This is a genomic window from Mesorhizobium sp. M0184 (genome assembly GCF_040322215.1).
Classification (GTDB): domain Bacteria; phylum Pseudomonadota; class Alphaproteobacteria; order Rhizobiales; family Rhizobiaceae; genus Mesorhizobium.
This window is the reverse complement of the sequence record NZ_JAMYSZ010000014.1, coordinates 1-170,226: the sequence shown is the minus strand read 5'-3', so window position 1 is coordinate 170,226 and position 170,226 is coordinate 1. Positions and strand designations below refer to the sequence as shown.

General features: G+C 62.3%; 166 protein-coding genes and 4 tRNA genes. 98 read left to right on the top strand and 72 right to left on the bottom strand.

Annotated features, from left to right (window positions below; all coding sequences use genetic code 11):
* Positions 1–191 precede the first annotated feature (191 nt).
* Positions 192–1,250, bottom strand: a complete 1,059-nt coding sequence (locus NKJ23_RS19015; RefSeq protein WP_352681704.1) for a D-TA family PLP-dependent enzyme — start codon at positions 1,248–1,250, stop codon at positions 192–194.
* Between the two features lie 250 nt (positions 1,251–1,500).
* Between NKJ23_RS19015 and NKJ23_RS19010 the strand changes: the two genes are divergently transcribed.
* On the top strand, positions 1,501–2,187 hold the full coding sequence (locus NKJ23_RS19010) for a D-lyxose/D-mannose family sugar isomerase (RefSeq protein WP_023674428.1): 687 nt from the start codon (positions 1,501–1,503) through the stop codon (positions 2,185–2,187).
* Positions 2,188–2,227: 40 nt separating this feature from the next.
* On the opposite strand, the gene NKJ23_RS19005 is transcribed toward NKJ23_RS19010, so the two are convergent.
* The 7 genes from NKJ23_RS19005 to NKJ23_RS18975 form a co-directional block, all read right to left on the bottom strand.
* Positions 2,228–2,578, bottom strand: a complete 351-nt coding sequence (locus NKJ23_RS19005) for a hypothetical protein (RefSeq protein ID WP_352579849.1) — start codon at positions 2,576–2,578, stop codon at positions 2,228–2,230.
* A 17-nt stretch (positions 2,579–2,595) separates the two neighbouring features.
* Positions 2,596–3,384: an RDD family protein gene (locus tag NKJ23_RS19000; protein ID WP_352681702.1), complete on the bottom strand. Its 789-nt coding sequence runs from the start codon at positions 3,382–3,384 to the stop codon at positions 2,596–2,598.
* Positions 3,385–3,448: 64 nt separating this feature from the next.
* Positions 3,449–4,480, bottom strand: a complete 1,032-nt coding sequence (locus NKJ23_RS18995) for a stage II sporulation protein M (RefSeq protein ID WP_352681700.1) — start codon at positions 4,478–4,480, stop codon at positions 3,449–3,451.
* Positions 4,477–5,787, bottom strand: a complete 1,311-nt coding sequence (locus NKJ23_RS18990) for a DUF58 domain-containing protein (protein ID WP_352681698.1) — start codon at positions 5,785–5,787, stop codon at positions 4,477–4,479. The genes NKJ23_RS18995 and NKJ23_RS18990 overlap by 4 nt, the downstream gene beginning before the upstream one ends.
* A complete protein-coding gene (locus NKJ23_RS18985; RefSeq protein WP_292661489.1) occupies positions 5,784–6,740 on the bottom strand; it encodes an AAA family ATPase in 957 nt (318 codons plus the stop codon). Before NKJ23_RS18985 ends, NKJ23_RS18990 begins: the two co-directional genes overlap by 4 nt.
* Entirely contained in the window at positions 6,727–7,704 is a 978-nt protein-coding gene (locus NKJ23_RS18980) for a DUF4350 domain-containing protein (RefSeq protein ID WP_502902547.1), read from the bottom strand. Before NKJ23_RS18980 ends, NKJ23_RS18985 begins: the two co-directional genes overlap by 14 nt.
* 218 nt (positions 7,705–7,922) lie before the next feature.
* Entirely contained in the window at positions 7,923–8,555 is a 633-nt protein-coding gene (locus tag NKJ23_RS18975) for a DUF4129 domain-containing protein (RefSeq protein ID WP_352681696.1), read from the bottom strand.
* Between the two features lie 251 nt (positions 8,556–8,806).
* Between NKJ23_RS18975 and NKJ23_RS18970 the strand changes: the two genes are divergently transcribed.
* Both NKJ23_RS18970 and NKJ23_RS18965 read left to right on the top strand, forming a co-directional pair.
* The gene (locus tag NKJ23_RS18970) at positions 8,807–9,463 is read left to right on the top strand and encodes a hypothetical protein (protein ID WP_245274617.1); all 657 of its coding nucleotides are present in this window, start codon (positions 8,807–8,809) and stop codon (positions 9,461–9,463) included.
* Positions 9,464–9,658: 195 nt separating this feature from the next.
* Positions 9,659–10,288: a hypothetical protein gene (locus NKJ23_RS18965; RefSeq protein ID WP_352681694.1), complete on the top strand. Its 630-nt coding sequence runs from the start codon at positions 9,659–9,661 to the stop codon at positions 10,286–10,288.
* Between the two features lie 63 nt (positions 10,289–10,351).
* On the opposite strand, the gene NKJ23_RS18960 is transcribed toward NKJ23_RS18965, so the two are convergent.
* Genes NKJ23_RS18960 through NKJ23_RS18950 form a run of 3 tightly spaced genes read right to left on the bottom strand, consistent with a single transcriptional unit; the run spans position 10,352 to position 13,085 of the window.
* Complete coding sequence (locus NKJ23_RS18960; protein WP_352681693.1) at positions 10,352–11,128, bottom strand: N-formylglutamate amidohydrolase; 777 nt, start codon at positions 11,126–11,128, stop codon at positions 10,352–10,354.
* Positions 11,128–12,441, bottom strand: coding sequence for a type I glutamate--ammonia ligase (locus NKJ23_RS18955; protein ID WP_352681691.1), 1,314 nt, complete (start codon positions 12,439–12,441; stop codon positions 11,128–11,130). Before NKJ23_RS18955 ends, NKJ23_RS18960 begins: the two co-directional genes overlap by 1 nt.
* Positions 12,438–13,085, bottom strand: coding sequence for a cysteine hydrolase family protein (locus NKJ23_RS18950; RefSeq protein ID WP_352681689.1), 648 nt, complete (start codon positions 13,083–13,085; stop codon positions 12,438–12,440). Before NKJ23_RS18950 ends, NKJ23_RS18955 begins: the two co-directional genes overlap by 4 nt.
* Before the next feature lie 150 nt (positions 13,086–13,235).
* On the opposite strand from NKJ23_RS18950, the gene NKJ23_RS18945 reads away from it, so the two are divergent.
* The 7 genes from NKJ23_RS18945 (at position 13,236) to NKJ23_RS18915 (ending at position 19,752) form a co-directional block, all read left to right on the top strand.
* The gene (locus NKJ23_RS18945) at positions 13,236–13,958 is read left to right on the top strand and encodes a LuxR family transcriptional regulator (protein WP_352681687.1); all 723 of its coding nucleotides are present in this window, start codon (positions 13,236–13,238) and stop codon (positions 13,956–13,958) included.
* An 83-nt stretch (positions 13,959–14,041) separates the two neighbouring features.
* The gene (locus tag NKJ23_RS18940; protein ID WP_352681685.1) at positions 14,042–14,698 is read left to right on the top strand and encodes an acyl-homoserine-lactone synthase; all 657 of its coding nucleotides are present in this window, start codon (positions 14,042–14,044) and stop codon (positions 14,696–14,698) included.
* 83 nt (positions 14,699–14,781) lie between these two features.
* Positions 14,782–16,245, top strand: coding sequence for a hypothetical protein (locus NKJ23_RS18935; RefSeq protein ID WP_352681683.1), 1,464 nt, complete (start codon positions 14,782–14,784; stop codon positions 16,243–16,245).
* A gap of 261 nt (positions 16,246–16,506) precedes the next feature.
* Positions 16,507–16,830, top strand: coding sequence for a hypothetical protein (locus tag NKJ23_RS18930; RefSeq protein WP_352625258.1), 324 nt, complete (start codon positions 16,507–16,509; stop codon positions 16,828–16,830).
* A 102-nt stretch (positions 16,831–16,932) separates the two neighbouring features.
* Positions 16,933–17,592 (top strand): hypothetical protein, encoded by a 660-nt coding sequence (locus NKJ23_RS18925; protein ID WP_352681681.1) that lies wholly within the window; start codon positions 16,933–16,935, stop codon positions 17,590–17,592.
* 569 nt (positions 17,593–18,161) lie between these two features.
* Positions 18,162–18,593, top strand: coding sequence for a YybH family protein (locus NKJ23_RS18920; protein WP_023674442.1), 432 nt, complete (start codon positions 18,162–18,164; stop codon positions 18,591–18,593).
* Between the two features lie 733 nt (positions 18,594–19,326).
* The gene (locus NKJ23_RS18915) at positions 19,327–19,752 is read left to right on the top strand and encodes a hypothetical protein (protein ID WP_023674443.1); all 426 of its coding nucleotides are present in this window, start codon (positions 19,327–19,329) and stop codon (positions 19,750–19,752) included.
* Between the two features lie 155 nt (positions 19,753–19,907).
* On the opposite strand, the gene NKJ23_RS18910 is transcribed toward NKJ23_RS18915, so the two are convergent.
* The 4 genes from NKJ23_RS18910 to NKJ23_RS18895 all read right to left on the bottom strand — a co-directional run bounded on the left by NKJ23_RS18910 (position 19,908) and on the right by NKJ23_RS18895 (position 23,657).
* Positions 19,908–20,330, bottom strand: coding sequence for a CBS domain-containing protein (locus NKJ23_RS18910; RefSeq protein ID WP_023674444.1), 423 nt, complete (start codon positions 20,328–20,330; stop codon positions 19,908–19,910).
* A gap of 237 nt (positions 20,331–20,567) precedes the next feature.
* Entirely contained in the window at positions 20,568–21,404 is an 837-nt protein-coding gene (locus NKJ23_RS18905) for an NYN domain-containing protein (RefSeq protein WP_352681679.1), read from the bottom strand.
* Positions 21,405–22,102: 698 nt separating this feature from the next.
* A tRNA-Gln gene (locus NKJ23_RS18900) sits at positions 22,103–22,176 on the bottom strand.
* Positions 22,177–22,724: 548 nt separating this feature from the next.
* Positions 22,725–23,657, bottom strand: a complete 933-nt coding sequence (locus tag NKJ23_RS18895) for a lysylphosphatidylglycerol synthase domain-containing protein (RefSeq protein ID WP_352681677.1) — start codon at positions 23,655–23,657, stop codon at positions 22,725–22,727.
* A 492-nt stretch (positions 23,658–24,149) separates the two neighbouring features.
* Here NKJ23_RS18895 and NKJ23_RS18890 point away from each other — a divergent pair, with 492 nt between their 5' ends.
* Together NKJ23_RS18890 and NKJ23_RS18885 are read left to right on the top strand one after the other, a co-directional pair.
* Positions 24,150–25,562 carry a Ppx/GppA phosphatase family protein gene (locus NKJ23_RS18890; RefSeq protein WP_352681675.1) on the top strand — a complete coding sequence of 471 codons (1,413 nt, stop codon included), beginning with the start codon at positions 24,150–24,152 and terminating at the stop codon, positions 25,560–25,562.
* The gene (locus NKJ23_RS18885; protein ID WP_023674449.1) at positions 25,559–26,254 is read left to right on the top strand and encodes an RlmE family RNA methyltransferase; all 696 of its coding nucleotides are present in this window, start codon (positions 25,559–25,561) and stop codon (positions 26,252–26,254) included. Before NKJ23_RS18890 ends, NKJ23_RS18885 begins: the two co-directional genes overlap by 4 nt.
* A gap of 165 nt (positions 26,255–26,419) precedes the next feature.
* On the opposite strand, the gene NKJ23_RS18880 is transcribed toward NKJ23_RS18885, so the two are convergent.
* A complete protein-coding gene (locus NKJ23_RS18880) occupies positions 26,420–27,841 on the bottom strand; it encodes an MFS transporter (protein ID WP_352636844.1) in 1,422 nt (473 codons plus the stop codon).
* A 292-nt stretch (positions 27,842–28,133) separates the two neighbouring features.
* On the opposite strand from NKJ23_RS18880, the gene guaB reads away from it, so the two are divergent.
* From guaB to NKJ23_RS18865, 3 genes are read left to right on the top strand one after another with little or no spacing between them, the layout of a single operon-like run.
* Positions 28,134–29,636: an IMP dehydrogenase gene (gene guaB / locus NKJ23_RS18875; protein WP_352681673.1), complete on the top strand. Its 1,503-nt coding sequence runs from the start codon at positions 28,134–28,136 to the stop codon at positions 29,634–29,636.
* A gap of 31 nt (positions 29,637–29,667) precedes the next feature.
* Positions 29,668–30,207 (top strand): hypothetical protein, encoded by a 540-nt coding sequence (locus tag NKJ23_RS18870; RefSeq protein WP_352681714.1) that lies wholly within the window; start codon positions 29,668–29,670, stop codon positions 30,205–30,207.
* Positions 30,208–30,235: 28 nt separating this feature from the next.
* A complete protein-coding gene (locus tag NKJ23_RS18865) occupies positions 30,236–30,655 on the top strand; it encodes an MAPEG family protein (RefSeq protein WP_352681671.1) in 420 nt (139 codons plus the stop codon).
* Between the two features lie 12 nt (positions 30,656–30,667).
* On the opposite strand, the gene rnd is transcribed toward NKJ23_RS18865, so the two are convergent.
* Positions 30,668–31,819, bottom strand: a complete 1,152-nt coding sequence (gene rnd / locus NKJ23_RS18860; protein WP_023674454.1) for a ribonuclease D — start codon at positions 31,817–31,819, stop codon at positions 30,668–30,670.
* 73 nt (positions 31,820–31,892) lie between these two features.
* A complete protein-coding gene (locus NKJ23_RS18855; protein WP_023674455.1) occupies positions 31,893–33,140 on the bottom strand; it encodes an MFS transporter in 1,248 nt (415 codons plus the stop codon).
* A 391-nt stretch (positions 33,141–33,531) separates the two neighbouring features.
* Between NKJ23_RS18855 and NKJ23_RS18850 the strand changes: the two genes are divergently transcribed.
* The 4 genes from NKJ23_RS18850 to aspS all read left to right on the top strand — a co-directional run bounded on the left by NKJ23_RS18850 (position 33,532) and on the right by aspS (position 38,569).
* Complete coding sequence (locus NKJ23_RS18850; protein ID WP_352681669.1) at positions 33,532–34,800, top strand: ABC transporter substrate-binding protein; 1,269 nt, start codon at positions 33,532–33,534, stop codon at positions 34,798–34,800.
* A 68-nt stretch (positions 34,801–34,868) separates the two neighbouring features.
* Positions 34,869–35,741 (top strand): carbohydrate ABC transporter permease, encoded by an 873-nt coding sequence (locus NKJ23_RS18845; protein WP_352681712.1) that lies wholly within the window; start codon positions 34,869–34,871, stop codon positions 35,739–35,741.
* Positions 35,742–35,760: 19 nt separating this feature from the next.
* The gene (locus NKJ23_RS18840) at positions 35,761–36,585 is read left to right on the top strand and encodes a carbohydrate ABC transporter permease (RefSeq protein WP_352681667.1); all 825 of its coding nucleotides are present in this window, start codon (positions 35,761–35,763) and stop codon (positions 36,583–36,585) included.
* Between the two features lie 193 nt (positions 36,586–36,778).
* On the top strand, positions 36,779–38,569 hold the full coding sequence (aspS, locus tag NKJ23_RS18835; RefSeq protein WP_352681710.1) for an aspartate--tRNA ligase: 1,791 nt from the start codon (positions 36,779–36,781) through the stop codon (positions 38,567–38,569).
* Positions 38,570–38,644: 75 nt separating this feature from the next.
* Here aspS and NKJ23_RS18830 read toward each other — a convergent pair whose 3' ends face one another.
* Entirely contained in the window at positions 38,645–39,838 is a 1,194-nt protein-coding gene (locus tag NKJ23_RS18830; RefSeq protein ID WP_352681665.1) for an aq_1923 C-terminal domain, read from the bottom strand.
* A gap of 369 nt (positions 39,839–40,207) precedes the next feature.
* On the opposite strand from NKJ23_RS18830, the gene parC reads away from it, so the two are divergent.
* Together parC and NKJ23_RS18820 are read left to right on the top strand one after the other, a co-directional pair.
* On the top strand, positions 40,208–42,460 hold the full coding sequence (gene parC, locus NKJ23_RS18825) for a DNA topoisomerase IV subunit A (RefSeq protein WP_352681664.1): 2,253 nt from the start codon (positions 40,208–40,210) through the stop codon (positions 42,458–42,460).
* A 249-nt stretch (positions 42,461–42,709) separates the two neighbouring features.
* A complete protein-coding gene (locus tag NKJ23_RS18820; RefSeq protein ID WP_352571482.1) occupies positions 42,710–43,930 on the top strand; it encodes an AI-2E family transporter in 1,221 nt (406 codons plus the stop codon).
* On the opposite strand, the gene NKJ23_RS18815 is transcribed toward NKJ23_RS18820, so the two are convergent.
* From NKJ23_RS18815 to NKJ23_RS18805, 3 genes are all read right to left on the bottom strand, one after another.
* The gene (locus NKJ23_RS18815) at positions 43,918–44,814 is read right to left on the bottom strand and encodes a DMT family transporter (protein WP_352681662.1); all 897 of its coding nucleotides are present in this window, start codon (positions 44,812–44,814) and stop codon (positions 43,918–43,920) included. The two genes, NKJ23_RS18820 and NKJ23_RS18815, sit on opposite strands and share 13 nt — an antisense overlap.
* 121 nt (positions 44,815–44,935) lie before the next feature.
* Positions 44,936–45,700 carry an arginyltransferase gene (locus tag NKJ23_RS18810; RefSeq protein WP_352456566.1) on the bottom strand — a complete coding sequence of 255 codons (765 nt, stop codon included), beginning with the start codon at positions 45,698–45,700 and terminating at the stop codon, positions 44,936–44,938.
* Between the two features lie 138 nt (positions 45,701–45,838).
* Positions 45,839–46,309 carry an RDD family protein gene (locus NKJ23_RS18805; RefSeq protein ID WP_023674465.1) on the bottom strand — a complete coding sequence of 157 codons (471 nt, stop codon included), beginning with the start codon at positions 46,307–46,309 and terminating at the stop codon, positions 45,839–45,841.
* A 212-nt stretch (positions 46,310–46,521) separates the two neighbouring features.
* Between NKJ23_RS18805 and sthA the strand changes: the two genes are divergently transcribed.
* The 3 genes from sthA to NKJ23_RS18790 all read left to right on the top strand — a co-directional run bounded on the left by sthA (position 46,522) and on the right by NKJ23_RS18790 (position 49,718).
* Positions 46,522–47,910, top strand: a complete 1,389-nt coding sequence (gene sthA / locus NKJ23_RS18800; protein WP_352681660.1) for a Si-specific NAD(P)(+) transhydrogenase — start codon at positions 46,522–46,524, stop codon at positions 47,908–47,910.
* 149 nt (positions 47,911–48,059) lie between these two features.
* Positions 48,060–49,268 (top strand): MFS transporter, encoded by a 1,209-nt coding sequence (locus NKJ23_RS18795; RefSeq protein WP_352681659.1) that lies wholly within the window; start codon positions 48,060–48,062, stop codon positions 49,266–49,268.
* 72 nt (positions 49,269–49,340) lie between these two features.
* Positions 49,341–49,718, top strand: coding sequence for a VOC family protein (locus NKJ23_RS18790; protein WP_352621051.1), 378 nt, complete (start codon positions 49,341–49,343; stop codon positions 49,716–49,718).
* Positions 49,719–49,764: 46 nt separating this feature from the next.
* Here the strand turns inward: NKJ23_RS18790 and NKJ23_RS18785 are convergent, their stop codons facing one another.
* Positions 49,765–50,421, bottom strand: coding sequence for an alpha/beta hydrolase (locus tag NKJ23_RS18785; protein WP_352622831.1), 657 nt, complete (start codon positions 50,419–50,421; stop codon positions 49,765–49,767).
* Positions 50,422–50,637: 216 nt separating this feature from the next.
* Between NKJ23_RS18785 and NKJ23_RS18780 the strand changes: the two genes are divergently transcribed.
* On the top strand, positions 50,638–51,813 hold the full coding sequence (locus tag NKJ23_RS18780) for an OpgC family protein (RefSeq protein ID WP_352590513.1): 1,176 nt from the start codon (positions 50,638–50,640) through the stop codon (positions 51,811–51,813).
* A gap of 22 nt (positions 51,814–51,835) precedes the next feature.
* Here the strand turns inward: NKJ23_RS18780 and NKJ23_RS18775 are convergent, their stop codons facing one another.
* Positions 51,836–52,915 (bottom strand): LacI family DNA-binding transcriptional regulator, encoded by a 1,080-nt coding sequence (locus NKJ23_RS18775; RefSeq protein ID WP_352681656.1) that lies wholly within the window; start codon positions 52,913–52,915, stop codon positions 51,836–51,838.
* Positions 52,916–53,286: 371 nt separating this feature from the next.
* On the opposite strand from NKJ23_RS18775, the gene NKJ23_RS18770 reads away from it, so the two are divergent.
* Complete coding sequence (locus tag NKJ23_RS18770; protein WP_023674473.1) at positions 53,287–53,430, top strand: hypothetical protein; 144 nt, start codon at positions 53,287–53,289, stop codon at positions 53,428–53,430.
* 69 nt (positions 53,431–53,499) lie between these two features.
* Here NKJ23_RS18770 and NKJ23_RS18765 read toward each other — a convergent pair whose 3' ends face one another.
* Both NKJ23_RS18765 and NKJ23_RS18760 read right to left on the bottom strand, forming a co-directional pair.
* Positions 53,500–53,871, bottom strand: coding sequence for a DUF423 domain-containing protein (locus tag NKJ23_RS18765; RefSeq protein ID WP_023674474.1), 372 nt, complete (start codon positions 53,869–53,871; stop codon positions 53,500–53,502).
* Positions 53,872–53,924: 53 nt separating this feature from the next.
* Positions 53,925–55,175 (bottom strand): multidrug efflux MFS transporter, encoded by a 1,251-nt coding sequence (locus tag NKJ23_RS18760; RefSeq protein WP_352681654.1) that lies wholly within the window; start codon positions 55,173–55,175, stop codon positions 53,925–53,927.
* Between the two features lie 196 nt (positions 55,176–55,371).
* Between NKJ23_RS18760 and NKJ23_RS18755 the strand changes: the two genes are divergently transcribed.
* Together NKJ23_RS18755 and NKJ23_RS18750 are read left to right on the top strand one after the other, a co-directional pair.
* Positions 55,372–56,034 (top strand): GntR family transcriptional regulator, encoded by a 663-nt coding sequence (locus NKJ23_RS18755; RefSeq protein ID WP_352622828.1) that lies wholly within the window; start codon positions 55,372–55,374, stop codon positions 56,032–56,034.
* A gap of 96 nt (positions 56,035–56,130) precedes the next feature.
* The gene (locus NKJ23_RS18750) at positions 56,131–56,388 is read left to right on the top strand and encodes a DUF982 domain-containing protein (protein ID WP_023674477.1); all 258 of its coding nucleotides are present in this window, start codon (positions 56,131–56,133) and stop codon (positions 56,386–56,388) included.
* A gap of 51 nt (positions 56,389–56,439) precedes the next feature.
* Here NKJ23_RS18750 and NKJ23_RS18745 read toward each other — a convergent pair whose 3' ends face one another.
* Positions 56,440–56,613: a hypothetical protein gene (locus NKJ23_RS18745; protein WP_352622843.1), complete on the bottom strand. Its 174-nt coding sequence runs from the start codon at positions 56,611–56,613 to the stop codon at positions 56,440–56,442.
* Between the two features lie 106 nt (positions 56,614–56,719).
* A complete protein-coding gene (locus NKJ23_RS18740) occupies positions 56,720–57,763 on the bottom strand; it encodes an aldo/keto reductase (protein WP_352590522.1) in 1,044 nt (347 codons plus the stop codon).
* A 280-nt stretch (positions 57,764–58,043) separates the two neighbouring features.
* On the opposite strand from NKJ23_RS18740, the gene ppk2 reads away from it, so the two are divergent.
* Positions 58,044–58,964 (top strand): polyphosphate kinase 2, encoded by a 921-nt coding sequence (gene ppk2, locus NKJ23_RS18735; protein ID WP_352646576.1) that lies wholly within the window; start codon positions 58,044–58,046, stop codon positions 58,962–58,964.
* A gap of 49 nt (positions 58,965–59,013) precedes the next feature.
* On the opposite strand, the gene NKJ23_RS18730 is transcribed toward ppk2, so the two are convergent.
* From NKJ23_RS18730 to NKJ23_RS18720, 3 genes are all read right to left on the bottom strand, one after another.
* Positions 59,014–59,661 carry a dihydrofolate reductase family protein gene (locus NKJ23_RS18730; RefSeq protein WP_352681652.1) on the bottom strand — a complete coding sequence of 216 codons (648 nt, stop codon included), beginning with the start codon at positions 59,659–59,661 and terminating at the stop codon, positions 59,014–59,016.
* A gap of 400 nt (positions 59,662–60,061) precedes the next feature.
* A complete protein-coding gene (gene hemB / locus NKJ23_RS18725) occupies positions 60,062–61,093 on the bottom strand; it encodes a porphobilinogen synthase (RefSeq protein WP_352501508.1) in 1,032 nt (343 codons plus the stop codon).
* 87 nt (positions 61,094–61,180) lie between these two features.
* On the bottom strand, positions 61,181–62,005 hold the full coding sequence (locus tag NKJ23_RS18720; protein WP_352681650.1) for a DUF8605 domain-containing protein: 825 nt from the start codon (positions 62,003–62,005) through the stop codon (positions 61,181–61,183).
* Between the two features lie 145 nt (positions 62,006–62,150).
* Between NKJ23_RS18720 and NKJ23_RS18715 the strand changes: the two genes are divergently transcribed.
* The 17 genes from NKJ23_RS18715 to NKJ23_RS18635 all read left to right on the top strand — a co-directional run bounded on the left by NKJ23_RS18715 (position 62,151) and on the right by NKJ23_RS18635 (position 78,529).
* A complete protein-coding gene (locus NKJ23_RS18715) occupies positions 62,151–63,194 on the top strand; it encodes an enoyl-CoA hydratase/isomerase family protein (RefSeq protein WP_352681648.1) in 1,044 nt (347 codons plus the stop codon).
* A complete protein-coding gene (locus NKJ23_RS18710) occupies positions 63,191–63,613 on the top strand; it encodes a DUF6163 family protein (RefSeq protein WP_352456576.1) in 423 nt (140 codons plus the stop codon). Before NKJ23_RS18715 ends, NKJ23_RS18710 begins: the two co-directional genes overlap by 4 nt.
* 202 nt (positions 63,614–63,815) lie before the next feature.
* Positions 63,816–64,331 carry a transcriptional regulator LdtR gene (ldtR, locus tag NKJ23_RS18705; protein ID WP_023674486.1) on the top strand — a complete coding sequence of 172 codons (516 nt, stop codon included), beginning with the start codon at positions 63,816–63,818 and terminating at the stop codon, positions 64,329–64,331.
* 338 nt (positions 64,332–64,669) lie between these two features.
* A complete protein-coding gene (locus NKJ23_RS18700; RefSeq protein WP_352681646.1) occupies positions 64,670–65,923 on the top strand; it encodes a L,D-transpeptidase family protein in 1,254 nt (417 codons plus the stop codon).
* 125 nt (positions 65,924–66,048) lie between these two features.
* Positions 66,049–67,695: a Na+/H+ antiporter gene (locus NKJ23_RS18695; RefSeq protein WP_352681644.1), complete on the top strand. Its 1,647-nt coding sequence runs from the start codon at positions 66,049–66,051 to the stop codon at positions 67,693–67,695.
* 116 nt (positions 67,696–67,811) lie between these two features.
* On the top strand, positions 67,812–69,125 hold the full coding sequence (gene glyA, locus NKJ23_RS18690) for a serine hydroxymethyltransferase (RefSeq protein WP_352681642.1): 1,314 nt from the start codon (positions 67,812–67,814) through the stop codon (positions 69,123–69,125).
* A gap of 69 nt (positions 69,126–69,194) precedes the next feature.
* The gene (locus NKJ23_RS18685) at positions 69,195–69,779 is read left to right on the top strand and encodes an invasion associated locus B family protein (protein WP_352681640.1); all 585 of its coding nucleotides are present in this window, start codon (positions 69,195–69,197) and stop codon (positions 69,777–69,779) included.
* A gap of 152 nt (positions 69,780–69,931) precedes the next feature.
* Positions 69,932–70,441: a transcriptional regulator NrdR gene (gene nrdR / locus NKJ23_RS18680; protein ID WP_023674492.1), complete on the top strand. Its 510-nt coding sequence runs from the start codon at positions 69,932–69,934 to the stop codon at positions 70,439–70,441.
* A 2-nt stretch (positions 70,442–70,443) separates the two neighbouring features.
* Positions 70,444–71,574, top strand: coding sequence for a bifunctional diaminohydroxyphosphoribosylaminopyrimidine deaminase/5-amino-6-(5-phosphoribosylamino)uracil reductase RibD (gene ribD / locus NKJ23_RS18675; protein ID WP_352681638.1), 1,131 nt, complete (start codon positions 70,444–70,446; stop codon positions 71,572–71,574).
* A 30-nt stretch (positions 71,575–71,604) separates the two neighbouring features.
* On the top strand, positions 71,605–72,222 hold the full coding sequence (locus NKJ23_RS18670) for a riboflavin synthase (RefSeq protein ID WP_352681636.1): 618 nt from the start codon (positions 71,605–71,607) through the stop codon (positions 72,220–72,222).
* Between the two features lie 130 nt (positions 72,223–72,352).
* Complete coding sequence (gene ribH / locus NKJ23_RS18665; RefSeq protein WP_352449305.1) at positions 72,353–72,847, top strand: 6,7-dimethyl-8-ribityllumazine synthase; 495 nt, start codon at positions 72,353–72,355, stop codon at positions 72,845–72,847.
* Positions 72,844–73,344: a transcription antitermination factor NusB gene (gene nusB / locus NKJ23_RS18660; protein ID WP_352449306.1), complete on the top strand. Its 501-nt coding sequence runs from the start codon at positions 72,844–72,846 to the stop codon at positions 73,342–73,344. The genes ribH and nusB overlap by 4 nt, the downstream gene beginning before the upstream one ends.
* A complete protein-coding gene (locus NKJ23_RS18655) occupies positions 73,341–74,558 on the top strand; it encodes an MFS transporter (RefSeq protein WP_352681634.1) in 1,218 nt (405 codons plus the stop codon). Before nusB ends, NKJ23_RS18655 begins: the two co-directional genes overlap by 4 nt.
* Before the next feature lie 159 nt (positions 74,559–74,717).
* Positions 74,718–75,629, top strand: a complete 912-nt coding sequence (osmF, locus tag NKJ23_RS18650; RefSeq protein ID WP_352681632.1) for a glycine betaine ABC transporter substrate-binding protein OsmF — start codon at positions 74,718–74,720, stop codon at positions 75,627–75,629.
* Between the two features lie 43 nt (positions 75,630–75,672).
* Complete coding sequence (locus NKJ23_RS18645) at positions 75,673–76,848, top strand: ABC transporter permease (RefSeq protein WP_352681630.1); 1,176 nt, start codon at positions 75,673–75,675, stop codon at positions 76,846–76,848.
* Positions 76,845–77,783, top strand: coding sequence for an ABC transporter ATP-binding protein (locus tag NKJ23_RS18640; protein ID WP_352681628.1), 939 nt, complete (start codon positions 76,845–76,847; stop codon positions 77,781–77,783). Before NKJ23_RS18645 ends, NKJ23_RS18640 begins: the two co-directional genes overlap by 4 nt.
* Positions 77,780–78,529: an ABC transporter permease gene (locus NKJ23_RS18635; protein ID WP_352681626.1), complete on the top strand. Its 750-nt coding sequence runs from the start codon at positions 77,780–77,782 to the stop codon at positions 78,527–78,529. The genes NKJ23_RS18640 and NKJ23_RS18635 overlap by 4 nt, the downstream gene beginning before the upstream one ends.
* Positions 78,530–78,556: 27 nt before the next feature.
* On the opposite strand, the gene NKJ23_RS18630 is transcribed toward NKJ23_RS18635, so the two are convergent.
* Positions 78,557–78,790: a hypothetical protein gene (locus NKJ23_RS18630; RefSeq protein ID WP_023674502.1), complete on the bottom strand. Its 234-nt coding sequence runs from the start codon at positions 78,788–78,790 to the stop codon at positions 78,557–78,559.
* 79 nt (positions 78,791–78,869) lie between these two features.
* On the opposite strand from NKJ23_RS18630, the gene NKJ23_RS18625 reads away from it, so the two are divergent.
* Both NKJ23_RS18625 and NKJ23_RS18620 read left to right on the top strand, forming a co-directional pair.
* Positions 78,870–79,370, top strand: a complete 501-nt coding sequence (locus tag NKJ23_RS18625) for a DUF2165 family protein (protein ID WP_352681623.1) — start codon at positions 78,870–78,872, stop codon at positions 79,368–79,370.
* Positions 79,371–79,624: 254 nt separating this feature from the next.
* Positions 79,625–81,766, top strand: a complete 2,142-nt coding sequence (locus tag NKJ23_RS18620; RefSeq protein WP_352681621.1) for a sodium-translocating pyrophosphatase — start codon at positions 79,625–79,627, stop codon at positions 81,764–81,766.
* Between the two features lie 124 nt (positions 81,767–81,890).
* Here NKJ23_RS18620 and NKJ23_RS18615 read toward each other — a convergent pair whose 3' ends face one another.
* On the bottom strand, positions 81,891–82,424 hold the full coding sequence (locus NKJ23_RS18615; protein WP_023674505.1) for an outer membrane protein assembly factor BamE: 534 nt from the start codon (positions 82,422–82,424) through the stop codon (positions 81,891–81,893).
* Positions 82,425–82,538: 114 nt separating this feature from the next.
* On the opposite strand from NKJ23_RS18615, the gene NKJ23_RS18610 reads away from it, so the two are divergent.
* The 7 genes from NKJ23_RS18610 to NKJ23_RS18580 all read left to right on the top strand — a co-directional run bounded on the left by NKJ23_RS18610 (position 82,539) and on the right by NKJ23_RS18580 (position 87,473).
* On the top strand, positions 82,539–83,078 hold the full coding sequence (locus NKJ23_RS18610; RefSeq protein ID WP_023674506.1) for a ubiquinol-cytochrome C chaperone family protein: 540 nt from the start codon (positions 82,539–82,541) through the stop codon (positions 83,076–83,078).
* Between the two features lie 40 nt (positions 83,079–83,118).
* The gene (locus tag NKJ23_RS18605; RefSeq protein WP_352681620.1) at positions 83,119–83,667 is read left to right on the top strand and encodes a YceD family protein; all 549 of its coding nucleotides are present in this window, start codon (positions 83,119–83,121) and stop codon (positions 83,665–83,667) included.
* 123 nt (positions 83,668–83,790) lie between these two features.
* Positions 83,791–84,861: a phosphate acyltransferase PlsX gene (plsX, locus tag NKJ23_RS18600; RefSeq protein WP_352681618.1), complete on the top strand. Its 1,071-nt coding sequence runs from the start codon at positions 83,791–83,793 to the stop codon at positions 84,859–84,861.
* A gap of 9 nt (positions 84,862–84,870) precedes the next feature.
* Positions 84,871–85,842, top strand: a complete 972-nt coding sequence (locus NKJ23_RS18595) for a beta-ketoacyl-ACP synthase III (RefSeq protein ID WP_023674509.1) — start codon at positions 84,871–84,873, stop codon at positions 85,840–85,842.
* 103 nt (positions 85,843–85,945) lie between these two features.
* Entirely contained in the window at positions 85,946–86,269 is a 324-nt protein-coding gene (locus tag NKJ23_RS18590) for an integration host factor subunit alpha (protein ID WP_352525270.1), read from the top strand.
* A 245-nt stretch (positions 86,270–86,514) separates the two neighbouring features.
* Positions 86,515–87,057, top strand: coding sequence for a MerR family transcriptional regulator (locus NKJ23_RS18585; protein ID WP_023674511.1), 543 nt, complete (start codon positions 86,515–86,517; stop codon positions 87,055–87,057).
* 74 nt (positions 87,058–87,131) lie between these two features.
* Complete coding sequence (locus NKJ23_RS18580) at positions 87,132–87,473, top strand: hypothetical protein (protein WP_352681616.1); 342 nt, start codon at positions 87,132–87,134, stop codon at positions 87,471–87,473.
* 126 nt (positions 87,474–87,599) lie between these two features.
* Here the strand turns inward: NKJ23_RS18580 and NKJ23_RS18575 are convergent, their stop codons facing one another.
* Positions 87,600–87,791, bottom strand: coding sequence for a hypothetical protein (locus NKJ23_RS18575; protein ID WP_352681614.1), 192 nt, complete (start codon positions 87,789–87,791; stop codon positions 87,600–87,602).
* Between the two features lie 317 nt (positions 87,792–88,108).
* On the opposite strand from NKJ23_RS18575, the gene NKJ23_RS18570 reads away from it, so the two are divergent.
* Together NKJ23_RS18570 and NKJ23_RS18565 are read left to right on the top strand one after the other, a co-directional pair.
* Entirely contained in the window at positions 88,109–88,387 is a 279-nt protein-coding gene (locus tag NKJ23_RS18570; protein ID WP_352681612.1) for a helix-turn-helix domain-containing protein, read from the top strand.
* A gap of 119 nt (positions 88,388–88,506) precedes the next feature.
* On the top strand, positions 88,507–88,965 hold the full coding sequence (locus NKJ23_RS18565; RefSeq protein ID WP_352681610.1) for a YbaK/EbsC family protein: 459 nt from the start codon (positions 88,507–88,509) through the stop codon (positions 88,963–88,965).
* Between the two features lie 38 nt (positions 88,966–89,003).
* Here NKJ23_RS18565 and NKJ23_RS18560 read toward each other — a convergent pair whose 3' ends face one another.
* The 7 genes from NKJ23_RS18560 to NKJ23_RS18530 all read right to left on the bottom strand — a co-directional run bounded on the left by NKJ23_RS18560 (position 89,004) and on the right by NKJ23_RS18530 (position 95,120).
* Complete coding sequence (locus NKJ23_RS18560) at positions 89,004–89,198, bottom strand: hypothetical protein (RefSeq protein ID WP_023674517.1); 195 nt, start codon at positions 89,196–89,198, stop codon at positions 89,004–89,006.
* A 148-nt stretch (positions 89,199–89,346) separates the two neighbouring features.
* Positions 89,347–89,580, bottom strand: coding sequence for a hypothetical protein (locus NKJ23_RS18555; RefSeq protein ID WP_352449320.1), 234 nt, complete (start codon positions 89,578–89,580; stop codon positions 89,347–89,349).
* Between the two features lie 788 nt (positions 89,581–90,368).
* Positions 90,369–90,445: transfer RNA gene (locus NKJ23_RS18550), tRNA-Pro, on the bottom strand.
* Between the two features lie 36 nt (positions 90,446–90,481).
* Complete coding sequence (locus tag NKJ23_RS18545) at positions 90,482–91,771, bottom strand: O-antigen ligase family protein (RefSeq protein WP_352681608.1); 1,290 nt, start codon at positions 91,769–91,771, stop codon at positions 90,482–90,484.
* Positions 91,768–93,303: an undecaprenyl-phosphate glucose phosphotransferase gene (locus NKJ23_RS18540; RefSeq protein WP_352681606.1), complete on the bottom strand. Its 1,536-nt coding sequence runs from the start codon at positions 93,301–93,303 to the stop codon at positions 91,768–91,770. Before NKJ23_RS18540 ends, NKJ23_RS18545 begins: the two co-directional genes overlap by 4 nt.
* A gap of 116 nt (positions 93,304–93,419) precedes the next feature.
* Positions 93,420–94,544: a glycosyltransferase family 4 protein gene (locus NKJ23_RS18535; protein ID WP_352681604.1), complete on the bottom strand. Its 1,125-nt coding sequence runs from the start codon at positions 94,542–94,544 to the stop codon at positions 93,420–93,422.
* 12 nt (positions 94,545–94,556) lie between these two features.
* A complete protein-coding gene (locus NKJ23_RS18530) occupies positions 94,557–95,120 on the bottom strand; it encodes a polysaccharide biosynthesis/export family protein (RefSeq protein ID WP_352491882.1) in 564 nt (187 codons plus the stop codon).
* A gap of 255 nt (positions 95,121–95,375) precedes the next feature.
* Here NKJ23_RS18530 and NKJ23_RS18525 point away from each other — a divergent pair, with 255 nt between their 5' ends.
* Positions 95,376–97,625 carry a GumC family protein gene (locus tag NKJ23_RS18525; RefSeq protein WP_352681602.1) on the top strand — a complete coding sequence of 750 codons (2,250 nt, stop codon included), beginning with the start codon at positions 95,376–95,378 and terminating at the stop codon, positions 97,623–97,625.
* Positions 97,626–97,648: 23 nt separating this feature from the next.
* Here NKJ23_RS18525 and NKJ23_RS18520 read toward each other — a convergent pair whose 3' ends face one another.
* On the bottom strand, positions 97,649–98,878 hold the full coding sequence (locus NKJ23_RS18520) for a GNAT family N-acetyltransferase (protein ID WP_352681600.1): 1,230 nt from the start codon (positions 98,876–98,878) through the stop codon (positions 97,649–97,651).
* An 89-nt stretch (positions 98,879–98,967) separates the two neighbouring features.
* On the opposite strand from NKJ23_RS18520, the gene NKJ23_RS18515 reads away from it, so the two are divergent.
* Positions 98,968–100,026: a polysaccharide deacetylase family protein gene (locus NKJ23_RS18515; protein WP_352681598.1), complete on the top strand. Its 1,059-nt coding sequence runs from the start codon at positions 98,968–98,970 to the stop codon at positions 100,024–100,026.
* Here NKJ23_RS18515 and NKJ23_RS18510 read toward each other — a convergent pair.
* Complete coding sequence (locus NKJ23_RS18510; RefSeq protein ID WP_352525230.1) at positions 100,023–100,250, bottom strand: DUF2842 domain-containing protein; 228 nt, start codon at positions 100,248–100,250, stop codon at positions 100,023–100,025. The genes NKJ23_RS18515 and NKJ23_RS18510 overlap by 4 nt on opposite strands.
* 151 nt (positions 100,251–100,401) lie before the next feature.
* On the opposite strand from NKJ23_RS18510, the gene NKJ23_RS18505 reads away from it, so the two are divergent.
* Positions 100,402–101,496: a COX15/CtaA family protein gene (locus NKJ23_RS18505; protein WP_352681596.1), complete on the top strand. Its 1,095-nt coding sequence runs from the start codon at positions 100,402–100,404 to the stop codon at positions 101,494–101,496.
* On the opposite strand, the gene NKJ23_RS18500 is transcribed toward NKJ23_RS18505, so the two are convergent.
* From NKJ23_RS18500 to speB, 3 genes are read right to left on the bottom strand one after another with little or no spacing between them, the layout of a single operon-like run.
* Positions 101,486–102,325 (bottom strand): aminoglycoside phosphotransferase family protein, encoded by an 840-nt coding sequence (locus tag NKJ23_RS18500; RefSeq protein ID WP_352681594.1) that lies wholly within the window; start codon positions 102,323–102,325, stop codon positions 101,486–101,488. The two genes, NKJ23_RS18505 and NKJ23_RS18500, sit on opposite strands and share 11 nt — an antisense overlap.
* Complete coding sequence (argC, locus tag NKJ23_RS18495; protein ID WP_352681592.1) at positions 102,326–103,252, bottom strand: N-acetyl-gamma-glutamyl-phosphate reductase; 927 nt, start codon at positions 103,250–103,252, stop codon at positions 102,326–102,328. It abuts the gene before it with no gap.
* A 29-nt stretch (positions 103,253–103,281) separates the two neighbouring features.
* Positions 103,282–104,289, bottom strand: coding sequence for an agmatinase (gene speB, locus NKJ23_RS18490; RefSeq protein WP_352681590.1), 1,008 nt, complete (start codon positions 104,287–104,289; stop codon positions 103,282–103,284).
* Positions 104,290–104,595: 306 nt separating this feature from the next.
* On the opposite strand from speB, the gene NKJ23_RS18485 reads away from it, so the two are divergent.
* Positions 104,596–105,654, top strand: coding sequence for a glycerophosphodiester phosphodiesterase family protein (locus NKJ23_RS18485; protein ID WP_352681588.1), 1,059 nt, complete (start codon positions 104,596–104,598; stop codon positions 105,652–105,654).
* A gap of 349 nt (positions 105,655–106,003) precedes the next feature.
* On the opposite strand, the gene NKJ23_RS18480 is transcribed toward NKJ23_RS18485, so the two are convergent.
* A complete protein-coding gene (locus NKJ23_RS18480) occupies positions 106,004–106,882 on the bottom strand; it encodes an aldo/keto reductase family oxidoreductase (RefSeq protein WP_352681586.1) in 879 nt (292 codons plus the stop codon).
* Positions 106,883–106,976: 94 nt separating this feature from the next.
* Between NKJ23_RS18480 and NKJ23_RS18475 the strand changes: the two genes are divergently transcribed.
* The gene (locus tag NKJ23_RS18475; protein WP_352681584.1) at positions 106,977–107,879 is read left to right on the top strand and encodes a LysR family transcriptional regulator; all 903 of its coding nucleotides are present in this window, start codon (positions 106,977–106,979) and stop codon (positions 107,877–107,879) included.
* Between the two features lie 111 nt (positions 107,880–107,990).
* Here the strand turns inward: NKJ23_RS18475 and rpsI are convergent, their stop codons facing one another.
* The 3 genes from rpsI to NKJ23_RS18460 all read right to left on the bottom strand — a co-directional run bounded on the left by rpsI (position 107,991) and on the right by NKJ23_RS18460 (position 109,618).
* Positions 107,991–108,473, bottom strand: a complete 483-nt coding sequence (gene rpsI / locus NKJ23_RS18470; protein WP_023674644.1) for a 30S ribosomal protein S9 — start codon at positions 108,471–108,473, stop codon at positions 107,991–107,993.
* A gap of 1 nt (position 108,474) precedes the next feature.
* Complete coding sequence (gene rplM / locus NKJ23_RS18465; protein WP_023674645.1) at positions 108,475–108,939, bottom strand: 50S ribosomal protein L13; 465 nt, start codon at positions 108,937–108,939, stop codon at positions 108,475–108,477.
* 214 nt (positions 108,940–109,153) lie between these two features.
* Complete coding sequence (locus tag NKJ23_RS18460; RefSeq protein ID WP_352681582.1) at positions 109,154–109,618, bottom strand: PaaI family thioesterase; 465 nt, start codon at positions 109,616–109,618, stop codon at positions 109,154–109,156.
* Between the two features lie 157 nt (positions 109,619–109,775).
* Here NKJ23_RS18460 and NKJ23_RS18455 point away from each other — a divergent pair, with 157 nt between their 5' ends.
* From NKJ23_RS18455 to NKJ23_RS18435, 5 genes are all read left to right on the top strand, one after another.
* A complete protein-coding gene (locus tag NKJ23_RS18455; RefSeq protein ID WP_352681580.1) occupies positions 109,776–110,597 on the top strand; it encodes an enoyl-CoA hydratase in 822 nt (273 codons plus the stop codon).
* 9 nt (positions 110,598–110,606) lie between these two features.
* Entirely contained in the window at positions 110,607–111,032 is a 426-nt protein-coding gene (locus NKJ23_RS18450) for a VOC family protein (RefSeq protein WP_352681578.1), read from the top strand.
* Positions 111,033–111,109: 77 nt separating this feature from the next.
* On the top strand, positions 111,110–111,631 hold the full coding sequence (locus tag NKJ23_RS18445; RefSeq protein WP_352681576.1) for a CoA-binding protein: 522 nt from the start codon (positions 111,110–111,112) through the stop codon (positions 111,629–111,631).
* Between the two features lie 152 nt (positions 111,632–111,783).
* The gene (locus NKJ23_RS18440; RefSeq protein WP_352681575.1) at positions 111,784–113,064 is read left to right on the top strand and encodes an O-acetylhomoserine aminocarboxypropyltransferase; all 1,281 of its coding nucleotides are present in this window, start codon (positions 111,784–111,786) and stop codon (positions 113,062–113,064) included.
* A gap of 5 nt (positions 113,065–113,069) precedes the next feature.
* Complete coding sequence (locus tag NKJ23_RS18435; protein WP_352681574.1) at positions 113,070–113,420, top strand: cupin domain-containing protein; 351 nt, start codon at positions 113,070–113,072, stop codon at positions 113,418–113,420.
* A gap of 157 nt (positions 113,421–113,577) precedes the next feature.
* Here the strand turns inward: NKJ23_RS18435 and NKJ23_RS18430 are convergent, their stop codons facing one another.
* The gene (locus tag NKJ23_RS18430) at positions 113,578–115,035 is read right to left on the bottom strand and encodes an LVIVD repeat-containing protein (RefSeq protein WP_352681572.1); all 1,458 of its coding nucleotides are present in this window, start codon (positions 115,033–115,035) and stop codon (positions 113,578–113,580) included.
* Between the two features lie 109 nt (positions 115,036–115,144).
* Between NKJ23_RS18430 and NKJ23_RS18425 the strand changes: the two genes are divergently transcribed.
* Positions 115,145–116,059, top strand: coding sequence for a LysR family transcriptional regulator (locus NKJ23_RS18425; RefSeq protein WP_352681570.1), 915 nt, complete (start codon positions 115,145–115,147; stop codon positions 116,057–116,059).
* A 161-nt stretch (positions 116,060–116,220) separates the two neighbouring features.
* On the opposite strand, the gene NKJ23_RS18420 is transcribed toward NKJ23_RS18425, so the two are convergent.
* Complete coding sequence (locus tag NKJ23_RS18420; RefSeq protein WP_352681568.1) at positions 116,221–117,468, bottom strand: cytochrome P450; 1,248 nt, start codon at positions 117,466–117,468, stop codon at positions 116,221–116,223.
* Positions 117,469–117,565: 97 nt separating this feature from the next.
* Between NKJ23_RS18420 and NKJ23_RS18415 the strand changes: the two genes are divergently transcribed.
* Positions 117,566–118,669: an NAD(P)/FAD-dependent oxidoreductase gene (locus NKJ23_RS18415; protein ID WP_352681566.1), complete on the top strand. Its 1,104-nt coding sequence runs from the start codon at positions 117,566–117,568 to the stop codon at positions 118,667–118,669.
* 4 nt (positions 118,670–118,673) lie between these two features.
* On the opposite strand, the gene NKJ23_RS18410 is transcribed toward NKJ23_RS18415, so the two are convergent.
* On the bottom strand, positions 118,674–119,264 hold the full coding sequence (locus NKJ23_RS18410; protein WP_352681564.1) for a hypothetical protein: 591 nt from the start codon (positions 119,262–119,264) through the stop codon (positions 118,674–118,676).
* A 347-nt stretch (positions 119,265–119,611) separates the two neighbouring features.
* Here NKJ23_RS18410 and NKJ23_RS18405 point away from each other — a divergent pair, with 347 nt between their 5' ends.
* The 4 genes from NKJ23_RS18405 to NKJ23_RS18390 all read left to right on the top strand — a co-directional run bounded on the left by NKJ23_RS18405 (position 119,612) and on the right by NKJ23_RS18390 (position 124,980).
* Positions 119,612–120,241, top strand: a complete 630-nt coding sequence (locus NKJ23_RS18405; RefSeq protein ID WP_023674655.1) for an ATP-dependent Clp protease proteolytic subunit — start codon at positions 119,612–119,614, stop codon at positions 120,239–120,241.
* A gap of 304 nt (positions 120,242–120,545) precedes the next feature.
* Positions 120,546–121,820: an ATP-dependent Clp protease ATP-binding subunit ClpX gene (gene clpX / locus NKJ23_RS18400; RefSeq protein ID WP_006332719.1), complete on the top strand. Its 1,275-nt coding sequence runs from the start codon at positions 120,546–120,548 to the stop codon at positions 121,818–121,820.
* A gap of 280 nt (positions 121,821–122,100) precedes the next feature.
* Entirely contained in the window at positions 122,101–124,512 is a 2,412-nt protein-coding gene (lon, locus tag NKJ23_RS18395) for an endopeptidase La (RefSeq protein ID WP_023674656.1), read from the top strand.
* A 195-nt stretch (positions 124,513–124,707) separates the two neighbouring features.
* Positions 124,708–124,980 (top strand): HU family DNA-binding protein, encoded by a 273-nt coding sequence (locus NKJ23_RS18390; RefSeq protein ID WP_023674657.1) that lies wholly within the window; start codon positions 124,708–124,710, stop codon positions 124,978–124,980.
* A gap of 87 nt (positions 124,981–125,067) precedes the next feature.
* Here the strand turns inward: NKJ23_RS18390 and NKJ23_RS18385 are convergent, their stop codons facing one another.
* Positions 125,068–126,090, bottom strand: coding sequence for an aldo/keto reductase (locus NKJ23_RS18385; RefSeq protein ID WP_352681562.1), 1,023 nt, complete (start codon positions 126,088–126,090; stop codon positions 125,068–125,070).
* A gap of 184 nt (positions 126,091–126,274) precedes the next feature.
* On the opposite strand from NKJ23_RS18385, the gene hxlB reads away from it, so the two are divergent.
* Together hxlB and NKJ23_RS18375 are read left to right on the top strand one after the other, a co-directional pair.
* Positions 126,275–126,841, top strand: a complete 567-nt coding sequence (hxlB, locus tag NKJ23_RS18380) for a 6-phospho-3-hexuloisomerase (RefSeq protein WP_352681560.1) — start codon at positions 126,275–126,277, stop codon at positions 126,839–126,841.
* A gap of 5 nt (positions 126,842–126,846) precedes the next feature.
* Complete coding sequence (locus NKJ23_RS18375) at positions 126,847–127,590, top strand: creatininase family protein (RefSeq protein WP_352681558.1); 744 nt, start codon at positions 126,847–126,849, stop codon at positions 127,588–127,590.
* A 50-nt stretch (positions 127,591–127,640) separates the two neighbouring features.
* On the opposite strand, the gene NKJ23_RS18370 is transcribed toward NKJ23_RS18375, so the two are convergent.
* The 3 genes from NKJ23_RS18370 to NKJ23_RS18360 form a co-directional block, all read right to left on the bottom strand.
* Positions 127,641–128,558 (bottom strand): carbohydrate ABC transporter permease, encoded by a 918-nt coding sequence (locus tag NKJ23_RS18370; protein ID WP_352681556.1) that lies wholly within the window; start codon positions 128,556–128,558, stop codon positions 127,641–127,643.
* A gap of 13 nt (positions 128,559–128,571) precedes the next feature.
* Positions 128,572–129,693 (bottom strand): carbohydrate ABC transporter permease, encoded by a 1,122-nt coding sequence (locus NKJ23_RS18365; protein WP_352681708.1) that lies wholly within the window; start codon positions 129,691–129,693, stop codon positions 128,572–128,574.
* A 129-nt stretch (positions 129,694–129,822) separates the two neighbouring features.
* Positions 129,823–131,487: an ABC transporter substrate-binding protein gene (locus NKJ23_RS18360; protein WP_352575956.1), complete on the bottom strand. Its 1,665-nt coding sequence runs from the start codon at positions 131,485–131,487 to the stop codon at positions 129,823–129,825.
* Positions 131,488–131,780: 293 nt separating this feature from the next.
* Here NKJ23_RS18360 and NKJ23_RS18355 point away from each other — a divergent pair, with 293 nt between their 5' ends.
* The 3 genes from NKJ23_RS18355 to rbsK are packed head-to-tail and all read left to right on the top strand — an operon-like array spanning position 131,781 to position 134,269.
* On the top strand, positions 131,781–132,839 hold the full coding sequence (locus NKJ23_RS18355) for an ABC transporter ATP-binding protein (RefSeq protein WP_352456634.1): 1,059 nt from the start codon (positions 131,781–131,783) through the stop codon (positions 132,837–132,839).
* A gap of 31 nt (positions 132,840–132,870) precedes the next feature.
* The gene (locus NKJ23_RS18350) at positions 132,871–133,323 is read left to right on the top strand and encodes an RbsD/FucU family protein (protein ID WP_023674665.1); all 453 of its coding nucleotides are present in this window, start codon (positions 132,871–132,873) and stop codon (positions 133,321–133,323) included.
* Between the two features lie 4 nt (positions 133,324–133,327).
* The gene (gene rbsK / locus NKJ23_RS18345; RefSeq protein WP_352681553.1) at positions 133,328–134,269 is read left to right on the top strand and encodes a ribokinase; all 942 of its coding nucleotides are present in this window, start codon (positions 133,328–133,330) and stop codon (positions 134,267–134,269) included.
* Positions 134,270–134,361: 92 nt separating this feature from the next.
* Here rbsK and NKJ23_RS18340 read toward each other — a convergent pair.
* Positions 134,362–134,438, bottom strand: a tRNA-Asp gene (locus NKJ23_RS18340).
* 217 nt (positions 134,439–134,655) lie between these two features.
* Here NKJ23_RS18340 and NKJ23_RS18335 point away from each other — a divergent pair.
* Both NKJ23_RS18335 and NKJ23_RS18330 read left to right on the top strand, forming a co-directional pair.
* A tRNA-Val gene (locus NKJ23_RS18335) sits at positions 134,656–134,731 on the top strand.
* A 186-nt stretch (positions 134,732–134,917) separates the two neighbouring features.
* A complete protein-coding gene (locus NKJ23_RS18330) occupies positions 134,918–135,256 on the top strand; it encodes a hypothetical protein (protein ID WP_352681551.1) in 339 nt (112 codons plus the stop codon).
* 201 nt (positions 135,257–135,457) lie between these two features.
* Here NKJ23_RS18330 and NKJ23_RS18325 read toward each other — a convergent pair whose 3' ends face one another.
* The 6 genes from NKJ23_RS18325 to NKJ23_RS18300 all read right to left on the bottom strand — a co-directional run bounded on the left by NKJ23_RS18325 (position 135,458) and on the right by NKJ23_RS18300 (position 141,044).
* Complete coding sequence (locus NKJ23_RS18325) at positions 135,458–136,114, bottom strand: GNAT family N-acetyltransferase (protein WP_352681549.1); 657 nt, start codon at positions 136,112–136,114, stop codon at positions 135,458–135,460.
* Positions 136,111–136,881: an SDR family oxidoreductase gene (locus NKJ23_RS18320; RefSeq protein ID WP_352646515.1), complete on the bottom strand. Its 771-nt coding sequence runs from the start codon at positions 136,879–136,881 to the stop codon at positions 136,111–136,113. Before NKJ23_RS18320 ends, NKJ23_RS18325 begins: the two co-directional genes overlap by 4 nt.
* A complete protein-coding gene (locus NKJ23_RS18315) occupies positions 136,878–137,873 on the bottom strand; it encodes an ABC transporter permease (protein WP_352646513.1) in 996 nt (331 codons plus the stop codon). Before NKJ23_RS18315 ends, NKJ23_RS18320 begins: the two co-directional genes overlap by 4 nt.
* 163 nt (positions 137,874–138,036) lie before the next feature.
* Positions 138,037–139,077: a sugar ABC transporter substrate-binding protein gene (locus tag NKJ23_RS18310; RefSeq protein WP_352571438.1), complete on the bottom strand. Its 1,041-nt coding sequence runs from the start codon at positions 139,075–139,077 to the stop codon at positions 138,037–138,039.
* A 39-nt stretch (positions 139,078–139,116) separates the two neighbouring features.
* Positions 139,117–139,881, bottom strand: a complete 765-nt coding sequence (locus NKJ23_RS18305) for an ATP-binding cassette domain-containing protein (RefSeq protein ID WP_292663106.1) — start codon at positions 139,879–139,881, stop codon at positions 139,117–139,119.
* Entirely contained in the window at positions 139,878–141,044 is a 1,167-nt protein-coding gene (locus NKJ23_RS18300) for an ROK family transcriptional regulator (protein WP_352619162.1), read from the bottom strand. The genes NKJ23_RS18305 and NKJ23_RS18300 overlap by 4 nt, the downstream gene beginning before the upstream one ends.
* A 321-nt stretch (positions 141,045–141,365) precedes the next feature.
* On the opposite strand from NKJ23_RS18300, the gene NKJ23_RS18295 reads away from it, so the two are divergent.
* The gene (locus NKJ23_RS18295) at positions 141,366–142,157 is read left to right on the top strand and encodes an alpha/beta fold hydrolase (protein ID WP_352575968.1); all 792 of its coding nucleotides are present in this window, start codon (positions 141,366–141,368) and stop codon (positions 142,155–142,157) included.
* 75 nt (positions 142,158–142,232) lie between these two features.
* Here NKJ23_RS18295 and NKJ23_RS18290 read toward each other — a convergent pair whose 3' ends face one another.
* Together NKJ23_RS18290 and NKJ23_RS18285 are read right to left on the bottom strand one after the other, a co-directional pair.
* Entirely contained in the window at positions 142,233–143,513 is a 1,281-nt protein-coding gene (locus NKJ23_RS18290) for a M23 family metallopeptidase (protein WP_352681546.1), read from the bottom strand.
* A 138-nt stretch (positions 143,514–143,651) separates the two neighbouring features.
* On the bottom strand, positions 143,652–144,119 hold the full coding sequence (locus tag NKJ23_RS18285; RefSeq protein ID WP_352575971.1) for a peroxiredoxin: 468 nt from the start codon (positions 144,117–144,119) through the stop codon (positions 143,652–143,654).
* Positions 144,120–144,215: 96 nt separating this feature from the next.
* Between NKJ23_RS18285 and NKJ23_RS18280 the strand changes: the two genes are divergently transcribed.
* Positions 144,216–147,590, top strand: a complete 3,375-nt coding sequence (locus NKJ23_RS18280; protein ID WP_352681544.1) for a hypothetical protein — start codon at positions 144,216–144,218, stop codon at positions 147,588–147,590.
* 428 nt (positions 147,591–148,018) lie between these two features.
* Here NKJ23_RS18280 and NKJ23_RS18275 read toward each other — a convergent pair whose 3' ends face one another.
* Complete coding sequence (locus NKJ23_RS18275; protein ID WP_023674676.1) at positions 148,019–148,582, bottom strand: TetR/AcrR family transcriptional regulator; 564 nt, start codon at positions 148,580–148,582, stop codon at positions 148,019–148,021.
* A 110-nt stretch (positions 148,583–148,692) separates the two neighbouring features.
* Between NKJ23_RS18275 and NKJ23_RS18270 the strand changes: the two genes are divergently transcribed.
* Entirely contained in the window at positions 148,693–149,481 is a 789-nt protein-coding gene (locus NKJ23_RS18270) for an SDR family NAD(P)-dependent oxidoreductase (RefSeq protein ID WP_352681542.1), read from the top strand.
* A 58-nt stretch (positions 149,482–149,539) separates the two neighbouring features.
* Positions 149,540–150,634 (top strand): alkene reductase, encoded by a 1,095-nt coding sequence (locus NKJ23_RS18265; protein ID WP_352681540.1) that lies wholly within the window; start codon positions 149,540–149,542, stop codon positions 150,632–150,634.
* A 221-nt stretch (positions 150,635–150,855) separates the two neighbouring features.
* Here the strand turns inward: NKJ23_RS18265 and tyrS are convergent, their stop codons facing one another.
* Positions 150,856–152,109 (bottom strand): tyrosine--tRNA ligase, encoded by a 1,254-nt coding sequence (gene tyrS, locus NKJ23_RS18260; protein ID WP_352681538.1) that lies wholly within the window; start codon positions 152,107–152,109, stop codon positions 150,856–150,858.
* 385 nt (positions 152,110–152,494) lie between these two features.
* Here tyrS and NKJ23_RS18255 point away from each other — a divergent pair, with 385 nt between their 5' ends.
* Together NKJ23_RS18255 and NKJ23_RS18250 are read left to right on the top strand one after the other, a co-directional pair.
* Positions 152,495–153,223, top strand: a complete 729-nt coding sequence (locus NKJ23_RS18255) for a glycosyltransferase family 2 protein (protein WP_352681536.1) — start codon at positions 152,495–152,497, stop codon at positions 153,221–153,223.
* Positions 153,216–153,548: a lipid-A-disaccharide synthase N-terminal domain-containing protein gene (locus NKJ23_RS18250; protein WP_023674681.1), complete on the top strand. Its 333-nt coding sequence runs from the start codon at positions 153,216–153,218 to the stop codon at positions 153,546–153,548. Before NKJ23_RS18255 ends, NKJ23_RS18250 begins: the two co-directional genes overlap by 8 nt.
* A gap of 41 nt (positions 153,549–153,589) precedes the next feature.
* Here the strand turns inward: NKJ23_RS18250 and NKJ23_RS18245 are convergent, their stop codons facing one another.
* Both NKJ23_RS18245 and NKJ23_RS18240 read right to left on the bottom strand, forming a co-directional pair.
* On the bottom strand, positions 153,590–154,240 hold the full coding sequence (locus tag NKJ23_RS18245; RefSeq protein WP_352681534.1) for an FMN-binding negative transcriptional regulator: 651 nt from the start codon (positions 154,238–154,240) through the stop codon (positions 153,590–153,592).
* Between the two features lie 6 nt (positions 154,241–154,246).
* Complete coding sequence (locus NKJ23_RS18240) at positions 154,247–154,921, bottom strand: alpha/beta hydrolase (RefSeq protein ID WP_023674683.1); 675 nt, start codon at positions 154,919–154,921, stop codon at positions 154,247–154,249.
* A gap of 238 nt (positions 154,922–155,159) precedes the next feature.
* Between NKJ23_RS18240 and NKJ23_RS18235 the strand changes: the two genes are divergently transcribed.
* From NKJ23_RS18235 to sufA, 8 genes are all read left to right on the top strand, one after another.
* Entirely contained in the window at positions 155,160–156,338 is a 1,179-nt protein-coding gene (locus tag NKJ23_RS18235; RefSeq protein ID WP_352681532.1) for a cysteine desulfurase family protein, read from the top strand.
* 188 nt (positions 156,339–156,526) lie between these two features.
* On the top strand, positions 156,527–158,044 hold the full coding sequence (gene sufB / locus NKJ23_RS18230; RefSeq protein ID WP_352681531.1) for a Fe-S cluster assembly protein SufB: 1,518 nt from the start codon (positions 156,527–156,529) through the stop codon (positions 158,042–158,044).
* Positions 158,041–158,457 carry a hypothetical protein gene (locus NKJ23_RS18225; protein ID WP_352681529.1) on the top strand — a complete coding sequence of 139 codons (417 nt, stop codon included), beginning with the start codon at positions 158,041–158,043 and terminating at the stop codon, positions 158,455–158,457. The genes sufB and NKJ23_RS18225 overlap by 4 nt, the downstream gene beginning before the upstream one ends.
* Complete coding sequence (gene sufC / locus NKJ23_RS18220; RefSeq protein ID WP_023674687.1) at positions 158,450–159,205, top strand: Fe-S cluster assembly ATPase SufC; 756 nt, start codon at positions 158,450–158,452, stop codon at positions 159,203–159,205. The genes NKJ23_RS18225 and sufC overlap by 8 nt, the downstream gene beginning before the upstream one ends.
* Positions 159,206–159,230: 25 nt before the next feature.
* Positions 159,231–160,502, top strand: a complete 1,272-nt coding sequence (sufD, locus tag NKJ23_RS18215; RefSeq protein WP_352681527.1) for a Fe-S cluster assembly protein SufD — start codon at positions 159,231–159,233, stop codon at positions 160,500–160,502.
* Between the two features lie 182 nt (positions 160,503–160,684).
* Positions 160,685–161,926 (top strand): cysteine desulfurase, encoded by a 1,242-nt coding sequence (locus NKJ23_RS18210; RefSeq protein ID WP_352681525.1) that lies wholly within the window; start codon positions 160,685–160,687, stop codon positions 161,924–161,926.
* 5 nt (positions 161,927–161,931) lie between these two features.
* Entirely contained in the window at positions 161,932–162,327 is a 396-nt protein-coding gene (locus NKJ23_RS18205) for an SUF system Fe-S cluster assembly protein (RefSeq protein WP_352637797.1), read from the top strand.
* Between the two features lie 110 nt (positions 162,328–162,437).
* Positions 162,438–162,818, top strand: coding sequence for a Fe-S cluster assembly scaffold SufA (sufA, locus tag NKJ23_RS18200; RefSeq protein WP_006206001.1), 381 nt, complete (start codon positions 162,438–162,440; stop codon positions 162,816–162,818).
* 143 nt (positions 162,819–162,961) lie between these two features.
* Here sufA and NKJ23_RS18195 read toward each other — a convergent pair whose 3' ends face one another.
* Positions 162,962–163,459: a GFA family protein gene (locus NKJ23_RS18195; RefSeq protein ID WP_352681523.1), complete on the bottom strand. Its 498-nt coding sequence runs from the start codon at positions 163,457–163,459 to the stop codon at positions 162,962–162,964.
* A gap of 90 nt (positions 163,460–163,549) precedes the next feature.
* On the opposite strand from NKJ23_RS18195, the gene NKJ23_RS18190 reads away from it, so the two are divergent.
* Positions 163,550–163,873, top strand: coding sequence for a TfoX/Sxy family protein (locus NKJ23_RS18190; RefSeq protein WP_023674693.1), 324 nt, complete (start codon positions 163,550–163,552; stop codon positions 163,871–163,873).
* A gap of 34 nt (positions 163,874–163,907) precedes the next feature.
* On the opposite strand, the gene NKJ23_RS18185 is transcribed toward NKJ23_RS18190, so the two are convergent.
* Entirely contained in the window at positions 163,908–164,840 is a 933-nt protein-coding gene (locus NKJ23_RS18185) for a PfkB family carbohydrate kinase (RefSeq protein WP_352681521.1), read from the bottom strand.
* A gap of 278 nt (positions 164,841–165,118) precedes the next feature.
* Between NKJ23_RS18185 and recA the strand changes: the two genes are divergently transcribed.
* The 3 genes from recA to NKJ23_RS18170 all read left to right on the top strand — a co-directional run bounded on the left by recA (position 165,119) and on the right by NKJ23_RS18170 (position 170,002).
* Positions 165,119–166,216, top strand: coding sequence for a recombinase RecA (gene recA, locus NKJ23_RS18180; protein ID WP_023674696.1), 1,098 nt, complete (start codon positions 165,119–165,121; stop codon positions 166,214–166,216).
* A gap of 260 nt (positions 166,217–166,476) precedes the next feature.
* Positions 166,477–169,143: an alanine--tRNA ligase gene (gene alaS / locus NKJ23_RS18175; protein WP_352681706.1), complete on the top strand. Its 2,667-nt coding sequence runs from the start codon at positions 166,477–166,479 to the stop codon at positions 169,141–169,143.
* 64 nt (positions 169,144–169,207) lie between these two features.
* Positions 169,208–170,002 carry a PhzF family phenazine biosynthesis protein gene (locus tag NKJ23_RS18170; RefSeq protein WP_352681519.1) on the top strand — a complete coding sequence of 265 codons (795 nt, stop codon included), beginning with the start codon at positions 169,208–169,210 and terminating at the stop codon, positions 170,000–170,002.
* Positions 170,003–170,226: the final 224 nt, after the last annotated feature.

The window sequence follows — 170,226 nt, the reverse complement described above, 5'->3', positions numbered from 1 at the left end:
TCGATTGGTCATGGCACTTCCCCTTCCACGGGAATCGGTGATCGCAACGTCACCACCGTGCCATGGCCGCTCGCCCCTCAGAGCAGGCGCCGTTCTCTCTCCAAAACTTTTTGCAGAACCTTCAGCACACTATCCTGTCCCTCCAGCGTTTGAAGGATTTTGTACCTGAAGCGCACGCGCTCCAGCTGGACTCACCCCATCCGCCCGCGTGCTGCCACCGGCAGCGTCTCCAACACCTTGTCGCCTTCGATCAGATGCACCTCGTCGAACAGGTTGGTGACGACGCAGCAATGGTCGGGCACGACGCGCACGCGCTCGCCGATGCGAAGCTCGGCGCCGCCTGACAGCGTGACGTTGCCGTGCTCTTCGCTGAGGCTGGTCACCCTTGCGCCTGAAATGCCCAGCAGCTCGCCGAAATCGGCGAGCCCCAGCGTATCGCTGGACAGGGCCTTGCTGCCGGCGTCGAGGATGGCGCGTGTCGGCGTTGGACGGCTGACCACCGTCGACAGCACCGTCAGTGCGCAATCGTCGAGGCTGCCGACGCCTTTGGCGACCTGGTAGCGGTCGAGATAGATGTAGGTGCCGGGCCGGTATTCGGTAACGACGCTATGCTCGCCGGAACGCCACATATCGGGTGTGCCGCCGCTGGAGATGCGCTCGCAAGCAAGGCCGGCTGTGGCAAGTGCTTGCTGCGCATCCGCGAGCCACGCCTCGGTCTCGGCGGCGCGGCCAGCCCCCGGGTAGGTCATCAAGCCGCCGAAGACGAGCCCCCGGACCTTGTCGATCTCGCTCGCCAGCGCGACTGCCTCGCCGACCGACTGCACACCGCAGCGGCCCATCCCGGTGTCGCATTCAACCAGCACCGGCAGGCGGTGGCCGGGATCGGTAAAAGTGGCGGCAAGTCCCATCAGCGTGTCCACGCTGTCGGCCGTCACCGACAGGGTTACGCGGCCGTGCAGCGCCTTGAGGCGTTCCAGCTTGGCCCGCCCGAGGATATTGTAGGGCAGAAAGATGTCGGTCAGTCCGGCGTCGGCCATGACCTCGGCCTCGCCGATCTTCTGGCAGGTGATGCCGACGGCGCCGGCCGCGATCTGCTTCTTTGCCCAGTAGGGCAGTTTGTGGGTCTTGATGTGCGGCCTGAGCTTCAGCCCGTGCCGGTCGGCATGGGCCTGCGCCCGCGCGATATTGGCTTCGGCGCGGCCGGCATCGATCAGGATCGCCGGCGTATCGAGGTCGTCTATGCTGCGCATGGTCTCACCATCGGAAAATTGGTTGACCTTATGGCCCTGATCGGACCGCATGTCATGGGGCCAGCGACAGCAGTTTGCATCGACACCGGATGGACGTTCGGCTATTGCGGTTTGAGCAATTCCAGGAAAAGTGTGAAACGGTTTTCCGTCCGGAATTGCGTCCAAAAAAAAAAGGATGGAGCGGTTCGGCGTTTCCGTGAAACGATGAACCGTTCTAGCGCTCGCAAAGCGACGGGAAGGAACCACGATCATGAAACGCTCCGCCATCAACGACATCATCCGCGACGCCGACGCCTTCATCCGCTCGTTCGGCTACATCATGCCGCCCTTCGCCTACTGGTCGCCGGAAGAGATGAAGGCGCGCCGGCAGGATTCGTCGGCAATCTTCTCGTCGCGGCTTGGCTGGGACATCACCGACTACGGCCAGGAGAAATTCGACGAGCTCGGCCTGTTCCTGTTCACCGTTCGCAACGGCCGCTACGAGGACATGAAGAAGGGCATGGGCATGCTCTATGCCGAAAAGATCATGATCTCGCGCAAGGATCAGCTGTCGCCGATGCACCGCCACAACATCAAGGCCGAGGACATCATCAACCGTGGCGGCGGCAAGCTGGTGCTGGAGCTGTTCATGCATGATCGCGATGGCGGCATCGATCCGAAGGCCGAAGTATCGGTGCCTGTCGACGGAACCATCCACAGGCTGCCCGCGGGCGGGCTGCTGAAGCTCGACCCAGGCCAGAGCGTCACTTTGCTGCCGGGTGTCTGGCATGCCTTCTGGGCCGAGGGCAAGGACGTGCTGATCGGCGAGGTCTCGACCGTCAACGACGATCTCACCGACAACGTCTTCCGCGAGCCGATCGGCCGCTTCGCGGACATCGACGAGGACACAGCACCGCTGCACCTGCTGGTGTCCGATTATGAGAAGTGGGTGGGGTAGGGCAGGAGGTGGCGCTGGTTGGAAATGCCGGAACCGATAGCTAGGAGTCCCAATTCAGCTGCTGCAAAAATGTCCGAATACCGATTGTGCTGTCACTGAATTCGCTCGTGCTGTGCAGTGAAAAAACGATATCCACCGTGGGCGGCGCTTCTATTCTCGCTATTATTAGGCGCACTCCGTCATCTAGGATCTCAACGCCCGTTTCTCGTTTCCAATTTCCTCCCACTTGCTGAAGTCGGGGGGAGGAATCGTCGAATTGCTCTCGCATCGATTCGTCGTTTGGAAAGGGAGTGTCGGTGAGGCTGCTGAATTCTTCCCAGGACCCAGAGACCGCCGCCTGAATTGCGCGATCTATCCTGGATTCCTCAGTCGCGCTAATTTTGACCTGCATCCCGTCCCCCCTCCGGTCTACCGCGCATGCTTGTCGGCTCTGCGGTTGCCCAGCAGCAGTTTGCGTTCGAGATGAGCCCGTAGCTCGCCGTAATACGCCGTCAGGAACGCGCGCGCATCGTGGGCTTGGGGTGCCGCGCCGATCTTGCGTCCGATCGTTTCGGCCACCGTCCGCAGGGCGAAATAGTCGTCGCGGCGCAGCACCTCCTCCAGCTTGTGGAGTTCGGCAATCCCGTAGGCATCGAGTTGGGCGTGGCTGAACCGGAAGGCGCCGGCCGCCGGATCCTGCCGTGCCGACAGGTCTTCAAGCAAGGCGCGCTTCGGCGCCTCGACCACCCAGGTCCCCGCCAACAGGTCGCCGATCCGCATGCGGTCGCGATTGAACAGCGGGAACAAGGCAAACAGCAGCGTCCACACCAGTCCGAACACCGTCGTCAGCGTGTCGGCGAGGTCGGTCCCGCTGCGTCCAACGATGATCGACAGCGGCAGGAACACCTCGATCTCGCGCATCAGGTTGCGGGCGATGACCTGGTCGATCGACAGGCCGTCTCCGCTGCGCGACGCGACCCGGATGCCGACGATCCGCTTGCCGGGCGTAGCCGCGCGCCGGCCCGCTTCGAAAACGATGAAGTAGGCGTTGCGCAGAAAGAAGATCAGGATGATCCAGACGACGAAGAGCGGCTGAAATCCCTCGCTGCGAAGGCCTCCCACCCCGAATAGCGCGACGATCGTGATCACGATTGCAGCCACGGCGATGAACACGATGTCGAGCAGGAAGGCGGAGGCCCGCGTCCCGGCGTCGGCCAACTTTATCCGGAGATCGACGCCTTCGGGCGTGATCAGCGGCCGTATAGCCGCGAAGGCGGCGCGTTTAGCGATCGCCATGCCGCACCGCCCGGAACAGGTAGAAATAACCGATCCACAGCACCAGCATGCCACCGCCAATGCCGTAGCGCGTGACGTCGCTGGTGATGGTCTGCCTGCCAATGCCCTCGAGCAGCCCGGCAAACAGCAGCATGACCGAGACCCCGACCATGGCGTTCGCGGCAATGCGTCCGGCACGAGCCGCTGCCGCCATGCGTGTCAATTCGCCGGGAAAGGCGATGCTGGTGCCGATGCGCATGCCCGCCGCGCCGGCCAATGAGATTGCGAACAATTCGGTGGTGCCGTGGATGGCCAGCCAGCCGCCGAGCTCCATGCCAAGCCCCTTGGACCAATAGACTTGGAACAACGCCCCGATCATGCAGCCGTTGAACAACATCAGCAGCACCGTCGGCACCGCGAAGGCGAAGCCAAGGGCGAAGGCCAGGATTGCGACCTGGACGTTGTGCGTGAACAGATAGGCGGCAAAGCCTGAGAGAAAGCCATTGTCGCCATCATAAAGCATGCCTCGCAGCAGTTCGGCCGAGGTGTCGGGTCCGCGGCCTCCTGCCAGGCCGGGCGGGATGATCGCGTCGAACCAGCTCTTGTCGGATGCCACCAGCCAGGCGCCTGCACCAATGCCGATCACCATCAGCGCGACCGACGCCAATGTCTCGCCCCACAGGTCGCGAATGGCTTCGGGCCAGTCATGCAGGAAGAAATCGGCGAGGCGCTGCCGCAGCCCGCGGCGCGCGCCGTAGAGATAGAAATAACCGCGCAGCGACAGCGCTTCGAGATAGCCGACCAGCGCATTATCGAGCGATGTCGCGCGCGCCACCGACAGGGAAGACAGCGCCGATCGATAGAGCAGCGGCAGCGACAGCAGCTCCTCTTCGGAAAGCGTCCGCGGCGCACGCTTCTCGACACGCGCCAGCAGCGCCTCGAATGCCTTCCAGTCGGCCTCGCGCTCGCGGCGGAAGCTGGCCAGCGACTGGCGTACCGCGTCGCCGCGCACCGCATTGCCGCGTACCGGCGCCGTCACAGCAAATCCTCCTGCTTGAACTGCAGATAGCGCTCGACCAGCGCCGGACCGAGCCGCTTGTGGTCGGCTTCGATCACATGCGCCCCAAGCAGCCGCAGCCGGCCGATGACGACCTGCCTTTCGCGCAAGAGCCCTCCGGCAACGACCGCGCGGGCAACATCCTCGCCGGAGCGTGGCGGCAGGTCGGCCAGGCCCTCCAGTTCGGTGTCCTTCATCATCATGAACAGCACGAGATGCCGTTCGGTGAGCCGGCCCACGGTGCGCAGCATCAATTCCGCACTGATCGGATCGACGAAATCGGTGAAGATGATGACCAGCGAGCGGCGGTCGAGCCGCGCCGCCAGCGTCGTCAATGCCAGCGTGAAATTGGTCTCCTCGCTGGAGTAGTCGATCTCGGCGGCCCGTTTCTGGATCATCGCAAAGCTGGCGGGGCCGCGCACCGCGCCGCTCGAAACGCGCGGCCTTGCATCGAAGCCGAACAAGCTGACCATGTCACCGCCCTTCAGCGCGATGAATGCCGACAGCAGGGCGGCCGTCACCGCCCGGTCCACCTTCGGCACACCGTCAACCGGCTCGCACATCAGGCGTCCGCTGTCGATGGCCAGCACGATGTTGTTGTTCTCCTCGATGCGGAACTCGCGCGCCAACAGCTTGCCGTGGCGGGCGCTGCGCTTCCAGTCGATCATCCGCCGGCCCATGCCCGGCTGGTAATCCTTGAGCGCGTCGAACTCGCGGCCTTGACCGGCGCGGCGCTGCGCATGACCTTCGGCAAGCGCCGCATGTTGCAGCAGCGTGATCGCCTCGCCGCGAGCGCTGCTGACGTCGGGCAGCACCGCAACCTTGCTTTCCACCGGCAGGACGACCTGGTTCCAGACCAGCCCGAATGGCCCGCGCCAGCGCACCCAGAGACGGTCGAAGCTGGCGACGCCGCGCCGCAGCGCCTGGAAGCGGAGGAAGAGCGACCCGCCTCCGGCGGTTGGCAGCAAGGCGCCGCCGCTGCCGTCCACCGGCGCCAGCCGCGCATCGTGGCCGACGCGAGCCTGCGCGGCGCGCGGTCGCCCCGGTTGACGGGCGGCAATTTGCACGCTGAACTCGCCGCCGACACCAACCTGCTGCGGCGCATCGATGCTGGCATTCAGCGATGCCCGCCCGCGTCCGGCCGCGGCATCTACCGCCAGGAAGGCAAGCAGCAGGCAGCTCCACAGCAATCCCAGATACCAGAACGACGGCAGTGCCAGCGCGACCAGGAAGGCCGGCACCGCGCCGGCCGCGGCGGCCCATACCGCTCGGCCGCTGGGATAGATCAACGTGGTGCTTCCGTCTGGTCGACCAGATCGGAGACGATCTGCTCGACAAGGCGGCCGTCGATCTGGGCGGCAGGCGAAAGGATGACGCGATGACGCAGCGCCGGCACCGCCAGCGCCTTGACGTCGTCGGGGATCACATAGGCGCGTCCGTCCAGCGCCGCCCGCGCCCGCGCCGCCCGTGCCAGCATGGCGCCCGCGCGTGGACTGGCCCCGACTTCCAGATCGGCATTTTCACGCGTAGCCCGAACCAGAGCCGCTATGTAGCCGACGACATCGTCGACGAGGGTGACGGAGCCGACGGTTGCGAGTGCCTCCTGCAGCGTCTCGCGGTCCGTCTGCGCCTCGATGCCATATTGCGCGATGTCGTGCGAGGCTGAGCCGCCGCCGTGATGGACGATGATGGCTCGTTCTTCCTCCGGGCCAGGGTAGCTGACGCGGTGCTTGAACAGGAAGCGGTCGAGCTGCGCCTCCGGCAGCGGATAGACGCCCTGGTGCTCGATCGGATTCTGGGTCGCGACGACCATGAAATTGCGGCCGAGCGAATGCGTGGTTCCGTCGAAGGTGACCGCATGTTCCTGCATCGCCTCGAGCAGTGCGGCCTGCGTCTTGGGCGGCGTGCGGTTGATTTCGTCGGCAAGCAGGAGATCGCAGAAGATCGGGCCGCGCGTCAGCGTGAACTGTCCGGTCTGGAAGTTGTAGATGTTCGACCCGACGATATCGCCGGGCATCAGGTCCGGCGTGAACTGGATCCGCCCGTAGGCGATCCCAAGCGCCTGGGCGAAGCAGCGCGCCGTCATTGTCTTGGCCGTGCCCGGAGGACCTTCCAGCAGGATATGCCCGCCCGCAAACAAGGCGGTCAGCATCAGGTCGACCGTATCGTGCTGCCCGGTGATCGCCTTGGCCACTTCTTCCCTGATCCGTGTCGCCAGGGCCTTCACATCATCGACGTTCACCGAGCCTCCTTGCCGTCCAGTCATGCAGCCGTTCTGCTGCCTGTTGCATCTGCGTCAGATTCTTCGCCTCGCCGGCCGCTTGCGAGCGCGTCGTGAAGCCGCCAGCTTGCTCCTTATCGCGAGAGTCGAGCCAGTGGTCGAGCGCTTTGCCTTGCAACCCTTGCGGTGCGCCGAGCAGCGCGCCAGCGCGCACCCGCATCAAGGCCGCATAGCGGCCTCCCAGCTCGTCCAGCCGGCCGGCACGCCGCATGAGCATCGCCGGCGTATCGACCAGCTCACGCTTGCCGAAGGCGATCGCGCGCTGGTCGATACGCGGCGGGCCGAACCGGCCAAGGCCATGCAGGAACGCCAGCGCCGCAGCGATCAGGATCGTCAGTGTCAGCGCCAGGAACGGCGGCTCGACCAGAAGCTTGGCCAGATCATATTTCCGCCCCGCGCCGTGCAGCGTCAGATCGAACATCACCGGGCCGTCGTCGGGCTGGAGCAAGGCAATCAGCCCGAGCGCGGCTGCCGCCTTTTCGGGATCCTTGAGGGCGGCGTTGTTGATCAGATCGGGGTCAGTCAGGATATAGAACGGCTTGTCGTCTAGCTCGGTAAGCACAGCCTTGTCATTGCCGGCTGCGATGAGAGGGTACTTGTCGGCCACCCACTGCAATTCTTCGGGTGCGGCAACCATGTTGCCTTCGATGTCGAGTTGCTTTGCCGTGCCCTGGCCGGCACCGATCTTTGCATCGGCGATGCGGCCAAGCCATTCGTTCACTACCGAACCGGGCAATCGCCCGAATTTCATGTTCCAGCCTTCATGCCCCTGCAGCGGCAGGATCTGCCATTTGGGCAGCACGAAGAGCGTGTTCTGGTCCTGGCGAAGATTGAGGATGTGGTCGAGCGCCTCCGGATCGCTGTCGGGCGAGATGGTGACGATCAGCAGTATATCTCTGGCAAGATCGTCTTCGGTCCGCGCCATCAAGGGCGCTTCGCCGGTGAGCCGCAGCCATTCCGCCAGGCCGGCGTAGCCGACGCCGCTTTTCGACAGCGGCGTGGCGCCGCCATTGCCGGGTTGCCGGAAATCGGGAGCCTAGGTGGACAGCAGGAAGAAACCGGCTGCCGCAAGGAGGCTGGCGAAAATCCCCCAAAACAGTGTCTTTCGATTGAACGGCTCTTGTGCCTCGACCGCCGGTGCACTCACGTCCAGGCATCCCGGAAGGCGAAACGTTCATAGGCGCCGCGCGCCTGCCGCCAGCCTTCCGCGCCGACCGGCCGGCGCGCGAACAGCGCCGCCTCGACAATGCGGGCGATCTCGGTGAACGCATGGCGCGCCCTTCCCGGCAGGGAAGGGGCGTTGGCGATGTCGCGCGCGGTGAGCGACGGGCGCAGGAAGTCCGGCAGCCGGCCGGCAATATCGGCGACGCTGCGCCGAAGCAAAAGGTGAACCGCCTCGTCATAGTCGCCGCGTGCGGCCAGCCCATCCGCTTGCGACAACAGGATCTGCGCGGCGCCGGCGTCGGGGCGCCAGGCTTCTTCGTCTTCGACTTCGGGTCGGGCGCGCTGCCACGGCAGCCGCCAGGCGATGCCTTTCACCTCAAGGAAGACCAGAAGCAGGATGATTGCGACGCCCGATATCACCGCCCCCCAGAACAGATAGATCATGTAGGGACCGAGCCACGACAAAAAATCCTGCAGCGGTTTCAGCCACTCGGGCGGCTTCGGCGGCACATAGGCCGGCAGGTCGAACTGGATCGACTCATCGGCGATCAGCTGCTTGTGCAGATTGGTCAGCCGTTCGGCTTCCGCTGTGCCTGGCTGTGCCAACGCCACCCGCTCCCCTGCAACCTGTGGTTCCCTGCCGACACTGACAATGCAGCGGAACAATTGCAAGTGGGCTGGACGGCGACCACCAATCTTGGCAGATTTACCACCGGGGCCGCCAGCCATGCGGCGGTGAGGCAGGGGGAAGCATCATGACATCAGTGACACTGGAACGGCCGAACAAATTTCGCATCGGCAGGGTTTTCAACGACAGCTTCGCTGTCATCAGCCGCAATCCAGTGCTTTGCCTCGGATTGGCCATGCTGTTCTCAGGCTTGCCTACACTTCTTTACCAGCTTTGGATTTGGAAATGGGCGACCAACGTCGAGGCTGGCGTTCCGGAGTTCTCAGTCCAACGAATCACTGCCACGATCGTTGGCGTATTGGTTTCCATGACACTGTCGGCAATCCTGCAGGCGGCGCTGGTGCGTGCCGCGATCGAGGATCTGAACGGCAAGCGACCATTGATTGGCGATTGCCTCAAGACGGCAATCTCCCTCCTGCTGCCGGTGATAGGCATCGCGGTGCTGGTGAGCCTCGGCGCCGCCGCCGGCGCGATGCTTCTGCTCGTTCCCGGCATCATATTGTGGCTTCGTTGGTCTGTCGCTGTGCCTGTCTTGGTTCAGGAAAGACTGGGGGTCTTCGGCAGCATGAAGCGCAGCCGGGAACTTACCAAAGGAAGCCGCTGGGCTCTGTTCGGATTCTGGATTGTCCTGTTCATAGCTGTGGTGCTGATCCAGGCCGTGCTCAGCCGTGCGATCATGGTCTTTGGCCTAACCACCGGCATATTTCTTGGCGCCCTGGTGACAGCGATCGTATCCATTGTGACGTCGATCGCCCCGGCAGTCAGCTATGTCGAGCTGCGGCAAGTCAAGGAAGGCACCAGCGTCGAAGACTTGGCGGAAATCTTCTCGTAGCGGCAAGGGATTTGCTGCCTTCATCGCGTCAGGATCGGTCTGGACTGGATAGGTAATATCGCGGCGTCAATAACGCTGGACCAGCCCAACACATTTCGTATCGGCAGGGTTTTCGGCGCCAGCTTTGCGGTCATCGGCCGCAATCTCGCGCTCTGCCTCGGGCTTGCCCTGATTTTCTACACCTTGCCCAGATTCGTGTTTGCGCTCTGGTTCTGGAAATCCGTTACGAATATCGAGCATGGCGTTGCGGAATTCTCGGTTCAACGGCTCGTGCTCACGGTCGTTGGCGCGATCGGCTATGTGGTCCTTATGGCTTTCCTGGAGGCGGTGCTGACGCGCGCTGCGATCGAGGATTTGAGCGGCAAGCGGCCGTCGATGCGAGATTGTATGGGGACAGGCTTGGCGCTCCTGCTGCCGGCAATCGGCATTTCGCTGATTGTCAACATCGGCTTCACAGTCGGCCTCGTGCTGCTCATCGTTCCGGGATTGTTGTGGTTGGTTCTCTGGGTTGTAGCGATACCGGTTCTGATACAGGAACGTTTGGGAGTATTCGCGAGTTTGGGCCGCAGCCGCGACCTTTCCAAGGGGAGCCGCTGGCGTCTGCTCGGTCTCTGGTTTCCCCTATTCGTGGCTTCGGTCGCAATCAATTTTGCGTCGGACCGCGTCCTATCTTCCTTAGGCATTACGTTCGGGTTCTTCCTGGACACCTTGCGGGGCGCAGCCGAGCAAGTCGTATTGTCGATCGCCGCAGCGGTCAGCTATGTCGAATTGCGGCAAGTCAAGGAAGGCACCAGCGTCGAAGACTTGGCGGAAATCTTCTCCTGAGGACGGGTGGAGGCTTTTCACCGACGGCTCGGCTCTCGCGTTGCGCTACTGAGCCGAGCTTGTTCACAAAGCCTGTGTCTGCGCCGGTAACGCTGTGGCCAGCCGCTTCGCCCATTCCTCGATGCCGGAGCGGCCCGCCAGCAGGTCCTGCCTGATCTCGATGAGGACGGCGGGAATGCCGCGATCGTCGCCATGGACGGGTATGGCATAGTCGCCGTCACGGCTGATCACGTAGGGCTCGTTTGCCGCGGCGTTGAGTGCACTGTCGGCGCGCAGGCCGGCAAGCACTGCCTGGCCGAAATCGACTGCCCGATCGTAAAGCACGCCGGCGTGCCAGGGCCGCGCAATGCCGAGGAAGACCGGCGTGAAGGAGTGGATCGTCGCGATCCGCGTCGCTCTGCCCTGCTTCGCCCGGTCGTCGAGATGGGCGGCCACGCGGTCATGGAACGGCGCGAACATGATTTCGGCACGTCGGCTTCGCTCCTCCGGATCGAGGCCGACATTGCCGGGGATGCCGGTGTCCTCCGATAGCACCGGAATGCTGCCGCTGGAACCAAGCGGCCGATTGAGATCGATCAAAAGCCGCGAATAGGAGCTGAGGAAAGCCGGAGCATCGAGCAGCTTCGACAGAGTGCGGGTCACATCGGCGGCGCCGATGTCCCAGGCGATATGGCGCTGCAAATGGCTGCTGTCGAGACCGAGCCGCGCATACTCGGCCGGGATGTGATTGGACGCATGCTCGCATATCAGAACGATATCGGAACGCCCCGTTTCGTTGATTGCTTCGACCGCTGGAAGCCAACCTTCCGGTAGGATGGCGTTAGCAAGCGGCTCAGCCATCAATACAGCGTCCGGTAGAGATCGCAGACCGCCACTGGGTCGAGACCGGCGAGGCGCTCGGTCTCATGCCGCTTGAGGCCGACAAAGGTCTCGACGAACACCGGCGCGAACCATCCGGTGACGGTCTTGTCGGCGACGAGCGCGTCGAGTGCCGCCGGCAACGTTTCCGGCAGCCGCACGAGGCCAAGCTTCTTGCGCTCGGCAACGCTCATCAGCGTCGGGTCGCCCGAGACAAGCGGCGGCGCCGGCAGCTTGGCCTTCAGCCCCTCCAGCCCGGCGCGCACGATCGCCACCAGCGACAAATAGGGATTGCCGGTGGCGTCGGCTGCCCGGTATTCGATATTGTACTGCCGCGCCGGATCGCGCCCGCCGATCGTCACCGTCGGGCAGATGCGCAGGCTCGCCTCGCGGTCGCGATCGGCAAGCCAGGTGTAGGACGAGCTCCAGCTATGCGGCTTCAGCCGGTAGTAGGACGACACACTCGCCGCCGTCATGGCGGTGATCGCGGGTAGGTGGCGCAGCACGCCGGCACAGAACGAAGCGGCACGGCTGGAAAGGCCGCCAGGCTGGGCCGGGTCGCAGGTCGCCGGCTTGCCGGCCTCGTCGACGAAACTGAAATGGATGTGGACGCCGTTGCCGACGGCATCCGGCGCGATCTTGGGTGCGAAGCTGGCCCGCCAGCCGGCACATCGCGCGACTTCGCGCGTGATCTCGCGGATGGCGACGGCGCGATCGGCCGCGGCAAGCGCATCGGCCGGCTCGCACGTCACCTCGAACTGGTCGGTGCCGAATTCGGCGATCACCACTTCGGGCGCGACGCCGGCTTCCGCCAGCGCCGCCATCAGATTGGCGGCAAACGGGTCGGCGCGGCGCAGTGCTGCCAACGACATCGAATGAGCCGGCCCAAAGTCGCCCTCGATATGGAATTCATGCTCGAAGGCGGCGATGACGGAAAGCCCGGCCGCTGCCTTCAACTCCGCCAGCGCATCCTTGAGCATGGTCCGCGTACAGCCGACCCACGGGCTGCCGTCGAGTTCGACGATGTTGGCGGCGACCATGTCGAAAGGCGTCGCCGATCCGGTCAGCGCCGTGCGAAACCGCGCGTTGAGATCGGGAATGAGCCGCACATCGCCGGACGAACCCCAGGGATTGGGATCGACGATCGAGTTGAACGGCGTCAGCGACAGATTGGCCTGCAGCCAGCCGACGCCGGTCGCGGCGATCTTCTGCAGCTTGCTTTCGACGACCGAGCGGCCGCGCGTGATCGCCGACAGATCGGTGGTGACGACGGCAACCAGCGGTTCGACGGTCATGCAGCTTTTCCCAAGGCTTCGAAACGGCCCGTAACGGTGGCGGTATCAGTGACCCAGCAATAGCCACCGAAGGCTTTTAGCGCGCCATCATGGCGCTCCTGCGAGGCGGCGGCGCAGGCATCCGATACGCAGGTGACGAGGTAGCCGCGATCGGCGGCATCGCGCACCGCCATGTCGACGCACTGGTCGGTCATGATGCCGGCGACGATCAGATAACGCACGCCGAGGTTCTTCAGGACATAGTCGATGTTGGTCGAGTTGAAGACGCCCGACGACGTCTTCGGCAGCATGATCTCGTCGCCGACCGGCGCCAGCGACGGCACCGGCAGACCTTCCGGTCGGCTCGGCGCGACATGGATCGGCGTCAGCTTGTGGTCGAGCGAGCGGTCCCGGCCGTCTTCGGTCAGGCTCTGGATGATGGTATGGATCACCTCGACGCCGTTGGCCCGCGCCGCCGCCAGAAGGCGCTCCTGGTTGGGGATCGTTTGCGACGCCGTCTGCCGGTAGAAATAGTGGTCGGGACCGCGCTCCGGATGCGCCGGATCGGCGCCCGGCTCCAGCCAGACCCGCTGCATGTCGACCAGCAGCAGCGCGGTTTCGCCGGCCCGGAACGGCTCGTTTCGTTTCGGCAATGCTGGCGTCATGCTTGGGGTCCTGCTTCGCTGATCACGTCTGGCTGATTTAGCTGATTTTGGTCCACGCGTCCTGCGTCGCGGACGCACTTATTGGGATATTCGAAGTCACTAATTTAAGGTAAGCTTTGTTTTCGGGCGTGGAGACGGGGGGTCTCTGTCATGATCGATTCAGACGTGTTCGACTTTGTCGAACGCTGCAGGAAGCACACAGCTACCGGGCCGCTTCTGGGCGACCTGCTCGAAACCGTGCGAAATCTCGGCTTCGAGCACCTTATCCTGAGCGGTGTGCCGCTTGGCGGGCAGAAGCTTGCACCGATGGTCGAACTGAATGGCTGGCCGGCCGGCTGGTTCGAGCGCTATGTCGAGGCCGAGCATGCCGCCGTCGACGGCGTTTGCGTTTACTCGGCAAAGACCTTGAAGCCGTTCCTCTGGTCCGAAGTCCCGGCAAAGTGGTCGGATACGGAGGGCTCACGACGCGTTGCCGGCGAGGCGACGGAGTTCGGCATCTGTAGCGGCTTCGCCGTACCGATGCTTAGCGTTCACCATTGGCAATCCGTGCTGTCGTTTGCCTCTTCCGCGAAGGCCTGCACCCTGTCGCCGCGCCATCAGGTGCAACTGGTGACGATGGCGGTCTACGCGGGCATGTCGATCCAGGCCTTGGCCAATGACGATGACGACCATGAGGGCGTGCTGACCGACCGCGAAAAAGAGGTGCTCTTGTGGGCCGCGGCCGGCAAGACCTCATCGGAAACCTCGCAGATCCTCGGCCTGACCGAGCGTACGGTCAAATGGCACTCGACACGGGCTCGCGAGGCTTTTGGCGTCGCAACGACCACGCAAGCGGTCGTCGAGGCGGTGCGCCGGCGCCTAATCCATCCCTAAACGCGTCAACTGTCCCATCGGACAGGTGACGTATATTAGCGCGACTGCGAGTATCCCTGCGAGAACGATCGGGGGATCGCGCCATGATAACGGCCCACGTAGTCAATGCGCATAACAAGCATCTTTACGAAAACGAATTCGACGAGTTTCTGCGCCGGCGGCACGATTTCTTCGTGCATCAAAAACGCTGGCGCCCTCCGAGCCCGGATGGTCGCGAGCTGGATCAATTCGATACAGACGCGGCGACATACCTGCTAGGCATTGAAGACGATCGCGTAGTGACTTCGGCTCGATTGATCCCAACGAGCGAGCCGCATATGGTCTCGGAGGTTTTTTCTCACATGTGCGAAAAATCGGGCGTCCCCAGACGTCCCGATTGGGCCGAATGGACGCGCACATTCGTCGTTCCCGACAAACGCACTGCTGGACTGAGGGGCACGCTGACGCAGCTGTGCTGCGCGGTGATGGAATACGCTCTCGACGAAGGCCTCAGCGCCGTCGGCGGCATCCAGGAAACCTACTTCATGCCGCACCACGGCGCCCTCAAATGGCGCGCCGAGCCGATGGGCATGGCCAGGGAAGAAAACGGCGAGTGGTACATCGTCGCGTATATCGAGGTGAACGAGGCGGCGCTGGCGAGCGTCCGCAAGATACTGGGGATTGAGCATTCGTTGCTGGTTCGGCGGGGGATGCAGGTGCCGTTCGTCGACATTTCGAGTTGGCGCGTCGTCCCTTTGTAGTGCTAATCCCGGCCGCCTCATCTCTCTATTCGATGGAATCTCAACTAGTTCTATTGTAAATCTATAATATGGGAGGATCTCACATGATATCGACCCGTCAACTTCTTGCGACATTCACCTGCTTGACTGCGACTGCGCTCCTAACGACAACAGATGCTCTCTCCGCGCCCAAATTTAGCAAGGGAACATCGATTAAGGGCGCCATCGCTTATCAGGATGCGGACGTGCCCAGCCAATTTTACTACCTTCCCCTGAGCGCTGACGTCTTGCTGGGCGAGCGGCTAAAATCCTTTAAGGTCACGCATTTCGGCATAGGCCGTTCCTACTTTGTTCAAAGCGCCTCCGGCGAGATCACCAGCCGTGTTGGCGCAATTCTCTCGGGTGTTATCAACGTTGATCTTTCCGATAAACAAAGAGAAGAGCTGATTGCGCAAATCAAGAAAGACTTCGCTATTGAAAGTCCTAAGTTATTGCCCATGGTGCTGCGATCACCAAAAATCACGTCGACCGCACTGGATCAGACGCTATCGTTTGGGGAAGGACTGGAGCAGAATCTGCCTCCCACGATACAATTCGGGGCTGATCTCAACTATTCAATTGGTAGTCTGAACTCTGGCTTTGGCCACATTGTTGCTGCGCAGCAGGTAGGTTCAGATATTACCGCCAATCCTCATTTCGGATTTAACGTTGTTGGCAAGGCTGAATTTGTTGGAGATCCTTGGATAGCGAAGATTCATTGCGATTTGTCTAAAGTATGGAGTCAGGTGCGGTCGAAGGCATCTGTTTCGGCGAGTGTCGGTTGGTTTCGGTTGGGATCGGCTACCTATTCTAATGTTGCACAAGAACTCAAAGACAGTGGTGCGTGTACGTTTAAAATGGACGAAGGTAGTCTCGATACTGCGACTTACGGACGGCAAGTCATGGATATGACAAAGAAGATTTTCGAGGCCATTAATCAACAAGCAACCGAGGGTACTGGGTTTTTCAAATTCGACACCAACTATCCTCAGGCGGAAGCAATTCCAAGCGGCGGCGGTGGTGTTGGCCTATTTGGCTTTTCCGTTTCCGTAAGCGGTGGGTATAGCTCGGCTTATTTTAAGCAATCAAAAGAATGGAATGAGACTGTTTCCTATACGGGACGCTTTGAATCGGAAGTGGCTTTCGGAACGACGTTAGCGGTGAATTGCGGGCCTGAAACCAAGCAATTTTTCCAAGATCTTGGTGACGCGAAGGAATCGTGTGTGACCCAGGAAAAGGCGGACCTGCTGCGCGAGAGGCTCCGTCGAGAAGGTGCTGCAAAGCTAAAGAAATATGAGGAGCTAGTGGCAAAGCTGAGCGCAAATCCTCCGCAAATAACTCAAGAACAATATACTGCGCTAAAGGCGCTGTATGATAGGCTTAGCTTATCCGAATTTGTGGACGGCTTCGTGACTTACCGGGTTCAAAATGAAGCTGGCGCAGACTTGGTGGATCCTAAAATGCCGGCACTTCAGTTTGGGCTGAGCGGGGAGCACCTTCAAGAGCTAGAAGCTCACGCGATTCAATAGATGCGGCACCAGCCCTTCTGGCTTCTTTTCGGAGCGATTTGCGGCCTAAACGCTGCCGGATGTGCTCGGTTGCCGGCACCTGTACAGGTGTCGCCACCTTTGCTTGCTGCTCCTATCGCGCCTAACCCCTGCAATTGCCCAAAACCTCCGCCTCCACCTCCGCCGCCAACTTGCAAAGAGATTGCGCACTCGCTTGAGCCGATAGCCGATACGATCGCATACGCGATAATAATTAGAAGCGAGCCCCGGCCAGAGTGCTTCTTGCCTGCGCAAGTACCGATCATCACTGGCCCTGATACCCCTCTTACTTTTTACGTGCGCCTAGTATTTAACGACAACATATTGACCCCTGTGTCTGGCCGCAGACTAAAGTTTTCCATTGTGGACTCTTTTGGATTTTCTGGTCCTCAGAGGGAGATCAATTTGTCAGCCGCCGCAACTGGTCCGGACGGATTTTCACAAATCAATGTCATCTTCCAAGCGCACGATATTGGAGTATATCGCCTGCGGGTGGACTACGATGATCGCGGAATCGATAATTTTTCATTTTCTCCCAATATCATTGTCATTAGTCATCGCGCTTAGTTTTAGCCAAGCGCGGTGAGCCGAAGGCGAACGTTGAACCGTTGACTCTAACCGCGCGCAAGAGAGAATTAGGCGAGGCGTGGTAGGTTCCTGCAGCGCCTCATGGGGTTCAATCGTCATGCTGGTCACCGTCGGCGACAAACACTTCACACGTGGAAAGTCGCGCCTATTCAGCACGGTGTGGCTCGCCATGCACCTGACAGATGCGCTTGCTATCACCGGATTGGTTATGCGCGGCAAATCGACCTTACAAATGATAAGCAAGCGATGTGTATTATATGTAGTTCGCTGCCGCTTGAGATACTATTTCCCATTATTCACCCAATGAAATTAACGGTTGCCAATACTAAGATTGACGAAATAATTTTGGAGATAAAGGCTAAAGGCAAAACGCCAGTTCCCGGAGATCATATAATAGAGGAATTTACTCAAATTTATAACCGCATGATTTATGCTGTGTTCCTTCAATTCTATGAATTTCATCGCCCGCATATTCAGTCAGTTTTCGGGACAGACACGAAAGGCTGGCCACAGATTTTTCAGTTTGCATGGCTCATCCGAAACGGAGTTGCTCATCACGGGGGCCACCTTAATTTTACAAACCCGAATTATCCCCCTGTGACATGGCATACGTATTCATATTCGCCAGCGGATAACGGAAAGCCGATCCTCGGTGCACATTTCACTGTGAGCGATATGTTCGCTTTTTTGTTCGATCTATCAGACGAGCTAGACGCCATCGGCGCTCCGATGCCGAATTAGGAATATTTACCCATATTCCTTAGCGTCCCGGCTCAAAGTCTGCTATATTGAAATCATCGGCTTCCGTTCGATAACTCCCAACTCAACCGTATGAACACCTACATCCCGAACGACGGCATCCAATCTCTCGCGCCTCGAAGCGCGGGGCGTTGGGGGTGGCCGGCCGTTCCCCGATCTAACGAATTACGGTGACAGTGCACTAATTTCTTTTCGCCGTGTGCCTCGTTTTCCGGGTTCTCACGGCTTTGCCGATTTGCCCGGCGACGCTCTCGGCCCACCGGTGCATCGATAACCGCGACATCGGCGACGGGGCAATACTCGATGAGCAGTTCTTGTGGAACACATAGTCTTCCGACGTGAAAACACTTTGGCTCGCCCGTACGGTGCCGGGGATGCGGCAGACCGGGAACGCCGGCAAGGTGCACCACGCGACGGGGGCGACATGGTAAAAAGTGCACTCACCGTAATTCTGATCTATACTCCGGACACCAGCCCGAACGCCTACGGCAAGGCGAAGGGCGGATGAAGCGCTTGATAGAGCTCTCTTTTAGTCATGGGGCGATGTTAAGATGTTAGCCTCCGACCTGACGAAATTTATCGAGCAGGATCATCTGGCTCTGGATGCCTTCGTAAAGGGCGATCCTGAGCCCCTGAAAAACCTCTACTCGCGACAGGACGACGTCATTATTGCCAATCCCTTTGGCCCGCCGGCGAAGGGATGGAGAAAGGCCGCTGAGACCATGGAACGGGCCGCCACCAATTACCGGCACGGCAAGGCCATCGGCTTTGAGCGCATCTCGGAGTATGCGACAGCCGACTTGGGATACATCATCGAGGTCGAGCGGTTCCAATCCAAGGTCGGTGGTGGCAACAAACTGGTGCCGATTGCGCTTCGAGTCACCACCATATTCCGGCGCGAGGAAGGCGCGTGGAGGATCGTCCTTCGTCATGCCGATCCGATAACCTCGGCACGCCCGCCGACGTCCATTGTCGGGGAGTAGAAGGGTTGCCGGAGAGGTTTTAGGAATTACGGTGACAGTCCGCTATTTTCTTTTCGCCGCGCGCCTCGTTCCGGGTTCTCACGGCTTTGCCGATTTGCCCGGCGATGCTCTCGGCCCACGGGTGCATCGAAAACCGCGACATCGGCGACGCGGCAATATTCGATGAGCAGTTCTTGTGGAACACATAGTCTTCGGACGTGAAAACACTTTGGCTCGCCGGTACGGTGCTGGGGGATGCCGCAGACCGGGAACGCGGGCAAGGTGCACAATGCGGCGGAGGCGACATGGTAAAAGTGCACTGTCACCGCAATTCATCCTTAGCGGCCAATTTCCCGCGTCGCATCAACAATCTAGGTCATTTTCGGTTTCGCTTTAGGCAGCGCGGCCAGCAAGAGCTGGTGCTGTTTCTTCTTTCTCTTCGACGTGAGGGCTCACCCATTCGTCGGTTATCACGCGGCTGGCCAAGGTGCCCGGCACCGCTTTTCTCAAGGCACGCAGCAAAAAGTATCTAACCCGCTCGGACAGTCAAGAGGTGTGGCAGGCAGGCCATGCGCAGCCAGCCGCAGCGAGCCGCCAAGACGCGCGAAGCACTTCGGCGGTGTAGGACAGCGGCACGCCAGAACGCGCGCAGGCCAGGCGTTGGCTTGCCCAATTGTGTTTTGACTATTTGGCTGAACGGGCGCGTAAAATATCAGGTTCGCCCGGTCGGGCGAACTAACTCAGGGAGGATGTTATGAAGATGAATCGACGTAATGCTCTCGCCCTTGGTGCCACCTCGTTGGCGGCCCCGCTATTGGTCGCAAAGCCCATTCCGGTAGCGGCCAAGACCTACGGTCCGACTGATGGCAAAGAGATTTTTCCCGGCGTTCGGCTCGTCGAACTGGGAACACGAGACTCCCATATCAAGGGGTACAAGAAAATTGCCATGGAAGACGTCGTCTACCAGCCAAAGGCAACTAGCCCGCTCGGGGATGTCATGGCCGACGATATGGTCTGCACGGTCACTGAAGGCGAGCTGCAGGTCACGGCCGGAGACATGCAGTTCACGGCCAAGGAGGGTGACGTATGGAGCTGCGGCAAGGGTAGCACGAAGGAGGCTGCTACGAACAACGGAACAGCGGTCGCAGTGATGCGGGTGATTAACCTGAAGGCTGCATAAAGTTACCCACACTCTGGCGACTGCAGACGCTCCAGCCGGCTTCGGCCGGCGGGCTTTTCCGGTGCGCCACGGCCTCGATGACCGGACATTTCTGCCGGCGCGCTGTGGCCAGCGCGGCGGCAGACTGAGGCCTTAGCGCACGGGCGAGCCGCCCTTCAGTGGTGGTGGGCGGAAACGCTCTTGACGTATTCGGACACCAGTTCCCTCGGTGCCGACTGACTGACGTCGCCGACGCTAAGGATGCCGACCATCCGCATATTCTTGTTGATCACCGGCAACCTGCGGATTTTCAGTTCTTCCATGTGCCGTACGGCCTTGGCCAGATCGTCGTCTTCGCGGCAGCAGTGAATGCCGGCCGTCATAACATCGCGCGCCGTTGCGATGCGGCCGTCGAAACCATCTTCTGCCAGTCCGTTGCAGACAATATCGCGGTCGGTCACCATTCCGATCAGTCGGTCGTTCTCTCCAATGGGAATCGACCCGATATCCTGGGCTCGCATCATTTTCGCCAGTTCGGTGACAGCGGTTTCGGGGCTGACCCAGTCGACACCCTTATGCATTGCGTCTTTGACTTTCATGGCGGACCTCCCTTGCTGGGTTGGTGAATGTCCCCCTGTCCCATTCTAACGCGGACGGGGTTTGGCTGCCAGAGGTCATCATCCAGACCCGCATTTTGCGGTGGTTGTCATGCGGAATTACGGTGACAGTGCACTAATTTCATTTTCGCCGCCTGCCTCGTTTTCCGGTTTCGCGGCTTTGCCGATTTGCCCGGCGATGCTCTCGGCCCACGGGCGCATCGAAAAGGAGACAGGCGGCTAGACTTCGATCCAGTCCTCACCTGTGGCCGCAATACCCCAAGGATAAATCAAATCGAACGCGGTTAGCGCTCTCGCCAAGCTGGCGCCAGGTGCCAAAAAATCCACGTAGGACCAACCTATTCCGGGACCGCTGCGCCAAACTCTCAGAGTGCCACCTTGCCAACGACCGGCGTACGCATGTTCACCCACGGTCACAATGTTATCCAAAGCATCGTTCGCAGGCACCATCGAACCACCACCAGATGCCCCAAATCGGAATGCCGACTGCTGACCATCAACGGTCATGCAATCATGGCTAGCCTTGAAATCGAATAGGCGCGTGCTATCTGCCGCACCCTTCAATTCAGCGTTCGCCTGCGGGGGATGCCAGAGAGTTACATGTAATCCCTCGCTGACCAGGGACTTGATGAGAGGAACAAAATCGGAATCGGCCGCAAACAGTGTTGCCTTCGATATGTTGCCTCGGAAAGCGTGGGTCATCATATCAACTGCTAGTCTAACATCGACGCCTTTTTGTCGCTTATCAGCCCCTACGATTTGCCCAAGTGCAACGTGGACACGATCCAGCGCCTGAATTTTCGCAAGGTGATCGTAGTCTGGCTGCACACGAGCTTCATACGCGCCCTGGGCTTCTCCATGCGCCTTGCCTGGAACAGCATCGTAAAAGAAGATCTTGTCGTATGCCCCACTTGCCATCGCTGGGACATATGGTTGATAGGCGATCGCATCTCCAAATAAATCCTGACAAATCTTCCTGACGCTTGCTCGCAGGCAACCACCGTCGATAAAAAGGTATTCTCGCTCCCTTGGTGCATGGCCCCCTCCAAAGATCATCGCACCTTCATCCCCTATGAGTTGCCAAATTCGACCTATCGCGCACGTGGTAGGAGTGCCGCCTTCTACAGATGTCCGCAATAGGTCGTGGGCTGAAATTCAAACTGAGGCACAACCCGATCCGGTAGTGTCTCAGTTGGATTTTTGAGAGGGCGGGCTAAACCACAAGCGCAAACATGTGAATGCGCAAGCCCCCGCAATCGCGCCAGCGTTACTGCCCGCATGCTCCTTTGTGAGCGCGAATCCGATGAGCGAACCAATGATCGATAGTGAAACGATGCCCATGACCCAGATTATCAAAACACGCATCTCGCCCTCTTCCCCTTGTCTATTTGGCTGTCATCAACCGACAAGCAAGCTCGCGCTCATGCCACCGCGTGGCGAACGTGTCCGACACTTCGAACCAACTTCCATCGTTGCCCACGCCATGGTTGACCCCCATGCATGAGCATTCGCACTCGTGTCCGGTAGCATTCATGCAGGCCGGAGCGCATTCCGGCATTCATTGTAGTCGCCTCCCTGCCTTCGCTAATTTGGTTCAAGCAGCGCTAACGTGCAATGCAGGCGTGCATCAAAACGATTCATCTAGCATCGCGCCGGGGAAGAGTAGCTAATGATCCGGTTATGCGCCGGAAAACTGGTCCGGTTGCGATTTCCGAACTTCTGCTAAGCAACTATTTTTATTGAATAAAAGAAGCTGGCTGGGGAACCTGGATTCGAACCAGGACTAACGGAGTCAGAGTCCGTGGGTCTACCGTTAACCTATTCCCCAGCAGGCGCGGCTATTGAAAACCACGCGGCAGGGCGGCGATGTCGCCGCGCGTGCCTTGTAGCCGCCGCCGGAAAATAGTCAACCCTGCCGTAGGCATTTCAATCGGCACACGATTGCTTCAAGTTTTTAAGTTGCCTCCCATCCGTACACATTTCGTGGCGAGACAGTGAAATCATTGGATCGCTGCGCGCTTCGGCTACTGTAACGGCATGGATCCTAGGGTCTCCGCGACGTCGCTTCGCTCCTGCTCCGCCCTAGGATGACGAACGGAGTGTTATTTCGGCCAATCTCCAGGATTGTGATTTGCGCCAGTTTCCAGACATTTGCGACTGTCCCAGTGCCAATTTCCAACAGCTGCGATTAGCCAAAAGCCAACACGCCCTCGTCATCCTAGGGCGGCGGAGCAGGAGCGAAGCGACGTAGCGGAGACCCTAGGATCCATGCCGTGACCTTCGAGCTTCGCAGCGTTGAAACAGCAGGCCGCGCCTGGCCTTGCGACCCTCTGCCCATTCTTCACGCGCAGTCTGGAGCGCTTGCCCCCTGATGTCTCAACTCTCGCTGCGGCTGTATTGCGAGTGCTCGAAGAACAGCACCACGCCCAGCGCGATCAGCAGCGGGATGATCAGGTAGAACAGCCGGAACACCAGCAGCGCCGCCAGCACGCCGACCTGGTCCATATGTGACAAGCCCGCGAGGAACACCACCTCGAAGACGCCCAGCCCGCCCGGCGCATGCGAGATCTGCGCGATCGAGAACGACACCAGGAAGACGCCGAGCACGACGAAATAGCCGGGATTGCCGGTGGCGGGCAGGGCGAAGAAGATGATCGCCGCCGCCGCCAGCAGCTCGATCGGGCCGACCAGCAATTGCCGCGCCACGATCGGCAGCGCCGGATAATGCAGCTGAAAGCTGCCGATCCTGAGTGGTCTCAGATGCAGCCAACTGCCGAATATGTAGGCCGCCACCACGAGCAGCATGGCGAGCCCTGCTGCTTGCGACAGCCGGTGATGCGGCGTGCCGGAAAACCGGTCGATCACCTCGGGCTCGAGCAGCAGGACGATGCTTGAGACGAACAGCGTCGACAGCACGAAGGTGATCCAGCAGATCGCCACCAGAATGCCGACATCCTGCCCGGTCAGGCCCCTGGTGCCGTAGGCGCGGTAGCGGATCACCGCACCGGAAAACACCGAGCCGCCGATATTGTGCGACAGTGCGTAGGTGGTGAACGAGCAGAAGGTGACGAACAGCCACGATACTTTCTTGCCGATGTGCAGCAGCGCGATGTGGTCGTAGCCGGCGAGCGAGGCATAGGCGACGACCGAGCTCAGCGCCGCCAGCACCCAGCCGCGCGCCGGGATGGCGATTATGCCGGCCCAGACATCATCAAGCGAGATGCCGCGCAATTCGTGCAGCAGCAGCCACAGCGAGAACACCACCGCGGCGATGCCGACGACGGGCCAGAAATAGCGCCTCCAGTTCATGGCATGACGATCATGCGTTGCAGCCCGTACCGTTTTCCGGTTCGCAGCAGGCAAACCGCCCGCGTTGCCGAATGATTTACCCTCCATTTCAGAAATGCCTCATTGAAGCCGGCTATTCAACCGGGAAGGCGCGTTGTGGCGCTCGCGCCTTCCCTTCTCCCCTTGTGGGAGAAGGTGGATCGGCGCGCAGCGCCGAGCCGGATGAGGGGTGCCGGAAGGAACTCGGCTCGAAAAAATAAAATGATTTGAAGGGGTTACATCTTCAATGCCGCGATCCGTCCAGCACCCCTCATCCGACCGAGCTTCGCTCGGCCGCCTTCTCCCACAAGGGGAGAAGGGGTCACCGACGTCGCCGCCTTCATGCCGCCGCCAAAATTCGCCGCGAGCACTCTTGGTGATCCGGCCGTGCGCTGATAGTCTGGCGGCAACTTGAACATGTAAAAGCGCCTGCTGCGTCCGGTCTCGGTTCGCGCGGCGCCGGAAGGAACGACAGTGGAAGACCACGAAGCCGGTGCTGGCGCGCCGGAAGTGGGCATGTCCAGGGGTTCGCCGCCGCCGTCCGGCCAGGCAAGCCCATCCACCGGACGCTACGGCCGTCAGGTGCAGCCCCGGTCCGGCAATGGACAGGCTGGCGACACGTCCCACGATTATAAGGGTCAGAACGGCCCGCATCAGAACGGCAAACCCAAGAAACGGCGCAAGCGCCGGCGCGGGCGCAAGGTTTTCGCACGCGACGAGACTCGTCCGGTGATATCAGGCACTTCGGTGCCCGCCGCCGGCGAGGCCCCGGCCGCTCGCCCGCCCCAGCCAGCGGCTTCGATCGCTCCCCCGTCTTCGCTCGCGCAATTGCCTCCAGCCTCGCCAAGGCCGGAGCAAGGTGCCCGCACACCGCCGCCGCTGCAGGAATTACCGGTCTTTGCCGCGCTCGACCTCGGCACCAACAATTGCCGCCTGCTGGTCGCGGTGCCGACGCGTCATGGCCAGTTCCGCGTCATCGATGCGTTCTCGCGCATTGTCAGGCTGGGCGAGGGCCTTACCGCCAATGGCCGGCTTGGCGAGGCTGCAATGGACCGCGCGGTCGAAGCGCTGAAGATCTGCGGCGACAAATTGCGCAACCGCAAGGTCAGGAAGGCAAGGCTGATAGCCACCGAGGCCTGCCGCACCGCCGCCAACGGCGTCGAGTTCCTCGAGCGCGTCGAGCGCGAGGCCGGCTTGAAGCTCGAGATCATCGACCGCCAGACCGAAGCGCGGCTGGCGGTGTCGGGCTGCGGTTCGCTGGTCGAGCGCGACACGCAAGGCGTCGTGCTGTTCGACATCGGCGGCGGCTCGTCCGAAATCGCGCTGATCGACCTCACCGGCCACCGCTCGCCAAGGCTCGCCAACCACATCGTCTCGTGGACCTCGCTGCCGGTCGGCGTCGTCTCGCTGGCCGAGCGTTTTGGCGGCCGCACGGTGACGCGTGAGATCTTTGGCGACATGGTCGAGGATGTCGCAATACGGCTGCGCGCCTTCGACGGGCGCGACCGGCTGAGCCACCTCCTGTCCAGCCCGAAATTCCATTTGCTCGGCACCTCGGGCACAGTGACGACGCTGGCCGGCGTCCACCTCGATCTCGAACGCTACGACCGCCGCCGCGTCGACGGGCTGTGGATGGATCGCGACAGCGTTGACCGCATGGTCGAAAAGCTGGTCGGCTGGGATTTCCAGCAGCGCGTCGCCAACCCTTGCATCGGCGCCGACCGCGCCGACCTGGTTCTGGCCGGCTGCGCCATACTGGAGGCGATCCGTGCCGTCTGGCCGTCGGAGCGGCTGCGTGTCGCCGACCGCGGCCTGCGCGAAGGCATATTGAGCGAATTGATGGCCGATGACGGCGTCTGGCGCAACAGCGGGCGGGGCCGGCAATGACCAAGAAACCGGAAAGACCGAGCTCCGCCGGCATTCGCGTGCTGAAGACGAAGATCAAGAAGAAAAGCGGCTTGAAGGAATCGTCGCGCCGCTGGTTGCAGCGCCACATCAACGATCCCTATGTCCAGCGCTCGAAGGCCGACGGCTATCGCTCGCGCGCCGCCTACAAGCTGATCGAGATCGACGACAAGCACCATTTGCTCAAGCCTGGCATGAAGGTGATAGACCTTGGTGCGGCACCCGGCGGCTGGTGCCAGGTCGCCGCCGCGCGTACCAAGTCGACCGCGGAACACCCTAACGTCGTCGGCATCGACTATCTCGAGATGGACGCCGTGCCGGGCGCGCCGGTGCTGCTGATGGATTTCCTCGATCCGCAGGCACCCGAAAAGCTGGCCGAGACGCTGGGCGGCCAGCCCGACATCGTGCTTTCCGACATGGCCGCACCCACCACCGGCCACAAACGGACCGACCACATCCGCACCATGCATCTTTGCGAGGTGGCGGCCGATTTCGCGCTGTCGGTATTGAAGCCGGGCGGACATTTCCTCGCCAAGACTTTTCAGGGCGGCGCCGAAAACGAATTGCTGGCCAGGCTTAAGCGGAATTTCCGCTCGGTCCATCACGTCAAGCCGCCGGCCTCACGCGACGAATCGGTGGAGCTGTATTTGCTGGCGAAGGATTTCAAGGGGTAGCGCCCTTTCCTTCTCCCCTTGTGGGAGAAGGTGGCCTCGCGAAGCGAGGTCGGATGAGGGGTGTTCCAGGGAACGCCGACGCCTCATTTTTTCCAACACCCCTCAACCGTCTCGGCGCTGCGCGCCGATCCACCTTCTCCCACAAGGGGAGAAGGGAAGGGTTCCTCAACTCCCCGGCGGGCTCACCGGCTCCAGCGTCTTCGGCGGCGTCAACCTGCCATGTCCCGACACGGCATTGCCGGCGTCCGGCGCCAGCCGCATGAACGACAGCGAGGCTGCCGCCGACACCGCCGCTACGATGAAGAAGGCGGTGTGGAAGTCGCTCAGCGTCAGCGGGCCGCCATGGATCTTGGTCGACACTTCCAGGATGCCGCCGGCCAGCGCCACGCCGAGTGCGATCGCCAACTGCTGGAACACCGCCGTGATCGGCGTGGCCTTGCTGGTGTCGGCGGCCGAAATCTCGGCGTAGGCAAGCGCATTGATGCCGGTGAAGAACATTGAGCGGATGAAGCCCCCGGCGAGCAGCATGGCGAGGATCAGCCCGTAGGGCGTGTCGGGTGTGAACAGGCCGTTGATGGCGATTGACGCGGCAGCGATGAGCGAGCCTGAAATCAGCACCCGGCGGAAGCCGGCGACCCTGAAGATCAGCGCGGTGACGAATTTCATGCCTATGGCGCCGATTGCCGAGACGAAGGTGATCATGCCGGACTGGAACGGCGTCAGCCCGAAACCGATCTGGAACATCAGCGGCAAAAGGAAAGGTACGGCACCAATGCCGATGCGGAACAGTCCGCCGCCGAGCACCGACGAGCGGAACACCCGATTGCGAAACAGCTCGAGCGCCAGCAGCGGATTCTTGGCACGGCGCGCGTGCAGCAGGTAAAGCACCGCCGATGCCAGCCCGACGGCAACGGTGATAAAGCCGGCAACTGGCGGCAGAGCCGGCAGGCTGACCACCGACAGGCCGAACACGATGCCCGATGCCGCCAGCCCGCTCAGCACGAAACCGACGAGATCGAGCGGCGGCGTCTGCGCGGCGTCGGTCTTCGGCAGGAAACGCGTGGCCAGCCAGATGCCGATCAGCCCGATCGGCACATTGATCAGAAAAATCCAGTGCCAGGAAAAATAGGTCGTGATGAAGCCGCCAACCGGCGGGCCGACCAGGGGGCCGACCAGAGCCGGGACAGTCAGCCACGACATGGCGGCGACGAGCTCGCTTTTCGGCGTCGCGCGTACCAACACCAGGCGTCCGACCGGCGTCATCATGGCGCCGCCAATGCCTTGCAGGAAACGTGACACCACGAAAGCCGGCAGCGAATTGGAAATGGCGCACGCGACCGAACCGACGATGAACACGGCGATCGCGGCACGGAAGACATTCTTGGCGCCGAAGCGGTCGGCCATCCAGCCGCTGATCGGAATGAAAATCGCCAGCGATACCAGATAGGCGGTCAGCGCCAGCTTGAGCGCGATCGGGCTGGTGTGGATGTCGATGGCGATCGCCGGCAACGATGTCGCAATGACGGTCGAATCCATGTTTTCCATGAATAGAGCGACCGCCAGGATAAGCGGAATGGTGCGGTTCACGATGGATCCGGCCTTGAAATGTGCATCGCTATTGCTTGCCGGCCTTGGGGCCAAACCGACAGGTAGGGCGGTTATCATGGCTGGGCCCGAATGTCGCATTAATTTGCTGTCACGTTTGTGCGACCGCAAGTCTTGCATCACCTGCGGCAAATGCAGCTTTGCCACTACACAACCATCGGCTTTTCAACGGCGACGGGACGTGTTACGAGCCAGCGCCAATCCTGAAAGGGAAGAAGACGAGTCGGCGCTGTCCATCAGGGCGAGCGCCTTTCCTGCATTCCGAGGGCTGGCCATGGCAAAAATCATCGAGACGTCCACCGGCGCATTGGCGCTGACCTTTGACGACGTGCTGCTGCAGCCGGGTCATTCCGAGGTCATGCCCGGCGAGACCGACATCCGCACCCGCATCGCCGGCGACATTGACCTCAACGTGCCGATCCTGTCGGCCGCCATGGACACGGTTACCGAGGCGCGGCTCGCCATCGCCATGGCCCAGGCCGGCGGCATCGGTGTCATCCACCGCAATTTCTCGCCGGCCGAACAGGCCGAGCAGGTGCGGCAGGTGAAGAAGTTCGAGTCCGGCATGGTGGTCAACCCGGTCACCATCGGTCCCGAGGCGACGCTTGCCGATGCGCTGGGTCTGATGCGCACCTACAGCATTTCGGGCATTCCGGTGGTCGAGAACGGCGGCACCGGCGGCCACACGGTCGGCCGGCTCGTCGGCATCGTGACCAACCGCGACGTCCGCTTCGCGTCCGATCCGGCGCAAAAGGTCTATGAGCTGATGACCCGCGAGAACCTGATCACGGTCAAGGAGAACGTCGATCAGGACGAGGCCAAGCGGCTGCTCCATCAGCACCGCATCGAGAAGCTTGTTGTGGTCGATCGGGACGGCAATTGCGTCGGGCTGATCACGGTCAAGGACATCGAGAAGTCGCAGCTCAACCCGCACGCCACCAAGGATGCGCAGGGGCGCTTGCGCGCCGCCGCCGCCACCAGCGTCGGCGATGACGGCTTCGAGCGGGCTGAGCGCCTCATCGACGCCGGCGTCGACCTTCTGGTGATCGACACCGCGCACGGTCATTCGCAGCGCGTCCTGGATGCGGTGACGCGGGCCAAGAAGCTGTCCAACTCGGTTCGCATCCTGGCCGGCAACGTCGCCACCGCGGAAGGCACCTTGGCGCTGATCGACGCCGGCGCCGACGCGGTCAAGGTCGGCATCGGACCAGGCTCCATCTGCACCACCCGCATCGTCGCCGGCGTCGGCGTGCCGCAGCTCTCGGCGATCATGTCGGCGGTCGAGACGGCGCAGAAATCCGGCGTTTCGGTCATTGCCGATGGCGGCATCAAATATTCGGGCGATCTCGCCAAGGCACTGGCCGCCGGCGCCAGCGCGGCGATGATCGGCTCGCTGCTGGCCGGCACGGACGAGAGCCCGGGCGAGGTCTATCTGCACCAGGGCCGCTCCTTCAAAGCCTATCGCGGCATGGGCTCGGTCGGCGCCATGGCACGCGGCTCCGCCGATCGTTACTTCCAGGCCGAGGTGCGCGACACGCTGAAACTGGTCCCGGAAGGCATTGAAGGGCAGGTTCCGTACAAAGGACCTGTGTCCGGCGTGCTGCACCAGCTTGCGGGCGGCCTGAAAGCCGCTATGGGTTATGTCGGTGGCCGCGACCTTGCCGATTTCCGCGAGCGCGCCACTTTTGTGCGGATATCCAATGCCGGACTTCGTGAAAGCCACGCCCATGACGTCACGATTACCCGCGAAAGCCCGAATTATCCTGGCGGAGCCTGATCGCCATGCGTCTTGGCGCAATCTGGCGGCAATGATCCTGCGGCTGTCGCGCCACGCGGCCGCACTCTGTGTCGCCACCGTGGCGGTTTTCATCATCATGACGGCAATGGAGTTCCTCTATTTTCGCCAATTGAGCGGCGGTCTGCCGTCGCTCGACATGCGCTATACCGGTTTTACCCCGGATGAGGGCATGGCCTGGCTAACAGCCCTCGGCCGGCGCGGCAGCGAAATTATTCTCGTCTGGCATTACCTGACCTTCGACCTGCTGTTTCCGGCGCTGCTGTCGCTGACGATGGTCAGCCTGATCCTGGCCACGGGCCGGCGGCTGAAGAATTTCCGTGCACTGCCTGCGCAAACCCAGTCGATATTCGCGGTTGTGCTGGTGCTGCCCTACCTGCTTACCGACTATGCCCAGAATATCGCCGTGGCTCGTCTTTTGTCCGATTTTCTGTCGGCTAATCCGGATTCGCTATCCTTCGCTTCGGCGCTGATCGTCACCAAATTCGCCCTGCTGGCGATACCAGTGACCGTCACTGCGGCTTTCACTCTGATGGCTCAGAAACGGTCTTGAAGGCTGGGTGACAAAGACAGGGGGCATCTTGAACCAGACCGCGATCTTCTGGCCGATGCTGGCGCAGGTGCTGCTGGTCTATATCGTCTACGTCGTTATGGGCCGGCGCCGCCATGGTGCGGTCAGATCGGGCGAAGCCAAGGCCGGCCAGTTCAAGACGCGCTCGACGGAGCCTGGTTCCAGCGTCACCGTCGCCAACAATCTGAGCAACCAGTTCGAACTGCCGGTGCTTTTCTACGTCTTATGCTTGACGCTGCACGTGACTAATGGCGTCAATTATCTGACCTTGGCACTGATGTGGATCTTTGTCGTCTCCCGCTATCTTCACGCATCGGTCCACTTGACCAGCAATCAGCTGATCCTGCGCAGTAGGGCATTCTACCTGGGCGCGGTAGTTCTTGCACTTGGATGGATATGGCTAGCGCTGCATCTGCTCGGCTTGGTCTGAGCAAGCTCAAGGCTACAAATCGAACACAGCGATCTTGCGCTTGTCGAACCTGATGGCGAGTTCACCGCGCACCAGCTTGAGCGCGGCCTCGCCGAAGACGGCGCGCCGCCAGCCTTGCAATGCCGGCACGTCGGCTTCCTCGCCCTCGGCAGCGATGCGGTCGATGTCGTCACTGGAGGCGAGTACCTTGGATGCGACGCCCTCCTTTTCGGCAACGATCCGCAGCAGCACCTTCAGCAACTCCGCCGCAGCGCTCGACCCCTCCGGCGGCTGGAAGCTCTTCGGCAGCTTCGGCATCTCTTCCCTGGGCAGGGCAAGGGCAGCGTTTACCGCGCCAAGCAGTGCCGTCGCCGTCGACGAGCGCTCCCAGCCCTTCGGCGTGGTACGCAGCTTGCTCAGCGCCGCAGCGTCGCGCGGCGCCTGCTGCGCCACTTCGTAGATCGCATCGTCCTTGAGCACCCGGCCGCGCGGCACGTCGCGCTCGCGCGCTTCGCGTTCGCGCCAGGCGGCCACCGCCTGCACGATCGCCAGTTCCTGCGGCTTGCGCAGCCGCATCTTGAGCCGCTTCCAGGCATCCTCGGGATGCGGATCATAGGTCTCGCGCGAGGTCAGCACGTCCATCTCCTCGTTCAGCCAGTGGGCGCGGTTTTCCCGCACCAACTCGGCGCTGAGATGCTTGTAGACCTCGATCAGGTGGGTGACGTCGGCGAGCGCGTAGTCGAGCTGCTTTTCGGACAGCGGACGGTGGCGCCAGTCGGTAAAGCGCGAGGACTTATCGAGCCGCGCTCCGGTGATGCGCTGCACCAGCTGGTCGTAGGAGACGCTGTCGCCGAAGCCGCAGACCATTGCCGCGACCTGGGTGTCGAACACCGGATGCGGCACCAGATCGCCGAGATGCACGATGATTTCGATGTCCTGGCGCGCCGCATGGAAGACTTTGACGATCGCCTCGTTGGCCATCAGCCTGAAGAACGGTTTCAGGTCGATGTCGGGCGACAGCGGATCGATCAGCGCGGTCACCCCGGGCGCTGCCATCTGGATCAGGCACAGGATCGGCCAGAAGGTCGTTTCGCGAATGAATTCGGTATCGACGGTGACGAATTCCGCCTTTTCGAAAGCGGCAATAGCGGTCTCGAGTTCTTTCTGGGTGGTGATGACGTGCATCAAATCGCTTTTGGCAAGGGATAGGGTCTCTTTCAATTTCAGCCGCGCGCGCTTTCGTCAAGCACCAGCACCTCTATCCAGGCTTTGCGGGTTCATCGGGATCGGCATTCCGCTTCGCCAACCGGGCAAAAACCGTCGAAGTGCGCAACAGCGCCGTAAAACGGCTGCGATGGGTGGCCGGCACGGCGGAGCGCGCCTGCATCCGGTAAAGGATGACGGCCACGAAGATCGCATAGACGGTGGCGCTGAACACGAACAGCGCGCTCGGCCCGAAAAATTGCATCACCGTCGAGGCTGCGAACGGCCCGCCGATGGCGCCGAAGGAATAAAACAGCATCAAGGCAGCGTTGATCAGCACGAACTCGCCCTTGTCGGCGCGGTCGTTGGAATGCGCCGCTGACAACGAATAGAGCGGCATGGCGAAGCAGCCGAAGATGAAGACGAGCAGGAAGTTGAGAAACGGGCTGCCGCCTGCCACGAATGCCAGCGCCAGTGCCGCCACCATCGCGCAGCACGTCGTCATCAGCAGCACCGAGCGCCGGTCCCAGCGGTCGGAGAGATAGCCAAGCGGGTATTGGATGATGGCGCCGCCGAAAATGCCGACGCTGACGAAGGTGACGACGTCGGCGACCGACATGCCGATCTGCTCGGCGTAGACCGGCGACAGGGTGCGGAAGGCGCTGTTTGTGACGCCGACGGCGATACAGCCGAAGCAGCCGAGCGGCGAGATCCGCCAGACGCGCGCCAAATCGAGCTTGACGTCTTCCGGCGGCGTCGGATTGGAGCGGTCGCCGAGCGAAACCGGCACCAGCGAAACGGTGATCATCATCGACATGATGGCGAAGATGGCAAAGCCGCCGGCGCCAAAGATCGGGATCAGGAACTGGGCGCCCGTCACCGAGCCGATGTCGACCATCCGGTAGATGGCAAGCACCCGCGCCCGGTCGGTGTTGGTGACGCCGGAATTCAGCCAGGCTTCCATGATGGTGAACAGGCCGGCAAAGCAGAACCCGCCGGCAAAGCGCACGGCGCACCACATCACCGGATCGATGACGAGCACCAGAAGCAGCGTTCCCGCCGAGGCGATCGCCGCGAGTGCCGAAAAGGCGCGCACATGGCCGACGGACTTCATGATGCGGGTCACGGCAAGGCAGCCGAGCAGGAAGCCGGCGAAATAGAACGTGCCCATCAGGCCGATCGAGGAAGCGGGAAAACCTTCCTGCGCACCACGCAGCGCAATCAACGTGCTCTGCAGGCCGTTGCCGCCGAGCAGGATGCCGGCGGCGATCAGGAGGGGGATCAGCGGGCGGATGGAGGACATGAAGGAAAGCCTGTCGTTGATCCTTCTTGAACCATCGCCTTCGCCAATGCCAGCGGCAATTCCCGGTGGCGTTGGGGCCAGCCGGGGGCCTTAATGCATGTCGCGCAAAAGTGTGCAGCGGTTTTGCGATAACGACATGCATAAAAACAAGAACCTAAAGCGCGTCGCATGAGGCCGATCGAACGCGACACGCTTTAGGTGCATTACCGAGGGGGAACTTGCGTTACCGCGTGGCGCCGGACCCTCCGTGTTGGGAACCAAGGCGTATCTTTGTAGTTCAGTGCTGGTGGGCGAATACGCGTCTTGTGAGCTGCCGGTGTGCGGAGACGGTGTCAGGCATCGACGTCGTTTCTGTTGCCCGGCCTGAAGCTCCAAAGGGAGGTCCGCCATCATGAAATTTCATTCCGCATTTGCGGCATTTGCCGTGGCCGCAGTTCTGGCGGCCGGGCCGGCGCGGGCTGTCGACCTCGCCATGGTGTCCGGAGATACCGGCAACGGCCAGAGAATCCTTCGCGAGATCCTCGATCAATACGAGAAGAAGACCGGCAACAAGGTTAGCGTCGTTCCGCTGCCTCCCTCGGCGACGGACCAGTTTGGCCAATACCGGCTCTGGCTTGCCGCCGGAAGCAGCGACGTCGACGTCTATCAAACGGACATCATCTGGGCCCCCCAGCTTGCAAGGCAGTTCATCGACCTGACCGAAGCGACCAAGGATGTCGTTGGCGCCCATTTCCCATCGATCATCAAATCGCAGACCGTGGACGGCAAGCTCGTCGCCTTGCCGATATTCACCGACGCTCCGGCGCTCTACTACCGCAAGGATCTCCTCGACAAATACGGCGCCAGGGTCCCGGCGAGCTGGGCTGAACTTGCCGATACCGCCAAGCTTGTCATGGACAAGGAGCGCGCGGCCGGCAACAAGGACATGTGGGGTTTCGTTTTCCAGGGCAACGCCTATGAGGGGCTGACCTGCGATGCACTCGAATGGGTGAAGTCGAACGGCGGCGGCCAGATTATCGAGCCGGACGGCACGATCTCCATCAACAATCCGCAAGCAGCTGCGGCGCTGGAAATGGCGAGGAGCTGGGTGGGAACCATCTCGCCGCCCGGCGTTCTGGCCTACCAGGAAGAAGAGTCGCGCGGAGTCTGGCAGACCGGCAACGCCGTCTTCATGCGCAACTGGCCCTACGCCTACGCGCTTGGCAACAGCGAAAGCTCCCCCATCAAAGGCAAGTTCGAGGTGACCACGCTGCCGCCGGGGTCTGGTGAGGGCGCGCACCCGGCAGCAACGCTTGGCGGCTGGAATCTCGCGGTTTCCAAATATTCGAAGAACCCGGATGCAGCGATCGAGCTGGTCAAATGGGTCGCCTCGCCTCAGATGCAGAAGTACCGCGCCTTGAAGGGGGCATATCTGCCGACCATCCAGGCACTCTATGACGATGCCGACATCGCCAGCGCCCAGCCGGTGATTCCGCGCTGGAAGGAAGTCGTCCTCAACGCGGTGCCGCGTCCCTCGGCCCAAGCCAAGAGCCGGTACAATGAGGCATCGAGCGAGTTCTGGACCGCCGTCCACAACACCATTTCCGGCGAGGGCACAGCCGCCGACAACCTTGCCGATCTGGAGTTCTCCTTGACCAGGCTCAAGGGCACCGCCTGGTGACCTCGCCGCGCTCAGGCTCGCTGCTGGCGCGTCAGCGTGTGCGCTCGGCATGGCTGCTGCTTGCTCCGATGCTCATCGTGCTCGCCGCCGTTGCCGGCTGGCCGTTGATGCGCACGATCTATTTCGGCTTCACCGATGCCTCGCTCGCCGACCTCGAAGCCCGCCGCTGGGTTGGCTTCGCCAACTATTTCTCCGTCGTGCAAATGCCGAGCGGCCGCGTCGTCTATGACGGGCTGCTCGCCGATCCGGTCTGGTGGCGCGCCGTCTGGAACACGGTGCGCTTCGCGGTGATTTCGGTGACCTGCGAGAGTGTGCTCGGCATGATCGTCGCGCTGGTGCTCAACGCCAGGTTTCGCGGCCGCGGCATCGTGCGCGCCGCGATCCTCATCCCTTGGGCGATCCCGACGATCGTCTCGGCGAAAATGTGGCAGTGGATGCTCAACGACCAGTTCGGCATCATCAACGACGTCCTGCTCAAGCTCGGCCTGATCAGCACCAAGATCGCCTGGACGGCCAGCGCCGACACGGCGATGGTCGCCGTCCTTGTCGTCGACATCTGGAAGGCGACCCCCTTCATGGCGCTTCTCATTCTCGCCGGCCTCCAGATGCTTCCACAAGAAATCTACGAGGTCGCCAAGCTCGACGGCGTCGGCGCGTGGAGAATTTTCTGGAAGATCACCTTGCCGCTCATCCGACCGGCGTTGATGGTGGCCGTGATCTTTCGCGGTCTCGATGCCCTGCGCATCTTCGATCTGATCTACGTGCTTACGCCAAACAACATACACACCAAGTCGATGTCGGTGTTTGCCCGCGAGAGCCTGTTTGAGTTCGACAAGTTCGCTTCCGGTTCCGCCGCCTCGACGCTTCTCTTCCTTATCCTCGCTCTGCTGACCATGCTCGTTCTTTGGCTCGGCCGGATAAGACTGGACAAGGACTATTGACCATGGGGGACTACTGACCATGTGGATCGTCAAGCGCACGGCTTTCTACCTCCTCGTCGCCGTTATCGTCGTCGTCGCGGTGTTCCCGTTCTACTACGCCATCATCACCAGCCTGAAATCGGGGACGGCGCTCTTCCAGATCGACTATTGGCCGAAGACGATTACCTTCAGCAATTACAGGACCGTGTTCACCGAGGGGACCTTCCTGCGCAACCTCGTGAACTCGCTGTTCATCTCGAGCGCCGTTGTCGTCATTTCGCTGTTCCTGGGCGTCACCGCTGCCTATGCGCTGGCGCGCATCCGCTTTCGCGGCCGCTCGGCTCTGCTCCTCACTATCCTGTCCGTTTCGATGTTCCCGCAATTGGCGGTGCTTGCCGGTCTTTTCGAGCTGATCCGCACCTTCGGCCTCTACAATTCGCCGTTCGCGCTGATCTTGTCCTACATGATCTTCACCTTGCCGTTCACCGTCTGGGTCCTCACCGCCTTCGTTCGCGACCTGCCGATCGAACTGGAGGAAGCGGCGATCCTCGATGGCGCCACGCCCCGGATAATCATCAGCCGCGTCTTCCTGCCGCTCATGTGGCCGGCGCTGGCGACCACCGGGCTCCTCGCCTTCATCGGTGCTTGGAACGAGTTCCTGTTCGCCCTGACGTTTACCTCCAGCAACGAGCAGCGAACCGTGCCGGTGGCGATCGCGCTGCTCTCCGGCAACTCGCAGTTCGAGATCCCCTGGGGCAACATCATGGCCGCATCGGTGATCGTCACCGTGCCGCTCGTCGTCCTCGTTCTCATCTTCCAGCGCAAGATCATTTCCGGTCTCACGGCGGGCGGGGTGAAGGGGTGAGTGCATAGTTGAACTGCCGGCACAGAGCAGCGAACTCAGATTGACGCCTCGAGCATAAATTGATGCCGGTGGGACTCGACCCGGCTGCCGCTTGCCTTGACAAATGCACCCTCTCATGTGCTTTTCGCGCAAATTTTCAGGCTGGGCCATCATGCCTTGGCCGCAACCCAACATCCGGACTTTAAGAATGACAATGCATCGTTACCGCAGCCATACCTGTGCCCAATTGAGGAAGGCCGACGTCGGCTCTACCGTACGCTTGTCGGGCTGGGTGCATCGCGTGCGCGACCATGGCGGCTTGCTGTTCATCGATTTGCGCGACCATTACGGCCTGACCCAGATCGTCGCCGATCCGGATTCGCCGGCCTTCAAGATCGCCGAGACCCTGCGCGGCGAATGGGTTGTGCGCGTCGACGGTGAGGTCAAGGCGCGCCTCGCCGACACCGTGAACCCCAATTTGCCGACCGGCGAGATCGAGATTTTCGCCCGCGAGATCGAGGTACTATCGGCCGCCAGGGAATTGCCGCTGCCGGTCTTCGGCGAGCCGGATTATCCAGAGGACATCCGCCTCAAATACCGCTTCCTCGACCTGCGCCGCGACACGCTGCACAAGAACATCGTCGCGCGGACGAAAATCATCGCCGAGATGCGCAAGCTGATGGGCGAGGTCGGCTTCACCGAATTCTCGACGCCGATCCTGACCGCCTCGTCGCCGGAAGGGGCGCGCGACTTTCTGGTGCCGTCGCGCATCCACCCCGGCACTTTCTATGCGCTGCCGCAGGCACCGCAGATATATAAGCAGCTGATCATGGTGTCCGGCTTCGACCGCTACTTCCAGATTGCGCCCTGCTTCCGCGACGAGGACCCGCGCGCCGACCGTCTGCCGGGTGAATTCTACCAGCTCGACGTGGAGATGAGCTTCGTCGAGCAGGAGGATGTGTTCACCACCATGGAGCCGGTGATGCGGGGGGTGTTCGAGACCTTTGCCGCCGGCAAGCCGGTGACGGAGAAGTTTCCGCGCATCGCCTATGATGTCGCCATGCGCAAATACGGCACCGACAAGCCGGACCTGCGCAACCCGATCGAGATGCAGGCCGTCTCGGATCATTTTCGCGACTCTGGCTTCAAGGTATTTGCCAACATCCTTGCCAACGATCCGAAAGCCGAGGTCTGGGCCATTCCGGCCAAGACCGGCGGGTCGCGCGCCTTCTGCGACCGCATGAACTCATGGGCGCAAGGCGAGGGCCAGCCCGGCCTCGGCTACATCTTCTGGCGCAAGGAGGGCGAGAAGCTCGAAGGCGCCGGGCCGCTGGCCAAGAACATCGGCGAGGAGCGCACCGAGGCGATCCGACAACAACTCGGCCTTGCCGATGGCGATGCCGCTTTCTTCGTCGCCGGCGATCCGAAGAAGTTCGTCTCCTTCGCGGGAGCGGCGCGCACCCGCGCCGGCGAGGAGCTCAACCTTGTCGACCGTGATCGCTTCGAATTGTGCTGGATCGTCGACTTCCCGTTCTTCGAATGGAACGAGGAGGAGAAGAAGATCGACTTCGCGCACAATCCTTTCTCGATGCCGCAAGGCGGCATCGATGCGCTTAACGGCGAGGATCTGCTCGGCATCAAGGCGTTCCAGTACGACATGGTCTGTAACGGTTTCGAGATCGCCTCCGGCGGCATCCGCAACCATCTGCCCGAAACCATGGTCAAGGCGTTCGAGACGGTCGGACTGGACCGCGCAACGGTCGAGGAACGCTTCGGCGGCCTTTACCGTGCCTTCCAGTATGGCGCGCCGCCGCATGGCGGCATGGCGGCCGGCATCGACCGTGTCGTCATGCTTCTGGTCGGCGCCAGGAACCTGCGCGAAGTGACCATGTTCCCGATGAACCAGCAGGCCTACGACCTGTTGATGAACGCGCCGTCGGAAGCCAGCCCGCAGCAGCTTCGCGAATTGTCGCTGCGCGTCGTTGCGACGAAGAAAGAGGTTTAGGAAACGCTCCGAACCGGTGCTGTGGATTCATAAAAAAGCCCGGCATCGCTGCCGGGCTTTTGCTTGAAAGCTCGGTCAGTCTTCGTTCGCCGTAACCGTCACGCCGAGCGTTTTCGGCAGGTCGAGCGGGTTGGACATGGCGCCCGCCATGATCAGCGCGAACGGAACCGCTGCCGGCGGCTCGGCCGAGACCTCGATGCTTTGCGGATCGTCGAGGAACTTGTTGACCGCGGCCGAAACCTGCGCGGTCAGTTCCGGATTGTTGAGCTGCGCCATGCCGAAAGGCACGATCGCCTTGGCCTGGTTGGCGATGTCCTTGCCGGACATGCCTTGCTGCTTGCCGGCATAATCGAGCACCTTTTTGGTCAGCGAATCATCGTCGAAGCGGATCGAGGCGCTGTTGAACGAAAGCTGCTGCAGCAGCCCGAGCATGGCCATGCCTTGCGCCGAATTGTCGGCGCCTTCGGGCTGCGCCGCCATCTTCTTCTGCATCTCCTGAAGTGATTTGATGACGTCCAGCGTGTAGCCGCCGAGATCGAAGGTCATGCCGAGCGTGCCGGCATTGTCGACCGATATTTCGTATTTCGACAAGTCCATCCTGCCGTCGGTAGGCTGCCACGTGCCTTCCATCTCAAGATTGCCTGTTATGTTCTGGTAGCCGAGCGCGTTGATGACTTCCTTGGACTTCGGATCTTCGACCAGGGTCAGGTCGGCAGCGAATTTTTCCGTAGTGCCGGAAAACGCCATGGCCTTGCCGTCGGCCGGCGGCGTGATTGCGATGGCAAGCCCGTCCATCGAGAAAGCAGTTTTGTCAGCCACTTTGACTGTCATGTTGTCGAGCTCGGCCGATTTGTACATCATCAGCGAGCCCAGCGGACCGGTTGCGCCTTCGGCCGAAACCGTCATGTCGTGGATGACGAAGGGGCTGAGATTGAGCGTGACGCCATCTTCGCTGTGTTCGAACGGCGACGTCGATACGGTCGCGATTTGATAGCCGCCATTGGCTTCGGTCACACCTTCGAGCTTGACATCACCGATCTTGAGCGCCTCCTTTTCGGCCGCCGGTTTGACCGCTACGCCTTGCAGAACCATGCTGGAGGTGTCGCCGGTTACTCCGGTCCAGGAGAGGTCGACGCCCTGGGCGGCGAGGGCAGCCTTCAGCCGGTCGGCAACCGCGGTATCCTGCGCGAACGCCGCATTCAGCGGCAGCGTCAGCAAAAAGGTCGAAAAAGCCAGTCTCTTAATAAGTGTCGAGTGTCTGATCGTCATCGAGAGCTCCCCTGAGAGTGTCCTGAAATTCTTTCAAATCGTCGCGTCGTCACCATTCGGCGACGAACTGGACCGGAAAAAGGCGGGCCTCGGCACAATGGTCGAAAATCGCGGCCAAAGGCAAACCCGATCCATCAGCCTTGCGATAGAAGCAGGATGTAACGGATTGATGTTGGCCGGCGTCGCGACGCTTCCAATTCCTGTTGCATAATGGATGTCGCGCAAAAATGTGCAACGGTTTTGCGATAACGACATGCATCAAAACAAGGACCTAAAGCGTCGCATGGGGCCGGTCGAATGCGACTCGCTTTAGGAGGATGCATACCGGTGCCTCTTGCCGCGAATCACCCGCTCGGCTAGTGCCAGCCCATGGGAAAAAGGCTTTTGCCGCCCGAGAGTGGCGGCGGCGACAATATTGAGCCGGTCGATCTGAAGAAGGCGCTGGAAGAGCGCTATCTCGCCTACGCGCTGTCGACCATCATGCACCGGGCACTGCCAGACGTGCGCGACGGGCTGAAGCCGGTGCATCGTCGCATCATGCATGCCATGCGCCTGTTGCGGCTTAACCCCGATCAGGGCTTTGCCAAATGCGCCCGCATCGTCGGCGAGGTGATGGGCAAATTCCATCCGCATGGCGACCAGTCGATCTACGACGCGTTGGTGCGGTTGGCGCAGGATTTTTCGATGCGCTACCCGCTGGTCGACGGGCAGGGCAATTTCGGCAATATCGACGGCGATAACGCCGCCGCCATGCGCTACACCGAAGCGCGCATGACCGAAGTGTCGACGCTGCTGCTGGAAGGCATCACCGAGGACGCCGTCGATTTCCGCCCGACCTACAACGAGGAAGACGAGGAGCCGGCCGTGCTGCCCGGCGCCTTCCCGAACCTGCTCGCCAACGGCTCGTCCGGTATCGCCGTCGGCATGGCGACCTCGATCCCGCCGCACAATGCGGCCGAGCTTTGCGACGCCGCGCTTCACCTGATCGATCATCCGGATGCGCCCGTCACCAAGCTGATGGATTTCGTGCAAGGTCCGGATTTCCCGACCGGCGGCATCATCGTCGACAGCCGAGCCTCGATCCTCGAAGCCTACGAAACCGGTCGCGGCGGCTTTCGCGTCAGGGCGAAATGGAGCCAGGAGGACCAGGGCAGGGGCACCTGGAACATAGTCGTCACCGAAATCCCCTATGGCGTCCAGAAGGCCAGGCTGATCGAAAAGATCGCCGAGCTCTTGATGGCGCGCAAGCTGCCGCTGCTCGAGGATATCCGCGACGAGAGCGCCGAGGACATCCGCGTCGTGCTGGTGCCGAAGAGCCGCTCGGTCGATCCCGGCATCATGATGGAATCGCTGTTCAAGCTGACCGAGCTCGAAAGCCGCTTTCCGCTCAACATGAACGTGTTGTCGCGCGGCAAGGTGCCGAACGTGCTGTCGCTGAAAGGTGTGCTCAAGGAATGGCTGGAGCACCGCCGCGACGTCCTGATCCGCCGCTCCAAGCACCGCCTCGGCGAGATCGAAAGGCGGCTGGAGATCCTCGCCGGCTATCTGATCGCCTATCTCAACATCGACGAGGTGATCAGGATCATCCGCGAGGAGGACGAGCCCAAGCAGGTGATGATGGCGCGCTGGTCGCTGACCGACACCCAGGCTGAAGCCATCCTCAACATGCGGCTGAGGGCGCTGCGCAAGCTCGAGGAATTCGAAATCCGCGAGGAATTCAATGGCCTGAGCGGCGAGAAGAAGCAGATCGAGGCACTGCTTGCGTCCGACGCCAAGCAGTGGGTGACGATCAAGTGGGAAGTCGCCAACGTTCGCCAGAAATACGGGCCCGACACCGAGATCGGCAAGCGCCGCACCGAGTTCGCCGACGCACCCGAGCATGACCTGACTGATATCGCCCACGCCATGATCGAGCGCGAGCCGGTCACCGTGGTCGTTTCGGAAAAGGGCTGGCTGAGGGCCATGAAAGGTCATCTGACCGACCATTCGGCCCTGACCTTCAAGGAAGGCGACAGCCTCAAGCTCGCCTTCCACGCCCAGACGACCGACAAGGTGCTGGTCTTCACCACCGGCGGCAAGTTCTACACGATCGGCGCCGACCGGCTGCCGGGTGGGCGTGGCCATGGCGAGCCGATCCGCATCATCGTCGACATGGACAACGACCAGGATATCGTCACCGCTTTCGTCCATGATCCCAAGCGCAAGCTGCTGCTGGTGTCGCATGACGGCAACGGTTTCATCGTGCCGGAAGAAGAAGTCGTCGCCAACACCCGCAAGGGCAAGCAGGTGATGAACGTCAAGGCGCCCGACGAAGCCCAGCGCTGCATGAGCGTCGCCGGCGACCATCTCGCCATTGTCGGCGAGAATCGCAAGATGCTGGTATTCCCGCTGGCCGAGATCCCGGAGATGGGGCGCGGCAAGGGCGTGCGCCTGCAGAAATACAAAGATGGCGGCGTCCTCGACCTCAAGACCTTCACGCTCGCAAGCGGCCTGTCCTGGCAGGATTCGGCAGACCGCACCTTCACCAAATCGCGTGACGAGCTTGCCGAATGGATCGGCGCCCGCGCCTCGGCCGGCCGCATGGTGCCGAAGGGTTTCCCGAGGACTGGCAAGTTCGGGTGAAGCGGTAATCTCCCCCCTTGAGGGGGAGATGGCCGGCAGGCCAGAGGGGGTCCCCGCGCATGAAGCGCCAGCCTCCTTTGTTCGTGGTAAGGTCGCGTCAGGACGTCCCGACCCCCTCTGTCGCCTTCGGCGACATCTCCCCCTCAAGGGGGGAGATTAGCAGCTCCACCCAAACATTTGGAATGTCGTCACGATTGCTGCACTATATCAGGGCATAAGCGATACGATGGGCCAGGGAGAGGTAGCCGCTTGAAGGAAGTCAGGATCCAGAAGCCGGAGCGGCAGCAGCGTCTGTTTGGCCTGTCGATGCCGCTCAGGGCCGCTGTCATTCCGCCGCTGTCGGCGGCGCGCTGGCTCCTGGTGCTGATCGTTGCCGCCGGCGTTTATTTCTTCCACGGCTTCCTGTTCCCGGTTCTTGCCGCCCTGGTTATCGCCTTCGCCAGCTGGCCGCTCTATCGGCGGCTGCTCGCCGGCGTCGGCGGCAACCGCACCATCGCTGCGACGCTTGCGATCTTGTTCATCCTGACTTTCCTGGTGGTGCCGATCGCGCTTGCCGGCACCTACGCCATCAATGAGGTGCGCGAGTGGGTCAACTGGGCGATCGAGACCAACCGCTACGGTGCGCCGACGCCGCACTGGATCGCCACCATGCCCGTGGTGGGCGAATGGCTCAATGAACAATGGACGGTCAACGTTGGCCACCCCGGCGGTATCGGCGAACTGATCCAGCTGATCAGTGGCGCCAATATCGGCAGCATCTATCGCGGCGTGCTTGCCGCCGGCGGCAGCGCCTTCGGCCTTTTGCTGACGCTGCTATTCATGATGATCGCGCTGTTCTTCGCCTATCGCGACGGCGAGCATTTCGCCGGACAGGTCGATCGCCTCGGCGAACGCATCCTGCCGGCCAGATGGGAACGGATCTCACGCGTGGTGCCTGCGACAATCTCCTCGACGGTGACCGGCATGACCGTTATCGCCATCGGCGAAGGGCTGGTGCTGGGTATCGCTTACTGGTTGGCCGGCGTGCCGTCGCCGGTGACGCTCGGCGCGCTGACCGGCATCATGGCGCTGATCCCCGGCGGCGCACCGCTGTCCTTCACGCTGGTGTCGATCTATCTCGCCGCCAGCGGCTCGCCGATGGCGGGGCTGGCGCTGTTCATCTGGGGCGCGGTCGAACTCTTCATCGTCGACAAGACATTGCGCCCGAAGCTGGTCGGCGGGCCGATAAAGCTGCCCTTCCTGCCAACCTTTTTCGGCCTGATTGGCGGCGTCAAGACAATGGGCTTTCTCGGCCTGTTCATCGGCCCGGTGCTGATGGCCCTGCTGGTCGCAATCTGGCGCGAATGGCTGCGCGAAGTGGAACTGACCGATGAGCTCGCTGCCGCCGAACCGGCGGAGCACGATGACGCACCGCCGCAGATCGAAATTGTCGCCGGACGCGCCGCCGCGAAAAAGAATCAGGCCGGGTGACTGACGGCGAACGTGGCGCGGCGCTTGCGCCCCTCGTGCAACTGCCAGAGCGAATGGCCGATCAAGGTTATGATGAGGATCGCGCCGCCGATCAGGCTGTTGCGCGACGGTGTTTCGGCGAAGATCATCCACACCCAGACCGGCGCCAGCACGGTTTCTAACAGGTAGAACATCGCCACTTCCGGCCCGGAAATGTATTTCGGACCGTTGGCGAGGCAGAAGAACGAGATCGGCATGATGACGGCGCCGTTGAAGATGATCCACCAGGGTGCGTTGACGTGAAAACCCACCTTGGAAACCATCACGGCGCCGACGGCCAGCGGCAGGACGACTCCGATCAGCGCGGTGAAGCCCATATCCTTGCCGCTGGCGCGCGAGATGGTGATGGCCGCGGCGATCATGAAAGCCGAGCATAGCGCCATCAAGTCGCCGAAGAGATCCCCGGTTCCGACGGAATCGCCGACGATGATCACGACGCCGGCGATCATCAATGCCAGCGCTGCGAGCGTCAGGGGCTGTGGCCTCTCCTTCAGGAACAGCCATGACAAAAGGGCCGCGAACATGGTTGTGAACGCCAGGATGAAAACGAGGTTGGCTGTCGAGGTATTGTAGACACCGGTGATGAAGGCGATCGAGCCGAGCCCGTAGAGGCCGGCAACGATGAGCCCTGACCAGCCCGGCACAAGCTGCGGTGCCTTTGCGCTCAGCGAGCGCCAGGCGGCCCAGATGATAAGCGTGGCGACGAAGGTCGTGCCGGTGCGCAACAGCAGGATCGTCCACGCCTCGCCGTCGGCGAGCCGGATCAGCGGAATGTCGACGGTCAGCGTCAGCCCGCCGATGGCGGTGATCAGAAGGCCTCTCTGGTGGTCGTTGTGGGAAGACATGCGGCAATTCTCGCGTAGGCTTGGAGGCGCAAAATTGACCGCCCGGTTTTCCAGCCGATCGGCCGGAAGCCCAGCGGCATCCTCCTCGAAACAATTTAAGAGTGAATACCGAAAGCGAAGATCAGCGCGAAACCGCTTCGTGATTGTAGCGTTCCCAGCCTTTCGGGCCGAGATGCTCCTGCGGCTGGAAGCGCATCTTATAATTCATCTTGCGCGAGCCGTTGACCCAGTAACCCAGGTAGACATGGGGCAGGCCCATCGCCCTGGCGCGGGCGATGTGGTCGAGGATCATGAAGGTGCCGAGCGAACGGTCCTCGAAGTCCGGGTTGAAGTAGGAATAGACCATCGACAGGCCATCGGCCATCTTGTCTGTGAGCGCCACGGCGATCAGCTCGCCCTGGCCCTTGCCGGTGATGAAGCTGTCAGGTCCGCGGCGACGGTATTCGATGACCTTGGTGTCGACATGGGTATCCTCGACCATCATGGCGTAGTCGAGCACGGTCATGTCTGACATGCCGCCACGGCGGTGGCGGGCGTCGAGATAGCTGCGGAACAGCGAATACTGTTCGGTGGAGGGTTCGGCGTCGTGCATGGCGCCGACCAGATCCGAATTATGCTGTATGACCCGTTTCAAGTTGCGGCTGGCGGTGAATTCCTGCGCCAGGATGCGCACCGACACACAGGCGCGGCAGGTCTCGCAGGCCGGCCTGTAGGCGATGTTCTGCGACCGCCTGAAACCGCCCTGCGTCAACAGATCGTTCATCTCGGGGGCCTTGTCGCCGACCAGGTGTGTGAACACCTTGCGCTCGAACTGGCCCTCGAGATAGGGACATGGCGAGGGCGCGGTCAGAAAGAACTGCGGCGACTGGGTCGGGTGCTGCGTCATCGAACCTTGGAAACACTCCTGCGAATCGCTCTACCTTTGGCGCGGACGCCGAAAAATTCAACAGGATTGTGAAAGCCTGGTTGATTGGACGTCTTCACATTTGTGCGCAAAGGCTGCGGCCGCGCTTCAAAAGTCTGCTCAGCGGCCGCTGCGGCTGACGACGGTGCCGAGCAGCAGGTCGTGCAGCGTGCGCTTGCGGTCGGAAAACAGGCTCACCAGCAGGACCAGCGGCGAAAGGATGACATTGCCGGCCCAAAACAGCACCGAATGCACGACGGCGGTCAGCCCGTCGATGCGGCTGCCGTCGAGCCGGTCGAGCCGGATGCCCATCATCTTCATGCCGGTGGTGGCCTGGTCTTTACTGCCGAGCGTGTTCCAGATGTAGAGGATGGCGACGGCCGGCACGAGAATGGAAAACAGCATCCAGCCGAGGCCGAGCGTCAACAGCCCGAACAGGAACACCAGGATCGCGAATGGTATGGTGAGCAGCGCGACGATGAAATAATCGATGACAAAGGCGAGAATGCGCCGCGTGCGCACGCCCTCATAGGCGCGGACATCTTCGAGCCTGCTGGTGATGATTTCGCCGTCGAGAACGCGAGCGTTCATGTCATTTCCTCGTAATCGAACCCGGGTTAATGCACGGGGCCGCTTCTTGGTGAAATGGTGAAGGTTCGCGGCGGAATCAAGATCGAGCCTTTCGCCGCCGTGTAGATGGTGACGGAGTGCCTGGGGCCGTCTGACTTGTTGAATTCACGGCGCGGATAGCGTTAGTTTGCTGCGGCGCAACAAAGCGCGCCGAGCCGAGGGGACGGGGCGACATGGACTACGACATGCTGGTCATCGGCAGCGGCCCATCCGGGCGCCGCGCCGCGGTGCAGTCGGCCAAGCTCGGCAAGTCGGTGCTGGTGGTCGACAGAGGCCGGCGTCTCGGCGGCGTGTCGGTGCATACCGGCACCATACCGTCGAAGACGTTGCGCGAGACGGTGCTCAACCTCTCCGGCTGGCGTGAGCGCGGCTTTTATGGACGCGGCTACCGCGTGAAGCAGGACATTTCGGTCGGCGATCTGGTCGAGCGCCTGCACAAGACGCTCGACCATGAGGTCGAGGTGCTGCAGCATCAGTTCATGCGCAACACGGTCAAGAGCGCGCGCGCCGCGGCAAAATTCCTCGGCGCCAACAAGGTCAGCCTGACCACCGACACCGGCGACTACAGCGAGGCTGGCTTCTCCCATGCGCTGATCGCGGTCGGCACCCGGCCGCACAGGCCGCACGACGTGCCGTTCGACAAAACACGGATTTTCGACAGTGATGAGATGCTGGAGCTCGATCGCCTGCCGCGCACGCTGACGGTGATCGGCGCCGGTGTTATCGGTGTCGAGTATGCGACGATCTTTTCGGCGCTCGACGTGCCGGTGACGCTGGTCGAGCCACGCAATACGACGTTGGATTTTGTCGACCGCGAGATCGTCGACGACTTCATCCATCAGATGCGCGACCGCGGCATGACCATCCGCTTGGGCAGTGCCGTCAAGGAGATCGCCTCGAAACCCGATTACGCCGAGGTGACGCTGGCCGACGGCCGCACCATACGTTCCGAGATCGTGCTCTATGCCGCAGGGCGTACCGGCAATGTCGGCAGCCTAGGGTTGGAAGCGGTCGGCATCGAGGCCGATTCCAGAGGCCGCATCAGGGTCGATCCGCAGACGTTCCAGACCAGCGCGCCCAACATCTATGCCGCCGGCGATGTCATCGGCTTTCCGAGCTTGGCATCGACCTCGATGGAGCAGGGCAGGGTGGCCGCCTGCCATGCCTTCGGCGTGCCCTTGCCGCCGCCGCCCGAAACCTTTCCCTACGGCATCTACGCCGTGCCGGAAATCTCCACGGTCGGGCAATCCGAGGAGCAGGTGCGTGAGAGTGGTGCCGCCTACGAGGTCGGCGTGGCGCGGTTCCGCGAGACATCGCGCGGCCACATCATGGGCGTCAACACCGGCTTCCTGAAGCTTCTGTTCTCGATCGAAACACGCCGTCTGCTCGGCGCCCATATTGTCGGCGAGGGCGCGACCGAACTCATCCACATTGGCCAGGCGGTCATCAATCTCGGCGGCACTGTCGACTTCTTCGTCAACAACACCTTCAACTATCCGACGCTGGCCGAAGCCTACAAGATCGCCGGGCTGGACGCCTGGAACCGCATGGGGCGGGCGTAGACCATGATCCCGAATCGAAGGACCGCGTGGGTACCGGTTTTGCTGCGCGGACCTTCGGGATGGGGGCAGGACACTCAGCAGTGGCGCATTGCAACCGACATGATAGCCGTTGCGTTTCAGCCAAACGGATTGCCGAACAGGGCAAAGCAATGACTGGGGCAGCGCCAAGGAAAACCTTCGCCTGGATTTCCCGAAACACGGTGCTTCTGGCGCTGGCGAGCCTGTTTGCCGACATTTCGACCGAGATGCTTTATCCGATCCTGCCGATCTTCCTAACCCAGACTCTGCACGCAAGCGGGAGCGTCGTCGGTCTGGTCGACGGAATCGCCCAGGCGACGCAGAACATCGTGCAAGGTTTTTCGGGCTGGCTCTCGGACAGGCTTCAGAAGCGGAAACCGATAGCCCTCATTGGCTATTTTCTGGCCTCTATCGCCAAACCGCTGATCGGCGTGGCCACAGTGTGGCCGATGGTCCTGGGCGCGCGGTTTGTGGATCGGCTCGCTGCAGGTTTCCGGTCCGCTCCGCGCGACGCGCTCCTTGCTTCGTCCGTGGCCGACGAGCACCGAGGCAAAGCATTCGGCCTAGAAGGCATTGGCGACAATCTGGGAGCGTTTCTGGGGCCACTGCTCGCGGTGCTGCTTCTCATCGCGCTCAAAGTCGATATCCGCTGGATCTTCTATCTCGCGCTCATTCCCGGTCTCCTCGCCTTCCTCATGGTGGTGTTGGTGCACGAGCAGCCACTGGCCGTAGCCGCAAAGGCCAAGATCGACGTCAATCTGCGGCAGTTTCCCAAAGCCTATTGGATCTATCTCTTGGTGACAGCTCTCTTCGGCATCGGCAATTCGAGCAATGCATTTCTGATTCTGCAAACACAGGATATCGGTGCCTCTTTGGAGGCAACCATTCTTATCTACGCAGGCTTCAATCTCGTTGCGGCGCTGATTTCCTACCCGGCCGGCTTTCTATCGGACCGCTTCGGCCGCAAGGGCGTGTTACTGTCGTCCTTCGTCATCTTCCTGATCGCCTATCTCGGCTTCGTCTTGACCCGGAACATCTATCTGATCGGGCTGCTTTTTGCCTTCTACGGGTTCTATCAAGGCATCTTCCGCTCAGTCGGCAAGGCATTCGCCTCGGACTTCGTGCCGCAAGAGCTGCGTGCCAGCGGCATCGGCTGGTACAGCACCACGGTCGGCCTGCTGGAACTCGCGGCAAGCGTTGTCGCGGGACAGCTCTGGGATCGTGTAAGCCATGAGGCGGTGTTCATCTACGGCGCTGTCTTCGCCGTGGTCGGCAGTGCTGGTCTGCTTGCCCTGATCCCCTGGCGAACCGACGGTCATAGTGTGTCGGCGGCGTCGTAGTGCTGCCGGGGCGTTGCCGATGATGAGCAGCCTTTAATAAAACGTTCTACTCAAACTGAAAGGCCCCCGGTCATGACGCCCGTCAGTGTTCGCTATATTGTCGACGATGTCGCCGCTTCCATCGATTTCTACGTGAAGCATCTGGGCTTTGCCATTGAACGGGATGCGCGGCCGGCTTTCTGCTCGGTCACGCGCGGCGATCTGCGGCTTCTGCTGAGCGGGCCGGAGAGCTCGGGCGCACGGGCGATGCCGGATGGCCGCCGGCCGGTGCCGGGAGGGTGGAACCGCATCCTGCTGGTGGTGCCGGATCTGAAGCAAGAGGTTGCGCGCCTGAAGGGCGCCGGGCTCGCCTTCCGCAACGATATCATCAACGGCGTCGGCGGCTCGCAGACCCTGCTCGAAGACCCGTCCGGCAATGTGATCGAGCTATTCCAGCCCGCCGCACACTGACATTCGATGGTCGGGCCCGCGTTGTGCGTGCGCTCAATCCGCTCGTTCAGCGGTTGCCTGACCCCGCCAGCCACTGCCTGACGATTTCAGCATCCGCGTCGCCGATTTCATGGCCGGAGGCAATGGTGTGGGTCTCGACCTTGGCGCCATGCGAGCTCAGTAGAGCGGCCAACACGGGGGCGAAAGGCGCGTAGGTCAGGTCGGCGGCGCCGGCGACGATCAGAGCCCGCGCCTTCGACAGGTCGGCCGGCGGCACCTCGTCGAGCACCGGCATCGGACGCAGCAATGCAGCGCGCTCGATCACGCCCGGATGCAGCAGCATGACGCTTGAAACCAAATTGGCGCCGTTCGAATAGCCGAGAAAGGTCGCGCGGCGGAGATCGAGGCTGTGGCGCTTCGCGACGCCGGCGACGAAGCCTGCAAACGCATCTGCCTCCGCGCGGACACTTGCCTGCTCGAATCGCGTCGGGGTGATTCGCGTGAACCAGCGGAAACCGTCCTCCTGAGGGATGCGGCCACGGACCGTAACCAGCGCCGCATGCGGCGCGATTTGCCGACCAAGCGGCAGCAAGGTCGTCTCGTCGACACCCGATCCATGCAACAGGAACAGCCAGTCACCGGGTAAATTGGCGGATCGATGGAGCCGGTAGAAAAAGCCTGAATTCTCCTGCAAAATACCGTCTTCGAGGCTTTGCTCGGCCATAGTCACATCCTTTTGATTCCGCGTTACTTTCGTTAATTTGCCGGCTTCAAAACGGAATATTTTCAAGCTCCGCGAAAGTTGATTGAACCGGGCGCATTTCAGTCCGTTTCTTTGCCGATATAATCCCCGCGGGGGGGATCGAAGCAGTGTGCGCCGGGTGGTCGCCCGAGGGATCGCATGCCGGGCATGAACAACCAGCTTTAAGGCCTTTTATCGATGACCATGCCAGTTTCGCCGGAACGCGATACGCGTATTGATGTGTTCCGGGCTCTCGCCCTCCTGACCATATTCGTCGACCACGTGCCTGGCACCGTTTTCGAAACCCTGACCTACAAGAATTTCGGGTTTTCGGATGCGGCCGAGGCCTTCGTGCTGATCTCCGGCATGTCCGTCGCTCTCGCCTACGGCACTAAGTTCCAGCCGGGAAACCGGCTGATTGCAACACTGAAAATGTGGCGCCGCGCCGGTGTGCTCTATGTCACCCACATCGTCACGACGATGGTGGTGATGGCTATCTTCTGCGCGGCGGCGGTGTTTGCGAAACGGCCGGATCTTCTGACGCTGATCAACATCGAGCCGCTCGTCAGGAACCCGCCACAAGTCCTGGTCGGCATCGTCACGCTCGGCCATCAGCTCGGTTACAACAACATACTGCCGGTCTATGCGGCGCTGCTGTTGATGGCGCCGGTCTTCCTGCTGTTCATCAGCTACCGGCCACTGGCGGCGCTCGCAGTATCCGCAGCCCTTTGGCTGATTGCCGGAATCTACCAGATCGCGCCGCCGAACTACCCGGAGCCCGGCTTCTGGTTCCTCAATCCGCTGTCATGGCAATTGCTGTTCAATATCGGCATGGCCAGCGTGTTGCATGTGCGGCGCGGCGGCACCATCCCTGTCAATCGCTGGCTGGTCGGCGCGGCCGCCGCCTATGTGCTGACGGCACTCGTCTGGGTGCACAGCCCGCTGTGGGGGCATGTGTCGTGGCTCGACCTGCCGGTGGTGCTGACCGGTTTCGACAAGACGTTCCTGTCGTTGCCGCGGCTGCTGCACATCCTGGCGATGAGCTATCTGGTCGTCGCCTTGCCTTTCGTCTCGAACCTGTTCCGCACCGGCCGCGACAATCCGCTCGCCATATTGGGCAAACGCTCGCTGCCGGTTTTCATTGCCGGCACGGTGATTGCCATGGCGGCGCAGGTGATGAAGCTGGTCAACCCGGGCGGCTTTGCCTATGACAGTCTGCTGCTCGCCGCCGGCATCGCCATGCAGTTCGCGCTCGCCTTCTATCTGGAATGGCTGTCCGCTATCGGCTGGTCCGGCAAGGGCAAGCCGGTCCGCAACGAGGCGTCACCGGTCCGTCCATCCTTTGGCATCGGTCCGATGGCGGCCAATCGATAAGATTTGGAGCCGATCTGCCCAGTCAACCTGTGCCTGGCGGCGGCCCGGACGACGCCCTGACGACAAGTTCGACATCGAGCGTTTCTCGCCGCACCGTGCCGTCGAAGTCGAGGATTCTTCGCGCTGCCCGGCGGCCGATCTCGGCGATCGGCTGGGCGATGGTGGTGAGCGGAGGCTCGCAAATTGCGGCTTCAGGCACGCCGTCGAAGCCGACGACGGAAACATCGCGAGGAACCACGATGCCCCGCGCGCTGAGCCATTCCAATGCTTCCATCGCGACCCGGTCCGACATCGCCAGGATGGCGGTCGGCGGTTCTGCCGAGGCGAAGAGGGTTTCGAGGCCGGCCTTTGTGCTGGCCTCATCGTTTTCAGTCTCGTAGACCGGCACCTTGGCGGTATCGACGCCGAACCGGGAAAGCCCTTCGAGATAGCCGAGGAGGCGGTCACGGGTTCCTGTATAGACTGCGGTCCGGACCTGCTCGGGCGAGACAAGTCCGGTGCTGTCGTCGGCGAAGGCCAGCGACAGCACGGCGAAGCGGCGATGTCCAAGTTCCGCCAGATGGCGCGCCGCGAGCCGGCCGCCGGCAACATTGTCGACGCCGATCGCCGAGACCGTGGCGTCCTGCGAGCCGAGCTCGAGCGCGACGAAGGGGAGCTTGCGTTCGCGCGTCAGCTCGACGAGGCGCGGACCGCCCTCGATGCAGAACAGGATGAAGCCGTCGACCAGGGCGCTCTGGATATTCCAGGCAAGTTTTTCCTCGTTGCCGGCCGACACGAGGGCTATTCCCGCGCCGGTGGCGTCGCATGCCTCCGAGATGCCGGCCATCATCACGCGCGCAAAGGGGTCGTCGAAGAAATAGGACAGCGGCTCGGTTGTGGCGACGCCGATCGCATTGACCTTGCCGGCGCGCAGCAGGCGGCCCTTTGGATCGGGGCCGGCGTAGCCCAGCGCGTCGGCCGCCGCCTTGACCCGCTCGCGGACTTCCTCGCGTACGATTTCGGGACGGCTGAAGACATTGGAGGCAGTGCCGTGTGATACGCCCGCGGCTTTGGCGATGTCCGCCAGCCGGATGGGCCTCCTGCCTTCGGTGAGTGATGCCATTTGTTTGTCTCCGGGACTCCGGTCCAACAGTATCGCCGACTACCTAACACCTTCGTTGGATCGATTCAAATTTTTGCTTGACATTTGTGGTGCGATGCGTATTCTTTGAATCGATCCAAGTGCGTTTTTCGTCCTCAGATTGGATCGATACAAGAGGAGAGCGCCATGCACCCCGTCAATTATCTGTTCGAGGACATTTACCGGAACGACTGGAGCATCCGTTCGAGCGCGGAGGCCCGGAAGCGGCGAGACAGGACCGGTCCGTGGATTCGCGACCTGGGTTTCCTCGTAGGACGCAAGCGGAGCTGATCGGTGGCCTATTTTTGTGCCCGCTGATTGGATCGATTCAAAAAACTAGAGGAGATTAAACCATGCACCCGATCAAGCATCTGTTCGAAGACATCTATCGCAATTATTGGGGCATCTCGCCGGCCACCGAACGGCCGGAGCGGCGGCGTGTAGTCAAGACGACCAACAGCGATGGCCAAGTCCGGCCCGAACGTCCGCGAGACTGAGCTGGCAAGACACAGCTCGTGGATCGAGGGCGGCTGGCGAAGGAGCAGCGGCCGCCATTGGTTGCCGCATCAATGGCGGCGCGGGCGCACCAGCGCCGAGGCGGCCATCATCAGCCAGCCGCCGATGAGCAACGTGCCGCCGATCGGCGCCGACATCGGGAACAGCCGCGAGCCAAGGAAGTCGCGGGCCAAAAGATCTCCCGAGAATAGCAGAAGCCCGACGAGAAGGATGAGGCTTCCGGTTCGCAGGATGCTATTGCCACCGAGCAGCCCGACGGTAAGGAAGACCGGCGCATGCAAGAGCAGGAAGGATGCGGCCGTACCGACGAAAGCGCCGCCGAGATGTGCCGCCGCCGCCGAAAGCGCCACGCCGGTTGCGCCGCATAGGCCGCCGGCAAGAACCAGAATGCGGCCGCCTGCCGCGTGTTCATCCGTGCTCATTTCCACGCCTCCGTGATTCCTGGCGACCGCCTGAGATAGTGCCGCGAACCGTGTCAGGATTTGCCGGCTTCCGCCAGCATGTCGAGTTCGCGGCGCGACTGGACCAGCCAGTTATAGGCCGCTCCGCCCGCCATCAGAATGGATGTGCCGAGAAACACCGAGCGCATACCGAAATGGCCGCCGGCGAAGCCGCCGAGCAACGGTCCGGCGACCTGCCCGACATATTGCGCCGAGATCGACAAGCCCAGTACGTTGCCGCCGACCCCGTCGGGCACATTGTGGCGGATGACGCTGGTGATGCAGGGCAAAAGACCGCCAAGCGCCAGGCCCATCAGGAAACGCAGGCCGACGAGTTGCCAGCCCTGGGTAACGAAGGCCTGCGGGATCAGCAGCAGCGCCGAGACGGCGAGTGCGGCAACGATGACGTTCCAGTGGCCGATACGGTCGGCGAGCTTGCCGAGCCGCGACGCCGACAGGATGGCGCCGAGCGCTGCCGCGGACATGACGATGCCGGAGACCAGCGTGACCTGGCTCTGATCTTCGATGAGCTGCTGGACATAGACGGTGATGATCGGCTCGATCGACATGGTGGCGAAACTCAACAGCATGCCGGTCGCCAGCATGGCGACGACGGGGCGCTTGTCGGGAATCTGCGACCAGCCGTCTTTCACTTTTTCTTCTGACGCGGCCTTGGCGGCAACCGGGCGAGGCGCCTCCTTGATCAGCAAGGTGGTTGCCAGAAAAGCCAGGAAAATGACGCCGCCGGCGAGCAGGAATGTGGCGCGGATGCCAATCAGCGGCGGCAGCGCGCCGCCAAGCAGCGGACCGACCAGGGCACCGGCCGTGATTCCGGCCGACAGCACGCCCAGCGCCCAGCCGGAGCGATCCTTCGGCGTCTGCATGGCAACCAGGATGGTCGAGCCCGAAGAATAGCCACCGGCAAAGCCGATCAGCAGGCGCAAGAGCACCAATTGCCAGACAGTCTGCACCATGCCGGCCAGCGACATGCACAGCGCCATACCGAAACTGGCGCGCACCAGCATCAGTTTGCGGCCGTAGCGGTCGCCTAACCGCCCCCACAGCGGTGCGACCAGCGCGGCGGCAAGGAAAGTGGCGCCGTAGGCGACGCCCGACCACTGCACGATCGCCGCATGGCCCTTGGCGCCCAGCTGCTCGACGTAGAGCGGCAGGAAGGGCAACAGCAGCGTCATTGCTACAAGCGTGCTGAACGAGCCGGCAAAACACACGGCGAGATTGCGGCGCCAATGGACGTTGTGCGTGGCGCGATTGGCGTCTTGCGGCATGTCTGTCCTGTCCGGCCAGCTTGCATGAAAACTTGCTGTGGATACCGATTTGGGATACCAAGCTGGTATCTGTCATGAACGCAAGCCCCGTGGCTGTCAATGCGGGCCTCTCAAACATATCGACAAAGGCCGGCGTGATCGGCCAACGCCGGCCAGTGACCCGATTGCCGGAACGAATGACCTGAACGGAACGCCAATGTCGCAGATGCAGAACGTCGAAAAGCAGCTTCGCGAGATGATCCTCGGGCTCGAGATTGGTCCCGGCGAGCGGCTGACGGAGCGCTGGGTCGAAAGCCGCTTCGGCGCCTCGCGCACACCGGTCAGGGCTGCGTTGCTGCGGCTCGAGACCGAAGGCCTGATCTGCCGCGACGGCCGCGGCTGGACGGTCTCGCCCATCAATCTTGCTGAACTCGAGCAGATCGCCGTCTATCGCGAGGCGGTCGAGGTCGCGGCAGTCAGGCTGACTTGTGCCTTGCAGGACAGGGGTGCCGTCGAAATTATCGAGGCTATGCTCGATTCCTGCGACGACCAAACCCCGCGCGAGGAATGGCATCGTGTCGGCATGGATTTTCATATCGAGCTGGCACGTCTATCAGGCAACGAGTTCCTGTTCAGAGCGGTTCGCGACGTGATGACACGCCTGTCGCGCGCCCGCTGGCTCGAGGTTCGCGACGAGGCAGCGCTCGGCCGTGCCTGGGCCGAACACCATGCCATTCTGTCGGCGGTGCGGGCCGGCGATGCCGATACCGCCGCCCGCCTGCTTTCGGCCCATATCATCGGCAGCCGCGACCGGCTGGTGACCTCGCTGCGCAACGACCGGCGCGGCCTGCGCGCCCGGGGATTTGCCGTCGTCGCTTGAGTGAGGATCGGCTGCCATTGATCACGAAAAGAGCAGATGAGCGAAGAATGCTACTTTCGGTCTCGCTTCGCAAATGCCGATGGCGTAAGAGCGGCGATGGAAAACAACCGATTTGACACACCCGTGACCGTCAAGGGCGCGGCGGGAAGCAATCAGCTCTTGCGTACGGCCCGCGAGGCTTCCGACTACCTCCTCAACAATTGGCCGGGCAAGCGCAGCCCCAAGCACCGCGAAGCGTTGCAAGCCTGTCATGATGCGCTGGCCGGCGACAAGCCGGCCATGAACGCAAGACGGGCCTTCATTGCCGCCGCTCGTGAAGTGAACGTCTTCGTCAGCGACAAGGCGCCCGCCTGAGGCATAGCGGGGTTCGACCGAGGCCCGGACCGCCTGACAGGCTGGGCGTCATCACTCGGCCGTTTCGGTTTTGGTTTGGGACTCGCTCTCGCCCTCGGGCTTCGATCGCTCCTTGGCTGCGACCTTGGCAGCCTGCTTTTCCGCCTTCTTGGCAGCCTTCTGCCGGTCGCGTTCCTTGCGTTCCTGACCGTAGTTCGGTGCTCGTGCCATATCGGTTCCTTTCATTGTGCTTGGCCTTTGCCTAGGAGCATTGGGCCGCAAACACAACACCGCAAGGCACGATCGGCTCCATATCTCGGCGTAGTCCGGGAGCCTGGCTTCAGGCTGTTTTTCAGGCGCCGTCGCGGTCGAGGACGAGATCGGCCGGACCGAACCGGTCCTTTGCGGTGAACTGCTGGTGCCAGTAGGGATAGAGCACGGGCGGCCTGCTGACCGCATCGAGGCGTGTGCGCTCCTCATCGCCAAGCACCAGGCTTGCAGCGGCGATATTGTCTTTGAAATGCGCTTCGGTTCGTCCGCCGATCACCAGCGAACTGACAGCGGGCCGGCCGAGCAGCCAGGCAAGCGCCACCTGCGCCGCCGACACGCCGTGGTTATTGCCGATATCGATCAGCGTGTCGACGATCCGCCACAGCCGGTCCTCGTCGCGGATCGGCGGTTCCGACCAGCCGCTGAGCTGGCGGGCGGTCGGCTGGTCACGGTGGTATTTGCCGGACAGCAACCCGCCGGCAAGCGGGCTCCAGACCAGCACGCCGAGCCCCTGGTCGACCGAGATCGGCAACAATTCATACTCGGCCTCGCGCGCTTCCAGCGTGTAATGGATCTGCTGGGTGACGAAACGTGGCTGGTGCTGACGGTCGCTGATCCCCAGCCCCTTCATAACTTGCCAGCCGGAATAATTGGAGCAGCCGACATAACGGACCTTGCCCTGCGCGACCAGCGTGTCGAGCGCGGCGATGGTTTCCTCAAGCGGTGTCAGGCCATCCCACTCGTGCAGGAAATAGATGTCGATGACATCCGTCCTGAGCCGCTTAAGGCTCCTTTCGCATTCGCGGATCAGATGGTAGCGCGACAGGCCTTCATCATTGGGGCCTTTGCCGATCCGCATGCGCGCCTTGGAGGCGATCAGCACGTCGCCCTTGCGCTTGCCGCCGAGCGCCTCGCCGATGATCTCTTCCGACACCCCGTTCGAATAGACGTTGGCGGTGTCGATGACATTGACGCCGGCATCGATGCAAAGGTCGATCATCCGGCGCGCCTCGTCGAGGTCGGTCTTGCCGACCGCCGAAAACGCGCCGCCGCCGCCGAACGTCATGGTGCCCATGGTCAGCGTCGAAACCTTCAGCCCGGAACGGCCGAGAGTGCGGTATTCCATGTCGTATCCTCACAATTTATCGGGAAAGGGCGTTGCAAACGACAGCCCTCAATGAACCGGCTATTTGTAGGATAATTCGTTCCGCTTGTCGCCCGTTCCGCAGGGCAAGCTCGATCACATCTTGCGGATTGAAACGCACAGCCAGCGCAGTAGTGGCTGCAATAAAACCGTCATTCCCGGCCTATACTAACATCGGTCCAGCGCTTCGATTTCCGGCCGCCGGGCCGGGCGGCAGAGCGCCTGACAGCGGCCGGCAAGGCCTGTAAGCGGGGCAGCGCAAATGACCGAGATAAAACAGAATTCCCCGGCCAGGGACTGGCTGGAAGCGGAACTCGCCGACACGCTCGATGAAGACTATGAGCTGGAAATCTCGGAGCCGGCGCTGTCGATGGAGATCGCCAAGATCTACAAGAATGCGCATCCGCCATCGATCGACCGCCTGCAATATTTTCGCGATCTCATCACGCTGCAATCCGAATTGATCAAGCTGCAGTCCTGGGTCGCTTATCACAAGAAGAAGCTCGTCGTGGTCTTCGAGGGCCGCGACTCGGCGGGCAAGGGTGGCGTCATCAAGCGCATCACCCAGCGGCTCAATCCGCGTATCTGCCGCGTCGCAGCACTTCCGGCGCCGACCGAGCGCGAGAAGTCGCAATGGTATTTCCAGCGCTACGTACCGCATCTGCCGGCCGGCGGCGAGATCGTGCTGTTCGACCGCTCCTGGTATAACCGCTCCGGCGTCGAGCGGGTGATGGGCTTTGCCCAGCCGGATCAGGTCGAGCAGTTCTTCCGCGACGTGCCGGATTTCGAACGCATGCTGGTCCGCTCAGGCATTACGCTTGTCAAATACTGGTTTTCGATCACTGACGAGGAGCAGCAGATGCGCTTTTTGATGCGCATCCATGACCCGATGAAGCAATGGAAACTGTCGCCGATGGACCTCCAGTCGCGCGTGCGCTGGGAGCAGTACACCAAGGCCAAGGAAGAAACGTTCGCCCGCACCAATATCCCGGAAGCCCCGTGGTTCATCGTCGAGGGCAACGACAAGAAGCGGGCACGGCTGAACTGCATCGACCATCTCCTCAAGCAGATGCCCTATGAGGAGGTGCCGCACGAAGAGATCACACTGCCGGAGCGCGTCTTCAATCCCGAATACGAGCGCCAGGTACTGCCGCGCGAACTGTATGTGCCGGAGAAGTACTGACTAAAGCGGCGAGGAGGGCGGCGCCTCCATGGCGGCGCCCTGCAACAAGCTAGGTGCGCTCGATGATGACATGCGTGGCCTTCGGCGTCGCGACCTGCTCGCTGCAGCGATAGCCGAGCTTGGGCATGTCGATGCCGGCAAAAAGGCTCTCGCCGGCGCCTAGCAGGACCGGTGAGATCGCCAGATGCATTTCGTCGATGAGCTTTTCCTTGAGATATTGCCGGATCGTAGAAACGCCACCGCCCAGCCGTACATCCTTGCCGTCAGCCACTGCTTTCGCCTTCTCCAGCGCTGAGTGGATGCCGTCGGTCACGAAATAGAAGGTCGTGCCGCCCTCCATGACAATGGGATCACGTGGATGGTGCGTGAGCACGAAGACCGGCACATGGTAGGGCGGGTTGTCACCCCACCAGCCTTTCCAGCTGTCATCCGGCCATTCGCCGCGGATCGGCCCAAACATGTTGCGGCCGAGGATCCATGCGCCGACATTTTCGAAGCTGCGTGCCGCGAACGCCTCGTCAGTGTCCGTGGTCCCGCCATCCTTGCCGAGGACCATCTTGCGGAAGGTGCGGGTGCCGAACATCCATTCGTGCAGGGCTTCCCCGCCAACGCCCAGCGGGTTCTTCAGGTCTTGGTCGGGACCGGCGCCGAAGCCGTCGATCGACAGGGTGAAAGCGCTGACGCGAAGCTTGGACATGAGAGCCTCCTCGATAACCAATTGTGAGATGCAAGCAGTTATCGGGGTAGCTTAACTGATTGCATTTTGCAAGCGGTATTTTGAATCGCCGGCGGGGCAATCGCTTCCAAATCATGTTGGAATAACCAATCTCAATGTCGGCGCCGCCCGTCATCCGCCTGCCGGCAGCTTCTCCCTGTATAGTGACGGGGAGAAGGGGCTGGCCGCAACGTCGATGTTTTTGCAACGCTGGAGATTGGTGAAATCTTTTACGAACGCGTCTTTCTCCCTGCCACTTTACGGGGAGAAATGCCCGGCAGGGCAACGAGGGGCAGCGTAAACTTGAAGCGATGTCCTGCGGCGTTCCATGTCGCGCTTTGGACGAACGAACACTGCTCGATGTAGACGCTACAAAGGCGCATCACCCCTTGAGCATCGCCGCCACTTCGGGCGCAAAGTAGGTGAGAATCCCGTCGCAGCCGGCGCGCTTGAAGGCGAGCAGCGATTCCAGCATCGCCTTTTCGCCGTCTATCCAGCCATTGGCGGCGGCGGCCTTGATCATCGAATATTCGCCCGAGACCTGATAGGCGAAGGTCGGCATCTGCAACTCGTCCTTCAGCCGGCGGATGATGTCGAGATAGGGCAGGCCGGGCTTGACCATCAGCATGTCGGCGCCTTCGGCTAGATCCTGCTCGGCCTCGCGCACCGCTTCGTCGGAATTGGCGTGGTCGATGTAATAGGTCTTCTTGTCGCCCTTGAGCAGGCCGGCGGTGCCGACCGCCTCACGATAGGGGCCGTAAAAAGCGGATGCGAACTTGGTCGCATAGGACATGATCGCAACATCCTGAAACCCATTGGCGTCGAGCGCATCGCGGATGGCACCGATACGGCCGTCCATCATGTCCGAGGGGGCAATGATGTCGGCCCCCGCCGCCGCCTGGATGACGGCCGCCGCCGTCACTTGCTCCACCGTTTCATCATTGACGATAATGCCTTCGCGCAAGATGCCGTCATGGCCATGCGAGGTGAACGGGTCAAGCGCGGCGTCGGTGATGATGCCGATCTCCGGCACTGCGTGCTTGATGGCGCGGGTGGCACGGTTGATGACGTTTTCCGGATCGAGGATGTGCGAACCGGTCTGATCGCGCAGGCCGAGCTCGACATTGGGGAAAGTGGCGATCGCCGGAATGCCAAGCTTGGCCGCGCGCTCAGCCTCCTTGACGGCGAGGTCGAGCGACAGGCGGAACACGCCGGGCATGGCGGCGATCGGTTCGCGCACTTGTCTGCCGTCGACGACAAAGATCGGCCAGATCAGATCGTCGACCGAGAGCCGGTTCTCCTGGACAAGGCGGCGCGACCAATCGGCCTTGCGCATGCGCCGCAGCCGCCGGCTGCCGGTGATCTCGTCGACGCTGCGCGCGCCAGCAGGCTTTGCAGGGGTGAATTTGTTCATCGCAAAAACTCCGGATCAGGCGGCTTTTACCACGAGCCTCCGCTGCTGACCAATGCGACACGATTGAGCCAGCGGTCCTGTCGGGCGCTATTCTGGTTGGCCATTGCCCGACAGGATCTGCGCAGCACCCCGCATGGCGACGCGGAATGCCTCGTCGAAGCTGACGCCGCGCACTTGCCAATTGTAGCTCTTGCCATTCAAGGCAAGCCGCCAGTCGGCTATCCAGCCCAGTTCCTTGTCGCTCCAGACGATACTGCCGGCGAGCGCCTGGTCGGCTCCGGCCTTCCTGGCAAGCTGGTCCAGCGTCGTGATATCGGCATGGCGCAGGGCCTGGTCGTCAAGCTTCGAGGCCGACAGCAGCGACGCTTCGGGAAACACAATCCGCATGACCAGCGGACCGGTGGCGTTGACGAAGGATTCGCGCATCGCCGCCCCGCGCTCATCGTCGGCGGTCAGCGCGAACTGCCTTGTGCCTTGCTCCGCCGCCAGGAAAATTGCCAGGTGTGGCCGCTCGCCAAGCCATGGTTTGCTGCCAAGCGCGGCAAGCACCGGATCGATAACGTCAGGCCTGTACAGACAAGTGAGATCATGCGGCCGGTCATGGGTGCCTTGTTCGTCATGGATTGGAATGCCTTCGAGACGGTCGCGATAGCGGAATTCGGCAACGAAGCTGCCGGCCTTGTCGCGCAGCGCCGCCATCTCAGTTCTCTTCGGCAGCCGCTGATCGCCGGACACACGAACCAGCACCGCATCGAGGCAGGCCTTGAAACCGATCTGCCTGTTGACCTCGCCCTGGCCGGTGACGATGGTCTGCGATTGATAGAGCTCGTCGACGGTTTCGGCCGATACGGGAGGAGTGTTCGCAGCGATCAGGCCGACCACCACAACAGCAAGGCGCGGCAACCAAGGCATGGTTCAACCTTCCGGTTCAAAGCGCCAGCATTAGCACTGGGTGACGCCGACGACCATGCAGCGGATTGGCCGCCGCCATTGACGCGGCCATGCGCCACGCTTTAGCACTTCACTCCCGGCGGGCGCGGGGAGGGATTCTCTGGCGATGGATTTTGGCGGAGGCGACGAGATTCGCTTCGAAAGATTGGGCAGGGCTGGCGTCGTCACGCTGACGCGGCCGCAGGCGCTCAATGCCGTAACCCACCGCATGGTCAAGGCGCTGGACAAGGCGCTGCGCAGTTGGGAGCGCGACGACGGCGTCGACGTTGTCGTCGTCAAGGCCGAGGGCAGGGCATTTTCGGCGGGCGGCGACATCCTCCACATCTACGAAGCCGGCCGCGCAGGAGGGCCTCCGGTCGATTTCTTCGCCGATGAATACCGGCTCAACGCCCGCATCGCCCGCTTCAAGAAACCCTATGTCGCGGTGATCGACGGCATCGTCATGGGCGGCGGCGTAGGTATCTCCTTCCATGGTTCGCAGCGAGTGCTGACCGAGAACGCCCAGTTTGCCATGCCCGAGGTCGGCATCGGCTTTTTCCCGGATGTCGGCGCCAGCCATCTGTTGCCGGATCTCGGCGGCAGCTTCGGCATGTATCTGGCGCTGACCGGCAACCGCATCCGCTATGGCGATGCTTTGTGGTCGGGCCTCGCCACCCATACGATCAAGGCGGAGGACCAGGCCGGCTTCCTCGACCGTCTGGCGGAAAGCGGCGACCCGGAATCGGTGCTGCGCGGCTGCTTCGTCCCGGCCAGGCGCGAGACCGACAGGCCGACGCTGGAAGCCATCGCCCGGCATTTCGCGCAGCCGTCGCTGGCCGATATCGTCGCCAGTCTGGAGCGGGCAGCCGCTGCCGACGAGTTCGCGGCAAAGACGCTGGCCACCATCCGCACACGTTCACCGACCAGCCTGCATGTTGCATGGCGCCAGATCAGCGCCGGGCAGACGTTGTCGATGGACGAGTGCATGAAAATGGAGTTCCGTATCCTCAACCGCATGCTTGCCGGGCACGACTTCTATGAAGGTATCCGCGCCGCCATCATCGATAAAGGCTCGACGCCGCAATGGCGGCCAGCAGGTATCGATGACGTCAGCGCCGCCAACGTCGACGCCTATTTCGCATCGCTCGGCGAACGGGAACTGAAGCTGTGAGCGAGGTCGCCTCGAGACGCGTGGTGCTGCAGCCCTCGACGATCGAGGTCATCTTCGCCTGGTTCCAGCGCGTCATCGCCGGCTACTGTCTGCTGTTCGGCATCTTGTACTGGATCCGGCTGATCGGCTTTTACCCCGGTCCGTTGTGGCGCTTCGACCTGATGCCGGTGCACTGGCAGGTGGCGGCGGTGGTGCTGGCGGTGTTTTTTCCGTTCGCTGCCGCCGGCCTCTGGATGCTGGCGTCCTGGGGGCCGGTGATCTGGTTCATCTGCGCGGTGACCGAGAGCGTCATGTATGCCGGCTTCCCCGAGCTGTTCGGCCACCGGCCGCTGATCGTCGCCTCGCACCTTGCGGTGGCGCTGCTCTACATAGTGTTCCGCGTGGTGATCTGGATCCAGAAGCGGCAACCCCGGCGATAGCAATTCCGGCCAGGATCGTTGGCTAAATCTTTAGGTTAATTATCCTTGCTCGGGTGACCGTCCGTTAAGCCTCTTTCGAAACCCCTTACCGGTAAGCTCTTGTTAGCCTTGGCGTTTAAGTCGAATTTTATGAGTATTCGATAGTGTCGCGATCAAGGTGAAGAACAAAAAATCACCGGGCGACAAACGAGAGGCAAAGACAATGATCAATTCGCGTCCGGCGGCGAAGACCGCCAACGTATCCGATGACCGCCGCGAGGCGATCCGTTCGCTGTACATGGAATCGCTGCAGCTGGTCGAGCGGCTGCATCGCCGTCTGCTTGATGTGATCAAGGACGAATTCGACCGCAACGGTCGCTCCGACATCAACGCCATCCAGGCGCTGCTCCTGTTCAACATCGGCAATTCGGAGCTGACCGCCGGCGAACTGCGCTCGCGCGGCTATTATCTCGGCTCGAATGTCTCCTACAATCTGAAGAAGCTGGTCGATCTCGGCTTCATCAACCACCAGCGCTCGCGCATCGACCGCCGTTCGGTGCGGGTTTCGCTGACGCCGAAGGGCAATGAGGTGGCGGAAGTCGTCGCCGGCCTCTACGAGCGCCATGTCGGTTCGATCGAGCAGGTTGGCGGCATCAACACGGAAGAGTTCAAGCAGATGAACCGCGCCCTGCAGCGCCTGGATCGGTTCTGGAACGATACCATCGCCTACCGGATGTAATCGCATCCGCCGCATCTAGATCTGAAGCTGGACTACGGAAGTGCTGCCGCGGAGTGGACAAAGGCCGGTGCCGAAAAGCACCGGTCTTGCCGTTTCGTCAGGCCGGCCGATCCAAATTCGAGCAACAGCCACGTTGCCGCCATATTCCAATGGAACCGAAGATGCGGGTGATGCTGGGGCCAAAGCCGTGCATTTGTCCTGTGCTCAAGTCACTTCCCATGTGGTTTTACACCGAAGTGATGAGGGCCATGGTTGGCTAATTGTTAAGAAGCCAACTTTAGAGTGCGGGCGAGACTCGCCCGGTGGGTTGAATTGTAGCAAGAATGTCTGGAACGTCCATGAGAACCAGCCGCCGTTTCTTCCTTTCAGGAGCCTCCGCGCTCGCAGCCGCTATGGTCGCCGGCCGCGCCAGTGCGCAGGACGTGATCGGGGATATCCTGAAATCCTCGGCCCGCGGCAACTGGGACGACCAATTCGATGCGCGTGCCAGCGAAGGCGGCAAGGTTGCCTCGACGCTGCCGATCTTCAGCCTGCAGACGGTGTCCTTCACCGAGCAGGCGATCATGCAGTATCAGAATATCGTCGCGCAAGGCGGCTGGGAGCAGGTTCCAGACACCAAGAAGCTACAGCTTGGCGTCGAGGATCCCGATGTGGTGCCGCTGCGCAGGCGCTTGATGATATCGGGCGATCTGGCGCAGAGCGCCGGGCTCTCGGAAGCGTTCGATTCTTACGTCGACTCGGCGCTCAAGCGCTTCCAGTTGCGTCACGGCTTGCCGGCCGACGGAACCACGGGCAAATATACTTTCGCGGCAATGAACGTGTCGACGCCGGTTCGGCTTGGTCAGCTGCAGACCAATCTGCAACGGCTGCGTGAGCGGGCCGGCACGCTTGGCAACCGCTATGTGCTGGTCGACATCCCGGCGGCGCAGATCGAGGCTGTCGAGAACGACCGCGTTGTGCTGCGCCACACCGCAATCGTCGGCAAGATCGATCGCCAGACGCCGATCGTCAATTCCAAGATCAACGAAATCATCGTCAATCCGTACTGGAACGCGCCGGTCTCGATCGTGCGCAAGGACATCATTCCGCTGATGCGGAAGGACCCCAACTATCTCAAGGACAGCCATATCCGCCTGTTTGCGCCGGACGGCAGCGAGGTCGACCCAATGACGGTCGACTGGTCAACCGACGATGCCGCCAAATACCGCTTCCGCCAGGATCCCGGTTCCGGCAACGCGATGGCCTCGGTCAAGATCAATTTCCCCAGCCCGGACGGCGTCTACATGCACGACACGCCGCAGCAGAGCCTGTTCGGCAAGCTGATGCGCTTCGATTCCTCTGGCTGCGTGCGGGTTCAGAACGTGCGCGACCTCGTCACCTGGATTCTGCGCGACACACCGGGCTGGGATCGCCAGCATTTCGAGGCGGCGATCAAGACCGGGGAGAACACGCCGGTGCAGGTCACCAATCCGGTGCCGGTTTATTTTCTCTACGTCTCGGCCTGGTCGACAGGGCCGGGCGTGGTCCAGTTCCGTGACGACATTTACGGCCTCGACGGAGCCAACGAGCTGCAGATCACATCCGCGCTCTAAGCAGCTGAGTTCATTTGCAAAAGGCCGCCGGAAGGCGGCCTTTTTCGTTGCCGAGTCTTTCGCGGAAAGCTTTGCTGGGCCGATTGCCGGAAAAAGGACGCGGCGCTGTAGTCGGAAATCGCATCATGCATGTCGCAATGTTCATTCTGGTCGTGCTCATCTTCGTCGCCGTTTCGGGCGCGCTGGTCCGGCTGGTGCGGGTGCCGCTGCCGGTACTGCAGATCGCCATCGGTGCAGCGCTCGCCTGGCCGGTGCGCGGCATGCATGTCGAGATCGATCCCGAGCTGTTCCTGCTGGTGTTCATCCCACCGCTGCTGTTCAGCGACGCCTATGGTGCGCCCAAGCGCGAACTGATCGCGCTGCGCGGGCCGATCCTCGACCTCGCCATCGGGCTGGTCTTCTTCACCATTGTCGGCTTCGGCTACGCTTTGCACTGGCTTGTCCCGAGCATCCCGCTCGTCGTCGCTTTCGCACTTGCTGCGGTGCTGTCCCCGACGGATGCGGTGGCCGTCTCCTCGATCGTCGACAAGAGCCTGGTCCCGGCCCGGCTGATGCACATCCTGGAGGGCGAGGCGCTGCTCAACGATGCGTCGGGCCTCGTGATGTTCCGTTTTGCGGTGGCAGCTGCCATGACCGGCAGCTTCTCCTTCGTCGCGGCGTCCGTGACTTTCCTCTATGCCGTCGCTGCCGGCATCCTGGCCGGCGTGGCTGCCTTGTTCGTCGCCGCCAAGGTGCTGCAATTGCTGAACCGTATCGGCGGCGTGCCGGCCGAGGCGCAGGTGCTGGTCATGGTCCTGCTGCCGTTCATCGCCTATCTCGGCGCCGAGAATGTCGGCGCCTCGGGCATTCTGGCGGCGGTCACGGCCGGAGTGCTCACCGGCGGCTCCGGGATTTTCCGCTTTCTCGGCGTCTCGGCACGCATACAGACCGTATCGCTGTGGACGACGCTATCCTTCGTCTTCAACGGCGCGCTGTTCATCCTGCTCGGGTTGCAGCTTCCCGAAATCATCGGCAACGTGCCGCCTGAGCTCGGCAGCCGCTATCCGGTCATCCAGCCAATCGCCACGGTGGTCGCGCTGACACTATGCCTGATCGGGCTGCGCTTCCTGTGGATCTGGGTCGGCGACATCGCGACGCGCGTCTCAGCGCGATTACGCGAGCAGAAGGCCGAGCCGTTCGGGCTGCGCGTTCGGATCGCCGGCTCTGTTGCCGGCGTGCGCGGCGCCATCACGCTGGCCGGCATCCTGTCGCTGCCGCTCGCCATGCCGAATGGTTCGCCCTTTCCGGCGCGCGACGTGGTGATCTTCCTCGCCGCAGGCGTCATCATTTGCTCATTGCTCATTGCCAGCCTTGCCTTACCCAAGGTGGCACGAGGGCTGGTCGAGCCGGGCGAGGATCCTGGCGCTGCCGAGGAGCGTCTTGCGCGCGTGGGCGCGGCCAAGGCCGCCATCGCCCGCATCGAGAGCATGGCCGGCGCGACCGACGGCGATGAAGGGGAAACACCCGGCGCCCGGCTTGCCACCGCCGACAGCATCGTCGCCGGCTACCGTCGCCGCATCGCTGCCTCCGACGAAGCCGACGAGGCGCGCGCCGAGGCCCGCGAGGCCGGACGGCTGGAACTCGAATTGAGGCTGGCGGGCATTGAGGCCGAACGCGCAGCGGTTCGCGCAATGTTTCGCAGCGGCCAGATTAACGACCATACGATGCAGGCGCTGTTCACCGAGATTACGCTCACCGAGGCCCTGCTGAAGGGCCGGCAGGCAAGGAAATAGAGGCTGCCAGTCTCTCTGGCGCAATCCGGCCAGCAAATTTCGCGCTGCAAACGTGGCGGGCCGAAAGCAACTGTGTTAATGGCGCGACAGACCCCGAACCTTGAGGATTTCAGCCCATGGCAACAGCAGCGGCAGTGTCGAACAAATTCGAATCCTTTTTCGAAACCACGCTTGCCGATGCCGACCCCGAGATTTTCGGCGCAATCCGCAACGAACTCGGCCGCCAGCGCCACGAGATCGAGCTGATTGCCTCGGAAAATATCGTCTCGCGTGCCGTGCTCGAGGCACAGGGGTCGATCATGACCAACAAATATGCCGAGGGCTATCCGGGCAAGCGCTACTATGGCGGCTGCCAATTCGTCGATGTCGCCGAGGAACTGGCCATCGAACGCGCGAAAAAGCTGTTCGGCTGCAACTTCGCCAACGTCCAGCCGAATTCCGGCAGCCAGATGAACCAGGCGGTGTTCCTGGCGCTGCTGCAGCCCGGCGACACCTTCATGGGCCTCGACCTCAATTCCGGCGGACACCTGACGCATGGCTCGCCGGTCAATATGAGCGGCAAATGGTTCAAGGTCGTCTCCTATGGCGTGCGCCGGGACGATCATCTGCTTGACATGGACGCGATCGAGAAGACCGCCCATGAGACCAGGCCGAAATTGATCCTGGCCGGCGGCACAGCCTATTCACGTGTCTGGGACTGGAAGCGTTTTCGCGAGATCGCCGATTCGATCGGTGCCTATCTGATGGTCGACATGGCTCACATCGCCGGCCTGGTCGCCGGCGGCATGCATCCGTCGCCGCTGCCGCATGCCCATGTGGTCACCACCACGACACACAAATCGCTGCGCGGGCCGCGCGGCGGCATGATCCTTTGCAATGACGAGGATATTGCCAAGAAGATGAATTCGGCCGTCTTCCCCGGCCTGCAGGGTGGACCGCTGATGCATGTGATCGCCGCCAAGGCGGTGGCTCTGGGCGAGGCGCTGAAGCCGAGCTTCAAGATCTATGCGGAGAGCGTCGTCGCCAATGCCAAGGCGCTGGCCTCCAGTCTGCAGGAAACCGGTCTCGACATCGTCTCCGGCGGCACCGACAACCATCTGATGTTGGTCGACCTGCGTCCCAAGAACGCCACCGGCAAGCGCGCCGAGGCTGCCCTTGGCCGCGCCAACATCACCTGCAACAAGAACGGCATCCCCTTCGATCCGGAAAAGCCTTTCGTGACATCGGGCGTTCGGCTCGGCACGCCGGCCGGCACCACGCGCGGCTTCGGTCAGGCCGAGTTCCGCGAGATCGGCAAGCTGATCGCCGAAGTGCTGGATGGACTGAAGGTCGCCAATTCCGACGAGGGCAATGCGGCCGTCGAGGCAACCGTGAAGGCCAAGGTGGCGACATTGACGGATCGTTTTCCGCTTTACCCGTATCTTGGTTGACGCAGGGCGTCGTTCCCCAACTGTGACGGCGCCAATCAACTGGGCACGGCTGTATCTCGGAGACGCTTGATGATGATGCGAATTTTCCGTTTCGCCAGTGTTGGCGCTGCCTTGCTCACCTTAGCCACCTCGCCGCTACTCGGCGCGGCCTTTGCGCAGACCGAGCCGACCCCGGCAGCACCCAAGACAGAGACCTTCGGCAGTTGGTCCACCACGGTGGACGAGGTCAACACCGGCGAGGATGTGCGCAAGACCTGCGCCGCCTCGACGGTCTTTTTCGACGCTAACGGCACCAGTGGCACCCTCACGCTGGCCATCTCGAATGGCGACGTACTGCCACCCGAGGGCTATCCGAGCCTCATCATCGCCGTGAGAAACAGTGACTTGCCCAAGGGCGATAACATCCCGGTGGTGTTCCGGGACGTCAACGACAAGATCAAGGCCGGTTTTCGTCTTATCGCCGACGGACAGTGGATGATAGACAACAAGTCCGAGACCACGCTCGCGGTACTGCGCGCCATGCGCCGCACCAGCGCCCTCGATGTCAGCTTCGCCGACAAGCCGGTCGCGACCATATCGATGGACGGCTTCACCAAGGCCTATCGCTATCTCGGCACGTCTTGCGGCTTCCCGACCGGCGACGTCGCGCCCTGATTGGCGGACCGCTGTCAACTGATTGCCGCTCTCGCAATTTTCCTCGCGCCTCGCTATCTCTGAGGCGCGATCGGTCATCGGCCATACTTTGCCATCGTGGCAAAAACCTCTAACCCGTTCGCACTACGAGAATCGCGAACCGAAGGCTCTCCATGCGCTGTCCCTACTGTCAGTCCGAAGATACGCAGGTGAAGGATTCGCGCCCTGCCGAAGACGGTGCAGCGATCCGCAGGCGGCGCGTCTGCCCGGATTGCGGCGGCCGCTTCACCACTTTCGAGCGCGTCCAATTGCGCGATCTCGTCGTGGTGAAGAAGTCTGGACGCAAGGTGCCGTTCGACCGCGACAAGTTGCTGCGTTCTGTCGAGATCGCGGTACGCAAGCGCAATGTCGACCCGGAACGTATCGACCGGGCGGTGACCGGCATCGTGCGCCAGCTCGAAAGCTCGGGCGAGACCGAGGTGGCCTCGGGGGAAGTCGGCCGGCTGGTCATGGAGGCGCTTAAGTCGCTCGATGATGTCGCCTATGTGCGCTTTGCCTCCGTCTACCGCAATTTCCGCGAGGCCAAGGATTTCCATGACGTGTTGGGCGAACTCAAAGGCGACGAGCTCAAAACCGACGAGCCCAGGGGCGAAGAGCTGAAGAGCGAAGAGGACGCCAGCTGAGCATGGCAGGGTCCGAACGCAGCACGGCTGAGCAAGAGGTCCTCGATCGCCGCTATATGGCGGCAGCCCTCAGGCTGTCGCGCAAGAATGCCGGGCGGACCTCGACCAACCCTTCCGTCGGCACGCTGATCGTGCGCGATGACGGCGACGGGCCGATGATCGTCGGCAGCGGCGTCACCGCCGTCGGCGGCCGGCCGCATGCCGAGACCGAGGCTTTGGCAGAGGCCGGCGAACTGGCGCGCGGCGCCACCGCCTATGTAACGCTGGAGCCCTGCGCCCATCACGGCCGCACGCCGCCCTGCGCCAATGCGCTGGTCAGTGCCGGCGTGGCGCGTGTGGTCGGCGCTGCCAGCGATCCGGACCCGCGTGTTTCCGGCAAGGGCTATGCAATCTTGCGTGCCGCCGGCGTCGAAGTGGTGGAAAAAGTGTTGGCGGCCGAGGTCGCGGAGCAGATGGCCGGCTATTTAATTCGATCTCTGAAAAAACGCCCGGAAGTGATCCTGAAACTTGCGCTTTCGAGCGACAACAAGATCGGCGTGAAAGGCGAGGGACAGGTCTCCATCACCGGCGATATCGCCCGACGCGAAGTCTATCTGATGCGCGCCGAAGCCGATGGCATATTGATCGGCATCGGCACGGCACTGGAGGACGATCCGGCGCTGACGGTTCGGCTTCCGGGACTGGAGAGCCGTTCGCCGGCGCGCATCGTACTCGACCGCCAGATCAGGCTGCCGGAGACCTCGAAGCTGGTTTCCGGCGTCGACAGGGTGCCGCTCTATGTCGCTGCCTGCGCCGAGGCCGATCCGCACCGGCGGGCCGCGCTCGAACGCGCCGGCGTGCGCTTCATCGGCACTGAGACGTATGAAGGCGATATTGCGCTGCCGGAACTGCTCGAGGATCTGGCGGCACTCGGCATGGCCAGCGTGCTGATCGAGGGCGGCGCCAAGGTCGCCAAGGCCTTCCTCGCCGAACAAGTGGTCGACCGCATCGTGCTGTTTCACGGGCCGGATGCGATCGGCGAGGGCGGCATCGCATCGCCGATCGATGCCAACCATATCCCGCCGGGATTTCGCAAATTGCGCAACATGCGTTTCGGCGAAGATACATATGCCGAATGGATAAGAGACATCTAGGACCGAACTGATGTTCACTGGACCAAACTAATGTTCACTGGAATCGTCACCGATGTCGGCACCGTCGCTGCCGTGAAGCCGCTCAGGGAAGGCGTCGGTTTGCGTATCGACACCGCTTACGATCCGCAGACCATTGCCATCGGCGCCTCGATTTCCTGCGGCGGCGTCTGCCTGACGGTAACGGGATTGCCGGAAGACGGCGCCAACGCACGTTGGTTCGAGGTCGAGGCCTGGGAAGAGGCCCTCAGGCTGACGACCGCGATGGGCTGGAAATCCGGCACGCGCATCAACCTGGAGCGGGCGCTGAAGATCGGCGACGAGCTTGGCGGCCATATCGTTTCAGGCCATATCGACGGAATGGCCGAGATCGTGGGGCGCAAGGAGGAAGGCGACGCCGTTCGCTTCACCCTGAAAGCACCGCGCGACCTTGCCAAATTCATCGCCCCCAAGGGTTCCGTCGCGCTCGACGGCACTTCGCTCACCGTCAACAAGGTCGAGGGCACCCGCTTCGACGTGCTGTTGATCCACCATTCGCTGACCGTCACCACCTGGGGCGAGCGACAGGTCGGCGACCGCGTCAACCTCGAGATCGACACCATGGCCCGCTACGCGGCGCGACTGGTGGAGGCGGCTAAAGAGGGGCTTTGAGGCGCTCGTCCATAAAGCCCATTCCCTGATGCGACCGCCGCCGAGTTGGCCTTGAAAGTTCCTTCGGCAATCTTCCGCTTGCGATCAAACCGGCTTCGGCCTAAGTCACCGGCGATCCCCGGAGACATCTATGGCAGGCACATCCCAACACGGCAAAGCGTTCATCCGTCCGAAGAAGAAGGCCCACCTTCTTGTCATCGAGGCGCGCTTTCACGACGACCTTGCCGACGCGTTGCTCGAAGGCGCGACAAAGGCCCTCGAGGAAGCGGGCGCGACATACGATGTCGTCACTGTTCCGGGCTCGCTCGAAATCCCGGCGGTGATTTCCTTCGCGCTCGACGGTGCCTCCGAAGGCGGGACGAACTATGACGGCTTCGTCGCCCTCGGCACGGTGGTCCGCGGCGACACCTATCATTTCGATATCGTCGCCAATGAATCCAGCCGTGCCCTGATGGACCTGTCCGTGCAGGATGCGGTCTGCATCGGCAACGGCATCCTGACCACCGAAAACGACGAACAGGCCTGGACACGGGCCAGGCGTTCGGAAGGCGACAAGGGCGGCTTTGCGGCGCGTGCGGCGCTGACCATGATCGCTCTAAAGGAACAGCTGGGAGAGCGAACGTGAGCGAACCCGCTTCGCCCGGCCAGCCTGCGGTTCGCCATGCCAACAAGCGCGGTGCTGCCCGTCTGGCCGCCGTGCAGGCGCTCTACCAGATGGACGTCGCCGGCAGCGGTGTGTTTGAGATCACCGCCGAATACGAGGCGTTCAGGCTCGGCAAGGAAGTCGATGGCGCGCTCTATCGCGAAGCCGATGCGCAATGGTTTCGCGCCATTCTTGCCGGCGTTGTCGAGCACCAGAAGACCATCGATCCAGTCATCCGACAGGCGCTGACCGAGGACTGGCCTCTGTCGAGGCTCGATTCCACATTGCGCGCCATATTGCGCGCCGGCGTCTACGAGCTGATGCAGCGCGAGGACGTGCCGGTGGCGGTCATCGTCTCCGAATATGTCGACATCGCCAAGGCATTTTACGAGGAAGACGAGCCGAAACTGGTCAATGCGGTGCTTGATCGCGTGTCGCGCCGGGTGCGTGGCGAGGGCCGGGGCAAGGACGCCTCATGACTGCTGTCGTCGCCGTTGAGGCGGGCAAGGAAGCGCGTCGCACCGCCTTCATCCTCGCAGCCTCGCAGGCGATCATCGGCTCGGCCGCACCCATCGCCATTTCCATGGGCGGATTGGCCGGGCAGTACCTGCTCGACGCTGACAAGTCGCTGGCAACCGCGCCGATCACCGGCTTCAATGTCGGCGTGGCGCTCGGTTCCCTGCCGGCCGCGGCGATCATCCGCTGGCTCGGCCAGCGCGACGGCTTCATGACCGGCACGGCGGTGACAGCGCTTGGCGGGCTGGTCGCCACGCTGGCGCTGTTTCATGCCAGCTTCTGGCTGTTCGCTTTCGGCTTGGCCGTGATCGGGATCGGGGGCGCCTTCGTCCAGCAATTCCGCTTTGCCGCCGCCGACAATGCTCCGCCTGAATTCAAGGCGCGTGCCATCTCCTTCGTGCTGGCCGGCGGCATCGTCACCGCCATACTCGGGCCGCAGATCGTCATCTTCACCGGCGATCTGTTCTCGCCGGTGAAGTTTGCCGGCTCGTTTGCGTCCATCCTGGTGCTGGCGGCGGTCGGCGCCGCCATTCTCTCTTTGTTGCGCATCCCGGCCAAGGCAACCGACAAGGTGGAAATCGCCGACAGCGACGCCCGGCCGCTCTCGGAAATCGTCACCAGGCCGCGCTTCGTCGCAGCGCTGTTTTGCGCCGTCGGCAGCTACGCGCTGATGAGCTTCGTCATGACCGGCGCGCCGCTGGCCATGGTCGGCTGCGGCCTTTCGACCGACGACGCCACGCTCGGCATTTCCTGGCATGTGATGGCGATGTTCGCGCCGAGCTTCTTCACGGGGTCGCTGATCTATCGCTTCGGCGCGGAGCGGATCGTGGCCATCGGCCTGGTGCTGCTGATTGGCTGCGCCATAGTGGCGCTGTCAGGGTTGGCACTGTGGCAGTTCTGGACGGCGCTGATCCTGCTCGGCCTTGGCTGGAACTTCAGCTTCATCGGTGCCACCGCCATGGTGGCCGACAGCTACCAGTCATCCGAAAAAGGCAAGGTCCAGGGTTTTCACGATTTCGTCCTGTTCGGCTCCGTCGCCTTCGCCTCGCTGATGTCGGGGGCGGTCTACAATGCCTGGGGCTGGGAGATGTTGAACTGGATGATTTTCCCGGTCGTCGCGCTGTGCTTCGTGGCACTGGGCGTGTTGAAGATGACGGGTTTGCGCGCGGCCAACTGACGTCATGCTGTCGGGACGAGGCAACGGCGGAGTCACTCGCATCCGAACAAAATTATTGCGCCCATCCCCCTTCTTATGAAACCGTGTACCCCGACGGGGCATCGAAGCCATGCTCATATGCGGCAGCCGTATTCCGGTTCACAGCAAGGGATTTGTGAGATGTTTTCAATCAAGGTTCTGGCCGGCGCTGTACTAGCGCTCGGAATTGCGTTGGCCTCGGCGAGTGCCCAGGTGGTGGTGTCGTCGAAGATCGACACCGAGGGCGGCGTGCTCGGCAATATCATCCAACTGGTGCTGAACGCCAATAATATCCAGACCACCGACCGCATCCAACTCGGCGGCACACCTGTGGTGCGCAAGGCGATTACAGCCGGCGAGATCGACATCTATCCGGAATACACCGGCAACGCCGCCTTCTTCTTCGAGAAGGCCGACGATCCGGTGTGGAAAGACGCCGCCAAGGCCTACGAGACTGCCAAGAAGCTCGACTACGACGCCAACAAGATCGTCTGGCTGTCACCGTCACCGGCCAACAACACCTGGGCGATCGCCCTGCGCAAGGAGGTCGCCGATACCAATAAGCTCGTCACCCTTTCCGACTTCGGCAAATATGTCTCGGGCGGCGGCAAGGTGGTGCTGGCGGCCTCCGCCGAGTTCGTCAATTCGGCGGCCGCGCTGCCCGCTTTCCAGAAGACGTATGGCTTCACGCTGAAGCCGGACCAGTTGATCACGCTGTCCGGCGGCGACACGGCGGCCACCATTGCCGCCGCGGCCAACCAGACCAACGGCGCCAACGCCGCCATGGTCTATGGCACCGACGGCGGCATCGCGCCCTCCGGCCTCGTCGTGCTTGAGGACGACAAGGGTGTGCAGCCGGTCTACCAGCCGGCGCCGATCATCCGCGAGGCGGTGCTGAAGGAGCATCCCGAAATCGAGACGCTGCTGAAGCCGGTCTTCGCCAAGCTCGATCTCGTCACGCTGCAGGAGTTGAATGGCCGCGTGCAGGTTGGCGGCGAGCCGGTCAAGGGCGTCGCCGAGGACTTTTTGAAAAAGAACGGCTTCCTCAAGTAAGGCGATTCCGGCGCGCCGCTTTCGAGGTCCGCCGGATCGGCCGATGGGGGAGGGCGTGCGCATCCGGTTCGACAAGCTCGGCGTGGTCATCGCGGCGATATCAGCCTATGCGGCTTTTGCGGCACCATTCGCCACGTTCCGCGCCAATCGCATCGTACCCGGCGAGGCGCGCTCGATCCTCGAATCTTTGCCTGCGACGGTCGGTCCGCTGTTGATGGCGATTGTCGTCGCAGCGGCGCTCATTGCGCTGCTGAAAACGCCGCTTGTTCTGCGCCTCGCCGCCAGTGTGGTTGCGCTTGCGGCGCTGGCGCTGCTGATCGGCGTCGCCGGCAGTTTCCTGACGCCCGCCGGCAACACCTTCGCCCGCATCTCGCCGGCTTCGGGCTTCTGGCTGCTTATCTTCGCCTTCACGCTTCTGCTCGCCGACGTGCTTACGAGGCTGAACCTGTCGCCGCAGGCACGGATCGGCGTGCTTGTTGCCGCCGCAGCGGCGATCGGCCTGCTGCTGGTCTCGGGAAGCTGGAACAGCCTGTCGATCCTCAAGGAATATTTCAATCGCGCCGATAGTTTTTGGGCGGAAGGCTCCAAGCATGTGACGCTGGCGCTGGGTTCGCTGGCGGCTGCGGTGATTATCGGCCTGCCGCTCGGCATCCTCTGCCACCGCGTCGAGAAATTGCGGGCCGGTGTGCTCAACGTGCTGAATATCATCCAGACCATTCCTTCGATCGCGCTGTTCGGCCTCTTGATCGCACCGCTCGGCTGGGTCGCTTCGCATGTGCCGGGAGCTGCCGCGCTCGGTATTCGCGGCATCGGCACGGCGCCGGCTTTCGTCGCCCTGTTCCTCTATTCGCTGCTGCCGGTGGTGGCCAACACCGTGGTCGGCCTCGCCGGTGTGCCGCGTGCCGCCAACGACGCAGCGCGCGGCATGGGCATGACCGACCGCCAGCGGCTGTTCGGCGTCGAGTTTCCGCTGGCTTTCCCGGTGATCCTCACCGGCATCCGCATCGTGCTGGTGCAGAATATCGGCCTCGCCACAATTGCCGCGTTGATCGGCGGCGGCGGCTTTGGCGTGTTCGTATTCCAGGGGGTCGGCCAGACGGCGATGGACCTGGTGCTGCTCGGTGCTGTTCCCACGGTGGTGCTGGCCTTCGCCGCTGCCATCATCCTCGATGCAGTGATCGAAATGAGCGCCAGCAAGCGCAGGGTTGAAACGGCATGATCGAGATCGAAGGCATCAACAAGCGCTACGGCGAGACGACAGTCGTCGACGACGTGTCGATAGTAATCGAGCCGCGCAGCATCGCCGTCATCGTCGGCACCTCCGGCTCCGGCAAGACGACGCTGCTTCGCATGATCAACCGGCTGGTCGAGCCGACATCGGGCGTGATCAAGCTCGACGGCGTCGATAACCGCTCGGTCCCGGATTATGAGCTGCGTCGCAGCATCGGCTATGCCATCCAGGGCCACGGCCTGTTTCCGCATCGCACGGTGGCGCAGAACATCGCCACTGTGCCGGTATTGCTCGGCTGGGGCGCCAACCGCATCAAGGCCCGCGTCGACGAGCTGATGACGCTATACCAGCTCGACCCGCAAGCCTACGGGCCACGCTATCCGCATGAGCTTTCCGGCGGCCAGCAGCAACGCGTCGGCGTCGCCCGGGCGCTTGCCGCGGAACCCAACGTGCTGTTGATGGATGAGCCGTTCGGCGCGCTCGACCCGATCATCCGCAACAAGGCGCAGGAGGATCTGCTGGCGATCCAGAAACGCTTCGGCACCACCATCATCCTCGTCACCCATGACATGGAAGAGGCCGTTCACATGGGCGACAAGATCGCGGTGATGGATGGCGGCAAAGTAGTGCAATATGCCGCGCCGGCCGAGATACTGGCGAAACCGGCCAGCGCGTTTGTCGAGACCCTGGTTGGCGCCAGCGAAAAACCGTTCCGGCTGTTGTCGCTTGGCCGGGTGCGCGACGCGGTGGAAAAAGGCACGGCCGAAGGCGAGGCGATCCCCGGTGACGCCAGCCAACGCGACGCGTTGGCCGAACTCCTGTGGTCGGGCCGCCCGGCACTTCCGGTGAAAGATTCTGACGGCAAATCGCTTGGCCGCGTCACTGTGGACGGGCTGGTTAAGCGCGCGGCGAGGCCGGCATGAAAGCCTGGCTTCCGTCGCTGCTCAGGCTGGCCCTGGTGGTAGTGCTTATTGCCTTCGTCACCAATCCCGGCTGGTTCGAACCGCTGCTGAGGCCGCTGACAGAGAACAACGCGCCGGCAATCTACAATCAGGGCAGCCTTTTGACGTTGACGCTGCTGCATCTGCGGACCGTGCTGATCGCGACGGTTGCCGCGACGATCGTTGCGGTCGCGCTCGCCATTCTGGTCACAAGGCCAGCCGGCGCCGAATTCCTGCCGCTGTCGCGCAGCCTGGTCAATATCGGCCAAACGTTTCCGCCGGTGGCGGTGCTGGCGCTTGCCGTGCCGGCAGTCGGCTTCGGCGAAATGCCGACGCTGATTGCGCTGTTTCTCTACGGACTGCTGCCGATCTTTGAGAATGCGCTGACCGGCCTGACGACGCTGCCGGCCAACGTCGTCGAGGCGGCGCGTGGCGCCGGCATGACTGGCTGGCAAAGACTGATCAAGGTCGAGCTGCCGCTCAGCGCGCCGATCATTCTCGGTGGTATCCGGCTGTCGGTAGTGATCAGCCTCGCCACCGCGACCATCGGCTCGACGGTAGCGGCGAGGACACTGGGCGAGGTGATCATCGCAGGCCTGCTGTCGAACAACCTCGCCTTCATCCTGCAGGGTGGCCTGATCGTCGCCGCCCTTGCCGTGCTGATCTATGACGGGCTGTCGGCGGTCGAGCGCTATACCGCCCGGCGCATGGGACGCGAGCCCGAGTAGCGTCTCGGGGCGAAGTTCGCTCTTTTTTCAGTGGCCGGTCGACCGCGTCGGATGATCGAGCGTCAGTTCCAGCGTTGTGCCCGTCTCGCCGGTGATCCAGCGGCGGCGGATGATGGCGAAATCGTGCTGTGTGTCGGCTCTAACCACAGAGACCAAGTCGCCCACCGCGCAATCACTGTCGAGATCGAGGGCTTCGACAGTCTCGGCAATGTCTTGCTTGCCGGCATAATGTCTCGCAATGGCTGTGAGCACGATGATCACTGGCCCACCCGTTGCGCGATCTTCGGGACTCGGCGATTGATGAGTGCGATGCCCCGATCTTTCAGCAGGAGTTCTTGCCATGACCACGCGTTTCTCCAAGATCGTCATGTGTTTGTGTCTGGCGGCTTTCGCCTTCCTCGTCGCCTTCGGCAACATCACCGATTACGGCTCAAACTTCGCCTTTGTCCAGCATGTGCTGAGCATGGACACGACCTTTCCCGGCAATGCACTGATGTACCGCTCGATCACCAACCCGTCGCTGTGGACGGCTGGCTACTGGCTGATCATCATTGGCGAGGCGCTGACCTGCCTGCTTTACCTAATCGCCGCCTGGCAACTCTGGCAGGCGCGCAACGCCAGCGGACAGGCTTTCAACGATGCCAAGAAGTTCGCCATCATAGCCGCCACAATGGGTTTCCTTGTTTGGTATTTCGGCTTCATGGTCGTTGGCGGCGAGTGGTTCGCCATGTGGCAGTCTTCGATTTGGAATGGTCAGGAGGCGGCGTTCAAATTCTACATGACCATGCTGGTGGTGCTGGTCTTCGTCGTCCAGCCGGACGGCGACCCGCGTAAAGCCTGACCGCCGTTCGCCGATTTCAACCGATCTAACCGGATGGCAGTGTCGACAGGCGCACACTGCCGTCCAGCCTTTTGGACGAAACCCGGGATCTTTTGGGCGAAAGCCGGACAGGAACGGAACAATATCTTGACGTTCCGAGCCCTGTTTCGCATAAGCCGCTGCGAAGGGACGGATTCCGGTTGCGGAAAATTCGTCCCTGTCTCAACGGCCCGGGGAGGGGTTCTTTTGGGCCACCAATCGAGGAAAATTCGGCAATGACCATAATTTCAGCTGTCATCGCCTGCGGTCTGCTTTCAGTCCTTTACGCCATCTGGGCGACACGTTCGGTCCTCGCGGCCGATCAGGGCAATGCACGCATGCAGGAAATTTCCGCGGCCATCCGCGAAGGCGCGCAGGCCTATCTGGCGCGCCAGTACACCACTATCGCCATCGTCGGCGTCGTGGTCCTGCTGCTTGCCTGGTGGCTGCTTTCGATCACCGCCGCCATCGGCTTCCTGATCGGCGCCGTTCTATCGGGTGCCGCTGGCTTCATCGGCATGCACGTCTCCGTGCGCGCCAATGTGCGTACCGCGCAGGCGGCTTCCAACAGCCTCGCTGCCGGCCTCGAGATCGCCTTCAAGTCGGGCGCCATCACTGGCATGCTGGTTGCTGGCCTGGCCCTGCTCGGCGTCTCGATCTACTACCTGATCCTGACCCAGTTCATGGGTCTGCAGCCCGACGATCGCGTCGTCATCGACTCGCTTGTTTCGCTCGGCTTCGGCGCCTCGCTGATCTCGATCTTCGCCCGTCTCGGCGGCGGCATCTTCACCAAGGGCGCCGACGTCGGCGGCGATCTCGTCGGCAAGGTTGAAGCCGGCATTCCCGAAGATGATCCACGCAATCCGGCCACCATCGCCGACAATGTCGGCGACAATGTCGGCGATTGCGCCGGCATGGCCGCCGACCTGTTCGAGACTTATGCTGTGACCGTCGTCGCCACCATGGTCCTCGCCGCCATCTTCTTCGGTGGCACCGCCGTTCTCGGCGCGGCCATGCTCTATCCGCTGGCCATCTGCGGCGCCTGCATTCTCACCTCGATCGTCGGCACCTTCTTCGTCAAGCTCGGTTCCAGCGGCTCAATCATGGGCGCGCTCTACAAGGGCCTGATCGTCACCGGCCTGCTGTCAATTGTCGGCCTTGCCGTGGCCACCTCGGCATGCATCGGCTGGGGTGAGATCGGCACCGTCGCCGGCATGGCCATCACCGGCACGAACCTGTTCATCTGCGGTCTCGTCGGCCTTGCGGTGACCGGCCTCATCGTGGTGATCACCGAATATTATACCGGTACCAACAAGCGTCCGGTGAACTCCATCGCCCAAGCCTCCGTCACCGGTCACGGCACCAACGTCATCCAGGGCCTCGCGGTCTCGCTGGAAGCGACGGCGTTGCCGGCGATCGTCATCGTCGGCGGCATCATCTCGACATACCAGCTCGCCGGCCTCTACGGCACAGCGATCGCGGTGACGACGATGCTTGGCCTCGCCGGCATGATCGTCGCGCTCGATGCCTTCGGCCCGGTCACCGACAATGCCGGCGGCATTGCCGAAATGGCCGGCCTGCCCAAGGAAGTGCGCCAGTCAACCGACGCGCTCGACGCTGTCGGCAACACCACCAAGGCGGTAACCAAGGGCTACGCCATCGGTTCGGCCGGCCTCGGCGCGCTGGTGCTGTTCGCGGCCTACTCTAACGACCTGAAGTTTTTTGCCGCCAATGGCGACAAATACCCCTATTTCCAGGGCATGGGCGACGTCTCCTTCGACCTCTCCAATCCTTATGTCGTCGCCGGCCTGATCTTCGGCGGCCTGATCCCGTATCTGTTCGGCGGCATTGCCATGACCGCCGTCGGCCGCGCCGCGGGTGCTATCGTCCAGGAGGTGCGCAAGCAGTTCCGCGAGGATCCGGGCATCATGGCCGGCACCTCGAAGCCGAACTATGCGCGCGCCGTCGACCTTCTGACCAAGGCAGCGATCCGGGAGATGATCGTTCCATCATTGCTGCCGGTGCTGGCGCCGCTGGTGGTTTATTTCGGCGTCCTCCTGATCTCCGGTTCGAAGGCATCCGCCTTTGCCGCGCTCGGCGCCTCGCTGCTCGGCGTCATCGTCAACGGCCTGTTCGTTGCCATCTCGATGACCTCCGGCGGCGGCGCCTGGGACAACGCAAAGAAGTCGTTCGAAGACGGTTTCGTCGACAAGGACGGCCTCAAGCACCTCAAGGGCTCCGAAGCGCACAAGGCTTCGGTGACCGGCGACACGGTCGGCGATCCCTACAAGGATACTGCCGGCCCAGCGGTCAACCCGGCGATCAAGATCACCAACATCGTCGCGCTGCTGTTGCTGGCCGTTCTCGCGCACGGCTAAGCTCGGTCGCTATGGCCTTAAGACAAAAACCCGCGGGATCGCTCCCGCGGGTTTTTCATTGCCTGAGATATGCCGCTTACAGGGAAGCGAAAGGAACGGAAGGAAGCCGACACCCTCGGGTGGATCAGGTGCCGCCGAGCGTGCTGCCGCCGCTGGCGCCGGGAACACCAGGCGCCAGCTTGCTGGCGCCACTGATGATCTGGCTGAGGAAGTTCTGGTCCTTGCCGCCGGTCGGCGTGGTGCGCGAGATGAAGTCGAACACCTTGCCGTCCTTCAAGCCGTAATTGGCGATCTGGGTGACGCGCCCGTCATCGCCAAAATAGACCGCCAGCACATGCTGGTCGACCAGCCGCGGCTTGTCGAAGGCGACATAGCGCTTGCGCGTCTGAGAAATGTAATAAAAGGCCTCGTTATCGAAGGTCGCCTTCGTCGAGGGAGTGCCGAGCGCCAGCAGCACCTGTTCGCGGCTTGAGCCGACCGGCACCAGGTCGATCGCCTGCTGGTCGATGACGTAGCCTTGCGTCAGCGTCTCGCTCGGATTGAGATCGCCGATCATCTTGGACGAATTGCAGGCGGAAAGTGCCGCAGCGATCACCAGCAGCGAAACCGCACCGCCGGGCCTGGGCAGGAAAGTCGACTTGAATTTCAGCGCGCGCAACTACAACTCCATAAGCTGGCCGCAACTTGCGCTGGGCCGCAAAACCGGTAAACCAGCTTGCTTGCCGATGCAACAAGGCCACTTCAACAAACGGTCCCGGGAGACCACCCTCAAATGTTCCAGCGCCTCTTTGGCCGCGAACGACATGCCAACCGCGCCATCACCGAGGCGCTTTACGCACAAATCGTGGCGGCGGCGCGGCAAACGGTGTTTTATTCCGCCTGGAACGTGCCGGACACGCCGCTCGGCCGCTTCGAGATGCTGTCGTTGCACATGTTCCTGTTCCAGCACCGGTTGCGCGGCGAGGGCGGTGCTGCGGCAGAGGTTGCGCAGGTGCTGATCGACGAGTTCTTCATGGATGTCGAACATTCGTTGCGTGAATTGGGCATTGGCGACGTCGGCGTGCCGAAGCGAATGCGGAAACTGGCGAAGATGTTCTATGGCCGTACCGCCGCCTATGATGATGCGCTGCAACGAAATGACCATGATGCACTCGCCGCCGCCCTTGCCCGCAATGTCAGGCCGGATGCCGGCGCCTGGCCGCAAGCGTCGCAACTGGCACTCTATGCCGCCGATGCATCAAGGCAACTCGCGGAACAGCCGACCGAATCGATCGTTTCCGGAACGGTGGCATTTCCCGTGGCCAACGCTTGAGCGACGGCAGGCCGATGAAGGTGGCGAAGTGGAGGCGAAGATGAAACACCCTGATACCCACAGCCCAGTGTCATTCCTGGCAAATGTCGCCCGGCTGCCGCAAAAGGGGCTGCCGGTGGTGATCGATGCCGACGCTGGGCAGCGCGCCCTGCTGGCCGTCGAGCACGAGCTGCTTTCGGTCGAGAACTATCGCGCCGAACTCCTGGTCGAGCCCTGGAAGCGCAACGGGGTGAAAGTCAGCGGCCATGTCGAGGCCGATATAACGCAGGCCTGCATCGTCACCCTCGACCCGGTCGAGGCGCATATCGATGAGGCGGTCGAAGCGCTGTTCCTGCCGGAGCAATCCAAGCTCGGGCGGCAAGGTTTCGACGGCGGCGGTGAGATCCTGCTCGACGCCGAAGGCCCGGACAGCCCGGAAACCTTTTCCGGCGATGCGATCGACGTCGGGGCGCTTGCCGAGCAGTTCTTTGGCTTGGCGATCGATCCATATCCGCGCAAGCCGGGTGTATCGCTGGAGGCCGCCGGCGATGCCGAGCCTGTGGAGAATGAATTCCAGCAAAAGCTCAGATCTCTGTTGGGAAAATCCTGATAGCTGACCCAATTTGAGAAAAGTTGGTTGTGCGGCAGCCCAAAACCGTTATTTTCGCCGAACCTTCGCGAGCCCCGCACCTTGGCAAGCCCGCTGGCCAAGCAACCGTGAGATGAACACCGCGTGATCAGGATTTCCATCGATGCCATGGGCGGCGATCACGGGCCAAACGTGGTCATCCCGGCGCTCATGACTGTCGCCACCCGCCGTCCGGATATACGCTTCGTCATTTATGGGCGCGAAGAAGTGGTACGGCCCGAACTCGCCAAATTCCCCAAGCTGGCGGAAGTGAGCGAGTTCATCCACTGCGAGATCGCAGTGCGGATGGACGACAAGCCGAGCCAGGCGCTGCGCCATGGCCGCTGGAAGTCATCGATGTGGAAGGCCGTCGAGGCGGTCAAGGCAGGCACTGCCGACGCCTGCATCTCGGCCGGCAATACCGGCGCGCTGATGGCAATGTCCAGATTCTGCCTTCGCACCATGGCGACCATCGATCGCCCGGCAATCGCGGCGCTCTGGCCGACATTGCGCGGCGAGAGCGTGGTGCTGGACGTCGGCGCCACCATTGGCGCGGATGCGCATCAACTGGTTGATTTTGCCATTCTGGGCACCGGCATGGCGCGCTCGGTTTTCGGCATCGAACGGCCGAGCGTCGGCCTGCTCAATGTCGGCGTCGAGGAGATCAAGGGCCAGGAAGAGGTCAAGGAGGCGGGTCGTATGTTGCGCGAGGCCAACATGGCCTCGATGAACTACCATGGCTTTGTCGAGGGTGACGACATCGGCAAGGGCAGTGTCGACGTCGTCGTTACCGAAGGATTTGCCGGCAACATCGCGCTGAAGACGGCGGAAGGCACCGTCAGACAGATCGCCGGCTATCTACGCGCGGCGATGAACCGGACGCTGATGGCCAGGATCGGCTATATCTTCGCCAAGACCGCCTTCGATCGCCTGCGCGAGAAGATGGATGTCGGTCGCTCCAATGGCGGCGTCTTCCTCGGATTGAACGGCATCGTGGTGAAAAGCCATGGCGGGGCTGATTCGGATGGCTTCGCGGCGGCGATCGAGCTTGGCTACGATATGGTGCGCAACAATCTGCTTGACCGCATCGAAGCCGATCTCGACCTGTTCCATGCCCGCAATCCGAATGCCCAGACAATCCGGAAATCCGACGTCGTCATCGACGCAAAGGAATAGGAAAGAGCATTGATCAGATCAGTCGTGCGCGGCACGGGCGCCGCGCTGCCCCGCCGCATTATGAAGAATGCCGATTTCGAAGGCATGGTCGAGACGTCGGACGAGTGGATCGTCCAGCGCACCGGCATTCGCCAGCGCCACATTGCGGCCGACGACGAGACGACGGCCTCGCTGGGCGAGGCGGCAGCGCGCGCAGCCCTCGACAGCGCCGGCCTGACGGCTGACGACATCGACCTGATCGTGCTGGCGACCTCGACGCCCAACAACACCTTTCCCGCGACCGCGGTCGAGATCCAGAACCGGCTCGGCATGCACCACGGTTTTGCCTTCGACCTGCAGGCGGTCTGCTCCGGCTTCGTCTATGCAGTGACGACCGCCGACCTCTATATCCGCGGCGGCTTGGCCAGACGGGTACTGGTGATCGGCTCGGAAACGTTTTCGCGTATTCTCGACTGGAACGACCGCTCGACCTGCGTTTTGTTCGGCGACGGCGCCGGCGCGATGGTGCTGGAAGCAGGCACGGGGGCAGGCGGCATCGCCGACCGAGGCGTTCTGGCGGCCAGCCTGCGCTCCGACGGCATCCACAAGGACAAGCTTTTCGTCGACGGTGGGCCGTCGACCACCGGAACCGTCGGGCACCTCAGGATGGAAGGCCGCGAAGTGTTCAAGCATGCGGTCGGCATGATCACCGACGTCATCGAGGCGACGTTCGCACAGGCCGGCATCGGCGCCGCCGATCTCGACTGGTTCGTGCCGCATCAAGCCAATAAACGAATTATTGACGCTTCGGCCAAAAAGCTCGGGATAGAGGAGCGGAAGGTGGTGGTGACCGTCGATTTGCACGGTAATACCTCGGCGGCTTCCGTGCCGCTGGCACTGTCCGCAGCCGTCGCCGACGGTCGCATCAAAAAGGGTGACCTGGTACTGCTCGAGGCGATGGGCGGCGGCTTCACCTGGGGTGCCGTCCTGCTCCGCTGGTAAGTGCCGAACTATCGGGTTCGGGTCCTTGACCTTGACGGATCAATTACTTAGGTTCTGCCGTTGCTTGTATGATTTATGTTTTTGAGCTGATGGGACGGTTCGTATGGGGGGAAAGACACTTACGCGCGCCGACCTCGCCGAAGCCGTTTACCGCAAGGTTGGGCTGTCACGTACTGAATCGGCCGAGCTTGTCGAGGCGGTGCTGAATGAGATCTGCGAGGCGATCGTTCGCGGCGAGACGGTGAAGCTGTCGTCCTTCGCGACCTTCCACGTCCGCTCCAAGAACGAGCGCATCGGGCGCAATCCCAAGACCGGTGAGGAAGTGCCGATCCTGCCGCGCCGGGTGATGACCTTCAAGTCGTCGAACGTGCTGAAGAACCGTATCCTGCGCTCCCATCAAACTAGCAAAGCCAAGGGCAGCAAGTAGCCGTCCAATCCCCCTTTGCCAAGAATCATGCTCCAGGCTTCGGTTGAAAAGCGAACCCTGCTTTTGCGCCGGGCTTGAATATTGTTTCATAAACCGCTGAAATAAGATGCGATTCGGTACGCCGGATCGGTATTTGGGTGTGATCCGTTCCGGCGGGACGGAAAGCTGCTCTCCTTGTTAAGTGTGATGTCGCCCGAACCCGGTTCCCGCCTTTCGCGATCATGCTCTAGCGTGAGGATTCGCCCATGGACAAGAGCCCTGATGCTTTCCGCACCATCAGCGAGGTCGCGGAGGATCTGGATTTGCCGCAGCACGTGCTGCGCTTCTGGGAGACGCGTTTCAACCAGATCAAGCCGATGAAGCGCGGCGGCGGCCGCCGCTACTACCGTCCGCAGGACGTAGAACTGATCAAGGGTATTCGTCATATGCTCTACGACCAGGGCTATACGATCAAGGGCGTGCAGAAGCTGTTGCGCGAGAACGGCAACCAGTTTCTGATCGCCGTCGGCAGTGGCGACATGGCAGCGGTCGAGGCGATCTCGCAGCGCCGACAGGCCGACACGGTACCGCTGACGCAAGCGGCGCAGCCGCGCGGCCCGGACGACGAAATGCTGGTTGGCCAGCCGAGGGTGAAACCCAGCCGTCGTTTTTTCGGTATAGGCAAGACCGACGAGGAAGGTCCGGTTCCGCCGGACACGTCAAAACTTTCCCGTGACAATCGCGCATTGCTGCAGGAGGCGCTGTTCGACCTCCTGGAATGCAAGCGCCTGCTCGATCAGGTTCGCTAGAGCCCGCCGGGCTGACCGGAACGGTCTTCAGGGTCATGCGTTAGGCTTCCTTCTACAGATGAAGGAAGCACGTCATGGCATCGCTTTCGAGCATCTCCGACACCGATCTGAACAAGCAGGTCGCGGCCTTGGCCAGGGAACTGGCCACCTTGAAGAAAGCCGTGTTGAAGCAGGGCGGCGCCTTTTACGAAGACGGGCGCGATACCGCGTCGGATTATTATTCGGATATCACTGAGCGCCTCGGCGACGCCTTGCCGGCAATCAGAAGGCAAGGCCGGGCGATCGAGAAGACCGCCCGAGATCACCCGGCGACGGCGGCCGCTGTCGGGCTGGTTCTGGTCGGGCTCGTCGCCAGTCTGTTCCTCGGCGGCCGGCAGCAACAAGCACCGCGAGCGCGTTCAAGATCGGCACGTTGAGATAAGCAAATGGCGGTGGTCAGCGGACCGCCGCCATTTTTCGCCGACACGGAAAGCCCGGCAAGCGCGCCGCCCTTGATCAAGCACCAGAACGCCTGATTGCGGGTTGTTCGCCCGAGGGTGTTTTCAGTACTTCTTCGCGACAACCTTCTTGTGATGGTGGCGGTAGTGGTGGGCGCGGTGATGGTAGTGATGGCGGTGATGCTTCTTGACGGTGGTGTGCATCGTCGTTGCATTCGCGCTGCTTGCGCCGATGATCGGCATCGAGAGGGCAAGTGCGATTGCAAGTCCAAGGGCGGAGAGAAGAGGCTTCTTCATGACATCGTTTCCTTTTTGCGCAGGCGGAATTTGAGCGTCACTGATTCAGGTCGGTGACTCGAGCGCTGCGGTTGGGACTATCGCCTTGGAGTTTTTCGGCAGTTTTTCCGGCCTGTAGAATTTTGTTTCCGAAGTGTGTCTGCTGACGATCCGGCCAGATGTCGGCGCGCCGGCATCCGCCATTCATTCCGGCGTCGGTTCACGATGCCGTGACGCTATCTTTGATGCTTGGCAAATCACCGGCGAGCGGGCATTCTCCCGATCGTCTCAGGCAACAACATGATTTGATCTAACTCTTTCATCCCACGGAGTTGCCAATGCCCCAAATAGCAAAACGCGAACCTTACTCCGAACTGGCGGCGAGCGCGGTTACGCCTGAACGCAGTGCCGTCCGAACCGCCCGGGAAGCCCGTGGATACAGCATCGAAGAGCTGTCCCTGGCGTGCGGGCTGGCAGCCTATGAGATTGCCGACATTGAAAGCGGCAAGGATGCCGATCCCTCGAAACGTCGGCGTATTGCCTCCGCGCTTCAACTTCCGGAAACCGCTCTGTTTGACGAAGCCGTGTTGCCTGCCAAAAGGCGATCCGTGTCGTAGCGACCTGCCATGCTTTTATTCCACGAGCTCGCCATGGGTTGCCCTGGCGGGCTTCGTTTTTTCGGCCACGTAGTGGACTTGCCGGCCGCCACGGCGACGCCAGACGGAAATTGCTGGAGATGAGCCTCGAATCCGTTCGCGCCTTTTTCGCCGCACACGCGCCCGACATTGAAGTCATCGTCACGGAGGCAAGCTCGGCGACGGTGCCTCTGGCCGCCGAAGCGCATGGCGTAGCGCCGGCGCAGATTGCCAAGACGATCTGCTTGCGCGCCGGCGACCAGACGATGCTGATCGTGGCCAGCGGGATCTCCAGGCTGGACAATCGCAAATTCAAGGACCGGTTTGGTGGCAAGGCGCGAATGCTGGACGCCGAGCAGGTGCTCGCCGCGACCGATCATCCCGTCGGTGGGGTGTGCCCGTTCGGCCTACCGGCGCCGCTCCCGGTCTACTGCGACATCTCGCTGCGCGCCTTTGACGAGGTCGTCCCGGCGGCAGGCGCGACGAATGCCGCCGTACGGCTCAGCCCGCAACGCCTGGCCGACCTCGTCGACGCCGAGTGGGTGGATGTGTGCCAGTAGCCATTTATCCGGGTCGTGGGATCCGCTGAGCGTTACCGCTACTCGGTCTTCTGTGGCTCTTCTTTCTTGATCGTCTGAGCGTCCGTGACAGTCGACATATCGGCCTTCTCGACGCTTGCTGTCTTCGTCTGCGTGTCGACCGATGCCTGGACCTTGGAATGCGCGGGGCAATCTGCAGAGGCAGCTGATATGGACATGGTCAGTGCCGCGGCTATTGCGAGGAATGTCTTCATGATCATTCTCCTCTTTCGTTCGATGGGTAAAGTTAGCCCGCCTGGCACCGACCGCAAAATCACATTTGTTCACAACGCGCTCCTGCGCACACGGAAGCCGACGCTGGGCCAGTAATTCAAATGGTTGCGCGGATAGCCGCTTGCCGTATCAAAGCCCACTGGCTCCGGCCGGAGGATTTTTGGCGTTAAAGATCTCGCCGCTCAGAGCCAGTCTCAAATCTTCGGCGCTGAGCTGACCACTTTCAAATAAATCCATCACCCTGCGGCCGAGCAGTTCTCTGCCTGGATCTCCATCAGCGAGGCCTAGTTCACGGCATCGGGCATCGAGTGCCTTGGTCAACATGGTCAGATCGGCAGGACAGGCAACCCCTTGAAGCGACATTGCATCTCTCCCGGAAAGGGCGAAAGCGCGTGGCATCTTCGAAGCGTCCGCTCGCCCTTACAACTGCGGACGACGGCAATTCAACTACAGCCAACCTTTTTCGAACTCAACATTCAAACGTACCAAAACGCCGCGCGCTCCAATGGGAGGATCCTGCTACAATACGGTATGGCCGTCCGAATAGCGGTTGTCCTCGCGCTTCTTTTCGCCTTCGCCTACGGTTTCGCAAAACTCGCGGAACATTATCGCAGCGTTGGCGACAGGCCCTCTCCGTGTGAAGAATTGCCCTATCCTGATTGTCCTGACCAAAAAGCTCCTCCCCGGGAAGAAACTGAGCCTTGAGCGCGCGCCTGCTCAGGCCGGGCCAGCCGTCGGGATTGAATTAGTTCTTTCCAACCGACGGTTGGTGGACGCATTGCAGCTGATGCGCCTAGGGTTCACTACGATCCGCGCGCACCGGGCATGCCCAAACCCCCGAGTCACCCCTGCCTGATGCAAGGCGCCTGATCGAGTCCCGCCGTTCTGGCATGTGCGGCGGGACCTTTTCTTATTGACGCTGGAATACGGGCTCACGATAAAGGTTGGCGTACGCAGCAAAGCTTACTAGCCATTACCGCGCGGTTTCTCGGTGGGCTTCTGGCTAGACGCCAGCCTCCGTGCCTGGCGCACGAGTGATGCGTGATCGATTCTTCGATGAGATCACGCCTGCGTATGTCGCGCTGGCTGCAGTGCGGCTATTGTCTGTACAGCCAGTTTGGGGGAAAACTGGCTAAGCCTTTGGATTTTAATGGTCGGAGTGGCCGGATTCGAACCGACGACCCCTTGACCCCCAGTCAAGTGCGCTACCGGGCTGCGCTACACTCCGGACCGGTCGCGATGTATCGTGATAGACTGGGTCCGGTCAACCGAATTCGGTTGCTGTCCTGCCTGAAGCAACCGCGACGGGGATTGCCGGTCGCTGCGCCGCCCGCAGCTGCCACTGGTGGCGGTATTCGAGCGCGATGGCACCCCAGATCAAGCCAAGCAGCAGGTAGACATGGCGCCAGTGGTCGATGTCGATGAAGGTGCCGAGCCCGATATTGCCGATGAAGGCGACGTAGGCGCATAGAAGATAAGGCTGCCACGGCCGGTCGCGCAGCAGAATGCGGAAGCCGGCGGCGATCGTCCAGCACGTCAGCGTCAGGAACGACACGAAGCCGAGCCAGCCGTAATCCATCAGCATCTTCAGCCAGATGTCGTGCGTGTCCTCGCCGAACATCTTGCCGAAGACGAGCGGGCCGATGCCGAACGGATGCTCCAGTGCCATCTGAAAGCCGATCGTATAGCGGGCGAAGCGGCCGAGCCGGGCGGTGTCGTAGCTTTGTTCGAGCTGTGCGCGGTTCGAGAACATCTCGGCGACGCCTGGCAGTTGCAGGATGACGATCATTGCGATGACCAGCAGTCCGACGGCGGCGATGGTCATGACGACGACGCGCAGCTTGAACTTGCCGCTGGCGCTCTGCAGGAACAAGGCACCGGTCAGCAGGATCGCCGAAACGGCGAACATGCCCCAGGCGCCGCGCGAAAAGGAAAAGAAGATGCCGGCGGTGATTATCAGCAACGGCACCGCCAATAGCGGCATGCGTGCGACCGAGCCGGTAAGCAGCAGGTAGAGCAGGTAGATGCCGGGCAGCACCAGGAAAGGCCCGAACACGTTCGGGTCCTGGAAGGCGCCGGCGGCACGGTCGTATTTGGTGAAGATCTCCGCTCCTGGAAAGGCATGGAAATAGCCGGCTATGCCGACCAGCGAAGTCAGCACTGCCGACACCACATAGGCGACGAAGATCACCCGGTAGAGACTGGGCTGGACGGCCGTTACCGAAGCGAAAAAAACCGCGGTTAAGGCCAGGAACAGCGAGACGGCGAGATAGAGCGGCGTGCCGGCGAGGTCCGACATCTGCGTCATCGAGATCATACCGCCGATGTTCATGATAACCAGCAGCACCAGAAGTGGCACCGCCGCGCGCTGTATACGCATGCCGAACAAGGGCCACACCACGATCAGCCCGATCATGTAGAGATCGTACGGTGCGGGCTCGGCAATGACGAAACCGGACAGGAAAACGCCGAGGAAAACCGCCCCCGACGCAATCAGTGCAATCAGCTTGGCGTTGACCGCCGCAGCCGGCAATTCATTGGCCGTCGCGATCAATACGCGTTTTCCGTATTGAGCAGGCGGATCGGCGTCAGGAACAGGATTCTGAGGTCGAACAAGAGCGACCAGTTCTCGATGTAATAGAGGTCGTATTCCGTCCGCATGCGAATCTTCTCGTTGGTGTCCATCTCGCCGCGCCAGCCATTGATCTGCGCCCAGCCGGTCACACCGGGTTTGACCTTGTGGCGAGCGAAATAGCCGTCGACCACTTCATTGTAGAGGAGGTTGTGCGACTGCGCGGCAATGGCGTGCGGGCGCGGCCCGACCAGCGACAGCGAACCGAACAGCGAATTGAAGAACTGCGGCAGTTCGTCGACCGAGGTCTTGCGGATGAAGCGGCCGACGCGGGTGACGCGCGGATCGTTCTTGGTCACGGTCTGTTTGGCCGTCGGGTCCGCCTTGTCGGTATACATCGAACGGAACTTGTAGACGTCGATGATCTCGTTGTTGAAGCCGTGCCGCTTCTGATGGAACAGCACCGGCCCCTTGCTGTCGAGTTTGATCGCGATTGCGGTCGCCAGCATCACCGGCGAGAACACGATGATACCGATGATCGAAAAGGCGATGTCGAAGGCGCGTTTCGCGACCGAATCCCAGTCGTTGATAGGCTTGTCGAAGATATCGAGCATCGGCACCGAGCCGATGTAGGAATAGGCGCGCGGCCTGAACTGCAGCGCATTCGAATGCGCCGACAGCCGGATGTCGACCGGCAGCACCCACAGCTTCTTCAATAACTGCAGCACGCGCGATTCGGCGGTCAGCGGCAGCGATACGATCAGCATGTCGATGCGCGCGATGCGGGCAAATTCGATGAGTTCGGAAATCGTGCCGAGCTTGGGATAGCCGGCGACAACCGGCGGTGAACGCTTGTCACCACGGTCGTCGAAGATGCCGCAGATGCGGATGTCGTTGTAGGGCTGCCTTTCGACCGAGCGGATCAATACCTCCGCCGCCTTGCCGCCGCCGACGATGACGGCGCGGCGCTCCATCCGCCCGTCGCGCGCCCAGCGCCGGATCAGCTTCGACATCACCAGGCGGAGCCCCAGGATCAACACGAAACCAACGACGAACCACGTGCCGAAGAGCAGGCGCGAATAGTCTTCCGACATTTTCATGGTGAAGGCGGTGAGCGCCATCAAGGCGAATGTTCCGGCCCAGACCAGCAGGAGACGGCCGAAATTGGCGATCGGCCGCATCAGCGCGACGATCTGGTAGCGGTCGGTGACGTCGAACAGAACGACCGCGAGGAACGAGGTGGCGGCGATCGTCAGTGAGTATTGCCAGGCAAGATAGTTGAAAAAGCCGACATAATAGAAATAGACGGCAAGACCTGACACCAACAGCAGCGCGAATTCCACCATGCGCAGGACGCCGCTCACCATGATCGGCGACATCGTATCGCGGCGGTATTGCGAGGCGACCTGGCGGGCAACATCGTTCATGCCGCCGGCTGTATTGTTCTCGGCAGGGGCGTCGAATTTGCGCACCGCGTCTAGCGAAAAACGGCGCGCTGGGTCGATTTCGTTCATGGGGCGTCCGCAGGTTTCCCTCAGGTGAATAGCAAAAGAGAGCTAAGAAACCCTTGAAACAACAGATGGCTTTGGAGACGCTTTCACCAGGAGCAGCCCGGTGGAAACCCGTTGCTCTATTTTTTGAGCGCGGCGAAATAGGCCTTTTCGATTTCGGCGGCCATTACATCGGCGCCGAAGCGTGCCTTGAGGTCGGCGAGGCCGGGCATCAGGCCTTTGTAGGTGTCGAGATCGGCCAATGCGGCGCTTATCTTGTCGCCAAGTTCGCGCGGGTCGGGCCGGATCAGGGCAGGCGAGCCGGTGTCGAAGATTTCCGGTATGCCGCCGACTGACGTCGCGATGATCGGCTTGCCGGCGGCGAGCGCTTCCAGAACGATATAGGGCATGGCTTCCGCGCGCGAGGGAACGACGACCAGTTCGGCCAGCGTGAAGGCGAGCCTGGCCGGCATCGGCGCCAGGAAGCCGACGTCCAGGCCGCGCTGATTCACCTGGGCGCGATAGCGCGGCAGGTCGTCGCCGTCGCCGACCATCAGCGCCTTCAATGGGCGGCCGAGCCGTGTCGCGGCTAGCCCCAGTGCATCGATGAAGATGTCCGGGCCTTTGAGGTCTCGCATCATGCCGACATAGAGGAGGTCAACCGCATTGTGCTCGGTCCGCACCGGCTCGAACTCGGCGGCGCGCAGGCCGTTGTGGACGAGAGCGTTCGGAATGGGCGGCTCGCCGACCTTCCTGCGATAAGTCCGTCGCTCATAATCGGAAACAAACAGCAGGCAATCGGTGAAGCGAGCCATGAAGCGCTCGAGCGCGAAGAACAGCTTCCCCATGGCGGTGGTCTCGTCATAGTGAAGCGAGCCGCCATGCGGCGAATAAAGGCGGGCTACGCGAGACCTGGATACCCGCAACAATGAGCCGAACAGACGGGCATAGGCGCCACCTTTGGCGCCATGCCCGTGCAGCACGTCCGGCCGCAATTCTTTTATGATCCTATAGGTGCGCCGGGCCGAGGCGAGATCGCCTGGCCCGACATGCCGCTGCATCGGGGTGCGGTGAATGCCGAGCGCCAGGCTGCCTTTCATCTGTTCGAACAGCCGTTCCTCGAAATCGCCGCCCGTCGTCGAATCGCAGACGATGCCGACGGCATGGCCGGCGGCGACCTGAGCCTCGGTCAGGTCGCGCACATGCCGGAAGATGCCTCCGACCGGTGAGCGAAAGCAGTGGACGATCCTGAGTGTGTCCGCCACTTTGTCAGCACATCAAAACAGGCGTTCGCGAACATAGACTGTATCGCCGGGCAGTAGCGGGTCGGAGGTCACCACGCGTCCGGTTATCACCTTGCCGTTGATGTCGCGGGTAATGTCGACGCTTTCCTGGTTGGCGCGTGGCGTGAACCCGCCGGCGATGGCGACGGCCTTCTGCACGGTCAGGCCCGGGACGTAGGAATACTGGCCCGCCGCGCTCACTTCACCCATGACGAAGATCGGCCGGTAGCGATCGATTTCGACCGAAACATCGGGATCCCGCAAATAACCCTGGCGCAGTTTCTCGGCGATCTCGCTTTCAAGTTGTTGGGCGGTGTGGCCGCGCGCCGGCACGTTGCCGACGAGCGGCAGCGAGAGATAGCCGGACTGGTCGACGCTGTAGGTATTGGTCAGTCCTTCCTGCTCGAACACGGTTACGCGGACGCGGTCGCCGGCGCCGAGGCGATAGGGCTGGTCGAGAACTTCATGGAATGCGGCCGGCGTCGGCCGGTAGCTGGAGCAGCCCGAAAGCATCGATACGGCAAGCAGCGCGCGGAAAAGGGGAGCAGTGCTTTTCATGAGCGGACACGTACCTTTGAATAGCCGGCGACTCTGCGGCAAACCTTAACGATCGAGCTCGGTTATCATCCTGTTAGGGTTAATGGCCGGTAAAGGCGCGCGGCCGATGCGGGCCGGATCGACAAATGCAGATGGTTTTCAGCCTCTTGTCTGCGGCTTGTTAATAGAGCCTGACAGGTTCTTACCGCGATATTAACGGCTGAGTTACCATAGTTGTTTACGGTGCATGCTGACTCAGTACCGGAGCAGGGATGCATGTCCGTTCAATCCGCGGCCGCAGATGTCGACGTCGATCTCAGGCAGCTTTTCGCCAGCCTGGCGCGAAACTGGTTGCGCATCCTTGTCGTCTCACTGGTTGTAACCGGCCTGGCCTTTGCGCTCGCCTGGCTTGCAACGCCCGAATATAAGGCGGCAGCCAAGCTGGAGATCGGGCCTCGAGAATCGGAGTTCACGCGGCCGGCCGGGGCCAACGGCAACGAGCGGTCGATTCCCGACGAAGAGGCTGTGGCCACCGAGGTCCAGATCATCTCGTCCCCCGACATCCTCAAGCAGGTGGCGACGAAGCTCAACCTGGCGAAATTGCCCGAATTCGACGAGGCGCTGAAGATGTCGGCGCTGAGCCGCGCCCTTGTCCTTGTTGGCTTGAAAAGCGATCCGTTCGAGATTCCGCTGGAAGAGCGCGTGCTGGACGCAATGCATGAGAAGCTCAACGTCTATGGCGTTGAAAAAACCCGCGCGATCGCAATCGAGTTCTCGTCAGAGGATCCAAAGCTTGCCGCCGCGATCCCGAACGCCATTGCAAACGCCTATATCGCCTCCAAGGGCAATGCCAAGCTCGAATCGAATTCCGCCGCCACCGACTTTCTGGCGCCGGAAATCGCGGATCTGCAGAACCGGGTGAAGGAGGCGGAAGCCAAGGTTGCCGCATTCCGTGCGCAGTCCGATCTTTTGATGGGCGGCAACAATTCGGTGCTTGCCACCCAGCAGCTGTCCGAATTGTCGAGCGAACTGTCACGCGTGCGCGCCAATCGCGCTTCGGCGGAAGCGACCGCTGACAGCGTGCGCAGGGCGTTGCGCAATGGCGGCTCGCTGGATGCCGTTCCGGAGGTGTTGTCTTCCGAACTGATCCAGCGCCTGCGCGAGCGGCAAGTCGAGCTCAAGAACAACATCGCCGACCTTTCCACCACCTTGCTCGACAACCATCCGCGCATCCGCGCGCTGAAGTCGCAGCTCGCGGATCTCGACCGCCAGATCCGCAACGAAGCGGAAAAGATCATGAAAGGTCTGATGGCACAGGCCGAGACGGCGAAGGCGCGAGAGGCTCAACTCGTGGCAGACGTCAACACGCTGAAGGCGGCGTCCGCCCGCGCCGGCGAAGAGCAGGTGGAACTCGATGCGCTGCAGCGTGATGCCGCGACAAAGCGTCAGCAGCTCGATCTCTATTCATCCAGCTATCTCCAGGCGGCCGCACGCAAGGATCGCAACTATCTGCCCGTCGACGCTCGCGTATTTTCGGACGCCCAGGTGCCGGCCGAACCTTATTTCCCCAAGATTGGTCCGATTGTCAGTGCGGCCTTTGTCGGCTCGTTGCTCATCATGGCGATCGTCACGCTGATGCAGGAACTGTTTTCCGGCCGCGCCATGCGTCCGGCCGCCGGTGCCCATTTCGAGCGCATCGAGCAGGTTGCGATGCCGGCTGTCCAGGCCGAACGCGTGATGGCCGAGCCCGACCCGTCGGTTGGCCGGTCCGAACCGGCAGTCGTCGAGATCGATGAGGCCGACGACGACAATATCATTGAAAGCAAAGTGGAGCCGGAACCCGTCGCGGTGGCGGAAGCGGCTGCCGAGAAAATCGAACCGGAGTACGCTGAAATGGCCGCTGGAGACATTGAACCGGCACGTTCTATCCTCGGCGAGGTCGACATCGACAAGGCCGCGGAAAAACTGATCGCCACCGGTGCCGCCCGCGCCATATTCGTGTCGCCAGAAGGCGACGAGGCGGCCGCCTCGGCAGTGCTGGTGGCGCGCGCAGTCTCCGACGCCGGGCTACGCGTGCTGCTGCTTGATCTCACCGCTTCGGGTGCTGCCTCGCGGCCGATGCTGGACAGCGGGCTGTTTCCGGGCATCACCGATCTGCTCGCCTCACAAGCGCAGTTCAGCGATGTGATCCACCCCGATCTCTATTCGGACTGCCACGTTATTCCCGTCGGCACAGCCGATCCGGTCCGCGCCATGCGCGCCGCCGACCGGCTGCCGATCATCATGCAGTCGCTGACCACCGCCTATGATTTGGTCGTGGTCGAATGCGGACCGGCCGACGCGCAAGGCATCAGCCGCCTGGTGGGCGAGGGGACCGAGGTCTTGCTCTCCATGCTTGAGCCGGACGACGAGGTGACGCAGGCCGCGGTCGCGCTCATCGAGAGTGGCTATCCCGACCTGACGCTGGTCACGCCCATCGGCCATGTGGCGCCGGGCCCAATGCCGGGACGGCGCTCGGCCGCCTGAGGCAGTTTTCTCTCAAATCGAAATCAGCTGTCGTCTTCGCCTGCGGCCGGTGCTGTCCGCCCCACGGCTTTGCGGCGCAGCAGCTTGGTCAGCTTCCAGACCATTGGGTTGTGCTTGATGAATGCCTTCAGGCTTGCGCCGTGCCTGAGCGCAAGCGCCAGCGCACGACCTTTCTGCGTCAGCGGAACCAGCACCTCGAAATGCTGCGTTTCGACATCGCACCACAATCGCTTGTAGGGTTCGTCGCCGACCGAGAAATCATAGATTTCGAAACCCGCCTCGCAGGCTTCCTGGATGTTCTCGAAGAACAGGAAGTCGCCCGGGCTGGTGTGTGCGAGGTCGTCCTCGGCAATCGCCCCGAATTCGCAGATCAGCCGCTTGCCCGAGCGGCTCGACCCGGTGACTGCACGAAGTTTGCCGGCGACTTCCAGCCCATGCAGGACGAAGGACGGATCTTCCTCTTGAAGCGCGTCGGCAAACAGCGAGCGGAAAAAAGCGCGCACCTCCGCCTCACCGAAAACATTGGCGATGCCCATCTTGCGGAAGCGGAATTCCTTCATCTCGAAAAAGGCATCGAGCAGCATGTGCACCTCGTCCGCAGTTCTCGCCTCGATGCGACGATAGCTGCCAACGGCCTCGAACTTGCGCGCCTGCGAGCGATGCTTCTTGCGCCTGCGCTTGCCGCTCACCCGGGTGAGCAGTGCGTCAAATCCTCCCACAAGACCGGCGGCCAGCGACAGATTGGGGCTTGAAAAATGCGGCAAGGCGGAGAGCGGGTTGGCAACGCCGTCGAGATCGGGCAGCAACCGCTCCAGCGCAACAAGATCGATGTCGCGCCGCGCCTTGGCAATCGCAGCCAGCATCGAGCGGATCGCCGCGCTATCGGCATTCGCCAGCCAGTGCGGGTCGGCGGCGGCAAAATTGCCGTTTGCATGGCGGCCGCCCATGAACCGGGCGACGCGGAACGCTCCACTGCGAGTGACCTCCAGCGCCAGTGAGAAAACCGGCCTGTCCTCGGCGCGCAGCGTCGCAACGACAACGTCGGCGCCGGTATGTGCGGCCCAGTTCAGGATCCAGCCTGCGCTTTGCGCAGGGGCAAAAAGCGCCGAATGGCAGAATTCTGCGTACGCCGCCAACGCCGCACTATCGGCGACCGAGGTTGACAGGCCGGCTTTGCCGGCCGGCAAGGCACACGGCGACGCCTCGCTGCTTGCCAGCCGATTGCCGTCAAATGACGCGGTGGCGTCAACCATACCTCAATCCTTAGGGCGTATTCGTCGCGATTGGGGGTCCGCGCAGGCGCATTCCATGCTTGATGAGCTTAGGCGCAAAAGGTGAATGAATGATCGACGGGGGCGAGGCAATCCGCAAACTGGCGCTCAATCTCGCCCGCTATTCCGGTCTCGCTCCGCTGGCCAAGCCGTTTATCGGCGGTCTCGGCGCTATCCTGATGCTGCATCGGGTAACCGCGACACCGGAAAAGCCGAACGGCGTCAACCGCCACTTGAACATCGCGCCTGGGTTTCTCGACACCGTGATCGCCGACATGAAGGCGAACGGCTACAGTTTCGTCACGCTTGACGAGGCGATCGAGCGCATCAAGGCTGGCGACAAGGACGGCCAGTTTGCGACGATCACCGCCGACGACGCCTATCGAGACAACATGACCGAGGCGCTGCCGGTGCTGGAGAAGCACGGCGCGCCGATCACCATCTACGTCGCGCCGGGACTGATCGACGGCGCTGCCGATTTGTGGTGGGACGTGGTCGAGGACATCGTCAATGCGCGCGATCGCCTGACGCTGACGACGCCGGATGGCCCGGTGACAATCGACTGCTCGAGTCTGGGAAAAAAGGTCCAGGCCAATGCGCGCCTGCACGCTCATCTGACGCTGAAGGTGCGCGAGCAGGACCAGCGTGCGGTGTTGCGGGATCTGGCGCGCTCGAACGGCATCGAATTGGGTGGTCCGCGCCCGAGCACGCTGATGAACTGGGACGAGATCCGCACCATGGCCGAGCACCCGCTGGTGACGATCGGCGCACATAGCGTCAATCACTGCAATCTGAAGCGGCTTTCCGAGAGCGATGCGCGACATGAGATCGGCGACGTCAAGCGCATATTGCAGGTCAAACTCGGCGAGGAGCCGCGCCATTTCGCCTATCCCTACGGTTATGCCAGTGCCGTCGGCCGCCGCGAAGTAGGCCTAGTCCGCGGTGCCGGCTATGCCTCGGCGGTGACGACCCGCCACGGCATACTCCGCGCCGAGCATGCCGGCTTCCTGCATGCCCTACCGCGCATTTCGGTCAATGGCCGCTATCAGAGCGTCGCCCACATCCGAACCATGTTGTCGGGCGTGACGACGCCGCTGGCCAATGCCGGCAAGATGGTGGTGACAATCTAGCTGTGGCCTCGGCCCTTCGGCCGCGGCTCCAGGATCAGCCATTTGATGATACCCATTGCCGGCAGCACCCACAAAAGCCCGCTGAGCAGGAAGAAGATAAAGTGCGTCAGGGGCCCGGACTGCGACAGCTGCGCAACCGCCACGATTGAGGCGACCAGCGCATAGACGACGACCAGCACAACCAGCAGGAAGCTTCCGATCAGCTTTTTCAGGCGAATGGGCATGGCGCGATCTCGTTGATCGCTATCGCTTAGGCCGAACAGCCGATACGCGCAACCCGCCAGAAACGGCGCGACGGCGTGCCGCGCCGCCCGGCCTTGCAAGCCGGGTTGCGATGGTTCACCAATCCGCGACTTCAACTGCCGGGGCAAACCCATGGCTGCTGCCATATCCGACGCCGCGCCTTTCGCGGCCCGCGATCGCGACCTTCGCAACCGTGCGCTGGTGCGCGGTTGGCTCTATGTCGTGCTCCTGGTGCTGTTTGCGCTGGTGCTGGTCGGCGGCGCCACAAGGCTCACCGATTCCGGCCTGTCGATCACCGAATGGCAGCCCATCCACGGCGTCATCCCGCCGCTCAATGATGCCGAGTGGCAGGAGGAGTTTCAGCGCTACCAGCAGATCCCGCAGTATGCCGAACTCAACAAGGGCATGAGCATCGAGGCGTTCAAGTCGATCTTCTGGTGGGAATGGGTGCACCGCATCCTGGCGCGCAGTGTCGGTGTGGTCTTCGCCTTGCCGTTGCTGTTTTTCTGGGTGACGCGGCGCATCGAGCGCGGCCTCGGCACGAAATTGCTGGGCATTCTCCTTCTCGGCGGCCTGCAGGGCGCGATAGGCTGGTGGATGGTGGCGTCCGGGCTGGCCGACCGGGTTTCGGTCAGCCAGTACCGGCTGGCGACCCATCTGACGCTGGCGGCGCTGATCTTCACGGCGACAATGGTGGTCGCGCGTGGATTGGCCCCACACTCCGAACCAGCCGCCGACCGCTCGACGCAACGCCTGGCCGGCTTTCTGGTGCTGCTGGCGCTGGTTCAGGTCTATCTCGGCGGGCTGGTCGCAGGGCTCGACGCCGGCTTGAGCTATAACACCTGGCCGCTGATGGACGGCAAGCTGGTCCCCGGCGACCTGATGCTGCTGGAGCCGGCATGGCGCAATTTCTTCGAAAACCCGAAGACGGTGCAGTTCGTTCACCGGCTTGGCGCCTACACGATCTTTGTGGTCGTGCTCTGGCACATGATCGCGACACGCCGGCGCTTGCCGGGAACGACACATGCCCGCCGCGCGACGCTGCTGTTCCTGATTGTGGTGGTCCAAGCGTCGATCGGCATCGGTACGCTATTGATGCACGTACCGCTGCACATGGCGCTGACGCACCAAGGTTTTGCGCTGGTCCTGCTCGGCTTTGCCGCGGCGCACTGGCGCGGCACCAAGGGCGCCTATCCGCTGCCCCATGAGATTGCTCTCAGAGGCTGAACCGCACCGTCCGAATCGCCGCGGCGATCGCCAGTTCGCGGTTTTCGTCGACCACATTGCGATCTTCATGGTGCCATGCAGCCGACAGGCAGCCATAGGCGATGGCGTGGTCCAATATGGTGGGCGGTGACTGGCGCAGCGTCGCCGCAAAGACTTGCGCCATGTGAGCGATCCGCTGCGGATCAATGCAGAGATCGTCGCGGTCGAGTGGGTTGTAGAACATGTTGGCCGCGTCGAAGCCGGGGTCGCCGAGAACGCCCTTCGGGTCGATCGCCAACCAGCCGCGCGGACCGCGCATGATGTTGTCGTGATGCAGATCGCCATGCAGCGGCCGCAGGTCAACTGCATCAGACAACAGCCGTTCCGCGATCTCGGCAGCTTCGCTGTAGAGGCTCTTTTCGCCGGCGGCGCGATCGGCCTTGGCCTTTTTGAACAGGCTGGAAAACCGCGTGCGCAACGGCTGGAGATCCGGCGGGGCAGGGTGCTTCGACGGTGAGAACAGTCTTGCCATCACCTCCGCCGCGATCGCGGTGGCGGCATTGTCGCCTTGATCCGCAAGCACCTGTGACAGCGAGGTTTCGCCGGCATATTCCAGCAGCATGCGATGGCCATCGCGGCCGAGCAGCCGCACTGCCCCTTTGCCGCGTCGCCAGGCGAGGAAATGCTCGCCACGCAACTCGTCCTCAACATCGTCGAAAGGTTTTAGATCCTTGACGATTGCCGGCGAGCCGTCCTCGCGAACAACCTTCCAGATGTGGCTGCTGAAGGTTTCGGCAATGAGCTCGGGCGCGCCGACCCTCCAGCGCTTTGGAAATGCCGGCGCATCCATTCAGAGGCCGAGCATCAAATCCATGTTCTGCACGGCAGCGCCCGAGGCGCCCTTGCCGAGATTGTCGTAGACCGCAAGCAGCAGCGCCTGCGCCCTGTCGTCATTGGCAAAGACGTAGAGCTTCATCCGGTTGGTGCCATTATAGGTCTCCGGATCGATCTCAGGCATGCGTTCCTGATGCAGATACGGCGCCACCTCGACCACGCCGGCATCGATGGAAGCGAAATGATCGGCGATCGCTGCATGAAGCTCGGCGCCGGTCGGCACATGGTCGAGGCCGCCGAGTTGCAGCGGCACCACCGTGATCATGCCTTGCGCGAAATTGCCGACTGCCGGCTGCATGATCGGATCGTGCGAAAGCTTGGCATAGGTCCTGAGCTCCGGCACGTGCTTGTGCTGCAGCGTCAGCCCGTAGGGCAGGAATTCCGGCGCATCCTCACCCTTGGCGACATAATCCTCGATCATCGGCCGGCCGCCGCCGGAATAGCCGGAAATGCCGTTGACGGTGACCGGAAAATCGGCCGGCAACAGCCCCGCCGCAACCAGCGGCCGCAGCGTCGCGATCGGTCCTTGCGGCCAGCAGCCCGGATTGGCGACGCGCTTCGCCGAAGCGATCTTCTTCGCCTGATCCTTGTCCATTTCGGCGAAACCATATTCCCAGCCCTCGGCGACGCGATGCGCCGTCGAGGCGTCGATCACCTTGGTGGTGTCATTGGCGATCAGCGAAACGCTTTCCTTGGCGGCCGCGTCCGGTAGGCAGAGAATCGCGATATCGGCGGCATTGAGGAACTCGGCGCGCGCTGCCGTTTCCTTGCGGCGCTCGGTCGGGATGGAGATGATTTCCAGGTCGCCGCGGTCGGCAAGCAGCGCCCTGATCTGCAGACCGGTGGTGCCGTGCTCGCCGTCGATGAAGATTTTCGGTTTCATTGCCTGCCTGAATTCCTGTTATCTCAAAGTTATATGCCGCTTGCCTGATTCAATCCGGCAACGCTGTAATTGCCCTGGTTCATTTCCTCGAGCCGGGCCTTTCGTTCGGCCAGCAGCCCGAGATAGTGCATGGCCACCATCGAGCCGGCAATTGCCGTTATATCGGCGTGATCATAGGCTGGCGCAACCTCGACGACGTCGGCGCCGACGATATCGACCTGGTTGATCTGGCGCAGCACCGATAGGATCTTTGCCGAAGACGGGCCTCCCGCGACCGGCGTTCCGGTGCCGGGCGCAAAAGCCGGATCCAGGCAATCGATGTCGAAGGTGACGTAGGTCTTCTTGCCGCCGGTACGGTCGACGATGGCGTAGGCGATGTCCGACGCACGCATTTCCTCCACTTCATGGCCATACAGGATCTTGATGCCGAACGTGTCGGGCGCATGGGTGCGGATGCCGATCTGGATCGACCGGTCGGGGTCGATGATGCCCTCCTTGACTGCACGGCCGACGAAGGAGCCGTGATCGATGCGCTTGCCGTCGTCGGGCCAGGTGTCCTGGTGTGCGTCGAACTGCACCAGAGCCAGCGGGCCATGGATGGCGGCATGCGCCTTGAGCAGCGGCCAGGTGACGAAGTGATCGCCGCCGAGCGACAGCAGGAAGGCGCCGGATTTCAGGATCTTCGCCGCTTCGCGTTCGATCGTGGCAGGCGTCTTCTGGTGATTGCCGCTGTCGAGCAGGCAGTCGCCATAATCGACCACGGCAAGCTGTTCGAACAGGTCGCGCGAAAACGGATATTGCGGATCGTTGTCGAGGATGGCCGAGGCGCGGCGGATTGCCTGCGGTCCGAAACGGGCGCCCGGCCGATTGGTGACCGCAGCGTCAAAGGGAATGCCCCACACCACCGCATCGGCGTCCTTCACGTCCTTCGAATATTTGCGCCGCATGAACGACAGGGCGCCGGCATAGGTCGGCTCGAACGACGCACCCGTCCTGGAGCGGGTGGTGAAGGCGTGATCGATGGTCCTTGGCGGCATGAAGCGATCTCCTGTGCGTCGACGCGCAACCTTATTGGACATAATTCTCAGAATTGCGACCCCTGCGGAGGATCATGGCCATTCGATCCGGTCACAAATCCTTGCTCGCCAGGCGAACCCGGCATGGCTCGCCAGGAGATTGCCTGGCAAGCAACCGAAAGTAGCCGCCAACGGCTGCTTCGGCCGGCGCTGACCTGAATTTTCCAGCATTTAGCAAGCCGGCTTCGTTCACCTGCCTGTCACGGGCATCGCTTAACCGGGGTGCGATCCCGGTACGGAGCGATTCTCGTGCGAACGACTTGTCTCATGCGAACGATTTGGCTGAGCCTTCTGCTTTCCGCGGCGCTGGCGCTCTCCCTTGGCCAGGCATCGGCAGGCGAAACGCGCGCCAGGCAGATTCTCGACCGCTTCGAGCACGCCAACCAATGGCGCGACCATGTGATAGTGGCCGCGCACCGCGCCGGCGGCATGCAATCCGGCAAGACGCTCTATCCCGAAAATTCGATCGCCGCCGTCGAGGCGTCGATCGCAATGGGCGCCGAAATCGTCGAGGTCGATATCAGGCGCTCGAAGGACGGACAATTCGTCGTCATGCATGACAGTTGGCTCGACCGCACGACGAATTGCAAGGGTGAGGTGGTCAACCGCACGATGGCCGAACTCAAGACTTGCCGGTTGGTGATCGAAGGCACCGGCGCCGTTACGGGCGAGACGGTCTCGACGTTGCGCGAGATGTTGATGACGACCAGGGACAGGATCCTGATCAATCTCGACAACAAGCTCGATACCGAAAGCCTCGTCGGCATGGTCGCGGTTGCGCGCGACCTCGGCATGGCCGAACAGGTGATCGTCAAGGAGAACCTGTGGAATGCGGAGCGGATTGCCAGTGTCAAGGCCGCCATGGACGCGATCGGCAGCGGCTTCCAGTTCATGCCGATTATCGCCGATGACGCGGTTCGCGACGCCATGTTTGCCGAGAAAGTGAGCCGAGCCTTCCCGATGCGCGCGGTCGAGATGATCAACTGGCGCATGGGATCAGAGACACTGACCGAGACCGGCGGCCCGCTGTTCAGCCCGCGCATGCGCGCGCTGGCGGTGAGGGGCGACTGGCACATCTGGGCCGACACCTATGCCATCGTCAACAAGCCGGGCGGCTTCCTCGCTGGCGGTCGCGGCGACGAGTTGGCGGTTGCGGCCAGCCTGCCGCGCGAGACCTACGGCTTCTGGGTCGAGCGCGGCGCCACCATCATCCAGACCGACGAACCGAAGGCCGCCATCAGTTGGCTGGCGGCGAACGGTTTTCGCGTGCCCTATGCCGGTGAGAAGCGCCCGGCCGAGCCGGCCAACACGGCCAGCATCAACTAGACCGGCGCGGCGAGAACTAGATCTCCCTCTTGTGGGGACGATGCCCGGCAGGGCAGAAGGTCCCGCCGACCCCAGGCCGGCAGCGCCAAACTTTCGAAGGAACCCAGAAACAGAAAACCCGCCTCTGTGGGCGGGTCGTTGGAGCCAATTAGCACCATACGGAGATTAGTAGCATAGCTGCCGGCACAAAGCAAGAACAAAATGTGGCGTAGTGGCAGAAAAATGCGACGATCCTTCAGCGTCTCGGTTGTCCCGCCTGTGAGGTCGCGCGCCTTCGCTGTCCTGCCGGCAATCTCCCCCGCAAGGGAACCCACTTGGGGGAGATTGGCTCATCACTGCCTTCGGTAATCTACCCGCAGGCCGCCATTGCCACACCATCCAGCTCCTTGATGACATCGTCCGACAATTCGAGGTCGGCAGCGGCGAGGTTCTCCCGCAGATGCGCGACGGAAGACGTGCCGGGGATCAGAAGAATGTTGGGTCCGCGGCGAAGCAGCCAAGTGAGCGCGACCTGCATGGGCGTGGCGCCGAGGCGTGCGGCGACCTTGGACAAGGTCGACGACTGCAACGGGTTGAAGCCGCCAAGTGGGAAGAACGGCACATAGGCGGTGCCGTCGCGGGCCAGATCGTCGATCGAGGCATCGTCGCCCCGATGCGCCAGATTGTACTGGTTCTGCACGCAGACGATCCTGCACATCCTGCGGCCTTCGGCGATCTGTGCAGCGGTGACGTTGCTCAGCCCGATGTGGCGCACGAGGCCCCGTCGCTGGAGCTCGGCAAGCGTCGCAAGCGGCGCCTCGATCGACCCTTCGGCAGGGCCATGCGCGTCGAACATGACCCGAAGGTTGACCACCTCCAGCACGTCGAGTCCGAGATTGTGCAGATTGTCGTGCACCGCCTGTGTCAGCTCTTCTGCCGAGAAGGCCGGCAGCCATGAGCCATCCGTGCCGCGTCGGGCACCGATCTTGGTGACAATAACGAGGTCGTCGGGATAGGGTGCGAGCGCTTCGCGAATCAACAGGTTGGTCACGTGCGGGCCATAGAAGTCGCTGGTGTCGATGTGGTTGACGCCTTGTGCAACGGCTTCGCGCAGTACGGCCAATGCCGCGTCGTGGTCCTTTAGTGGGCCGAAGACGCCTGGCCCTGCGAGCTGCATGGCGCCGTAGCCGAGCCGTCTCACCTTGCGGTCGCCGAGGATGAATGTGCCGGACTGGTCGACGCTGGACATGGTCTTTCTCCTTCAGGAACGGTGCACAGATAGACGCTGTCCGATCTCATGATAATTGGGTACAATTCGCACGGGCTGTGCGGAATGACGAACAATGCAGATTGATCTCGGGGACCTGAACGCCTTCGTGGCCGTAGCGCGCGCCAGAGGTTTTCGGGATGCGGCACGCGCCAGCGGCGGCAGTGCGTCCGGCTTGAGCGAGGCGGTGCGGCGCCTGGAGACGCAGCTCGGTGTCAGGCTGCTCAACCGGACGACCCGCAGCGTTGTCCTGACGGAAGCCGGCGAAGGCCTGCTGGCGCGGCTCGGTCCTGCCTTGACCGAGGTGGAGTCGGCCCTCGACGTAGTGAACGGCTTTCGCGACAGGCCGGCAGGTACGTTGCGCCTCAATGTGCCGGTCAGCGCGGCGCGGCTGGTACTGCCCAGCATCGTTCCGCCTTTTCTCGCCGCCTATCCGGGCATCCGGTTGGAGGTGATCTCGGAGGAGAGCTTCGTCGATGTGCTGGCGGCGGGGTGCGACGCCGGCATTCGCTATGAGGAGCGGCTGGAGCAGGACATGATCGCTGTGCCGATCGGACCGCGCGTGCAGCGCTTCGCCACCGCCGCCAGCCCGGCCTACCTGGATCGTCATGGCCGGCCGCAACACCCGCGCGACCTGCTCGGCCACGCCTGCCTGCGCGGCCGCTTTGCCAGCCGTGCGATGCCGCCGTGGGAATTCGAGCGCGACGGCGAGGTGGTGCGGGTCGACCCGACGGGGCCGCTTGTCGTGACCCTGGGCGGGGCGACTGACCTCAAAGTCGATGCAGCCATCGCCGGCACCGGCATCATCAGCCTGTTCGAGGATTGGCTACGCCCTCACTTCGAGAGCGGGGCGCTCGAACCGCTGCTTGAACCCTGGTGGCAGAGCTTCTCCGGGCCGTTCCTTTACTATCCCGGCCGGCGCCTCGTGCCGGCGCCGTTGCGGGCGTTCATTGACTTCATCAAGGACAGCCGGACCTGAGCTCTGCGCCAGGCATGAACCGCGCCGCAGGCGCGGGTGGGGTGATGCCCCTGTATGAAAAGAAAAGGCCGCCCGGAGGCGGCCTTTCGAAAACGTGTAATTGCGCAGCGCTTAGCGCTTGGAGAACTGGAAGCTCCGGCGGGCCTTCGCCTTGCCGTACTTCTTGCGCTCGACGACGCGGCTGTCGCGGGTCAGGAAGCCGCCCTTCTTGAGCACGGCGCGCAGCGCCGGCTCGTAATAGGTCAGCGCCTTGGAGATGCCGTGGCGCACGGCACCGGCCTGGCCGGAGAGGCCGCCGCCGATGACGGTGGCGACGATGTCATACTGGCCGGCGCGGTTGGCGGCGATGATCGGCTGGTTGAGGATCATCTGCAGGACCGGGCGCGCGAAATATTCGGCGAACACCTTGTCGTTGACGACGATCTTGCCGGAGCCGGGCTTCACCCAGACACGGGCGATGGCGTTCTTGCGCTTGCCGGTGGCATAGGCGCGGCCCGACTTATCGAGTTTCTGGACGTGGACGGGTGCGGCCGGCTGGGTGTTGGTATTGCCGGTGGCAGCTCCGAGTTCTGCGAGCGAGGAAAGCTCAGCCATCTTACGAAACCTTCTTGTTCTTGGCGTTCAGCTTGGCCACGTCGAGGACGACGGGCTGCTGGGCGACATGCGGATGTTCCGTGCCTGCATAGACGCGGAGGTTCTTCATCTGGCGACGGCCGAGCGGGCCACGCGGGATCATGCGTTCGACGGCCTTCTCGACGACACGTTCGGGGAAACGACCCTCGAGCAGCTGGCGCGCGGTGCGCTCCTTGACGCCGCCGGGGTGGCCGGTGTGCCAGTAATAGACCTTGTCGGTGAACTTCTTGCCGGTGAACACCACCTTGTCGGCATTTATGACGATGACGTTGTCGCCGTCGTCGACGTGCGGGGTGAAGGTGGGCTTGTGTTTGCCGCGAAGATGATTGGCGATGACAGTGGCGAGACGGCCGACGACGAGACCCTCGGCGTCGATCAGCACCCACTTCTTCACCACATCCGCAGGCTTCTGCGAAAAGGTTGCCATGGATTGTTGCTTTCGGTTCGGACCTTCAAAAGAAGGCGTTTCTTGTTGCTTGGATTGGCGAAAGGCGCTCGCCCGCGGCCAATAACAAAACGGCGGCCTTTGCGGGCCGCTGTTCCGTGAGGGCTTATAGGAGAGGACGGCGACTGCGTCAAGGCGCGTGAAATGTCGGCGAGCTATCAAAATCCAGCAAAAACAATGCCTTGGATGAAAGGTATTATTTTACCACACCATCAACCCGCTTTGGCGGGATCGAATAGGTGCCCGTTGCGTGCGCTACCGTGTGTCCCTCCGGGCTGGCGACGATGTCGATATCGAACACCATCAGGCTCTTGCCGAGCTTGAGGATGCGGCAATGGCCGTCGATCGGCCCGGCCTCGGCCTTGCGGACGAAATTGATGTTGAGACTGGTGGTGACCGAAAGCGCATCCGGTCCGGCATGCGAGAGCACGCAGACATAGCCGCCTATGTCGGCCAGCGTGAACAGCGCCGAACCCGACACGGTGCCGCCGGGACGCAAATGGCGCTCGTCGGCATTGAGTCGCACGACACAGCCGCCTGGAAACACCTCCAACGCCTCGTAGAAGGTGAACTGGTCGTTGAGTTGCGGGAAAACGGTCGCCATCAGCGCGTTGACATCAGCAGCCGTCAGCACCGGCTTGAGATTGCTGTGGGCGGGCATTTCAGTCTCCCGGTTTGCGCCCTGCATGTATGAACGCGACGTGGCGTTTCTGGCAACAGCCCATTCATTATGGCAGAAGCGGACGAGGGAGTTGGACGAAGTGAGACGGCATACTTGATTAGTCGATCCCCGCTCCGGAATCGCGGAGGAACGACCTATGGCCGAAATCGTTGCCATCAAACCTGCCGTTGCCGAAGGGCCCGTCGTCTCCAGGCTGGACAAGGGCGTGCTCCGTCTAACGCTGGCCAATCCGCCGGCCAACGCTCTTTCGCTTGCAGTGATGGCGGCGCTGATGGCGGAACTCGACCGCGCCAAGGCCGACAAATCCGTCCGCGTCATCGTGCTTGGGGCGGCCGGCAAAGTGTTCTGCGCCGGGCACGACCTCAAGGAGTTGAGCGCGCACCGCGCCGATGCCGATCGCGGCAGGGGCTTCTTCGAAAAGACGTTTTCCGCCTGCGCTTCATTGATGCAGGCGATCGTTCGCCATCCTAAGCCGGTGATCGCCGAAGTCGACGGCCTGGCGACGGCGGCCGGATTGCAGCTGGTTGCCAGCTGCGATCTCGCCATCGCCTCGCACGAGGCGACCTTCTGCACGCCTGGCGTCAATATCGGACTGTTTTGCTCGACGCCGATGGTGGCGCTGTCGCGCAACGTCTCGCGCAAGCACGCCATGGAGATGCTTTTGACCGGCGAGACGATCGATGCGGCAACCGCCAAGGAATTCGGCTTGGTCAACCGCGTCGTGCCGCGCGAATATCTGAATCAGATTGTCACCAAATACGCGCAAACCATTGCGTCCAAATCCTCCCTGGTCGTCAAGATCGGCAAGGAAGCCTTCTACGAACAGGCAGAAATGGGGCTGGCCGAGGCCTATGATTACACCGGGCGCGTCATGGTCGAGAACATGCTGGCGCGCGATGCGGAAGAGGGCATTGGCGCCTTCATCGGAAAGCGCAAGCCGGAATGGCCGGAGGAATAGGAGGCGGATATGGAACCGCGCATCTCCATCATCACCATCGCCACGGACGACGATCTTGACCGCGCCGTGCGCTTCTACGAGGCGATGGGCCTGAAGCGCCATGCCGGGATCAGCGAGGGCGTTGCCTTCTTCCAGATGGGCGGCGCCATTCTGGGCTTGTTTCCGCGCCCAAGCGCCGAAGAGGATTCAGGCGTGACCTTCAGCAAGGCACCTTCGGCCGTCTACCTTGCCTACAACACCCGCTCCGACGCCGAGGTCGATGCAGTGCTGGCGATGGCCGAGAAGGCCGGCGGCAAGATCGTCAAGCCGGCCGGGCGCGCCTTCTGGGGCGGCTGGTACGGCTATTTCGCCGATGCGGACGGGCATGTCTGGGAAGTGGCGCACAATCCGGCTTTTCCGATCGCGGAAGACGGATCGATTTCGCTGCCGGCCTGACGAGGTTCCCCTCTGGCTCATCGCAAGCCACTGACGCGGCTGTTGGCACCTCACTCCGAAGCGCTGTATGACGAGGCATGAACCACGACGCCTACGACAACGCCTATATCGCCGGCATCCTCAATTCGGTGAAGACCATCGCCATGGTCGGCGCGTCAGCCAATGACGTGCGGCCGAGCTATTTCGTGCTGAAATATCTGCTCGGCAAAGGGTTTTCGGTGTTCCCGATCAATCCCGGCCAGGCTGGCAAGGCGATTCTAGGCCAGATGACCTATGCCAGACTCGCCGACGTTCCAGGACCTGTCGATATGGTCGACGTGTTTCGCGCTTCCGCTGCCGTGCCGGGCGTTGTCGACGAGGTGCTGCGGCTCGATCCGCTGCCGAAGGTCATCTGGATGCAGCTTGGCATACGCCATGACGAGGCAGCCGCACGCGCCGAAGCCGCCGGCATCAAGGTGGTGATGAACCGTTGCCCCAAGATCGAATATGGCAAGCTGTCCGGCGAGATCGGCTGGACCGGCGTCAATTCCGGCGTGCTGTCCTCGAAGAAGCCGCTCATGCGGCCGGGATTCCAGAGTTTCGGCGTTCGCCAGAAGTAGGTAATGAATGGTGAATGGTGAATAGAAGGATTTTTCTGGAAGGCCGGCAAGGCGGCATATGAGCCGCTTGCAATCAAGGTGGCGCTGGCCGACTTTGCCATTCACCATTCACCATTCACCATTCACTATTCACCATTGAGGGAGGTTTTTCGATGGCCCGCACGCCCGGTTTCAACACGCTCGCCGTCCATGCCGGCGCCAAGCCGGATCCGGCGACCGGCGCGCGAGCGACGCCGATCTACCAGACCACCTCCTTCGTCTTCGACGATGCCGACCATGCCGCCTCGCTGTTCGGGCTGAAGGCGTTCGGCAACATCTACACCCGCATCATGAACCCGACCCAGGCGGTGCTGGAAGAGCGCATCGCGGCACTCGAAGGCGGCACGGCAGGCCTTGCGGTCGCCTCCGGCCATGCCGCGCAGGTGCTGGTCTTCCACAATCTGATGCAGCCCGGCGACAATTTCGTTTCAGCGACAAAGCTTTACGGCGGCTCGATCAACCAATTCGGCCACGCCTTCAAGAATTTCGGTTGGCAGGTGCGCTGGGCCGACACCAATGACATCTCGACCTTCGAGAGCCAGATCGACGACAGGACCAAGGCAATCTTCATCGAGAGCCTGGCCAATCCGGGCGGCGTCTTCGTCGATATCGAGAAGATCGGCGACATTGCCCGCAAGCACGGCCTGCCGCTGATCGTCGACAACACGCTGGCCTCGCCCTATCTGCTGCGGCCGATCGAACATGGCGCCGACATCGTCGTGCATTCGCTGACCAAGTTCATCGGCGGTCACGGCAACTCGATCGGCGGCGCCATTGTCGACGGCGGCACCTTCGATTGGTCGAAGTCGGGCAAATATCCGATGCTGTCGGAGCCGCGCCCCGAATATGGCGGCCTCGTCCTGCACGAGACCTTCGGCAATTTCGCCTTCGCCATCGCTGCTCGCGTGCTCGGCCTGCGCGACATCGGCGCGGCGATTTCGCCGTTCAACGCATTCCTTGTCCTGACCGGTCTGGAAACCTTGCCGCTCAGGATGCAGCGCCACTGCGACAATGCGGCGGCGGTCGCCGGATGGCTTTCCAATCATCCCAAGGTCGCCTGGGTGTCCTATCCCGGGCTGCCCAGCGACAAAAACAATGCGCTGCAGAAGAAGTACTCGCCGCTTGGCGCCGGCGCGGTGTTCACCTTCGGATTGAAGGGCGGCTATGCGGCGGGCATCAAGTTCGTCGAGGCGCTCGAACTGTTCTCGCATCTGGCCAATGTCGGCGACACCAAGTCGCTGGTCATCCACCCGGCATCGACCACGCATCGCCAGCTTTCCGACGAGCAGAAGATCAATGCCGGGGCAGGACCGGACACGGTCAGGCTTTCGGTCGGCATCGAGGACGTCAACGACATCGTCGCCGATCTGGAACAGGCTCTCGCCAAGGTTTGATCGCCATGACCACGCCGAAATTTCTTTCCGTCGGCGTCGACACCGTCGAACCGGAACTTGGCGCACCAGCGCCGGATCGCCTGATTTCGGGCGATCCGAAATTCCGCACCTGGAATGTCGAGGAACAGGACGGTGGCCTTTATGCCGGCATCTGGGAAGCAACGCCGGGCAAATGGCGCATCGAATATGATGAGTGGGAGTTCTGCCACATCCTGTCAGGGGTTTCGGTGATCGCCGAAGACGACGGCGATGCGCGCACCGTCAGGGCAGGCGCCAGCTTCGTGCTGAGGCCGGGCTTCAAGGGAAGCTGGGAAGTGCTTGAAACGACCCGCAAGGAGTATGTGATCAAGCTTTGATCTCGCATCGCGCCGGACTTTACAAAGGCGATCGATGTCCGTGTCGGAAAATCCGTATCGGCTCATCATGTCGCGGTGCTACGAAACTTCCCAGCAAATCATGACTGCCTCCGCTTCCGCGCTCCGACTAAGGCCTCATTCAGGGTGAATGTGACCGTCACGTTCGATCCGTCTCCGGCCGCGGGCCGGTGTAGCGGAGAATCCATAGCCCCTGGTTCTTGTCAGTTATGTAAATGAAGCCGCGCCGGTCCACGACCACGTCCTCGGTCTGAACAACCAGCTTGTCTTCCGGCATAGGGCCGTAGCGTCGGACTGGCTCCGGCGGGATGAAGTAGCCGACCTCGCGCGGAAGCCGAGTATTCGAGACGTCATAGACCCTGAGCCCAGCGTTGAAGTGCGCGATATAGAACAGATCGCCTTGTTTCTGGACATCGGGATGATGCTGGTGGTGGTTGATGTTGTGCGGTCCGCGCCAGCCGCCACGAGTTGTGAAATCCGAATAGGGAGCGCCTTCGGGTGGCACTGGTTCGGGCAACAGCGACAGCAGAAAGGGTTCACTGGAATCGGAAATATCGACGATCGAAGCGTGATGCATCGGACCACGTCCATAGGCGACGTTCTCCGAATTGGCGAAGGCAATGCCGCGCTCTGGAATCGGCAGCACGCTATGCACACCGAAGCGCGAATGAAACGGAGGGCTGAAGCTCAGGCCGCCGACCTGCCTCGGCCGGGAGACGTCGCTAATATCGAGCACAACGATTCCCGCCGCACCATAAGGCAAATAGACAAGATCGCCAGTGACATAAGGCGGGCCGTGCAGCGAGACATCTTCGCCCGTGCTGGCGCAGAAGGCGCCGCACATGCATTGCGGCTTCAATCGCAACCGGTAGCGATCGGCGGTCTCCTGGTCGGCGGCGGGCTTCGCAGCCGCAAAGCTCTCGCCGCCGGCCTCGTGCTGGCCCGGCACCCACCAGCGTCCGGCTTCGCGCGGATTCGAGCGATCCGAAATATCGAGGATGACGTAGATGTTGCCCCTGTAACCCGGCATGCCGGCGGCAAGGTGGACATAACGTCCACCGGGATAGAGGTTGCGATGTGTGCCGTTTCCGCCGGTGCGGTAGTGACTGAGTTGTTTCGGATTGATGGGGTCCGCGATATCCCAGATCAGAACGCCTTCGCCGAACGGTGCGTCGGGGTCACCGCCGAAATTAGCAAAGGGCTTTTCGAGGGCGGTCACCATCGTGTCGCCGGACAAATCTATTTGTAGAGTCCAAGTGTTCGTGCCGAGATAGGGCACGAACTTGACCGTCTCGGGCTTGGCCGGGTCGGTCACGTCCACGATGCTCCAGCCGGAGTGCCAGAAGTGCCCAGTGTAGAGATACCAACGTTCGCCAACCTGCCTGATCGCCATTTTGAAGGCTGGGCGATGATCGAGATCGGTATAGCCTACTGCTTCGACATTGTGGGCGAAAGCGCCAGGGGGCGCTGGCGACGAAGCTGGAACGGGTTGGGCAAAGGCCTCGCAGACAAGACCGGATTGAGATGTCGCGGCGATCGTCGCGCCGATGAGCGGCACTTTCAGCATCTGGCGGCGTGAAATCTCGGAATTTTTCAAAGCGCGTCTCCCGGATTTTGCAGCTTTCCGGATTTTGCAGATTCCGATACTTTCCGTCCAATATCGTTTGAGCCATGGGTAATTCTATTTGGGAAATTAAAGGCTGAAGATGAACCACAAGCTGATGCAGTCCTTCATGGCCGTCGCCGAAGAGCTGCATTTCGGGCGCGCGGCAGCGCGCTTGCATATCTCACAGCCGCCCCTGACAAAGCAGATCCAGCAACTGGAACAGGCGATGGGTGTGCGCTTGCTGGAACGCACCAAGCGCAAAGTCGAACTGACTGCGGCGGGGCGTGTGTTCCTTGATGAGGTTAGGGCCGTGCTTCACCAGACAGAGCAGGCGGTGGAGCTTGCTCGCAAAGCCGATCGTGGCGAAACCGGCCATCTTGCTGTCGGATTCATCGACGCGGCTATCTACAGCGTGGTGCCTTCTGTCGTCCAACGCTTCACCAAGCGCTATCCCGAGGTCGAGTTGAGCCTGACCGACCTGCGCATTCCCAATCAAGTCAGGGCTGTGGCCGAACGCCAGCTCGATATCGGTTTTGTTCATCCTCCCGTCGTTCACAACGCATTGAAGGTCGAAAGCATACTGGTCGAACCCCTGATCGTGGCCTTGCCGGAAACGCATCGGTTGGCCTCGGAAGCAGAGGTCGCGCTAGCCGACTTGGCCTCCGAAGCGTTGATTCAGTTCCCGCGCAGCATCAATCCATCCCTCTATGACGAGATCGTCGGGTTGTGCCGTTCATCCGGGTTCAGCCCGAGGATCGTTCGAGAAGCAACGCCGAAGCAGACAATCATCGGACTTGTATCCGTCGGGCTGGGCGTCTCGCTGCTGCCCGCCTGTCTACAAAATTTGCGCCGGAGCGGCGTCGTTTATCGCCCTATCCAGGGACGAACCTTGTCTATCGACACTTCAATCATCTACCGGCATGAACAACCCTCGCCGGTGCTGAAGGCCTTCCTCGACATCGTCCGCGAGACGACGCAAAAAGATTCAAATCCCGTCTCTCTTCAAGCTTCATGACCGAATTTCTGTAGGCATCCGGGATTGTTAGTGTGAGGTCCTGCTTCCGGTAGCTTCATCGTTCGATCAGCGATTATTTGGCACTCGCGACCTTGAGATGTTACTTATTTGACCGGCATTCGCCGGAGCCGGCTTTCGAAGCCTGTCGTCGGAAGCCGTCCTCAGATTCTGACGGCGAGCGTTTCCAGGCCGTGGAAATGATAGGTGTCGCGGAAGCGCGGCTGTTCGGCAAGATGCAGCTGCGGTAGCCGGTCGAACAAGGTTTTCAGCGACACCTGCAGTTCGAGCCGGGCGAGCGGCGCGCCGATGCAGAAATGGATGCCGGCGCCGAACGATACGTTCTTCTGGTCGGCACGGTCCGGCCTGAAGGCGAGGGGCTCGGCAAACGCAGTAGGGTCGCGATTGGCCATGCCGAGCAACAGCCCGATCGTCTCGCCCGGCTGGACGATGATCCCCGGCCTGGCCTCGACCTCCTGATAGACATAGCGCGTGAACATGTGCAGCGGCGCGTCGAAGCGCAGGCACTCTTCGACCGTCGCGGCTGTTGCTTCCGGTGAGGCGAAGAAGCGGCGCGGGTCGCCGCCTTGCGCAAGGATCGAGCGCACCGCATTGCCGGTCTGGTGGACAGTTGCTTCATGGCCGGCATTGAGCAAAAGGATGGCCGAGGATACCAGCTCGTCCTCCGACAGTTTCTGGCCGTCCTCCTGTGCCGCAATCAGCAGCGACAGAAGATCCTCGCCCGGCCTCTTTCGCCGCTCGGCGACGTAGCCGCGCAAAAAATTCGAAAAGTCACGCGCGGCGCGATTGGCCGTGTCCTCCGTCTCGCGGGTGCGGCCATGCATGTACATGGCGACGATCCGATGCGACCAGTCGAGCAGCTGCGGCCCCATGTCGACCGGCACGCCGAGCATCTCGGCAATGATGGTGATCGGCAAGGGAGCGGCGAAAGCCGGCAGCAAGTCGACTCTTCCTGGTTCGAAACGGTCGATCAGCTCGTTGGCCAGCGCTTCGACACGCGGCCTGAGCCGCTCGACCTGACGCGAGACGAAGGCGCGGTTGACCAGCGTTCTGAGCCGTGTGTGGACAGGCGGCTCCAGCTCCAGCATCGAATTGGCCTCGATGCCGTCGAAGGCGCTGAGATGCGCGCGATCCTGGCCGATGCCCCGGCTGTCCGGAATGCCGGCCGGGTTCTGGCGGCCGAAGCGGCGATCGCGCAGCAGCCGGTTGACGTCGTCGAAGCCGCCAAAGCACCAGAAACCAAACTCCTCCCAGAAGAAGGCGTTCGATGCGCCATGCAGGAAGGCATAGGCTTCGTAAGGGTTCTGGAAAAAAGCCGGTTCGTGCGGATCGAGCCGCAGGCGGCGGGAGGCTGGATCAAAGGCAAGATAGGGCGGCTTCAATTCGGTCATGCCAGTTCATTAGCGCGGCTTGCCAGTCTGGTGCCAGACCGTATGTTGGCCCTCCCGTGAGGTGAGCCGCCGAAGCGGTTGCGGAAGGACGGTTTTCATGAATGTGATCGTGGTCGGTGCAGGCATTGCCGGGCTTTCCACGGCCTGGTCGCTGGTCAAGGCCGGGCACCTCGTCTCGATCGTCGAGCAGGGACCGATCCCCAATCCGCTCGCCGCGTCGGGCGACCATCATCGCATCATCCGCCGCGCCTACCGGGCCGGAACGGGCTACGGCCGGCTGATCACCGAAGCCTATGAAGCTTGGGATGAGATGTGGGCCGATCTCGGTGAAACCCATCTCGATCCGCGCGGCTTCATCTGCATTTCGCGCCAGCCGGGAGACGAGGCCGAGGAATACCGAGAAGGCATGGAAGCCGGGAACTACCCGTTCGAATTGTTCGAGCCGGACGCCGCGGTCGAACGCTGGCCGTTCCTGCAGCCCGGTTCATTCCGCTATGCGTATTTTTCGCCGGACGGCGGCGCGCTGCACTGCCGCAAGATCGCTGCCGGCCTCGCCAGGTGGCTGCGCGCGAACGGCGCCAATGTCTATGAGAACAGCAAGGTGGTCGAGATCGACGCCGAGGCCGGGCATGTCGTGCTGGCGGGCGGCGAAACGATGCAGGCCGACCGGATCGTCGTCGCTGCCGGCGCCTGGGTGCTAAAACTGTTCCCGGAGCTGGATGGCGAGCTGAAAACCTGGCGCACCGCGCTCGCCTATGTCGAACCGCCGGCGGACCTGAAAGCGGTCTGGCAGGCAGCACCGGTCGTCCTCAACATTGGCGGCAGCGTCGACGGCTACGTGATCCCGCCCTCCGGCGGCGCTGGCATGAAATTCGGCTCGGGCCTGCACAGGGTGCCGACCAGCGATGCCGACTGGAACCGCCAGCCGGTACCGGGCGAGGGGGAGGCAATCCGCAACCTGTTTTCACCGCCGATCGCTCGTATCGAGGAGCACAAGGTCACCGAAGTGGTCACCTGCGCCTACACCTTTACCGCCGACGAGAAATTTCTGGCCCACCAGAAAGGCAGATGCCTGATCGTCTCGGCCTGCTCCGGCCACGGCTACAAGTTCGGCGCGGCGGTCGGCAGAAGGGTTGCGGCCTGCGTCGGCAGCGGCGATGTCGGCGGCCTGAGGAAATGGCTCAGAGCAGAGGTGGCCTGAGCGCCTAGTATCGGCAATGCCTCGGAATATGCACGCGCCGCCAGCTGGATGAGCCCTCCCTGACCACCACGCGGCGAGGCACTGTCTGATAAGACGCCGGAATGTCGATGATGCGCCGTTGCTCCGGTCGCACGAGAACCTCTTCGGCGACGCTCTCGTATTCGGCGGGGAGGACAACGCGCCGTCGGCGTTCCGGCTCAACCACGACGATTTCGGCCACGCGTTCATAGCGCGCCCTGTGCCTGACCTTGCACAGCACCTTGCGGCCATGAATGATGCGCCATTCCCAGGAATAGCCGCCGTCATTGACCCTCACGGACCGGTAGATGGTGCGGGTAGTGGCGGGCACGATCTCGTAGCTGACGCGCGCCGGTGCGATCTGCACCACGCGCTCGCGCGTCCCGTAGATCGGCGCTTCATACTGCACCTGCTGGCCGGCTGGGCTGACGAGCACATCCTCGTAGACGGTGTCGTAGACGGCCGGCCGATTGACCTGCTCGTAGCATTCGACCGCGCGTCCGCCGGCAGCCGTTTCGGACGCCATGCCGAGAACGCTGATGCCGGTAAGGGCCAAGGAAGCAACTTTCTTGATCATCGCACTCCCCCTGTTTGAACTGCGTGAAGCGAGTTCAACGTTGAATTGTAGGGCAAGCCGTGGCCGGAAAAAGCGGTTTCACCACTTTTCGTTAAGCGATGCGGTTAAGAAACTGCTAAACAACGGCCAAGCATGAGCGCCCCTTCCCACGGCAGGAGAGGGGCTGCCGGCACGGCGACAGGCGAAACTGGTTTGGAAACCTTGATTCGACTTAACCGGATGGCTAGGAGAGGCGGCCTTGCGCTAGGGTGAGCCGGCATCCTATTTACACAATAACGATCCAGAACCGATTCTGCCCGATTGCAAATCTCCGGCGCCGGAATCCCATCCTCAAAAAGGGATAGTCCATGAAGAACCCCGTCGAAACCTACATGAACCTCGTTCCGATGGTGGTCGAACAGACCAATCGCGGCGAGCGGGCCTACGACATTTTCTCGCGGCTCCTCAAGGAGCGCATCATTTTCATCACCGGCCCGGTCGAGGATGGCATGGCGACGCTGGTCTGCGCGCAGCTGCTGTTCCTCGAGGCGGAGAATCCGAAGAAGGAAATCAACCTCTATATCAACTCGCCCGGCGGCGTCGTCACCTCCGGCATGGCGATCTACGACACGATGCAGTTCATCAAGCCTGCCGTGTCGACGCTCTGCATCGGTCAGGCCGCCTCGATGGGCTCGCTGCTCTTGACGGCGGGCCACAAGGACATGCGCTTCGCCACGCCGAACGCCCGCATCATGGTCCACCAGCCTTCCGGCGGCTTCCAGGGTCAGGCTTCCGACATCGAGCGCCATGCCCAGGACATCATCAAGCTGAAGCGCCGCCTCAACGAGGTTTACGTCAAGCACACCGGCAAGAGCTACGATGAGATTGAAAAAACGCTCGACCGTGACCATTTCATGACTGCCGACGAGGCCAGGGATTTCGGCCTCATCGACAAGGTCATTTCGTCACGTGAGCCGGTCGAAGGTATTGCCTTATAGGCCCGCGGTGGCCCCGCAGTGGCAATGAGTGGCGGGATCACGCGCTTTTGGCGCAGCTTGCGGCATTTCGGCCACAATTGGCTGTTCCCTCGACGGGTGCAATTGCCTACGTTAAGGCTATGTTGATTTTCGACGGCTTAGCTTTGCGTGGGGTTGTTCGAATCATTGCCCCGTTTTCCGATTTGTGTTTCGTACGGAATGCGTTGCGGGAGCCGGGGCACTGGCGGCAGCGGATTCCCGCGATAGATTGAATATGCGCCCTTTCAACCAGACCATCGGCGGGCGGCCATGAAAGGACAGGAAAATGAGCAAGGTCGGCAACAACAGCGGTGATTCCAAGAACACGCTTTATTGCTCGTTTTGCGGCAAAAGCCAGCACGAAGTGCGCAAGCTGATCGCCGGGCCGACGGTGTTCATCTGCGACGAATGCGTCGAACTGTGCATGGACATCATCCGCGAGGAGAACAAGACCTCGATGGTGAAGTCGCGCGAGGGCGTGCCGACCCCGCAGGAAATCCTCAAGGTTCTCGACGACTACGTCATCGGCCAGCCCTACGCCAAGCGCGTGCTGTCGGTGGCCGTCCACAATCACTACAAGCGCCTCGCCCATGCCGGCAAGAACAACGACGTCGAACTGGCGAAGTCTAACATCCTGCTGATCGGCCCGACCGGCTGCGGCAAGACGTTGCTGGCGCAGACGCTGGCCCGCATCATCGACGTCCCCTTCACCATGGCCGACGCGACGACGCTGACCGAGGCCGGCTATGTCGGCGAGGATGTCGAGAACATCATCCTGAAGCTGTTGCAGTCGGCCGACTACAATGTCGAGCGCGCCCAGCGCGGCATCGTCTATATCGACGAGATCGACAAGATCTCGCGCAAGTCGGACAATCCCTCGATCACCCGCGACGTCTCGGGCGAGGGCGTGCAGCAGGCACTTTTGAAGATCATGGAAGGCACTGTCGCCTCCGTGCCGCCGCAGGGCGGCAGGAAGCATCCGCAGCAGGAATTCCTGCAGGTCGACACCGCCAACATCCTGTTCATCTGCGGTGGCGCTTTCGCCGGCCTGGACAAGATCATCTCGGATCGCGGCAGGAAGACCTCGATCGGTTTCGGCGCCATCGTCGCTTCGCCCGAGGATCGCCGCACCGGCGATGTTTTCCGCCTGGTCGAGCCTGAGGATCTCTTGAAGTTCGGCCTCATTCCAGAGTTCGTCGGCCGTTTGCCTGTCCTGGCGACGCTGGAGGACCTCGACGAGCCGGCGCTGATCCAGATCCTGACCGAGCCGAAGAACGCGCTGGTCAAGCAGTATCAGCGGCTGTTCGAGATGGAGAATGTCGACCTGACCTTCCACGAGAACGCGCTGTCGGCGATCGCCAAGCGCGCCATCGAGCGCAAGACCGGCGCGCGCGGCCTTCGTTCGATCATGGAAGCGATCCTGCTCGACACCATGTTCGAGCTGCCGGCGCTGGAAGGCGTGCGCGAAGTCGTTATTTCGGAAGAGGTGGTGTCAGGCAACGCGAGGCCGCTCTACATCTATTCCGAGCAGAAGGAAAAGAAGGGCAACGTCAGCGCCTGACGTGAGCCGGCAATGGATTTTTCTGAAACGGCGCCGCAGGGCGCCGTTTTGCTGTCGCACACCGCGTACGGCGCCGCCTAATGGCTGCGGATTGGAGGGACGGACCGTGTTGACCCTTGATCTTTACCCGCCGTGCCTCCAACTAAAGGCAGAAGGCCGTGGTGCCGAATTCTGTGCTGTAAAACTCCCGTCACAAACGGTGGTAGGCGGAACGATCCCCGGTCGTTAATATGAGATTCGCGGTTGGCCGATTGGCGGCCGCGACATGAAAGGTTGGACAATGGCCAAATTATCCAAGGCTCCCAGCGACGGCGTCTTCGCAGTCCTCCCACTGCGCGACATCGTGGTGTTCCCGCACATGATCGTTCCGCTCTTCGTCGGGCGTGAAAAGTCGATCAAGGCGCTGGAAGAAGTGATGGGTCAGGAAAAGCAGATCCTGCTTGCGACCCAGATGAATGCCGCCGACGACGATCCGGAGCCCGATGCCATCTTTGACATCGGCACGCTCGCCAATGTGCTGCAATTGCTGAAACTGCCGGACGGCACCGTGAAGGTGCTGGTCGAAGGCGCCTCGCGCGCGAAAATCGTCGCGTTCACCGACCGTCCCGACTTCCATGAAGCCCGTGCTGCGGCGCTGGTCGAACCGGAGGAGGAAGAGGTCGAGGTCGAGGCGCTGGCCCGTTCCGTCGTCACCGACTTCGAGAACTACGTCAAGCTGAACAAGAAGATCTCGCCCGAAGTGGTGGGTGCCGCCAGCCAGATCGACGACTATTCCAAGCTCGCCGACACGGTCGCTTCGCATCTTGCCATCAAGATCCCCGAGAAGCAGGAGATGCTCGCCACGCTGTCCGTCAAGGAACGGCTGGAAAAGGCGATGGGCTTCATGGAAGCCGAAATCTCGGTGCTCCAGGTGGAGAAGCGCATCCGCTCGCGCGTCAAGCGCCAGATGGAGAAGACGCAGCGCGAATACTACCTCAACGAGCAGATGAAGGCGATCCAGAAGGAGCTCGGCGAGGGCGAGGACGGCCGCGACGAGGCCGCCGAGATCGAGGCGCGCATCAAGAAGACCAAGCTCTCCAAGGAGGCCCGCGAAAAGGCGGAAGCCGAACTGAAGAAGCTGCGGACGATGTCGCCGATGTCGGCTGAATCGACCGTCGTGCGCAACTATCTCGACTGGCTGCTGTCGATCCCGTGGGGCAGGAACTCCAAGGTCAAGCAGGATCTGGCCTTTGCCCAGAACGTGCTCGATACCGACCATTTCGGCCTCGACAAGGTCAAGGACCGCATCGTCGAATACCTCGCCGTGCAGAGCCGCCAGAAGAAGCTGAAGGGGCCGATCCTGTGCCTCGTCGGACCTCCCGGCGTCGGCAAGACCTCGCTCGGCAAGTCGATCGCCAAGGCGACCGGCCGTGAGTTCATCCGCATGGCACTGGGCGGCGTGCGCGACGAGGCCGAGATCCGTGGTCACCGCCGCACCTATATCGGCTCGATGCCCGGCAAGGTCATCCAGTCGATGAAGAAGGCAAAGAAATCCAACCCGCTCTTCCTGCTCGACGAGATCGACAAGATGGGCCAGGATTTCCGCGGCGATCCGTCATCGGCTTTGCTCGAGGTGCTCGATCCCGAGCAGAACTCGACGTTCATGGACCATTACCTCGAGGTCGAATACGACCTGTCGAGCGTGATGTTCGTGACGACGGCGAACACGCTGAACATCCCTGCGCCCTTGATGGACCGCATGGAGATCATCCGCATCGCCGGCTACACCGAGGACGAGAAGATCGAGATCGCCAAGCGTCACCTGATGCCCAAGGTGATCCGCGACCACGCGTTGCAGCCGAAGGAATTCTCCGTCGGCGAGGACGCGATCCGCGGCATCATCCAGACCTACACCCGTGAAGCGGGCGTCAGGAGCCTGGAGCGCGAGCTGATGAAGCTCGGGCGCAAGGCGGTGACCGAGATCCTGAAGACGAAGAAGAAGACGATCAACATCACGGCGGACAATCTTGCCGATTATCTTGGTGTTCCGCGCTTCCGCTTCGGCCAGGTCGAGAGCGACGATCAGGTCGGCGTGGTCACCGGGCTCGCCTGGACGGAAGTCGGCGGCGAGCTGTTGACGGTGGAAGGTGTCATGATGCCCGGCAAGGGCCGCATGACCGTGACGGGCAATCTGCGCGACGTTATGAAGGAATCGATTTCGGCGGCGGCGTCCTATGTCCGCTCGCGGGCCATCGATTTCGGCGTCGAGCCGCCGCTGTTCGACAAGCGCGATATCCACGTCCACGTGCCGGAAGGCGCAACGCCCAAGGACGGACCGTCGGCTGGCGTGGCGATGGCGACGGCGATCGTCTCGGTGCTGACCGGAATCCCGGTCAAGGCCGATGTGGCGATGACCGGCGAGATCACGCTGCGCGGCAGGGTGCTGCCGATCGGCGGCCTCAAGGAGAAGCTGCTTGCCGCACTTCGCGGCGGCATCAAGAAGGTGCTGATCCCGGAAGAGAACGCCAAGGATCTGGCGGAGATTCCGGAGAACGTGAAGAGCGGCATGGAGATCATTCCGGTCTCACGGGTTGGCGAAGTGTTGCGCCATGCGCTGGTGCGCATGCCGGAACCGATCCAGTGGGTTGAACCCGTCAATGCGCCGGCCGTGGTCGATGTCGGGGACGAAGCTGGTAAATCGCTGGCGCATTAGCTCTTGCTAAAGTTGCAATGCACAAAGAGAGAGCCGGGCCTTGAGCCCGGCTTTTTCATGTGAAGAACCCCGGATTTCCGGGCTTTTTCGACTTTCCCGGCGCTTTTCGACTTGGTTGCCGGAGCGCTTCTTTCTAAAGTCCGTTTCCTGCCGGATGAGTCGAGTGTTCCGGTTTTCTCATGGAAGGGAATTTTTATGAACAAGAACGAACTGGTGTCCGCTGTCGCCGATGCCGCGAGTATTTCGAAGGGTGACGCGCAGTCGGCGGTTGATGCGGTGTTTTCCGTCATCACCGGCGAACTGAAAAAGGGCGGCGATGTCCGGCTTGTCGGCTTCGGAAATTTCACCGTGTCACAACGCGCCGCGTCGACCGGCCGCAATCCGCAGACCGGTGCGGAAGTGAAGATCCCGGCGCGCACCGTGCCGAAGTTCTCGGCCGGCAAGGGCCTCAAGGACGCGGTCAACTAAGCGCCTCCTTAAGTCTTTCAGAGAAAAGAAAAGCCGGTATATCCGGTTTTTCTTTTCTGTGCCCGCAACGTCGTTGGAAAGGCGGCACTATGCCGTCGGCGCATCCGCGCGCATCAAGCCTTCTGTCTTGAGATCGGCCCACAGCGCCGATGGCGGTTTCGCGTCGAGCAGCGAGCGATTGCTTTCGACTTCGCCCGGCCGCTGGCCGCCGGGGATTACCGAGACGACGGAAGGATGCAGCAGCGGGAACTGCAGCGCCGCCTCGATCAGGCGCACGCCGTGGCGCTTGCAGACGGCCTCGATGCGGGTGACGCGGTCGATGATGTCCTGCGGCGCCTCCGAATAGTTGTAGTAGGCGCCGGGCTTCGGCCCGGTTGCCAGGATGCCGGAATTGTACGGCCCGCCGAGAACGATGCCGATGCCGCGTTGCTGGCATAGCGGCAGGAAAGACTGCAGCGCTTCCTGCTCCAGCAGCGTGTAACGCCCGGCAAGCAGGAACAGATCGAAATCGCCGCGCTCGGCCAGCGTCTGGGCAACCTGCCACTCGTTGATGCCGCCGCCGAACGCCTTGATCACGCCCTGATCGCGCAATGCCAGCAATCCGTAGTAGCCGGAGCTCATGAATTCCTGAATGCGCTGGTCCGAGGCTTCCTTGCTGCCATGGGTGAAGATGTCGACATCATGCACGAAGAGGATGTCGATGCGGTCGACGCCGAGCCGTTCCAGCGAGGCTTCGAAGGAGCGCATGACGCCGTCATAGCTGTAATCGTAGACCTCGCGGCGCGATGGGGTGTCGAAGAATTTGCCAATGCCGGTGCGCTGTTCCGGCGGGCAGGCGCGCATGATGCGCCCGACTTTGCTGGACAGCACGTAGTCGTCACGCTTCTTCGAACGCAGGAACGGATTGAGCCGCGTTTCGGCAAGGCCCAGCCCATAGAGCGGCGCGGTGTCGTAGTAGCGGCAGCCGACCCGCCATGCCGCCTCCAGCGTAGCATTGGCATCCTCGTCGGAGACGGCGCGGTAGAGATTGCCGAGCGGCGCAGTGCCGAAGCCGAGCTCGGTGAAGGTGATGCCGCCATTGCCGATGCGGTCGAAATGCCGTGTCTTCATAGGCCGTCGTTTCCTCATTTGCGATTTGCCGTGACACTATCACGGCTGTGGCGCATCAAAAGCACTGCGTGTCGTTGGACACCGATTTTCGCGGTGATAGCATGAGTGAAAACAAGCTGTTCGGGGCAGATGTGACTGAGATATTCAAATGGTTCTCCGGCACCGGCAAGCTGGTGCAAATGTCATGACGGACGCCGGCGAAAACCTGTTTGGGATTGCGCTGAGCGAGCTTGGCACCGTGCTGGAGCGTATCGACGCAAGCCGCATCGACGCGGCTTGCGCCATCCTGGCTGGCGCGAAAAAGATCGTCACCTATGGCTGCGGCCGCGAGGCGATGCAGGTCAAGGGTTTTGCCATGCGGCTCTACCATCTCGGTCTGCCGGTGTCGGTCGTCGGCGACATGACCACGCCGCCGCTGGGCGAGGGCGATGTCTTCCTCGCAAGTTCCGGCCCGGGTGAGACGTCGACGGTGCTGACCTTGATGCAGGTCGCGCGCGAGGCCGGTGCCACAGTCCTGCTGCTCACCGCGCAAGCCGACAGCACTGCCGCGAAGCTGGCCGACTTCACACTGCTTATCCCGGCTCAGACCATGGCCGACGACCAGGGCCCTGAAAAGACATCCGTCCTGCCGATGGGCTCGGTTTTCGAAGGCGCGCTGTTCGTCCTCTTCGAAGTGATGGTGCTGAAGCTCAGGGATCTGACCGGCGTCTCACCGGAAGCGATGCGCGCCCGCCACACCAATATGGAGTAGGTGTCATGCGCTACGAATTGATGCTGCCGCATCAGATACGCAAGGTGATCGCCGAAAACTGGCCGGTCGTGTTGCCGCTGGGTGTGCTTGAATATCACGGCGAGCACATGGCCGTCGGAATGGACACGCTGGCGGTGGTCAAGAGCCTGGAACTGTTCGAAAAAGAAGCCGAGATCGTCATTCTGCCGCCCTTCCATTACGGCGCGGCGAGCTATGCTGTTGCAGCACCGGAGGGCAGTGGTTCGCTGCAGGTCGGCGGCAATGTGCTGGCGCCATTTGCGGAAGAACTGTTCTACAGCCTGCTGCGCATCGGCTTCCGCAACATCCACGCCGTCATTCACCACCAGACCGAAAATTTTGCCGCCGGCATGCCGACCGATCTCGCCTTCAAGGCCGCCGGCCGGCAGGCGATCTTCCGCTTCCTGGAGAAAGAACGTGGCGAAGGCTGGTGGGGCTCTCCGGCTATGGCCGACTATTATGCCGAGCACGCCGAGGGCAGCAATTTCTTCAACTGGGTGCGGGTGCATCCACTGATGCCGGCTTCAATGCACAGCCGGTACCCGTTCGACCATGCCGGCACCGGCGAGACGTCACTGATGCTGGCGCTGTGCCCGGAAGCGGTGGATGCCGGCCGCTTCGCCGACAACACCGGCTGGTACACGGCAAGTGCGCCCGAAGCCTCGGCGGAATTGGGGCAAAAAGGGGTTGCCATGATCCTCGAGCATTTGCGGGCAACACTTTCGGGTTAGCGCGCTTTTCCCTTCTCCCACAACAAGGGGAGAAGGGAGAACCGGCGCAGTTATTTCACCGCGCCCGCTGTCATGCCCATGATCAGGTAACGCTCGAGCGCGATGCCGATGACGGCGAGCGGTGTGATGGCGGCGGTGGCAAGCGCTGCCATCGACCACCAGTTGATGCCTTGTGAGCCGGTCTGGCTGGCCACCATGACAGGAATGGTCTTTGCGTCGGTCGAGGTCAAAAGCGCGGCGAAGAAATACTCGTTCCAGCACAGCACCATCGCCAGGATGAAGGCGGCGACCATGCCCGGCAGCGCGATCGGCATGACGATGCGCAAGAAGGCGCCCCAGATCGACAGGCCGTCGACGAGTGCTGCCTCCTCCAGCTCCACCGGGATGGAGTTGAACTGGTCGCGCATGATCCAGATGACGATCGGCAACACCATCAGCGTGTAGAGCAGGATCAGCCCGACGCGTGTGTCGAGCAGGCCGACCTCCCGGTAAAGCACGAGGAAGGGCAGGGCCAAAACCACCGGCGGCAGGATCAGCTGCGACAGGAAGAAGAAGGAAATATCCTCGTTCCTGAACCAGGCGAACTTGTAACGATAGCGGGTCAGCCCGTAGGCGGCGAGGCTGCCGATGACGATGGCGAGGGTCGACGCGCCGACCGAAGTGATGACCGAATTCATGAAACGCTTGATGAATTCGTCGCGCACAGTCGACGTCCGAAAGATCGAGTCCGGCGACAGGCCGAGCGAACGCCAGCCCTTCCAGTCGGGCCGGAAGTCGACGAACGGGATCAGATGGCCCTGGGTGACATCGACCGCGGTCTTGAACGAGGTGGTTATCGTCCAATAGATCGGGAACAGGCAGATGAAAGCCCAGAAGATGAGGGCGCCGTAGATGAAGACGCGGTTGGCGACGAAGCTCGCCGGCGAGCGGATTTCGGAGGCGGCAAAGTCGGTGGTTTGAACGCTCATCTTGCCGGCCCGATCAATTGACGTTGCGCACGAAGCGGCTGGCGAACTTCAGCAGCCAGGTCACGAACACGATGATGATGATCAAATAGGCCATCGCCAGCATCGTGCCGTAGCCGACGTTCGAGCGGTCGCGATATTCGCGGTAGATGAAACTGGACACCGAATCGGTCGCGCCGCCTGGCCCGCCGGAGGTGACGGTGATGATGATGTCGGCGAGCTTCAGCTTGAAGATGATGCGCAGGATGACCGCTGTCACCGACACCGGCAGCATCAGCGGGAAGGTGACCTGCCAGAAGGTCTGCCAGGCAGTCGCGCCATCGACACGCGCTGCCTCGAGCACCTCGCGCGACATCGCCTGCAGGCCGGCGAGCAGCATGATCATCATGAACGGGATGAACGTCCACGCGTCGAGCACCATGATCGAGATGCGGGCGGTGATCGGGTTGGAGAAGAAGGCCGGGTTTTCCCAGCCGAGATGCCGTGCCAGCGTCGCGGCGGGCCCGAAGCGGTATTCCATCAGCGACTTGCCGATCATCCACGACACCGCCACCGGCGACAGCATCAGCGGCATGAGAAACACGACGCGGAAGAATTTTCGTGCCCTAATCTGCGCGTTGAGCAGCAGCGCCAGGCCGAAGGCGATGACATATTCGACGAACACCGCCAACACGTAGAGCACCATGTTGAACAGCGCATTGCGATAATAGGCGTCGTTCAGCATCTGCCAGAAATTGTCGAGCCCGTTGAACTGCCGTCCGCTGAAGGAACTGAGGTTCCAGTCGGTCAGCGCGATGTAGAAGCCGAACAGCGTCGGGAAGATCACCATGGCAATGGTAAACAGCAGCGCCGGCAGCAGGAACAGCGCGCGCTGGCCGTCCTCGCCGCGCGTCAGTACCTGGCCGATGCCGAGCGCGACACCCCACAGCACATAGGCGTAGACCACCGGCCGCCAGGTGTCGAAGCCGATAGTGTCGACCTCGCTCTTGTAGAGGATTTGCAGCGCGATCACCGCCAGAAGGCCGAGCGTTGCAGCAGCCATCAGCGCCCAGCCAAGCCGTTTGCGGCTCCGCGGTATCAGGTCGGATGGCACGGCGCCTGCCGGCCATTCACTTGTCGACAAAGTCTGGTCACCCAGGGTCCGGTCAGCCACGCGTCTTGCCCGTTCACAGGAGGCTCGATGATCCGGCTGAGCCGGTCGAGGCCAAGTCGGTCAAGGGGAGGTCCGGCGGCCGTGCGCTGCCGGACCAAGTTTCACGATCTCAGCCTACATGCCGAGCGAGGCCTTGTAGAGCTTGACCTGGTTGTCGCGCCCGATCTGGTCGGTCAGCTTCTCCCAGGCGGCTGCGATGGCGTCGGCGCCTTCCTGCGCCTTCATCTTGCCGGCAAAGGTGTTGGCCAAAATGTCCTCGGCAGCGCTGTAGTACTGGAAGATGCCGGGGATGCGCGGCTCGATCGCCGCGTTCGGATGGTTGTAGCTGTCGGCTTCCGACTTCAGATACGAGGTGATGAACGCCTCGTCGTAGCCCGCCGCCACCCATTCCGGAATGTTGAAATGCGAGTTGCGATAGGGCTGGAAACCCGACGGATAGGCCGCGCACCAGAGCGACAGGTCCTTGCCGCCGAGATGGGCAGCGGCAGACCATGCCGCCTTCTTCTTCTTTTCGTCGCTGTCGACACGGGCCATGACATAAACGCCCCAGCCGAGATAGGCGCAGTTTGGCGCATGGTTCGGCCCGCTGGCGAGCTTGTCCCACTGCCCGGTCTTGGAGTTGTAGACGTCGTCCGAGCCCGGCAGGATCGAAAAGCCGGTGATGTCGCCGACGACCGAGGAATCGTTGGTCTTGACGTTCGAACCGACGTCGCCCCACCAGGTGACCATCGAACCGGTGCCTGCCAGGAATTGCTGGAAGGCGGTGGTGTTCGGGTCGGCATTGATCTGGTCGGCGGGTTCGGAGGGCAGGGCATCGATGACGTCCTGGATCGCCCGCACCCATGCCGGATTGTTGACGCGCGGCTTCATCGTGTCGGCATCGAACAGCCAGGCCTTGTCATCGGGATGCTTGGCGTAGGCGCTGGCGCGGCTGCCGAGGAAATAGAAGCCGAAACCGCCCCAGGGCTTGGGCGCATCGAGGTAGCCAAAGACATCCTGGCCCTTCACCTGCTTGCCCTTGAGGAATTTCGTCACCGCCTGCACCTGCTGCCAGGTCTTCGGCACGCCCCATTCGCCTTCTCCGCCGCCGTCCTTCCAGGCCTTGGCGAGGTCGGCATCGGCAAACACGTCGGTGCGGTAGTTGAAATTATGTGCGTCGCCGTCAACGGTCACGCGATATTGCTTGCCGTCCCATGTGCCCACCGGCGGCTGCAGATAGGCCACGACATCCTTCATGTCGATCTGGTCCTTGACCCAGTCCGGCATCTCGGAGGTGAGACCCTTGCCGCAGACGTCGCCTTCGAACGGTGCCCCCATTTCGATGATGTCGAAATCGACGGTGCCGGTCGCGATCGACTGCTGCAGGCGGGCGTTGTAGTCAGCCTGCGCCAGGTCGATCCAGTTGATCTTGGCGCCGGTATAGGTCTCCCACGGCTTCAGGAAGCCGCGAAACAGCACATTGTGCAGGTTCTGGTTGTTGAGGCCCATGAAGGTGAGTTCGACACCGGCGAATTCGCCTTCCTTGACATTGGCCTTGGTGGCGCCAAGGCAAAGCTCGCCGACCTGCTGGAAGTCGGCATCGGTCGGCTGACCCTTGCCGACACCCGGGATCTGCAGGATCTGCGCACGCAGGTCGTCGGCGGCCGCAGCCGTGCGCGTCAGCGCACCAAGTCCGGCGCTTGAGGCCGCCGCGAGGGCGGCCATGCTGGCCGCTCCCTTCAGCACGTCGCGGCGGGTGGCCCCGGCGCGGACAAGTTGGTTATAAAGGCTGACTTTCATTTCGTTCCTCCCAGAAGGTCAATTGTGAATTGGTTCAGATGGTGGAGCGCCGATTATGTTCCCCAACGACAGCGACTCCCGTAAATAGCGGCCCGAATTCTCCCTCCCGCGACGCTTGGCATTCAGTGCCGGACAAGCGTACCGGTGCGCCCGGAACAGGGTCATAAGCCGGACACTGTCACTATTCGCACAACGAAGTGCGGTGTCAACGTGAATGGGTTTTTTATCTATAAGAGACTGACTTGCCCTCGCCGTTTGCGTTGTTTAGCTTCACGGCAACTGAAGGGGGAATGATGGCTCAAGTCGCGATCCGCAATGTGGCCAAGGCGTTCGGAACCGTCAAGGTTCTGCACGATGTCAGCGTCGACATCGCCGACGGGCAGTTCGTGGTGCTGGTCGGGCCTTCCGGCTGCGGCAAGTCCACGCTGCTGAGGATGGTGGCCGGGCTGGAAACGGTCTCCGGCGGCACCATCGCCATCGGCGAGCGCGTCGTCAACCATCTGCCGCCGGCCAAGCGCGACATCGCCATGGTGTTCCAGAACTACGCGCTCTATCCGCACAAGACGGTCGAGCAGAACATGGCCTTTGCTCTCAAGCTGCGCAAAACCGACCCGGCGGTGGTCACTGAGCGGGTCAAGCGCGCCGCCGACATCCTCGACCTCAATCCCTACCTCAAGCGCTATCCGCGCCAGCTCTCTGGCGGCCAGCGCCAGCGCGTCGCCATGGGCCGCGCCATCGTGCGCAACCCGCAGGTGTTCCTCTTCGACGAGCCGCTCTCCAATCTCGACGCCAAGCTGCGTGTCCAGATGCGCACCGAGATCAAGGAACTGCACCAGCGGCTGAAGACCACCACCATCTACGTCACCCACGACCAGATCGAGGCCATGACCATGGCCGACAAGATCGTGGTGATGCGCGACGGTCGCATCGAACAGGTCGGCGCGCCGCTGGAATTATTCGACCGGCCGGCCAACCTGTTTGTCGCCGGCTTCATCGGCTCGCCCTCGATGAACCTGCTCAAGGGCGTCGTGCGCAAGGGCGACAAGCCCGTCGTCGAGATCGCCGGGACGCCGTTCCCGATTGCGGCGACCAGTGCCGTCGAGGATGGCCGTAATGTCGTCTACGGCGTGCGGCCCGAGCATCTCGAAATCCATCCCGATGGTGTTCCGGCGAAGATTTCGGTGGTCGAGCCGACCGGTTCCGAGACTTTGGTGTTCCTGCGCTTCGGCGAGGGCGAGATGGTGGCGCTGTTCCGTGAGCGCCACGACTTCAAGCCGGGCGACACACTGCACCTGAAACCGCGGCTCGACCAGGTGCATCTCTTCGACGCAGAGACCGGCAAGCGTCTCTGATTTCGCCCCAGCAAACTTCGCGAGGAATACCATGCTCAAAGGAATCAATCCGCTGCTCAATGCCGATGTGCTGCAGGCGCTGCGGGCGATGGGCCACGGTGACGATCTGATTATCGCCGACACCAATTTCCCGTCCGATTCGGTGGCGCGCCAGACCGTGCTTGGCCGGCTGCTGCGCATCGATGCGTCGGCGGCCGACGTGGTCAAGGCGGTACTGTCGCTCTATCCGCTGGACACCTTCGTCGACGACGCAGCCGCGCGCATGGAGATCGTCGGCAAGCCGGACGACATTCCCGCCGTGCAGCAGGAAGTGCAAAAAGAGATCGATGCCGCCGAGGGCAAGGCCTGGCCGATGATCTCGGTCGAGCGCTACGCCTTCTACGAACGCGCCAAGAAGGCCTATTGCGTCATCCAGACCGGCGAGCGCCGCTTCTATGGCTGTTTTGCGTTCCGCAAGGGCGTCGTGCCACCGGATGCGGAGTAGCGGCATGCCGGCGAAACCGATCGTCATGAAGCCGGTTGTCATATTGGGCGTCTTCGTCGCCGATACGGCCTACCGCGCCGCCCGCCAGCCGCGCATGGGCGAGACGATCCTGGGCACGTCCTTCACGCTCGGCCCAGGCGGCAAGGGCTCGAACCAGGCGGTGGCAGCCGGCCGGCTCGGCGCCGATGTCACCTTCCTTACCCGCCTCGGCGTCGATCCCTTTGCCGATATGGCGAGACAGACCTGGTCGCGCGCCGGCGTGAAGAGCGCCGTCATCGACACGCCGGAAAGCTACACCGGTGCCGCCTATATCTTCATCGAGGAGACGAGCGGCAACAACGCGATCATCGTCAGCCCTGGTGCGGCGATGCTGATCTCGCCCGCCGATATCGAGGCAAATGCCGGCCTGATCCGCGCGGCCGGCGTTTTCGTCACCCAGCTCGAACAGCCGATCGAGGCGGCGCTGCGGGCGCTGGAGATCGCGCGCGGGGCAGGGGTGACCACCATCCTCAACCCGGCGCCGGCGGCCAGGCTTCCGGACCGTATCTACACGCTGTGCGACTATGTCACGCCGAACGAGACTGAGGCCGAGGAACTGACCGGCATCAAGGTATCCTCCATCGACGATGCCCGCCATGCCGCCGACAGCCTGCTCGAGAAGGGCGTGGGCGCTGTCATCGTGACGCTCGGCGAAAAGGGCGCGCTGCTGCACACGGCCGACCGTTCCGAGCATGTCGCAGCGGTCGCCGCCGGCCCGGTGGTCGAGACCACAGGCGCGGGCGACGCCTTCAACGGCGGCCTGGCTGCCGCGCTGTCGAGGGGGATCGAACCTCTGGAAGCGGTGCGCTTCGCTTGCGCCGTCGCAGGCATTTCGGTGACGCGCCCGGGCACCGCGCCGTCCATGCCGACGCTGCAAGAGGTCGAGGCGCTGCTCGCCGAGGGGTGAGACCGTATGGATTAGATCATGAACGAAGACGGTTTTTGACAAATCAACGTCGACATTTCTCCGACACCAGGGGCCGTGGCCCGAAGGAGAAATGGCGCGAGTGACGGGGCTCGAACCCGCGACCTCCGGCGTGACAGGCCGGCACTCTAACCAACTGAGCTACACCCGCGCATGGACGAGCACGTGTCAGCCGTGTTCGTCGTTGGGGCGGTGGATAAGGGGTAAGCCACCGGGTGTCAAGCGGACCCGGACAGCATAACAGCAAACAGGAGAAGGTTTTTTGACAAGCCGAACTTTGTTGCCGAAACCGGCTCCCGGCCAAGCCACTCGCCGCTCATTTGGCCTTGCGAAGCCGGTCCTAACTGCTTAAAGGTCCGGCCCGGGGCGGGCGATTAGCTCAGTTGGTAGAGCGCTTCGTTTACACCGAAGATGTCGGCGGTTCGAGCCCGTCATCGCCCACCATTTTCCTCGATGTGTTCAGTTTGGGCTACACCGCTCAAGCTGATCGCCCAGGTGAGACGCATCCGACCACTGTGCTACTCGGACTTTGGTCTGATTCGAACTGTCTTTCCGCAGGGACTTAAGTCTGATCTGCTTGCCTCTCATGAGGGAAACGATTGCCGAAAGCTACAACTTGCAGTATCTCAATTGCGTATGGGCATGGGCGGGAGCGAAAATATTCCTGGATGGCTTGTGAGTCATCTTCCGGACGATCCCGTGATCGCAGGAGATCTCGCGGATAAGATATCGAAGGACGCTGAAAAAAACCGGCTTCCAGGCGAACGGGTTGTGAAGACAACCCGTAACGAAGAAGACACCTTCAAGAAAGAACAAGTCGAAGCTTATCCCGACGCCGCGGTTGCAGGAGTCTTTGCCAGCGGTTCATTCCTCGCCCTGTTGGTATTAGCCATTTATCTGCTTTATGTGCTCTCGATTGTGGCCGGGGGAACGGTCGCGGATGTTCCCCTGCCGCCTATACTGAACTAGTAGACGCTCCGCCAACACTCGAATTAGCCCCGCACCGTGTTGATGCTGGTGACTTTCGTGTCTGCGGTGGAGCACGCGACGAAGGTTTCGTTCCCGCGGCAAAGGTGTTCACGCGGGGCAACTGGCTGCTGCAGAACGGCAGCATTGTACTTCCATAGGCCTCCCGGTTCTTTGCAACTTGGGCGATTGGCTTGTCGCAGATCAGCCTGCAAGCGCCGGAGCGTGAGCAATCCGTTTCGCCACATAAACACAACGCTTCGATGAATCAGCGTCCTGCACCACCTCAAATCCAATCGCCTTGTAGAACCTTAGCGCACCATCGTTCTCCGGCATGACTTCGAGGTGGATGCCGGTCGAGCCGCTCGCGGCAAGCCCCTGCTCGAGGAAGGCCATCGCGCGCCTGCCGATGCCTTTCCCGCGCGCTTGCGGCAACAGGTCGATATGGCCATGCGACGGATAGGCGGTCAGCGCAGGCGGAACAGCGAAATCGGGATGATGGACCCGATGCCGCGCCCAGTCGCTGCCGCGCCAGCGCGAGCTGTCGGGTCCCGGGTCTGCCACGCGCCGCTGAAGGTCGGGATACCAGTCTGATGCCAGGCTGGCATTGAAAGCGCTCGTATCGGCCGCGCCAAGCAGGTAGCCGGCCGCACCTGCGGGACTATCGATAATGAAGGCCAGCTCGGGTTCGAGCACCTGGTAGGGAATAGTGTAGAGGAGGCCGAGCAGTTCCGGGTCGTCCTCGCGGCCGCTGGCGTCCTTGCCGGCATCGCCGGTCTTGAGACAGATCATCGCAAGCGCTGCACGATCGGCGGTGGTCGCCCGGCGCAGGAAGAAACCGCCGCCGAAATCGAGGATCATGGCGGCAGCAGCCGGAAATCCTTGCCCTCGGGCAAAAGCTGCCCGCCGTCGACGATGATGGTCGTGCCCGTGATGTAGCTGGCATCGTCAGAGGCCAGGAACAGGAAGGCATTGGCCACATCGCGAGGGCTGCCGAGACGGCCGAGCGGGATGGCGTCTTCCATGTTCTTGATGAAGGCCGCACCGCGATGCTGCTCTATGCCTTCAGTGAGGATGTTGCCGGGCTCGACGCCGTTTACTGTAATGCCGTAGCCCGAGAATTCGAGCGCAGCCGAACGGATCAGCCCATTGATGCCGGCCTTGGTCGCTGAATAATGGCCGTGGCCGGGGCTGGTGACATGCGGGCCGGTGATCGAGGAGGTGAACAGCATGCTGCCAAAATGCTGTGCCTTCATTGGCACCAGTGCGGCGCGAGCAGCGATGAAGCTGCCGCGCAAGTTCACCGCCATGACCCGGTCCCAATCGTCGGGACTGGTGTTTTCCAGCAATTGCCAGGGATAGATTCCGGCATTCTGCACCATGATGTCGAGTCGGCCGTGACGGTCGAGCGCCAGTGCAACAGCAGCCTCGGCATCAGCCATCTGCGAGATGTCGGTGCGGATGAAGGCGGCGCCGAGTTCGTTCGCGGTCGCTTGCCCCGCCTCGGCCTCGGTGTCGGCCAGGACCAGCTTCGCGCCCTCTTCGGCAAAACGCTGTGCGATGCCCTTGCCGATGCCACGTGCGCTGCCGACGATCAGCGCGACCTTATCTTCCAGACGGCCGGTCATGCGAGCCTCTGGCGGATGGTTTGCTTGAATGCGTCGAGCAGCACCGCGGCGAGGACGAGCAGGCCGTGGATCACCTGGGTGAAGTTGGCCGGCAGGCCCATCAAATTGATCGCCGTGTTGATGGCCGAGAGCAGCAGCACGCCGGCATAGACGCCGGGCAAGGTGCCGACGCCGCCCTTCAGGCTGACGCCGCCGATGACGACTGCGGCGAAGGCATTGAACAACAGGCCGACGCCGAGATTAGCTGTCGCGCCGGAGGTGCGGATCGCCAGCACCCAGCCGGCAAGGCCGGCGATGGCGCCGGCGAGAACGAAGGCTATGACCAGGTTGCGGTTGACCCGGATGCCGGCGCGAAAGGTCGCCGTCTCGTTGCCGCCGATCATGACCAGGTGCCGGCCGAAGGGCGTCTTGGCCATGATCAGCGAGAACACCACGAAACACGCAATGGCGATCCAGGCAGTCAGCGGCAGGCCGCCCAGGCGCTGGATGCCGAACCAGCGGATTGCCGGCGTAAGGTCCTGCGCCGAGCGGCCGCCGGAGATAACCAGCACCAGGCCGCGCACCCAGATGTAAGATGCCAGGGTGATGATGAAGGCGCTCATCTTGACCCTGACCACCAGGTAGCCATTGAAGGCGCCGATGAGGCCGCCGACGGCAAGCGCGATGAGCAGCGAAACCGGAACCATCAGCCATTGCGGCTGCAACTGGATGCCAAGGCCGATGCCCGACGAGCAGAACAGGATGCCGACCGCCATGGCGCTGAGCGCCGCCACCGATTCGACCGACAGGTCCATGTGGCCGGCGATGATGACCAGCGCCAGGCCGATCGACATGACGCCGAGCACGCTCGACGCCTCGATGATGTTGGCAAAAATGCCGAGCTGAAAATAGTTCGGGATGAGGATGGAAAAGACCACCAGCACGAAGACCAGCATGAACCAGACAAGATTGTCGAGGATGAACTCGAGGGTTTGGCGCGTGCGGGGGTTCATCTGCGGATCCGGTTGGCGCATGACCCCGAAAACCATTCGTCCTTCGGAAAGATCAGGCGCGGTTGAAAATTGCTGCAGCATACCCGTGCGCGTCCGTTTGAACGCACTGAGGCTGCAGGGCTGGGCTCCGGGCCGGCATGGCCCGGAGCTTCTGGCGAGTTTGCTATTCGACCGGCTTTATGGTTTCGGTCGGCGGCTTCATGTTGCCCCAGAACGCCGGGTTATCGACATTTTCCTTGGTGATCGCAGCGCCGGGGATCTTGATGTTCGGTCCCCACGCTTCCTTGGTCAGGGTTGATTTCAGGCCAAGCACATCATATTCGCCGGGCTTGATCTCCTGCTTGTTGACCACCTTGTCCATGAACATCGCGACCGCCGCGGCCTGGGCGTAGAGCGGCTGCTCGACTTCGACATTGAGCCAGCCCTTGCGGATCAGGTCGAGGCCGACCGGAGCGCCGTTCGAGCTCATCAGCATTACGTCGCCCGGTTTCTTGCCGGCGGCCTCGAGCGAGGCAACGGCAGCGACCGAAAGATGCGCGGCATGGCTGAAGATCAGGTCGATGTCGGGGTTGGCGAGCAGCTGGTCGTTCACGATGGTCCCGGCTGCATCCGCCGCCCATTGCATGGCCGGCAGCGAGATGATCTTGACGTCCGGGAACGCCTTCATCTTCTCCTCGAAACCCTTCTGGATATCGAGCGTGTAGGGATCGCCCGGATCGCCGAGCACCTGCAGGATCTTGCCCTTCACCGAGCCGTTTTTCGCGGTCAGGAGCTTTTGCGCCTGGTCGGCGGCGACGTAGCCGATCTCGACGGTTCCGGCCACCGAGGTGAAGTCGGACGGGGTCGAGGTGATCTGGCGGTCGAACTCGACGACCGGGATGCCGGCGGCGCGGGCGGCCTCGATCGACGGTTTCAGCGCATTGAAATCGACGGCGGCAAGAATGATCGCCGACGGCTTCAGCGCGATGACGTCGTTCATCTGCGATTGCTGAGCGTCGGTCTTGTTGTCGGCGTTCAGCGTCTTCATCTCGTAGCCGACCTGCTTCAGGAACAATTCCAGCGCGCTCACCGAGCCGGTCTGGAACTCATCGAGCAATGTCGGCACCATGTAGTAGACGGTGCCCTTGGACTGGGCGAATGCCGGCGTGAGCGTGGCAAAGGCCAGTGCCAGGATACCGAAGACGGAAAGAAGTATTTTCTTCATGTCGTTCGCTCCTCTTGCGCCGGACCCCTCATTTGTCCCTCAGCTCGCCGGTCCGGCACCGGCGAGCGTCTCTCCGGTGATCATGTTGATCACCGCGTCGGGACTTGTTTTGTTGCGTGCGACGTCGCCCGCCACGACGCCTTGCCGGATCACCACGATCCGGTCGGCGACCTGGAAGGCCTGTTGCATGATATGAGTGATTATGACGACGCCGATGCCCTGGCTCGCCACCTGGCGGATCATGTCGAGGCCGCGCCGCGTCTGCTCGACGCCAAGCGCTGCGAACGGCTCGTCGAGAAGCACCAGCTTGCCGCCGAAATGCACGAACCGGTTGAGCTCGATGGCCTGTCGCTGACCGCCCGAGAGGTGCTCGACATTGGTGCGAAGCGAGGGAATGCGGGTGCCGGCGCTGGCCAGTGCCTTTTGTACCACCTGCTCCATGGCGCGCTCGTCGAGCACTGGAATGCCGAGAACCTTCCTGGTGATCTCGCGGCCCATGAAGAAATTGGCGACCACGTCGACATTGGTGCAAAGCGACAGGTCCTGGTAGACCGTCTCGATCCCCGCGGCCTTGGCCTCGGCGGGGGATTTGGCGAGGAATTCCTTGCCTTCGAACAGCATGCGGCCGGAGGTCGGCTCGAGGCCGCCGGCAATGATCTTGACCAGCGTCGATTTGCCGGCGCCGTTGTCGCCCAGAAGCGCCACCACTTCGCCCTTGTCGATCGAAAAGCTGATGCCTTTCAGCGCTTCGATGGCGCCGTAATTCTTGGCGACGTTGTCGAGCACCAGCAGCGGTTCGCTCATGCTGCGATCCCCTTGTTATGCAAGAGATCCCGACCGCGTTCGCGTTCGGCGGTGAAGATCTGGCCGAAGCGCGGCGAAAGCACCCCCGAAACGGCAAGTGCGGCGGCGCCGCGCAACACCGCATGCTGGCCGCCGCGTGCGACGCTGACGCGGGGCGTCGTGCGATCGCTTCGCGCCGAGACCGAATTGGGCAGGTGCGCGGCCGCGCCGGCAAGCCTTTCGAGCAGGTCGGTGGACGCCAGCCCGCCGAGGATGATGGTTTCGGGATCGAACAGGTTTTCGATGATGGTGACGGCGTTGCGGAAGATCGGCGCAATCTCGCTCACCCACTCGGCGTCGGCGATGTTGCGGCGCCGCAGCGCCTCGAGCGAGAGATACCGTTCGAGGCAGCCGCGATTGCCGCACGGGCAGGGCTCGCCGCCCGGCACCGCGGGAATGTGGCCGATTTCACCGGCGTTTCCCCAGGCGCCGCGCAATGCCGCCCCGTCATGCACCATGACGCCGCCGAGACCGACGCCGAAATAAAGATAGTAATACTCGGAATATGCCGTTCCGAGGCCGTAGAGGCGCTCGCCGATAGCAGCCGCCGCCATATCGGTTTCGAAAAAGGCCGGCAGTCCGGTCGAGGCGGCCAGCCGCTCGCGCAGCGCCACATCCTTCCAGCCGGTCATGGTGGTCGGCCCGACAAAGCTCATGGACTCCACGCCGAACGGTCCGGGCAGCGCCATGCCGATGCCGAGAACGCGGCCACCGGGCCGCAATGCCGTCAATTCGAGCACCATGGCGCCGATCAGCTCGAAAGCGTGGTCGGGCGTTGCATTTGGGGCTTCGCGGTAGGTGCTCTCGATAACATCGCCGCTTAGGTTGATCAGGGCGGCATTGATGCCCAGCGGGGTGACGTGGATGCCGACGGCATAGCCGCCTTCCGGATTGATGCGCAGCGTTGCCGGTGGCAGGCCGCGCCCCTTGGGCTCTTCGCGCAGCGACAACACGTAACCGTGCTCTTCCAGCTCGCGAACGATGGTAGACACCGTCTGCACGGTGAGCCCGACCCGCCTGGCAATGTCGCCGCGGGCGATCGGTCCGTGAAGGCGGATGGATTCGAGCACGATGCGCCGGTTATACGGCCGCCCGAACTCCTGATTGGTTCCCCGCAGTGCCATGCCTTGTGCCCTCGAGAAAGGCCAGACTGGCACTGAAGATTTATTCAGTCAAATGGAATTCAAAAATAATTCGCCTGTGGCCAAGGTCCTTCTAACGCCGGCGAATTCGCGCCCGCCGGCGGATGGGCCAACTCTGGCAATTTTCCAGTATGAAGCGCCACCGGCTGGACGGGAGCCAGGCATGACCTTGGCCGGCAATCCGATCAGCGCCCTGAAGCACATTTCGGAACCCGCCTGTGAGCCGGCCAGGGATCGGAGTTCGTTGCGCCTTTCCGTTGCAGGGAGCATACTTCCTCTCGCCGGTCTGCGGGAGGAGATGCGATGCCGAAGCTGACCCTCGACGGGATTGATCTCGGCTATGAGGTGCGGGGCGACGGGCCGCCGGTTCTGTTCGTCCACGGCAGCGTCACGAACGGCATGATGACATGGTCCGCCCAGCAACCGCTTGCGGAGCGCTGGAAGCTGGTTGTGGTCGACCGGCCCGGATACGGATCAAGTTCCCCTGCCGAACGCGAAGATTTCGTCGTCGACGCCAGACTGGTCGCCGGATTCCTCGATCGGACGCATGACCTCTGGGACGAAAGCCGCGTCCATCTGGTCGGGCATTCCTATGGCGGCGTCATCTCTCTTCTTGCAGCAGCGATGCGCCCGCGAGCAATCCGTTCGCTCACGGTGATCGAGCCGCCGGCCTTTGACCTTGCGCGCGGGGATGTTGCCGTGAATGAACTCGTGACGCGCCTGAAGACCCACTGGCAAAGCGGACCCCGCGACGATCCCGCGCTTTTCTTGCGCCAGTTCCTCCATCTGGTCGGCTCGGCGATACAATTGCCAGACCCGCTGCCGCCCCCGCTCGCGCAAGGGGCGGCCATGCTCGTCGTCGAACGCGGGCCATGGGAGGCCGAAATTCCGCTTCGGCAACTTGCCGATGCGCCGTTCCCGAAACTGGTGGTATCCGGCGGGCACAGCGCAGCATTCGACGCCGTCTGCGACGTGCTCGAAAACGTGCTTGGTGCCGATCGTGCCGTGATCGCCGGCGCGGGGCACAGCGTTCAGCAGACCGGTGAGCCGTTCAACCGGCGGCTCGGCGCGTTCATGGCTGCTGCTGAGGGCTGAAAGCGATCTATCTTTGATATTGCCTGGCGGGCGGTTGGCCGCGCGCCAGGCTTCACGCCGAATGAATCGCCGGCTCTACAGATACCGCTCGACCTTCTTGCCGACCGTCAGAAACCGCAGCGGATCGATTGCCTCGCCGTTGTGGCGGACCTCGTAATGCAGATGCGGGCCGGTTGAGCGGCCGCTGTTGCCGGTCTTGCCGATGATGTCTCCGGCATCGAGCTTCTGTCCGACGGCGACCTCGATTTCGCTGAGATGCCCGTAACGCGTCACAAAACCGTTGCCGTGGTCGACCTCGATCATGCGGCCGTAGCCGCCGTTCCAGCCGGCCTTGACGACAACGCCGGCTGCCGTGACCTTGGCCGGCATACCGACCGGCGCCCTGAAATCCATGCCGGAATGCAAGGCGGCCGTGCCGAGGATGGGGTCGGTGCGCACGCCGAATGGGCTGGTAACGCTGCGGCCGGGGGCGGGGTTGGCGAGCGGCAGCCGGCGTGCCTCCTTTTTCAGATGATCCAACGCGTCAAGCGCTTCGTCCAACTCCTTGACCTTGCTGTCGAAAACCAACGAGCTGTCGAGCGGTATCAGCGGCCCGCCGACGTCGCTCTTTTCGAATTCGCTATCGACGGGCAGGCCGGCGGCCTCGAGCGCCTGCGAGATCGCGTCGGCGCTCTTGTAGGCATTGTCGGCAAGTGTGGCGATGCGGGTGAGCTGCTGGCTCTCGATTGCCTTCAGCGAGTTGTTGATCGAAACGAAGAGCTTGTCTGCCCGGTCGGCCGCACTTTCGCTCGGCAGCGGATCGGCGCGGGTCGACCACAGTGAGAACGGCCTGGTGTCGTTGCTGGGAAGGGGCACAGCAAGGCTGGCGACGGAATAGGCCATCGGCTGGATGCTGCCGGTCGCGTCGGCATGTTCGTCCGGCTTTGCCGTCGGCACGGGCGGCGTTGCGACCTCGTTTTCGGCTCGTTCGAGGATCGGGCCGAGGCGGCCGTGACGCAGGCTGAGCTGGCTCTGCCGTTCCAGCAGCTCGCTGACCTTGGTTTCCATCAGTTGCTGATCGAGTAGCTGGCGGCTGGTGATGCGGTCGACCTGGCTGCGCAGTGCCGAGATGCGGTCTTCGTAGGCCTGCTGCATGCGCGCCTGCCGCGCCGTCGTGGCGCCGATCAGATCGTCGCGCAGCACCAGATAGGAGGTCGCCAGCAGGTAGCCAATGACGATCGCCGCCAGCGCCGAGCCGCAAAATGCAGCCAGCCATGGGCGTATGGTGAAATGCCTTATCTGGTCGCCCCGGGCGATGATGACCGTGTGGGGCTCTTTGCGTCTGCCGAAGACCGCTGACTGACTGGCTACGTTCACGGGACCAAGCTTTCGTTACGACACCAACGACAAGCCTGATTACACATTATTAGGGTTAACAAAGTTTTGCCGGATCGAACGACAGCCAAAGGTCTTCGCGCAAAACGGGCATCGAATTGCAGCGGACTGGCGCAGCTCTCAAAGGGCGCGAACCGCCTCCAGCACCTCTTCGGCGTGCCCCTTGACGCGGACGTTGCGCCAGATCCTGGCGATGCGTCCGTCCCGGCCGATCAGGAACGTCGCCCGCTCGACGCCCATATAGGTGCGGCCGTAGAGCTTCTTTTCCACCCACAAATGGTAAGCCTCGATCACTTTGCGCTCTTCGTCGGCGACAAGGTCGACGCTCAGATCGTATTTCGCCTTGAATTTGTCGTGTTTCTTGACGCTGTCCGGCGAGAGCCCGATGACGACAGCGCCGGCCTTTTCGAACTCCGGCTTCAACTGCGAAAAGCCGATCGCCTCGTTGGTGCAGCTTGTGGTGTCGTCCTGTGGGTAGAAATAGAGTACGATGGGTTTTCCCAGCAATGCGGCGAGGCTGAGTGAACCGCCGCCGTCGCGCGGAAGATCGAACTGCGGCGCAACATCGCCCACGTCGAGGTCAGCCATATCGATGCCCTTGTTTGAGGTTACGCGCCAGGCTGCACCGATATAATGTCGAGCGGGGATTCGTCCACGATCGAATTCGTTTCAACGGAAGATTGCGTGGATCAGGAGCTACCGCAGCACGAGAAGATCAGGTTCAGGCGTGACGAGATCACCGACCTGGGAACCTTTCCGTCCGCGTGCCGCGTCCCGCCGCTCGGCCAGGCGTCGATCGGTCGCGGCGTCCGTTTGATGGCGCGGCTGTTTGCCGGCCTTGTCGCCCTTGTGCTGCTGGCTGCCGCCGGCGTCTACGCGATCGGCGTGTCCGGCTTCGGCTCGGAGCGGCTTCGCGCGGAAGCCGAAACGGCAATCGAGAAATTGGCCGGCTTCGATGTCGACGTTGCCGTCGGGCCGGCACGGCTGACGCTTGACGGGTCGAGCTTCATTGCGCTGCAGGTCAGCGACGTCAGCCTCAAGACCGCCGACGGAAAACCAATGGCCGATGCCGGCCGGGTCCGCTTCGGCATCCGGCTGATCCCGTTGCTTTCGGGCGAGGTACGGCTGACCAGCGCCCGGATTTCCGACGCGCACATCGTCATGGCGGCAATGCCGTCCGGCGGCGACTGGACGGCCGAGCTGCGCAACCAGCACGGCCTCATCGATCCGGAAAAACTTTCCGCCGCCGTCTTCGCCAACCTCAACCGCGCGCTCGACGCGGTGCGCGAGGATTCGATGCGCCAGATCGATCTGCGCAACGTCGAACTGGCACTGCCCGAGACCGGATCGGTCAAGTCGGTCACCATCGCCGACGCCTCCGTCTCGCAGTCGGGACCGGGAAGCATGGAGTTTTCATCCGACGCGGATGTCGACGGCAGGGCGCTTACCATCGCCGCTTCCGCCACCCGCGATCCGGCGACGCGACGCATCACCACGCTGGACGCCAGCATCCAGGCAGCGGACGCCGACACTGCGGCAGGTGGCAAATTGGGTGCGATCGCCTTGAAGCTGGCGGGGTCGGAAGGGACCGGCGACAACGGTTCGCGGCTGACCGCTGCCCTGTCACTGACCGGATCGGTGCTCGATCTCGGTTCGCGCGGCCTGCTTCCGGCCGACATCGATCTCGATGCAACACTCGTCGCCGGGTCGAACAAAATCCAGGTCGACAGTTTGCTGGTGAAAACCGGCCGCTCGACCTTCGATTTCGCCGGTTCGATCGGGCCGAAGCCGGCTACCGGCGCAGCGGGCGAGGAGCCATCCTATCGTTACGACCTGACCAGCGACGGTTCGACCCTGGCGCCTTCCGATTCGCCGGAGCCGGCGCTCAGCTTCATTGCCCGTATCGCCGGCGTCTACCAGCCGACGAGCCAAAAGCTGGTCGCCGAGCAGATCGGCGTCCGGTCCGGACCGGGCAGCGAAGTGCTGGGCACGGCTTCGGTTTCATTCGTCGCCAACCAGGCGCCGGGCATATCGGTGGCGCTCAATGTCCACGACATGCCGGTCTCGCACGTCAAGCAATTATGGCCATGGTTTTCGGCGCGCAATGCCAGGCTGTGGGTGCTTAAGAACCTGTTCGGCGGCCGCGTGGTCGATGGCAGCCTGCAGTTCCAGGTCGTGCCCGGACGGCTCGGCAACGGCGTGCCGCTTTCCGCCGATGAAGTGTTCGGCCGATTCCAGGTCGAAGGATCGCGCTTCGATACGGCCGGCCGCATTCCGCCGATCCGCGATGCCGTCGGCGTTGTCGGCTTCCACGGCAATGACGTCGACGTCGCGCTGTCGTCGGGCAGCGTCTATATGCCGAGCGGCCGCACGGTGGCGGCGAGCAACGGCACGCTCACCGTCAAGGCGGCGAACCATCCGCCGGTGATCGGCGCGCTCGACATCGATGTTGCCGGCGAGGCGCCGGCAATCGCCGAGCTGGCATCGTTTGACCCGATCAACGCCATGCGCCATGTCGGCCTTCTGCCGGACGACCTGTCCGGCACGGTGACCGGCCACGTCAAGGCCGATATTCCCCTGCAGTCCGGTGTCGACTCTTCCAAACTCGATTGGCTGGTGGCGCTCGACTACAAGGACCTGTCGCTGGGCAAGCCGTTCGAGGGCCAGACGGTCAGCCATGCCGACGGCTCGATCACGGTCGCGCCCGACCGGGCGGTGATCTCGGCCAAGGCGCTGCTCAACGGCATTCCGGCCGAGCTCGACCTGATCGAGCCGCTCAGGGATGGCGGCCCGCCGCGCAGTCGTAAAGTGGCGCTGGTGCTCGACGACAAGACGCGCGCCACCGCCATGCCTGGCCTGTCGACGCTGCTTTCCGGAACCATCAAGGTGGCGATCGACAAGAGCGGTAGCGGCAACCAGAACGTGTCGGCCGACCTGACCAATGCCAGGCTGGACATTCCCTGGGCCGGCTGGAGCAAGGGGCCCGGCATTCCCGCCAAGGTCGTCTTCGCCATGGCGAAGACCGGCGACACCACGACGCTGTCCAATTTCGAACTCGACGGCAAGACCTTCTCCATCGACGGCAGCGCCGTGCTGGTCAACGGCGCCTTGTCCTCGGCCCGGTTCAGCAAGGTCACGTTGAACAGGGGCGACGACGTCGCCGTCTCGGTGAAGCGGTCGGGCAAGGCCTATGCGGTCGAGGTTAGCGGCAGCGCGCTGGACGCACGCTCGCTGATCAAGCAATTCACGTCCGACGTCGACACCGCCACCAAGACCACCGGCGTCGATGCGATCTCGGTCAGCGCCGACGTCAGTTCCCTGACCGGCTTCCACGACGAGGTGCTGTCGAATTTGAAGCTCGACTACAGCGCCGCCGGCTCCCGGGTGAACGGGCTCAAGGTGAGCGCCACGGCAAGTTCGGGAGCCGCCATCACCATCAGCAACACGACCGGCGGCGGCCTGCGCACGCTCAACATGAAGTCGGCCGACGCCGGCGCCATACTGCGCTTCCTCAATATCTACGAGCATATGGAAGGCGGCTCGATAACGCTGGCGCTGACCGGGGCCGGCGACGGGCCGATGAAAGGCCAGGTCGACGCCAAGAACTTCTTTATCGTCAATGAGCCGAAGCTCGCCTCGATCGTGTCGACGACGCCGGCCGGCGACAACCGCAGCCTCAACGAAGCGGTCAAAGGCAATCTCGACACGTCGAGGGTGAAGTTCGAGCGCGGTTTCAGCGAAATCGACAAGGGCAGCGGCTATCTGAAGCTGCGCAACGGCGTGCTGCGCGGCTCACGCATCGGCACCACCTTCCAGGGCACGTTGTACGACCAGAACAACAATATGGACATGACCGGCACGTTCATGCCGGCCTACGGCGTAAACCGCATCTTCGGCGAACTGCCGCTGATCGGCGCACTGCTCGGCAACGGCCGCGACCGCGGCCTGATCGGCGTCACCTACAGGCTCAAGGGCAACGCCAACAAGCCGATCCTCGACGTCAATCCGCTATCGGTAATCGCGCCCGGGATTTTCAGGTCGATCTTCGAGTATCGCTGAGGTCAAAACCCAATTACCTCGAGCGACCGAGTTTTGATCTTAAGCGGCCGCTCGTCCGACCCGCGAATTCACGCCCATGATCCAAAGGCGACTGACGTCCGCCCGGGCCTAAATGGCCGCTTTGCGCCTAATGTCGGCCGTTAAAGTTAGTTGTGCCACCGCCTTACAGCGGACAACACCGGCGACCGCGCTTGAGGGCGTAGTTGCGCCAGGAGCGGTCATTCGATGTTCTGCCGTTGAACGGCTTCATTCGCCAGTTTAGCGGAAATTGGGCGACAGCATGGTTGCCTCAACAGGGAAGTTCGAAACCCTCTTGGTCCGCGAATCCCGCTGATTGCACGCTGCGGTGCGATATTCTGCAAGATAGCCACCCAACCAACGCCGATAGCCGCATTGCTCTCGACAAGAGCACTCCTGCCGCAGACCACCTAGCTGGCAGACACTTGGCTGATCCCGGCATCGACCCAGGCACGCGTCTGCTCAAGCACTTCATCCGAGAGCGCGGGATCGTCGATCGCCCGGGCGAGGATTACTGCCCCCACCATCGCTGCCCAGCTTCCGATCGCCGCGCGGCGTCTGTCTGCCGGATCCAACTCCGGGAGCGCCTTGCCGATACGGTCGATCTGCGATCGTAGGCCTTCCGTCATGGCCGAGCGTGCAGCCGGGGTCTGATGGCGGATGGCTGCGGCAAGGCCCGCCGTCGGGCAACCGCCGGCGCAGTTGTCGCGATGCCGGGGCGAAAGATAGGAACCTACATAAGCGCGAAGATCGCCCCCTCCGCCTGAGTCCGCGGCGAGGACGTGGGCAAGGGTCTGCGCGATCAGGTCGTCCTTCGAACTGAAATGGCCATAGAAGCCGCCATGGGTGAGCCCGGCGGCCTTCATCACTTCCGCCACGCTGACCGCGTCGAACCCCTTCTCGCGAAAAAGCCGGCTGGCCGCATCCAATATCCGGTGACGGTTCTCCGCCATCTGCTCTCGACTGACCTTCATTTCAAAATTCTCCGTCGGCCCCGTTGACATTTACATGATGCCCATCATATTTAGCCGCAATCATGATGATCGTCATGAATATAGGTTCCATCAGAGAAAAGAGCAATGCCATGACCACCATTCCATCAGTCCTCATCACCGGCGCCTCCACGGGCATCGGAGCTTCCTATGCCGAACGGTTCGCCCGCCGCGGACACGACCTCGTGCTGGTTGCCCGTGACGTGGCACGAATGGAGGCACTGGGAGCCCGGCTCCGTCAGGAAACTGGCGTTGCGATCGACATCATCCAGGCTGATCTTACGCAGCCTGCCGAGCTTGCAACGGTAGAGACGAGGCTGCGCGATGACGCCCGCATCGGGATTCTCGTCAACAATGCCGGAACAGCCATCGGCGGAAGCTTCATCGAGCAGAGTACCGATGACGTCGCCCGGCTGGTTGCGCTCAACACGACCGCGCTTCTGCGACTTGCCAGCGCCATCGCCCCGCGACTTGCGAAGGCGGGTGCAGGGACGATCGTCAACATCGGTTCCGTGGTCGGGCTGGCGCCGGAGTTCGGCATGACTGTCTACGGCGCAACCAAAGCCTTCGTGCTGTTTCTGTCGCAGGGGCTCAGCCTCGAGCTTGCGTCGAAGGGCGTCTACGTCCAAGCCGTGCTGCCCGCCACGACGCGAACCGAGATCTGGGGCCACGTCGGCGCCGACATCAACACGCTCTCCAACGTGATGGAGGTGGACGATCTGGTTGACGCGGCGCTGGTCGGCTTCGACCGGCGCGAACCGGTGACCATCCCGCCACTCCCCGATGCCGGTCAGTGGGACGCGCTTCAGGCCGCGCGCCAGGCCATGCTTCCGAACTATCGGAACGAACATGCCGCCGAGCGGTACCGCAAGGTCGCCTGAGCACCAACGAATCCATTTGATAACGACCTCGTCGCGGCGGGGACAAACAAGGTGACCTATGACCAACAAAGCACTTTTTGAGCCTTATTCTCTCGGCTCGCTGACGCTCTCCAATCGTATCGTCATGGCGCCCCTGACGCGCAATCGCGCTGGCCCGGGCTTCGTTCCGGGCGATCTTGCCGCCGAGTATTACGGCCAGCGGGCCTCCGCCGGCCTGCTGATCTCCGAGGCCACGCAGATCTCGCGGCAGGGACAAGGTTACCAGGACACGCCCGGCATCTATTCTCAGGCTCAGATCGACGGCTGGCGAAAGGTCACGACCGCGGTGCACGCCAAGGACGGGCGGATTTTCCTGCAGCTCTGGCACGTCGGCCGCGTCTCGCACGTCGATCTGCAGGAGAACGGCGCCGCGCCCGTCGCGCCCTCGGCAATCCGGGCCGCGACCAAGACGTTCGTGAACAACGGCTTTGTCGAGGTTTCGGCGCCCCGCGCGCTGGCGCTCGACGAGCTTCCCGGGATCGTCAACGATTTCCGGCAAGCAGCCGCGAACGCCATTGAGGCCGGCTTCGATGGCGTCGAGATTCATGGCGCCAACGGCTATCTGCTGGACCAGTTCGCCAAGGACGGTGCCAATGTCCGCACGGATGCTTATGGCGGATCGGTCGAGAACCGCGCCCGGCTGATGCTGGAGGTTGCGACTGCGGTGGTCGAGGAGATCGGCGCAGAGCGCACCGGCATCCGGATTTCGCCCGTCTCGCCCGCCAACGGCGTCTCGAGCAGCGCCCCCCAGGCGCAGTTCGACTATATCGTCGATCAACTCGATGCTTTGGGCATCGTCTATATCCATGTCGTCGAGGGCGCCACGGGCGGATCGCGCGATGTCGCGCCGTTCGACTTCGGATCGCTCCGCCGGCGCTTCAACAATACCTATATCGCCAATAACGGCTATGACCTCGACCTCGCGGCGTCGCGGCTCGCCGAGGGCAAGGCGGACCTCTTCGCCTTCGGGCGCCCGTTCATCGCCAATCCCGACCTTGTGGAACGGCTGAAGATGCGCACGCCGCTGACGGAGTTCAACTCGGCGACGCTCTATGGCGGCGGCTCCGCTGGCTATACCGACTATCCCGCGATCGCCGCCTCAAGCCGCCCATGAGCTATCGGAGGGCGGCGCCTGCGAGGCAGCCATCCCACGTGACAGCAGCGCCTCAGGGCATCTCTCTGGCGCTGTGCTCGTTCCGATCGATGAGACGAATGGCATCTCGGCCATTCTCGGGAGCTAGCTGATTAACCTCGGCGGTGATTCCGAACCGAAGGTCAGCGCCGCAAGATGAAACCGGTTTCGGAAAAGATCTAACAGGAAGTGCCGGGCCCTGATCAGACCGGCCGCACTAGAACGTGTTTCTTCTTGCCGAGCGACAGTTTCGCGACGTTTTCCGGGCCAAGGTCCTGCAGCGTCACCATCCTGCGATCGTCGGCCACGAGCTGGTCGTTGAGGCGCACGGCGCCGCCCTGGATATGCCGCCGTGCCTCGCCGTTGGACCCAGCCAGCCCGGCAGTGACGAACAGCGACAATATGCCGACGCCGGCTTCAAGATCGGCCCTGCCCACCTCGACGGTTGGCAGTGTTTCGGCCAGCGCCCCTTCTTCGAACGTCTTACGCGCCGTTTCGCTGGCCTCCTCCGCCGCCTCGCGGCCATGCAGCATGGCGGTGATCTCGGTGGCGAGAATCTTCTTGGCTTCGTTGATCTCCGAGCCGCCGAGCCGTTCGAGGCGTGCGACCTCGGCGAGTGGCAGGGTCGTGTAGAGCTTCAGGAAACGGCCGACATCGGCGTCCTCGGTGTTGCGCCAGTATTGCCAGAACTCGTACGGGCTCAGCATCTCCGCATCGAGCCAGACCGCGCCCGATGCCGACTTGCCCATCTTGGCGCCGGACGAGGTGGTGAGCAGCGGCGTCGTCAGCGCATAGAGCTTCGCGCCTTCCATGCGATGGCCGAGATCGATGCCGTTGACGATGTTGCCCCACTGGTCGGAGCCGCCCATCTGCAGCCGGCAGCCGAGGCGCTTGTAGAGCTCGACGAAATCGTAGGCCTGCAGGATCATGTAGTTGAATTCGAGGAACGACAGCGACTGCTCGCGATCCAGCCGGAGCTTGACCGAATCAAAGGCCAGCATGCGGTTGACCGAAAAATGCCGGCCGACATCGCGCAGGAAATTGACGTAGTTGATGTCCATCAGCCAGTCGGCATTGTTGATCATGACGGCGTCGTTGGGGCCGCCGCCAAATTTGAGGTAGGGCGTGAAGTTGCGGCGGATGCCGGCGAGATTGTCCTCGATGTCCTGCGGCGTCAAAAGCTTGCGCGCCTCGTCCTTGAACGACGGATCGCCGATCATCGAGGTGCCGCCGCCCATCAGCGCGATCGGCCGGTGGCCGGTCTGCTGCAGCCAGTAAAGCATCATGATCTGGATCAGCGACCCGGCATGCAGGCTCCTGGCGGTGGCGTCGAAGCCGATATAGGCGCTCACCGTTTCCGTGGCGAAAAGCTGGTCGAGGCCGGCATCGTCCGAGGTCTGGTGGATGAAACCGCGCTCGCTCATCGTGCGCAGGAAATCGGATTTGAAGGCGGACATTTTCTTTCCCGAAAAGCTTCCGGCCGAACGCGGCTCGGCTATGCATGAAGGCGGGCGTTTAGCACTCAAGCGCGATCAGCAAAAGTGGAATCCGGTTTTGCGACACCCTCTTGCCTTCTCCCCTTGTGGGAGAAGGTGGATTGGCGCGCAGCGCCAAGACGGTTGAGGGGTGTTGGACTGAGTGCCGTCGTTGCCAAGCTGGAACAGCCCTCATCCGACCGCGCTTCGCGTGGCCACCTTCTCCCACAAGGAGAAGGGAGAACCCCAAGCGTGCGGCCTGCTTGCGTCATTGTTTCGGCTGGCGTAATGAGGCGCCGCGCCAGCGGGGCTCTTCCTCTGGACCGCGCGGCATCGATCGAATGCCATATCCTGTGACAGAGTCGAGATGCCGGAGATATCCATCGTCATTCCTTGCCGGAACGAGGCGGCGAACCTGCCGCTTCTGCTCGACGAGATCGCCGCCGCCATGGCCGGGCGCGACTTCGAGGTCATCGTCGTCGACGATGGCTCGACCGACGACACGCCTTCGGTGCTTGCCGCACAAGCAGCGCTTCGCCGGTTTCCGCTGCGCCATCTCAGGCATCAGAAATCCGCCGGCCAGTCGCTCTCGGTGCGTTCGGGCGCCTGGGCGGCGCGCGGCGATATCGTCGCCACCATCGACGGCGACGGCCAGAACGACCCCGGTTATATCCCAGTGTTGATAGACGCGCTGCGGCAGGCTGGTCCCGATGTCGGGGCCGCGCAGGGACAGCGTCTGAAGCGCCGCGACAGCAAGATCAAGCAGCTGGCGTCGCGTTTCGCCAACGGGCTGAGAAAGGCCATCCTGCACGACGAGACGCGGGATACCGGCTGCGGCCTCAAGGCGATCCATACCGACATTTTGAGGAAATTGCCGTTCTTCGACGGCACCCACCGCTTTGTTCCGGCGCTGGTCATCCAGGAGGGCTACCGAGTCGTCCATTGCGACGTCGTCGACCGCTCCCGCCGTCACGGCAAATCGAATTACGGCATCTTCGATCGCGGCCTGCAGGGCGTGCTCGACCTTGCCGGCGTCTGGTGGCTGCGCCGCAGGCGCCGCAGAATGCCTAAAGTAGAGGAAATCAGGCATGGGTAACGTGCTTCAGGAATTGGCGACCTGGCTTCACGATGTTTTCGTCAAGCAATTCGATGCCTGGGTTCTGCTTGGCTTCGTCGCCCAGTTCTTCTTCACCATGCGCTTTCTGGTGCAGTGGGTGGCGTCGGAAAAGGCCAAGCGCAGCGTCGTGCCGATCGCCTTCTGGTTCTTTTCGCTGTTCGGCGGCGGCCTGCTGCTGATCTACGCCATCCAGCGTCAGGATCCGGTGTTCATCGCCGGCCAGGCCATGGGCCTGTTGATCTATATCCGCAATCTCTGGCTGATCGCCAACGAGCGCAAGGCGGCGATGACGAAGGTCGATTGAGCCCTCGACCGGCCTGAAACCGGTCGAGCAAGCAATCCAGATTACTTGCCGTCCAGCCCGCCATAGGACCTTACCAGCCGGACCATGTCGGCCGAGTTGGCAGTCTCGCTCTCGAGCCCCTCGGCGACACCGACGCGGTCGGCGGCCGGGCGGTTCTGGCTGACTTTCCATTTGCCGCTGATTTCGGTGACTTCGATCTCCAGGCCGACGATGCCTTTGATCTGCGACTGGATGAAGGGTGCCGGCGCGTCGGTCACCGCCCACGGCGCCGAGCGGCTGCCCTCCTGCGACATCGTCAGATCGGAAATCTGCTCGGCCAGCCAATCCTGGTCTTCGATCACCGTGACGATGCCGCGCACCTGGACGATGGCGTAGTTCCAGGTCGGTACCACCTTGCCGGTTTCACGCTTGGTCTCGTACCAGGACGGCGTCACATAGGCATCGGCGCCCTGGAAGACGACCAGTACCGGCGCCAGGGGATTGTCGGCCAAAAGCCGCCATTGCGGATTGGCTTTGGCCAAATGGGCGCGGAGCCTGCCGTTCGGCGGCACATCCGCGTCAAGAAGAAAGGGAATCGCGTTGGCGACCGGCCCCTCGACGCCGTTCGACACCAGCAAGCCAAGCGGATGCGCCCGGATCAGCCCGTGCAGGACGTCCGGCCGTGTTTCCTGGAAGTGAGGCGGTTGGTACATCGCCGATTATCTCAGACGCTTCGGCCGTGGGTCGGACAATTCCCCGGCCAGCCGGCGATCGAGGTAGTCCGCGCATTCCTCGATCAGAAGCTCAGCATGGTTGGCAAAGAAATGGTTGGCGCCGGGCAAGGTCTTCTGGGTGATGGTAATGCCCTTTTGCGTGTGCAGCTTGTCGACCAGGCCCTGCACGTCCTTTGGCGGCGCGACCTTGTCGGCGTCGCCGTGTATGATCAGGCCGGATGACGGGCAGGGCGCCAGGAACGAGAAATCATAGGTATTGGGCTGCGGCGCGACCGAGATGAAGCCCTCGATCTCCGGCCGGCGCATCAGAAGCTGCATGCCGATCCACGAGCCGAACGAATAGCCGGCAACCCAGCAACTCTTGGAATCCGGATGCAGCGACTGCACCCAGTCGAGCGCCGCGGCGGCGTCGGACAATTCGCCGGTGCCGTGGTCGAACTCGCCCTGGCTGCGGCCGATGCCGCGGAAATTGAAGCGCAGCGTGGTGAAATTGCGCTTCTGGAACATGTAGAAGAGGTCGTAGACGATCTTGTTGTTCATCGTCCCGCCGAACTGGGGGTGCGGGTGCAGGACGATGGCAATCGGCGCGCTCTTTTCCTTCGAGGGCTGATAGCGACCCTCCAGGCGGCCGGCCGGACCGGTGAAAATGACCTCAGGCATGAAATACTCCACTTGGCATAAATTGCGCGGCGCCCGGAACAACTTTTCCTCTGGCCTTGACGCAGGGCGAGCGTCTTTCTAGAAGCTAGTTTAGAATTGTTCAAAACTGGGCGGCCAAAAATTGTGGCTCGGCCACCCGCGCCGCAAGCCGCGTAAATAGGACGTCTTGCCTTGCAATTTCAAGGAAATAACGCGCTATCTTCGCGGAACGGCTTTTGAAGGGACCAGTTGGACGGAAATGGCCGGAGCACGCGCCTACCTCGACTACAACGCCAGCGCGCCGCTGCTTGCCTCGGCGCGCGCGGCCGTGGTGGCTGCGCTCGACGTCGCCGCCAACCCGTCCTCGGTTCATGCCGAGGGCCGCGCTGCACGGCGGCTGATCGAGGACGCCAGGCGCGACGTGGCGCGACTGGTCAACGCCAGGGCCGAGCATGTCGTATTCACCTCCGGCGCGACGGAAGCGGCCTCGACGCTGCTGACGCCGGACTGGCAGATGGGGCGCGGCGCCGTCCGCATGAGCCGGCTCTATGTGTCCGAGGCCGATCATCCTTGCCTGCTGAACGGCGGGCGTTTCCCAGCGGCGCAGGTGACACGGATCGGCGTCGACACCGACGGCGTCGTCAGGCTCGACGTTTTGGCCGAGGCTCTCGCCCAGCATGACAAGGCCGAAGGCTTGCCGCTGGCGGCCATCCACGCTGCCAACAATGAGACGGGCGTGATCCAGCCGATTGGCCACATTGCCGAAATCGTCAAGGCGGCGGGTGGCATCCTGGTTGTCGATGCCGTGCAGGCGGCCGGCCGCATTCCGCTCGATATGTCAGCGGGTTACGCAGACTATCTGCTTCTCTCGTCGCACAAGATCGGCGGACCCAAGGGCGTCGGCGCCATTGTCGCGGCGTCGGACCTGATGATGCCGAAGCCGCTGGTCAGCGGCGGCGGCCAGGAAAAGGGCCATCGCGGCGGCACCGAAAACCTGGCGGCGATTGCCGGGTTTGGCGCGGCGGCGCGTGAGGCGTCTGCCGGCTTGCAAACGATCGAAACGGTGCGGCAGCGTCGCGACGAAATCGAGGCGATCGTGAAAACGCTTGTTCCGGACGCCGAAATCTTCGGGACCGGCACGCCAAGGCTTGCCAATACGACATTCTTCGCTATTGCCGGTATCAAGGCCGAGACGGCGCAGATTGCCTTCGACCTGGCCGGTGTGGCGCTGTCGGCGGGATCGGCCTGTTCGTCGGGCAAGGTCGGCCCGAGCCATGTGCTGAAAGCGATGGGTTACGGTGACGGCCTCGGCGCGTTGCGCGTGTCCATCGGCCACGCGACCAGCGCCGAAGACATTGAGCTGTTCCGTTCGGCGCTGGCGACGATCGTCGCGCGCCAAGCCGGTAAGGAAAAGGCAAGCAGGGAACGAGCCGCCTGAGCGCGGCAGACGAAATGTAGGGCCTTGCGGCCTGGTAGAGCCGTGCGTTCGAATTTGGCCGGGTGAATTTCCGGCATGAACGCACTATATGAAACTTACGCCGCCTCAGGTGCCTGATGGGTGCTCGTTTGCGGTGCCATAGTTTGAAAACTGCCGGGCCTTGACCCCGGCGTGGATGGAGAACGCTGATGCCTGCTGTGCAGGAGACGATCGATCGAGTTCGAAAGATCGATGTCGACCAGTATAAATACGGATTCCAGACCGAAATCGCGATGGACAAGGCCCCCAAGGGCCTGAGCGAAGACATTATCCGCTTCATTTCGGCGAAGAAGGACGAGCCGTCCTGGATGCTGGAATGGCGCCTGGAAGCCTATCGCCGCTGGCTGACGCTGGACGAGCCGAAATGGGCGCGCGTCCACTATCCCAAAATCGATTTCCAGGATCTCCATTATTACGCGGCGCCCAAGAGCACGCCGGGTCCGACTTCGCTCAGCGAGGTCGACCCCGAATTGCTGAAGGTCTATGAGAAGCTCGGCATTCCGCTCAGGGAACAGGAAATCCTCGCCGGCGTGCAGAAGACCGATGCGTCGGAGCTCGAGGAAGCCAGCGACAACGTCTACAAGTCGGGCCGCGTCGCCGTCGATGCGGTGTTCGATTCCGTCTCCGTCGTCACCACTTTCAAGAAGGAGCTGGCGCAGGCCGGCGTCATCTTCTGCTCGATCTCGGAAGCCATCCGCGAGCATCCGGAGCTGGTGAAGAAGTATCTCGGCTCGGTCGTGCCGACCTCCGACAATTTCTACGCGACGCTGAATTCGGCCGTGTTCACCGACGGCTCCTTCGTCTTCGTGCCCAGGGGCGTGCGCTGCCCGATGGAACTGTCGACCTATTTCCGCATGAACGAGAGGAACACCGGTCAGTTCGAGCGCACGCTGATCATCGCCGAGGAGGGGGCTTACGTCTCCTATCTCGAAGGCTGCACGGCGCCGCAGCGCGACGAGAACCAGCTTCATGCCGCGGTGGTCGAGCTGATCGCGCTCGACGATGCCGAAATCAAATATTCGACGGTGCAGAACTGGTATCCCGGCGACGCCGAAGGCAAGGGCGGCATCTATAATTTCGTCACCAAGCGCGGCGACTGCCGCGGCCACCGTTCGAAGATTTCTTGGACGCAGGTCGAGACCGGTTCGGCGATCACCTGGAAATATCCGAGCTGCATCCTGCGCGGCGACGATTCCAGTGGCGAGTTCTATTCGATCGCCGTCTCGAACGGCTACCAGCAGGTCGACAGCGGCACCAAGATGATCCATCTCGGCAAGAACACATCGAGCCGCATCATCTCCAAGGGCATCGCCGCCGGCTTCTCGCAGAACACCTATCGCGGCCAGGTCTCGGCGCACCGCAAGGCGACCAACGCCCGCAACTTCACCAATTGCGATTCCCTGCTGATCGGCGATCAGTGCGGCGCACACACCGTGCCCTACATGGAAGCCAAGAATTCGACCGCGCAGTTCGAGCACGAGGCGACCACTTCGAAGATTTCAGAGGACCAGAAGTTCTACGTCATGCAGCGCGGCATCCCGGAAGAAGAGGCGATTGCGCTGATCGTCAACGGCTTCGTCAAGGACGTCATCCAGCAACTGCCGATGGAATTCGCGGTCGAAGCGCAGAAGCTGATCGGGATTAGCCTTGAGGGGAGTGTTGGGTGAGTGACGATGAGGCAGAGGACGGTCCGCCGTTGGTCGCACGCGTTCACCAGTTTGACAGGGATTCTGGTGAGCTACCCGACGACTATCGGGCTAAACTCGATGAGCGGATTTGCGGAGAATTGGCAACGTCGCTTGGCAACTTCCTTCGGAGCTTTGCTGCCGAAAGCAAAGTCGCCGTCAGTATCGAAGTCGAAGCCAACCGAATTAGCGCTGGGCGCGAAGACGGCACGGAGTTGATGATCACCGTCTACGGCCCTGAGATTTTTGAAATCACCAGGTGGCCGAATCCCGCCGACGCCGTCGAGGACGGAAGTATGCGATTTGACTTGGCACCTGAACTTGAAAGCGACGTCGCCGTTGCACTAGCTCGGCGATATGTAGTTAACGGAACGATAGAGCAAGAGAATGCTTGAAATCAGAAACCTGCATGCCCGCATCGTCGATGACGGCACCGAGATCATTCGCGGCCTGAACCTGACGGTCAGGGCCGGCGAGGTCGCCGCCATCATGGGGCCGAACGGCTCGGGAAAATCGACGCTGTCCTATATCCTCGCCGGCCGCGAGGACTATGAGGTCACGGAAGGCGATATCCTCTACAACGGCCAGTCGATCCTTGAAATGGATCCGGCCGAGCGCGCTACCGCCGGCATCTTTCTCGCCTTCCAGTATCCGATGGAGATACCGGGCGTGGCGACGATGGAATTCCTGAAAGTGGCGATGAACGAGCAGCGCAAGGCGCGCGGCCAGGAGCCGCTGAAAATCCCGGAATTCCTCAAGCGCGTGAAGGAAGCGGCCGCCTCGCTCAACATGGACATGGCGATGCTGAAGCGGCCGCTCAATGTCGGCTTCTCCGGCGGCGAGAAGAAGCGTGCCGAGATCCTGCAGATGAAGCTGCTCGAGCCAAAGCTCTGCGTGCTCGACGAGACCGATTCCGGTCTCGATATCGACGCGCTGAAGATCGTCGCGGACGGCGTCAACACGCTGCGCTCGCCGGACCGGGCCATCGTCGTCATCACCCATTACCAGCGCCTGCTCCAATACATCGTGCCGGATACGGTGCACGTGCTCTACAGGGGACAGGTGATCAAGTCGGGCGACAAGTCGCTGGCGCTCGATCTCGAGGCCAATGGCTATGCAGGCGTGATCGGGCAAGCCGCGTGAGATGCCGGAAGGCAGGACGAAACTGATGAATATGCACACGACAACACCCCAGCGAACATTAGCCGAAACGGCGCTGATCGACGCCTTTGGCGAGCGGCTGTCGCTGCTGCCCGGTGACGGCGCGGTGATGCTGAAGCGCGACGACGCCATCGAGGCGATCAAGAGCGGCCTGCCGACGCGGCGCATCGAATCCTGGCACTATACGGACCTGCGCCGGCTGCTGACCTCGGTGCCGGACTTCGATCCGGCAGCGGTTGCGAAAGCCATTGCGCCGATCGTCGAAGGCTCCTCGGTTTTGCCGGTGCTGAACGGCGTTTCGAGCGCCAAGCTCGCTAGCATCGAGGGCGTTGTCGTGCAGCGCCTGTCGGAGAAGCTGACCGACGGCAGCGCAGCACCTGGGCTCGATTCTTATGGCAGCGACGACGCCATCGGCGCGCTCAACACCGCCTTTGTCGCCGACGGCTATTTCGTCGATATCGCCGACGGTGCCCAACTGGACAAGCCGGTCGAATTGCAGAATCTGCAGGCCGGTGGACAGACGCATGTGCGGCTGGCCGTCCGCGTCGGCGCCGGCGCCAAGGCTGTCATCGTCGAGCGCCAGGCAGGCGAGGGGGCGGCGCTGGTCAGCGCGGTGAGCCAGCTTGTGCTTGGCGAGGGCGCCGAGGTGACATGGCTCATCGTGCAGGAGCAGCCGGATACGGCGACGCACCTTGCCCAGTTCAAGGCGCATCTCGGCAAGAATTCGAAGCTGACGCTGTTCGTCATGAATGCCGGCGGCAAGCTGGTGCGCCAGGAGGTCGTTGTGAAGACGACCGGCGAGGGCGCCGAATTCACCCTGCGCGGCATCAATCTGCTCGCCGGCGACACCCATACCGACGTCACCATGGTGCTCGACCACGCCGTGCCGCATACCGCCTCGACTGAAGTCATCCGCAATGTGGTGACCGGCAGAGCGCGCGGCGTCTTCCAAGGCCGCATCAATGTCCACCAATATGCGCAGAAGACCAACGCCAAGATGGCCTGCAACACGCTGCTTCTGTCGGACGACGGGGAGTTCTCGACCAAGCCGGAGCTCGAAATCTTCGCCGACGACGTCGTCTGCGGCCATGGCGCGACCGTCACCGAGATCGACCACAGCCATCTGTTCTACCTGATGGCGCGCGGCATCGACGAGAAGACCGCGCGCGGCCTGCTGGTCAAGGCCTTCGTCGCCGAGGTGATCGAGGAACTGGACGACGAGGCCATCGTCGAGGCGCTGGAAGCACGGCTCGACGATTGGTTTTTGACGCACGGGTAGAGGTGACTGAGGGGTTGGTGCCAACACCCCTCATCCGTCGCCTTCGGCGCCACCTTCTCCCACAAGGGGAGAAGGAGAGGCGCTCTTCCTTCTCCCCTTGTGGGAGAAGGTGGATTGGCGCGAAGCGCCAAGACGGATGAGGGGTGTTGGAAGGAACGCGGCAGCGCGGCAAGGACTTCGAGATGGACCAGAAAGTCGAAAACATCCCCTACGACGTCGAGGCGATCCGCCGCGACTTCCCGATCCTGTCGCGGCAAGTCTACGGCAAACCGCTGGTCTATCTCGACAATGGCGCCTCGGCGCAGAAGCCACAGGCGGTGCTCGACGCTATCCAGCACGCCTATTCCCAGGAATATGCCAACGTCCATCGTGGCCTGCATTTCCTGTCGAATGCCGCGACCGACGCCTATGAGAAGGCGCGCGAGACGGTGCGCCGTTTCCTCAATGCGCCGAGCACCGACAATATCGTCTTCACCTCGAACACCACGGCGGCGATCAACACCGTCGCCTACGGCTTCGGCATGCCCAATATCGGCGAGGGCGACGAGATCGTGCTGTCGATCATGGAGCACCATTCCAACATCGTGCCGTGGCATTTCATCCGCGAGCGGCAGGGCGCCAAGCTGGTCTGGGTGCCGGTCGACGATCTCGGCGTCTTCCATATCGAGGAATTCGAAAAGCGGCTGACCGACCGCACCAGGCTCGTCGCTATCACGCATATGTCGAATGCGCTGGGCACGGTGACGCCGATCAAGGAGATTGTGCGCATCGCGCATGCCCGCGGCATTCCGGTGCTGGTCGACGGCAGCCAGAGCGCCGTGCATATGCCGATCGACGTGCAGGACCTCGACTGCGATTTCTTCGTCTTCACCGGCCACAAGGTCTATGGCCCGTCGGGTATCGGCGTGCTCTACGGCAAGAAGGATATTCTGGAGCGCATGCGCCCGTTCATGGGCGGCGGCGAGATGATCGAGGAGGTTACGCAAGACGTCGTCACCTACAACGATCCGCCGCACCGTTTCGAGGCCGGCACGCCGCCGATCGTGCAGGCGATCGGGCTGGGTGCCGCGCTCGAATATATGGAAAACATCGGCCGCGAGCGCATCGCCGCGCATGAGGCCGATCTGAAGGATTATGCGCATCAAAAACTGCGCGCCATCAACTCGCTGCGCATCTTCGGCGATGCGCCCGGCAAGGGCGCCATCATCTCGTTCGAGCTGCAGGGCATCCACGCCCATGACGTGTCGATGGTCATTGACCGGCAGGGAGTGGCGGTGCGCGCCGGCACCCATTGCGCCCAGCCGCTGTTGAAACGCTTCGGCGTAACATCCACATGCAGGGCATCGTTCGGCATGTATAATACCAGGGCCGAAGTCGATGCTTTGGCCGATGCGCTGGAAAAAGCGCGCAAGTTCTTCGGGTGACGATCATGGATGATGCCAGCCACACCGCCGAAAGCACGGCACTGGAAACGACGACCAATGCGGTGGTCTCCGGATCGGCCATTCCCGCCGACGAACTGGCGCGGCTGACCGACGACATCGTGTCGGCGCTGAAGACGGTCTACGACCCGGAAATCCCGGCCGACATCTATGAGCTCGGCCTGGTCTACAAGATCGATATCGAGGACGACCGCTCGGTCAAGATCGACATGACGCTGACCGCGCCGGGCTGCCCGGTGGCTGGCGAAATGCCGGGCTGGGTGGAAAACGCCGTCGGCGCCGTCGAAGGCGTTTCCGGCGTCGAGGTCAACATGACCTTCGATCCCCCCTGGTCGCCCGACCGTATGTCGGAAGAGGCGCAGGTGGCGGTTGGGTGGTACTAGCATCCGACCAGCCAGAGGCTGGCGCACTTGCGCCGGGTACAAAACTTCACCATTTTAGGTGAGGAATCATTCGGCAGGCCTTGAACCTGCGCGCAATGGAGAAGGAAAACATGGGACGCTTCGCCGTCATCACGATGACCGAAAAGGCCGCCGACCGGGTTCGCGAGATCGTTGCGACCCGTGAGAATGCGCATGGCATTCGCCTTGGCATCAAGAAGGGCGGCTGCGCCGGCATGGAATATACGGTCGATCTGGTGACCGAGCCGAACACCAAGGACGATCATATCGAGCGCGATGGCGCCCATGTCTATGTCGCGCCGGAGGCAGCGCTTTTCCTGTTCGGCACCGAGATGGATTTCGAGCAGACGACACTGCGCACCGGCTTCACCTTCCGCAACCCGAACCAGAGCTCGGCCTGCGGCTGCGGCGAATCGGTCGAATTGAAGCCGGCCGATCTGAAGGCACTGGCCGAAGCACGCGCTTCGGCCTGAGGCTTTCCTTCTCCCCGTCATTATACGGGGAGAAGGTGGCCCGAAGGGCCGGATGAGGGGCAGAGCCGGCGTTCGCAATGTTTGCGCCGCCCCTCATCTGCCTGCCGGCATCTTCTCCCCGTATAACGACGGGGAGAAGAACGCTAATCCACCCACATCCCCGTTCGCTTGTGCCAGTCTGCGATCGACTCCTCCGGGTAGACATCGAAAACCTTGTCGCCCTTGCCGATATCCGGCTCGACCCAGTTCGCCTTGTATTTCAGCATCAGATGCACCTTCTCCGGCGGCTTCGGTAGGTCTGTGTCGATCGCCGAGGCAAACGGATGCACCAGCTCCGGCCAGGTTGGGTCGTAGAGCCAGAGTGCCGTCCCGCATTTCGTGCAGAAGTTCCGCTCGCCCGTCGAGATCTCGCGTTGCGGGTGCTCGTCGTCCTCGATCTCGGCCCGATAGACGCCGAGATGGCGGTTGCCCTGGATTTTCAGCGTCTCGTAATCGGCGCCGAGATTGATGGCGAAACCGCCACCGCCCTGCTGCTTGCGGCAGATCGAGCAGTAGCACAGCATGAACGGCACCGGCGTGTGGCTTTCCACCTCGAAACGTACGGCATTGCACCGGCAGGACCCTTTGAGCAGAAGCGGCATGAAAAACTCCGACGAAATTGATTCTGAACTTGTCAGGATGGTGCCGGTTGCGTCGATGACAAGGGGAAATCCGGGTGACATGATCGCCGCATGGACAACGAGCGCATAGAAGAGCTTTTCGAAGGCCTCGGCCCGGTCAGCATCCGCAAGCTGTTCGGCGGCAAGGGCATCTATTTCGACGGGGTCATCGTCGCCATCGTCATCGGTGGCGAATTGATGCTGAAGGCCGACGCCGAAAGCGCCCCGGATTTCGAAGCGGCCGGCTGCCGGCAATGGACCTATACCGGCTCGCGCCACGGCAAGCTCGTGTCGATGCCCTATTGGAGCGTTCCCGACAGCGCCTTCGACGATCCCGACGAGATGGCGATCTGGGCACGCCGCGCCTACGAGGCAGGACGGCGCGCCGGCAAATAGGCTGCGTCATGCTTCGGCAATTCCGGGCCGCACTTCATGCCAGGTCCCGCGCCTCGGGCACGAGCGCCAGCGCTTCGGCAAAGCCAGCGCTGGTGAAGGCGGCACTCTCGACGACGAGCATAGCTGCGGCAATGCCTTCGCGCAGTGCCGCGCGTAACGTCAGGCCGCGCAGCAGGGCAGCGATCGTCGCGCCTGCCAATGCGTCGCCGGCGCCGGCAGTATCGGTCCGCTTTTGTAGCGGCGGTGGCGAGATCGAGAACGCGCTCAATTCGTCGAAACCGAGCACTGGTTCGTCGCCGGCGGTGATCACGCCGCTTTTCAGCCCGGCGCGTCTTAGGCCGTCGACGATGCCTTGATCGTCAGCATCGATGCCGACGCCGGCGAGCACGCCGGCCTCGTGCCGGTTCATGAAGGCCATCGCCAGACGGTCGAGCACCGGCGTCAGCCGTGCCGCTTTGTTGGGCGAGACCGCAAGCGCAAACACCGGCTTGCCGGCGGCGAGTGCCGCCAGCCGCTCCAGCGCGGTCGACGGCAGGTTGGCGTCGCACAGCACCGCGTCGGCCGAACCGATCGCTTCCCGCACCTTGGCGCGGCGGATCTGCTTGGGAAGCGCCAGCTCGTAGAGCGCCATGTCGGCAAGGCCGGCGATCAGCCCGCCGTCGCTATCGATCAGCATCGTATGGCTTGGCGTTGCTCGGTCGAGGAACACCGCCGACAGGTCGGCAATGCCGACCTCGGTGACGGCGCGTAAAACCGTGTCGCCAAGGGCATCGCCGCCGCGCACCGAAAGCAGCGAGGCCGAGGCGCCGCGTCGCACCGAACAGCGCAAGGCGTTGAAGACGGCACCGCCGACATGCTCGCGCATCGTGCCGGGGTTGGAAGCGGCCGGCACGAAGGCGCCGGCAACCCGGCCGCGCCGCTCGATATAGGCGCCGCCCACGGCCAGGATCGTCGGGGATTTGATCATGCCGTCAAAATGCCCTTTAGCTGTTGCCCGAGGGGAGACTAGGTCGCCGGGCGGAACCCTGCAATCGCGGGTCCGATTCGGTTGGTGACGGCAACGGCGCCGCATGCGAGGCGAGACACATCCGAAGCAATAATCGCGAAACAAAAATAGAACAAATAGGGATATGCGTTATTTTTCAAACCCTTGGTGCTCATTGACAAATGAGAACAAATGAGGTACATTCTTTTAAGGATCGCGGGATTGTCCGGCCTCCATTGACGACCACGGGGTGATGTATCATGGCTCAGAATTCTTTGCGGCTTGTAGAGGACAAAGCGGTGGACAAATCAAAGGCTCTGGATGCGGCGCTGTCGCAAATCGAGCGTGCCTTCGGCAAGGGCTCGATCATGCGGCTCGGCGCGAACGAGCAGGTCGTCGAGATCGAAACGGTGCCGACCGGCTCGCTTGGACTGGACATCGCGCTTGGCGTCGGCGGCCTGCCGCGCGGCCGCATCGTCGAGATCTACGGGCCGGAAAGCTCGGGCAAGACGACGCTGGCGCTGCACACGGTGGCCGAAGCCCAGAAGAAGGGCGGCATCTGCGCCTTTGTCGATGCCGAGCACGCGCTCGACCCGGTCTATGCCCGCAAGCTCGGCGTCGATCTCGAAAACCTGTTGATCTCGCAGCCCGATACCGGCGAACAGGCGCTGGAGATCTGCGACACGCTGGTGCGCTCCGGCGCCATCGACGTGCTGGTGGTCGATTCGGTGGCGGCGCTGACGCCGCGAGCGGAAATCGAAGGCGAGATGGGCGATTCGCTGCCCGGCCTGCAGGCCCGCCTGATGAGCCAGGCACTGCGCAAGCTGACCGCCTCGATCTCGCGCTCCAACACCATGGTCATCTTCATCAACCAGATCCGCATGAAGATCGGCGTCATGTTCGGTTCGCCCGAGACGACGACCGGCGGCAATGCGCTGAAATTCTATGCCTCGGTCCGCCTCGACATCCGCCGCATCGGCTCGGTCAAGGATCGCGACGAGGTCGTCGGCAACCAGACCCGCGTCAAGGTCGTCAAGAACAAGCTGGCGCCGCCCTTCAAGGTGGTCGAGTTCGACATCATGTATGGCGAGGGCGTCTCGAAGACCGGCGAGCTGGTCGATCTCGGCGTCAAGGCGGGCGTGGTCGAAAAGTCGGGCGCCTGGTTCTCCTACAATTCGCAGCGTCTTGGCCAGGGCCGCGAAAACGCAAAACTGTTCCTGCGCGACAATCCCGACACGGCGCGCGAGATCGAGCTGGCGCTACGGCAGAATGCCGGGCTGATCGCCGAAAAATTCCTTGAGAACGGCGGCTCCGAAAGCAGCGATGACGGTTTCGAGGACGACGCCGGGGTGATGTAGGGCAAGCGACGCCTCGCGGAGCGTCAACCAGGTTTTGGATTTGATGTTTTGATTTTGAGTTTGCGTAATCGATGCGTTTCGAACCGCCGGCCCCGTGCCGGCGGTTCCCGTTTGATGGCGAGGCAGACGCGTTTCAAAGCGCTGATGAAAGCCGGGATTTTAGCCCATTTGGTGTTTCTGGACAGGCTGCGGTGCGACCGCTAAAAGGCCATGTCTATTTTCCGCCGACAGCCGGCGGTTCTCTCGAAAAGGCAGTATTCATGAGTGGCGTCAACGAGATCCGGTCGGCATTTCTCGACTATTTTCGCAAGGAAGGTCACGAGGTCGTCGCGTCAAGCCCGCTGGTGCCGCGCAACGACCCGACGCTGATGTTCACCAATGCCGGCATGGTGCAGTTCAAGAACGTTTTCACCGGTCTGGAGAAGCGGCCCTATTCGCGCGCCACGACTGCCCAGAAGAGTGTTCGCGCCGGCGGCAAGCACAACGACCTCGACAATGTCGGCTACACCGCGCGCCACCTGACCTTCTTCGAGATGCTCGGCAATTTCTCCTTCGGCGACTATTTCAAGGAGCGGGCCATAGAGCTTGCCTGGAACCTGATCACCAGGGAGTTCGGGCTGAAGAAGGACAAGCTGCTGGTCACCGTCTACCACACCGACGACGAGGCGGCCTCGTACTGGAAGAAGATCGCCGGCCTTTCGGACGATCGCATCATCCGTATCGCGACTTCGGACAATTTCTGGGCAATGGGCGACACTGGACCTTGCGGGCCCTGTTCGGAGATTTTCATCGACCGCGGTGAGCATATCTGGGGCGGCCCTCCCGGCAGCCCCGAGGAGGATGGCGACCGTTTCCTCGAATTCTGGAACTTGGTGTTCATGCAATACGAACAGGTGACGAAGGACGAGCGCGTCGACCTGCCGCGTCCGTCGATCGACACAGGCATGGGCCTCGAGCGCATGGCATCCATCCTGCAAGGGGTTGAAAGCGTCTTCGAAACCGACCTGTTCCGCCACCTGATCGACGCTGCGTCGTCGGCGCTTGGCAAAGGTCCGGATGCGGGCACCGTCGCATCGTTCCGTGTCATCGCCGACCATTTGCGTTCGTCCTGCTTCCTGGTCGCCGACGGCGTGCTGCCGTCCAACGAAGGACGCGGCTACGTGCTTCGTCGCATCATGCGCCGCGCCATGCGCCACGCGCAGTTGCTCGGTGCCCGCGATCCTCTGATGTGGCGCCTGGTGCCGGCGCTGGTCCGCGAGATGGGCCAAGCCTACCCGGAACTGGTGCGCGGCGAACAGATGATCACCGAAACGCTGAAGCTTGAGGAAACTCGTTTCCGCAAGACGCTGGTGCGCGGCTTGGGCTTGCTTTCGGAGGCGACGGAAAAGCTGGCCTCCGGCGACATGCTGGATGGCGAGACAGCGTTCAAGCTCTACGACACCTATGGCTTTCCGCTCGATCTGACGCAGGATGCGCTGCGCCAGCGCAACATCTCGGTCAACCTTGCCGGCTTCACCGAGGCGATGGAACGGCAGAAGGCGGAGGCGCGCAAAAGCTGGGCCGGCTCCGGCGACGTGGCGACCGAGACGGTATGGTTTCCGGTGCGCGAGAACGCCGGCGCCACCGAGTTCCTCGGCTATGAGACCGAGCAGGCGGAAGGCCTCATCCAGGCGCTGGTCAGGGACGGCAAGACCGTCGACAGCGCCGGCAAGGGCGACGCCGTTGCCGTGGTTGTCAACCAGACGCCGTTCTATGGCGAGTCCGGTGGCCAGATGGGCGATACCGGCGTCATTTCGGGCGACGGGTTCTCGATCGAAATATCCGATACCCAGAAGAAGGCCGATGGGCTTTTCGTCCATCTTGGCAAGGTGGCCACCGGCACGGTCAAGACGGGTGCGACCGTCGAGCTGAAGGTGGACCACGCGCGTCGCTCCAGGCTGCGCGCGAACCATTCCGCCACGCATCTGATCCATGAGGCGCTGCGCGAGGTGCTGGGTACCCATGTCGCGCAGAAGGGCTCGCTGGTCGCGCCCGAGCGTCTGCGCTTCGACATTTCGCACAACAAGCCGATCTCGCCTGACGAGCTCGAAGAGGTCGAGCGCATGGCAAACGAGATCGTCGTTCAGAACGGCCCTGTAACCACGCGGCTGATGTCTGTCGACGACGCCATTGCCGAAGGCGCCATGGCGCTGTTTGGCGAGAAATATGGCGATGAAGTGCGCGTCGTTTCGATGGGCACGGGCTTGCATGGCGCCAAGGCCAACCGGCCCTATTCGGTCGAGCTATGCGGCGGCACGCACGTCAGGGCGACCGGCGATATCGGCCTGGTGCGCATCGTGTCCGACAGTGCGGTCGCTGCCGGCGTGCGCCGCATCGAGGCGTTGACCGGCGAGGCGGCCAGAAAGCATCTCGACGAACAGGACAAGCGGTTGAAGGCGGCCGCCGCCGCGTTGAAGATTTCGCCGGCCGATGTGCCGGCCCGCGTCGAGGCGCTGCTGGACGAACGCAAGAAGCTCGAAAAGGAGCTGATCGAGGCGCGCAAGAAGCTGGCGCTGGGCGATCGCTCGCCAGCCGGTGTGCCTGCGGAAAACGAAACCATTGCCGGTGTCGGTTTTCTCGGCAAGGCGGTATCGGGCGTCTCGCCAAAGGATCTTAAGCCGTTGGCCGATGCCGGCAAGAAGTCGCTCGGCTCCGGCATCGTCGTCTTTGTCGGCGCCGGCGAGGACAACAAGGCGAGCGTCGTCGTCGCCGTCACCGATGATCTGACCGGCCGCTTCAACGCCATCGATCTGGTGCGCGTCGCGTCCGCGGCATTGGGCGGGCAAGGCGGCGGCGGGCGACCCGATATGGCCCAGGCCGGCGGCCCGGACGGCTCGAAGGCCGAAGACGCGATCGCTGCGGTGAAGGCGGCTCTCGAAGCGGCGTGAACCTGCACCGGGGGCGGCACGGCCGAAATGGCGCGCCGCCCAGCGGATATCTTTGAGGGCCGATATGCCGACGCTGACGATGTATCAGGTCGATGCCTTTGCCGAACGGGCCTTCCAGGGTAACCCTGCCGCCGTTCTCCTTTTAGAGGAATGGCTGTCGGAGCAGGTAATGCAGGCCATCGCCAACGAAAACAATCTTGCTGAAACCGCGTTTGTGCGGCCGAATGGCAAAGGTTGGGATTTGCGCTGGTTCACGCCGGTCCACGAAGTCGACTTCTGCGGCCACGCCACTCTTGCGGCCGCCCATGTGCTGGCTACGGAATACAATGGTCAGCGCGAAATGGCCTTCGCCACCCGGGTCGGCGAGCTGCGGGTTTCCCGGTGGGAAGGGGGCTATCAGCTCGATCTACCTTGTTTTCCGCCGCAGCCCGTCGAGGAAGAGCTGAACTCGGCGCTGCAAGCGATATTGCCTCAGCGGCCATTTGCGAGCTTCCGCAATTTCGAGAACCTGTTTGTCGAGCTTGCCGACGAGACAACCGTGCGATCTTTCGTTCCCGATCTGCTCAGGATCGGACGTTTTCATCCTCTCGGCCTGGTCATTACCGCGCCTGGGCGAGCCCACGATTTCGTCTCCCGTTACTTCGTGCCCGGGGCGGGCATTCCCGAGGATCCGGTAACCGGCTCCATTCATGCGACGCTGGTGCCTTATTGGTCTGAAAAACTCGGCAAGACGCATCTGTCGGCATTCCAATGCTCGCAGCGCGGCGGGCATTTGCTATGCAAACTGGCCGGAGATCGCGTGCTGATCACAGGCCGTGCGAAGACCTTCATGAAGGCGGAGATCTACCTTCCCGATTGAGCGGCTTGCGAGGCGGAGAAGGCAAGGATCTGGGAGAATTTGTCGCCAGCCTCGGCGGGACAGTACCCCCCTCTGTCCTGCCGGACATCTCCCCCTCAAGGGGGGAGATTGGATGTCACGATTGCCTTCGCCACTTGTCGATAGTGTGCTGAAGGTTCTGCAAAAAGTTTTGGAGAGAGAACGGCGCCTGCTCTGAGGGGCGAGCGGCCATGGCACGGTGGTGA

Bases quoted from the DNA above. Each gene is read 5' to 3' on its own strand.
- NKJ23_RS19015 (WP_352681704.1), bottom strand. From the start codon at position 1,250: ATGCGCAGCATAGACGACCTCGATACGCCGGCGATCCTGATCGATGCC.
- NKJ23_RS19010 (WP_023674428.1), top strand. From the start codon at position 1,501: ATGAAACGCTCCGCCATCAACGACATCATCCGCGACGCCGACGCCTTC.
- NKJ23_RS19005 (WP_352579849.1), bottom strand. From the start codon at position 2,578: ATGCAGGTCAAAATTAGCGCGACTGAGGAATCCAGGATAGATCGCGCA.
- NKJ23_RS18980 (WP_502902547.1), bottom strand. From the start codon at position 7,704: ATGGCGCGGACCGAAGACGATCTTGCCAGAGATATACTGCTGATCGTC.
- NKJ23_RS18970 (WP_245274617.1), top strand. From the start codon at position 8,807: ATGCTGTTCTCAGGCTTGCCTACACTTCTTTACCAGCTTTGGATTTGG.
- NKJ23_RS18960 (WP_352681693.1), bottom strand. From the start codon at position 11,128: ATGGCTGAGCCGCTTGCTAACGCCATCCTACCGGAAGGTTGGCTTCCA.
- NKJ23_RS18955 (WP_352681691.1), bottom strand. From the start codon at position 12,441: ATGACCGTCGAACCGCTGGTTGCCGTCGTCACCACCGATCTGTCGGCG.
- NKJ23_RS18950 (WP_352681689.1), bottom strand. From the start codon at position 13,085: ATGACGCCAGCATTGCCGAAACGAAACGAGCCGTTCCGGGCCGGCGAA.
- NKJ23_RS18945 (WP_352681687.1), top strand. From the start codon at position 13,236: ATGATCGATTCAGACGTGTTCGACTTTGTCGAACGCTGCAGGAAGCAC.
- NKJ23_RS18940 (WP_352681685.1), top strand. From the start codon at position 14,042: ATGATAACGGCCCACGTAGTCAATGCGCATAACAAGCATCTTTACGAA.
- NKJ23_RS18935 (WP_352681683.1), top strand. From the start codon at position 14,782: ATGATATCGACCCGTCAACTTCTTGCGACATTCACCTGCTTGACTGCG.
- NKJ23_RS18925 (WP_352681681.1), top strand. From the start codon at position 16,933: ATGGGGTTCAATCGTCATGCTGGTCACCGTCGGCGACAAACACTTCAC.
- NKJ23_RS18920 (WP_023674442.1), top strand. From the start codon at position 18,162: ATGTTAGCCTCCGACCTGACGAAATTTATCGAGCAGGATCATCTGGCT.
- NKJ23_RS18915 (WP_023674443.1), top strand. From the start codon at position 19,327: ATGAAGATGAATCGACGTAATGCTCTCGCCCTTGGTGCCACCTCGTTG.
- NKJ23_RS18910 (WP_023674444.1), bottom strand. From the start codon at position 20,330: ATGAAAGTCAAAGACGCAATGCATAAGGGTGTCGACTGGGTCAGCCCC.
- NKJ23_RS18905 (WP_352681679.1), bottom strand. From the start codon at position 21,404: ATGATCTTTGGAGGGGGCCATGCACCAAGGGAGCGAGAATACCTTTTT.
- NKJ23_RS18895 (WP_352681677.1), bottom strand. From the start codon at position 23,657: ATGAACTGGAGGCGCTATTTCTGGCCCGTCGTCGGCATCGCCGCGGTG.
- NKJ23_RS18885 (WP_023674449.1), top strand. From the start codon at position 25,559: ATGACCAAGAAACCGGAAAGACCGAGCTCCGCCGGCATTCGCGTGCTG.
- guaB (WP_352681673.1), top strand. From the start codon at position 28,134: ATGGCAAAAATCATCGAGACGTCCACCGGCGCATTGGCGCTGACCTTT.
- NKJ23_RS18870 (WP_352681714.1), top strand. From the start codon at position 29,668: ATGATCCTGCGGCTGTCGCGCCACGCGGCCGCACTCTGTGTCGCCACC.
- rnd (WP_023674454.1), bottom strand. From the start codon at position 31,819: ATGCACGTCATCACCACCCAGAAAGAACTCGAGACCGCTATTGCCGCT.
- NKJ23_RS18855 (WP_023674455.1), bottom strand. From the start codon at position 33,140: ATGTCCTCCATCCGCCCGCTGATCCCCCTCCTGATCGCCGCCGGCATC.
- NKJ23_RS18850 (WP_352681669.1), top strand. From the start codon at position 33,532: ATGAAATTTCATTCCGCATTTGCGGCATTTGCCGTGGCCGCAGTTCTG.
- NKJ23_RS18845 (WP_352681712.1), top strand. From the start codon at position 34,869: ATGCTCATCGTGCTCGCCGCCGTTGCCGGCTGGCCGTTGATGCGCACG.
- NKJ23_RS18840 (WP_352681667.1), top strand. From the start codon at position 35,761: ATGTGGATCGTCAAGCGCACGGCTTTCTACCTCCTCGTCGCCGTTATC.
- aspS (WP_352681710.1), top strand. From the start codon at position 36,779: ATGCATCGTTACCGCAGCCATACCTGTGCCCAATTGAGGAAGGCCGAC.
- NKJ23_RS18830 (WP_352681665.1), bottom strand. From the start codon at position 39,838: ATGACGATCAGACACTCGACACTTATTAAGAGACTGGCTTTTTCGACC.
- parC (WP_352681664.1), top strand. From the start codon at position 40,208: ATGGGAAAAAGGCTTTTGCCGCCCGAGAGTGGCGGCGGCGACAATATT.
- NKJ23_RS18815 (WP_352681662.1), bottom strand. From the start codon at position 44,814: ATGTCTTCCCACAACGACCACCAGAGAGGCCTTCTGATCACCGCCATC.
- NKJ23_RS18810 (WP_352456566.1), bottom strand. From the start codon at position 45,700: ATGACGCAGCACCCGACCCAGTCGCCGCAGTTCTTTCTGACCGCGCCC.
- NKJ23_RS18805 (WP_023674465.1), bottom strand. From the start codon at position 46,309: ATGAACGCTCGCGTTCTCGACGGCGAAATCATCACCAGCAGGCTCGAA.
- sthA (WP_352681660.1), top strand. From the start codon at position 46,522: ATGGACTACGACATGCTGGTCATCGGCAGCGGCCCATCCGGGCGCCGC.
- NKJ23_RS18795 (WP_352681659.1), top strand. From the start codon at position 48,060: ATGACTGGGGCAGCGCCAAGGAAAACCTTCGCCTGGATTTCCCGAAAC.
- NKJ23_RS18790 (WP_352621051.1), top strand. From the start codon at position 49,341: ATGACGCCCGTCAGTGTTCGCTATATTGTCGACGATGTCGCCGCTTCC.
- NKJ23_RS18785 (WP_352622831.1), bottom strand. From the start codon at position 50,421: ATGGCCGAGCAAAGCCTCGAAGACGGTATTTTGCAGGAGAATTCAGGC.
- NKJ23_RS18780 (WP_352590513.1), top strand. From the start codon at position 50,638: ATGACCATGCCAGTTTCGCCGGAACGCGATACGCGTATTGATGTGTTC.
- NKJ23_RS18775 (WP_352681656.1), bottom strand. From the start codon at position 52,915: ATGGCATCACTCACCGAAGGCAGGAGGCCCATCCGGCTGGCGGACATC.
- NKJ23_RS18770 (WP_023674473.1), top strand. From the start codon at position 53,287: ATGCACCCGATCAAGCATCTGTTCGAAGACATCTATCGCAATTATTGG.
- NKJ23_RS18765 (WP_023674474.1), bottom strand. From the start codon at position 53,871: ATGAGCACGGATGAACACGCGGCAGGCGGCCGCATTCTGGTTCTTGCC.
- NKJ23_RS18760 (WP_352681654.1), bottom strand. From the start codon at position 55,175: ATGCCGCAAGACGCCAATCGCGCCACGCACAACGTCCATTGGCGCCGC.
- NKJ23_RS18755 (WP_352622828.1), top strand. From the start codon at position 55,372: ATGTCGCAGATGCAGAACGTCGAAAAGCAGCTTCGCGAGATGATCCTC.
- NKJ23_RS18750 (WP_023674477.1), top strand. From the start codon at position 56,131: ATGGAAAACAACCGATTTGACACACCCGTGACCGTCAAGGGCGCGGCG.
- NKJ23_RS18745 (WP_352622843.1), bottom strand. From the start codon at position 56,613: ATGAAAGGAACCGATATGGCACGAGCACCGAACTACGGTCAGGAACGC.
- NKJ23_RS18740 (WP_352590522.1), bottom strand. From the start codon at position 57,763: ATGGAATACCGCACTCTCGGCCGTTCCGGGCTGAAGGTTTCGACGCTG.
- ppk2 (WP_352646576.1), top strand. From the start codon at position 58,044: ATGACCGAGATAAAACAGAATTCCCCGGCCAGGGACTGGCTGGAAGCG.
- NKJ23_RS18730 (WP_352681652.1), bottom strand. From the start codon at position 59,661: ATGTCCAAGCTTCGCGTCAGCGCTTTCACCCTGTCGATCGACGGCTTC.
- hemB (WP_352501508.1), bottom strand. From the start codon at position 61,093: ATGAACAAATTCACCCCTGCAAAGCCTGCTGGCGCGCGCAGCGTCGAC.
- NKJ23_RS18720 (WP_352681650.1), bottom strand. From the start codon at position 62,005: ATGCCTTGGTTGCCGCGCCTTGCTGTTGTGGTGGTCGGCCTGATCGCT.
- NKJ23_RS18715 (WP_352681648.1), top strand. From the start codon at position 62,151: ATGGATTTTGGCGGAGGCGACGAGATTCGCTTCGAAAGATTGGGCAGG.
- ldtR (WP_023674486.1), top strand. From the start codon at position 63,816: ATGATCAATTCGCGTCCGGCGGCGAAGACCGCCAACGTATCCGATGAC.
- NKJ23_RS18700 (WP_352681646.1), top strand. From the start codon at position 64,670: ATGAGAACCAGCCGCCGTTTCTTCCTTTCAGGAGCCTCCGCGCTCGCA.
- NKJ23_RS18695 (WP_352681644.1), top strand. From the start codon at position 66,049: ATGCATGTCGCAATGTTCATTCTGGTCGTGCTCATCTTCGTCGCCGTT.
- glyA (WP_352681642.1), top strand. From the start codon at position 67,812: ATGGCAACAGCAGCGGCAGTGTCGAACAAATTCGAATCCTTTTTCGAA.
- NKJ23_RS18685 (WP_352681640.1), top strand. From the start codon at position 69,195: ATGATGATGCGAATTTTCCGTTTCGCCAGTGTTGGCGCTGCCTTGCTC.
- nrdR (WP_023674492.1), top strand. From the start codon at position 69,932: ATGCGCTGTCCCTACTGTCAGTCCGAAGATACGCAGGTGAAGGATTCG.
- ribD (WP_352681638.1), top strand. From the start codon at position 70,444: ATGGCAGGGTCCGAACGCAGCACGGCTGAGCAAGAGGTCCTCGATCGC.
- NKJ23_RS18670 (WP_352681636.1), top strand. From the start codon at position 71,605: ATGTTCACTGGAATCGTCACCGATGTCGGCACCGTCGCTGCCGTGAAG.
- ribH (WP_352449305.1), top strand. From the start codon at position 72,353: ATGGCAGGCACATCCCAACACGGCAAAGCGTTCATCCGTCCGAAGAAG.
- NKJ23_RS18655 (WP_352681634.1), top strand. From the start codon at position 73,341: ATGACTGCTGTCGTCGCCGTTGAGGCGGGCAAGGAAGCGCGTCGCACC.
- osmF (WP_352681632.1), top strand. From the start codon at position 74,718: ATGTTTTCAATCAAGGTTCTGGCCGGCGCTGTACTAGCGCTCGGAATT.
- NKJ23_RS18645 (WP_352681630.1), top strand. From the start codon at position 75,673: ATGGGGGAGGGCGTGCGCATCCGGTTCGACAAGCTCGGCGTGGTCATC.
- NKJ23_RS18640 (WP_352681628.1), top strand. From the start codon at position 76,845: ATGATCGAGATCGAAGGCATCAACAAGCGCTACGGCGAGACGACAGTC.
- NKJ23_RS18635 (WP_352681626.1), top strand. From the start codon at position 77,780: ATGAAAGCCTGGCTTCCGTCGCTGCTCAGGCTGGCCCTGGTGGTAGTG.
- NKJ23_RS18625 (WP_352681623.1), top strand. From the start codon at position 78,870: ATGACCACGCGTTTCTCCAAGATCGTCATGTGTTTGTGTCTGGCGGCT.
- NKJ23_RS18620 (WP_352681621.1), top strand. From the start codon at position 79,625: ATGACCATAATTTCAGCTGTCATCGCCTGCGGTCTGCTTTCAGTCCTT.
- NKJ23_RS18610 (WP_023674506.1), top strand. From the start codon at position 82,539: ATGTTCCAGCGCCTCTTTGGCCGCGAACGACATGCCAACCGCGCCATC.
- NKJ23_RS18605 (WP_352681620.1), top strand. From the start codon at position 83,119: ATGAAACACCCTGATACCCACAGCCCAGTGTCATTCCTGGCAAATGTC.
- NKJ23_RS18590 (WP_352525270.1), top strand. From the start codon at position 85,946: ATGGGGGGAAAGACACTTACGCGCGCCGACCTCGCCGAAGCCGTTTAC.
- NKJ23_RS18585 (WP_023674511.1), top strand. From the start codon at position 86,515: ATGGACAAGAGCCCTGATGCTTTCCGCACCATCAGCGAGGTCGCGGAG.
- NKJ23_RS18580 (WP_352681616.1), top strand. From the start codon at position 87,132: ATGGCATCGCTTTCGAGCATCTCCGACACCGATCTGAACAAGCAGGTC.
- NKJ23_RS18575 (WP_352681614.1), bottom strand. From the start codon at position 87,791: ATGAAGAAGCCTCTTCTCTCCGCCCTTGGACTTGCAATCGCACTTGCC.
- NKJ23_RS18570 (WP_352681612.1), top strand. From the start codon at position 88,109: ATGCCCCAAATAGCAAAACGCGAACCTTACTCCGAACTGGCGGCGAGC.
- NKJ23_RS18565 (WP_352681610.1), top strand. From the start codon at position 88,507: ATGAGCCTCGAATCCGTTCGCGCCTTTTTCGCCGCACACGCGCCCGAC.
- NKJ23_RS18560 (WP_023674517.1), bottom strand. From the start codon at position 89,198: ATGAAGACATTCCTCGCAATAGCCGCGGCACTGACCATGTCCATATCA.
- NKJ23_RS18555 (WP_352449320.1), bottom strand. From the start codon at position 89,580: ATGTCGCTTCAAGGGGTTGCCTGTCCTGCCGATCTGACCATGTTGACC.
- NKJ23_RS18540 (WP_352681606.1), bottom strand. From the start codon at position 93,303: ATGAACGAAATCGACCCAGCGCGCCGTTTTTCGCTAGACGCGGTGCGC.
- NKJ23_RS18530 (WP_352491882.1), bottom strand. From the start codon at position 95,120: ATGAAAAGCACTGCTCCCCTTTTCCGCGCGCTGCTTGCCGTATCGATG.
- NKJ23_RS18525 (WP_352681602.1), top strand. From the start codon at position 95,376: ATGTCCGTTCAATCCGCGGCCGCAGATGTCGACGTCGATCTCAGGCAG.
- NKJ23_RS18520 (WP_352681600.1), bottom strand. From the start codon at position 98,878: ATGGTTGACGCCACCGCGTCATTTGACGGCAATCGGCTGGCAAGCAGC.
- NKJ23_RS18515 (WP_352681598.1), top strand. From the start codon at position 98,968: ATGATCGACGGGGGCGAGGCAATCCGCAAACTGGCGCTCAATCTCGCC.
- NKJ23_RS18510 (WP_352525230.1), bottom strand. From the start codon at position 100,250: ATGCCCATTCGCCTGAAAAAGCTGATCGGAAGCTTCCTGCTGGTTGTG.
- NKJ23_RS18505 (WP_352681596.1), top strand. From the start codon at position 100,402: ATGGCTGCTGCCATATCCGACGCCGCGCCTTTCGCGGCCCGCGATCGC.
- NKJ23_RS18500 (WP_352681594.1), bottom strand. From the start codon at position 102,325: ATGGATGCGCCGGCATTTCCAAAGCGCTGGAGGGTCGGCGCGCCCGAG.
- argC (WP_352681592.1), bottom strand. From the start codon at position 103,252: ATGAAACCGAAAATCTTCATCGACGGCGAGCACGGCACCACCGGTCTG.
- speB (WP_352681590.1), bottom strand. From the start codon at position 104,289: ATGCCGCCAAGGACCATCGATCACGCCTTCACCACCCGCTCCAGGACG.
- NKJ23_RS18485 (WP_352681588.1), top strand. From the start codon at position 104,596: ATGCGAACGATTTGGCTGAGCCTTCTGCTTTCCGCGGCGCTGGCGCTC.
- NKJ23_RS18480 (WP_352681586.1), bottom strand. From the start codon at position 106,882: ATGTCCAGCGTCGACCAGTCCGGCACATTCATCCTCGGCGACCGCAAG.
- NKJ23_RS18475 (WP_352681584.1), top strand. From the start codon at position 106,977: ATGCAGATTGATCTCGGGGACCTGAACGCCTTCGTGGCCGTAGCGCGC.
- rpsI (WP_023674644.1), bottom strand. From the start codon at position 108,473: ATGGCTGAGCTTTCCTCGCTCGCAGAACTCGGAGCTGCCACCGGCAAT.
- rplM (WP_023674645.1), bottom strand. From the start codon at position 108,939: ATGGCAACCTTTTCGCAGAAGCCTGCGGATGTGGTGAAGAAGTGGGTG.
- NKJ23_RS18460 (WP_352681582.1), bottom strand. From the start codon at position 109,618: ATGCCCGCCCACAGCAATCTCAAGCCGGTGCTGACGGCTGCTGATGTC.
- NKJ23_RS18455 (WP_352681580.1), top strand. From the start codon at position 109,776: ATGGCCGAAATCGTTGCCATCAAACCTGCCGTTGCCGAAGGGCCCGTC.
- NKJ23_RS18450 (WP_352681578.1), top strand. From the start codon at position 110,607: ATGGAACCGCGCATCTCCATCATCACCATCGCCACGGACGACGATCTT.
- NKJ23_RS18445 (WP_352681576.1), top strand. From the start codon at position 111,110: ATGAACCACGACGCCTACGACAACGCCTATATCGCCGGCATCCTCAAT.
- NKJ23_RS18440 (WP_352681575.1), top strand. From the start codon at position 111,784: ATGGCCCGCACGCCCGGTTTCAACACGCTCGCCGTCCATGCCGGCGCC.
- NKJ23_RS18435 (WP_352681574.1), top strand. From the start codon at position 113,070: ATGACCACGCCGAAATTTCTTTCCGTCGGCGTCGACACCGTCGAACCG.
- NKJ23_RS18425 (WP_352681570.1), top strand. From the start codon at position 115,145: ATGAACCACAAGCTGATGCAGTCCTTCATGGCCGTCGCCGAAGAGCTG.
- NKJ23_RS18420 (WP_352681568.1), bottom strand. From the start codon at position 117,468: ATGACCGAATTGAAGCCGCCCTATCTTGCCTTTGATCCAGCCTCCCGC.
- NKJ23_RS18415 (WP_352681566.1), top strand. From the start codon at position 117,566: ATGAATGTGATCGTGGTCGGTGCAGGCATTGCCGGGCTTTCCACGGCC.
- NKJ23_RS18410 (WP_352681564.1), bottom strand. From the start codon at position 119,264: ATGATCAAGAAAGTTGCTTCCTTGGCCCTTACCGGCATCAGCGTTCTC.
- NKJ23_RS18405 (WP_023674655.1), top strand. From the start codon at position 119,612: ATGAAGAACCCCGTCGAAACCTACATGAACCTCGTTCCGATGGTGGTC.
- clpX (WP_006332719.1), top strand. From the start codon at position 120,546: ATGAGCAAGGTCGGCAACAACAGCGGTGATTCCAAGAACACGCTTTAT.
- lon (WP_023674656.1), top strand. From the start codon at position 122,101: ATGGCCAAATTATCCAAGGCTCCCAGCGACGGCGTCTTCGCAGTCCTC.
- NKJ23_RS18390 (WP_023674657.1), top strand. From the start codon at position 124,708: ATGAACAAGAACGAACTGGTGTCCGCTGTCGCCGATGCCGCGAGTATT.
- NKJ23_RS18385 (WP_352681562.1), bottom strand. From the start codon at position 126,090: ATGAAGACACGGCATTTCGACCGCATCGGCAATGGCGGCATCACCTTC.
- hxlB (WP_352681560.1), top strand. From the start codon at position 126,275: ATGACGGACGCCGGCGAAAACCTGTTTGGGATTGCGCTGAGCGAGCTT.
- NKJ23_RS18375 (WP_352681558.1), top strand. From the start codon at position 126,847: ATGCGCTACGAATTGATGCTGCCGCATCAGATACGCAAGGTGATCGCC.
- NKJ23_RS18370 (WP_352681556.1), bottom strand. From the start codon at position 128,558: ATGAGCGTTCAAACCACCGACTTTGCCGCCTCCGAAATCCGCTCGCCG.
- NKJ23_RS18360 (WP_352575956.1), bottom strand. From the start codon at position 131,487: ATGAAAGTCAGCCTTTATAACCAACTTGTCCGCGCCGGGGCCACCCGC.
- NKJ23_RS18355 (WP_352456634.1), top strand. From the start codon at position 131,781: ATGGCTCAAGTCGCGATCCGCAATGTGGCCAAGGCGTTCGGAACCGTC.
- NKJ23_RS18350 (WP_023674665.1), top strand. From the start codon at position 132,871: ATGCTCAAAGGAATCAATCCGCTGCTCAATGCCGATGTGCTGCAGGCG.
- rbsK (WP_352681553.1), top strand. From the start codon at position 133,328: ATGCCGGCGAAACCGATCGTCATGAAGCCGGTTGTCATATTGGGCGTC.
- NKJ23_RS18325 (WP_352681549.1), bottom strand. From the start codon at position 136,114: ATGATCCTCGATTTCGGCGGCGGTTTCTTCCTGCGCCGGGCGACCACC.
- NKJ23_RS18320 (WP_352646515.1), bottom strand. From the start codon at position 136,881: ATGACCGGCCGTCTGGAAGATAAGGTCGCGCTGATCGTCGGCAGCGCA.
- NKJ23_RS18315 (WP_352646513.1), bottom strand. From the start codon at position 137,873: ATGAACCCCCGCACGCGCCAAACCCTCGAGTTCATCCTCGACAATCTT.
- NKJ23_RS18310 (WP_352571438.1), bottom strand. From the start codon at position 139,077: ATGAAGAAAATACTTCTTTCCGTCTTCGGTATCCTGGCACTGGCCTTT.
- NKJ23_RS18305 (WP_292663106.1), bottom strand. From the start codon at position 139,881: ATGAGCGAACCGCTGCTGGTGCTCGACAACGTCGCCAAGAATTACGGC.
- NKJ23_RS18300 (WP_352619162.1), bottom strand. From the start codon at position 141,044: ATGGCACTGCGGGGAACCAATCAGGAGTTCGGGCGGCCGTATAACCGG.
- NKJ23_RS18295 (WP_352575968.1), top strand. From the start codon at position 141,366: ATGCCGAAGCTGACCCTCGACGGGATTGATCTCGGCTATGAGGTGCGG.
- NKJ23_RS18285 (WP_352575971.1), bottom strand. From the start codon at position 144,119: ATGGCTGACCTCGACGTGGGCGATGTTGCGCCGCAGTTCGATCTTCCG.
- NKJ23_RS18275 (WP_023674676.1), bottom strand. From the start codon at position 148,582: ATGAAGGTCAGTCGAGAGCAGATGGCGGAGAACCGTCACCGGATATTG.
- NKJ23_RS18270 (WP_352681542.1), top strand. From the start codon at position 148,693: ATGACCACCATTCCATCAGTCCTCATCACCGGCGCCTCCACGGGCATC.
- NKJ23_RS18265 (WP_352681540.1), top strand. From the start codon at position 149,540: ATGACCAACAAAGCACTTTTTGAGCCTTATTCTCTCGGCTCGCTGACG.
- tyrS (WP_352681538.1), bottom strand. From the start codon at position 152,109: ATGTCCGCCTTCAAATCCGATTTCCTGCGCACGATGAGCGAGCGCGGT.
- NKJ23_RS18255 (WP_352681536.1), top strand. From the start codon at position 152,495: ATGCCGGAGATATCCATCGTCATTCCTTGCCGGAACGAGGCGGCGAAC.
- NKJ23_RS18250 (WP_023674681.1), top strand. From the start codon at position 153,216: ATGGGTAACGTGCTTCAGGAATTGGCGACCTGGCTTCACGATGTTTTC.
- NKJ23_RS18245 (WP_352681534.1), bottom strand. From the start codon at position 154,240: ATGTACCAACCGCCTCACTTCCAGGAAACACGGCCGGACGTCCTGCAC.
- NKJ23_RS18240 (WP_023674683.1), bottom strand. From the start codon at position 154,921: ATGCCTGAGGTCATTTTCACCGGTCCGGCCGGCCGCCTGGAGGGTCGC.
- NKJ23_RS18235 (WP_352681532.1), top strand. From the start codon at position 155,160: ATGGCCGGAGCACGCGCCTACCTCGACTACAACGCCAGCGCGCCGCTG.
- sufB (WP_352681531.1), top strand. From the start codon at position 156,527: ATGCCTGCTGTGCAGGAGACGATCGATCGAGTTCGAAAGATCGATGTC.
- sufC (WP_023674687.1), top strand. From the start codon at position 158,450: ATGCTTGAAATCAGAAACCTGCATGCCCGCATCGTCGATGACGGCACC.
- sufD (WP_352681527.1), top strand. From the start codon at position 159,231: ATGAATATGCACACGACAACACCCCAGCGAACATTAGCCGAAACGGCG.
- NKJ23_RS18210 (WP_352681525.1), top strand. From the start codon at position 160,685: ATGGACCAGAAAGTCGAAAACATCCCCTACGACGTCGAGGCGATCCGC.
- NKJ23_RS18205 (WP_352637797.1), top strand. From the start codon at position 161,932: ATGGATGATGCCAGCCACACCGCCGAAAGCACGGCACTGGAAACGACG.
- sufA (WP_006206001.1), top strand. From the start codon at position 162,438: ATGGGACGCTTCGCCGTCATCACGATGACCGAAAAGGCCGCCGACCGG.
- NKJ23_RS18195 (WP_352681523.1), bottom strand. From the start codon at position 163,459: ATGCCGCTTCTGCTCAAAGGGTCCTGCCGGTGCAATGCCGTACGTTTC.
- NKJ23_RS18190 (WP_023674693.1), top strand. From the start codon at position 163,550: ATGGACAACGAGCGCATAGAAGAGCTTTTCGAAGGCCTCGGCCCGGTC.
- NKJ23_RS18185 (WP_352681521.1), bottom strand. From the start codon at position 164,840: ATGATCAAATCCCCGACGATCCTGGCCGTGGGCGGCGCCTATATCGAG.
- recA (WP_023674696.1), top strand. From the start codon at position 165,119: ATGGCTCAGAATTCTTTGCGGCTTGTAGAGGACAAAGCGGTGGACAAA.
- alaS (WP_352681706.1), top strand. From the start codon at position 166,477: ATGAGTGGCGTCAACGAGATCCGGTCGGCATTTCTCGACTATTTTCGC.
- NKJ23_RS18170 (WP_352681519.1), top strand. From the start codon at position 169,208: ATGCCGACGCTGACGATGTATCAGGTCGATGCCTTTGCCGAACGGGCC.